Genomic DNA, 230,686 nt, shown 5'->3' with positions numbered 1-230,686 from the left:
ACAATCGCTTTATTGTCCCAGCTCCATTTATCTTTCTTATAATTGAAATCGTAATTAAAAAGCAGGTTCCCGGCAAAAGCATTTACGCCGCCTGCAGACCAGTTCGAAAAGGAACTCTGGTTAATTAAAAAGGTATTTTCTCCATGGATGGTCCATTTTTTTGTGGTGTCCAAAGCCGCGGGGTCCTGGGCATAGCCGATCAGGCTAAAACAGGAGATGATCAAAAGTAGCGCTGTCTTTTTCATAGATAAATGATTGATGAAGTATAGAATAGATAGGTAATGTCGTGAAATTACAAATTTATTATTTCAACAGGAAAAGACGGCCCAATCTTTCTATGTTCATCAGAAGCGCTTCAGACCGTCTGAAAGGAATCCAGAAAGTCCATCACATCATCTCTTCGACGTATGGAAATAGGGATTTCCTTTCCGGTTTCTTAAAACCAGATACCAACGGCCGGTAAATCGCTATTTAGCTATAGATTTCCAACCCCTTCATAAGCACTAAGCTTTCTTAATTTTAGAAATGGTCTTTCCAACGGATTTCGTAGGCTTTTCCATGTTTTTGACTGCAAACTCTACTGATGCTTTGATCAGTTGTATCACCTCATCATTTCTATAGTCTGACGGCGTTTTTACGGGAATATGCCGGATGAGATTTCCTGTACCAACCAGTAAATGCTGCGGGTCGTCCAAAAGTGTCCCTTTAGTGAAACCTAAATTTAAATGATTGGTGTATATGGGGATCATACAATATGCATCACCCAGTTTCTCAGAGATGGAAAAGGCGGTTGTCAGGGCATGAGTATGATACAACAATTCATTACTTTCCGGGTGTATCTCGAGCAGGAAAGCCCTTAAATCGCAAAAGAGTTCAATTATATTTTGGTCCTTCAAGATCAATAAGCTAAAGAAATCGGGATGTACAGGCTTAGGTTTTTCCATATTCTAATTTAAAATCCAGTTCAGTATTTTGGCGATGTTATTTGCATCATCAACGCCACGGTGGTGGGTTCCTTCAAGAGGAATCTTGAGCAGGCTTAATGCAGCTGAAATTCCCTTTTCATGGCTCAGCTTCTTTTTTAATGCAAATAACGTCTTTACATTGATATGAACATAACCCCTATTTTCGAGATCGTGTTTTCTACATGCGATATAGTGCCAACTTGTATTGCACGTTTGCATTCTTTTTTCTCCACAGGTTTGGCAAACCATTTTTGATCTATCAGTGAACTTATTAAAGCTTTCATTATACTGGTCATCTGTATAGAACCCCAACTCTGCGAATTTTTCTTTAATTGAAGATACTTTCTCCGGTCTCAGCCCGCTGCATCAAACTCAATAAGCAGCTCGATTACCAGAGCATGCCACGTAGGCGATATCTCCGGCACGATGTCATTTAGCTTGCAGAGTTTGTGCGGATCCAGATAGTTTATTTCTATTGAAATGATAAAATCTTCCAGCTCAGTACAGTTCTTATTTAGATAATTTTCTGAGGACATTAACTTTTTATACTTATATCAAGTATATGAATCATACCATTTTCTCTATGCGTATAAAGCATCAGATATACCGAAATCAACCTGGTCGATTAAAACATCAATAAGTTCCTGTAAACAACAAGAGCATTTATATTTTTTGTTGACCGGATAAAATAACCCGTGATTGAATAGATGATCGGCAATAAGCTCCTTGAAACTTCCATAACACTTTCATTCTGATATCTACTGCATTTTACTTAAATTAGTTCAATCAACTGACAAACAATAATTTAACGCACAACAACAACTCTAATCAGGATAACAATTCAACTATTTTTTTAACCAATCAACAAAACGATGAAAAAAAAATATATAATTCAGCTAATTGCGCTGGTAATAGCGCTAATTAGCTTAAACGGTTGCAAAAAAAACAGAAGCAATGAGACAGAACAGCCTATTCCTCAGGATTCGGTCAAAATTTCGGGATTAATTCCGGCCCAAACTACTACAGGATCGGAGTTTATAATCAATGGTTCTGGTTTTGATCCCGTTGCAAGCAATAACATTGTTAAAATCGGCAATATAGCTTTAACTATTAAACAAGCAACGACAACTTCCCTGCTAGTAAATACCCCTGCAAATTGGGCTTTCGATAACATAAGTGTTACCACAGGATCAATGAATGCAACTACAGTTTACAAATATCATATCGTCGAAAATCCGTATAAAACGCTTCGTCTGAAATCCTGTCTAGAAGGTAAAAGCGATTTATTTGAATTCATTTACAACACGAACAATCAGGCAACTATAAAGAACACAAAATTTATTAACCCTATTAATGGTTTAACATTTTCTGTTGGCCAGACTAACTATTCTTATAACGGGAGGGGATTTTTAAACAAGGAAGTTTACACACCATTAAATTCAAATTTACAAACAATTACAGAGTACTTTTATACCGATGATAATTTAACATCAGATAAGGTTTACAATTTTAATACGGATAATTCCAGTATCACGAATCTTTCTACACATACCTACTTAACAGTTGGCAAACAACTGATTAGTAAAGTAACCAAGGATTCCAATGGAAATCAAGTGTCTTCGGAAAACTATGAATACGCTATAATCGAAGATGTTCCGCAAGTTGTGAAAATCACAAATTTCGTATCAGGTGGCATTTCCAAAGCAACCTACATCCAGCATCCTATACTTTTTGACCCTTCGGCCTTATTAATCCCAGGAGCACCAAGGCCTGCCTTATTCCTAGCAAGTTCGGCAACTTTTACAGATCCCAGTATAAAAAACTATACAATTGCAACAATCTTTCCAAGTATACAAATAGCACCAAGTGTTAGGTATCAATATGCAGGCGGTCTTTCTAATGTGATTACCTATACTTACGAAAACAAGCAATAGTTATGTAGATTTTTCTGGATCAAGCGGAATTCTTGGGAAGAAGCAAACTTAAGCATAGATTTTAGAAAGTCTGAACAGAAAGAATTTGACATCTCTCACGCCCCTGGAAGTGGCCCTGAAAGCTTTCACTTTTGCATTGAAAGATTCAGCAGAAGCATTGGTTGATCTGTTAGTGAAGAAATTCAGAATAGATAGATAATGAGCGTGTATGGATCTGGATACGGTCCTGAATGCTTCTATTGCGGCATCTTCCACATCATTATACCACAATGCCAGTCTTTTAAAAGCCTGCTCCTTGCTCTTACACACCTTAAATATTTCTCCTAACCTAAGGGATAGTTTATAAGCCTTTTTTAATTCAGGATATCGCTCAAAAAGTAGTTCAGCTCGGTTTTTCTGAACCTGGGTCCATTTGCTGTGGTGCTTGAAGAGTAAATATCTGCTTCTGGCTAGCAATTGTTTTAATGTATCTCCATTGGAAAGTACTTCCCTACGGAAGATGGTTTTGTTTCTCTTTGCCTGTTTAATCGCCTCGTTTTCTGCATCCAGAGCTTCCCATCGATATTTGATCCTGCATTCCTGTACAGCATCATAAGCAAGCTTTTGGATATGAAAACGGTCAATAACCCTGTCTGCATTGGTAAAACATCTCCTGATTGCCAACTGCATGTTTGCAGCCATATCCAACGTGACTTCCTGTACTTTTTTTGCGAAGTCTTTCCGGGATTTTCTTCAGTACACTTATGATATCTTCGGCTACCGTCCCTTTGATCATCGCTACAATAGCGCCTTTACGCCCTTTCGCTCCTTTATTAGTAACGATGGTATAGAGCTCTCCATTGGATAAAACAGTTTCGTCTATTCTCAAATATGGACTGACATTCTTTGTAAATAACATCCACTCAGCTGCATAATCTTTCTGCTCCCAGCCATTGTAATCGCTGATATGCTCTTTATATTGTTCCTGAAGCTGTTTGCCGTCTATCTGAAAATATTGCCCTAAATGATAGCAGCTGATTGGATGGTTATCCAAATATTCCTTTTAAAAAAAGACCGAATTCCGTTGTCATTCGTGCCCCTTTTCTTACTAAATCCCAATCCCTGCTGATAATCTCTCCACTGTTTTTAACCGTCCAACGACGCCGTTTAATGCATAAGCTACTTTCTGACCGCGAATTGGGAAATCCTGAATGCTTACCTCTGGAAAGAATCCTTTGGACTCAAGGTCTTTACTTACGTACCCGTCGGGGGCTATATTTTTCTCTTCAAGGTAGATATTCAACATCTTACCTTCTTTTTCTACCTGCGTTAATTCAAAATAATCCAGGATACCTTCCGTTAATAATAAACTGATCAGGGTTTGCTCGGCTTGACTCAAAATGAAAATTCTCGTTTGGTTTACGAATGCAAAAGAAAGAATTTATTTCCTTCCCCAAAGAATTCCGCTTGATCCGAGTTTACGCCCGTGCCGGGCGCACACAAAAAAGCCTCTCAGTTTTCACTGAAAGGCTTTTAATTGGGCTCCCGAGACTGGGCTCGAACCAGTGACCCTCTGATTAACAGTCAGATGCTCTAACCAGCTGAGCTACTCGGGAGTACTGGCTATCCAAAAAAACGGCTTTTTGAAGTCTTAAACAACATTAAGTTTCGTTCGTTTTGGGAATGCAATATTAGGGGTTTTAATTTATTTATGCAATATTTGTAGCGAAATATTTGAAAATAATTTTAAAAAGATATCTATGAGCTTGATAATCATAGGGACTGTGGCATTTGATGCTATTGAAACTCCCTTCGGAAAAACGGATAAGATAGTCGGAGGAGCCGCTACTTATGCCAGTTTAGCTGCATCCTACTTTTATAACAAAGTAAAAATCGTTGCTGTTGTTGGTGATGATTTTCATAAAGCAGACATCGACACATTCAATGAACACGGAATTGATACCGAAGGATTACAGATAAAAGAAGGAGAAAAATCATTTTTCTGGTCAGGAAAGTACCACAATGACATGAACAGCAGGGATACTTTAGTGACTGAATTAAATGTTTTAGCAGATTTCGACCCCATTATCCCGGAAAATTATCAGGACTGTGAATACCTGATGTTAGGAAACCTTACTCCTATCGTTCAGCGTACTGTAATTGAGCGTTTAAAAAACAGACCAAAGCTGATCGTTTTAGATACCATGAATTTCTGGATGGACATCATGATGGATGATCTTTTGGAAACCCTTAAACTGGTAGATGTACTGACCATTAATGACGAAGAAGCCCGTCAGCTTTCGGGAGAATACTCTTTGGTTAAGGCGGCTAAAAAGATCCTGACTATGGGACCTAAATACCTGATCATTAAAAAAGGAGAGCATGGTGCTTTGTTATTCCACGAAGACAAAATATTCTCTGCACCAGCTTTACCATTGGCAGAAGTATTTGATCCAACAGGAGCAGGTGATACCTTTGCAGGTGGTTTTATCGGTTACCTGGCGAAAGTAGGAACGGTCAATTTCAACAATATGAAGAATGCCATCATCTATGGCTCTGCCCTGGCTTCTTTCTGCGTAGAGAAATTTGGAACAGAAAAAATTCTTAACCTGACTGACGAAGAAGTAGCAAACCGCATTCAGGAATTCGTAAAACTAAGTGCTTTTACCATCGAAGCATAAATTACAAATTAGACAAGGATTGTTTGCAAAAGCATTTCCTTGTCTAACTAAATAGCTTTCCTATCGCTATAAACTTCTCAAAAACACTTTCCGTATGTGGTGCATCCGGCAGCTCCTCAGTAAGGTCCTGTCCTGCCCAGTGTTCATAATGTTTGCCATTCCGCCATAAGCGGCTTTCTGTAACATCATAAATTATCCCCCGATAGGCAACCCAGATCTGTGGTTTATCCTGACCATTCCGGAGCGCCAGCTGTTGTTTGGTATAAATCGGCAGGTCCATTATGCTTTAGCCTTGCTTTTAAACAGCTCAAATAAATAAATACTCATCAGCAGCATTCCCATAAAGTAAAAATGACTCTCAAAAGGAATGGCGCCAAGCTTTAAATTGATTACCTCCGTATAAGAGATTACAGGCAGCGTCGAAATCATCCCATAAGCAATATAAAAGAAGAGCAACGCAGCGAGAAATCCACGGTAAAATTTATACATAAAGCGAAGCTTATTGAGGTACTCGATGTAAAAAATCAGGACAAACAGTGCGCCGAATGAAATTGCACTATACCATTTTGTATAGGTAAAAATCAGCATGGCGACACAAATCCCCATCAGCAGATTGCTAAAAGAAAGACTAAATTTATCTAAAGCATTATTGGGGAAGAAAGCGTTTAATGAGACATAGACACCAATGCCCGCAAGGCTAATGGCCACAGAAAACAGGAACTCTTCGACCGGGATTTTCCATAGCGATACCCCTGTCAGGTAAGCAGGATGAAAACTCCAGACACCAGCAACCACCAGTACTGTTGCAAATATGGAAAAGGCAAGCCCCGTAATCAGCACCGCAGGAATGGCAAACTTTATGGTCTGGTTAAAACTTGTTTTTTTTACAAATAGCAGAACCATCGGGATCAGCAAAATGCCAAGTGCCAGCAACAGATAAGTAAAATTCATTTATTTCATTAGTTAAGCCCAAAAATATGATTTTGACGGCGTTTACCAATGATTTTTTTATGGCATAAAAAAAGCGCTTTAACATCTGGGTTAAAGCGCTTTTAAATACTTTCCAGAGGGCTAAACAACCTCTGCACCTAAAATCTCTTTGGAATAGGTTTTCAAATATTTTTTAAGAATCTGGCGGGCAACGTGTATTCTTGTCTTTACTGTACCAATTGGAATCTCTAACATTTCGGCAATTTCATGGTATTTATATCCTTCAAAATATTTGATGAAAGGAATATAATATTCAGGCTGAAGTGTAGAAAGTGCTTTATTGATATCGCCTATAATAAACTTACTGTCGCTCGTATTTTTTGCAGCACTATAGTGCAGATTGGCAGAAGAAATATCGTCTGATTTGGTGATTAACGCATTGGTTTTTACCAACCGTCTGTAGTTATTTATGAAGGTGTTTTTCATGATGGTAAATAACCATCCTTTAAGATTTGTACCTTCTTTAAACTTACTGTAATAAGTTACCGCTTTTAGCATGGTATCTTGAACCAGGTCGTTTGCATCTTCAATGTCTTTCGTAAAATTTAAAGCGAATGACTGCAAAGAAACCGAATGGTCATTTAACTGGAGGTTGAATTCATTTTTTGTCATAGTGTTTTAAGTTTTAAGGTTAAAAAAGCAAACAACGTTTTTAGGAGTGGCGCTCAACGTTTGTTTAATCTTACACACTAAATGCTATACAACATATGTACCAAAAAATCAATTCGAATGTTAACAAATTGTTTTTTAGGGTTGACAATGACCAAGAGCCCTATGTCACAGAATATTTACTTCTCTTTCCAGTCTGACGCCAAATCTGGCTGCTACAGTATCGATTATATTTTCTGAAAAACTATACACTTCCTGTCCGCTTGCCTGTCCATGGTTGACAAGTACCAGGGCCTGATTTTTCCAGGTTCCCGTTTGTCCAACCACCTTACCCTTAAACCCGCATTGCTCTATTAACCAGCCAGCTGCAAGTTTAATTTTACCATTTCCAGCAGGATAATGCACCAGCTCTGGGAATTTCTCAAAGATTTTCCGGAAGACTTCCTGCTCAATTACCGGATTCTTAAAAAAGCTTCCGGCATTGCCAATTGTAGAAGGATCAGGCAGCTTGCTTACCCGGATATGGGAAACCACAGCAGAAACGTCGGCGATTGTTGGATGTGCAATCCCTCTTTTAACCAATTCTTCCTGAATGGCGCCATACTGCGTATTGATACTGGCCACTCTACTTAACCTGAAAGTCACTTCTGTGATGATGTATTGGCCCTTCAGTTCATTTTTAAAAATGCTGTCGCGGTAACCGAACCGACAGTCCTGATGATTAAAAGACCTTCGTTTTCCTGTCGCAATTTCATATGCTGAGCAGGATTCAAAAACATCTTTAAGCTCCACACCGTATGCGCCGATGTTCTGGATCGGGGAAGCCCCCACCGTTCCAGGAATCAGGCTCAGGTTTTCTACTCCTGCGAACCCCTTTTGTACACAATAGTTTACAAAATCATTCCAAACCACACCTGCTCCTGCGGTAACAAGAACGTCATCATCATGAATCTCCTCAGAAATTCCAGGGATACTCATTTTTATCACCAAACCATCAAAGTCTTTCGTAAATAAAAGATTGCTTCCACCACCTAAAATTAACAGCGGCTGCTCCTTAATCAAATCAGACTCCAGCAGTTCTTCCAATGCAGAGGGGCTAAATACTTCTGCAAAGTAATGGCTGCTGACAGGTATACTAAAGGTGTTATAAGGTTTTAATGAGATATTTTCCTGGAAGATGGTCATAGATAAAATGAACTGATTTGCTATAGGGTACAAATGTAATTGTTAAGGAGTGTAATAAACATGTTTAAATAAATATTTAAAAAAATTGTCTATTTTTCGTCTCAATTGCTCAAATCATAAGCAAGAGTTGCTATAGGAAGGGGAATATTGGAATTTGTATGGAAAATCAGGATAAAAAGAGAATTTTAATTATTGAGGCTGCTTTAAAGCGTTTTGCCCATTATGGTCTGTCGAAAACGACCATGACAGAAATCGCAAAGGATATCTCTTTTTCAAAAGCATTGCTTTATTATTATTTTCCTGATAAACTGAGCCTGTATGTAAGTGCCATTGAACACCTGATGCAAATCATCAGCAGAGATCTGGTTAAATCTGTGGATAAAACAAAGACTGCAACGGAAGGTGTACTTAAACTGCTACAAAAAAGACAGGCGTTTATTCAAAAGTACTATAACATCCTCGAGTCCAGCCAGATTATAGGCAATGAACTTCCCGACAACCTGGCAGAGAAATTCCATAAAGCACGGACTTTTGAGTTCATCATTATTGGCTCCTTGTTTAGCCGGGGCGTAACCAATAAAGAATTTGCGATCTCAGACACCAAACTGGCGACAGAAATATTCATAGATGCCTTATCTGGCATTCATTTCAACATCCTGTCTAAAGACAAGAGCATGTTTCCCGGAAAAGAACAGTTCAAACAGATTTTTCTAAAAGAAAAGATGTTTGCCGATATCTTCCTAAACGGACTGAAAATAAAACAATAAAATTTCGTCATTTTTATGTAACTTTTATATGATTTTCATATTTAAGTTTCTGTTGCCGGAATATGGCAGTATTTTTGACCGTTCAAAGAAAAAAGTCAGAAAGTAGAAAAGTAGAATGGTAGAGACAGATAAAAAAAGAGAACTGATTATTGAGGGTGCGATCAAGCGCTTCATTCATTATGGAATTAACAAAACCACAATGAACGAGATTGCAGATGATTTATCGGTATCAAAACCTTCCTTATATTATTATTTCCCGGATAAAAGCAGTCTGGTATTGGGAGTAATTGATAAGATTTTCTCCGATTACTTCGAGATTTTAGAAAGAGATCAATTTGCGAAAGACACGCTGGAAGAACGTTTCGCCGCATTTGTTGAGGTTAAACACCGTTTTTTTCAGAAGTATTATATGCTTCACCTCTCAGGTGGCAGCCCGGATGCCTCTCTCAGCTCCGATGAGCTTAGGGAATCCTTTATGAAAATGAAAGCAAAAAATGAAAATCTCCATGCCGAAATTCTGCAAAGGGCAGTTGACAATAAAGAGATTGCGCCTTGTGAGGTAAACAAAATGGCCGAGCTCTATTTAGACAGCCTGTCAGGAATCACCTCACTATGCCTGCTCCATGGAAACAAAGAACTCTTCCCAAGCAAAAAAGACATGAAAGCCATATTAGAGAAACAGCTCAGCTTATCTAAAATATTTATCAAAGGATTAAAATAAAACAGACCCCAAATTATCACAAACATGAATACTATAATTAAACAGGTAAGATTAATTCCGCTACTGCTGCTGGGGTTGCTATTATCGAATGTAGTAAGTGCACAGCAAACACTGAGCCTTAAAGATGCATTAAACTACGCCGTTCAGAACGCTGTATCGGTACGAAAAGCAAACCTTGACGTAGACGGAGGTAAGTTTAAAACTCAGGAGATCAGAGCTCAGGCCCTGCCACAACTTACCGGAAGTGCAAGCCTTACAGACAACGTTATTGTACAAAGTATCGTACTGCCAGGAGAATTTCTAAACAGACCGGGAGAAGTGATCGTCGCTAAAGCAGGTACAAAATACAATGCAGGAGCAGGCTTTCAATTTAGCCAGCAATTGTTTAATCAAACTGTTTTTACCGGCCTGAAAGCCGCAAAAACCAGCGAGAGTTTTTATAAGCTGAATGCCCAGCTTACGGAAGAACAAATTATCGAGCAGGTGGCTAACAATTACTATTCAGTATTGGTGAACAGACAACAACTAAATGTGATCGACACCAATATCAAAAATGTGAAAGTTGTGGAAAAGATTCTTGCAGATCAATACAAAAACGGATTGGCAAAAAAGATTGATGTAGACCGGATCAAAGTCAACCTGACAAACCTGCAAACCCAAAAAGCCCAGCTGATCAATGGCATCACTCAGTTGGAAAATATGTTGAAATTTTCGATGGGCATGCCTGTAGAAACGGCTATCATTTTACCTCAGACAGAGTTAGCAGAGATTAAGGTATTGCCTCAATTCGCTGAATCTGTTGACATGAGCAACAGGACTGAGCTGAAAATTGCCAATGTTCAAAAAGAGTTGTACACGCTCGACAGAAAAGCGAAAGTCTCGGAATACTATCCTACGCTTGCACTGAACAGCAATTACAACTACAATGGGGTCAGCAATAAATTTGACCTGTTTAAAGGCAAAGGTACCGCGAACTGGTATGACATGGCCTCCGTAGGCATTACTTTACGCGTTCCGATATTTGATGGTTTTGCTACACGTTCCAGAGTACGTCAGGCAGATGTGAACCTGAAAAAAGCAGATGAAGACATCAGACAAATGAAAAATGCTTTAAACGTAGATCTTGAAAATGCCAAAATCAAATTAAAAGACAACATGAGCACCATAACTGCCCAACGTCAGAATGTGATTCTTGCTCAGGAGATTTACCAAAGCACGCAAAACAATTACAACAACGGACTTGCACCATTAACTGATCTTTTGGATACGGAGAATGCACTTACCCAAGCCCAAAACAGTTACAACCAGGCATTATTAAACTATAAAATTGCCGAAATCCAATTAATCAAATCAAACGGAAATATAAAATCACTACTACAATGAAAAGAGGAATTATTACAGCCTTAGTAATCATACTTGCCATCGCAGGCATCGTCCTGGTATTAACCAATAACAAAAAGAAAAATGCGGCAAAAACGGCAATTGTAGCTCAAGGTAGCGGTGCAATCAGTGTCCGTACATCAGTGATAGAGAAACAAGCCATCAACCTTGATTTTAGTGCAAACGGAACATTTGCGCCCAATCAGGAACTGAATTTCCTTTCTGAAAATGCAGGACGTGTAACAAAAATCTATGTAGAGGAAGGTGATAGAGTAACTAAAGGTCAGTCTTTAGCCCGTGTTGATGCAGAAATTCTAAATACCGATAAAGAAACAGCAGAAGCAAACCTGCAAAATGCGGTCAGAGATGAAGCCAGATACAGCAGCTCCTTCAAAACAGGCGGTGTAACCCAGCAACAACTGGATCAGGCCAGACTTATGGTTCAAAATGCGAAACTAAGATTGCAAAGCACGCAGAGAAAAGTAAGTGATGCAAACATCAAATCGCCAATCAACGGTATTGTCAACAAGAAATATATTGAAGTAGGTGCTTTCGTAAATGCCCAGGGTACACAAATGTTTGAATTGGTAGACGTTTCTAAATTAAAGCTGAAAGTAAGCGTGAACGAATCGCAGGTAGCTAACCTTAAAGTTGGCGATCAGGTACAAATTAAATCAAACGTATTTCCTACAGATGATTATGTAGGTAAAATCACTTTCATTGCTGCCAAAGCTGATGCTTCCTTAAACTTCCCTATTGAGATCATGGTAGAGAACAATAAGAAAAACACCATTAAAGCAGGAATGTACGGTACTGCGATCTTCAAGTTCCCAGGTCAGGCGCCTACTTTAACCATTCCACGTGGTTCGTTCGTAGGTAGTGTGAGCAGCAACCAGATCTTTGTTTTAGGAGAGGGAAATAAAGCGGTATTGCGTAAAGTAGTTGCCGGAAGAATCCTTGGAGAAAATGTAGAAATCCTTGATGGTCTGAAAGAAGGCGAAACAGTGATCATCAGTGGCCAGATCAACCTGATTGATGGTACTCCGGTTGCTCCTGTAAAATAGAATAGGCCTTTACAATGAAAAATATAAATACATTCTGATGAAAATAACAGAAATTTCTATAAAGCGCCCAACACTCGTTATTGTGGTTTTTACCGTACTAACGCTGATGGGGCTATTGAGTTACTTCAGCTTGAGTTATGAGTTGTTACCGAAGTTCTCGAACAACGTAGTATCCATTTCCACGATATATCCGGGAGCTTCACCAAATGAGGTGGAAAACACCGTCACCAAGAAGATTGAGGATGCGGTCTCCTCCATGGAAAACATTAAGAAACTGAATGCAGTATCTTATGAGAGTTTATCCGTGGTGACCATTACCTTAAATGATAAAGCCAATGTGGATTTATCATTGAATGAGGCACAACGTAAAGTAAACGCAATCCTTGCAGATTTACCTACAGACGTAAAACCACCATCCCTGAATAAATTCTCACTGGATGATTTACCGGTAATTACCATGTCAGCATCCGCAAAAATGGATGATGCAGCCTTTTACGACTTAATTGACAAACGTATTGCTCCAATCCTTTCCAGGGTGACAGGGGTAGCTCAGGTTAACCTTGTAGGTGGACAGGAACGTGAAATTGTGGTCGGACTGGATGCAGATAGAATACAAGGTTACGGACTGTCTGTACCACAAATTCAACAAGCGATCTTAACCTCCAATCTGGATTTCCCTACGGGAAGTGTAAAAACTGAAAATCAGGACGTACTGATCCGTTTATCAGGTAAATATAAATCCATAGACGAGTTAAGAAATCTCGTAGTATCGACGAGCAAAGCCGGGGCACAAATCAGGTTAAGTGATGTTGCGGATGTTCAGGATGCACAGAAAGAAGTAGAGAAAATTGCGCGTATCGACAGAAAAGGTGCGATTGCAATTCAGATCATTAAACAATCTGATGCGAATGCGGTTGAAGTAAGTAAGGGAATGCATAAAATTGTGGAAACCCTTCAAAAAGACTACAAGGCCAATGATCTAAAAATGCTGATCGTAAACGACAGTTCCATCTTCACGCTGGAATCTGCAGATGCGGTAATCCACGATTTAATCCTTGCGATTATCCTGGTAGCTTTTGTGATGTTGTTCTTCCTCCACAGTTTACGTAACGCGGCCATTGTAATGGTTTCCATTCCTGCATCCCTGATTGCTACGTTTATCGGGATCGGGTTATTTGGCTATACTTTAAACCTGATGTCATTACTTGGACTTTCCCTCGTGGTAGGTATCCTTGTCGATGATGCAATTGTGGTATTAGAGAATATATACAGGCACATGGAGATGGGTAAAAACAGAGTTCGTGCGGCTTATGATGCCACCAGCGAAATCGGGTTTACCGTAGTTTCCATTACCCTGGTAATTGTGGTGGTATTCTTTCCAATTGCGGTAAGTTCGGGATTGGTATCTAATATCTTACGCCAGTTCTGTGTGGTAGTAATTATCGCTACCCTGCTGTCCTTAATTACCTCATTTACCATTGTACCTTTATTGTCTTCACGTTTCGGTAAACTGGAAAAAATTGAAGGTAAAAATGCTTTCGGACGTTTCATCTTATGGTTCGAAAAGCAGCTGCATTCCTTTACTGTTTGGGTAACCGGAATTTTAGAATGGACTTTACGCCATAAAGCCATCACCCTGATCGGGGTATTCCTTTTATTACTCAGTTCATGTGGACTAACCATTGGTGGTTTCATCGGAACAGAGTTTTTCCCTAAGAGTGATAAAGGTGAGTTCCTGGTACAGATAGAGCTTCCTAAAGATGCTTCTATTGAGAAAACAAATCAGGTTACCCAACAGGCAGAAGCTTTCTTACAAACTAAAAAAGAGATCACACAGTTGATCACCACTGTAGGACAATCAAGTGGTGACTTTGGTGGTACTCAAGCTACAGCGTATAAATCAGAGATCAATGTTAAATTGGTAGAACGTAAAGACCGTGCAGATGAATCCAGTATCTATGCGACCAAAGTAAGTCGCGAGCTGGCAAAAGTGCTGGTTGGAGCAAAGGTAAAAACAGTACCTATCAGTATTTTAGGTATCGCTGAAAATGCGCCTATTGATATGGTCGTGATGGGTTCAGACCTGGACAGTGCCATGAGATATGCAGAAGGAGCAATGAAAGTCCTGAGTAAGATCCAGGGTTCAGCCGAGATCAAGCTTTCTGTAGAGAAAGGTAGTCCGGAGATTAATGTTCAGGTAGACCGTGATAAGATGGCTGCCCTGGGCTTAACACTGCAAACTGTAGGTACCACCATGCAGACCGCTTTTAGTGGAAATACAGATGGTAAATACCGTAAAGGAGAGTATGAATACGACATTAACATCCGTTACCAGACCTTCAACCGTAAAGACATTGATGATGTAAGAAACCTTATTTTCATCAATGCTACCGGACAACAGGTAAAACTATCTCAGTTTGCAGACATTAAAGAAGGCGCCGGACCGAGTCAGCTGGAACGTAGAGATAAGAGTACTTCAGTTTCTGTAAAAGCACAGTCTATCGGCAGGCCGACAGGTACGATCGTAGCAGAGCTGCAGAAAAAACTGGAAGACATGGAAAAAAGTGGTGAGCTAAAGAAACCGGTTGGCGTAAGTTACGTATGGGCCGGCGACCAGGAGAACCAAAGTGAAGGTTTTGGTACGTTAGGAATCGCCCTGATGGCCTCTATCATCCTGGTATACCTGATTATGGTAGCCCTTTACGATAGTTTTGTTTACCCTTTTGTGGTGATGTTCTCGATTCCTTTATCGGTAATCGGAGCCCTGCTTGCACTGGCATTAACCAACAACTCACTCGGTATCTTTACCATTTTAGGTTTGATCATGCTCATCGGTTTGGTTGCGAAGAATGCAATCATCCTGGTCGATTTTACAAACCAGATGAAAGCAGAAGGAAAGTCAACGCACGAAGCCCTTGTACTGGCCAACCATGCCCGTTTACGTCCGATCCTGATGACAACGATTGCCATGGTAATCGGTATGCTTCCAATTGCCCTGGCAAGTGGTGCAGGTGCGGAATGGAAAAACGGTCTGGCCTGGGTAATCGTAGGTGGACTAACCAGTTCATTATTCCTGACCTTAATCGTGGTTCCGGTAATGTACCAGGTGTTCGACAGCATCTTAGACCGCTTTGGCTTCAATAAAAAAGGCAAAAGTATGGAAGAGCTGATCGCCGAACCTTACGACCATAAAGATGTAAAAGAATACGACCTGGAAGGCGGACATTAATCCTCCATCCACTATAACAAAAAAGAGGAACCCCGATAAAGGGTTCCTCTTTTTTGTTTGTAATAAATTAGTGGTCAGAGTTTTGCTATATACCTGCCATGATGAAACACGCCTTATTACTCGCACTTGCCTGTGGCTGGCTGGATTCAAACGCCCAGCATCCTCCCGTATTTGAAGGAATGACCATGGACTCTACCATTCTTGAATTAAATGACCTGCCTGTTGAGCTGGTAAAATACAAATATGGCGCCCAGAAGATCAGCTTCCTGGCCATTCACGATGATGAAGATACCGGTGTAAAGGCCGCATTTGAATACATCCGCTTAAACGGAGGAAACATCATTGACTGCCAGTACGGCGGACAAAGAAATTATGCATTCAGTTATAACGGACAGGACTACCAGACCGATCCGAACAGCATCTATTCCAGACCAGGCATTACCCTTGGACTGGAGAAGTATGGTAAAACGGATGAAGTGGTAAACGATCAGCTGGAACAGATTGCCAAAGAAATCCTAAACTTCTATCAGCCTGCAAAACTGGGTTATATTTTCACGCTTCATAACAACGCTGATGAAGGTTTCGGCATCTCCTCTTATCTCCCTGGCGCAGAATTGGAAAACGTGGCAGATTCGGTACATGTCAACCCGGCCATGGATCCTGATGATATGATCCTGGTGACCGAAAAAGTGCTATTCAGCGAGCTAAAAAAAGAAAATATGAATGTAGTACTACAGCATCAGGAAGCAGAAGACGATGGTTCTCTTTCTATTTATGCAATGAAGAACCGCATCCCTTACCTGAACGTTGAAGTCCAGCACGGACACCTGGAAGATAATTTTATGCTGATAGAAGCCGGCGTCAGGGCATTGAGAGAAAGTTACCCGGCGCTAATGAAAAAGGCCACAGATTAATCTGCAGCCTTTTCCCATGATCAATAACAAATGATTACATGTGTATTGCTCTATTTTCAGTCGCCGCCATTGCCGCTTCTTTAAGTGCTTCCGTATAGGTTGGGTGTGCATGGCAAATTCTCGCGATATCCTCTGCCGAAGCACGGAATTCCATCGCCACAACCGCCTCAGCAATCATATCTGCTGCCCGTGGGCCAATCATGTGAACACCCAGGATCTCATCAGTTTTAGCATCAGCCAATACCTTTACAAAACCATCGGTATCCATACTTGCTTTCGCACGTCCACTTGCTTTGAAAGGAAAGGATCCTGCTTTATAAGCCGTACCTTTTTCTTTCAGTTGCTCCTCTGTATAACCTACAGAAGCCACCTCAGGCCAGGTATATACTACACCGGGAATCAGGTTATAATTGATATGTGGTTTTTGTCCGGCTAAAGTTTCCGCAACATAAATACCTTCATCTTCCGCTTTATGCGCAAGCATGGCACCTTTAATTACATCACCGATTGCGTATACACCAGGAACAACAGTTTCCAAATGCTCATTTACCGGAATCTTGTTGCCACGTTCTTCCGTTGTGATGCCGATGTTTTCTAAACCTAAACCAGCAGTATAAGCCGTACGTCCTACAGCAACGATGCAATAATCAGCTTCCAGTTTTACCTGTTCCCCTTTTGCATTGTCTGCAGTTACGGTTACTCTTTTACCTTTGGCAGTAGCGCCGGTTACTTTATGCCCCATGTAAAACTCCATGCCTAAAGATTTTTTCAACACGCGTTGAAGTTCTTTTCCTAAGCCGGCATCCATGGTTCCAATGATTGATGGCATGAATTCAACCACCGATACTTTAGTACCCAGACGTGCGTAAACTGATCCCAATTCCAGACCAATTACACCACCACCAATTACCACCATTTCTTTAGGAACTTCTTTAATATTTAAAGCTTCCGTAGAAGTAATGATTCTCTTTTTATCGATCGGTAAAAATGGCAAAGCAGTCGGTTTAGAACCTGAAGCAATGATCACATTTTTTGCAGTTATCGTTTCAGTCGTTCCATCTTCTTTAGTGATTTTGATCGTGTTCTTGTCTACAAAAGATCCGATTCCCTGGAAAGAATCAATTTTATTCTTTTTGAAAAGATATTGGATTCCAACCGTATTCTGTGTCACCACATCATCCTTACGTGCAATCATCTGTGGCATATCCACTTTCAGATCTTTAAGGTTAATTCCGTGAGTCTGGAAAGTATGTGCCGCATTGTGAAAATGCTCTGAAGAGTCTAACAATGCTTTTGAAGGGATACAACCTACATTTAAGCAGGTTCCACCAAAAGTTTTATATTTTTCTATCACTGCCGTTTTTAGGCCAAGTTGGGCACATCTGATTGCTCCAACATAACCGCCCGGGCCCGAGCCAATAACAACTACATCGTATTGCATATAAAGGATTTTTTTTGTTGCACAAAGTTAATAAACCTAACACTAATAATCGCCCATATTCCAATTCTTTCCTCATCTTTAATGTTACAATCCTTAAAATGAGCAGACGTTTTCTGTATATTTAAGCTTCAATAAAAACCAATACCCAACATGACCCGCTTTAAATTTTCCTGGTTAATGATGATCCTGTTTTTTGCAGGTACATCCGGCTATGCCCAGCAATCAGATTCCGCGTATGTACGCGAGAATTACACAAAAATCGAACGCAGCATCCCTATGCGCGATGGTATTAAATTGTTTACCTCAATCTATGTCCCCAAAAGTAAAGGAAAAAAATATCCTTTTATGATCAACCGGACACCCTATACCGTCTCCCCTTATGGAGAAGACAAATACAAAACGACCTTAGGCCCATCTCCTTTATTTCTTAGAGAAGGATTTATTTTTGTTTATCAGGATGTACGCGGAAAATGGATGAGTGAAGGAGAATTTATTGACGTAAGACCTCATATCGATCAAAAGAAAGGAAAAAAAGAGATTGATGAGAGCTCAGACACCTATGATACCATAGACTGGCTCATCAAAAACATCCCGGACAACAATGGTAAAGCAGGGATTTATGGAATTTCTTATCCGGGATTTTATTCCACAGCTGCCCTCCCGGGCGCACATGAAGGCTTAAAAGCAGTATCCCCTCAGGCACCCGTTACCGATTGGTTTATGGGGGATGACTTCCACCATAACGGCGCTTTTATGTTGGCAGATGCTTTCAGCTTCTATTCTTCATTTGGTGTTCCGAGACCAAAACCAATCACCCCGGACAAAGGACCCAAACCGTTCAATTATCCCATCACTGACAACTACCGTTTTTACCTGAGTGTGGGTGCATTAAAAAATGTAAAACAAAAATACTTTGGCGACAGCATTAAGTTCTGGGACGACATGATGGCACACGGCACCTATGATGCCTTCTGGAAAGGAATGAACATCAGACCACATTTAACAGGTGTAAAACCTGCGGTACTTGTGGTGGGTGGATTCTTTGATGCAGAAGATGCCTATGGCGCTTTACAGACTTATCAGGCCATAGAAAAACAAAACCCGACAACAAAAAACAACCTCGTAATGGGTCCATGGTTTCATGGAGGATGGTCAAGAGGAACAGGAGAAAGCTTTGGAGACATCAGCTTCGGACAGCCAACAAGTACCTGGTACCAGAAGAACCTGGAATTTCCATTCTTTATGCAATACCTGAAAGATGCAACTGATGCTAAACTGGCAGAAGCAAATATCTTTATTACAGGAAGCAATGAATGGAAAGGCTTTGCCACCTGGCCACCAAAAAATACAGAAAACAAAACCCTTTATTTTCAACCTGAAGGCAAGCTCAGCTTCCAAAAGCCTACTGCTTCCAACAGCTATAACCAATACGAAACTGATCCGGCCAACCCGGTTCCTTATCAGGACGGCGTACAGGCCAGAAGAACCAGGGAATACATGATCGATGATCAGCGCTTTGCAGCACGCAGACCTGATGTACAGGTTTTCCAGACTGAAGTTCTGGAAGAAGATTTCACCTTAACAGGACCGGTTAATGCCAACCTCGTTGTTTCTACCTCAGGAACAGATGCCGACTATGTGGTAAAACTGATTGATGTTTACCCGGAAGATGCGCGTCCAATGGAGCCTAATCCAAAAAACATCATTATGGGCGGATACCAGATGCTGGTTCGTGGAGAAGTGATGCGTGGGAAGTTTAGAAACAGTTTTGAGAAACCGGAACCCTTTGTTCCAGGGAAAGTAACAAAGGTCAGCTACAGCATTCCTGATGTGGCACATACGTTCAAAAAAGGACATCGGATCATGATCCAGGTACAAAATTCCTGGTTCCCGCTGGTAGACCGGAATCCTCAGAAATTCACCGACATCTACCATGCATCAGACAGCGATTTCCAAAAAGCAGTTCAGCGCATTTACCATGATGAGCAGAATGCTTCATCTGTATCTGTCACGGTATTAAAACCCTAATCTGAGTCCATGAAGAAGATTTTATATTTAACACTGGCATTGCTCAGCTACACACAGCTCAGCAATGCACAGCTGCTGACAGGAAAGAAAAAATTTAACCGTGCAGACAGCCTGCGGGGAACATTAAGCGCATTGCGATCTTGCTATGACATCAATTATTACCATTTGGATGTCAAAGTCGATATCGATCAAAAATTTATTAGTGGAAGTAATGAATTCCAGTTCAGGGCAACTCAGGATTTCAGCAAATTACAATTCGACCTTTTCGAAAACCTCAGGGTAGAAAAGGTGGTTTATAAAAACAAAAACGTTCCTTTCAAAAGGGAGTTCAACGCCGTATTTGTCGATTTTCAACAAACCATTACCAAAGGAAGTAAAGAAAGTTTTACCGTATTTTACTCCGGAAATCCGATCATCGCCAAAACCCCGCCATGGGATGGAGGCTTTATTTTCAGCAAGGATAAATCCGGGAACCCATGGGTGTCTGTGGCCTGTCAGGGTCTGGGTGCCAGCAGCTGGTGGCCGAACAAAGACCACCAAAGCGATGAGGTCGACAGTATCCTGATCAGCATCAGTGTCCCGAAAGGACTTCAGGAGGTTTCCAATGGCCGTTTAAGAAGCACAGAAGCGCTTTCTGACGGATACACCAGGTACAATTGGTTTGTAGGCAATCCGATCAACAATTATAATGTGAGCTTTTACATTGGTAAATATGCGCACTGGACAGATCAGTATGCCGGAGAGAAAGGCAACCTTTCCATAGATTACTGGTCTTTAAAAGAAGACAGCACCAAGGCCCGTCCACATTGGGACGCAGATGTTAAGCCGATGCTCAAATCATTTGAACACTGGTTCGGTCCCTACCCTTTTTATGAAGATGGATATAAACTCGTACAGGCCCCTCATCTGGGCATGGAGCATCAAAGTGCCGTCGCCTATGGAAACCTCTTTAAAATGGGTTATCTGGGGAGAGATCTTTCCGGCACCGGATGGGGAATGAAGTTTGATTTCATTACCATTCACGAAAGCGGTCATGAATGGTTTGGAAACAACATTACCACAAAAGACATTGCCGACATGTGGGTGCATGAAGCATTTACCAATTATTCTGAAGCTTTATTTACAGAATCTACGCAGGGAAAAGAAGCGGGCTCAGCATATGTCATCGGCATCAGAAAGAACATTGCCAACGATGTTCCGGTTATCGGTATTTATGATGTCAACCACGAAGGTTCCGGAGACATGTATTATAAAGGGGCCAACATGATCCATATGATCAGACAACTGATCAATGACGATGAGAAATTCAGGGCCATCCTAAGGGGATTGAATAAAACTTTCTACCACCAAACAGTAACCACCCGGCAGGTAGAGCAGTACATCATGAAACAAAGTGGTCTAAAACTGGAAAAGGTTTTTGATCAGTATTTGAGAACAACGATGGTCCCTGTCCTGGAATACAAAATTGAAAACGGCAAACTGTCCTACAGGTGGACCTCCTGTGTAAAAGGCTTTGATATGCCTTTAAAAGTAACACTGAAAGACGAGCGCTTTTCCAGCATCTACCCGACTACCGCATGGAAAACCACCGCATTAAGTAACCAGATCAATAAGGACAACTTCAAAGCAGATCCAAATTTTTATATTAAAATAAAAAATTTATAGTAAATCTTGCAACAAACGTGATGTAGGCTGCGTCTTATAGAAAACCTTAACCACATGAAAAAAATCAGCTTAATATTAACATTTGCACTTTTCGGGTTTGCTGCCATCAGCAAAGCAGAAAAACCAATCAGGATCAGCGTTTCAAGCCTTCATGATGAAGAAAGAAAAGTAAGTAACTTTACCGGCATCGGCATTTCCGGACCACTGAAAGTTTATGTCAAAATCGGAAATACCGAAAGTCTCCGACTAGAAGGAGATCAGGAAGGCATAGACGAACTGATCACAGAAGTAAAGAATGGCAGCTTGAACATCAGACCGAAAAAGCAAAACTCCAATAACTGGTTCGGCAGATCAAATTCCAAAATTACCGCCTACATTACGGTAAAGAAGTTAACTTCTTTGGCAATGGCTGGCTCTGGAAGCATTGAAGTAGAAAACACCGTTAATGCAGATGAATTTAATGCTGCAATCAGCGGTTCCGGAAGCATCAAGGCAACGATCAATGCAAAAAGTCTGGAAGCTGCCATCAGCGGATCAGGAAAACTGTCTTTTTCGGGCAAAGCAAAAAAATCAGATGTAGCCATTAGCGGATCAGGAAGCTTCTCTGGAAGCAGCCTGTCTTCAGATGAAGTAAATGCCCACATCAGTGGTTCCGGAAACATCTACATCAACGCAGAAAAAACGATCAATGCGGCAATCGGAGGATCTGGAAATATCAACTATACCGGAAATCCAACAGTGACCAAAGCTATTGGCGGATCAGGAAAAGTCAGAAAAGCAGACTAAAAGAAGTATCTACGTTAAAAATCAGGTATAAAAAAAATCCCCGGACTCATCGTCCGGGGATTTTTTTTATGCTTAGTCTTGACTATACACCTAAAAGCAATCTTGCAGGATCTTCCAGCAATTGTTTTACCCTTACCAGGAAGCCAACTGATTCTCTTCCGTCAATGATGCGGTGATCATAAGACAATGCTAAATACATCATCGGACGGATCACTACTTCACCTTTTTCAGCGATAGGGCGCTCAATGATATTGTGCATTCCCAAGATCGCAGATTGAGGCGCATTGATGATTGGAGTAGACATCATTGAACCAAATACACCGCCATTGGTGATGGTAAATGTTCCACCTGTCATTTCTTCGATCGTCAATTTGCTATCGCGGGCTTTGGTAGCCAGTTCAATCACTGATTTTTCAATCTGTGCAAGCGTTAGGCTTTCTGCATTTCTGATAATTGGAACAACCAATCCTTTAGGTGCAGAAACCGCAATGGAGATGTCTACAAAATCATTGTAAACCAATTCTTCGCCATCAATCCTTGCATTTACTGCAGGGAAATCTTTCATTGCCTCACAAACAGCCTTGGTAAAGAAACTCATGAAGCCTAAACCAACACCATATTTTTCTTTAAACTGATCTTTATATTTTCCACGAAGATCCATGATCGGCTTCATGTTTACTTCGTTAAAAGTAGTTAACATTGCCGTTTCATTTTTCACTGCTACCAAACGTTTTGCAACTGTTTTGCGTAGTGGCGACATTTTTTGTCTGCGCTCATTTCTTGCACCCGCAACCGGGGCAACAACTGCTGCAGCTGCAGGGGCAGCAGCCTTAGGCTGTGCTTTTTCCGCATTTAATGCATCTTCTTTAGTGATTCTTCCATCAACACCTGATCCTTTTACCGATCCGGCATCAACACCTTTTTCTGCAAGAATTTTTCCTGCCGAAGGTGATGGAGTACCTGTTGCATAGCTGTCTCCAGATTTCTCTGCTACAGGAGCAGACTTTTTGTCTTCAGCAACAGCAGCCTTTTCTGCCGCAGGTGCTGCAGGTGCTTCTTTAGATTTAGGAGCAGCACCGCCGTCTTCAATTTTACAAACTACTGCACCTATAGCCAATGTATCGCCTTCACTAGCCACTGTCCTTAAAGTTCCGGCCTGTTCTGCAGTTAATTCAAAAGTTGCTTTATCAGATTCCAATTCCGCAATTACCTCATCCATTTCTACTGCATCCCCATCATTTTTCACCCAACGTGATAAAACAACTTCGGTGATTGACTCGCCTACCGGCGGAACTTTTATTTCTATACTCATAACTGATGTATTATATTTTCTAATCTACATTATAAACTTTACTCACAGACTTCTTAGCAATCTCTTTCTCTGTTTCCGTTACCGGCATTTCGAAAGCTTTTGCCAAAATATATGCTTGCTGATCCGCATGTTGTCTTGCAAAACCTGATGCAGTACTGCTGCTTTCCTTTCTTGAGATCACTTCAATATCATTAAAGGTAGTTTTTCTTAATCTGCGTAGCAAATATGGCCATGCACCCATGTTTTCAGGCTCTTCCTGAACCCAAACGGCTTCTTTAGCATTTTTATATTTCTTATATACTGCTTCCATTTGCGCTAACGGAGTTGGGTACAGTTGCTCTACCCTTACGATAGCCACATCTTTGATCTGATCTTTTTGTTGTTTTTCCAACAACTCATAATAGATCTTACCGCTACAGAACAATACCCTGTTTACTGATGCTGCTTTCACATTTGCATCGTCGATCACTTCCTGGAACTTATTGTCTGTAAACTCTTCCAGTTTAGAAACACATAACGGATGACGCAAAAGACTCTTAGGTGTAAACACCACCAATGGCTTTCTGAAATCACGTTTAAATTGTCTGCGGATCGCATGGAAGAAATTCGCCGGAGTGGTACAGTTCGTTACCTGCATGTTGTAATCTGCACAAAGCTCCATAAAGCGCTCAATACGTGCCGATGAATGCTCAGGACCTTGTCCTTCATAGCCATGTGGCAATAACATCACCAAACCATTTTCACGCTGCCATTTCGTTTCTGCACTGGCAATATATTGGTCAATCACAATTTGGGCACCATTGAAGAAATCTCCAAATTGCGCTTCCCAGATCGTCAATGCATTAGGATTCGCCATGGCATAACCATATTCAAAACCCAATACCCCATATTCCGATAAATGTGAGTTGTAAATATCGAAAGGTGCCTGTTGATCAGAAACATGCGCCAACGGGATGTACTCCTCTTCAGAATCTTCCAAAGTCAATACCGCATGGCGATGAGAGAAAGTACCTCTTTCCACATCCTGTCCGCTTAAACGAACCCGTTTTCCTTCTGTAAGCAAAGTACCATAGGCCAGTTGCTCACCCATCGCCCAGTCAAATACATGAGTCGTATTTGCCATTTTGCTGCGCTCATCAAAAAGTTTCTCAATCTTCTTGAAGAACTTTTTATCTGAAGGCAGGCTGCTGATTCTTTTTGCCACTTCCAGCAAAGTCGTTTTCTTAACGGCTGTATTTGGAGAAGTTTCAAAATCCTGTACCGTAGCCAGACGCATATCTGCCCAGGCACCACCAAATTTAACATCCTGATAAGTAGAAGTAATCTCTTTCGCTTCATTCAGGCGTTCCTGCAAAATACCACGGAATTCTTTTTCCATTTCTTTTGCCTCGCTTTCCTGCAGCGTACCTTCTTTGATTAGCTGTTGAATATAAAGGTCACGCGGGTTGGCATGTTGCTCTATTGCTTTATACAACAAAGGTTGCGTGAACTTAGGTTCGTCAGATTCATTATGCCCGAACCTGCGGTAACATAAAATATCAATGAAGACATCATTTTTATATTTCTGACGGTATTCCATTGCCAGGTTAATCGCATAAACCAGTGCCTCTACATCGTCGCCATTTACATGGAAAACCGGTGATAAAGTTACTTTAGCGATATCTGTACAATAGGTACTCGAACGTGCATCTTTAAAATTGGTGGTAAAACCAATCTGGTTATTGATGATCAGGTGAATGGTTCCTCCGGTTTTGTAACCATCTAAGCCAGCCATCTGAATCACTTCATATACGATACCCTGACCGGCAACAGAAGCATCACCGTGAATCAGGATTGGTGCGATACGCGCATCATCACCACCGTATTTAAAATCTATTTTAGATCTGGTCATTCCTTCTACCACTCCGTTCACAGTTTCCAGGTGGGATGGGTTAGGGCATAAACTCAGGTGGACACTTTTTCCATTATTGGTGGTTACATCAGTAGAATAACCTAAATGGTATTTTACGTCACCACCAAAAGGTGATGCCGCACTATAGCCTTTACCTTCAAACTCGGCAAAGATGTCCTTATAGGTTTTTTGCATAATGTTGGCCAAAACGTTCAGCCTTCCGCGATGCGCCATTCCGATCACAAACTCTTCGATGCCCAGTTCCGAACCTTTTTCAATCACGGAATCCAATGCAGGGATTAAAGCCTCTGCACCCTCCAGGGAAAAACGTTTCTGACCAAGGAACTTCGTTCCAAGGAAATTTTCAAAACTTACCGCCTGGTTCAGTTTTTTCAGGATTCTTTGTTTTTCCTCAATAGAGAAATTTGGTGTGTTGCGAACACTTTCCATTTTGTGCTCTATCCAGGACAATACCTCCGGTGTACGGACATATTTATATTCTGCACCTATTGAACGGCAATAAGTCTGCTTTAAGAAAGCAACAATATCACTCAGCTTCGCTGCGCCGATGCCCAGCTCAACACCTGAATTAAATACCGTATCAAGATCGGCCGCTGATAATTTGAAGTTTTCCAGGTCCAGTGTTGGAAGGTGCTGACGTCTTTCTCTAACCGGGTTGGTATGTGTAAACAGGTGGCCACGCTGACGGTAACCGTTGATCATGTTTAAAACACTAACCTCCTTTAAGAAATGCTCAGGGGTTTCTTCTCCTACTGATGCCGGGGCCGAACCGCTGCCGAAGTCGAAGCCTTCAAAAAATTTCTGCCAACCAAATTCAACCGAATTGGGATCTTCTTTAAAAGTTTGATAAAGGGACTCTATGTATTCGGCATTTGCGCCGTTGAGATAAGATAAATTATCCATTATGTGTGAATATGCTATAAGTGATGCAAAATTAGGATTTTACCTATTAAATCAGGCAATTTTCTTTATAAATCTTCCAAAAAATCGGTCATATCACAGACATTCTTTAACGGCGTCAGCTGATCCTTCACAAGGATATCAAATTCAGAGATTAAACTACCTGCAACTAACAAAGGAACATTCAGATTGTCCATAACTTTACCTATGATTTTATTGATGTCTTTACCCAGATTTAAAGAAGTTAAAACAATAAAAGCGAAATCCGGCTGATAGGATTCCACCACTTTTTTAAGATCTGTATAAGGTATTTCTGATCCCAGATACAGGGTATCATGACCACACCTTTTCAATAGGTATCTGGCAAAAAGCAGGCCAGTTTCATGCATTTCGGCTTCAGGAAGAAAAAGCAGGAACCTTTTCACTTCAGCTTTCTCAGGTTTCTCCACTTTATCGATTTCCACAATGATGCGGTCGCGGATCAGGTTGGAAGCAAAGTGTTCGTGAGAAGGATCAATCGTCCCGGTTTGCCACAACATCCCTACTCTTTTCATGAAAGGGAAAAGGACAACATCCATCGTTTTAACCAGCCCCATCTCTTCAATGCATTTTCCCAATACTTCAGAAAACTCGACTTCATCGTAAGCGATCGTAGCATTGGAAAGACTTAACATCTGTACGGAATCATTACTCCAGTCGGACTTTAACTGGGTAACCAGATCGGAGATCTGTTTGTGGGTCATCTTCGCGATCCGGCTTATTTTATAGCCATTCTCGTTCAGGGCCACAATATTGAGCAGCATTTTTAAATCGTCCTCATCGTAGAAACGAATGTTTGTGGGTGTTCTCTTAGGTGGCACCAGATTGTATCTTATCTCCCAGGCTCTGATCGTATGTGCTTTAATCCCAATGAGCCCCTCTATATCACTTATTGAAAATTTCCTCACGTTATTGTTTACAACAAATGTTAAACAACTTTGTTTAAAAAACAATTTTTGTTTAATTTTTATTAAAAATAAACGCGAAAGGGCCTGTTAAAGCAGTTTACGGAATGATTTTAAGCCATCGACGCTGCATCGGAGACAGCCGTTTCCAGAATTTTTATTTGCTTATCCAGATCGAAGCTGTTTTTTGATTTTGCATCTTTCCCTACTCCTGCCACATTTGCCCAGTTCCCCCAGTTACTCGCCGGTGCGTAATCAATGAGTTTATCCTCAAAATAGATCGCTCCATTGGTCCAGTGAACCTTTAAGACATGAACCAGGAAAGTCGCCACCAACAAGCGTCCTGTATGCGGAATGAAACCAAATTCATTTAATTCATGCATGTATTTGTCAATCATGGCATGTCCGGTATTTCCAGCCTTCCATTTTTGCAATGCAGGGTTTTCGTTATCGGCGACAGAAAACAATTCCTTTTCAAAATCAGCTTCCTGGAAAAATTCAATTCCATGTTTTTTGAACATAAACCTGAAATAATCCCGCCACAATAAACCCAGGAGGATCTGGTTGAAATTTGCATTTCCTCCAAAAGTAGCCTCTGCTTCCTTTACCAACCAATACACCTTTCTTGGCGACAGGCAGCCTAAAGACAGCCAGCCCGATAATCTGGAAGAAAAACCAGGTTTATCAGGACTATGTTTCACCGGTTTCAGGTAAATATCAGCACCCTCTTCCAACAATGCTTTCAGGTGTTCCAGACCTGCATCCTCTCCACCCGAAAATGACTGCTCAGGAATAGGAATAGCGGCATCAAAACCCAAGTCTTCAAGCGAAGGAAGCAGCCCCCAATCTTCGTTCTCTACAAAAGAGATCTCCTCAGGAGATAAAAAGCAGGATTTCACGATGGCATCACGCTCTGTTTTCTTTTTAAACTGGGCAAATACATCGGGAATATCCTTAATAGGAAAGGGAAGGTCTTCTTTATTATATAAGGTATGTCCGATGAAATGTTTTAAGTTGATTTTAAGCTTCCATAAAAGATCTTCGACTTTAGTAGAAATTAAGGTCTCTTCCGGTGCCACTTCACGGTGATGGTAAACTTCGGATATTTCGTAGTCTTCCACCAGTCTGGCCATTAGCTCTTCCGGACTTCCCATCATCAGTAAAACATCGCCACCCAGTTTTTGAAAAGCCATTCTTAATGCCGCAACACTCTCCAACAGAAACTTTGCCCGGTGTACCCCGGTCTTGTCCGTTTCAAATATGGTGGGCTGAAAATAATGAGGATCAAAAAAATAAACCGGCAAAATACTGTCGGATTTTGCAATGGCTTCAACCAACATTTCATTGTCGTGTAATCGAAGATCATTTCTAAACCAAACTAATATTCTTTTAGACTTCATTAATGAGGGGGACATAAAGTATATAATTCACAAAAATATACGAATTTTTAGCTTAGTACGAATGCATAAAGCAATATTTACATAAGCGCAACAAACATTTACAAGAAAAAGACTTAAATCCAAACTAAAATACCGTTAAGGGGTTATACAAATTATGAATAAGCACATTCTGATGACCGGAGCCACAGGGATGATTGGCAGAAAACTAATCGGGGCTTTACAGGAAAAAGGACATACTGTCGCTGTCCTATCCAGGAAACCTGTTGCAATAGAAAATGTTAAGGTCTTTTTATGGAATGTCTACGAACAGGAAATAGACCCTGCCTGCCTGGAAGGAGTAAACACGATCATCCATCTGGCAGGAGAAAATGTGGCTGGCAAGAAATGGAGCCCGGCCCGAAAGAAAAAACTGATCGACAGCAGGGTACTGTCAGCAAAACTCCTTTACCAACTGATAAAAGAACAACAAACAGACATTCAGGCCTTTATTTCCGCCTCGGCAGTAGGTTATTATGGAGATCGTGGAGATCAAATCCTGACTGAGGAAAGTTCTGCCGGAACAGGGTTCCTTGCCGAATGTTGCCGGCAATGGGAGGCCGCCGTAGACGAAGGTGCAGCTTTGGGCCTGAGAATCGTAAAATGCAGGATCGGTTTTGTGCTCGCCAGGAATGAAGGGGCCCTCCCTGCGCTCGACAAACCCATCCGTTTTTTTGTTGGAGCCGGACTAGGGAGCGGCAAACAATGGGTCCCATGGATACACGTCGATGATGTAGTGGAAGCGTTTCTGAGCGCAGTAGAAAATGACCAGTGGACCGGCCCATATAACATCTGCGCCCCTTTCCCGGTGAGTAACCTCAACCTCAGCAAAGCCATTGCTAAAAAACTGCACAGGCCGGTATGGCCGATCAATGTTCCGGAAGGCGTTTTAAAACTTATCCTGGGAGAAATGAGTTCCGTTGCACTGATCAGCAACAATACCTCCGCCCAAAAGATCCTGGATACCGGTTTTAAATTTAAATTCCTTCAACTTGAAAATGCTTTAACCGATATTTACCAGGTCTAACCTCAGGCAATTTAACACATTTAGCCCTTACCTACTTAGCAAAATACGCCCAACCCTTTAAAATAATGAAGTCAGAAATTAACATTTGCTGGTTACGAAGAGATTTAAGACTCGAAGACAACGCCGCATTATATGAAGCACTCCGAAGTCCTTTCCCGGTATTATTACTTTTCATTTTTGACAAAAATATTCTGAGTAAGCTCACGGATAAAACAGATGCAAGAGTAACTTTTATCCACCAAACCCTAAATACGCTAAATTCCAGGCTTCAAAAATCAGGAAGCAGCATTTTAACCAGATATGGCAGCCCTGAAGAGGTATGGCCGGAAATCTTAAACAGTTATACCGTAAAATCAGTATACACCAACCATGATTATGAGCCTTATGCCCGGGAAAGGGATGATGCCCTCGCCGAATACCTGCGGTCCGAACAGATCGGCTTCCATACCTTCAAAGACCAGGTAATTTTCGAGAAAAATGAAATCACCAAAGCAGATGGCAAGCCCTACACTGTATTTACACCCTACTTCCGGCAATGGCAGCAAAAACTGAATGAATTCTACGTTAAAGCTTATCCGATAGAAAAATACGCCGGCAATTTCCTTCCGCTGTCCCCTCAGGAAATACCCTCACTTTTTGACATGGGATTTGAAACCTCAGATCTGGACTTCCCGAAAAAAGATTTCAGCAGCAAGCTGGACCTTTATGAAGACAAAAGAGATTTTCCTGCGGAGGATGCAACCACCTATCTGGGTATTCACCTTCGTTTTGGCACCCTCAGCATCCGGGAAGCCGCGAGGGCAGCACTGGCTCAAAAAGCAGAAAAATGGCTGTCTGAATTGGCCTGGAGAGACTTCTATATGATGATCTTATGGCACTTTCCACATACCGTCAGCCAATCATTCAAACCGGCTTATGACCTCATAAAATGGAGAAACGACGAATCAGAATTTGAAGCCTGGTGCCAGGGCAATACAGGCTACCCGATCGTAGATGCCGGAATGAGACAATTGAACAAGACGGGTTATATGCACAACCGGGTCAGAATGATTGTCGCCAGTTTCCTGACCAAACATCTTTTGGTCGACTGGAGATGGGGTGAAGCCTATTTTGCAGAAAAGTTACTGGATTATGAAATGGCCAGCAATATCGGCGGATGGCAATGGGCCTGCGGCTCCGGAAATGATGCAGCGCCTTACTTCCGGATCTTCAATCCTGAACTTCAAACGAAAAAATTTGATCCTGAATTTAAATACATCGACCGTTGGCTCCCTGCTTATAAACAACAAAAGCATGTACAACCTATAGTTGAGCATGCTTTTGCAAGAGAAAGGGTATTAAAAGTCTTTAAAGAAGCATTAAATGAATAATGTCTTATCGTTCCGGTTTAATTGGTAACGTTGATGATCTCTACATCAAAATCTAAAATAGAATTGGCTGGTATGCTTCCAGAACTATTGGCTGTATTCCCATACCCTAACACCGAAGGAATGAATAACCTGAATTTTGCTCCTTTGGTAAATTTCACCAACATTTTTGTCATTCCCATTACTAAGCTTTTCGGTGCTGCAGTAAACTGACCAGAATCGGCAGTTGTTCCATCCAGCATCTTTAACGTATATTTAATCTCTACATCGGTATTAACGTTAATGGGATCAGTTCCTGTTCCCGAAGTCGTCACGATATAATGAACACCGGATTCGTCTTTTAGGGCAGTCAGAGAATTGGCAGTTAAAAACGACGAGATATGTTGCTGATCTAACACCGATTGCTTCTCCGAATAGGTACTGATATTCAGTTCAATCACTTCATTTGAAGGAATCTTTGCTGCAGGATATCCGTTTTTGCCAAAAGCAAGATAAGAAGGCACGAAAATCCTGGCACTTCCTCCAGGCCTCAATTTCTTGATTACATCCGAGATCGCTGCAACAGGAAGCCCCATAAATCCACCACCTTTAGTTGCCATCCCGGTATAACCAACCGGCATCCCCAGATTACGGATCACCGCAGAACTGCCATACACCGTACCATTGATCATTGATTTTCCGACAATATTATAACGTACAGAATCTGCATCCTTATATTCAGCTGCAGGCGTTCCACCGCCAGCGGGCTGTGTAACGGCATAAAAATATCCGGATTTTGCAGGATCCGGCAAAGCAGCAATATTATTTTTAGCCAGATAATCGGCTATTTTAGTATCATCCAGCATCTGAACAGATTCATATTCCTTTTTACAGGAGCTAAAAAGAACAACTGCCCCTAATAAGGCAAAGGTATAAAGTGATAACTTTTTAATCATTTGGTTTTTTTCTTATTGATATCCACGAGGGTAACGGTATAATCTAATATTGAATTTGGGGGGATTGATGAGCCCTGAAAGTCCATGTATGCTAAAGAGGAAGGAATGAACATCCTGATTTGTCCTCCTTTGGCAATCAATGGAAGTCCGGTTTGCCATCCTATCATTAAAGCATCGAGTTTTAATGAAACCGGTCGCTCGACAGGAATAGTTTCAAATGGATTCTTAGATCCCAGCACTCTTGCTGTATAAGAAACCTGAATACTATCAGTCAGTATCGGTGCTGCTCCTGTACCTGTTGCCAAAATCCGGTAAGTCATCCCTGAGGGGTCAACTACAACTGGAGTAATGGAACTATCCTTCACGTATTTTGCGATAATTACTTTATCAATCTCCAACTGCGTAACCGGATCATAATCCTTCTTTTTTTCACACGCTGCAAATAACCCGCAGAGAAGGAATAAGCCCAGAAAGATCTTGTTTTTTAACATAATAGACAAAAATAGTCTTTTCTAACTGATGGAACAATTTTTAACCAATTTTAACAATTGCAAAGCCCCGGAAAACCCGCATAAAAAACGCCCTTAATAAATTAAGGGCGCCCAGTTTAATTATGAATCGTTATCTTAATAACAATATTTATTTGCAGCAATCAGTTGCTGTGCCACTTTCTGGCGTGTTTCTTTTACATTAAAAGCTTCCATTTTGGTAAATCTGCGCAAGCCTACCATCATCATTCTTTGCTCATCACCTTCTGCGAAAGCCCACAATGCCTCTTTACCTGCTTTCTGAAGTCCATCAACGGCTTCTACAAAATAAATGCGCATCATGTCCAGCTGGCCTTCACAGGCGGCCTCACCACGAAGGTTCACTAATTTCTCTGTTCTCAGCAAGGTCGACTCCGCCACGTATACATAACTCGCCATGTCTGCAATGTTCATCAGAATTTCCTGTTCTTTAGAAAGGCTCATCATCAGCTTCTGCACTGCTGCACCTGCCACCATCAAAGTTGCTTTCTTCAGATTTTTAATAATTTTCTTTTCTGCGGCAAACAAGGCATCGTCTTCTTCTCCGAAATCAGGGATCGACATCAGTTCCGCCGCTACTGCTGTAGCAGGCGTCATCAGGTCTAATTCACCTTTCATTGCACGTTTCAACATCATGTCTACGGTTAACAACCTGTTGATCTCATTCGTTCCTTCAAAGATCCTGTTGATCCTTGCATCACGGTAAGCGCGGTCCATAGGTGCCTCCGCAGAGAAGCCCATTCCACCATAGATCTGCACCCCTTCATCTACCACATAATCCAGCACTTCAGAACCCCATACTTTCAGGATGGCACATTCCACGGCAAACTGTTCTGTAGATTTCAGTTTCGCTTTACTCGCATCCATTCCTCCAGCTACCAGTGTTTCATAAGCATCGTCGATGTTCTGACCAGCACGGTAATTTGCAGACTCAACCGCATATACCTTAGCCGCCATTTCTGCCAGTTTATACCTGATGGCACCGTATTTTGAAATCGGGCGGTCAAACTGAATCCTTTCATTAGAATAGTTGACTGCGGTATCAATCACCGCCTTAGAGGCACCGATCGCAGCAGCAGCCAATTTGATCCTTCCAATGTTCAGGATGTTTACTGCAATTTTAAAACCATTCTGCCGGTCGGAAAGCATGTTTTCTACCGGCACCGGACAATCATTAAAGAATACCTGTCTGGTAGAAGAACCCTTGATTCCCATTTTATGTTCTTCAGGATTCATCGTGATTCCACCAAATTCACGCTCCACAATGAAAGCCGTTAAATTGGCATCATCATCAATTTTAGCGAATACAATGAAGATATCTGCAAAACCGCCATTCGTGATCCACATCTTCTGACCAGTGATCAGGTAATGTTTTCCATCTTCCGACAATTTCGCTTTAGTTTTTCCGGAGTTGGCATCAGAACCTGAGTTTGGCTCTGTTAAGCAGTAAGCGGCTTTCCATTCTCCTGTTCCCAACTTAGGAATATATTTTGCTTTTTGCGCTTCATTTCCATAATATAAAATCGGCAATGTTCCGATTCCGGTATGTGCAGAAAGTGCCACAGCAAAAGAGTGTCCTGCACCGATCACATCAGCAACGAGCATGGAGGTATTGAAATTCTTTCCAAAGCCACCAAATTCTTCCGGGATAGAAACCCCCAGAATACCCAATGCTCCGGCTTTATCCATTAACGACGGCATCAGTCCTTCTTCCTGCGTATCAATACGGTCCAGGTTCGGGTACACCTCCGCCACTAAGAAATCGCGGCAGGTCTGTGCAATCATTTGTTGTTCTTCATCAAATTCTTCAGGAATAAATACATCCTGGTAATTGGTTTCTGTTATCAAAAACTCTCCACCTTTAATTGTCTTTTTGTCTGTAGTTTCCATAATATCTTATTAAAGCATTTCAAAAATTCCGGCCGCACCCTGTCCGCTACCCACGCACATGGTTACCATTCCATATTTCTGATCTCTTCTTTTTAATTCGTTAAATAATTGTACTGATAATTTCGCACCTGTACAGCCCAGCGGGTGTCCAAGGGCAATTGCACCTCCATTCACATTCACTTTCGTGGCATCGATACCCAAAGTCCGGATTACGGCAAGCGACTGAGAAGCAAAGGCTTCGTTCAACTCAATCAGATCCAGTTCTTCCAGTTTCATGCCTGCCATTTTCAAAGCTTTAGGAATCGCCTCAATTGGTCCAATTCCCATGATTCTGGGTGGCACACCAGCAATACCATAACTTACCAGGCGGGCAATCGGATCTACACCCAATTCTTTCATTTTACTTTCCGATACGACCAATACAAATGCAGCACCATCAGAAGTTTGTGAAGAGTTTCCTGCAGTTACGCTGCCATCGGCCGCAAAAACGGGTTTTAGTTTAGCCAGTTTATCCAATGAAGTATCCGCTCTCGGCCCTTCATCCGTATCCACCACATAACTGCGGCTTTTCTTTTTCATATTGGCATCCAGGTAATTTTCTACTACCGTGATTGGCGCAATACCATCTTTCAGGTGACCGTTTTTAATGGCTTCCACCGCTTTCATGTTCGACTGATAAGCGAAAGCATCCTGATCTTCCCTGCTCACTTTATATTCATTGGCTACTGCTTCAGCGGTTAAACCCATTCCCCAATACCAATCCGGGTTTTTCATCGCCACATCTGCATTTGGAACCACTTTCCATCCGCCGAAAGGCATTCCGGACATCACTTCTACCCCACCGGCAATGATACAATCTGCCATTCCGCTTCTGATTTTGGCCACTGCGGTAGCAATGGTTTCCAATCCTGAGGCACAATACCTGTTGACTGTTACCCCCGGAACTTTATCCGTATCCAGTCCCATCAAAGAAATCATACGCCCTATGTTCAGGCCTTGTTCCGCTTCCGGGGTCGCATTTCCTACAATTACATCATCAATTTGTGTTTTATCCAGATTGGGCACCGAGGCCACCAGCTGTTTAATTACTTCGGCAGCCAAATCATCGGCCCTTGTAAAACGAAATACACCACGAGGGGCCTTGCCCACTGCTGTACGATATCCTGCTATAATATATGCTTCTTGCATGTCCGTATCTTTTATTAGCCTAAATTAATTTCTTAGAGGTTTTCCTTTGGTCACAATACTTTGAATCCGTTCCAGCGTTTTACGCTCACCGCAAAGCGATAGGAAGGCTTCTCTTTCCAGGTCAAGCAGGTATTGCTCCGTCACTTCTGTAGGGGAAGACAAATCTCCACCGCACATTACCCAACCCAGTTTTTCTGAGATTTTCTTATCATGCTCAGAAATGTAGTGACCTGAGTACATCGTATTTGCGCCTGCATAGACAATCCCCAGACCTTGTTTACCCAATACTTTAATGTCCTTGCGTTGTACTGGTTTGGTATATCCTGCATCAGCCAGTTCAATTGCTTTCGCTTTCGCATCGGCAATCAACCTGCTTCTGTTCATCGAGATCGAATATTTGTCTTTTTGCAAATAGCCCAACTCAAATGCTTCTACTGCTGAAGTAGATACCTTGGCCATACCAATCGTCAGGAACCTGTCTTTCAATGCATTTTGAACAATCTGATCGTCTTTATATTCATCAGAGGCACGCAGGGCGAATTCCTTCGTACCACCACCACCAGGAATCACACCTACACCAAACTCCACCAATCCCATATAGGTTTCCGCATTCAGCTGAACATGGTCCGCATGTAAACTAAATTCACAACCGCCACCAAGGGTTAAGTTATGTGGTGCAACCACTACCGGAATAGATGAATACCTGATGCGCATAGAGGTGTTCTGGAACATCCTGATCGCCAGGTTTAACTCGTCCCATTCCTGTTCTACCGCCATCATAAAGATCATCCCAACGTTTGCACCAGCAGAGAAGTTGGCACCATCGTTTCCAATCACTACCCCTCTGTATTCTTTTTCAGCCAGGTCAATTGCTTTATTGATCGCCTGCAGCGTATCTCCACCGATCGTATTCATTTTCGAATGGAACTCTACATTCAGGATTCCATCTCCAAGATCTATAATAGAAGCACCTGAGTTTTTCCAGATGGTTTTATTTCCCCTCAGATTGTCCAATACCACAAAGGCTTCTGTACCCGGTACTGCTTTATAACTTTTGGAAGGGATATCATAATATTTTTTTACGCCATCTTCCACTTTGTAGAAAGTCGTATGTCCGGCAGCCAGCATTTCATGAACCCATGCTGCAGCCTCATGGCCATATTTCTTCATTCCTTCCAGGGAATCGGCGATACCTACCGCATCCCAAACTTCGAAAGGACCTAAATCCCATGCAAAGCCAGCACGCATGGCATCGTCAATGCGGTACAACTCATCAGAGATTTCTGGAATGCGGTCAGATACATATTCAAACAAGCCAAAGAAAGAAGCACGGAACAATTCTCCCGCTTTATCTTTTCCAGAGGCAAAAACTTTCATTCTGTCTTTTACATTCTCAATTGCTTTAGTCAAATCCAGCGTTGCCGATTTCACTTTTTGCTGAGGACGGTATTCCAGTGTTTTCAGGTCTAATGCCAGAATCTCGGTCTTCCCATCTGCAGTTTTTGTTTTTTTATAGAAGCCTTGTTGAGTTTTATCACCAAGCCATTTGTTTGCTTCCATTTTCTCTACATAAGCAGGCAGCTTAAAGAGGTCATGCGCTTTGTCCTGCGGACAATTATCATACAGTCCTTTAGAAACTTTAATCATGGTATCCAGACCTACCACATCAGTGGTACGGAAGGTTGCAGATTTTGGTCTTCCAAGCGCAGGGCCTGTAAATTTATCTACTTCCTCTACCGTCAGGTCCATCTTTTCTACTAAATGTAATAAAGACATGATCGAATAAACACCCACACGGTTCGCGATGAATGCAGGGGTATCTTTACATAGTACCGTAGTTTTACCTAAAAATTTATCGCCGTAATGCATTAGGAAATCCACCAGTTTCGGATCGGTATCCGGAGTAGGGATAATTTCCAGTAAACGCAAATAACGGGGAGGATTGAAGAAGTGTGTCCCACAGAAATTCGCTTTGAAATCTGCAGACCTTCCTTCCGCCATCATATGGATCGGGATTCCGGAAGTATTAGAAGTAACCAATGTTCCAGGTTTACGGTATTGCTCTACCTGATCGAACACTGTTTTTTTGATGTTCAGATTTTCTACTACAACCTCAATGATCCAGTCGTAGGTAGCAATCTTAGCCATATCATCTGTAAAGTTACCTGTAGTGATCTTATTAAGAACGCTCTTGGTATAAACAGGAGAAGGATTGGTCTTTACGGTATTTAGTAAAGCGGCATTTACAATTCTGTTTTTAACTGCCGGATGATCCAGGGCCAGTCCTTTAGCTTGTTCCTCCGCGCTCAGTTCTTTCGGCGCGATGTCAAGCAAAAGGACTTCAACTCCAATGTTCGCAAAGTGACAAGCAATACGTGAACCCATAATACCTGAGCCCAATACTGCTACTCTATTTATCTTCTTGTTCATAATTTTCTGTAGGAATTTTATATGCCAATGTAAGTTTGTTCAATTTTTGCAGCGTTGAAATCAGGTTGTTTTTTTCCTGTGCGCTGAGGTGTACGTTCAGATACTCATTAAAAGAGATCACCACGCCTTTTGCAAGTTGTCTTTTTTCACGGCCCAGATCAGTAAGGTACACCTTAACTGAGCGTTTATCTCCGATGGAAGTCTCCCGGTATATTAACCCCATTTCTTCCATATTGTTTAGCATTCTTGACAAACTTGTTGCCTTCACTCCTAGCAGTCCGGCCAGCTTTGAAACCGCTGTACCTTCCTTCTCAATATTGATCAGCACATAGCCGATGGCCTGTGTGATTCCAAATCCGGATGCGATCTGATTATAAGTGTTGGAAACATTCTGCCAAACCACTTTCAAAAAATAATCTACTGTCTCTTGTTGTTTCATGAATTACTATGCTTGCATAACAAAGCTATAGAATTAAAACCTTATATGCAAGCGTAATAATAAAAAATATGTCATAAAAAAAGCCGCCTTACTTATGTAAGACGGCTTTTAAACTAAATACTATTTCAGACTAGTAAAGTGTGAATTCTACTCTTCTGTTTTTCTGACGACCAGCAGCAGTTTTGTTGGTAGCAATAGGTTGGTTTGGACCGTAACCTGTAGCTTCGATACGTGAAGCATTTGCACCTTGAGAAACTAAATAAGCTTTGATCGACTCAGCTCTTTCTTTCGACAAACGTAAGTTTAAAGCCATTGAACCTGTATTATCTGTGTGACCAGCTAATTTCAAGCTAAAGTTTTTCTCTACTAATAAAGCAGCAACACGGTTTAAAGTAGCATAAGATTTAGAGCGGATAGTTGCTTTACCTAAATCAAATTCTAAGTTTTTGATCGCCTCATCCACTACCTTACGGTCAGCTTCAGTGATGATTACTTTTTCCTGGATAACCGGAGCCGGAACTTTTAGAGGACAACCTGCACCATCAACAACTGTTCCTGAAGGAGTACCTGGACATTTATCCAATTTATCAGCAACACCGTCACCGTCAGTATCTTTCAATAAGTCGTTCATTTCAGATCTCAATCTTGCGTTTTCAGCTTTCTGAGCATCTAAGTCACCTTTTAAAGCGTTGGCAGTTTGTTTTGCCTGTAATGCTTCATCATAAGTTAAAGCTACAGGGTTATGCCATGCCAATTGTTTTCCTTTTCCTAAAGCAAACTCTAAACCTCCATAAGCATATGAATATTTATCGTTTTGTCCACGGTAGAAACCATCAAGGTTATCACCATCAACAAAGTTTACAGTCCATCCTAAATCTAAATTGATCTTCTCAGATAATTTAACTTTAGCACCTAAACCTACAGGAACGATTAATTCGCTAATTGTTTTATCACCAGCATAGCTAACTAAAGCACCAGTATTGGTAGCAGAAGTTTTAACTTTGTAACCCGCTAAACCAGCACCAGCTGAAGCATATAATTGCAAAGCACTGTTTTTATTGAACATATCAATGTTAAACAAGTTAACTACTGCATTTAAACTTCCTGAATAGCTAAGATCAGTTTCAAAAGCGTTTACAGCACCCGAATTGGCTGCACCACTTTTCCAGTTTTCAGTGTTGTCAGCTTTTAATTTACCCCTTACTCCGTCTAAACGTAAAGAGAAATATGGTGTAAATTGTTTTTTGATGTAAAGACCATAACCTAAACTTGATTTATTGTTTGAGAAATCGTTTTTACCACCTAGTGGAGATGTAGGAGTTAAAACCCCAGCATTAACACCAAATGACCATGTAGTCAGTTGATTTGAATTTGTACCTGCTTGATCCTGAGCCTGAACGGAACCTCCAATTAGGAGCGCAGCTAGGGCCACAGGCAGGGTTTTAAATAAATTTTGTTTCATAAAATAAGTATTAAATAATTGTTACAATGTTTAATCGTATAATTCATTTCAATACTTAGGCCAATATTTAAAACTGCTTTAAACGACTCTTATTTGAGATTAAGTGTGCAGAATTCTATACAGGCTACCAACCCAGTGACTCATCATCACCACGGGGATCTGCGCCCCCCTGATAATAGCCCCACTTGGTTTTCAGAATGGCATCTACTCTGCCAATCGGGCCACGTGGCGTAAGAATATAGCCTCTGGACTTCAATTTAGAGACATTTACACTATCTATCGCTCCGTCTTCCAGATAAACTTCGTCTGGTAACCACTGGTGATGAAAGCGTTTTGAGGTCACTGCCTGTTGCATATTCTGGTCAAATTCAATAACATTTAATATGGTCTGAAAAACAGACGTTATAATCGTAGAGCCACCTGGAGTTCCTACAACCATAAATAATTTTCGATCCTTTTCAATAATTGTCGGCGTCATAGAGCTCAACATTCTTTTTCCGGGGGCAATTGCATTGGCCTCTCCACCAACAAGACCATACATATTAGGTGCACCTGGCTTCACAGAAAAATCGTCCATTTCATTATTCAAAAGAAATCCCGCTCCTTTTACCACTACTGCAGCGCCATAAGAACCATTTAATGTCGTCGTAATCGAAACGGCATTACCTGCTTTATCTACGATCGAGAAATGCGTTGTTTCTTCATGTTCTTTTCCCTTGACAACCCCGGCTTTAACTGTTGCACTCGTTGTTGCTTTTGCCCAGTTAAAAGTGCTCATTCTACTTTTAACATAATGATCTTCCATCAATTCCTTTCCCGGAACGGCATAGAAGTCCGGATCCCCCAGGTGTGTGGCACGATCCGCATAAACCCTGCGTTCAGCTTCCACCATCACCTGTACGGTAGAGTCGGCATGATGGCCCCATTTTTTTAAGGGATAAGGTGCTACAGATTTCAACAACTGAATTAAGGCAATTCCTCCGCTCGACGGCGGTGGCATAGTGATGATCTGATATCCTTTATAGGTTCCTGTAATGGGCTTGCGCCATACCGCCTGATAGTTCTTTAAATCCTGAGCTGTAATGATCCCGCCACCGCGTTTCATCTCCAGCAGGAGGCTATCTGCCACAGCACCTTCGTAAAAACCTGCCCGGCCTTTATCGCGGATCTGTTCCAACGTATTTGCCAGTTCATTTTGCACCAATAAATCACCTTTCGCCCATTGACCATCCTTAATCAGCGCGGTTCCAAATGGATTAAATTCCAGAAATTTATCGCGCATGCCATTGAATTCAGCTGCCTGGCGTTCGCTAACATTAAACCCTTTTCTGGCCAGAAAAATTGCAGGCTCAATCAGGTCTGCCCATTTCAGTTTTCCATATTTTGCATGGGCCGTTACCATTCCGGCAACAGAACCCGGAACACCTGAAGCCAGTTGTCCGTATAAACTTTTATCTACTATTGGTTGTCCTGCCGAATCAAGGTACATGTTCCTCGAGGCCGCAGCTCCCGCCTTTTCCCGAAAATCAAGTGTATTCGTCTCCCCTTCAGCAGAGCGGTACACCAAAAAGCCACCACCACCAATATTTCCTGCATTAGGATAGACCACTGCCAAAGCAAACTGAACGGCAACCGCAGCATCTACTGCATTCCCGCCTTTCTTTAAAATATCAAGGCCTACTTTCGAAGCAGCCGGACTTGCCGACACGACCATTCCATTGCGGTACTCCTCACTGTTCTTTTTCCCCAGCTGTCCACCTGCACATCCGGTAACCAAAGCTCCGGACAAGAGGACAAAGCCCATCACCAACGGAATAATCCTATCCTTTATATCCTTCTGCATCTGCATAAATTTTTTCTATAGTAGCGGCATTTTTTTCTAAGATCACTTTTCGTTTTAAACTTAATTTCGGCGTTAACTCGCCGTCCACAATGCTCCATTCTTTCGACAATAAGGCTATGCGTTTCACCTGCTCCCATTTCCCGAAATCTTTCACGCTATAGGCGACAATCTCATCGTATTTTTTTATCACCAGCGGATTTTTGATCATCAGCTCATTACTGGTATATGGAATACCTTTTTTTCCGCACCAACCTTTCAATGCTTCAAAAGTAGGGACAATCAATGCCGCAGGAAATTTCCTGTTTTCACCCAGCACCATCACCTGCTCTACCAATGGTGATTCCTTTAGTTTATTTTCCAGCATCTGCGGAGCAACGTATTTTCCACCGGCAGTTTTAAATATTTCTTTTTTCCGGTCTGTAATTTTTAAAAACCGTCCTTCCACAAGTTCACCTATATCACCGGTATGGAACCAACCCTCCGCATCAATTGCTTCGGCTGTCAGGTCCGGCCGGTTATAATAACCTTTCATGATGTTATGTCCACGTGCTAAAACCTCACCATCGGGAGCAATTTTAACTTCTACACCTTCAATAGGAGGACCTACCGTTCCAAATCTGGTCTGTCCAAAGTAATTAACAGTAATTACCGGAGAGGTTTCTGTTAAGCCATAACCTTCCATAACTGGCATTCCTGCAGCGTAGAAAATTTTAGCCAGACGGGGATTTAAGGCTGCGCCACCTGATACGATCACGACAATCTCGCCACCCATTGCGGCCTGCCATTTGGAAAACACCAGCTTTCGCGCAATTCCTAATTTGAAATTATAAAAAGGACCATTGTTAAAATCGTATTTCTCGGCCACAGAAAGGGCCCAGAAAAAGATTCCTTTTTTTACTCCGGTCAATGCTTTTCCTTTTTCTATGATTTTATCGTATACTTTTTCGAGCAGGCGGGGAACGGTAGAAAAACCATTTGGTTTTACAAACTGAATATCGGCAACGATCGTCTCTGTACTTTCTGCATAATAAACAGATGCGCCCTTATACATGTGGAGATAAACGATCATCCGTTCAAAGATATGCGAAAGCGGAAGAAAGCTCAGGGCCTTATGCAAGCCTGGCGGAACAAGGACAGAAGAGTGTTCAAAATTCTTTACCAGGTTATTATGGGTCAGCATCACACCTTTTGGTGTTCCTGTAGTTCCGGAAGTATATATCAGGGTTAAAATATCGTCTGGTGTAACTTCCTTCCGATAAGCATCGAGATCAATGGAAGCATTTTCTTTTCCTGCTTTCAGCAACTCTTCCCAGGAGGCTACTCCCTCAATCGGGTTAAACGAGTAGATCTTAATCGAAGGATTCAATTCATCGCAAACAGGTTTAACCTTTTTATAGATCTCTTCATCGGCCACAAAGACCACTGTGATCTCTGCATTCTCCAGAATAAACTTAATGTCGTGTTCAGCGAGTGTTGGGTATAAGGGAACCTGATACGCCCCCAATTGTACAATCGCAAAATCGGAAATATTCCACTCCGGCCGGTTATGAGACATCACAGCAATCCTTGAACCTTTTCCTACACCAAGACCAACCAATCCTCTGCTCAGTGCATCGACGGCTTCAATAACATCTTTGGTGCTATATTTCTTCCAAACCCCCTTTATCTTACCACTTATAAACTCCTCTTTTGGAAAATTCTCTAAATTGTATTGAAGTAAATCGAATACTCGTGTGATCGTTACCGCCATAACCGTTATTTTATAATTTGTACCTGGTGTTTCCCAAATCTAATAAATTAAATTCTCTATCAAAACCAATTTAAATATTGGTATGTTTTCTTTCTGTAATAATTAATTGGGAGAGATCGCCCTTAGCCGAAAGCCAAAAAACAGGCAAAAAAAATCAAAAAAACACCGCATTAAACAAAAGGTATAACCTTGACCTTACAGTGTATAGCCAGAGCAGGACGATACAGTTCGGGACAGCGCTTAATACGGCTCCAGCTATACAGGCTCTGACCACGCTCTAACCTCGGTCTACACTCGGTGCTAACTCGGTCGGGAGCGTGTTAAAGGCGGGTAAGCAACGCGTCTGATTCGTGCTTTATCCGCAGCTGATCACTTCTTAATTACTGGTTGCTCCGAACCGCTCCCTCAGCTGTTTCCAGCTTAGGCAAAACAGACTAAATTCTTCCGGATCCTGCTTCAAAATATCTGTTCAACTCCTGCAAAAAGCAACAAAAACCTTTTCTTTTAGATTTAACGGCACAATAGTTGATAATGTAGAAATCATCAATAAAAAATTAATAAAACACAGATTATGAAAAAATTCCTTACTATTATTTGTTTAGCCGTGATTGCGACGTTTGCTTTCAATTCAGAGTCAAGCGCACAGAGTTACAAGAATGCTATTGGTGGTCGTTTCGGCGCTGCAAATGGGGTTACTTTCAAAACAACACTTGGTGGAAACAAGATGGTGGATATCATTGCCAACTTCAGATCAAACAGTAACTATAACTATTTCCGTGTAACTGGTTTATATGAAATCTATAACCCAATCAGCAATGCAGCAGGATTAAACTGGTATTATGGTGCGGGTGGTACAGTAGGATCGGTTAAATACAAACCAAAAGACCAAAGCGACCTTTATTTAGGTATTGATGGTGTTTTAGGTCTGGATTACAAATTTGCAGATGCGCCAATCAATATTTCCTTAGATTGGAAACCAACGATCGGTCTTGTTCCTGATACAGATTTTGATGCTTCAGGTGTTGGACTATCTTTACGTTTTACCTTCTAGGCCAGAAAGAACGCATAAAAAAGGGTTGTAAAAAGTATGTACTTTTTACAACCCTTTTTTTGTTTAACTGAATTTATATTCCCATCCAGCCTTTACGTACCAATACCTGTGATTCCGGAGCATTGCTCTGAATTTCAGCTACCAGCTTCATATTCGGACTCGCTTTCAATGTGATTTTGATATCTTTTTCAATTCCGTCTCTTTTCACTTTTAAGGTTACCACATCACCAGGTTTTTTGCTGGCAATTACCGGCATACGCTCCAAAGCAGCTTCTACACCAACACCATCTACGCTGATCACTTCGTCATTTACATTCAAACCATCCACCCAGGCAGCCGAGTTTCTAGATACTGCAGAAATGATGATCCGTCCTTCCGTCTTTTTAGAAGCCACGCCGATATAAGGAATGCTGCTTCCTTCATTTTGATTTTTGATGCTGATTCCGGCATATCCAAAATATTTATCAAACTCCACAGGATGGGTTCCGTTTACATATTTTGCCCAGAAATCAGTAAAGCTTTTGCCGCTGATTTTCTCTACCATTGCTTTAAACTCAGCATCGGTATAGCCTCTTTTTAAAGTTTTACCCTGAAGATACATAGCTTTCATCACATCATCCAGGCTTTTTGTTCCTTTAGTTGCCTGAGCGATCTCCAGGTCCATCAACAGACCTACCACCTCGCCTTTACTATAATAAGAAACACCGGTGTTGTTCGAGTTTTCATTTGGACGGTAACCTTTAATCCAGGCATCATAGCTCGATTCTGCTGCAGACTGCACTTTAGCTCCCGGAGTGTTAGACACATTAGACACCGCAGTAACCAATCCATCTACAAAGGCCTTAGGATCTACAAAACCTGCACGCAACACCAATTTATTCTCATAATAAGAAGTAAACCCTTCTGCCACCCACAAATTAGTAGTATAGTTCTCATTGTCATAATCGAATGGACCTAAAGCAATCGGACGCATTCTTTTCACGTTCCACAAATGGAAGTACTCATGGGCAACCAGGTTCAGGAATCCAAGATAACCCTCAGGTGTATTGTATGCATTTCTGGAAGCACCTAAAACCGTAGAATTTAAATGCTCTAAACCACCGCCACCTCTTTCGAAATTATGGACGATGAAAGTATAATGTTTATTCGGGTTTTCGCCATAGATCGCCGTTGCCTGTTCAATCACTTTAGCCATGTCTACTTTTAGACGCTCTTTATCATAATTGCCACCACCATACATGGCTACTTCATGTTTTACGCCTGAGGCCATAAAATCAAATACTTCCTGATTTCCTACTTCTATAGGGCTGTCAAACAGCACATCAAAGTCTGAGGCAGTATACGTAAATGGCTGTCCTGCTACCGGCTCCAGTCCTGTAGATACTTTATTCCATCCTTTAAAAGGAATCACTTTTACGGTACTTGGCAATTTCAACAATCCATCAGGATACATGAAGATACCAGTGCTGGATAAGAAGGCATGTGATTCATCGATAAACGGCGTGCGCACAGAAACTTCGAAACCATATACCCTATATTTAATTTTTATGGCATTGGATTTAGCAGAATATACCCTCCATGCGTTTTTCTTTACCTTTTCAAATTTTACAGGCTTGCCTCCCGCAGTGGCACTAAAATCCTCTACGCTTTTTGCAAATTCACGAACCAGGTAAGAACCTGGTGCCCATACCGGCATTTTTACATCTACATAATCTTTAGCCAATCCGGAGATCGTCATTTCCATTTCCACATAATGTGCCTGAGGTTCTTTAAAGCTCACCTCGAATCCTACTTTTACCTGCGATCTGGCTGTCATACCTACTGATAGTAATATTACTAGTCCTGCAATTGATTTTTTCATTCTTTAATCTTATTATTTTATTTTACCCGTCCTTCTCTCCTAATCAAGTCCTTCGCCAATCAAACCCTGTTTTTTAGTATCATAATTGTTATATTAAACTAATTAAACCAGGCTAAACTTTTATCATTCTTTTAAGTCATAGGTTAAAGAAGGCGCTAATTTACTTTTTACGGGCGATAAACAAATGTATAATTTATCTCTTTTCGTTGTCCTTAAAAAGAATATTAGGCTGTAACATACTTAATACAAGCTATTACAGGCCGTATATTTAAATATTTTTGCACGTTAACATATCCTATTCACCACATATGAAACTAAGATACATCATCTATATCCTAATCGGTCTGGGCATTGCCTATTTAGTCTATTACCGCATTTCTGCCAATAAAAAAATCGCCAGTGAGGGTGCCGGAATGGGTAAAGGAAAAGGCGGTCCGGGAAAAGGGCTACAGGTGAATGGAATTGTTGTCAAGACGGGTGATTTCAACAACGATCTGGAAGTTACCGGAACGCTGGAAGCGAATGAATCCGTAGAACTTCACAGCGAAGTTTCCGGTTTGGTTACCAGTATCAATTTTAAAGAAGGTTCTAACGTAAGCAAGGGCAGTCTGTTGGTGAAGATCAATGACCGTGATATTCAGGCGCAGTTACAGGATGCTTTAACGAAACAAAAGCTCTCTGCAACCAATGAGAACCGCTCCAGACAATTACTGGAAAAAGGCGCCATCAGTCAGGAAGAATACGATACTTCCCTTGCCAACCTTCAATCCCTGAAAGCACAGACCCAACTAATCCGTGCACAATTGGCAAAGACCTCCATTTTCGCCCCCTTTAGCGGAAAGATTGGTTTACGCTCCATCTCCGAAGGGGTTTATTTAACCCCGGCAGCGATCATTGCCAACCTGTCCAGCATCAATCCATTAAAAATCAGTTTCTCTGTTCCGGAGAAATACATCGGGCAGATCAAAACAGGCGCTGAGGTATTTTTCACTACCGATGGTTATACAAAATCATTTACGGGTAAGGTTTTCGCCATCGAACCTGGCATCAATACCCAAACCAGAACCCTGCAAATTAAAGCCCTGGTTCCAAATCCTGGTCAGGAGCTCCTTCCCGGATCTTTTGCCAAGATTAAACTTGCCCTGACCACCTCAAAAGATGCGATATTGATTCCAAATGAGGCCATTATCCCGGTATTAAAGGGCAAAACGGTATTTATCAGCAAGAATGGTAAGGCCCAGCAGATTGAAGTAGAAGCAGGAACACGGACTGCTGAAAATATTGTCATCACTTCCGGATTGAAAGTAGGTGATACGGTATTGACTACCGGTGCAATGGCTTTAAAACAGGATGCCCCTGTGAAAGTAACTGTGGTTAAAAATTAATTTCCTTTATGAGCATTTCAACCACCAGTATAAAGAGGCCAGTTCTGGCCATCGTTATGAACCTGATGATCCTTCTTTTCGGTGTCATCGGCTATAATTTCCTGGGCGTCCGGGAATACCCAAACATTGACCCTACAGTCGTCTCTGTGAGGACCTCCTATCCTGGGGCAAACTCAGATATTATTGAGTCACAGATTACGGAACCCCTGGAAAAGTCCATCAACGGGATTGACGGGATCCGGAACATTTCCTCTTCCAGCAACCAGGGAAGCAGCAACATCACCATAGAATTTAACCTGAACAAGAACATTGACGATGCGGCCAACGATGTGCGTGACAAGGTATCACAGGCGGCAAGAAGTCTGCCCAAAGACATCGACGGAAATCCGGTAGTCAGCAAGGCCGATGCCAACTCTGACGCGGTGATCACCATGACCATTCAAAGCGATAAACGCAATGTGATGGAACTGAGTGATTATGCAGAAAATGTAATCGCCGACCGCCTCCAGACCATCACCGGGGTGAGCAGTGTACAGATTCAGGGCCAAAGGAAATATGCCATGCGCATCCGGATTTCTCCGGATAAACTTGCCGCTTACGGACTAACTTCCCAGGATATTGTAACCGCGCTTAACAATGAAAATGTAGAGCTGCCATCGGGAAAAATCACCGGTGCGAATACCGAGCTGATCGTGAAAACATTGGGAAAGCTGACCAATGAGGAAGAATTCAACAACCTGATCCTGAAGAACGACACCGATAATGTAGTCCGCCTGAAAGATGTAGGTTATGCCGTACTGGGTTCAGAAAATGAAGAAACCATTTTGAGAGAATCAGGAAAACCCATGGTAGCTGTAGGTCTTGTTCCTCAGCCAGGGGCGAACTACCTCGACATCTCTAAAGAGTTTGATAAAAGATTTGAGCAGTTACAGAAAGATATTCCAAAAGACATCAAGCTGAACATCTCTTTAGATACCACGAAATTTATTAAAATGTCGGTAACGGAAGTTGCCGAGACCATCATTCTTTCCCTGATCCTGGTGATCCTCATTATTTACCTGTTTTTCAGAGATTGGGCAATTGCCATCAGGCCTTTGCTGGATATTCCGGTTTCGTTGATATTTACCTTCTTCATCATGTACATTTTTGGATTCTCCATCAACGTATTGTCGTTGCTTGCTATCGTTCTGGCCACCGGACTGGTGGTGGATGACGGGATTGTGGTGACAGAAAACATCTTTAAAAAGGTGGAAGAAGGCTACTCTCCTTTTGAAGCAGCGATCAAAGGATCGAATGAGATATTCTTTGCGGTAATCTCGATTTCCGTGACCCTTGCAGCGGTATTTTTACCCGTTATCTTTCTGGAGGGATTTGTCGGGCGGCTCTTCCGGGAGTTCGGGATTGTGATTGGTGCGGCCGTGCTCATCTCGGCCTTTGTGTCTTTAACTTTAACACCGATGCTGAATGCCTACCTGATGAAAAAGACAGGGCATGAAAAATCTAAATTTTATAACCTTACAGAGCCTTATTTTGTAAAGCTGAACGACAGTTACTCGGATAACCTGAATAAGTTTCTCAATAAAAAATGGTTGTCCATTCCCATCATTGTGGTCTGTGTGGCAATGATTGCCCTGTTCTGGAAAATCCTGCCAAAAGAAACGGCACCTTATGATGACCGCAGTGCGATCAACCTGAGGGTAACCACGCCGGAAGGTTCTTCCTTTGCCTATACGGATCGTTTTATGCTGAAAATCCAGCAGATGATTACCGATTCTATTCCCCAAACGAAGGTCAACATTACCATCACTTCTCCGGGATTTGGCGGATCGGGATCTACCAACAGTGGTTTTATAAGAATGGGCTTATCTGACCCCGGCGACCGTGGGCGTACACAGGATGAGATCGCGGCCAAGCTAACCAGGATCACCAGAAGATATACGGAAGGAAAAGTGGTAGTCACCCAACAACCGACCATTTCTGTAGGCCGCAGAGGGGGCTTGCCTGTCAATTATATTATCCAGGCACAGAACTTTGATAAGCTTAGGGAAAAAGTGCCCTTGTTCATGGACGAAGTGGCCAAGGACCCTACTTTTACGACTTCAGATGTAGACCTTAAGTTTAACAAACCAGAAATCGATTTAACGATCGACAGAGATAAGGCGAAAAACCTGGGAGTCTCTGTTTCGGATATCGGGATGGCGCTTCAACTGGGTTTAAGTGGTCAGCGCTTCTCTTATTTCTTTATGAACGGCAAGCAATACCAGGTGATCGGACAATTCGAGATGAATGACCGTAAAGATCCTTTGGACCTGAGTTCTGTTTATGTACGAAATAACAAAAACGAGCTCATTCAGGTAGACAATATGGTGACGGCGAGAGAAAAAAGCAGTCCGCCGCAACTGTACCGGAACAACCGTTTCATTTCGGCAACAGTTTCCGCAGGTCTGGCTCCGGGTAAAAGTATCGGTGAAGGAATTGAGGCCATGGACCGGATTTCTGCTAAAATACTGGATGAATCGTTTTCTACCGATCTTGGTGGTGAATCCAGGGATTTCCAGGAGAGTTCTTCCAATACCATGTTCGCATTTGGCCTTGCTTTATTGCTGGTCTACCTAATCCTTTCTGCACAATTTGAGAGTTTTGTAGATCCTGTGATCATCATTCTGACGGTACCCATGGCCGTTGCCGGGGCCTTTTTATCGCTCTGGTTGTTTGGTCAGAGCTGGAATATCTTCAGCCAGATCGGAACGATCATGCTGATCGGACTGGTGACCAAAAACGGGATTCTGATTGTGGAATTTGCCAATCAGCTGAAAGAAACCGGAAAGAGTGTTCACGATGCCATCAGGGAAGCTTCGGTTTCCAGGCTCAGACCAATCCTGATGACCAGTCTCGCCATTGCCATCGGTGCATTACCGATTGCCATGGCTTTAGGTGCCGCAGCAAAAAGCCGGATGGGAATGGGAATCGTGATCGTTGGGGGAACGATGTTCGCCCTGATCTTAACGTTATTTGTGATCCCTGCCATCTATTCTTACTGGTCTAAAGAGCACAAAGCAAATACAGAATTAGAACTTTCACTGAAAGCGGCCTTAGCGGAAGAAAGCTTAGAAAAAAAAGCACATTAACCCATGATCCAGTTTCAACTCTATAAGACCATGAAAACCAGGAAACTTCTATTTGCTACGTTACTGCTGCTAACAGGCAGTACAGGCTTTGCACAGCAAAAGCTGAGTCTGGAAGAAGCCATCAGCACTGCGTTAAAGAACAATTACGACATCCGTCTCGTAAATAATGAAATACAAATTGCGAAAAACAACATCAATCCGGGAAATGCCGGAATGCTGCCAAAACTAACTGCCGATTATGCCAGAGGGGGTAGCGTACAGAACACAGTACAAACGCCTGCAACAGGACCAGAGCGGAAAACCAACGGTGCCAGAAGCACGAATCAAAGCTATGGTGCCGCTTTAGGCTGGACAATATTTGATGGTTTTCAGATGTTTGCCAATTATGACCGTTTAAAAGAATTACAAAAGCTGGGAGAGGTCAACGCAAAAGGAGTCGTAATTGCCACTGTGGCGGATGTGATCAGTGGGTATTATGCCTTAGCCAGACAACAACAACTGGTTATGGCAACAGACACGGCACTCGACATTTCGAGAATGCGCTTAACGATCGCTAAGAACAAGCTGGAGATCGGCAGGGGATCTAAACTGGATGTCCTTTCTGCTACGGTAGATTATAATGCAGATACTTCCCTTTATTTACAGCAAAAGAATGTACTCAGGACGAATATGGTGAGCCTCAATCAGGTGATGGCCAGAGACCTGAACCTGGTTTTTGAAGTGGATGAAAATATTAAAATCGAAAGGAACCTCAACTATACGGAATTGTCTGGTCTTACGGAGCAGCTGAGCCCTGCTTTACAATCTGCGTTTATCAATAAAAAGATTGCAGAGCTGAACCTGAAACAAGTGAAGGGACAACGTTATCCGACGGTAGGTTTAAACAGTGGTTATGAATTTTCGAACAGCACGAGTCCTACGGGCTTTAATCAGAAGTTCAGGGCCAACGGTTTTACTTATGGGGTAACGGCAAGTCTGAACTTGTTTAACGGCTTCCTGCAGCGTCAGAATGAGCGTAACGCAAAGGTACAGATCAATACCACAGAACTGAACCTGGAAAAAGCAAGGCAGGACATCAATGCGCAACTGCTTTCGGCTTATCAGAATTACCTGACCAACCTCGACCTGCTGAAGGTGGAGCAGACCAATGTGAACATTGCAAAACAAAATCTGGACATTACGCTTGAAAAATACCGCCTGGGCAGTATCTCCCCGCTGGAGCTCAGAGAGGCACAAAGGAACTCAATTACGGCCATTACCCGGTTCCTGGATGCTCAGTATCAGGCAAAACTTACCGAAATCAGCTTAAAAGAAATCAGTGGTACTTTAAATATTCAATAAGATTGTTATTTTTAGCAAATGATTTTAGTAGCAGACAGCGGATCCTCAAAAACTGACTGGATGGGTTACAGCCCGGAAGAGACCATCAGTTTCAGCACACAGGGCATTAACCCTTATTTTTTGAATGCACATGATATTTTTAAGCTTTTTTCCAAGAAAAAGGAAATCGCGGCTTATGCGGAAAAAGTAAAGGAAATTTATTTCTTTGGTGCAGGCTGTTCTTCTCCTGATAAAGTAGAAGTTATCTCGAATGGCATTTCTTCTTTTTTCACGCAGGCTTATGTCTCTGTGGAACATGATTTAATCGGCTCTGCCTACGCCACCTGCGGGGATCAGAAAGGCTTAACCTGCATTCTGGGGACAGGATCAAACATTTCTTATTACGACGGCAAAAACGTTCATAGCGGCTCTCATGGTTTAGGTTATGTTCTGGGTGATGAAGGTTCGGGTACTTTCTTTGGCCGCAAACTCATCACCAGTTATCTGTACGGAAATATGCCTGCCGAGTTAAGTGTAATTTTTGCACAAAATTACCAGATCGATAAAGAAACGGTAGTCACTAATCTCTATCAGAAACCATCACCCAATACCTACCTCGCTTCCATCAGCCGTTTCATGGCAGAACATACAGACCATCCTTTTATTCTTAACATTTTACGTGAAGGCTTTCAGGAATTCGTAGATACCAACATTAAAGACTATGCGAACTATAAAAGTCTGGATTGCCATTTCGTAGGCTCTATCGCTTTTTATTACCGGGATGTATTGAGAGAAGTCTGTTTAAACAATCAGGTAAAAGTGGGCAAAATCTATCAGAAGCCTATTGAAGGGATTTATAATTACATTCTGAGAAAAGAGGGAATTACAGTTTAATCAGCAACCGCAGCATGTCCTTATGCTGAATCCCATTTTCAAAAATGGCTTCCTTGTAGTTCAGTAAGAAGAAATCTTTATCAATGCGGTCTGCCCGGAATCCCGCACGCTGATAAAAGGACAGCTGATAGCCAAAGGTTCCGGTCCCCACTTCGATGCTTTCTCCGTTAAGTTCTTTTACGACTCCAAAAAGGTGCCGGAGCAATTCCCCACCGATACCCTGATTTTGATATCCGGGCATTACGGCAATATTTTTAAGTTCGTACTTCGCCGGACCTATGGGTTGGAGGATATAACCGCCAACTGTTTCTTCCTTAATTTTAGCAATATAAACCAGTGAATCCGGAAGGTATCCCAGGATACTCTTTTCTGCCGGATCTGCCAGCAGGAATAAATCCATTGGGATATGGTCTTTGATTTTTGTAATCCTCATGAGTTTACAAAAATATAGTTATGCGTTTTGAATTTCAAATTCAGGGATCCCTACCCGCTTGTTCATTTCCCTTCTCACCATCAATGCGATCAGCTCCAGTTTCTTCCGGTCTTCTTCTTTAAACACCCTTGGCTTCTTATCTACAATACAAACTACACCCACCCTGAAACCTTCGTTCGTCGTAATTGCTGCTGCCGCATAAAAGCGCAATCCGGATTCTCCGGCAATCAGTGGGTTAGAGATGAGACAAGGATTCCGGATGAGGTCTTCAAACACCGTCACACTGCCATTTAAGATCGCCAGGGAGCATAAACTGACCTCCCGGCCTACTTCCAGTCCTACATGCCCGCTCTGATCGGCTTTGGTCCACACTTTATCCCGGTCCACGAAATTAATCATCGCAATAGGTACATTCATCATTGTTGCCGTAAGGGCTGCCAGCTGATCAAATATAGGTTCAGTTTTCGTATATAGAATCTTATACTTTTTCAGGTTTTCCAATCTTGCATCTTCATCCGTCGGAATCAGGATACTTCCTATGTTTGTTTCCAATTTATTAAAATCTAGTCATGTATACTTTAACAATTACCATACCTATTGGGAGGTGTTATCTCTTTGGCACACAGGAAGAATTGAATCTTGAACATAAAGAAGACTAATGGAACAAAATGCGGTAATCCAGCCCGAAAATCAATGCAGAACCAACAATACCCAACAACTTAATGTGGGCAATTATTACTCACTTTGATGATTAATCAGCCTATTTTACTACGCTACATCCATTATATCCGCTATATTATCCCATTCCCTTGTAAAGGCGCCCTCACACCCAAAACAGCTATAGAACTGAATATCAGTTAAAAGTAAACAAAATGATCGATTTTCTTAAAAAAACAATTCCAGGATGCTTATCTATCTACTTTTTCTGAACTGCTAAATACCCATTCGTTTTTAGCAGTTTTAAGATAGCTGACTTTATAATTCTCGTTTGGAGGCAATGTAAAATGAAAAACAAGATTTTTTTCATTGGGATCTTTCGGTAAGAATCCAGGAAGTAAGGTATCCGCTACCATTTTAATATGAGCTTCAGTATGCATAATTTGCTTTTTTAATGCAAATGTAAAAGCCCCGGTCCGAATATTAAGAATTAATATTCAAACCAGGGCTTTTGAGAGAGAATTTGTATTAATCTTTGGTAACCTTGAATTCTGTACGTCTGTTTAGTGCTCTTCCCGCCGGGTTATCTTTTCCATTTGGAAGTTTATTCGGTGCAACCGGCTTGGTCATACCATAGCCCTTACTCTTCATTCTGTTTTCCGGAATTCCTTTTGCAAGGAGATAATCCACACAGGATTTAGCTCTTCTATCAGAAAGATCCAGATTGTAAGCAGGCGTCCCTTTACTGTCGGTATGCGAGCTCAACTCTATTTCAATTTTTGGATTGTCGACCAGGATGTTGTATAAGTAATCCATTTTTACTTTAGAATCTGCGGTCAGCTCTGCCTTATCAAATTCATACAGCACATCTTTGAGTACAATTGCTTCATCTTTCTTGTAAGGGATCAGGCAGATCTCTTCGCTGAACAAAGTATCTTTCTGTGCCAGCTGATCGTAAGAATAGCTTAAGTTCTTGGTAAAGTACTGCGCCTTCTCTGCTGTAATCTTTAGCTGACGGTTAGAGTTGACTCTGAAGTTATATTGTCCATCTGCTCCCGTTGTAAACTTAAACTGCTGCAACGAGTCCGCAAGTGTCACCACTGCATTCTCCAATGGTTTTCCATCTTTGCAATCCAGGATTCTTCCTCTGATGCTCAGGTATTCGCGTTTCAGATGAAAGATCTCCAGACAACATAAAGACTCCCTGTCGGAACTGATATAGCCTTCCACATCAGCATCATCCAAAGGTGTAAAATAAAGATCATCCTTAGAAGAATTAAATGGATATCCTAAGTTCCGGGGTTCAGACCAGCTGTCAAAATCACCATCACTTTCATAAAAGTCAAAGCCACCCAGGCCTACTTTTCCATTACTGGAATACAATAATTTTTTAGTTTTCACATTGTAGTACGGCGCTTCTTCATCCCCTGAAGTATTGATGGTATTGCCCATGTTTATCGCCTGTCCAAGCGAGCCATCCGGGCGGATCGCACAATACCACAAATCATACTTTCCATGTCCGCCGGGACGATCTGAAGAAAAGATCAGGTACTTCCCGTTTTTACTCACCGAAGGCTGCATGGCATTAAAACCTTTCACATTGATATTACCACCAAGCTCTATCGGCTCAGACCAATCTTTTCCTGTTACAGAGGCTGAAGTCAGCTGATAAATCTTTCTGGTTTCCTTAGCACTCCATCCGGTGATAAACATCACTTTTCCATTGGGAAGGAATGCAGGTGTAGCCAGTTCTTTGTCTTTGTTGCTGGTTGGAATTTTCTTGATAGAAATGCTTCCCGTTAATGGATTTCCTGAAGTTTCATAAATCGCATTTACATACGGCGTTTGCTTTCTTGTTACTTTTGAAGCATTTTTTCCATCCGATAACACCACATTTTTACCGGTACTGTTCACCGGCCTGGAAGAGGTAAAATAAAAGTTATTCCCTCTTAGCAATGGCGTATAATTGGAACCCGCCTGGTTGATGTCATTCTTCAGTCTTCCCAGCTTAAACAACCGCGGATGGCTCACCTCATATAGGGCGAACTTGCAGGAAGCAATTTCAGTTTTAGCCCTGGCCGCATACTCATCGCTGGCCCTGTATTTCTTCTGGAAAGTCTCGAAAGCACTGATGGCTTCCGTATAATTTTGGTTGGCCCTTAACGTCACCCCATACCAAAAAGTACTCAGGATGTATTTCGGGTTATTGAAGTCTTTAGCAATGGCATACCATTTCTCCGCGTCAGTAAAGTTCTTATACTGTCTGAGTGACTCTGCCAGCTGGAAAACATTATATTCATAATCTTCCTTCTTCGGACTTTCTTGCTTCAGCTTAGATTCAAAGCCATAAGGCACCACAAAACCAGAACTATCCGGAGAGATCTGTAAAGCTTTTTTATAATATTCTGCGGCAGCATAATACTCCTTATTCAGGTAATAAACATCAGCAACTCTTTTGCTATTGGTTACAAATTGAGCACTGACAATATTGCTAAGCAGGCAGAGGACGAGTAATATTTTAAGTTTCATATCGCGTTATATTATAATCTTGGACAAAAGAAATTCGGGCCAATAATACCTTTCCTTCGGGTAAAGGAGATGGACAATTCCAGTCCACCCTGACTACGGGCCATTTTATTAAAACTGGAGGTGTTAAAGTCGTAACTCACACCAAATACCATGTTTTTAATATTGAGGCCAAAGAAGGCAATTGCAGCATCATCCACCCGATAGTTTGTTCCAAACATCAGGTCTGCTTCAGGATTTAGCATCACTTTCGCATAAGCACCAACAGAGGTTTCTCTCGCATTTCCCTGTCTCATGTACAATGCATTGGGTGTAATGTCCAGCATGTCGGTTATTTTAATCCTTGCGCCTCCATGTCCCGCATATCGGATAGGCATCCGCACATCGGTGCCTAGAAATTTATCGATAGGCCTGGTCAGGTGGGCAGCCGTTGCGCCTGCAAAGACATTCACACGCTGGTCCGGATTCCCATCAAAATACATTACCCCGACATTGACATCGGGAACAAGCGTATTGGAAGAAGCAAAAGATTCGCTGATTCCAAAGTTAGGATCATAGCCCGTTACCGGGTTAAACTGATTGCCCAGGGTAATCTTGGAAGCATCAAAACTTTTGTTCAGGATCCCTGCCTGAAGGCCGAAGTTGATCATATTTTGTCCCGTCTCGCCAAAGTGAATCCGGTAAGCCGCGGAGGCCAGGACACTTAGATGGTTATAACTGATATCTCCTGCATTCTGGTTCAGCACCATCGCCCCGAAAGCGAGATTTTTAACGGGGGCCATGTCAAATGACGCACCCCCGGTTAAAAACGAATTAGAGACACCCCCCCATTGCTGCTTAGCATTTATGGACACCCTGTAATCACCATCGGTAACCCCGGTTAATGCAGGGTTTAACCACAGTGGATGGGCGTAATATTGTGAAAAGTGAGGATCAATCTGTGCGATAACCCTTTGCGTTCCTAAACTCAAAAACGCTCCTGCTATTATAATTTTTACTAGGTTCTTCATAACAAATGTGTTTATTATCTCAATAGGGTTATTGTTCCTTTTTTCGTTGTTTTTGTTCCGTCATTAAACTCGATGTCCACACCATATACATACACTCCGTTCGGCTGTATTTCTCCTTTATAGGTTCCATCCCATCCATTCAGCACATTTAGAGATTCGTAGATGAATTGGCCCCACTGATTGTAGACGCGGAGTTTCATTTTAGCAATCGTATTTCCGTATACATAGAAGATGTCGTTCTTACCATCGTTATTTGGTGTGAATGTATTCGGTATAAAGATCTGGTTGCCCAATGGGTTCTCCGCTTTCGAGTTCAGGCTTGAAGCATCGCTCAGCTGGCAAGGCAATTGTCCGGAGGCTCTTACCCTGATCGTTACCGCCTGGTCTGGTTTCAGACCACTGATCAGATGCGTTAATCCCGCAGCTCCCGAGCTTGGCGCAATCCAGGTTGTTCCACCATCAACAGAGACTTCATAGCCTGTAGCTCCTGCTACTGCAGCCCATGTAAAGTTGACACTCGTTGCTGTTGCCAACTGCACTGAAACTACAGGCGCAGTAAGTTTAGGCAGGATTGTCACGACCACCGAGGTACGTACCACACTGGTACATCCTGTAGTTTTATTGACACTTTCCACATAATAGGTCGTCGTTGCCGCTAATGATGGCGTAGTAAAGCTGCTTCCTTCAGACAGGGAGATACCTCCTGTAGCAGAACTATACCAGCGATAAGTAAGTGCTGCATCCGGATTGTTAACCGACAGTACAGCTGGATTACCGGCACATAGCGGACTTGCTGCCCCAATCACCGAAGCAGGTGCAGTGGGAGCGGTCTGCATACTTACTGCAACCGCCGTTCTGCTTGTGCTGCTGCAGGTCGCATTGGAAGCACCCACATAGAATGTTCTGTTTGCAGTGATCACTGGTGTGGTAAAGTTGGTACCTGTACCTAATGCCGTTCCACCTGTTGGGTCGGCATACCAGCTATAAGTAATACCCACTACCGGATTAGAAACACCCAAAACTGTCGTACTTCCAGGACAAGCATTCACTGTAGCATTAGTCACCGCCGGAACCGCAGGTCTGGTGTTTACCGTAACGGTCGCCTTCACCCTGCCTGTTGCACTACCACAACCTGAAGCACTTTTCGCAAGCACATAGAAATCGGTCGTCGCATTTAAAGCTCCTGTAGACAAGCTTGAACCCGTGCCCAATAAGGTACCCCCTACCGCAGCATCGTACCATTCGAAAGTAACTCCGGCTTGTGGATTCGAGATGCTAAGTACCGTCGCATCTCCCGAACATATGGCAAATCCGTTGCTGCTCAGAACCACTGGTACATCCGGCAAAGGATTTACGGTCAGGGTAACTGCTTTACCCGTTCCCGGAAGGTTTTCGCACTTATTCGCTCCTTTTACGGTAACGTAGTAAGTAATCGTTGCCGTCTGTACTTTTTCCAGCACTGCTCCGGTAAACACCGCATTTGTAAGTGCTGCATCTGTATACCAGGTAAACACCGGACTTGTTACTGTCGTGCTGCTGGCAGTTAATTTAACTGTTGTACCCGCGCAAACCGGAACATCTGCTCCCGAAACGATAACATCTGAGGCATCTGCCGGAGTATTCACTAACAAGGTTACAATTTTTGCATCCCCAGCTGCGTTCTCACATTTATTCGATCCGCGAACGGTTAGGTAATAAGTAATTGTTGAAGTAACTACAGGTTCAAATACCGGGCCCGTGAAAGCGACATCCGTTAAGGCTGCATCTTTATACCAGGTAAATACCGGATTTGTTACGGTCGTACTGCTTGCGGTTAATAAAGCTTTTGTACCATTACAGAAAGGTGCGTTATTTCCGGCAACACTGATGTCTGCAGATACCGCAGGTGGGTTAATCACTACAGTCACCACTTTTGCTCCTGCTTTCAGGCTTTCACATCTGTTAGATCCACGAACGGTTACATAATAAGTAGTACTGGTAGTCAATACAGGTTCAAATACCGGACCTGTAAAAATGGCATCCGTTAGATCCGCATCCCTATACCAGGTAAATACCGGGTTTGTTACGGTAGTACTACTTGCTGTGAATTTAGCGGTTGCTCCTTTACAAAATGGCGCGTCATTTCCAGCAATATTAATATCCGAAGCTGTTGCAGGAGTGTTGACTACAACGGCTACCACTTTCGCATCTGCAGGATCATTTGGACATTTATTGTCGCCACTAACAGTTACATAATAAGTAATATTTGCGGTCAACGTTGGCTCGTAGGTTGCTCCTCTGAACACTTCGACAGTTAAGGCAGCATCTGTATACCAGATAAATGTAGGATTGGTTACTGTTGTTGAACTTGCTTTTAAGCTTGCTTTTGTTCCCTGACAGAACGGAGCATCATTTCCTGCAACAGCAATATCCGCGGCTGTAGCCGGGGTGTTCACCGTAACGGTTACCACCTTGGCATCAGCAGGTAAGTTTGGACATTTATTATCGCCGCTCACGGTCACGTAGAAAGTTGTGCCAGCTGTTAATATTGGTTCGTATATGGCGGTGCTGGCTACTGCATTCGTTAATGCAGCATCAGTATACCAGGTGAATTTTGGATTGGTTACCGTGGTTGAACTTGCCGTAAGTGTTGCTTTCGATCCTTTACAGAACGGAGCACCGGCCCCTGTGACAGTGATGTCACTTGCTACCGCAGGAGGGTTCACGTTGATGGTCACCACTTTTGCGTTTGCAGGTGTACTCGCGCAAATATTATCGCCGCTCACCCGTACATAGAAAGTAGTGCTCGCCGTAATCGTTGGTTCAAACACCGGTCCTGTAAAGGCCAGGTCTGTTAGGGCTGCATCCCTGTACCAGATAAATATTGGATTGGTTACCGTGATACTGCTTGCAGTTAAGGTTGCTTTCGTGTCTTTACAGAAAGGCGCATCCGCTCCAGCTATGTTGATGTCGGCAGGAGTTGCGGTAGGGTTAACTGTAAGCGTAATTTTTGTACGTGCAGTTGTGCTCAGACATGAATTTGCATTCGAAGCTTCTACATAGAAGTTGTACACTCCCGGGCTCAGGTTCGAAGCAGTAGTATAGCTATTGGCATTTGCGGCCAGGCTATTTCCAGCTGTCGGCGCATCAAACCAGTTGAAGCTCACACCAGCTACCGGCGTTACACCAAGTGTTACCGGAGTATTAGGACAAGTAGTTTTTGGATTACCTGCCAATTCTACCGGTGCGTCTGGTGCCGGAAGTATAGTTACCATAACTTTGACTTTTGCACTTGCACAACCATTACGGCTAGCAGTTACATAGTAATCGTAAGTTCCTGCCGCCAGCGTAGTTTCTGTGGCAAAGGTAGCACCTGTACCTACAGAAGCAGGTGACGTTCCTTTGTACCAGGTATAAGTAGTTCCTGTTGCAATTGGATTTTGAACCGCTAAATTAGCCGCAGTTCCCAGACAGGCAGAAACGTTTGCACTTAATGCTATTGGTGCAACCAATGATCGTCTGGCATAATTGAAATCAAGTGTCGATAATACTGAAGCCAGGCCTGATTTTAACCTTAGTTCTACTCCGTCAAATTGTTTTGAAGGAACAAAGGAAATCGTTGCCCCGCTGTTATCGCTCAATAGATCCAATTTGACCAATGGATTGCTATCGCTAACCACCATCATGTCATTATTGCTTACCAGGTCTTTATAGGTGGTAATTTCTATAGAAGGTAAAACCGCTAAAGTAAGCAGTTTACCAGGAGAAGAGATGCCGATGCGAACCGTATCTCCGACAACAGAAAGGCCGGTAAAGGCGATATGCTGATAAGCCGAAGCACCAAGAAGGCCAACTGGTATCACCAATGATGAGGCAGTCGCAGAACTAAGATCTGTTGCCAATCCAGGATTGAAGACTCCTCCCAATAGTGCTACGCCATCTACACCTGCTCTTTTCTGAATAGTTGCCACTTCACAAGGCAAGTCGTTGGTTGGATCAACCGCAGGCAATACGGTGATCGTGGCAGTGGTTAATGTAGTAGAAGTACATCCACCAGCGATTTCTGCTGATACATAATACGTATATACGACTGGCGCTGCACCTGTATTGATTAGTGGAGCGGTTGTATAGGTCGGGCCGGTGAAAATCGGAATTGCACCCGGCGCTTGTGAATCGTACCATTTAAAGATCACACCGGCAGTGCTTGATGAAGCTGCTAATGTTGCAGGAGCTCCTGATCTTACGACTGCATCTGTCGGGGTAACCACTGGTTTATCTAAACCGGTTACCGTAATTTGTGCCGTTGCTTTTGTAGCAGAAGGCACATTACAGTTCGTTGAAACTGCAGCAACCTGATAATTGATAGCCGCAGCTAATACAGGCGTAGTAAATGTTGTTCCTGTTGCCAGCTCGGTCACTCCTGCAGCGTCATACCATTTATAAGTAATTCCGGCAAGTGGATTTTTCACTTCCAAAGTAACGGTAGTTCCAACGCAGGTATTTATAGTAGCAGATACCAGTTCAGGTACTGCCGGTGCAGGCGTCACGGTTACCGTTACCTGTGTTCTGTAACTCGCACAACCGGAAGCTCTGCTTGCTTCTACATAATAAGTAGTATTTGCATTCAATACTGGTGTAGTGAACGATGGCCCGGTTGCCAGCGCTACGGCTCCCGGTAATCTTGAATCGTACCATTTATAGGTAAGCGCTGCATTTGGATTTTGAACATTTAAAGTGGCCGTTTGCGTTGCACAAATGATAGGGTTAGCAACAGCCAACGTTGGTGCCACTAAAACACGTCTTCCATAATTCACATCAATCGTTGAAAGCACACCGGCAAGACCAGCATTTAAGCGAACCTCTACCTGATCAAAGGCGGCTGTTGGCACAAAGCTAATCAGCGCCTGACTGTTATTGCTCAACAAGTCCAGGTGTATTAAAGTATTGTTTATAGAAACCGCATCATTGTTACTGGTCACACCATTGTATGTTCCAACCTGAATACTGGACAATAATCCCAGGTTCAAGAGTTTACCTGGTGCACTTAATAAGACCCTAACAGTATCTCCGGGACTCGAAACAGAACCGAAGCCAAGGCGTTGGTAAACTGAAGCGCCCAGAAGTCCAACAGGCATCACCAACGAAGAACCCGTTCTGGTATCGTTATCAATGGCCAGTTGTGGATTAAATATCGCGGAAAGCAAGGCTACTCCGGTCACATCATGTGTTTCTGTAATTGCAGCCTCACAAGGAACCGGGCTTGGCAAGCTGTTATCTACAGTAATGGTTACCTGCACACGGCTCAGCGAGATACAACCTGTTGCATTCGATTTTGCTTCTAAATAATAGGTAGTCGTTGCGGTAAGTGGTTCTGTAACATAAGTTGCACCACTGAATTTTGGCGTCGTTGCGGTTGCAGAATCAAACCAGTTAAAGGTCACATTTGCATCTGGCGAAGTCGCTGTTAAGACCACGCTCTGACCCGAAGCAACTGTAGTTGCGGAAGCCTGAATCTGTGGCAGCGTTACGATTGGGTTCACAGTTACCGGAACTGAGGTCCTTGTAGAAACACCACATCCCGGATTCGCTGCTTCTACATAATAAATCGTACTTGCAGTTAATGCAGGCGTAACGAAAGTAGTTCCGGTAAATACCGAAGTACCTCCGGCCGGCACTGTATACCAGTTATAGCTTACTCCTGCTCCGGGAGTGTTGATTACCAGGCTGGCGGTTGAACCATAACATACCGGTAATACCGTTGCCAGTACTGGTGGTGTTGGTGCAGCAGTTACCGTTACGGTAACCGGAATGCGAAGGGCGTTTGCACAACCCGCTTTGCTCACTTCAATATAATAAGTTGTCGTTGCAGCAAGTACAGGTGTGGTGAAAGTCTCCCCTGTAGCCAATGCTGTTCCACTTGCTGCAGTGGCGTACCATTTTAAAGTAGTACCTCCATTTGCAGTAGCAGTTAAAGTTGTGGCATTTCCTGCACAGATCGTTTGACCCGTTGCAGCAACAGTTGGATTAGGATAGATGATAGCAGCACCATAAATATTATAACGGCTTAATAAATTTGCAACAGCTCCAAAACGGACTTCCACCGCATTGTAAGTTCCCGTTGCAGCAAGTGTAACCTGGAACCTGTTGCCATTTAAAAGCTCAAGATTTAACAGAGGAGAGTTCAATGGATAAACCTTTACGACGGTTGTTCCATTGTAAACGGTAATTGTTCCACCGTTAATTAATCCGATATCGGCAAGGCCTACCGGAGTTTCAAGATCTAAGCGGATGCTATCTGTAGCTGCTCCGGAATTCGGGAAGATCAGTTTTTGGTACCCTACACCGGCTACGTTAACCCCAAGGTTAATGGTGGTAAATGTAGCGGGGTCTGCATCTGTTGAACCAGACGGATCAGTGATTCCGCAAAGTAAACAAAGAAGAGATTCGATTTTGGTCTCCTGAGCTGTCGCCGCATTACAGTTAGGATTAACCGGGCCAGTGGTAACCGTTACGATAACCGCAGCTCTGCTGGTACTAACGCAACCTGTGCTGTTTACTGTTTCTGCGTAATAAGTAGTAGTGGTATTTAATACCGGAGTGGTAAAGCTCGTACCAGTACCCACTGCAATACCCCCTGTTGGTGTAGTAAACCAGTTGATGGTATTTCCTGCTTCGGCAGAAGCCTGAAGTGTAGCTGTTTGTCCGGCACTGATCGATTGTCCGGCAGAAACGATAGCTAAAGCTGGAGTTGGGCGTGCCGTTACGGTAACCGCAGTACGGCTGCTTACCGCTGTTCCGGAAACTGCTTCTACGTAATAAGTGGTATTAGCGGTTAATGCAGCCGTAGTATAAGTTGGCCCTGTAAAAATTGGCGTACTTCCTGTAGCAGCATACCAGTTGTAAGTTACTCCCGGTAAGGTATTGCTCACACTAAGTGTAGCCGTACTTCCTGAACAGATGCTCGTCGATGCCACTGCTGGTGGATCAACTTTTACTTTTACGGTAAAGTCTGTGGTTGTCGAATTGTTAGCTGCATCTTTCGCCGTTACAGAGAAAGTAAATGTTCCACCTTGTGTTGGTGTACCTGTTAACTTGCGCGTAATTGGATCGAAGTTCAATCCCAAAGGAACGTTTGCAGATGTATAAGTATAAGGGCCCGTTCCACCGGTTACTTCCGGCAAGGTTTGCTCCGTGTAAACGGTTCCTACAGTTCCATCGGCCAATGCCATTGTTGGAAGAGATAAAGCACCGATCACTCTTAAAGCATAACTATTACTTGCCGTGGTCCCAACATTATCCGTTACGGTAACGGTTACCGAATATAAACCGGATTGTGTTGGCGTACCGGAAATGATACGGGTAATCGGGTCGAAGTTCAATCCCGAAGGAAGGTTTGTCGCCACATAAGTATAAGGGCCTGTACCTCCGGTCGCAGAAGGAATCGGTTGTGAAGTATAACCTACATTCACATTTCCATCGGCAAGTGTTGCCGGAGGAAGAACCAGTGGATTTCCTACAACAACGGTATAATTGGTGGTGATGGTTTTTCCATCTCCATCGGTTACCGTCACAGGAATCGTATAGGTTCCTGCCAGTGTCGGTGTACCTGTGATCTCACGGGTAGTCGGATTAAAAGTCAATCCCGGAGGAAGACTTCCTGCAGGGGCGCTATAAACATAAGGACCTATGCCACCAGTTGCTGCAGGAATAGCCTGGGCAGGATAAGGAATTCCAACTGTACCATTTGCAAGTGTTGCTGTAGGTAACACAAGAGGATCTCTAACGATTATCGTATAGTCTGCTGTTTTGGTATTTCCATTTGCATCGGTTACTGTGACATGAACCGGATAAGTTCCAGCCTGAGTTGGTGTACCTGTGATTTCGCGGGTAACAGGGTTAAAGGCCAATCCCGGAGGAAGGCTTCCTGGAGTAGCGCTATAAGTATAAGGTCCGGTTCCGCCAATAGCAGCCGGAAGTGTTTGTGTTGGGTATAGGGTGTTCACCGTTCCGTTAGGAAGCGTTGCTGCGGGAAGAGACAAAGCAGCAGTGACTGTTAAGTTAAACGGCGTAATGACGGTGCAACCTTTACTATCTGTAGCCACAACAGAAAAAGGATAAGCTCCTTCAGTTGCAGTCGGGGTTCCGGAAATCAATCCCGTTGCCGATAATGTTAATCCTGCAGGCAAGGTGCTGCCTGGAGCCAGCGTATAATTAAATGCAGGTGTTCCTCCTGTCGCAACAGGAATTTGTTTTGAATAACTGGAAGCGATCGTAGCATTGGCTAAGGAAGCTGTGGCAAAAACAATGGCCGGGTTTACATTCACCGTAACCGGTACACGTTCTGCATTTACGCAGGAACCTTTACCTACTTCTATATAATAGGTAGTCGTAGCTGTAAGTCCTGTCGGAGAATAGGTATTTCCGGTAGCCAATGCAATACCACCTGTTGGGTCAGCGTACCATTTCAGATCTGTACCACCGTTTGGTGTTGCAGTCAGCGTGGTTGATGCTCCGTAACAGATGTTAAGACCTGTGCCGGCAACAGTTGGTTTTGGATAAATCACTTCTGCACCGAAGATATCAAGTGCAGTTACTGCCGACAGTACCGCGCCGAAACGTACTTCTACCGCATCGTAAACCGCTCCGGCAGGAACAGTTACTTTAAAGCGATCGCCACCTGTAAGATTAAGATGGATCAATGCAGAGTTAAGGTCGTAAGATGCCACAATTGAATTGCCATTCATGACATTCACACTTACCCCACCCAAAAGAGAAAGATCAACCACATTTCCAGGCAACCTCAAATCAAGACGGATGCTATCTGTAGCCACACCAGCTGTAGGAAAGCCCAATCGCTGATATCCAACCGCAAGGACACCTACAGCGAGGCGGATACTGCTAAAGTTAAGCGGATCCGCATCCACAGAGAATCCAGGGTCTGATACTTCGCAACCGATACATATTCCCTGGATAGCATTGGTTTGGGAATTAGCCGATTTGCAAGTTACCCCTGGTGTAACATTCGTTACCGTAACGTTAACTGCAATTCTGTTTAGACTTGCACAACCTCCGGCGCTTTGAGTTCCTACATAGTAGGTAGTATTTGCGTTTAGTGCCGGAGTAGTAAAGCTGGTTCCCGTTGCAACCGGGCTTCCGCCTGTTGAAACTGTATACCAGTTGACGATACTACCTGCCGTCGGTGCTGTCGCTGAAAGTGTAGCGGTTTGTCCGGTAGAGATATTTACATTCGTTGAAGATACCTGTGCATCTGCCGGAAGTGCATTGACGGTTACGTCAACCTGTTTACGTGCACTGAAACATGCGCCAATCACGGACTCTACATAATAGGTTGTATTTGCAGCCAGTACAGGAGTTAAAAACGTTTCTCCGGTAAAGACTAACGTTCCGCCAGTAGAAGCATCATACCAGCGATAAGTCTCCCCTACTACCGGAGCGCCAATTTGCAAAGTTGCTTTGGATCCGGCACAGATCGGAGTCACTGCAGATACCACTGGCAAGACCGGATTATTTACCGTTATCCTCACCAGCTTACGCGGAGATTCATTCGTACATCCAGCCCTTTTTCCTGATACATAAAAATCATTAACACCGGTTACCAGGCCTGTAGGCGTAAAACTTACACCGGTAGTTCCGGTTCCTCCTGTAGCCTGGGTATACCAAGTGTAGGTAGCACCCGCTTCCGGGGTATTGATATTTAAGGTGACCCCATCACCGGTACACGCGATACCGGTAGCTGAGGCAGAACTGTTTATATTTATGGTTGTTGGCAAAGCCATTGTGCGAGAAACTTCATGCAGGTTAACCGAATTTAAAAGGCTTAATGGCCCACCGATTCTCAGCTGAACCCGATCAAAAGGAACACCAGGTGCAAAGGTCAATACCCCAATGGTGCTACCAGGATCTAATAACTTGAGGTTAAGTAATCCGCCGGTACCGGGAGCAACACCGTTACTGACACCGCCATTAAAAGTTTCGATACTGATCGAGCCCAACAAATCAAGAGACAATAGTGTTGCTCCTGTGGAAATCAGTAGTCTGGCAGAATCAGTCGCCGCAGAAAGACCTGGAAATACAACTGTTTGCTGAGCAAATCCCGCCAAACCTACCGCAGAGCCTAAAGTTGAAAAAGTGCTTTCCACTCCATCTATCGCATTCGCGGGGTTGTTTACACCTCCCAATGCGCCGACAGTTCCAGAGATTCCATGTAATTCATCTACCGGAGCATCACAATTTATATTTGTTGTGTTTTCTAAAAAATAAGCATGAAAAACATTAATGGATGTTAATGCGGCCAAGGCCCCGCCATCAACAGTAACCCGGATTCTATTATAAGGTACACCAGGACCTGGTACAAATATTTCCGCCTGATTTCCATTTGCCAGGAGATTTAATAAGGCGGTTCCCCCATCACGGACAACCCCTACCGGCGTATTATTAAAATAGGCCTGAACTTTGATTGCTCCAAGAACTGCTAATGATAGGGTGGTGCCTGTAGACACTTTAACTACCGCTCCGGTATTATTTCCAGGCAGATTTCCAGCCGGGAATATCAGGTTCTGAAATATTCCTCCTCCTAACAGACTCACTCCGGCAGTAATGGTTGATTCGGTATTTGGATTGGTATCCACAGCCTGGGCCGGATTAGCTACGCCACAAAGCAAACAAATACCAAATGTTCCCTCACTTTGTGTAGACGCGTAAACACGTTGTTGAGATTGTGCATACGATTTCAGATTAAAAAGCGTTATAGCTACAATACTTAAAAAAATAAGGATAGGTTTTTTAAGTTTTCCTGGCAGGGTAGATGTGAATTTCATATGAACGGAATTGAGATGTCAAAATTTTACTTTGGTGCAATTTTAATCATAGAATACTTCGCAATGCACGTTCGAATTGTTCATTTACAAGCTGAAAAATGATCGATTCATTCATTTTGTTCATTTTTGATTCCGTCTGTCCCAAATAACACCCCCAAACCACACTTAAACAGCTGCTTAACAAATAGTTAAGATATAAAAACAACATTCATTCATTTTTTTACTTCATATCTTCGCGTTCATTATTGTACCGAAAGCATTATATTCGTTTAGTTGAAGAAATTAATGCTCACTCGTACTGTATATGGACGATATATCTACCTTAAATGAAGTAAAGAGTCTAATCCTGTTAAAAACAGGAATTCGAACCATCACTCCTGCTGATTGTAAAAGGATCTCCATTGAAATCAGTAAAACGTTGAATAAGAATGTTAGCGAAACAACCATAAAGAGGTTGTTTGGATTCGCTGTGGTAAAACATAACTTTTCAAAGTTTACCCTTACCACTTTATCAGAATATGTCAATAAGGAACAAATTGGCAATTGGGCTGCTCCTGTTCATTTAAGTCCTCAGGAAAGTGCAACCAGTTGGACTGATATACGACATAATGCCAAGAGGATCACCGACTTTACCCTGAAAGGGATTAAGAACCGTTCCGGCATTCCTTATGAGATGACCATCAGCAGAAAATTTGCAGAACATGACTTTGATGACTTCTTTAAAAGTAACTATACCTACACCTGTTTTATTTCACAACCGGGTTATGGCAGGACCATCCTTCTGAGTCATTTAGTAGAAAAGTTCTTCAATAACGAATGTTCGGTACACAAAGAATCTACGGTAATGTTCATCACCGCAAATAGTTTTTTCAATGTAGACCAGCTTACACTTAACTTCGAAGATCAGCTCAAAGTACAACTGGGCATTTACCATAAAGAGAGCCTGCTGGAACACATACAGGAAAACTATAATCAGACAGGAAAAAAATTTATCATTTTTCTGGATGGATTTTCAGAACTCATCATCAAAAAAGATTTAAAGAAGCAGCTCTTTGAAAGTATCATCGGCTTTATTTGTTCCATTGAAAATGTGGATTGTATTAAACTGGTGATGAGCATGCGGTCTACTACATGGATGAGATTTTATGATTGCATCCGGCATTCTGCTTTTTTAAAGTCAAAATGGTTTACAGGAAATTACTTCAATCAGAATGAAGTGTCCAATGTACCTCCCCTGACAGGTAAGGAAGTGGATCAGATCATCTCCAAAATCAACCAATCTGATGTTTATGAATTAAATCCAAAACTAAAATCTCAATTAAAGTTTCCTTTATATATACAATTGTATTATCAGTTAAAAGAAGAAGATCCGTATTTCAATTACTCTACGAGCATCACTTTTCATGAACTGATCTCCAGATTTATTCAGGAGAAGATTTACCGGTCAAATTATTATACCGAGAAAATTCTCTTCCTGAAAAAAGTAATTCAGCTCACGGATTACGGGAAGAAAGTGGACTCTGTTCCAAAGGATCTTCTGATCAGCGAGTTATCGGCATTTAAAAATGCCTATATGGAACTTTTATCCGAGGGTATCCTGATGGAAGAGAAAAGTCAGGACGATTATCAGCCGAGGGAATATGTACGTTTTATTTACCCTCATATATTTGAATACTTTCTCTTTATTGAATTGCTGGAGAAATTCCATTTACAGGTAGACTGGACTTTCTTCCAATTTATTCAGAGTTCTTATGAAAGCAATAATGTAAGGTTCCATCTTTTGCAATGGACCATCCGCTTTATCATCCGGATCGGGGATTTCAGGTCCCTCTCTCATATTTTCGACTTACAGCTGAATTATTTTGAACGGAATTACCTCATTCTGTTTATTGCCGAGAACCTGAGGTTCAGGGCCCGGTATAGTCCCGATACCATCAAACTTTTAACAGACCACAAACTCCATGATATCCTCATCAAACAACTGATCAATTTTGATTTCGTGGATTCCTGTTATAAGGAAGCAGTTACGGTTCTGGCAGATGTTGCGGATACTGATGAAAACCGGCTAATTTATCAATCTATTCTCGCCATTTTTGACATCATGAGTATGGACCAGGACAGGGTGGCCATGAGGTTAAACAAATTAAGTGCCCTGGATGTAAAAGGATGGCCGGTAAACCCCTACGAACTAACCTGGTTGATTTACCTCAAACTGAGCAACAGAACGATTGAACCGCATCCAATGATTCAAGACCTGGAAAGCTTCAATTATCCTTTTTTAGATACTAAAGCCGCATTGGATACCAAACAGGGAATCGCTTATGTATTGTTACTTATCCTGAATACCTTTTATGGAAGTGATGAGGGCACGATCAGGATCATCAAAACCATCTCTAAATTACATCCCCGTGTATTTTCGAAAAGAACTGCTTTTACCATCTTTATGATGAACGTTTTTGCACTATCAAGCTCAAAGATAAATCCAGGAAAGAAAACCGATCAGATCGAACAGATATTGGTAGAGATTCATAATAACAAAACCCGGTTTAAACTCACCGAATATTCGGAAGCCATTTTAAGAATGATGCAGGCCAATCAGCTGAGAAACAGAGGAGAATATGTACTTGCTTATGAGTATTCAAATGAGTGTATTCAGATTTTCAAAAGAAATGAGCTGAACCTGAATTGTATCATGATGTACGATGTGATTATTGCCATCTTCAAAGACCTTAAAGATCCGGTAAAAGTAAACGAATATAAATACGAGCGGTTATGCTTTATGGAAGAAAGAAAAATACCTCATAAACTGCTCGTCAACGTGAGTTAAAAAGAAAGCGCCATTAATCTGATTAATGGCGCTTTCTTTTTAACAGGCAGGAATAACTATTTCTTATATTCAGCAGCCAGTTTTAATGCGTTATAAGCGTTTACAATACCTCCGGTTACGCAAAGGTCTGAAAAAGGAATGTCCTTTGTCGTTTCTCCCTGCTGTACTTTAACCATCTGATCTACTTTTACCACAGATTTAAGGATAATGTCTTTTACCTGTACCGCCGTCAATTTAGGATAGTAAGAACGGATCAGCCCAGCTAAACCTGCAACCACAGGTGCAGCCATACTCGTTCCGTCTAAATTCTCATACTTAGACCCTGGAATAGTAGAATTGATCTTTACACCCGGTGCAAATACATCAACCGTAGTTTTTCCGTAATTTGAAAAGTTAGCCTTGATGGACCCATCATTTACCCAGCCTGACGCGCCTACAGTAATCCATGAAGCTGCAACTCCACCATCCGCATATTGAGGATTAGGGAAATTCTGTTCTACTTCCAGATCTTTGTTGTCATTTCCCGCAGCGTGAATCAATAAAACATCTTTAGAAACTGCATATTTTACGGCTTCATCTACAATAGTTTTATTCCATGAAAAGGATTTGCCGAAACTCATATTGATCACTTTAGCACCATTATCAGCAGCATAGCGGATTGCATTTGCCACATCTTTATCACGTTCATCACCATTAGGCGTATTGCGAACTGCCAGTATCTCTACATTATCGGCAACACCTTTTATACCCAGGTCATTGGTCCTTACTGCTGCAATAATACCCGAAACGTGAGAACCATGACGTGCATCCGGACCAGCCACATCGTTATTACCATAAAAACGTTCTTTTGTATTCTCAGGATCATCTCCAACAATCGATCTTGGATCATAATCCAGATTCAGGTTATACTCTACCTGTGATTTGAAGTGATCATATCCTGGTAAAACCTGACCATCATAAAACTCCTTGAAAGTGGCGTTCTTTAATTGCTGCACCATAATTCTCTGGATATTTTTCTCCATATCAGTTGTAGGTACAAAGCTTTGGAAATCGGCAACAACAGGGTTTTCTTTACCTATTTTTTTTACCACATCATCTATCGCCGTCTTGATAGAACCATAACGCATCAGTCCATCTTTGGCTTCAGCCATTTCTTTTTCAAGTTCTGCTTTATTCTTTTGATAGGTTTCAAATGCAACCAGGTCATTTGCTTTTACAGAAGTCGCATCGGAATTGCCAAATTTAGCATTGTCTCTGCGTACCAGCCGCGTTAACTCCAATGTTTCGTGATTGATTGAGCCTTTTGCAGAACCCAAAAAATTCCATCCATGGATATCATCGATGTAACCGTTTTTATCGTCATCTTTTCCGTTACCTGCTTTTTCTTTTTTGTTTGCCCAAATGATCGATTTCAGGTCTTCATGATTGGTATCGACACCACCATCCAGCACTGCTACAATAACAGATTTGGATTTTTTTCCTTTTAACAATTCGTTATAAGCTTTCTCTGTACTGATACCGAAAGTAGAATCTGCTTTAAGGTCCAGGTTTTGCCAGTTTGGCTTTTGTGCCATTGACAAAAAAGGGACGGTCGCCAATAAAGACAAACCCAGAATCCCGCGATAGCAAAAATTTGCTTTTATTTTATTCATAAGTTGATATTTTAAACAAAGTTAATTAATAAATAGCTCAAGGTGTTTATCCCGGATATGCGACAATCACCAATTGCTACCCCATAAACGTAAAAAGCCGGATACAAATATCCGGCTTTTAAAACAAAATGAGATAATTCCTATTGTAAGGACATCAATTCGTAAAAATCCTTGATCCTGGCAAATGAAGGGTGCAGGGAAACCACATCTCCAAAAACCAATAGTGCAGGAGAGGAAATTTTGTTGTCCTCTATTAATTCAGCGATGGTATCTACCACACCTATTTTTATATGTTCATTTACCGAGGAGCCATTTTCAATAACTGCTACAGGAAGTTTGTTTTTACCTTCTGCCTGGAAGATGGCGGTGATTTCTCTTATCTTCTCAATTCCCATCAGAATAACCACTGTTGCCTTTGATTTTGCGGCCACCATCAAATCAGGAGAAAGCTCACCCGCAGCATTTGTTCCGCTCAATACCCAAAAGCTCTCGCTCAGGGTGTTATAGGTCATGGGTATTTTATGTAAACCCGGAACGCCTAAAGCGCTGGAAATACCCGGTATAATTTCGGTTTGAATGCTATAGGACTCTGCATAGTCGACCTCTTCGAAACCACGGGCAAAGACAAAAGGATCACCGCTTTTCAACCTGACCACATGGCCATAATTTAAAGCATAATCGATCATCAGCTTGTTTACCGCATCCTGAGAAAAGGATTCATCGTCAGATTTACTACCCACAAATATTTTAATTGCCTTTTCAGGGGCATGATTGAGCAGCGCTTCATTCACTTGCGCATCATATAAGACCACATCTGCCGAAGCAATTGCTTTAACACCTTTTAAGCTAATGAGCTCAGGATCGCCGGGACCGGCTCCTACCAATGTAATTTTAGCTTCTTTTACACCACTTTCTATCTTATTTAAAATCATAGCCTAACGTTTAAAGGTATTACATATTTGTCTTAGAGATACAAATATACAAAAAGACTATAGAAGTAGTAGACTTTATTTGAAATTAAAGATTAATTGACAATACTTTCGTCAGTTTCACGGGCAATAACGTCTGCGATAGAGGTTTGAGCGAGGACTTTAAGTGTTGCATCGCGTACATCGATAAAGGTCTTTCTAATGCCACAGGTCACTTCATCATGACATTCATCGCATTTGCGGTAAAATTTAAGACTGGCACATGGAACCATAGCAATCGGTCCGTCTGTAATGCGAAGAATATCCGCCAGGTAAATATCACCTGGTTCTTTATTCAGGCTATAACCGCCACCTGCACCTTTTTTACTGTATAGATAGCCTGCATTACGCATGTCCAACAGGATCTGCTCTAAGAACTTTCTGGGGATCATTTCCTGTTCAGCCAATCTAACGATCTGCATAGGAGGATTTCCAGCGTTTTTTCCGAGTGCAACAAGTGCCTTTATTGCGTATTTAGTCTTCTTAGATAGCATAAAGACAAAGTTAAGAAAAATACATTACTTTCTCATAGCGTAATATATAGCTGAAACTGCAGGAAATTCATGAGATACTGCTGTGGTAGTGTTATGGTTGAGTGTGGTACCAATCAACTCTTCCCGAGGTTTCGTTCGGTTCTGAGTCGAAGAAAGCTTACAAAGAATCGCAGCACATTTGACCAGAACAGACAGAACGATACAACTCAACTATAATACTACCTTACCAATAACCCTGTTCTCCCTGACGATCTGTTTCTTTACGCAACAAAGTGTGGAATAAGGCAACAGTCGATTTCCAGTAAAAGAACAAAAACCACTGAATATAAGCGATTTAACAACAAAAAGCAGTTTTGGCATCATTATGAAACCTATCTGATCGTAATTAAAACAGAATAATAAACTTTTAAAATATATAATTATGAAAAAGATCATCTTATCCGCAGCATTTTTAGCATTTGTGGGGTTAACACAAGTAAAAGCAACTGACCTTAAAAACTCAACTATAGTTACGGTAAAACAAGACAGTGTAACTAAAACTCCAGTTGAATTGAAAGATCTTCCAGATGCAGTCAAAACAACATTGGCATCTGATAAATACAAAGAATGGATCCCAACAGCTGCGTTTTTAGTGACCAAAGCAGATAAGTCTGAATATTATCAGGTTGATGCTAAAAAAGGAGAAGAAACTGCTTCTTTAAAATTATCTAAAGAAGGTGCAGTTATTGAGTAAGCCCACAATAAATATCAATTAATATACTTCACAAAAGCCGGATGTCCTCCGGCTTTTGTATTTTTGCTATTATTACAAGCGAAATCCTTATGGCAAAAATACTGATTATTGAAGACGACCTCACTTTTTCGCAGCTACTGGAAGGTTTTCTGACCAAACATGGTCATGAACCCAGTCCGGTAAATGATGTAAAGAAAAGTCTAAAGCTAATAGAACAGCAAAGTTTTGACCTTTTATTGGTAGATTATCGTTTACCTGACGGAACAGGTCTCGACGTTTTATCCCATATACGCGGAAAAGGATTAACCCAGCCAGTCATTATCATGACCAGCTTTAATGATGTAAGAACGGCGGTAAAATCAATCCAGCTTGGAGCCTTCGATTACATTACCAAGCCTGTAAATCCGGATGAATTGCTGATGATCATCAACAATTCCCTGGGTAAAAAAGAAACCATCAGCTCCGGCACTTCCATCGAACATGCCGATGCCATCAAAGGGAAGAGCAGCATTGCTGATAAACTATACGAACACATCAACCTCGTTGCCCCTACCGATATGTCGGTCATCATTCAGGGAGAAAGCGGAACAGGAAAAGAATATGCTGCAAGAGCCCTCCACATGCAGAGCAAGCGTAAGGACAAACCATTTGTAGCGATCGATTGTGGTGCATTGTCAAAAGACCTCGCGGCAAGTGAATTATTCGGACATGCCAAAGGGGCCTTTACGGGAGCTTTGAACGACAAGAAAGGTCAGTTTGAAGCAGCCAACGGAGGTACCTTGTTTCTCGATGAAGTTGGAAACCTCAGCTATGAAGTTCAGGTAAAGATGTTACGTGCTTTACAGGAACGGGTAATCCAACCACTTGGAAGCACTAAAACAGTAAAAGTAGATGTAAGAATCATTACCGCCACCAACGACGACCTGAAATCAAGTGTGGCCAATGGCTCATTCCGGGAAGACCTTTACCACCGTTTAAACGAATTCAAGATCCAGCTTCCTGCATTGAGAGACAGAGGTAAGGACATCGAGTTGTTCATCAATCACTTCATCAGACTTTCCAACACAGAATTACAGCGTAATGTGCAAAACCTGTCCCAACAGGCGAAAGATCTTTTGCTGCAGTACGACTGGCCGGGAAATTTGCGGGAGCTAAAGAATGTAATTAAACGTATGGTGTTACTGACTCCTTCGGAAACGGCAGAGGTAGATTCTTTGCCGGAAGAAATGATCATCTCCATTAATCAGATTCCGAAACCCAATGGTACGGACCTTAAAGCCATCAATGAGGTGAATGAGAAAATGCTGATTATAGAAACCCTTGTCAAGGTTAAATACAACAAATCAAAGGCAGCCAAATTACTGAATATCGATCGCAAGACGCTATACAGTAAGATGGAACGCTATGAAATAGAGTAAAAAACTAAATTTCTTTTATCTGGCCGATCAGCAGCTTTAGTTGTGCTGACAAGGCCAGTATGCGGATTCCTATTGCTTTGTCAGGAACAGGATATTCCGATAAAATGATTTCCATCTCCCGGAATTCAGTAGCGAGTTCCCGGGAACCAATCTGGGCGATCCGACCGGCAAGACGGTGGATAACGAGCCGCAATGTTTCTCCATCTTTCTTTTCCAAAGCTTCCTGGCTTTCCTGAATATCGCTTTCCGAATCCAAAACAAAGCGACCCAGGATCTTTTTCAATTGGTCCTCATCATCGAAAGTCATCTTCCGAAGCGGCCCAAGATCAAGTGAGATCGCTTTTTCCTCTATTTCTTCTTTTTGTTTCTCTTTTCTATGCTGATCCTCAGCGCCAGCAGAAAGGATGATTTCTTCCGAAAAGACACCCAGCAATTCATTTTCTCTGAAAGGCTTCATCACCAATCCGTCAAAGCCATTGTTTAAAAGAAATTCGCGTTCATCAGGGAGCACTTGTGCTGTGATGGCAAATATCTTAACGGCGGAGCCCATTCGTTCCCTGAGCAGCTTGCAAAGTGCAATCCCATTCATTTCAGGCATCCGCATGTCCACGAGGATATATTTCAAATCGTCTGCTGCCTCTTCTTTTAACAATTCAGATGGAGAATGAAAGCTTTTATAGGCAATGCCATTCCGCTGAAAGATAATGCCACAAAGATCAAGGATGAGCGGATCATCATCTACTACCCATGCCCTAAAAGGCTTCCAGGATGTAATTTCCTTTGCACTCAGTAAAGCTTCAGCTATCGGTTCCTCTGCAATTTTAAAAGTCAGGTATACCGTGAAAACACTGCCCTCGCCCTCTTTGCTTTTTACGTAAATACGACCTCCCTGATTTTCTACCAGTGATTTAATGATCGTTAGACCCAGACCTGCGCCTGCCTGGTTTAGCACTTCATTGTCAGGCGCATTTACCTGTTCAAACTCATTAAATATAACAGCTGTTGCCGCCTCAGAAAGACCTATTCCGGTATCCTTCACCATAAAGGTAAAATGGAGATGTTCGGCCTGCCTTTTATAAAATACCGAAAGGACGACTTCCCCTTCGTTTGTAAATTTGATGGCATTCCCCAATAAATTGTAAAGGATTTGTTTTAGCCGGAAGGGATCTCCCGTAATGTATTTTGTTTCATGAAGCGCGACTTCGGTTAACAACCCAAGCGATTTCCGCTCTGCCTGTGGCCGCATAACAGAAACGACTTCCTCTAAAAGTTTAACAATGTCAAAAGGCTTATCCGCGAAAGTAAACTTGCCGGAAATGATCCTGTTATAGTCCAGCACCTCATTTACGATCTGCAATAAATGCTCGGAAGAATGATAAATGGCATCAATATCTTTAGACTTGGGATGCTCCTGCTGCCGGATCACTTCTGCATACCCGATAATGGACTGCAGTGGTGTCCGGATCTCATGGCTCATGTTAGAAAGGAAGCGTTGTTTCGCCTGTCCATGATACTCGGCCTCATCTCTGGCAAGCTCCAGTTCATTTTTATACCTGTTGCTTCGCGTGATGTCCGTCAGAATAAAATAGAGCAATAGTAACATCAGCAGGAAAAACACGAGCATAATGATACTGATGGTATTGATCCCGGTATTCACTACATGTTTGGCCTGAATACCGTTGAGCTCTATCTGCGTTACAACTTCACTTTCTACCTTTCTAAGGATATCCAGCATCTGGTTGATTAACCTGTTGTTCGCATTTGCCAGTTCAGCCTCCTTATTCAGGAACCTCGCACTTTTCATCCTTTGCTCCTTTTCAATAGTTCTGAGGGACTCTTCCAGACTTCTCGAAATTTTATCCTCGTTTGAAAGTGCAATCGTATCTACTTTTACATTCTGTTCGTTGATGATTTTATAAGACTTATTGTCTTCACTGTTCTCTTTCTTTTTTCCAAAAAGCCGACCGAAAAAGCCTCTGTTTTTATCCTCCGTTGAGTAAATAGTGGTCGTAGAACTCTGCTGTTGTGAAGCAAGAATGGTGCTGTCATTCCCGCTTTTATTTACCATATCGCTCAGATTTTTCACCTGCTTGGAGAACGATTTATTGTTCACCAGCCCTTCCCTTACTTTCAGATAATTGACAAACTGGTTATCTCTTTCACTTAAAAGCTTTTGAATGCTTACAATGCGGTGAAGCTGTACCGTATCCCGGGGATATAACATCGACAAGGAATCCAGCACGAGTCGCAATTGGCTGGATTCTTTAAACAGCTTGCCATAGTTCTTCGGATCGTTCGAGGCCTGTCTTTTTTGCATCTGATCCAAACGGCTGATTTTAAGAGAAATCAGGTTCACCATTCTCAGGCGTTCACTCGGGGCAGAAATGTTTTCAACAGTATTTAACATCTCATTAAAAGCGACCTTACTCACCCCCCAGGCCATCAGCAAGGCGAAACACGCCAGTAGCAATGCGATGATGATCTTTCCTTTAATGGCCTTAAATAAACTCTTTTTGGAGGTACTACTCATTTCTTTGGATCACAATTATTGATAATGCAAATAGAACAGCAAGTAACCTGCCATGATCTGCGTTTTTAAGTAAAAGAATGAATTATCCGAATAAAAAGAAGGCGATAATCAAAGTAATGATCACATTGAAAAGCTGCGCGGTCAGGAATGCATAAAGCGGTTTTTTACTGTTGTTCTTAAAAAGATCTTTGAAATTAGTTTCCAGTCCGATGCTGGTAAATGCCAATGCAAACCAGGCACCCTGTAAATTTTTCAAACCGTCTTTTACATCAGCTACAGTCCCTTTTGAAAGGAAGAAAGAAAACAGCAATGAGGCTCCGATAAAGCCCAATACAAATTTAGGAAAGCGTTCCCAGATGACACCCAATGTAGGTTTTACTCTTTCTCCACTTTCGTCAGTATGGTTGGTATAGGACCAATAAATACTGATGGCAAAAGCAGCAATCCCCAATAACACATTCTGTGAAAACTTAACGATGGTACTAATTTTTAATGCTTCATCTCCTACCATAGATCCTGAAGCCACTACTGCTCCGCTGGTATCGATACTTCCACCAAGCCAGGCCCCGGTTACCGCCTGTGGGAAAGAGAAATAATTGGCGATATATGGCATAAAGATCATCATTGGAATTGCGGTGATCAAGACCATCGAAATGACATAGGAAAGCTTTTTTGAATCCCCTTTTATTGCACCTGAGGTAGCGATTGCTGCCGAAACACCGCAAATAGAAACCGCACTGGAGATCATCATGGTCAGTTCATCGTCCACTTTAAGTTTTTTACACAACCAGAAAGCGAAATACCAAACCGAAAGCACGACTACCAATGCCTGGATCAAGCCAAGAGAACCAGCTTTCAGGATATCGGCAAAGATGACCGTGGTTCCCAGTAAGACCAGTCCGATCTTTACGAAAAGCTCTGTAGAAAGTGCCGTGCGGAACCAATCCGGCAATTTGAAAAAGTTACCGATAGCAAGACCAATGATCAGACTAAAAATCACCGCTTCCAGATTGAAGGACCTCATGGTGGAACTACCGGCAATCACTAAAGCAATGATGGTGAGTACATAGACTACCGGAAAGCCAAGAACAAAATTCCTGACCGACTTGCCCATAACTAAAGTACCCAAACTCCCAATAGAGAGGATAAACAAGAACTGAACGAGTATGGCCCTAAGGTTATCAAACTGCAGGACTTTATCGAATAAGACGGTAGAACTGTCCCATTTAAAAACAGGAACGGGAACCTGGAAAAATAAAATGGAAATTAAGATTACAAGCGATCCAAGCAGGACCACAGTCCAGTCTTCATGCATAGAAAAATTGTTGGGTTTTAATAGTTTCTTGCTCATTTACAGGTTTATTTATTTGTGTGCCGTAATTTAAGCTTTTATATGAAAAAGCCAGGTCATCCAACCTGGCTTTTAACCAAACAAAACTTAGATCTAACCAAACATCTAATTTTTTTTAAAGCATCAGCCCGGGCGGGCTGAGAATTATATTCTTTAAGCTTACTGAGAGCAAATATAATAAAGTCTACTAATTTAATAGAATTTATTTTCAATTATTTTTTAGAAGGGATAATAATGCCCTTTGTTGCCAGAATTGCTGATTACTTAGTTAAGAAAATTTAGTACTTATTACCGATTTTTAACTAAATATTACTCCGTCCACAAAATGAATAGGTTCTTCTTCCTGCTGATCGTCATCTTTCTCTGTTTTTTTATACAGACAAATGCGCAGATTCATCTGTCCAACCAAACCGGTACAGGAATACTGCCGACAAAAAATGCAAGTCATATTGCCGGAATTCACAAGGACACCATCATTGTGATTAGCGGCAGCACTTATTCATTTACTGTGGATACTCCCGAAGATCAGGGACTGGTTTCTACCAATATTGGGATGAACGGGTTATTCGAACAAATCAGATCCTCAGATGGCACTGTTCAGAAATATCAGATTACTGATGCAACCGATGTAAAAAAAGAAGAAGGGCCTTTAATCAACGGAGATCGGTTAACTGTCATTTCCGCAAATAGGAAATCCCGGCAAGTGTATTACATTTTAATTAAGGAACAGGCCATCGCAGGCAAACTGTTGTTGGGCACAGAAAAAATGACCGTTCATACACCGCAACACCTCAGTCTTTATTTTACCGCTGGGCAGCGAAGTCCTGATGCAACGGTAAGCATTACAGTTCCAACGGGCATCAGGCTCACCATGGAAAATACAACGGTTAATGTTATTGGCCGCGGCGAGGTGATGTTAAGGGATTTTGGCAATCAATCTATCGGCAAGACAGGCACAAATTATTCCTATTCCAGGGTAGGAACCGTTGTTCTTGAGGGAAGTCCGGCAAAGGGGCAAACAATTACATTCAGTCATCTGGACCTGCGTCCGGCAAATGGTCCTGATCTTAAAATTACCATTAGAAATGTAAATCTCGGCAAAACGGGCACTTATTCTTTTAAAGCCATATACAGTACTTCAAAACCAAAGGTATTGCAAAGTCCCGGGACGGAAATCGCAGTACTACATGCGGTTGATTTCATTTCTGATTTTCAGCGGATTCCGCTTCATAATTTACATTATAAAGAAGGACCGGAGACCTATACCCAGGTTAATTTCAAGTGGAGTGCGAATGCTGAGCACAGCAAAACAAAGATCTTACAGTCAATGGATCAAGGGAGAAGCTGGAAGCTCAGTCCTGCTGTGGTCAACATTAAAAATAACACTGCCCACATATCAGGGTTAATGCCAAACCAACAATATCGTTTTAGACTTCAAAACGGCAGCGGAAAAAAACCGATATTCTCAAATGAAACAAGATTTTATTCCGGAAAAACCGATATCAGAGAATTTGGCATTATGGCTGATGAACAGCAGGACCATACCGATCAGATCAACCGTGCTATAGATTCATTGGCTGAAAATGGCGGAGGAACACTTCTTTTTAGTAAAGGGATTTACCAGGTAAGGACCATTCATTTAAAAAGCAATGTTTATCTGTATGTCGACAAAGACGCTGTCATCAAGGCCATTAAAGGAACCGATGCTCCGGAAAGCACCTGGTTTAGTGATAAAAAATACAGATCCGGACTTTCTCCTACAGATACCGGTCCCTATGAAGATCCTGAAAATTACCTGAGTAAACAAGATGTTGGTCATCATTATTTTAGAAATGCCATGTTTTTTGGTGAAAGGCAGGACAATGTAAAAATCATAGGAAGAGGGCTCATTACAGGAGATGGTAATTTGGTAACAGGAGATAAAGTGATGAACAATCCACCTGATCATCGTGGAGACAAAATGTTTTCTTTTAAATTGTGTAGTAACCTGGAAATTGGCGGCATTAATACGACTGAAGACCTGTGGTATGATCCTGAAAAAGATGAACCTTATTATCTTGGAAAGTCCGGAATCAAACAATTTGACACGTCCAATATGCTGAAGATTGAACGTGCTGGGCATTTTGCCCTGTTGGCAACCGGAACGGATTCTATCCATGTTCACAATACATATTTTGCAAAGAATCAGGTTTCCAATGCCAGAGACATCTACGATTTCATGGGTTGTAATGAGGTAACGGCCACCAATATTTACTCCAGAGTAAGCGCTGATGACATTATAAAAATAGGTTCGGATTGTTCGCTTGGTTTTACCAGACCGGCAACAAATTACAAGGTGAGAAACATCATAGGCGATACCAATTGTAACCTCTTTCAGATCGGTTCAGAAACTGCCGACGACATCAGTAAGGTCTGTATAGACAATATCTATATCCTTGGCGCGAATAAAGCGGGATTCTCTATATCAACTAATGACGGGGCAGTAGTTAGCGACATTCACCTCAATTGTGGGCATACGGGAAGAATCCACTCCCGCTCAAAAATGTTCCGAACCACTGCCCCATTCTTCATTTCCATATCGAACCGGGGAAGAATTACAGGTGCTGAAGTAGGAAAATATTCCTTCCTGGAAAATGGAAAAAGAAGAACGGAATTATTGGTTAAAAATGTAAACATAGGCCGGGTAGAAAAAATTATTCTACAGGGCATAGACATTTCTGAGGTCTATGGGGGCAGCTCCTATAGCGGAAGCCGATGGAAAGCGTATGATGGTACGCAAAAAAGATCAGCCTCGATTATCGCGGGATATCAGCTCCCGGATTCCGCTGCTGTTGAAGGGGGATTAAACTTCCGCCTGCCAAATGGGTTGCATACGGGCTATGTTCAGGATGTGGTATTTAAAGACATCCATATCCTCGATAAAGGAGGAAATCCAATTGAAGATGCCAGCCAGACACCACCGGAACTGGGGCTTGGACAATACAATGTGTCCAACCTGAAAACACTCCCCGCCTACGGTCTTTGGGCACGTCATGCGAAGGGATTGAGATTGGAAAACAGTAGCTTCAATTATGAGAAAACCGACGACAGACCTGCTGTATTTCTGGAAGATGTAAAAAATGCCCGCTTCAAAGCGATAAAGATGTTCAAATCAAAAGGTCAGGCTCAGGTACTAATCCAAAAGAACAGTCAAGATATCGATCTGGACCATAAAACACAGCTATACCACTCTGATTTATAAAGCGTATGAAAACGCCATTTTTTTTTCTATAAGTTTGCAGGACAGAAATCAATGATGAAAATCAGCAACAAACTTTTAGTCAAATACTGCCCTGCTCATAGTACCCCGGGAACCACGACCAGTTCTGTAAAAAAAAACATACTTTTTCTGAGCTCAGTTCTCGCTTTGTGTGGCTTGCTTTCCTGCCGGAATACATCCGGAGATGCTGCTACGTCAACACAAAAAAAGTACAGTATCTATATCCTGGGGAGGGATGCCAAAGAATATATCGTGGAAACCAATACTTTGGATAGTGGCATCATATATCCTGAAAAGACCGGAGCTGAACTCGATGAAAAAGAAATGGACCGTGACCTCATTGCAAAGGATGGTTTTTACTACCGGTTAAACAGAAAAAAAGCTTCTTTTATAAAATACACTGCAACAGAGCAGACCATGAAAGAGGTTGCTACTGCCCCTTTGGAAAATTTTGCCATCGACAATTACTACTGGCTAAATAAGGACAGTCTCCTGCTAACCGGCCTAAATACGACCGATTTTAGTCAGGTGAAATACGCAATCATTAAAACCGACGACATGAAGGTACTTACTATCGGTGACCTTGCCATTCCCCTGCCTTTCGGAAAATATACCTCCATATCAACGGGATTTACAGAACTGAAAAACAAGCAGCTTTTTGTGGGCTATACCTACCACCAACGCCTGAGTTCTTACGATTACACGACAAGCGACACCACCTATCTGGCCTTATTCAATTATCCTCAGATGACGAAGATCAGGATCGATAAAGATGTACGTTCTACCTATCCGGGTGGAACAAACATGGTGCAACCATACTCCTTCAACGATGAAAAAGGCAATTATTACTTTATGACCTGTCCGGGGATTGCATTAGGAAACCGCGCTGATATTTCTACAGGAATATTCCGGATCAATGCAGGAGAAAATGCTTTGGATAAAAACTACTTTTTCAACATTTCCGGCACTGTTATCAACAACCATGCTTATGGTATATGGTATCTGGGTGGAAAGCAGGCCATCATCAGAACAGAACGAAAAGATCTATTTAAAGGGCTAAGCGACCATTACAGCACTGCTCATTTTGAGTTTTATCTGATCGACCTCGCCACTCAGAAAGTAATAAAGAAACTGGAACTTCCATTAGATAAGGGGACAAGAAGGGCATGTGTAATCGTTTCCGGAGAGATGGCCTACATTTCGGTCAATTCCACCAAAGAAGGCAATTATATCTGGCTTTACAACATAAAAACAGGAAACTTAAAAAAGGGGCTTCAACTTGCCGGAGATACCGATTTTATGATGAGAATCGACCAGCTTCAAAAGTAACCTATTTCTATTTATGAAGGCCGCCCGAAAAAAACATCCGGGCGACCTGATCTTTAAATCAATATTTTATTAGAAGTCGAATGCCGCAGAGAGTTTAGCAAATCTGCCCAGAATAGGTCTGGCATAATAGATTGTACCCGGAGCTGTGGTTACCCTTGGGTTTCCTTCTGTTAGCCCAATCGTATTGGTTAAATTTGAAGCATCTAATGCAAAACGCATCCGCTTAACTTTCAGGGATACTCCCGCGTTCAGCACATCAAAAGCAGGCAGGAGGCTTAGATTTTCATTATCTGAGTATTTCTTCCCAAAATGATTCACTTCTGCATAGATGGCCAGGTTTTTTGTCAGGTTATAAGCAGGACGAATAGTTCCATAAAAATTAGGAATTCTACGTACCCTGTTTCCATTGTTATTCACCCCTTCTCCGGAAAAGTCAGTAAATTTCGGATCTTGTAAAGTGGCGTTTATGGTTAAACTGAAATTTCCGGCAGTAAACTGTCCTTCCAGCTCCATTCCGTAATTACGCGCTTTCGCAAATTTATTTTCTGATTGTCCGTTTAACAGGATATCTGTAAAGGCCAGATCAGCAAGGTCCATATAAAAAGCATTTGCAAAAAAAGCAAACTGTTTCGCCTGGTATTTATACCCCAGCTCAAACTGATTGATCACTGTTGGCTTTAATTGATCCAGCTGATCCATGTTCTCAAAATAGGCCTCCTCAATCGGTGAGCGGAAACCATTGCTGTAACGCACATAAGCCGCCATATCATCTGCAAACTTATAGTTTGCCGCCGCACTTCCTGATAAACGGTTCACATCATATTTCCAATACTGATAAGCACCAGATAAGACCGTCATTGAATTATCAGCAGTAGTACCTGCAAAATTATTACTGGAAGCGGTACTGTTGTCCATATTTTGTAAAACAGCGTTGGGCTTATTCTTGTATCCGGTATAACGATCCATATCATAACGCAAACCAATATCGAAAGTCAACTGATCAGTTGCTTTAATTTCCGCATTTCCAAAGACAGCATTCAGATTCCCTTTCGTTTGTGTCTGCCTGGTTAGCCAGGAAATATCAGTTACTCCGTTATAGGTTCTGGATCGGTTGTTTCCTCCTTCAGGAACGGATTTATCAACCAGGTTTAACAATTGAGGGTTGTCAGAAACTGACACCAATAGGTTACTCCAGTTCCATTGCTGGTTAGAGGTCCAGTTCGAATAATAATAACCAAGGGATAAAGCCACTTTATCATTTTTATAATCAAATCTCAGGTTGTTGGCAAAATTTTTCATTTGTTTATCAATTGCCCAATAACCAACTTTAGCAACCAGCCCGGGATTGATTACCGCACCGGTATTTACATTGGTATATTCCGGATTTAAAACAGGAAATGCAGCCCCGTTAGTGCGATATCCTGCGGCAAAATCAGCAGCAGTCTGCGGTTCAGCACCAGGAAAGATGGCCGTATACTCCAAATTGATTTTAGTATATCTGGTATTATTGCTTAAAGTAAAACCAGCACCTAAATCTGTTTTAAATTCAGCGCCTACTGCATCCACAATGGGATGAACTCCGTCTTCGAGGTTTCGTTTAAAAGAACCGCCACCATATTGAGGAATATCCAGCTGACTGAAATTCCTCGAAGTTAAGGTTCCGGTATTCGCATTAAACCCTTCAATTCCTTTGGGATTGTTCCTATCAGTTAAAGGAATCGGTAACAGGAATAAGTTTCTGTCATTAAGCTTTTTGTAAGACAATTTGATAAAGCCCTTATCCAGATTGTATTTCAGGTTCATCTTTACCTGTCCGCCGTCATTTCCTTTAAATCCGGGATTACGTACGCCATTCTCGGTTCTGTAAAAACCACCAACATTAAAGAATAATTTGTCTTGTATCAGCGCGCCCCCTACATTCAGGTCTGTACGAAATAGCCCGGAAGTTCCGGTAGTCATTTTGGCTGTTCCCGAGAAATCATTGCTTCCTGTTTTAGTGATAAAATTGATAATTCCACCAGGGGCATTGGTGGCAAAGATAGAACCAGAACCACCTCTAAGCGCCTCCATACGAGAAATCGTCTCATCAACACGCAGCCAGTTATCGGCGTTTGCAAATTGCAAGGCACCATCTTCAAAAACAGGCATTCCATCTTCCTGAATCTGAACATATTCATAAGCTCCTGCAGATGGAATCCCTCTTGAAAACAGGTTATTTCCTACCTCTCCTCCAGAAGTTTCCACCACAAAACCCGGGACATGTTTTAATAAATCAGCAGCACTCGAAGGGGCAAACTGCTGGATAGTTTTGCTGCTAAAGCTGGTAATAGCCACACTGGATTCAATTTTCTTTAAAGGGTTTACGGAACCGGTTACGACTACCGCATTCAGCTCCATCAAATCTTCAAGGAGGGTAATTTTCAAAGTTCCGCCTGCAGAAACTGATTGTTCAATGCTCTTATAACCAATGGCACTAACGATCAGAATTTTTGCATCAGGACTAAGGTTCAAGGCAAACTTACCGTCCCGGTCTGTAGAGGTTCCGGTTTTAGTTCCCTTGATGACCACCGTAGCTCCGACAATTGGCTGGTCATTTTTATCTACTACAGTACCCGTTACTGATTCTCTGACTTTCAGGTGTTTTACCGGCACTTTACTATAAGTTGTTTTTGCACTGCCCAACAGGCAACAGGCGACAATAAAGAATAGATATCTTTTCATAATTTGGTTTTTAAATGGTTAGGTTTTAGGCTCGTTTTATACTGTATGACTAATTTTTATTCATTCATTTTCATTTTTAAGTAGACCCCATTGGTCCATCCGAAGCCATTCTGATTGGGGTATTCTCCTCCTCCTGCAGCAAGAGAGCTGTCCACAACGTTGTATTTTTCCATCATTTTTCCAGTAGTTTTGAAGACCCTTTCTACCGTTGCCATCCAGTTTCCTGCGATATTACCGGCAAGCTTCGGCGCGCCATAATTGAGTGCAGCTTTATAGCCGATCCATTGCAAAGGGGCCCATCCGTTTGGCGCATCCCATTGCTGTCCGGTGATATTTGGGGTAGTAAGCAAGCCTCCTTTTTTTAAAAAAACAACTTGCAGATGTCCAATTACTTTTTCGGCTTCTGCTTCGTTGGCAAGGCCAAAGAACAAAGGGAAAGCCATTGCCATGGACCATGCTTTGGAAGCTACACGTTGTTTAAAATCGAAATCAAAATAGCCTCCTTTCTCTTCATTCCATAAATACTTCCTGATTGCAAAAGCACGCTGATCTGCCTTTTTGTGATAATATTCCAGCTCCATATCATTGCCTGCCAAAGCAGCACACTTGGCAAGAGTACATTCCAAATGCCATAGCAGGCTATTGAGATCCACAGGAATCAGATCTGTTGTTTTTATAGTGCTGATGTGCTGCCCATCGGCAAACCAACGACCTGAAAAATCCCATCCGGATGCACAGGCGGCCCTGATATTCCGGTATAGATCAGTTTTTTCTGTAGTCGTATGATTGAAGATTTCCAGATCTTCATAATATCCCTCCGGCCGTGGGGTATTTTCTTTATCCCAGAAGCGGTTTAGCAATTCTCCATCTGGTAATCTCACACTATGTTCATAAGCCAGTTCACCAGGATTTAATTTGTCGCTGCCATTCATCCAGAAAGCATATTCAGCTTTCAACTGGGGCAGGTATTTCAGGTAGCAATCTTCGCCATTTTCCTCTGCGAGCAAATCCAGCATCAGAGAAAAGAAAGGGGGTTGGGAGCGACTGAGGAAATAACTCCTGTTTCCATTTGGAATAAAGCCAAATTCTGTGATCAGGTAGGCAAAATTATCCACCATATTTTCTATCAGGTCAGTCCTGCCTGATACTTGCAGTCCTAACATGGTAAAATAGCTATCCCAGTAAAAAAATTCCCTGAAACGTCCGCCAGGTACCACAAACTTCTGAGGAAGTTGAATTAAAGAGCTGAATTCCGCTTCCGTTTTTCTGGTCAGTTTATCCCATAATTTTTCAATATGGGTTGCCGGATCTTCCTCCTGTACTGTGTTCCCTAATTCATCAATAGGTGGCAATATGAAGTTTTCCTTTACAAATTTCAGCAAGTCAAACTCCGGTTCATGTTGCTGCTTACGGTATTTATGTAGAATTTCAAGTGCTGAAAATCTGGGCAAACAGTCGGGAAAAACCTTCTGGTCGGCAAAAATCCTTTGCGTCTGAACATCGGAAAATAATTCTTGTAAATCTTCAATATAGAATAAGTGACTTGACATATAAATATGGGTAGGGATAATGGATTAACTTAATGTGTGTTCAATGAGGTGTCGTGTTTTCATTTTCTGAAACAGGAACAGGGCTACTGTGAGGGTAGCGATCGGCAGCAGCGAGAAGTAAAAAGCCGTCTGACCTCCATAATGTTGAAAGATATACCCCGTGATCAGAGAGCCTAAAGAGCCGCCTAATGCAGAGAAAACTACGATCAGCCCAGACATTGTTCCATGCTGATTTTTCGGAAGTGCCCCCAGGATAACCGAATTAATGGCAGGGTAAATAGGTGCCAGAAAAAATCCGATCAAGGGAAAGATATAGGCAGCAAATGGAACATCTGCCCAAGTCCGGATCTCATACGGACCGGCGTTGGAAGCCAGAGGAATCGCAATAAGAACCAGCCCGGCAGCAGCGAAAAGACAAACGGTAAGACAGATATACCAGGAGATTCTTTTCAAAAGAACCCCGGCAAGGAAACGTCCGATTGCAGTTGAACTGGCCATAATGCCCGCCATCAGTACGCTGATCGAAGAAGGCAAATGCAGGACTTTGTTATTGAAGGTAGGTAGCCAGCTCATGATGCTCTGTTCAATTAAAACATACAGAAATGCACATATCACAAAGGAAACGACCAATGGCAACATCAGCAATTTGAGCATATCGGTATAGGATTGCCTAAATTTCATTCCCGGTTCAGGCTTCGCCGCCGATTCATCAAGTGGCGAAATACTCACTAACAAGAGGGCCAGCAGATAGAAAGCACCAATCAGGTAATAAACTGAAAACCATCTTCCAGAGGCCGCATCGGCATCATCAATAAAATAACTGAAGAGGAAATACCCGGATAAGATTCCAATCATAAAAAAGCTTTCAACAAAGCTCATCAGACTGACGTGTGCCTTTTCAGTTTTAGTAATTAAGCCAATGGTTCCAAATACGGAAATCTTAATTAGAGCGAAACTGGCACCTGTAATGGCAAACAGTAATTTGACTGCGATAAATGTTTTTATAGAAGGGACGATAAAACAACCTATTGCAACAGCAGCAAGACCGATCTGCATTGATTTCTTATAGCCTATCCTGGTAATAAATGACGCGACTATAAAAGAAACTACAGCAATCGTGATGTCTTTAAAAGCTTCCAGAACAGCGGCAGAAGAAGCTGAAACTCCGTAATAGCGTTGTGCCTGCAGAATCACCGTACCGACACTATTCAGCATAATGCCGAATAGCAAATAGTTGATGAATACCGAGATCTTAATTTTCAAGAATTCCATTAAACCGCGTTTTAAAAAGATAGATAGATTTGGTTAGCAATTCCGACCAGTTGCAGGCAACTCATTGGGTATGATAAAATTCCAGTTTTTATAAATGCAATAATTATCCTTTATTCATTATTTATTGAACTATATTAATATTTAATTACTCATATTTGATAAACTTAGCTTAATAAGGATGAAAATTCACTTTGAGATTGTAAAACCTGATGAAGCTTCTTCCATGCGGTTTTTATATCAGAACCAACCAATTCATGAGTTTGTTTGGGAATATCACTACCATCCGGAATACGAGCTGGTCTGTGTGATTTCCGGCGGCGGAACGCGACATGTGGGTTCTCACATCAGTATGTATGAAGATGGAGACTTGGTGCTAATTGGCTCCAATGTACCACATTCCGGATTTGGTTTGAATGCCAGGGACCCACATGAAGAGATTGTTATTCAGATCAAACCTGAAGTGATGCAGCAATGGATTTCGGGTTTCCCTGAAATGCAGCACATCGCTGCATTGGTAGACCGGTCAAAGTATGGCATTAAATTTAATGACAACATTAAAGAAGAGGTAAAAGAAATACTGATAAAGATGAAAGATATGCTGCCTTTTGAAAGGAAAATGAGCTTTCTGCAAGTGCTCCATATTTTAGGGAACAGCGAAGATTATCATATTTTAAATGAGAAGGCAATTATCGCTGATCTGGTGAGCAAACACCGGTCCCGGCTGCAAAAGATCTTTACTTATGTAGAACATTACTACCATGAAGAGATTGACATTGAAACCGTAGCGGGGCTGGTCAACATCTCTGTTCCTTCATTCTGCAATTATTTTAAGAAAACAACTCACATTACTTTTACCGAATTCGTAAACCGATACCGCATACAAAAAGCTTGTCTTTTTTTACAGCAAGACAAGACCATTGCTCAGGTCTGCTTTGAATCGGGATTTAATAATGTGACTTATTTCAATAAGATTTTCAAAAAGATCATCAGCAAAACTCCTTCGGATTTCAGAAAAGGGAAATAAGAAGTCCGGGAAGGCGTATACCAAATGATCAAATCTCTTCGGGCAACTGAAGCTTCCAAAGGTTAGCATAGGCTGAATTCGGGCTAAAACGCAACTCTTTATGGCTTCCTTGTTCTACAACAACACCTTTATCGAGCACAATGATTTTATCGGCATTGCTCAGGGTACTCAGTCGATGTGCAATAACAATCACCGTCTTCTGTTTTGATTTGAGAATATCGATCATTCTTTGTACATATTTTTCAGACGCAGAGTCGAGTGACGAAGTAGCCTCGTCAAGGATAAGAATTTCGGGATCGCGGTACAGTGCCCTTGCGATGGCAATTCTTTGCCTTTGTCCGCCGGACAAGGTTGCTCCGTTCTCTCCCAGATAGGTTTGAAAGCCTCTGGGTAAGGATTCAATGAAACCAATCAAGCCCAATTGAGTGGAAATGTCAATGATCTTTTGCATATCTGGTTCGTAATCTCCTATGGCAATATTTTCAATCACGTTACCGGCAAACAGATCTATTTGCTGGGGGACGACAGAAACAGCACGGCGGAGAGAGGCTGTTTTTATGTATTTCAAATCATATTTTCCAATCCGCACATTTCCTCCCTGAATCGGGTAAATATTCTGCAGAATTGACATTAAGGTAGATTTTCCGGAACCACTTTCGCCCACTATTGCAGTAAATTTTCCTTTAGGAAGGATCAGGTTTAAATTGTCAAAAACAGAAACTCTGGTTCCATAACGAAAAGATACATTTTCAAAATGAATATCTCCGATTTTATCAGGGCTTAGTTCTACCTGATTCTCGTCATTTTCACGTTCCAGATCCATAATTTCAAATAACCTATCCGCAGCAATTACCGCATCCTGGACCGTTTTATTCATCCCTATCAGAGAAGAAACCGGTCCTGTAAAATAGCCGATCAGCGTATAGAATGACAACAGCTCTCCAGGCGTTATCTTGCTGTCTATTACATATCCCGCTCCCACCCATAGCAGGATAATTGTCAATAAGCGGGAGGTGAGTTCTGAGGACGTTCCTGCAAAAACAGAATTCATATTAGATTTAAAACCATCCTTCAATAGTTTTACAAAGCGAACTTCTGTCTTTTCATTGGCAAAAGATTCCAGGCCAAAACGTTTGATGGTCCCTACTGCATTGAGACTTTCTACAAGCTGGGACTCCAGCTCGGCAGAATCTTCCATCAATAAGCGTTGCGCTTTTTTATTGAGCTTATCAGCCACAAAATAGATCAGCAAATACAAAGGAATTACGGCCAGCATCAGTAAAGCAAGCTTCCAGTAATAGGTAAACATCATCGCAAATGAAAACACCACAATGAAAATATTTACCAGAAAATTAATGCTGACATCATTTAGAAAAGCCCGTATCTTGACCGCATCATTAATCCTGGAAATAATCTCCCCGACGCGCATCGTATCGAAAAATTGCTGCGGCAATCTTAACAGGTGTTTATAATATCCTAAGATCAATTGAGAATCAATCATCTGTCCCGTTTTCAGCGTAAAGATCGTCTTTGTCATTCCAACAAACAGCTGGATGATCAGGATGACCACCATCGCAATACTCATCAGATTGAGCAGGTTTCTGTTACCATCAACCAATACAAAGTCAACCAGCTTTTGCACAAAGATAGAAGTGGACAAGCCTAAAATGGTATATACGATAGCCCCAAATAAAGCCTGGATTAAAATGCTCTTATGTGGTCTTATTAAGTTCCAGAAACGTCCGGAAACAGAAACCTTTTCATTTCCCGTTTCGAACTCTTCTGAAGGTAGCAACAACACTAAAGCGCCGGTCCATTCATCTTTAAATGCCTCGTGTGTCCTGCGGTGCATTTGGCCGTCAATAGGGTCCATCACATCGATAAACTTACTATTCACTTTATAGATCACGACATAATGCTGCAGAATATCTTTGACAATGAGGTGTGCGACTGCGGGTTTTGGTATTTTAAATAAACTTTCAAAAGGTCCTTTTACACCCTTGGCCTCAAAACCTAACTTCTGAGCGGCTTCCACCATCCCTAAAACATTGGTTCCTTTTTTATCCGTCCCCGCAAACTGTCTGATTTTTGCCACCGGCAAATCCAGTTTATAATGCGATGCGATAGAGGCCAGGCAAGCTGCACCGCAATCTGTAATGTCTCGTTGTTTTACTTTAGTGCTCATAGCTTTAGGTCTTATCACTGACATTTGGATTGACCCAATCATCAACTTTATCATATAACAACTGATATAAACTACGGCTGGTTACCGTGAAACGGGCAGTAAAATTCATTCCTTTCTTTAAGAAACCTTTATAACCATTCTTTAGGATCAAATGATCCTGGTTCAGACTACACTTCACCTTGAATACGGGCTGATTCCCATTTAAAACAACGATATCATCGGAGATATCTATGACCTCTCCCTGTGCAGATCCCCATTGATTATAATTATAGGCATCAATCTGAAAACGCACCTCCTGGCCTTTTTTTATAAGCCCGATATCTGATGGTTTGATATAACAAAATGCAGTTAAGCTCGCATCCGGCGATATTTCTCCGATTTTCTGATTTGCAAAAACATAAGCTCCCTTTTGTATGCCACTGAGGTTTTGAACAGACCCGCTGGTTGCAGCCCTCAATACATACTGCTTTTTTTGCTCTGTCAGTTCTGCTTGCTGGCCGGAAAGCTGGCGTAATTCATTACGAAAACCATTTGCTTCCGTTTGCCATTGTGTTTTATATTTAGCCCGTACCATTTGATAGGCCGAGGTTGCTTGTTCCAGTTCAAACTTATATTTTTCGTACTCAGATTCCGTGAGTACCTTATTTTCGTATAACTTATTGTAACGTGCAAAAGTGCTTGCTGCCTGCATTTTTGCAATTCCGGCATTTTCCAATTCCTGTACAAACTGTTGCCAGGAGGCATTGTATTGTCCGGTTTGCAGGCTTGGAGAATTGGTTTTGTCAAGTGTTTGGAAAGACAACAGCATATTGATATCCTGAAGAAACTGACTAAGCTGACCTTCACGCCCCTGTACCAGGACACTCTGTTGCTTTGGTAATCCGCCATCAATCACAAGAATAGTATCTCCTTGTTTTATCTTTTTATTATCAGTAAGTCTATATTGAACCAACCGGCCGTTGACAGGTATGTTTAATTCCGTTTTTTCGAGAGAAGATTGTAAAACGCCATTTCCTTTAATGGTGATGGGTGTTTTAATAAATGGAAGTGCCGCAAAAGTCAACAATACAACCAACAGGGTAACTTGATAAATGAGTTGGGATGATTTGCTGATTTGTGAGCGGTAGACAATGGAGGTAGTAGAGATCGTTTCGGCAGAATAGGGAGATAGTGGCATGTTTTAGTGTTTAAAATAACCGTTATTCTGAAATTCAGAATAACGGTGACTTATAACTTTTTTATAGGCTCCAAACGAATTTCAAAACATTGGTTAATGTTTTGTTTAAAAAAACAGAAGCGTCAGCAGCAACAGCATTTACAGTTCCAACAACGGAACCAACAACACCTGTTAGGATATCGTTTAATAAACCACCACCTTCAACTTTTGTCATTTCAGCAACGTTCATTTCTTGAACGCCAAGATTCTTTAATTCTAGATTTTTCATATTTAGGGATTTTTAATTTAAACTCCTTACTCTATTTAAGGCTTTTCAGGATACGCCTAGGTTGGCCAAACGCTGAAACGAATATAATGATAGTATCCATAAAGATTAAGGAGTGGAATTTCTGTCGAAAGCTCATTTCACCTGAATAAAACGTCAAAATACATGTCCTTTTAAGCAAAGAACATGGTTTCGCTCTATGCATAGGCACTTTTATTCCTATTTGTTCAATTTATTCATTTTTTCTCCAGCCGAACGGCACATATATCTGCATATTTTCCTAAAATGACACCAATTATTTAATAGAACTGATGCCGCTCGAAAAACAGTGTTAAACAGCACATCGTTTCTACTAATACTTCTTATTTTTAATCCGTATTAAACTTGGTTTCCCCAAAAACAAGAAGACTAGATCCATTAGAGTGCATTGATAATAATGATTTGTTCAAAGGAAAACGACCGTTATTCGGAATAACGGTCGTTTTCAAGAATCCTTACAAGCTAAAAATTGCAGTTAAGACTGTACCGATCTGTTTTTTTGCATATGCAACGGTGTCTCCTACAATAGCACCCGCAGCCGTAATAACGACAGTTAGTGTACCGCTAATGAAATCGCCCAATAACCCACCGCCTTCAATTGTTTTCATCTCAGTTCTGCTCATTTCTTGAACATCAAGATTTGTTAGTTCTAAATTTTTCATGATAGGAATAATGTTATTTAAGGTCCCTACTCTATTCAAGGCTTTTCAGGATTCGCCTGGTGTGGCCAAACACTAAAACTAAGATAATCATTCTGTATTTCTTAAGCTGGATTCCAACCATGACCTGAAATCAATGAATTTTTGACGATAAGCAGTAAAAGTGCCCTATTTAAACTAAGAGCGCGTTTATTTGTAAAATGAACAGCGATTTACAAGAACATTCAAATCATTCATTTTATCCGCTACAAAAATGCAACACACTTATAATGAAATCATTAACAAAATCAATCGTTTCGTCCCCACAACTTTTAGGAATGAAACGATCAACCGATGCGAATCTTATTTTTTACAGTCGACAGGAGCAAATGTAAACCTACCTTTTTCAAATGAAATTGGTTTACCTTTCACAAAAAAAGACCTGCCCAAAGTAGTTTGAATTTGCCCCACTCCAAGAACTAACTTCCCGTCTTTTTTTAAGAATGCCAATGGGTTCTTATAAATAGTTTTATTCTCCAGTCCTATCTTAAAGGTATAATCGACAAATAAAGTATCCCCTTTGAATTTCCCCTCAACCTTACCGTCATTCTTTCCTTTCTCCTTAAAGTTAATGGTCAAATTACCGGAAACCTTCCCGCTACTTAGGGTTTTTATATTAAAATTGGCCGTATCAACCCCGTCAACCGCAACAAAACATTGCTCGTTAATCAATGAGTCGGTAGCATTAGCCGAAGTTTGTTCTGTTCCCCGATTACAACTAAAAAGAACAGGAAATGTAAGAAATGCAAGGTAAAACGCTGGTTTTTTCATAATTAATTATGGCTTTAAATGTACAATCGATTAATAATTCAATCTAACAATACCATAAAGATGCATAAAGTTTGCTCCTTCCATAAATAATTAAGAAATACTTAAAGTTCAAGAGAAACATTCATTCTTTTGCAACATTCATAACGATGCCTTGTCTAATCTTTCAGATGAGCCATCCAAACGAAAGTAGTAACGCCGACAAACACTTAGTTGAAAAAATACTAGGTGGCGATAAGCATGCTTTTAGCATATTGATAAAAAACTTATTCTTTAAGAAAGGGCTGCTTTGTCAAAACATCCAGTTGCTTTAATAAAATTGGAGTCCTAAAATCTCCATTCATCGATTTAACAAAATCTGCAGCGATATCCAGTTCCATGCCGACAGCAGTAATATACAGTGGTTTTGCACTTGTTCCACGGTACACTAGTCTTTTGCCATGAATCAGGTTTATAAAATCATTTTTTGTAACGCCAATGATAGGATGTCATAAATACATGGGATTATTTCTTTCCCATTCGCATTTAAAAGGCCACATTTACCATCTATAGCCATATAGCTGGGGTCTCGTATTGATCCGGGTTGTCGGTTTCAAATATCTCGTATTGGTTAAAATATTTCAAGCGAACATTTTTGCCCATCTCTGTTATCAGATCCTATAAAGAAACCATTGTCATGGTAATCAAGGTTATCATATGAATAAGTAAGTCGGGGGCCTTCTTGAGCTCCTTTACCCGTTCAAAACGAAGTTTAGGGTTATTTTGAAAAGGTACTATCGTATTTTTAGTCATTCTAGAATTTATGTTTGGATTTCCAGATGAAACCATCCAGCACATAATGCGTAGCCTGAGGTAAAGTAAGCAATGGGATCAGCAATGATAAAAACTGATGATCGGAAATTTGAGGCAACCGGGTAAACAGACTGAACAAAGCACGATGTTCTCCCCAGACCAAACCATCCCAAAGTCCTTCTTCAAAATAGGCAAATACCACTAAAGTCAACAAAAAATAAAAAACACCATACCTGCCAAAGGAAAGCTTCATTAATTTACCTTTCATTGTTCCAGGCTTATGACATAGCTTTTTCCTCTCAAAAAACCAGATCAGTGCCATATAGGGAATACCATGTGAAATCACATTTAAGGTTGTAAATGCCATGTCTCCGTTAAAGTACACAATTCCAAAATACCAGGATAAAAAAGTACCGAGAACCAACAAATTTCTTGGGATATTGACCTGCTTTTTGATGATGATTAGGATAAACTCTTTAATAAAGTAGGTACCAATTACCAAGATATAAACGACGCCAGACAACTGCAACAATCTTTCATTTTTAAACAGGAGAAAATCTCCTTCTACAAACCAGCAGAAATTTCTGTTTGAACTTAGATGCCAGAACAGTAGCGGATAGACAGCGGCGGTATAAATTGTAATCTGATCAATACATTTCACATAGACCGGCAAATATTCTTCCCGTGAATATAAACGCATAAATCCATATTGCTGTCTGATAAAATGATAGACAGCAAGATAGGCAAGAATTCTCCAGAACCATAAATCGTCGAACTGATAAAGTAATACGCCAACGATATAGCAAAATAAAGGAATGCCAATCAGCAAGGCAGATTGACGCCTAAAATTATCGGGATTGAAATAAGTACGGTATAGGGTACTGTATACATGCGCCACATCAATGAAAACAACCAATAGAAGCCAATAGATCGGAGGGATTCCCTCAGCCTCCTGGAATTGTGCAGGAAAAAGCAATACCATTAGTAAAGAGAAAAAAGGCGGCAACAGGATAAATATACCGTCGCTTAGCGCAGATTGAAGCCAGGGTTGACGATAGAATCTATCCATTATTTTTCAGGACTTCTTTAGCAGCTCTGATTCCCTGATGAAAAGCCTCTTCAAAAATCGAAATACCACTTAAATCACTATGTGCAAAAAAGATCTTTTGATCGATGGCCTTCCTCGCCTGTTGCAAGTTATCCCCCCAAATCAGGTCTACCGATGGAGAGATCATTCCATGTCCCCAAACCCATAGGTCTATATTCGTAATTACTTTTGTAAGCCCTGGATGTATGTATTCCAGTTCAGGCATAATAATGTCCAGCCATTGTTCATAACTTCTTGAATATGCTGCCAGTCTCGCTACGGCGGGCTCAAAATCACAAAGGGGCAGGTAGTAGGTCAGCGTATGACCGTCTTCAGCTGTGTTCAATCGTTGCTGGCCTGAATTCACATACCCTACTGAGGGTGTATCATAAGCCACATTATCCCAACATAATCCCATTCCCCTACCTCCCGACAATGCACTAACCTTAATATTAGCTACTAACCATGGTGCATACTGCAATTCCTTATAATCAACCCCGGGACGTTTAATTCCACGGAGTAATCGGTTGTTCACATATTGAGGTGCACACAAAATAACCTTTTCGGCCTCAATCGTCCGGTTTTGCTGAGTATTTACATCATAAACTAATGCCAATACCTTTCCATTATCCGTGTAACCAAGCTGATAACACATCGATGAAGTTCGAATGTATTTATCCAGAGGATCTGCTAATTGTTCCATCAGCCAGCCATTGCCCTGTGGCCAGGTGAGTACCGCATTTCTTTCCGCATTGGCCGCCAGACCTCTTCTTGAGGCAAAATAGTGCAATCCGGCCCAGGCAGAAACGTCGCTGATCTTCCGTCCATAATCGTCTTTACAGGCATAATTCAGATACCACAATAAATATTTAGAGGTAAAACCTTTTTTATCCAGATAGTCTTTAAAAGACATCAGATCCAATTTCAGGTAGGATTTATCAGATGAACTCTCACTAACGGGTACATTAAAAACAAATTTTCCGTCTGCTCCTTTCTTTAACCTCAGTTCTTCCACTTCAGCAAGGAAGCGTTTGATCTGAGTTTTCTCGAGCTCAGGGACACCAAACTCAGGAACTAAACCTTCCTGCCATTCCCCATTGATCAGCAGCCGCTCTTCTGGATCAAAGGTCAGGTAAAATTCATTGTAATAAGGAAGTCCTTTCTCCATATGTGTAATGACGTTAATTTCTTTAAAGAAATCCATCAGCACTTCATCTTCATTATTGGCAACCGTAACATAATGCGCGCCAAGTGGATACGCTGCGTCTTTATTTTTCCCGGAATGAGCATTGCCTCCTTTATGAGCCTCCAATTCCAGAATCTCAAAATCTGTTTCACCACTTTGTTTAAGCCAACGCCCGGCAGACAGCCCGGAAATACCACTCCCGATTATCAATATTTTCACTTTGGAGTGCTCCAAGGGCTTGGGGAAAGATATTTTATCTCTCAATAAGTGTCCGGCTTTCTCATTTGGACCTGAAAGCTTTCCTGGAATGTCGTAAGATTTGGCCTTTAACCTTTTATAACAACCATTCAGAAATATTCCTCCGGTAATCAATCCAACCCTCAATAAAAAGCCCCGTCTTTGAATGTAATCCGATAGTCTGGAGTTATAGGACATTTGCCCACTCCTCTTCAAAATATTTGACCAAAATCTGGTTGTTTAACTTGTTCACTTCTGTTTTTACCTTGGCCATATCTTTGGGAAAGTATAACATAAGGTCAAAACTTTCTTTCGATAAAAACTTTAACCCGGGAAGATATTTTGCAGGCTTCTTATACACATTATCTGGATTTGTAGCCATAATATATCCCCACTCGCCAAATGAAGGCACATAATTATGATAAGGAATCGTCTTTAAACCCACACATTCAAGCGTTGTGTTAACAGTCCAAAAGGACTTGGGTGCCACATAAGGTGAGGTAGACTGAACGACCATTAAGCCTCTTGGTGAAAGAATGCTTTTAACGAGCTGATAAAAGGAATTGGTATACAATTTACCCACGGCATAGCTGGAGGGATCAGGAAAATCAATCACAATAAAATCATATTGTTTCTTTTGAGCCTTAATCCAGGTAAAGGCATCCGCATTAATCACTTTTACTCTGGGCGACAGCAAAGAACTGTTATTGAGGTCTAACAGGATTTTATTGGATTGAAAAAGTGAAGTCATGCCTTTATCCAAATCAACCAATGTGATGGATTCTACTTGCGGATATTTCAATATTTCACGTACAGCAAGTCCGTCGCCACCACCCATGACCAAGACATTTTTTGCATTCGGCAGTGCTTGAAGTCCGGGATGAACCAAAGCCTCATGGTAACGGTATTCATCATCTGAACTAAACTGCAGGTTTCCATTTAAAAAAAGTCGCAATACCTTATTCTTCTTTGTTAAAATGATACGTTGATAAGGGGTACTTTTAGAATAGATGATGGTATCACTGTAAGTTAAGCTCTCAGAAAAACTGGTAATTTTATCTGCGTAAAAAAATCCCGCCACTAAAAGCAGGATGCTGATTGCCGAGGCACTTTTCAGATAAGCCGCCGCTTTGATCTCCTTTTTAAAGCTGACACAAACAATAAGCGCAACTACGACATTGAGTATACCAAAAAGGTAGGCTGTTTTTACGAGACCCAAATGCGGGATAAGTAACAAAGGAAAAATCAGAGAGGCCAATAAAGCACCAATGTAATCAAAAGTAAAAACCTTTGATACCAGGTCCTTAAACTCAAACCGATCCTGAAGTATTCGCATAAGTAGTGGGATTTCCAGGCCTACCAAAATACCGGTTAAACTCACCAATCCATACAATACGATTCGGAATGAGGCTACATTTTCAAATATGAGAAAAAGAATAGTCGCACTGAACCCTCCCACAAGACCAACCAGGATCTCTATTTGGATAAACCATGATAAAATGTTCTTATCAAAATATTTAGAGATCCATGAGCCAATACCCATAGAAAAAAGATACAAACCAATGATGGTAGAAAACTGTGTAACTGAATCACCTAATAAATAACTGGCAAGAGTACCTGCAATTAATTCGTATATAAGGCCACAGGTGGCCACAACAAAAACAGAGATGAGTAAAAGTGCGGGTAGTCTGTTGTTCATTTTAACTGTGAATAGCCGAGCTGATAATCATAGCGATGGCAATAATAAAAGCTGCAAAAACGATGGCCAGTGCCATATTTCGTTTTTCCAGTATTTCCTTCCAAAGATTTTCAGGAGTGATCTTTTCAATCACCCAAAAGGCGGCAAAAAGCACAATGATTCCCACTACGGAATAAACCAGGGAGGCAATGATGTATTTGATGTTAATCAATTCGTTTAAGCTCATATTCTTTTCTTATTTATGATAAAATCTATTTGTATACCCTGAATGGATGCGATTTCCTTTATATTCTGTATTTCTTTCCACCTTATCGTCATAGTAAGTAATGCCATTCCATAACGCATAAGTAAATCCGCCGATCATCAACAACACAACGAAAAGATATATCCTGATTACTTTTAATTTCATACAATTAGTTTACAAAAGGTGAATGATCGCTGTTATCCCAACGTTTTTTCTCAAAACGGGTCATCATGTACCAACAAAATGCGGGGTAAATCAACAATAAGAATATGGTAACTAACGTGTTTCTCCACATATTCACATTTGTTACCGCCCTGATATATAAATTACTGAGGTGTTGATCTCCCGAAGCTGGATAAACATTTAAATGGTATTTTCCCCTTGGAAGGTCGGAAATTAAAACAGAAGTCTCCCTGGAACCTTCATCCCAGGATTCACCATCTTCCACTCCATGATAATATTCCATACCCTGAGTTACTTCCCAGGTTTTATTGCTCTCCTCATTAATCAAAACGATGGTGGCTTCAAGCCAGTTATTGTCTACCCTGGAGCTAAATGTAAATTCAATATTGGATGAAACCCTATTTAAAGAAAAAGCAGGAGTAATAAAAGGCTTAAAAGAATTGTCCTGACTTCCCGCAACGGCCGTGATTTCAAAATCATCATTGATCAGTTCCTGCTCAGGAACCAATGTGGCAAATAAAAGTTGCAGCAGCAATATGACAACAATCGCAATCCCGGTAATCGGGAACAATGTATTCCAGCGGTCATAGTATCTGGATGGTTGAATTGCCCCAATACCTGTCTTAACCGGAAAAACAGCAGAATCCAGCTTAAAAGCTTCCGCAATGACTTGTAGTTCCAGATATTCGGCCAAATAATAATCAACTCTTTGGGGGCTGCTTTGCGTTTTCTCCTTCACCAACATAAAAGGAGGAGCCACAAATTCCAAAGCAGCTATTTTTTCATTCACGACATCCCAATCTGCTTCTCCAACCATAGCAGTTACTACAGGAGCATATTTATTGAATAGCCGGTAGTCAGATCCATTGTAAGGAATCATATTTAGCCCATTAGGGACAAAATGGGCAAGATCCGGAAAAATTTCTTTTCCTCCGATAAAACTCCAATGTCCGTCAAACTCAGCAAGTGTAACATACCCATTTTCTGGACTATACAGCAGATATTCCCGCCAACAATAGGCCGTATTCCGTTCTTTTTTCTCCAGGTAGCAGATCACCTTGAATTCGAGCTCTTTTAAAACGCCAGTACTTCCCAACGGCAAAACGGGCTTGAGCACCGGGGGAGATAATTTCCCTTTCACACCAAATTCCAAAGATTTTAAGCGTTCCACGTACGATTTACAGCTAGGACAGGCAAAAAAGACACTCCCATGAAGATCGTAAGAAGTAATACGCCAGTCGCATTTAGGACAGATTAAAGTCTCAACAGAGGGAAATGAGGGAATATTAAGACTAGCCATTAACGGATCACCTCTGTTTTCTGTTGCTCAATTCCTTCAAAGAAATCAAGTACCGACTGATAAATGGATTGGACTTTTTCGGTATTATCCTTTTGATAGTTCGACAGGAAGATATCAAAGGTTGCCAGCTTATACTCCGGCCAGGTATGAATAGAGAGGTGTGATTCCGTCAGACAAATCACCGCGGTAAAGCCCCCATTCTCAAAATCATGGTACACTTCACCCACTTTTTGCAGGTCATACCCATTGATCAAGCCGTTAAATAGATTTTTACAATCAGAAGAGGAGCTGAGATATTTCATTTTATCTGAAGTAAATTCTGATAAAATATGTAGTCCGGGTTTATATTTCATTAAAGCTTGCGTTGCTTCAAAAATAGGAAAGTAAATCGAAATAAAAACAGACTGGGTTATTAATTTAAATAACCAGAACTACAATTATTGTTCAACAGGGAGTTTTTCAAGGCGCCCCCACGTTTTAAGTGTTTTAGGAAGGGATTTAAATTACAAATAGGTCATAAAAAGCAAAAATCCCGCTCTACTTATCGTAAAGCGGGATCGTAGCCCGTAGGGGAATCGAACCCCTGTTTCCAGAATGAAAATCTGGCGTCCTCACCCCTAGACGAACGGGCCATTTTAGAAGTGCCTTAATCTTTACGATCACGACTTCTTTGGTAGCGGGGACCAGACTCGAACTGATGACCTTCGGGTTATGAGCCCGACGAGCTACCAACTGCTCCACCCCGCACTATACCTTTAAAAACTTCACTAAGCCTCTGCTTAATGATTACTGTAGCCCGTAGGGGAATCGAACCCCTGTTTCCAGAATGAAAATCTGGCGTCCTCACCCCTAGACGAACGGGCCATTTTAGAAGCGCCTTAATCTTATTAAGATCACGGCTTCTTTGGTAGCGGGGACCAGACTCGAACTGATGACCTTCGGGTTATGAGCCCGACGAGCTACCAACTGCTCCACCCCGCACTATATACAATTTCGTAGCTTTCGTTATTTGTTTAACTCTTGTTCCGAATTGGAATGCAAAGATATAATTCGTTTCTTTGCGGTGCAAATTTATTTTAAAAAATATTTTCATGTCACATAAAGCAGGTTTTGTAAGTATAATTGGTAAGCCCAATGCGGGCAAATCAACGTTAATGAATGCCCTGGTGGGTGAAAAGCTTTCTATCATTACTCCGAAAGCTCAGACTACCCGTCACAGGATTCTGGGAATTGTCAATGAAGAAAACTATCAGATTGTATTTTCTGATACTCCGGGCATCATAAAACCGCGTTACGGTTTGCAAGATTCCATGATGAGTTCGGTTAAAGGTGCCCTCACAGATGCGGATCTGATTTTGTTCGTTACCGACATTAACGAACAGTATGATGAGAACGATGTATTGGAAAAGATTATTGACACCACCATTCCAATGATTGTTCTGATCAATAAGATCGACAATGCCACACAAGAAGAGGTAGAAGAGAAAACTGCTTACTGGCAGGAAAAACTAAATCCCAAGCATATTTATGCCATTTCTGCATTACATCTATATAATCTGGATGGCATCATGGAGATGGTATTGGATCATTTACCGGAACATGCTCCCTTCTATGATAAAGAAGACCTGACTGATCGTACCCAAAGATTCTTTGTTTCAGAAATCATCAGAGAGAAGATCTTTAATAACTATCAAAAGGAAATCCCTTATAGTACAGAGGTTGTGATTACTTCTTTTAAAGAAGAAGAGAAAATTACCAGAATCAGTGCTGAAATCATTGTAGAACGCGATTCTCAGAAAAATATCTTGATCGGTAAAGGTGGTGCAATGCTAAAGAAAGTTGGTACCGAAGCCCGTAAGGATATTGAGAAATTTCTGGATCAAAAGGTGTTCCTGGAGACCTTTGTAAAGGTGGTCCCGGACTGGAGAAGTAAAAAGAACTATTTAAAAAGTTTCGGGTACGAAAATTAAGCTTACCTTTGCAACCCCTTAATAACTAATACAATTCATACCAATACACATGAGCAACATTATCGCAATAGTCGGAAGACCAAACGTAGGCAAATCTACCCTATTTAACCGCTTAACAGAGAGTCGCAAAGCCATTGTTGATGATTTTAGCGGTGTAACCCGTGATCGTCATTACGGATCGGCAGAATGGACAAACAGGCAATTTACAGTAATTGATACAGGAGGCTACGTAGCCAATTCTGAAGATGTTTTTGAAGCAGCCATCCGTGAACAGGTGGTTATCGCCATCGAAGAAGCAACAGTATTGTTGTTTATGGTAGATGTGGTAACCGGCATTACCGACCTGGATGACGAAATCGCACAATTACTTAGACGCAGCAGTAAACCAGTATTTATCGTTGTAAATAAAGTAGACAATACACAACTACAAAATGATGCTTCCGTATTTTACGGATTTGGTCTAGGTGAAATCTACCCGATCTCTTCTATGACGGGTTCCGGAACAGGAGATTTATTAGACGATGTGATCAAACACTTCGAAGATGTGGTAGAAGAAGAAAATGCCTTACCTAAAATCACCATCGTTGGAAGACCTAACGTAGGTAAGTCATCACTGATCAATGCACTAATTGGTAAAGAAAGAAATATTGTAACTCCAATCGCAGGTACAACAAGAGATTCTATCCATATTCACTACAATCAATTCGGACACGAATTTATGTTTATTGATACTGCCGGACTTCGTAAGAAGACCAAAGTAAAAGAGAACATTGAATTTTATTCTGTTATGCGTACCATTAAGGCGCTGGAAGAAGCAGATGTGGTCATCTTAATGATAGATGCCATGGAAGGATTAGAGTCGCAGGACGTTAATATTTTCCACCTTGCGGAGAAAAACAAAAAAGGTATCGTAATCCTGGTTAACAAATGGGATTTAGTAGAGAAAGACAGTAAAACTGTTAAAATATTTGAAGACCAGATTCGTCAGAAACTACAACCTTTCACTGATGTACCGATCGTGTTCACCTCTGTAGTCAATAAACAACGTATCTTCCAGGCTATTGAAACCGCATTGGAAGTATTCAAAAACAGAGGAAAGAAAGTTCCTACTTCTAAATTGAATGACGTCATGCTGCCAATCATTGAGAACTATCCTCCACCAGCATTGAAAGGAAAATACATCAAAATTAAATACATTACTCAGATCAACGGAACATCACCGATGTTTGCTTTCTTCTGTAACCTACCTCAGTACATCAAGGAACCGTATAAACGTTTCATTGAGAACAAACTAAGGGAACATTTTAACTTTAGCGGAGTACCAATTCAGATTTATTTCAGACAGAAATAAAATACGATTACTGCAAACTGGTTAATGCCTGTTTGACCATGGCGTCACTTAAATTAAGCGCTTTGTAATAACCGGCATCACCCAGGTGGTATTTACACAACAACACTTTGATGTCATTATAGATCAAAGGTCTGGCAGCTTGTAATAGCTTTGGCTCTATCACAACACCTTTAGTCTGAATATATTTCAACAGATCCTTGTAATCCGCATCATTGATGTTAAAGGTTGCAAGGTTCTGTTCAATAAAAGAAGAAGTGTAGCGGTTTGCAAGAACATCATAGACGAAGTCAAACAGCACTTTCTTCGCAATCAGCTTCGCATAAAATCTGTTAAATCCACTGGTATCCATTTTCACATAAATATCCGGTTGAATTCCGCCGCCTAAGAATAACTTTCCTTTCTTAACACTATCTTTTACACTTACATTTTTTGAAGTCAGCTCTCCATCATTAAAACGATCCTCAATCTCATTCTGATAGGCGTTATAGCCCTTTTTATAAGATTTCTGAATGCTTCTTCCTGAAGGTGTATAATATCTTGCTATGGTCAGATTTAAGGCAGAACCATCTACAAAAGGAAACTGCTCCTGAACAAGACCCTTTCCGAAAGAACGGCGACCAATAATGATTCCCCTATCCAAATCCTGTACTGCACCGGCAAGAATTTCACTTGCAGAGGCAGAGTTCTCATTAATCAGGATGGCCAGTTTTCCTTGCTCGAATTCTCCACCACCAGTAGTAAAGTAATCTGTTCTCGGTTCATGTTTACCCTGAGTATATACGATTAACCTGTTTTCTGCTAAAATCTGATTAGCCAGCCCTGTTGCTGCAGTCAGGTAACCTCCCCCGTTATCACGAAGGTCAAGCACCAGCTTTTTCATCCCTTTGCCTTTAAGCGTACGGACAGATTCGACAAAGTCCTGATCGGTCTCTGCGCCAAAATTACTAATACGCACATATCCTGTTTCAGCATTGAGCATATAAGCTGCATCAATACTGCTCACTTTTACTCTGCCTCGGTTCACCGTAAAGAGTACCGCGCTAGGATTTCCAGGATGCAAAATACTTAATTTCACCGCAGTACCTTTCTTTCCTTTGATCTTACCAATCATTTTATCTCTCGGCAATGCCCTTCCGCTTACAAAAGTGGTGTCTATTTTAAGAATTTTATCTCCCTGGCGGATTCCTGAAAGAAAAGCAGGACCATCTTTGATCACATTAGTTACCAACAGCGTATCATTAAGGATATAATATTCGATTCCAATGCCTTCAAAATTACCCCCAAGGGTTTCGGCAAATTCATTCGCTTTTGCGGGAGGAAGATAAACGCTATGCGGATCCAGCTGATGTAACAAGCTGTCTATAGGAAGGTGGTGTAAACTATCCGCATTTACCTCATCAACATAGTTTTTATTAATAATATGAATGATTTCATCTACCTTTTCAGTATTGTCGGCGAGATAACCGGCCTGCTTTTTAACCTGAAATCCCTGATCTTTTAGAAACTTATACCCCACAAACATACCACCTATTAGAACAACGGAATAAGTAAGGGCGATCAAAAGGTTATATCGGGTAGTCTTTTTCATGGTTAAATGCTGCGTAAAGTTATAAAATAACCCTGTCAATTAATAAATTAAGTCCTATTCATTTGTAATTGTTTTGATAAATTTCACAATAAGCGGGAATGTCGCGTAGTATTGTCTTATTTGAACTGATTTCCTTGAATATTTCCGGTTTAAAAAGAAAATCACGAATTTTATCAAAAAAACCACATATGATAAGAGTAACTGAGCAGGAGTCAAAGTATAACAACATCGATCAGATGTCCGTACTTCAAATTCTTCAAGACATCAATAAGGAAGACCAGACAGTTCCTCAGGCAGTGGAAAATGCCATCCCACAAATAGAGAAATTAGCTGCCTCAGTTGCAGAACGTATGATCAGTGGAGGCCGTTTATTTTATATCGGAGCAGGAACCAGTGGTCGTCTGGGTGTAGTAGATGCCTCAGAATGCCCGCCAACATTTGGCGTTCCTTTTGACTGGGTAGTTGGGATCATTGCCGGTGGCGATACAGCGATCAGAAAAGCGGTAGAAAATGCAGAAGATGATGTTGAACAGGCATGGATAGACCTTCAGGAATACAAAATCAATGAAAAAGACTGCCTGATCGGACTGGCCGCATCAGGAACCACCCCTTATGTAGTCGGCGGACTAAATACAGCACGTAAACACGGCATCTTAACCGGATGTATCGTTTGTAACGAAGGAGGCCCTATTGCTGCAGAGAGTGACTTCCCGGTAGAAGTAGTGGTCGGACCGGAATTTCTTACCGGCTCTACCCGTATGAAATCAGGAACTGCTCAAAAATTGGTTTTAAACATGCTCAGTACGACAGTGATGATTAAACTGGGCCGGGTAAAAGGAAACAAAATGGTAGATATGCAGCTAACAAACCATAAACTGGTTGATCGTGGCACACAAATGGTAATGGAAGAACTACACATCGACCATGATCAGGCGGCTGATCTGCTCATCCGTTACGGAAGTGTACGTAAGGCTGTAGAAGCAGGTACTAAATAATCTCATAAAATATGCACGAAATTGAGCCCTTCTACTTATGGCGCGATGATTATATCGCTGCCGAAGATGAACGTTCGCCTTTTTACAATACGGAATACTCAGAGTTCTATTTCGACAAACAACTGTACAATTTCCTGATTCATCCTCAATGGGATGATTTTGGTTCCAATACACTATATCTTAAAGTTTTGTATACGGATTACGACAGGAATTACACCATCATTGAGTTTATCGGGGAGTGGAACGATGCGATTGGGAACGACATTATGTTGTTGAAAAGGGAGATTCTGGAACTGATGATCGACGAAGGAATCAATAAATTTATCCTTGTCGGAGAGAATATCCTTAACTTCCATTCTTCTGAAGACAGCTATTATGAAGAGTGGTTCCAGGATGTCGAAGATGGCTGGATCACCGGAATCAATTTTCAGCAACATGTAATTGACGAATTCAGAAACGGTAATATTGACTACTACATTAACTTTGGCGGTCAGCTTGACGATTTGGCATGGAGAACATTAAAACCACTTCAATTATTTAAAAAAGTAGAAGAAATCCTGACAAAACGACTCGGGGCATAGGTTTTGTAAGAAGATAAACAATTAGTAACTTTAAACTAAAACTTAAATAAAATGGATAACAACAATAATTACCAGTGGGCACACAAATCTGTTATTGCAGAACAGCAAACCGGAATGGTTGCCAAGAAGTTCTTCGCAAATGTGTTTCTATGGATGTTTGTAGCGTTGAGTTTATCAACAGTGGCAGCTTTGGTTATCTCTACTTCTCCGGCAGCACTAAGCCAGTTGGTGAATTTTGAAACCGGACAGAGAACTGTATTAGGATATATTGCCATGTTTGCCCCTCTGGGCCTGGTATTATTAATGGGAGCTGGATTTAGCCGCCTTTCTTATGGTGCACTGTTAGGTGTTTTCGTCTTATTCTCTATCCTCTTAGGGGTGAGTTTGAGCTTTATCCTTCTGGTATACACTGCGGGATCTATTGTAGCTTGTTTTGCTGCAGCAGCAGGTATCTTCGGGATTATGGCCGTTCTTGGCTATACGACCGATGTAGATTTAAGTAAATTCGGACCAATCTTAATGGTTGGTGTTGCGGGACTATTCATTGCCAGCATCATTAACATGTTCCTTGGAAGCCCTACTTTTAGCTATATCATGAGCTTCTTTGGTGTAGCCATCTTTACCGCCCTTACAGCGTATGATGTTCAAAAGCTAAAACGTATCGGTGCAGGTATCGAAGAAAATGGGGATCAAATGGTTGCTGCAGATGCTAAAAAATTAGCCATCATGGGTGCCTTATCACTTTATCTTGACTTTATCAATATCTTCTTATTCTTATTAAGAATCTTCGGAAGCAGAAGATAATCACAATTGTACAGAATATTGTTCCGAAGGCCATGCAAATTTGCATGGCCTTTGCAATTTTATATGCTTTAAGCACTGTTTTTTTGGAAATCATTTTTCTTTGTTGCACTTTTGCAGAGCTTATAGAGAAAGACGGAGGGATTAGACCCTGCGAAGTCTTAGCAACCTGTGCTTACAAGGTGCTACATTCTACTGGAACCGGACCATTGGCTCCCGAAAGATAAGTTAAAGTCGACCCTATACCGGACTTTTCAATAAGCTTTTTGATTGCGTATAAAACAGTAACCGATATGAAGTTCATGTCTGGTCATCTTTTCCATACGCCTTACGGGGAGAAAAAAATGAACATTAGAGAAGAGTTAGAAAAACGCATATTGATTATTGACGGTGCCATGGGTACCATGATCCAGCGTTATATCCTAACAGAAGAAGATTTCAGAGGTGAAAGGTTTAAAGATCACCCATGTGATGTGAAAGGCAATAACGATTTGCTAAACCTTACACGCCCTGACATCATTAAAGCAATACACACCGAATATCTTAAAGCCGGTGCAGATATTATTGAAACCAACACCTTTAGTACCCAGCGCATTTCACTGGCAGATTACCAGATGGAAGAGTTGGATTATGAGATGAGTTTTGCAGGTGCCAGGATTGCACGTGAAGCGGTAGACGAATTCATGGCCGAAAATCCGGACAGAAGATCTTTCGTGGCTGGTGCTGTTGGCCCAACCAATAGAACACTTTCCATCTCACCAGATGTAAATGATCCTGGATATCGGGCATTAACTTTTGACGAACTTGTTGATGCTTATGATCAACAGGTTCGCGGATTGGTTGATGGCGGCTCCGATCTTTTATTAATTGAGACCATCTTTGACACCTTAAATGCCAAAGCTGCAATATTTTCTATTAAAAAATATGAAAAAGAGATTGGCAGAACGATAGACATCATGATTTCCGGAACCATTACTGATGCTTCCGGAAGAACCCTATCGGGACAAACCGTGGAAGCTTTCTTAAATTCTGTAATTCATGCCAACCCGATCAGCATAGGCTTTAACTGTGCGCTGGGAGCCAAAGACATGAGGCCACACATTGAGGAGCTTTCTGCCAAGGCCACTTGTTACGTATCCGCCTATCCCAATGCAGGCTTACCTAACGAGTTTGGTGCCTATGATGAGATGCCTCATGAAACGGCACATTTAGTAGAAGATTTTATACAACATGGATTTGTGAATATTGTGGGTGGTTGTTGTGGCACTACGCCTGAGCATATCAGTTGCATTGCTGCCAAAGCCAAAAAAGTTAGCCCAAGAAAAATTCCTGAAGTAGCTCCATACTTACGACTAAGCGGACTGGAACCCGTAACTGTTACCCCGGAAAGTATTTTCGTCAATATTGGTGAAAGAACAAACATCACCGGATCGCCTAAATTTTCTAAACTTATTTTAGGTGGCGACTATGAGGCTGCCCTTACTGTTGCCCGTCAACAGGTAGAAGGTGGTGCCCAGGTGATTGACGTAAATATGGATGAAGGGATGTTGGATGGAGAAGCTGCGATGGTCAAATTCTTAAACCTGATCGCTTCTGAGCCTGATATATCCAAACTCCCAATCATGGTCGATTCCTCTAAATGGAGCGTAATTGAGGCCGGATTAAAATGTTTACAGGGAAAAGGAATCGTCAACTCCATCTCACTAAAAGAAGGAGACGAAAAGTTTAAGGAAAGTGCCCGTAAAATCATGAATTACGGTGCAGCTGTAGTCGTAATGGCCTTTGATGAACAAGGACAGGCAGATAACTTTGAAAGAAGAAAAGAAATATGTAAACGCTCCTACGATACTTTAGTGAATGAAGTCGGCTTCCCTGCCCAAGACATCATATTTGATCCGAATATCCTGACCGTAGCAACCGGTCTGGAAGAACACAACAACTATGCAGTAGACTTCATTAACGCCACCCGATGGATCAAGGAAAACCTGCCTTACGCTAAAGTAAGTGGAGGAGTTTCCAATATATCGTTCTCTTTCAGAGGAAATAATACCGTTAGAGAGGCCATGCACTCCGCATTCCTGTACCATGCCATTAAAGCAGGTCTGGACATGGGGATTGTAAACGCCGGAATGCTGGAAGTTTACCAGGAAATACCACCGGAACTTCTGGAACGTGTGGAAGATGTATTGCTCAACCGCAGAGATGACGCTACAGAAAGACTGGTTGAATTTGCAGATACCATTAAGTCTAAAGGAAAAGAGATTGTTAGAGATGAGGAATGGAGAAAAGAAAGCGTCGAAAGCAGACTCTCTCACTCCTTAGTGAAGGGAATTATAGAATATTTAGATGCCGACGTAGAAGAAGCCAGACAGAAATATCCTAAACCAATACATGTGATTGAAGGTCCGTTAATGGACGGAATGAACATCGTTGGAGATCTTTTTGGGGCAGGAAAAATGTTTCTTCCTCAGGTCGTAAAATCTGCCAGGGTAATGAAAAAGGCAGTAGCCTATCTCCTTCCCTTCATTGAGCAGGAAAAACTGGACAATCCTGATGGAAAAGCAAGCTCATCTGCAGGAAGGGTATTGATGGCCACCGTAAAAGGTGATGTTCATGATATCGGAAAAAACATTGTAGGCGTGGTATTGGCTTGTAATAATTTCGAGATCGTAGATCTTGGTGTTATGGTTCCGGCACAAACCATTATTCAGAAAGCCAAAGAAATTAATGCAGATATCATTGGATTAAGTGGTCTGATTACCCCTTCGCTTGACGAAATGGTACACTTTGCCAAAGAAATGGAACGCGAAGGCTTTACGATTCCCCTGATCATTGGCGGTGCTACCACTTCCAGAATTCATGCGGCAGTAAAAGTAGCTCCGAACTATTCAGGTCCCGCCATTCACGTACTGGACGCTTCCAGAAGTGTAACAGTCTGCAGTACCCTGATGAACGAAGAGACCAGAGGTCCTTATATCGAAGGCATCAGAAAAGAATACGATAAAGCAAGAGAAGCACATCTAAACAAACGCTCCGATAAACGTTTTAAGACTTTAGAAGAGGCCAGAAAGGATCAGTTTAAAATAGATCTTGACTTGGTGGCTCCGGCTCCTGCATTCACCGGAACAAAAGTATTTGAAGATTATCCACTGGCGGAACTGGTTCCTTATATCGACTGGACTCCTTTCTTCCATACCTGGGAACTTCGTGGCAGTTATCCTAAAATATTCAACGATAAGTTGGTTGGTGATGAAGCAAAAAAACTATTTGATGATGCGCAGGCCTTACTAAAAAGAATCATCGATGAGAAACTGCTGACCGCTAAAGGAGTGATCGGTTTCTGGCCGGCAAATACCGTTGGCGACGACATTATCCTTGATGTTGAAGGACAGGAAGTAACCATTCATACCCTTCGTCAGCAGGCAGAAAAAGTTGCTGGTGAACCTTATTATGCATTGTCAGACTTTGTCGCGCCTAAAGAATCAGGCGTTGCTGATTATTTTGGAGGCTTCGCAGTAACCACAGGAATAGGATGTGATGAACTTGTAGCTGAGTTTGAGGCCAACTATGATGATTACAATAGCATCATGGCCAAAGCACTGGCCGACAGGCTGGCGGAGGCCTTTGCAGAAAGAATGCACGAACTGGTCCGTAAAGATTACTGGGGTTACGCAAAAGATGAACAGCTGAGCAACGAAGCATTGATCAAGGAAGAATATGCCGGAATTCGTCCCGCACCGGGATATCCTGCCTGTCCGGAGCATACCGAAAAAGGGACGCTCTTTGAATTGCTTGATGCAGAAGATAAGATAGGTCTCCGCTTAACAGAAAGTTATGCAATGTACCCTACCGCAGCAGTAAGTGGATTTTATTTTGCTCACCCACAGTCCAGGTATTTCGGTCTGGGAAAGATCACGAAAGATCAGATCGAAGAATATGCCCTTAGAAAAGACATGCCAATAGAAGAAGTAGAGAGATGGTTAAGTCCTAACCTGGCTTATTAATTACAGAAAACCAACCTAACAAGATTATACTAATGAAGATCGTAGACCATATCAGTAACGCAAAAGGAAAACCCCTCTTCTCCTTTGAGCTCTTGCCACCAATAAAAGGGCAAAGTATTAAAGGCATTTTTGATGCAATAGATCCTTTAATGGAATTTAATCCGCCTTTTATCGATGTGACTTACCTCAGGGAGGATTATATCTACAAACAACATGCAAATGGTTTGTTAGAAAAGATCGCCTACCGCAAACGTCCCAGCACTGTGGCTACCTGTGCAGCCATTATGAATAAATATAATGTGGATGCAGTGCCTCACCTGATCTGCGGAGGTTTTACAAAGGACGAAACTGAAAATGCACTGATCGATCTTCAGTTTTTAGGAATCGATAATGTGCTGGTTTTACGTGGAGATGCCCGGAAAAGTGACAATTCATTTATCCCAACTCCAGATGGACACGCTTATGCTTCAGAATTGTTACAACATGTGGTTGACATGAACAATGGCCGTTACCTGCATGATTATATGGAAGATGCTGCAAAGACTGATTTTTGTATCGGCGTAGCGGGCTATCCGGAAAAACATTACGAGTCGCCAAACCTGGATACTGATTTTAAATATCTGAAACATAAAGTCGATACCGGAGCAGATTTCATCGTTACACAGATGTTTTTTGACAATAAAAAATATAAAGCTTTAGTAGATAAATGCCGTGCAAATGGCATTAATGTCCCGATTATCCCGGGTCTTAAACCAATTACAAGCAGTAAACAACTGGTTAGCCTGCCAAAAATTTTCCACCTGGATATTCCAATGGAACTGAGTGAAGCGATCCAGGCCTGCAAGTCAGAGAAGGATGTAAAAGAAGTGGGGATAGAATGGATGATCCACCAATGTCAGGAGTTAAAAGAGATGGGTGCACCTGTCCTTCACTTCTATACGATGGGCAATCCGGAACCTACAAAGAAGATCGTACAGGCAGTATTTTAGTCTTTTCATGATACCCGATAGGTATATTTTCGAATACTCTTTGTACCTTTCGGGTATCATTAAAACAATAAGGCTATGAAAAGAATCATGTTACTGGCAATTGTAATGACCAGCACTTTTGTTGCGTGTACCACCCTGAAACCCGGAACGATAGGAAATGGTGGATTATCTCAATTGGGAGGAACCTGGGAACTGAACTACATCTCTGGTCCCAGAATAGCTTTTAACGGTTTATATCCAGCAACAAAACCGACCATCACCTTTGATGTTGCAGGGAAGAAATTAAGTGGAAACACCAGTTGCAACTCTTTCTCAGGGGCTTTAATAGCAGACGATACTACCGTCAATTTCACCCATCCGCTAGCCATGACAAAAATGGCCTGCCCTGGTGAAGGAGAGGCCACTTTTCTGGAAATGTTAAAAAAAGCAAGTACTTATTCTGTAAGTGACAGCACACTTAATTTTATGATGGGCGATATTGCCATCATGCGTTTTAGTAAAAAGTAGTCAGGTAACTTTTAAAAGAATCATACACCGTATCCATCTTTTCAGCATGTTTTAATTTGGCAGATAGTTCCTGCACATGAACGGGAATTTGAATTTTGCTGCTCATCTCCTCAGAAAAGACATCAGGAAACTTACAGGCATGTGCCGTAGATAAAAATACACCCGTAGCGTTTTCCTGCGGGTTTTCTTTTTTATAGTCTTCCAGAGCCAACCAGGCAATTGCGGTATGCGGGCATGCAATATATCCAAACTGCTCATAGATCGAATGAATTCCTTTTAATGTTTCTTCATCGGTATAGCTATAGCTTTTCAACACTTCCTGCAAAGCGGCTTTATCCTGATTAAAGAGGTCCATGATCCTCACCCAATTGCTCGGAGCACCTACGTCCATTGCATTGGCATAAGTCTGTATAGAAGGCTTTGTTTCATATACCCCTGTTTTCAAATACCGTGGAACAGTATCATTCACGTTCGTCGCAGCGATAAACTGTTTTACCGGAAGCCCCATTTTATAGGCCAGCAATCCCGCAGCAATGTTTCCAAAATTACCGCTGGGTACAGAAAATATGACTTCCTTCTTTCCTGCCCTGCGGAGTTGCGCATAAGCATTGAAATAATACAAGGTCTGGGGGATCAATCTGGAAATATTGATAGAATTAGCGGAAGTCAGACGAAGCTTACGGTTCAATTCTTCATCCGCAAATGCCTGTTTCACCAGATGCTGACAATCGTCAAAAGTCCCGTCTACTTCTATGGCATGGATGTTCTCTCCGTTCGTACACAATTGCAATTCCTGAATTTCACTCACCTTCCCTTTCGGATAAAGGATTGTAACCCTGGTATTGGGTACCCCAAGGAATCCCAATGCCACTGCTCCTCCGGTATCACCGGAAGTAGCAACCAGAACATCCAGTAATTGTTCTCCATCTTTTAAGAAATAAGCCATAATCCGGCTCATGAACCTGGCGCCAAAATCTTTAAAAGCAAGCGAAGGGCCATGAAACAGCTCCAAGACATAAGTTTCGGCTTCAAGTGGTACCACTGGTGCTTCGAAATTAAATGCTTCATCAATGATCTTTTGCAAATCTGCAGCTGGAATGGCATGATCCAATAGTGCAGAAGCGACCTTAAAGGCAATCTGTGGCAAGGTATACTGATCGATCTGCTGAATAAACTCCTGATCCAGTACCGGAATATTTACCGGCATGTATAAACCTTTATCCAAAGGCATGCTGTTAAAAACAGCGGTAGGAAAGTCTACGTTTAAATCGTGGTTATTAGTACTATATAGTTTCATAATGGGGGTTAATCTAAAATAACAGGACCTTTTTTATTTACTTCCGACACAAAAGACAAACTGTTGATACCAATGCCTTTTAAGTGTTGTTGCAATTTCTGGGTAATTGCTCTGGCGGTTGCCTCGTCTTTTGTTAAAGCAAAAACCGAAGGACCAGAGCCTGAAATACCAAAGCCCGTAGCCCCGGTCTTCATTGCCAGACTTCTCAGTTTATAGAAATCAGGGATTAAAATAGAGCGGGTAGGCTCCACCAGAATATCGGTCATACTTCTGCCGATCAGCTCATGATCTTTCAGAAACAAACCACTTACCAGACCCGCAACATTTCCCCACTGGGTAACTGCATCTTTTAAAAACACTTTAGAGCGGATCATCTGTCTCGCGTCCTTAGTAGGGACGTCAACTTCAGGGTACACAATAGCGGCATACAGATCGTCAGGATGAGGTAAATTGATAATGTCCAGGGGTTGATAGCTTCTGATCAACACAAAGCCTCCCAGCAGCGCCGGAGCCACATTATCTGCATGCCCATAACCACAGGCCAATTCCTCTCCTTTCATCGCAAAAGGAACAAGTTCTCTATTGGTCAGCAGGTTATCAAATAGCGTATTCACAGCAAATAAACCGGCAACCGTACTGGCGGAACTCGATCCCAGTCCACTACCTATCGGCATTTTCTTATGCAATTCGATTTCTATTCCCGTATCCGGTTTACCGATATGGTTCAGGTAATGCTGCACGCTGGCGCTCACAGTATTTTTCTTTGGATCCAGCGGCAAGCGCCCTTCATCACCAGTGATCTTTGTGATGCTGATTCCGGGGGACTCTGTTAACTTCATGATGACTTCATCACCGGGTTGATTTACGGCAAAACCCAGGACATCATATCCACAAACTACATTGGCAACAGTTGCAGGGGCAAAAACTTTTATAGACTCTTTCATCGTTTACCTACATTAATAATATCAGCAAAAACACCGGCAGCAGTTACTTCCGCTCCGGCACCCGGACCTTTAACCACAAGCGGGCGGTCTTTATACCGGTCTGTGGTAAAGGAAATAATATTGTCACTTCCGGAAAGCATATAGAAAGGATGGCTGTCATCTACCATCTGCAGAGTGATCACCACTTTTCCCGCTTCCAGCTTACCAATATACCTCAGTACTTTATTACCTGAGGCAGCCTGCTGTTTCAATTTTTCAAAGTATTCCGTATTGTTTTCCAGTTCCTGATAGAAATCGGTGACAGTAGCTGCAGCCAGACAAGCCGGAGGAAGCATGCTTTCGATCTCAATATCGCTTTCTTCCAATGGATAACCTGCATCACGGGCCAGAATCAACATCTTTCTCATAAAGTCTTTTCCGTTGAGATCATCTCTCGGATCAGGCTCGGTATATCCTTTATCCTGTGCTTCTTTCACGACTTCGTGAAACAGCTTATCTCCTTTATAATTATTAAAAATGTAAGAAATAGTACCAGATAAAATGGCTTCAATCCGGTCTATCCGGTCGCCACTCATCATCAGGTCTTTTAAAGTACGGATGATCGGTAAACCTGCACCCACATTTGTCTCATAGTAGAAATCGACCCCATATTTTCTTGCCGCCTGCTTAAAGGCAACATATTGTTCATAGTCTGCAGAATTTCCGATCTTGTTGCAAGTCACTACGGAAATGCTGGATTGCAGGACATCCTGATAAAACTGAATCGGATTATGACTGGCAGTATTGTCCACAAATACACAGTTTGGAAGGTTCATGGCTTTCATCTGCTTGATAAATACGGCTAAATCCGCAGGTTCACCATGTGTTTCCAGATCCTTTTCCCAGTTACTCAAAGCGATCCCTTCTGCATTTTGGTACATTTTCCGGGTATTACTTACGCCCATCACCTTTACCTGAAGATCGTTGTTGGTCGCTAAAAAGTCCATTTGAGCCTCCAGCTGTGCGAATAGCGTTTTTCCGATATTACCAGTCCCCAGACAAAATACGTGTAAAGTTCTTTTTAGATTAGCATAAAAAGCATCATGAACCGCATTCACCGCTTTTGAAAGGTCAGGTTTGGAGATGATCACAGAAATATTGTACTCTGAAGAACCTTGTGCAATTGCCCGTACATTCACACCATTCCTTCCCAAAGCATTAAATAACTTCCCTGACATTCCTGGTGTTTTTTTCATGTTCTCCCCTACAATCGCCAGGGCAGCCAATCCATTTTCCACTTCAGGATATTCCAGTTTGCGTGCCTGAAGCTCCAGTTCAAACTCTTTATTGATCAGGGCGAGTGCTTTTAAGGCATCGGCAGGTTTCACAGCAAAAGTGATGCTATGTTCAGAGGAAGACTGGGTAATCAGGATAATATTGATTTGCTCGCGCGATAACAGGGAAAACAGCCTTCCGCTAAAACCTGCTTTCCCAACCATTCCGCTTCCTGTAAGGTTCAACACGCTGATCTCATCAATAGACGAAATTCCTTTGATCGGTAATTTCGAAACACTGGTTCCATGCTTGATATAAGTTCCAGGGAAATCTACATTGAAAGTATTTTTGATAACAATAGGAATTCTCTTTAAAAATGCAGGGATCATTGTTGGAGGATAGATCACCTTTGCACCAAAATAAGACAGCTCCATTGCTTCGGTATAGCTCAGCTCCGGCAGAGAGAATGCTTTTTTTACCATTCTTGGATCTGCAGTCAGCATTCCATCTACATCTGTCCAGATCTGTATCTCCGCCGCATTTAGCGCAGATCCCCAGATTGCGGCAGTGTAATCACTTCCACCACGCCCAAGGGTCGTGATCCTGCCTTCATCGTTACTGGCAATAAAACCAGTTACGAACAAAAGCTTGTCCGCGTTACTCTCCTGAAAATCCCGGATAAGGGTCTCTGTCAGATAGGTATTTACCTTTGCCTGCCCGAAATTATGATCTGTTTTAATCAGTTCCGACCCATCCACATAAAGGGCGTTTGGAAAAGTCTGCTTGGCGATATGACTGATCATTACCGTAGAACAACGTTCTCCATAACTTAAAATCAGGTCTTTCGTCTGCAGACTCAACTCTCTTAGGTTATAAACCGACTGTAAGATCTCTTCCAGCTCATTAAAATAGATTTTAAGCTTGGTCAGTACCGGGTTCTGAGCATTTGCAGGCAATAAAGCCCGAATCACATCAAAATGCTTTTTCTCAATTGTTTTCAACTCCTCGCTATAATCTCTAGCCTGCCCTGCGTTTTCTGCCATCTCGACCAGGGCATTCGTTACCCCGCTCATGGCCGATAAGACGACAATAGGATTTTCAGCGCCTTGCTGATCCTTAAGGATACTTAGCAATGCACTTATGCTTTGCAAAGAACCGACTGATGTACCTCCAAATTTTAAAATATTCATAATTTACGGTTAAAAAAAAAGCGCCTTCCCCGATTAGAGGAAGGCGCTTTTTGTGGTTTTTAGTTTTTTATTTTTACCCATTAGCTAGCCTCCCTCCGAGATATCCCGGTGGTGGTAATAATGGAAATAATGGTTGAATTATTAAACATTGTATTTTTTACACTTACTGTGCTCTGACTCAAAGTAAAGTTATATTTTTCTAATTAGCAAATGATTAATAAAATATTTATCTGATTTTTCAAAAGTTTGCGTTTGAAGCATATTAAACAGCGCTTTCAAACGGACAGGCAGTTAAGTCGCTCATTCTCAACTCAGGGGATAAAATAGAATAACATCACTGCCTAACGATACTCATTGACAAATTTTTATTTTTCAGATCGTTCCAGATTTCAAAGTCACCATCAGCGAACTCCTTTAAATAAAAGAATTTTTTATAATAATTGGATGGACCAATACCTTGTGAGAAATCCTCACTCGTCTTGAATTCGTTATTAATTGCATTAAAAAAAGATTTAATCCTCTTATCTGGATTTTTGGCCAAAAGTCTTAGTGTAAGAATCTCAATTTCATGTCCGGATTTTTTCCCTCCCCCTCCTTCAATTGAAAACTCAAAAAGTCCATCATCATAAAAGCTTAAATTCTCAGTAATAGCTACCTCTTTTGAAATGAAAAAGAAATGCCCGTACGCTTCATTTAACAATTCACTGTAATTCTCCAGGTTGAAGTCAACTTTTAAGTAACTCCTTTTCGTCCTATCCGTTACAGCTCTATATTCAAAATAACAATACACATTGTACTTCAATGCTATTCTTTTGACCAAGCTTAAGAACCTTTCACAATCCACAATAACATTAATATAACTCATATTTTTTATTGCTCAACAACTATTCCAGCAAACAGTAAAAACGATAAATATGATCAATCGCCTCAAAAAATAATTACCCTAAAACAATTTCTTACCTTTACCCCATCATATGCAAGGATTAGTCATAAAATCAACAGGAAGCTGGTATCAGGTACACGCAGAAAATGGTGTCGATTACGACTGCCGTATTAAAGGGAAGTTCCGGATTCAGGGCATTCAAACGACCAACCCCATTGCTGTTGGCGATCAGGTAGAATTTGAGCTCGAACCCAATTCAGACAATGGTGTTATTTATAAATTACACGATCGGAAGAACTACATCATCCGTAAATCTATAAACCTGTCTAAGCAAGCGCAGATTATCGCGGCCAACATGGATCAGGCTTTTCTGGTCGTTACCCTCGCTTCACCAAGAACGTCTTTAGGTTTTATTGATCGCTTTCTCGCCACCGCAGAAGCTTATGATATTCCGGCAGTCCTGATTTTTAACAAGCTCGACTTATTTAATGAAGATGGATTGGCCATTCTGGAAGATTACAAAAATATCTATGAGAACATCGGTTATCCTTGCTATACCGTATCGGCATTGGAAGGAACCAATATCCCTCAGATAGAAGGCCTGTTAAAAGATAAAACTACCTTATTCTCCGGACACTCAGGCGTAGGAAAATCAAGCCTGATCAATGTACTGCTTCCGGGCAGAAGCATCAAAACCGGTGAAATCTCCGAAGCAAGTGACAAAGGACAACATACCACTACTTTTGCAGAGATGCATACCCTTCCCTTTGGAGGATACCTGATTGATACACCTGGCATCAGAGAGCTGGGCATCTTCGACATCAGGCCTGAAGAGCTGGGTCATTATTTCAGAGAAATGAGGGCCTTACTCAATCAATGCAGGTTCAACAATTGCAGACATGTCAATGAGCCTGGATGTGCGGTTATCACCGCCGTAGAAAACGGAGAAATCGAAATCAGCAGGTATGAAAGCTACCTCAGCATTTACAATGGCAACGAAACCCGCGCTTAATTCCCCATGAGAGCAATTATACAAAGAGTTACTGAAGCAAGTTGTGTAGTCAAAGGAGCAATAACCGGCAGCATCAATACCGGCTTCCTGGTATTCTTAGGCATTGAAGATGCCGATACCTCAGAAGACCTGGATTGGCTTAGCCAGAAGATTGTCAACATGAGAATCTTTGGGGATGAAAATGACCTGATGAATAAATCACTCGCAGATGTCGATGGGAATATTCTTCTCATCAGTCAGTTCACCTTATTTGCAGCTACAAAAAAAGGCAACAGACCTGGCTTTACCAGAGCTGCCCGACCAGACAAAGCCATTCCACTCTACGAAGAAATGATCATAAAACTATCTGCCCATCTCCAAAAGGAGGTACAGACCGGAATCTTCGGCGCAGATATGAAGATCAGCCTGGTAAACGATGGCCCGGTAACCATCATGATAGACACCAAAAATAAAGAATAGTATGACCATAGCAGAAGCACAGGAAACCGTAGACCAATGGATAAAAAATACAGGCATCCGTTATTTCAATGAGCTCACCAATACCGCGATCCTCATGGAAGAAGTGGGGGAAGTGGCCAGGATTATGTCTAGAAAATATGGAGAACAGTCTTTTAAAAAAAGTGATGAAGCTGTAGACCTCGCTGATGAAATGGCTGATGTATTGTTTGTACTCATCTGCCTGGCAAATCAGACCGGAATCGACCTGACCGACGCCATGGAAAAAAACCTGATTAAGAAAACCATCAGGGATACTGACCGACACAAGAACAACGAAAAATTAAAATAACTCCTTATTTTTCAATCACGTAAGCAGTGCTGTGCTTGATCTCCGTCATCACAAATAAGCTATTCACGTTCGCAATATTCTCAATTGCTGCCAGCTTATTGGTTAAAAAATCCTGATATCTGTTCATGTCATTCACCACTACTTTCAACAGATAATCATAAGTTCCGGCAACGTGATAGCATTCCATCACCTCATCGAGCTTACTCATTGCAGCTTCAAACTTCTTTAGCAATGGAAGAGAGTGTACCTGCAAAGTAACATTGCAAAATGCAGCCAGGGTCTTGCCTATCTTTTCCCGGTCCAGCAAGGTCACATAATTCTTGATCACCCCGGATTTCTCGATCTTTTTCAGGCGCTCATAAGTTGGTGTAACGGTTAACCCCACCTTATGTGCAATCTCCTTTGTATTCAACCTTGCATTGTGCTGTAAAGCATTTAAAATGCGTTGATCCATCTTATCGAACTGTTCCATCTAGTTTAGTTTTTCTGAATTTTAAAATAATCAGCCGCATTTCAGATCAATGAGACTAATTAAATAGCAAATTAAGTGTTTATTTTCTATTATAATCAAATTAAAAGATCAATTAACTGGTTATATATAAATTTGAAGTCTAAACAAACTGAATAACCATGGAATTTAATCTTTCAACTGAAGATAATAAAAGACTCTCGGAGCTATATGAAAAGCTGCAATCGAAAACCCGTTTGTTCCTTGGCTATCCTGTATCTAAAGATTTCGACTATACCCCACTCCTTCCCTTTCTGCAATATCCGATCAATAATCTTGGAGATCCTTTTACAGAATCTACCTACGCTGTAGACACCAGAGAACTGGAAAGAGATGTGGTTCGCTTCTTTGCTGAACTATTCCGTGCACAACAAGACAACTGGTGGGGATATGTGACCAATGGAGGCTCTGAAGGAAACATGTACGGCCTCTATCTCGCCAGAGAACTTTATCCAAAGGCGATGGTCTATTATTCCGACTCAACGCATTATAGCGTTCAGAAGAACCTTTTATTGCTAAACATGCCCAATATTGCCATCCGCTCCCAGGCCAATGGAGAAATGGATTATGAAGACCTTCACAATAGTCTCCTCATGAACCGTCACCTTCCGGTAGTCATCTTCGCCAATATAGGAACAACCATGACAGAAGCAAGGGATGATGTGAAAAGGATTAAAGGAATTCTAAAAAACCTGGCTATTAAAAATCATTATATCCATGCTGATGGTGCTTTATCAGGAAGTTACAGCGCTTTTATTGAGCCCCGTCCAGCCTTCGACTTTGCCGATGGCGTAGACAGTATTGCCATTAGTGGACATAAATTCCTGGGTTCGCCGATGCCTTGCGGACTGGTGATCGTTAAGAAAACAAACCGCGACAGGATCGCACGTTCTATAGATTATATCGGCAGTGTGGATACCACCATCACTGGTTCGAGAAATGGACATAGCCCGCTGTTCCTTTGGTATACGCTGAAGAAATTAGGAATGAAGGGACTAAAAGAAAGGGCCATGCACAGTCTGGCCATTGCCGCTTATGCAGAAGAACAGCTGAAAAGCCTGGGGATTGAAGCCTGGAGAAATCAGAATGCCATCACTGTTGTTTTTCCTGCTCCTTCAAAATGGGTTTGCCAGAAATGGCAGCTTGCTTCAGAAAGCGGTTTGTCCCACATTATCTGTATGCCAAATGTGGATAAAGATCAAATTGATGAACTGATCTGTGACATCATTTCTGATCCGGAACAGATCAATTACAGCTTCCAGAAAGGCCCCTCGGAAATAGCAAAGGACATGTCCTTCTCCAACACATTTTAACAATAGGAACGAACGGAAAAAATCTTCAACAACAAAAAGCGGGTATTCCAAATAGGAATACCCGCTTTTTGCTACGGTCTGAATGCGTAAATCTTAGCCTTTAAGAGGTACTTTCACTCAGTGCCGTCTTGATCTTTATCGCAGCTTCTTCCAGTTCTTCCTGAGAAGGTTTCAGTTTTTCTTTACTAAAGTTCATGTCGTTCACGGCATTCATCGGAATGAGATGAATGTGCACATGCGGCACTTCCAAGCCAATCACAGCAACTCCTACCTTTTTACAGGGAAAAGCTTCCTTCAGGCCAGTAGCTACAATTTTAGCAAACAAGGTTAGTCCGAAATAGCTTTCTTCATCCATGTCAAAAATGTAATCAATTTCCTTTTTAGGAATCACCAGGACATGGCCCATAGTGAGGGGATTTACATCTAAGAAAGCCAGGAATTCTGTGGTTTCCGCTACAACATGTGCAGGGATCTCACCATCTACTATTTTTGAAAATATGCTTGCCATTGGATAAAATGTTAAAGGATTATCGGGTGATCTCTAATATCTCGAATTCAATCTTTCCTGCAGGAACCTGAATCTCAGTTTTATCGCCTACGGATTTACCCAATAAACCTTGGGCAATCGGCGATTTTACGGAGATTTTACCGGTTTTAAGGTCGGCCTCACTCTCCGCGACCAATTGATAAGACATGGTAGCTCCGTTTTTAATATTCTTAATCTTTACTATAGATAATGCCAATACCTTCGAGGTATCAAGCTTAGATTCATCAATTAATCTGGCTGTAGAGAGTGTTGTTGACAATTTTGCTATTTTAGCTTCATGCAAACCCTGCGCCTCCTTCGCTGCATCATATTCCGCGTTCTCAGAAAGATCACCTTTATCTCTGGCTTCGGCAATTGCCTTAGAGATTTGTTGTCTTCCGGTAGTTTTCATATGATGTAATTCTTCCTTTAGTCTGTCTAAACCATCTTGGGTATAATAGGTAACCTCTGTCATAGCTCAATTTATTTTATGTATTACTATAAAAACAAACAAGACTACATCGGTTTTTAAACCTACATAGTCTTGCTTCAATAAAAACGAAGATAATGGGGTACAACCACAAAAACAAATTATTTAATTTGAATTTCGGTAGTTTAAGTAAAATGTATGTTTAAATGACAGAAGAAAGCTTCTCTGCTAAAACTTCTGATATTTTACGGTAAGATTCGAAGGTCCAGCCACCAACATGCGGGGTTAAAATCACTTTTCCCGCATCTTTAAGCTGATTAAACCAGTCCTGATTTGCCAATGCAGGAAACTTTTCTACTTCCAGCACATCCAGCCCGGCGGCCAGGATTTTTCCAGATTGAATCCCTGCCAATACCGCCCCGGTATTCACAATCTCTCCTCTGGCCGTATTGATAAAAAAGAAAGGTTTGCGGAAATGAAACAGGTATTCTTCGTTCAACATCTGACGGGTTTCTCCTGTCAGTGGAATATGTAAACTTAAAACATCACTTTGCCTTACGATCTCTTCCATGCTCACTTCTTTCGCATAGGCATCTGTAAAGCCTGTTTTATATTTATCATAAGCAATTACATTCACTTCAAAGCCGGAAAGTTTTTTCGCAAAACGCTGCCCCATAAAGCCATAACCAATAATGCCAACCGTCTTTCCTTTCAGTTCATAACCCCGGTTTCCTTCTCTGTCCCAGATGCCATTGCGCACCTCCTGGTCGGCTTTTCGGAAGTTATTCATCAAAGACAACAGCAAACCGATAGCATGTTCACCTACGGCATCCATATTGCCTTCAGGCGCATTCAGTAAAGTGATGTTACGACCTAAGGCGTAAGCTTCATCGATATTATCTAAACCCGCTCCGGCTCTTGCTATAAATTTAAGCGAAGGCGCAGCAGCCATCAATTCCTGATCAATTCTGAATTTTGTCCTTACCGCAATTCCCTGATAAGCAGAAATCGCAGCTAAAGTTTGTTCCCGGGTAAAAAGGGGCTCATCGTCTACCTCATACCCTAAAGCTATTGCACGCTCTTTAAAAACAGGATGCAGTTCATCAACAATTAAAATTTTCCCTTTGCTCATTACGATTAAATGACTGATTGTTATTGTGAAAGATAGGCTAAGTGTTGTGTCAGTTCGATAAACTGCTCCACACTCAACTGTTCCGCCCGTTTATCAAAGAAAATATGGTCGTCCATTTTATCTTTGGGAACGACACCAGAAAGTGCATTTCTCAAAGTCTTTCTCCTTTGATTGAACCCGGCTTTCACCGTTCTCCAGAAAAGTTTTTCATCACATGGCAGACTTTCCACCTGATTACGACTCAACCTGATTACACCAGAGTTGACCTTTGGCGGTGGATTAAAGGTTCCCGGTTTCACGGTAAATAAATACTCTATATCATAGTATGCCTGAATCAGCACACTCAAAATTCCATAATCTTTGGTTCCTGACTTGGAAGCACAACGTTCTGCAACTTCCTTTTGAAACATACCAACCATCTCTACCACCTGCCCTCTGTTTTCCAGAATCTTGAAAAGAATCTGTGAAGAGATATTATAGGGGAAGTTTCCGATGATCGCATATTTTTCTTTAAATATTCCGGCAAGGTCTAAAGCCAGAAAATCGCCGTTAATCAGCCGGCTTCCCAACTGAGGGTATTTTTCCTGAAGAAAGTGATAAGACTCCACATCAATATCAATCAGAAAAGTCTCGAGATCTTCCCGCTCCAATAAAATATCTGAAAGAATTCCCATTCCGGGGCCAACTTCAAGCACCTGCCTGTACTGATCGGTATGCACCAGGCCGTTTACGATTTTTGCCGCAATCTTCTTATCGGTTAAAAAATGTTGTCCTAAATGCTTCTTTGCCCTAACCAAACTCATATATACTCCTCCTAAAAGCTGCAAAATAAGCAAAGTTTTGCGAGTATTGGACTAACATTCGGCCGAAAGCTCCTTAAAGGCTTTTAAAAGGGACTTTTCATTTTTAATGACAAATGTAATAAGATCCCTACATGAACTGTTGAGCGTCAGGGAGAAGCAGGATATAAGGCTTTTCAGGACCACACAAATAGAAAAACAATAGGATCAACAGTAAATCCGGCCATTTTAAAATGAATTCTGTAATTTGCGCTAAATTTTTCATGAAGCATGAGCAATAAAATAAAAATTGGAATAAGCATAGGTGATGTCAATGGTATTGGTTTAGAGGTCATCCTTAAAACTTTAGCTGAAAGTAAGATTCTTGATTACTGCACACCCATTGTTTACGGACATACCAAGGTTGCTTCATACCACCGCAAAGCTTTAGGCCTGAGTGATTTCAACTTCAATGTAATTACCGAAGCGCAACTTGCCAATCCTAAAAAAGCAAATATCATCAACTGCTGGGAGGAAGATGTAAAGATCGACCTTGGCGTTGCCAATGAAATTGGCGGAAAATATGCCTTAATTTCTTTGGAGAAAGCAACAGAAGACTTAATCAAAGGCGATATTGATGCGTTGGTTACCGCACCAATCAACAAACATAACATCCAGTCAGAAACCTTTAAATTCCCGGGACATACAGAATACCTGATGGAACGCAGTGGAAGTAATGATGTGCTGATGTTTCTTTTGAGCGAAGACATCAGGGTAGGTGTGGTTACAGGCCACATTCCGATCACTGACGTATCCAAAAGCATCACCACAGAGGCCATCGTGAAGAAACTCGTGCTGATGAACGAAAGTTTAAAAAAAGATTTCTGGGTTGAAAAACCAAAAATTGCCGTGCTTGGATTGAATCCACATGCCGGTGACAACGGACTATTGGGCAAAGAAGAGGCAGAAATAATTATGCCGGCCATCCAGCAAGCTTTCGATAAAGGCGTAATTTGCTTTGGGCCCTACCCTGCTGACGGATTTTTTGGGAAAGGCGGGTACAAACAATTTGATGCGGTTCTGGCGATGTACCATGACCAGGGTTTAATCCCTTTTAAAACCATTGCTTTTGGCACCGGAGTGAACTACTCTGCAGGCCTGAAAATTGTCCGTACCTCGCCAGATCATGGCACAGGATACGACATTGCCGGAAAGAATGTCGCAGATCCGACTTCGTTTATAGAAGCCTTATTTGCAGCAACTCACATCGTGAGGAACAGAAGAGAACAGGAAGAATTATTGAAAAACCAGCTCAGAAGTGGCGGAAAAATTATAGAAACTGCAGCAGATACAAAAGATGATGCAAATTAGAATTAAAAAACATTTTAATTCTATAAAATAATTCCTACATTTGCGGGCTAAAATTTTGTTACAATTGAAACCACTAAAACAATTTTCAATCCCCTTTACCGGCTTAAAAATTGGCAAGCATCAGTTTGACTTTGACGTTGATAACAGCTTTTTTGACGCCTTTGAATACTCTTTAGTAAAAAAGGGGAATTTAAAAGTTGACATTGAACTGGATAAACAGGAAACAATGTTAATTTTGCAGTTCCACATCAAAGGAACAATCGTATTGGATTGTGATAAATGTTTATCAGAATTTAATGCACCAATAGAAGTACAGGAAAGGCAGATCGTAAAGTTTGCCGAAGATGAACTGGAAAGTGATGATTTAGAAATCATTGTCCTGAGTAAAAAAGAAAGTGAGCTCGATGTAGCCCTTCCGATTTACGAACTCATCAATGTTTCAGTACCTTATATTAAAATCTGTGAGCAGGATGGCGATGGTCAGAAATGCGATCAGGAAATGATCGAGAGACTGGAACGTTTATCGGCCGGAACACAGGAAGAAGAAGAAAACAACGATGATGACCCGCGTTGGGCAGCATTAAAAAAATTAAAATAATAATTAAACAAATCAGCAATGGCACATCCAAAACGCAAGATTTCTAAAAGTAGAAGAGATAAAAGAAGAACTCACTATAAAGCAGTAGCTCCTTCTTTGGCTACTTGTCAAACCACTGGTGCAATTCACGTACCTCACCATGCATATAACGTTGATGGTAACCTATACTACAACGGTAAATTGGTTATTGAAAACACTTCAATAGGTTAATTTTCTTGAAAAATAGTTTGTGTTTTAAGTCGGTTTAAGTTTACCTTTAGCGACTGGAAACAAAGGCAATTGTGCCTTCTAACACAAACTGATTTTTTACTATGAAAATAGGTCTCGATATAATGGGCGGAGACTATGCTCCTAAAGCGAACGTTTTAGGAGCAATAGCTGCCCATCAATTGTTATCTCCCGGAGAGCACATAGTGCTGATTGGAGATACGCAGCAGATTAAGCCCCTTCTCACTGAAAACGGATTCAATCCGGATCACTTTGAATATGTTCATACCGAAGAAGTGATTGGTATGGGCGAACATCCCACTAAGGCTATTGTTCAAAAGCCAAATTCCAGTATTGCTATCGGCTTTTCCTTACTTAAAGAAGGTAAACTCGATTCCTTTGCTAGTGCCGGTAACTCTGGTGCAATGCTTGTTGGTGCCGTATTTAGCGTAAAAACTATTCCCGGAATCATCAGACCATGTCTCACAACCTTTCTTCCTAAACTTAGCGGTGGCGTAGGCCTGATGCTTGACGTTGGCGCAAATGCCGATTGCAAGCCGGATACCTTGCTTCAGTTTGGTGTATTGGGAAGTTTGTATGCGGAATATGTCATGCAAATTGTCAATCCTAAAGTGGCCCTGATGAATATTGGTGAAGAAGACGAGAAAGGCGATATGCTCAGCCTCGCGACCTTCCCTTTAATGAAGGATACCAATCTCTTTAACTTCGTGGGAAATGTGGAAGGAAGGGACTTATTCAACGATAAAGCCGACGTCATTGTATGCGATGGATTTACAGGAAATGTAATGCTTAAACTGGCAGAATCATTTTACGTACTGACCCTGAAAAGAGGATTAAAAGACGAGTTCTTTGACCGCTTTAATTATGAAAACTATGGCGGAAGCCCGGTTTTAGGTGTCAATGCCCCTGTGGTCATAGGTCATGGCATTTCAAGTCCGACGGCTGTCAAAAACATGATCCTGCAATCCAGAGACATGATTACTACTGGCTTGGTAGGCAAAATTCAAGCTGCATTTAAATAAGGAACATTGAAAATGAATAAAATTCACGCTGCGATTACGGCTGTTAATGGTTACGTACCAGATTACGTACTGACTAATAAAGAGCTTGAATCTATTGTAGACACTACGGATGAATGGATTACTTCCAGAACCGGTATCAAGGAGCGGAGAATATTGAAAGGTGAAGGATTAGGTACTTCACACATGGCTGTTGAAGCCGTGAACGGATTGCTTAAAAAACGTGGAATTTCTGCCGAAGAGATCGAATTGATCATTTTCTGTACCACTACACCTGATATGCCGTTTCCTGCATCAGCAAATATCTTAGCGGATAAGATTGGCGCCAAAAATGCCTGGGGATATGATCTGCAGGCAGCATGTTCAGGGTTCATCTACGGACTTTCTACAGGAGCACAGTTCATCGAATCGGGTAAACACAAAAAAGTATTGGTTGTTGGTGGCGATAAAATGTCGTCTATCATCAATTATAATGACCGTACCACCTGCATCATTTTTGGTGATGGTTGTGGTGCTGTTCTTTTAGAACCTAATGAAGAAGGAATGGGCATCCAGGATTCCATCCTGAAAAGTGATGGTGCCGGCCGTCAATTCTTACATCAGAAAGCAGGAGGTTCTGCCAGACCTGCAAGCCATGAAACCGTAGACAACAATGAGCACGTAGTGCATCAGGAAGGTCAGGCGGTATTCAAATTTGCCGTTACCAATATGGCAGATGTCGCTGCTGAGATCATGGAAAGAAATAACCTGACCTCCGATGATGTCACCTGGTTGGTTCCTCATCAGGCCAATAAAAGGATCATTGATGCGACTGCATCCAGAATGGGCCTTGGCACAGAAAAGGTAATGATCAACATTCAACGTTACGGAAATACCACAAATGGGACAATACCTCTTTGCTTATGGGAATGGGAAAGCCAGTTAAAAAAAGGCGATAACATTATCCTCGCAGCATTTGGAGGCGGTTTTACCTGGGGCTCCGTGTACTTAAAATGGGCTTATTAAATTTTATTAAAATAATTAATCTTAACTTAGGTAATTGTTAAGACATACTGTTTTCTCTAAATAACACCAAAAAATGGATATCAAACAAATTCAGGAACTTATTAAATTTGTTTCTCGTTCGGGCGTAAATGAAGTCGCTATTGAGCAGGAAGACTTCAAAATTACTATCAAAACCAATCAGGCTCCAACTGTTGTTCACGCAACTGTTCCAGCTCAGATTGCTCCGGCAGTAGTTCCGGCTGCGGCAGCACCACAACCGGTAGCACCAACAGAAACAAAAGCAAGCGTTGCTGCTGAAGACGATTCTAAATACATCACTATAAAATCACCAATGATCGGAACATTCTACCGTTCATCAAGCCCTGACAAGCCTTCTTTCGCCAATGTAGGTGATGAAATCGCGGTAGGCAAAGTGATCTGTATCATTGAAGCCATGAAATTGTTCAATGAAATCGAAAGTGAAGTTTCCGGAAGAATCGTAAAAGTTCTTGTAGAAAATGCTTCTCCAGTAGAATATGACCAACCGTTATTTTTAGTTGAACCTATGTAATTCGTCTTGTTGAATCTTAACCTGTCAAGGCCAAAGATCAACAGATTGTTACTTAATAGACATATATGTTTAAAAAGATACTAATTGCCAACAGGGGCGAGATTGCATTACGCATCATCCGCACCTGTAAAGAAATGGGCATCAAAACCGTTGCGGTTTACTCTACTGCAGACAGAGAGAGTTTACACGTACGCTTTGCCGATGAAGCCGTTTGTATAGGACCTCCGCCAAGTAAGGATTCTTACCTGAGCATCCCAAATATCATCTCAGCTGCTGAATTAACCAATGCAGATGCCATACACCCAGGTTACGGTTTCCTATCTGAAAACGCTAAGTTTTCTTCCGTTTGCCGTGATTATGGAATTAAATTTATCGGAGCGACTCCGGAGCAAATCAACTCTATGGGTGATAAAGCTTCCGCAAAAGAAACGATGAAAAAAGCAGGTGTTCCAACCATTCCAGGTTCGGAAGGCTTACTTGATAATTTCAAAGAGGGTATTAAAATCGCCAATGAAATGGGCTATCCTGTCATCCTGAAAGCTACTGCCGGTGGTGGTGGCCGTGGAATGCGCGTAGTCTGGAAAGATGAAGACTTTGAAAATGCATGGGACAGCGCCAGACAAGAGTCGGGTGCAGCCTTTGGAAATGATGGTCTTTACTTAGAAAAATATATCGAAGATCCACGCCACATTGAAATCCAGATTATCGGAGATCAGTATGGTAAAGCCTGTCACTTGTCAGAACGTGACTGCTCTATTCAACGCCGCCATCAAAAGCTGGTAGAAGAAGCACCATCTCCTTTCATGACACCAGAACTTCGCGAGAGAATGGGTGACGCAGCCATCAAAGGTGCCCTTGCGGTACAATATGAAGGTGCCGGAACCATCGAATTCCTAGTGGATAAACACCGCAACTTCTATTTCATGGAAATGAATACCCGTATCCAGGTCGAGCACCCGGTTACAGAAGAGGTAATCAATTATGACCTGATCAAGGAACAAATTAAAGTAGCTTCAGGCGTTCCGATCTCCGGAAAAAATTATTTACCGGATATGCATGCCATCGAATGCAGGATCAATGCTGAAGATCCCTTTAACAACTTCAGACCTTCTCCTGGAAAAATTACCAACTTCCACTCTCCGGGTGGTCATGGGGTAAGGGTAGATACACATGTATACGCAGGTTATCAAATCCCTTCAAACTACGATTCAATGATTGCTAAACTGATCTGTGTGGCTCAAACACGGGAAGAAGCCATCAGTACAATGGAGCGTGCTTTAAGCGAATTTGTGATTGAAGGTGTAAAAACTACGATACCTTTCCACTTAAAACTGATGAAAGATCCTAACTTTAGAGCTGGTAATTTTACCACGAAGTTTATGGAAACCTTCGAATTTTCAGAATAGAAAAACTATTTAGTAGATTTAAAACGTAAATACCATTCTGAATACAATAGAATGGTATTTTTGTTTTACAAATAACGTACATGAGTGATACTAAGAAAAGGGACCTTATTGGTGCTATAAAAGAAAAAGGAAAAACTTTAGAGGCAGAAATGTCTTTCTTTGACCACATTGATGTCCTCAGAAAACATCTGTTACGCGCCTTAGCCGTGGTCCTTGTGCTAACTGCAGGAGCGTTCTATTATACTGACTTTATCTTCAACACCATTATTATGGGGCCCAAGAACCCCAACTTCTGGACCTACAGAATGATGTGTAAACTTGTAGAAAAGTTTCCGTCCATAGGTTCCGACTTCTGTATCACCAAAATTGACGCAAAAATCATCAACACAGAAATGGCCGGGCAATTTACCCTCCAATTGAATTCCTGTGTGATGGTAGGGATTATCTTAGGCATCCCCTACCTGTTGTTTGAACTCTGGTTATTTGTTAAACCAGCTCTTCATGAAAATGAAAGAAAGTCGGCCAGCGGCTTCGTCGCCTTCGCATCCTTTCTTTTCTTCCTGGGGATCCTTTTCGGATATTACATGATCTGTCCGCTGTCGATCAACTTCCTGACCAACTTCACGGTGAGTCCGGAGATTCAGAATACCTTTACGATAGATTCTTACCTGTCTTCTGTGATGACCTTAACCCTGGGCTCAGGTGTCATCTTCCAGCTTCCGGTAATCATCTATATCTTATCAAAGTTAGGCATCATGACGCCCGCATTTATGCGTGCCAGCAGAAGATATTCTACAATATTGATCCTGATCGTTGCGGCAATCGTGACTCCTACTGCCGATCCTTATACGATGCTGATTGTTGCCCTTCCTTTATTCCTGCTTTATGAATTGAGTATTTACATCTCAGCAAACATCGAACGCAAGAAAAACAAAGAACTTTATGGCGTAGCCAAAGTAAGAAAAGACTAACAGGAAGGTTACACAGGTTTATTATTATTCTATATATTTTTAAAGATGTCAACAGAAACAAAAGTTAAAATTGCAATTGGCGCAGACCATGCTGGTTTCGAATACAAGGAATTGTTAAAATCCTTTCTAACTGATTATGAGGTCAAAGACTTTGGAACATATTCCACTCAGTCTGTCGATTATCCTGATTTTGCTCACCCTGTGGCATCGGCTGTAGAAAGCAAGGAATACGACTTTGGTATCCTGGTTTGTGGAAGTGCAAATGGTGTCGCAATCACCGCAAACAAGCATCAGCATATCCGTGCAGCCATTTGCTGGCTGAATGAAATCGCTGCCCTGGCAAGAATGCACAACAATGCTAATGTTTTATGTATACCGGCAAGATTTGTTTCTGAAGACCTGGCAAAAGAAATGACTACAACTTTCTTAAATACCCCTTTCGAAGGTGGAAGGCATGAAGGCAGAGTGGACAAAATTTCCTGCTAATTTCCAGACGTATCAACCAAACCAACCGCTAACCAAATTATTAACTCATGAAAAAACATTTCTTGTATGCCAGTTTTGTGCTTACAATGGCCTGTTCTGCTTCCGCACAAAATAAGGATGCTGTCAGGTTCAGTAAAACCATCACTAAAGACAATGCCTACAAACACCTGTCTGTACTTGCTTCCGATGCCTACGAAGGTCGGGAAACGGGGACAAAAGGCGGATGGATGGCCGCTGATTACATTAAAAACTACTTCAAAAGTCTGGGTCTGAAAGGGCCGGTAAACGGAGATTATTTTCAGCCGGTCGATATGGTTACGACCTCGCTTTCCCAGATCTTAACGGTCAACGGACAGCCGGCAGAAGCCCTGAAAGATTTTTATATCGTTCCACAAGCTGTTTCAGGAGAAGGTTATGCCTTTAATGCCAACAGCATTTTATTTGTTGGTTATGGCCTGACCAAAGAAGGGTACAATGACTTTGAAGGCATAGACGTTACCGGAAAAGTGGTGATGCTTTTCAAATCCGGAGATCCAAGCGGAACTGCAGCCTCAAATTCAAGAAACGCAGCCACTGCAAAAATCAAATATTTAACAGAAAAAAAAGCGGCAGCAGTATTGGTCATCGACCCAACCATTGACGTCATGCCTGAAAATCTGAAAGCCTATCTTCTTTCTTCACAATTGGTGATGAAATCCAAAGAAGAGATGGAAAAAAGGAAAGCTCCGGCAGGACTTCCAACGATCATGATCGGGACCACACTGGCCAATCAGATTCTTGCTGCTGCAAAAACAAATATCGCTGACCTGAAAAAGAAAATTGCAGAAAGTGGCAAACCCGCATCACAGGAAATTACGATTCCCGTATCTGTAAATGCGAAAAAACAGGAAACTAAAGTAAGAGCAGAAAACGTATTGGGATTCCTGGAAGGTGCTGACCCTAAACTTAAACATGAAATTTTAGTGGTTACCGGACATTATGACCATATCGGAATCACGCCGGAAGCGAAAGGACCCGATAAAATCAATAACGGAGCTGATGATGATGGTTCAGGAACAACAGGAGTACTCCTGATGGCTGAAGCATTTTCTAAAGCAAAAAAAGCCGGTAAAGGTCCTAAAAGAAGCATCCTCTTTATGACCGTTACCGGTGAAGAAAAAGGGCTACTGGGCTCAGAATGGTACTCAGAGAATCCGGTATTCCCATTGGAAAACACCATCACCAACCTGAATATCGACATGATTGGCAGAGGCGATAAAGACCATGCATCCGACAATAACTTTGTCTACATCATCGGTTCAGATATGCTGAGCTCGGAGCTGGACAAAATCGGTAAAAAAGCAAATAAGGATTACGTAAATATCAATCTTGATGAGAGATATAATAACAGAACAGATCCAAACCGCTTCTACTACCGCTCTGACCATTATAACTTTGCTAAACACGGGATTCCTGTAATTTTCTATTTCAACGGTGTTCATGAAGATTATCATCAACCCGGAGATGAAGTCAGCAAAATAGATTTCCCTATGCTTGCTAAAAGAGCAAGATTGGTTTACTATACTGCTTGGGAACTGGCCAATCGTGCCACCCGCCCTAAAGTAGACAAGAACGACGACGGAACGCCAAAGAATTAAAAATAATTGAAAAACCTGCCTTGTGCAGGTTTTTTTATATACAAAAAAACCGCAGATCGGATCAGCGGTTTCTTGCAAAAAGGGGTTCCTTTTCTTATCTGTGGGTTACGGGCTTTTATAGTTTGGCGATCACGAAATCAGTTACGTTTAATTTAGAAACATCATTTCTAACCAGGTTGTGTTCTGCTGATGAACCACTTAATTTCAAATCTGACTGGTCTTTCATGTCGGTATAAAGACTACCTACTTTTGCATTTACATTTGCTTTAGCACCATCTTTTAAAAAGATCTGAAGAACGGCAAGGTCAAAGTTACCACGGGTTTTTACCTCAGCTGTATTTGAAGCATCTATTCTTTGCAGGTCCTTTACAGAGATATAGATCGTTGCAGGATTTTGCTCAGTAGAGTTGATGTACAAAGTATATCCTTTTTGTTGAACAGTAGTGTTCGCAGTCAGCTCATCAATTGTAGTGATGCTTTCTGAATGTGCCTGCACCAATACCACTTTGGCATTTCCGGTTACGACTACTTTATTGAACTTTACATTAGCGGATGCACTTACAGGTGTAGTGTCTTTAGCGAAAGTAGTGAAGGCTGAAGAAGTTAAAACGATAGCAGTTAAAGCTGAAGCGAATAGGGTTTTGATAGCAGTTTTCATATCTTTTATATTTTAAGTTTTTAATTATTTAATTGTTGTTTTGTAGATAAGACACCATCTCACAGGAAACGTTTCAGCGTTTTTTGGCGCATTAGACCATGCCGCAGTAACAGTCGACCAACTGCCATTACTATTCGACCAACAGACCGTTTTTTTTTCGTCGAAACTCCGCAAAATGAGCTTTCAATTCCCGAATGCATTCCAGAAGTAATAAAAAACATTAGATTGGGAAATAAATCAGGCAGATCATTACTGAAGCCTAATTATTTTTATATTTGAAGATGATGAAGATATCTGATGAATTTTTGGTTAAGGCCGATGAAAAAGCCTTTGATTTAGGGCATCGCAAGACAATTAATCATAATATTGGCAAATATAATGTTGCCGTAGAAAGGGGCACATCGAGGTTTGAAAATTTAGAAAACTCAAAGAAGAAGGCCCATGTGATTAAATGGCGGGTGATGGAGAACCTGGATAAGTTTCTTCCTGAATTTGAATCCAATTTTCAACGTAGAGGAGGGAAAGTGATCTGGGCAAATGATGCAGAGGAGGCCCAAAAAGAAATCCTGAACATCATCCAGCGAAATGGCGGGAAGACGGTGATCAAGTCAAAATCCATGACCACCGAAGAAATACACCTTAATGATTTCCTGGAAAAGAACAATATTGAATCTCTGGAAAGCGACCTGGGCGAATACATTGTACAACTGCTTGGTCAGGCACCCTACCATATTGTAACTCCGGCCATGCACCTGAGTAAGGAAGAAATTGCAAAGCTGTTTCATGATAAATTTGGAACACCGATCGACGCAACACCGGAACAGCTTACACAAAAAGCAAGAGAGCTGCTTAGAGACAAATACCTGAAAGCAGACATCGGCATCTCCGGAGGAAACTTCTTAATCGCGGATACCGGAAGTATTGCATTGACAGAGAATGAAGGAAATGCGAGATTATGCACCACTTTTCCAAAAATCCATATTGCCATTGTAGGAATTGAGAAAATCATCCCCTCCATGGCTGATCTGGACCTCTTCTGGCCTTTGCTTGCCAGTCATGGTACAGGACAAAACCTAACCGTTTACAATACGATTTTAAGTGGTCCCAGACGTCCGGAAGAAACGGACGGTCCGGAAGAAATGTATGTCATCTTGCTGGACAACGGAAGAACCAACCTGCTCGCTGAGAAAGATCAGCGTCAGGGCTTATATTGTATCCGGTGTGGTGCCTGTCTGAATGCCTGCCCGGTCTATAAAAATATTGGAGGACACACTTATAATACCACCTATAGCGGACCTATAGGCTCGATCATCACCCCACATTTAAAGGGAATGAAAGACTTTAAACACCTGAGCTATGCTTCCAGCTTATGCGGTAAATGTTCGGAAGTATGTCCCGTAAAAATAGACATCCATAAAATGCTCCTGCTCAATAGAAGAGATGCAGCTGCAGATCATGAAAACAGTAAATCTGAAGAAATTGGATGGAAACTGTTCAATACCGGAATGCAAAAAAGATCAAGAATGGATATGGTTAGCGGAAAGGTCAAAAACTTCTTTTTGAGGTTTCTTTTCAAGAAGACCTGGGGCAAGTACCGCAGTATGCCGGAAGTTGCACCGAAGTCTTTTGCCAAGCTCTATCAGGAGAAAAATAAAGCAGACAAAAACATATAGCTATGCAGTTTGACAGAAAAGATAAGAACGATGCTACCTTATTAGATTTATACACGCAGTTGCTTTACCCCCGAATGGTAGAGGAAAAAATGCTTATCTTATTACGTCAGGGCAGAATTGGCAAATGGTTTTCCGGAATCGGACAGGAAGCCATTGCCGTAGGAAGTACTTTAGCCATGAAGGAAACCGAATATATTCTTCCCATGCATAGAAACCTGGGCGTATTTACCGCCCGGGATATCCCATTAAAAAAGCTGATGGCCCAATGGCAAGGCAAGATTTCCGGCTTTACCAAGGGCCGGGACCGCTCCTTTCATTTTGGTACACAGGAGTATAAAATCATCGGAATGATTTCCCATCTTGGGCCTCAGATGGCACTTGCCGATGGTATCGCCCTGGCAGACCTTATTGCCGACAAAAAACAGGCAACCCTGGTATTTACCGGAGAAGGCGCCACAAGTGAGGGCGACTTTCATGAAGCCATCAATGTGGCAGCGGTATGGAACCTGCCTGTTATCTTTTTAATCGAGAATAACGGATACGGACTCTCCACTCCCATCAACGAGCAATTTAAATGTAAAGACCTGGTGGATAGGGCTGCAGGATATGGAATTGAAGGCATCCAGATAGACGGGAATAACATCCTGGAAGTCTATGATACCCTCTCCGAAATCGCCGAAAAGATGAGAGAAGATCCTAAGCCAGTACTCGTAGAGTGTCTTACCTTTAGGATGAGGGGCCATGAAGAAGCTTCAGGGACAAAATATGTACCTCAGGAACTGTTTGACCTCTGGGCAAAAAAAGATCCGGTAAAATGCTTTGAAGAGTACCTGTTGGAACAAAGTGTTTTGACTCCGGAAAGTATAGCAGAGATTAAAGCCGATTTTAAAACCGGAATTGAGCAGGAAGTAGAAGCGGCCTTTCTGGAAGAAGAACCCGTAGCAGATATCGCAACCGAAACCGCAGACATGTATGCAGCGCATACTTACCAGCATATTGAACCGAGTGAAGTATCCACAGAAATCAGGTATATTGATGCCATCACAGATGCATTGAAGATTGGCATGCAAAAGCACGACAATCTGGTTTTGATGGGACAGGACATTGCCGAATATGGCGGAGCCTTTAAGATCACTGATGGCTTTGTAAACCTTTTTGGTAAGGCGAGAGTCCGCAATACCCCAATCTGCGAATCAGCGATTGTAGGTGCCGGATTAGGCCTTTCTATCAATGGCTATAAGGCAGTAGTGGAGATGCAGTTTGCTGATTTCGTGACCTGTGGGTTCAACCAGATCGTGAACAACCTTGCAAAAACGCATTATCGTTGGGGAGAAAAGGCAGATGTCGTAGTCAGAATGCCTACAGGAGCGGGAACAGGCGCAGGCCCTTTTCATTCCCAAAGCAATGAAGCCTGGTTTACAAAAACTCCCGGTTTAAAAATCGTATACCCGGCTTTCCCTTTTGATGCAAAAGGACTACTCCTTTCCGCGATTGATGACCCGAATCCGGTGTTATTTTTTGAACATAAATATCTATACCGCAGTTTAAGCGGACAAGTACCTACAGGTGAATATACCCTGGAAATTGGTAAGGCCAACCTGATTAAAGAAGGCGAACAACTGAGCATCATCACTTATGGCCTGGGTGTACACTGGGCCCTGTCTTATATGGATGAACATCCGGAACTCAGTATAAATCTCCTGGATTTACGCAGCTTACAACCATGGGATCAGGAAGCCGTGGCAATTGCGGTAAAGAAGACAGGCAGGGTATTAATCTTACACGAAGATACGTTAAGCAGCGGTTTTGGAGCTGAACTGGCTGCATGGATTGCCGAACATTGTTTTGAGCACCTGGATGCCCCTGTAATGCGTTGTGCGAGCACGGATACTGCCATTCCAATGAGCAAAGTCCTGGAAGAAAGTTTCCTTGCCAAAAGCAGACTAAAAGAAACCATTCAGAAGTTAACAGCATATTGATTTTAAACCACAGGCCATCTCAGCTTTCCTGAAATGGCCTGTGATCTATTATTTGAAATTCTAAATTAATCCATTGGTTTTAAAGGGATATAATAGTCAAGATCATCCGAAGTACCAACAGACATGGTTCCATCTTTATACCATGCATAACACCAACCTGAACTCGCCGCAATCCCAACGTCCGCAATATCCGTATAAGTTTTTCCAGGAGGCAAGCTATAGCTATACAATCCCCTGTAAGCACCTAAATCAGTAGAATTACCCACAGAAGCTGTTCCGTCTGTATACCAGGCGTAACACCAGCTCGTATTTTTAGCAATTGCAATTCCAACCAGGTCCGCAGGTGTTTTTCCCGCAGGCAGTACATAAGGTTTTGGGGCGATGAAATTTCCTAAATCATTTGCGCTGCCCACAGACATCGTTCCATCTTTATACCATACGTAACTATACCCTGTATTGGCGATACCCATGTCTACTACATCGACGAAGTTTTTACCGGCAGGCAATACATAACCAGAGGTTGGCCCATAAATGAGCGTAGAATTGCCTTTAGTTACCTGACCAGAAAGGCCCCAGAAGAAAACGCCATCATCCAGGCCAATGTCGATTCCTGCCATAGTGGACAGCGTTCCTGAAGAACCATTAGCTGCTGACACCGGATATAAAACAGCTGTTGCCAGTTTATCCTTATCAGACAGCACACTTGCACCTGAGCCACATTGTCCTCCATTCATGAGTGAACCTGGATCTGTTCCTCCGGCTCCAGGGACATCAATTGCACCAGCTGGAGTTCCAATATCATCGGTGCCATTCTGAGGCTCTCCGTTTCCAGCCCAGTTGGTATGCCTGAAACCAATTGCGTGACCAAATTCATGAGCAATGGTTCTTTGTCGCTGTTCGAAACTATTACCAGAGATATAACTTTTATTGATTCTGATCAACCCACCCGGAAGACCATCTTTAGGAAATCTCGCCGATCCACAACCGCCGGGGCCTAGATTTGCATCCTGCACCAGAATGTCATATGACCCACCGGTCACAATATTAAAATGAATATTCGTATTGGGAACAGTGTTCCATTGATTGATGGCCGAGTTCACTTCGCTCAGCATGCCCGACATGGAAGGATCCACATATACCCTGATATTGGTCCGGTTTGCGGGGCTAACCAGATAACCGGTATAATACTGCTCGGTTTTGGGATCATCAGGAGCCGGTAGCGACATATTTTTAGGAAATGAAATATCTCCTTCTACCAGGTATTCCTCTCCGATGTCTTTAATAGAAGATGCAGGAAACCCCATGCTTTTAATATACGCTAATACCGCTTCCGCTTTGGGATTAGCCGCCTCCTGATGCTTATCTTCTCCTTTTTTACAGGAATAAGACATCATACAAACCATTCCGGCAATAATGCTGACTTTTAAGTATTCTTTTTTCATATAAAACATATAGTTAATGATTATATCTAAAATACAAATAATAGCAATAAATAAAATTTAATATTAAATAATTTTCAATCAACCATATAAACTGAATATCAGACGATATCAGGACTACATTCCGTCCGGAAAACAACAAATCATTTCGCTGGCACGATAATGGCCTTCTTTAAATTGTCAGACTAAAAAAACGCCATGAAAACCTCTTATATCCTATTCTGTCTGCCTGCTCTGTTCACCATATTCAGCTGCAGCCAGCAACCCAAACATCCCCAGGCAGACCTGATCAGTCAATCTGCTGCAACTGCGATGACCGACAAGACCATCGGGGTCTTAGCAGATTCTATAGATGCCAACCTGAGCCAACTGGAAAAACAAAGCAGCCTCGTTTACCTTCAGGGGGAACAGTCCATGTACGCAGAAAGGTACAGCGCAAATGGCAAAGCCATACTATACGTGGAGCATCGGGATAACGGACTCATCAATAGCCAGACTAAAAAATATTATTTTAAGAACGACAGCTTAATCCTCGTTCAGGAAAATAAAAAAACCAATAACGACTATACAGACACCCGCATTTTCCTGAGAAACAACATTGCTTTCCGGAAGGAACAACGCAAGGCAAACGCCGCGTCAGTTCTTCAGACCAAACCTTACCTGTCGTTAAAATCAATCAAAGACAACACCACAAAGGAAGAAGATTACAAACAAAATATCAGGACACTGGACGAAGCTATTGCGGGAAACAACCAGTATGAAATGTTATTTGATCAGTTTATTGACATCCCCGGTGAGAATATCATTCAGCTGAAAAGCAAAGCACAGAATGGCTATACCGCCAGTATCCTGGTAAAAGAACCCGATGCATTCATCGACAGCTTAAAAAGCAATTCGCAAAGTTTCAGAAATGAAAAGCTTAATTTTAAGTGGAAAGTGGAAGATAAAGAAGCTGTTTATGTGCCTGTCGCCGCTAAAGTTACTTCAGCTAAAGGATTAAACAAATAGACATTACCATTGGTTAGGCAAAGGCAACGATACCTCTTCCGTAACTTTTCTCCTTTTCTGAACTGACGTCCGTCTTTAATCGTAAATACCGCATCTAAAGGCAGTTCTTCCAACCTGGACGCGTCTTTAGGCAAATCGTGCTTTTTTAGTGCGCGGGAAAGTTTAAGGTCAGTACAACTTGCTGCGGAAGGATTATTCAGGTAACTCACAATCGCCTGCTGAACGTCCTGTGGAAAGACATTTTGTTCTATAAAAGGTGCCATCATCCTTTTAAAATTATGCTTCCATTCTGCACCATGAGGCTTAACTTTATTTTTATGGTCGTTCCAGGTCAGCAGATGGGCAAATTCATGTACAGTGGTGACCAAAAAAGCATAGGCATTCAGGTCATTGTTGACCGATATTTTATGCCCCAAATCCTTATAAGGATGACGGTAATCACCAAGCTTCGTCGCCCTGTTTTTAGATATTTTAAACTCACATTGAAAATAATCTATCCACTTTGCGATAATTGGCGCCGCTCCCGGGGGCATGTATTGCGCTAAGATCTCCTCCTTTTTCACGCTTCCAAGATAAGGAAATTAATTAAAAGCCTGCTTAAGCCGCGCCGCCTGTGGCTGCGTTAAATGTTCTTTGAGCCAATTCGGTATTCAGCAGATATAAAGCCGAAGAATTGTCCCCGATCATCTTCAGCTTGCTGATGATCTGCGATACCGTTGCCTCTTCCTCTACCTGCTCGGTAACGAACCATTGCAAAAAAGTATGGGTGGCAAAATCACTTTCCTCAAAAGCTGCTTTGATCAGATTACCGATACTTTTTGTGACTGCCTTCTCATGTGCCAGCGTAATTTCAAAAATTTCCAGCACGGAGCTAAAGTCAGATTCAGGTTGTTCAATTGCGCCTATAGTCACCTTACCGCCAACATCATGAATGTAATTGAATTGCTTTTCCGCATGGAAAAGCTCCTCTTTTGCCTGAACTTTAAAATAATTAGCGAACCCATCCAAATCCTTGTCCGAGAACCAGGAGCACATTGCCCAATAGGCATTGGCCGAATACATTTCTAAATTAACCTGCTCGTTGAGCAATTTTTCCATTCTTTTATTCATGACAGCATTGCGTTTAATTAAGTTAATATATTACTTTAAAAACTGGTAAGCAATTAAACTGGCCACATAAGCCATAACCGTCATATACGTCAATTGTATCATCGGCCACTTCCAGGATTTTGTTTCCCGGAACACCACGGCCACCGTACTCATACATTGCATCGCAAAGGCGTAAAACAGCATCAGTGAAAAGGCAGTAGCAAAAGTAAAGACAGGCAATCCCGTTTCCGGATTTTTTGCCAGTCGCATACTGTCGCGTATTTGCATGACATTCTCATCTCCACCTTCCACACTGTAAATCGTGGCCATCGTTCCTACAAAGGCTTCCCTTGCAGCAAATGAAGTGATCAGTGCGATACCAATCTTCCAGTCAAAACCCAAAGGTCTGATCGCCGGCTCTATCGCATGACCCAAAATCCCCGCATACGAATTTTCAAGCCTTTCAGCCGACTTATCTCTTTCGAGTGTCGAAATCTGCACACTGTCTTTTTGAGCCTCTATAGCGGCGTATTTTTTGTCAATTTCAGCAAAGCGCTCGGAAGGACCATAAGTTGCCATTACCCATAACACAATGGAAATCGCGATGATCACTTTACCCGCTTCAAAGACAAAGGTCTTAGACTTGTCATACATTGTGAAAAGCACGTTTCCCCATCTCGGCATTCTGTATACCGGCATTTCCATGATGAAATAAGATTTCTCTTTTGCTTTCAGGATAAATTTCATGACAAAAGCCACCAATATCGCTGCAACAATGCTGATCAGGTACATCCCCATCAGGGTTAATCCCTGAAGGTTAATGAAGCCCCAAACCATTTTTTCTGGAACAACGAGGCTGATCAATAAAGTATATACCGGCAGCCTTGCAGAACAGCTCACTAAAGGAGCCACCATAATGGTAATGATACGGTCTTTCCAGTTTTCGATATTTCTGGCACTCATGATGGAAGGAACGGCACAGGCCAGACTTCCGATCATTGGCACCACCGATTTTCCACTCAAACCAAATTTCCTCATGATCCTGTCCATCATAAAAGTCACCCTGGCCATATAGCCGGTGTCTTCCAGAATCGAGATAAAAGCAAAGAGAATAGCGATCTGCGGAATGAAAACTACAATCCCGCCTAAGCCGGCAAGCACACCGTCCAGCAGTAAATCACTGAGCTGCCCGGCGGGTAAATATTCATGTCCCAGTTCCTGGAGTTTGGCAAAGATAAACTCAATCATCTCCATCGGATAAGCCGACCAGGAGAAAATAGCGTTAAACAGAAAGAACAATAAGCCCATAAAAATGATCAGGCCCCAAAACCGATTGGTCAGGACGGAATCGATTTTATCACTAAAAGCAAACTTCTTTGCCGCTCCTGTATCTTCAATTACACCAGTCAGGATCTTTCCCAGATCCCGGTAACGTGCTACTGTTTCCTCCGTCTGTAATTTCGAGGTTTCAAAATCAGTCGCCTTTTTGATCTGATCAAAACCTGCATGATCTACCTCAGAAAAATGATCGAGGTTATAATGCTGGTGTAATACCTGCAATGCAAAATAATCGTTCTCTGTTCCGATCTTGGCTTTCACTTTCTGAATCGCTTCAGGGGCCAGCGCAAGCACATCAGTACCTTTTAACTGCGTAGCAATCTTTGTGGTATTACTAATCGCTTGTTTTAATTCGGTCAGCCCCTTATTGCTTCTCGCAGAAATGGCCACGATCTGGATGCCCAATCTTTTTGAAAGCAAATCAACGTTGACATTAATCCCTTCTTTTTGCGCCAGATCGGTCATATTAAGCGCCAATACGACCGGCACCTGCAGGTCAGCTACCTGCGAATAAAGCAATAAATTTCTTCGGAGATTGGTCGCATCGGCAACCAATACCACAATATCGGGATAGCTGGAATTGTTCTTGTCGGCCAGAACCTGGAAGACAATACTTTCATCCTTACTCTTCGGGTATAAACTATAGGTTCCCGGTAAATCGGTAATCTCTGCATTTCTGCCATCGGGAAGCTTGCAGTAACCTACTTTTTTATCAACGGTAATGCCCGGAAAATTTCCAATTTTTTGATTTAATCCTGTAAGCAGATTAAAAAGAGTAGACTTGCCTGTATTGGGATTCCCAACCAGCGCTATTTTCAAATCCTTTGCCAAATTACTACTGAATTATAATACTAGATGCTTCGCTTTTACGTAAACAAAGTTGATAACCTGAGACCCGAATGGCAATCGGATCACCAAGCGGAGCAAACCGTTCCACTTCTACAACTTCTCCAGGCAAACAGCCCATCTCCATTAGTTTAACAGACATTTCTAAATCAGTAAATGCCACTATAGTGCCTCGTTCCCCCGGATTCAATTGTGAAAGTTTCATCTTTATTAATTTATTTTAATTTTCGAAGGACAATATTGACTCCTTCCCTAATCAAGGCGCAATTTAGGCTTAATTTATAATAGTTCCAAATAAACAAAATCCCACTCTCCTCCCGGAAATAGCTTTCAGAGCGGCTGAAGGATTATTTGTGCAATCCAAAAGTCACAACAAAGTAACATAATGAATACAGGTTGATTTTATCTTTGAGGATAGCTGTTGTAGCTTACCGGAGGGCATTTACAACCCGGCTTAAAAATGCTGCAGCTGCTGGCTGTCAGTACCAGCAAAAGCACAAATAATCTACTGAAGTTCTTTTTCATTATAATGAGATTTATGCAAAAGTATAAAACTGAAAACCCCCATAAATACACCAGCCATATCGCAGGTAAAGTCCCACCATTCGGCCGATCTGTAGGTGAATACTTTCCATTGAAGCAATTCAATGCCACCACCCAAAGCTGCAGTGATCAGGATGATCTTAAAGATCGTCAATGAACGGAAACTATAGTTATGGGTATAGTTTATTCTTCCGTAAAACAACAATATCGTCAGGACAAAGAAAAACCCAAGATGCACCATCTTATCAAATCCTTCAAAAAAAAAGCCTGTCCCATTAGTGGAGACAGGCATTTCTATATTGCAAAGGATCAAAATAACCACCGTCCATACTATGGCCCAGATCTGATATTTTAACGCTTTAAATTTATTCATTGATTAAGCTCCTACAAGGGCTTTATAAGCATCAGCATCTAATAAACCATCCACTTGTGAAGCATCAGAGATCGCTACTTTAACCATCCAGCCTTTTCCATAAGGATCAGAGTTTACCAGTTCAGGATTGTCATTCAATTCCGGATTGGTTTCCAATACGGTTGCAGTTACCGGCATAAACAAATCAGATACGGTTTTAACAGCTTCTACTGTTCCGAAAACATCGTCTTTACCTACTTCATCACCTACAGTGTTAATATCGATGTATACAATATCACCTAACTCACGTTGTGCGAAATCAGTAATACCGATATAGGCCTCGTTACCTTCAATCTTAACCCATTCGTGGTCTTTAGTGTACTTTAGTTCTGATGGAAAATTCATTTTATATAATATTAATAATAAATTAGTTACGCATAAAAAGCATGTGTTACTTAAACTAGGAAGCCGCAAATAATACGCATTATCCTCTGCGAATTTACTATTATTTATAAGTATTCATATTTATTTGTGGTAACAAAATTTGAAGCCCCCTTTATCTCCTGATGATCCGTCAGGATAAACTCCGCAAAAAGCCCCTGGTTTCATCTGATTTCGATATTCTCATTTCCTTCGTCATCTTCTTCCAGATAAAGTTTCCAATTCAGTTCTTCAGCCATTTCCAGGAAAGCCTTTAGGTAAACGCCCTGGTCTATAGCTGCCGACTTAGTGCAAACAACCGCAATCAAATTAACGTAAGGCAGTTTCTTGTCAGACGTGGCAAAACTCCCGTCTTCTGTTTCAGCCAATACCATTTCCAGCCATGGAAAGTTTTCCGCATTAACCAATGTCTGATGATCTTTCTGAAGGAAATATCCGCTCTTCAGCAAAATCTGCAGCACAATTCCCGTCTCCACCTTCTTAGTGTAACCTTCATCACTTTGTATGTTGTAATAATTATACCTGTCGCTCCACATGATTTATCATTAGACTATTTAGCAGCTGCTTCCAACAGCCTTGCATTGCGCTCGTCCGGGAACTAAATATACAAAAGTTTGTATTGGAAGAAAAATGGCAGGAAATACAAGCAAAAAAAACGCGCATATATTTCTCTAAAAAATACATGCGCGTTAAACGGCAACAGAAAGAAAATATGCCTAATTCAGCGTTACCCTTAAACTAAATCCAAAGTTGCTGAATGAAGTATTGAACGTTTGCGAAGTATAAGGTTTGGTGATATTCGAATCATAGAACACCCTTACGTTAAAGCGTTGGTTCAGGATATAATCCACACTCGGCCTTAAAGTAATGTTCTTTGCTCCTGAAGAAACTTCTGCCTCCGCAACATCAGCGCGGTAGATCACGGTCTTGTTATCCCTTACCGCAACATCCAGCTTGAAGTCCATATTGTTGTCCATCTTCAATTGTTTAAACAATCCGAAAGGGAACCTGAACTTCGTAGTGCGGTAACCCAGGCCAAAAACCAGGTTATTTTCCGTTAACTGCGACAGCTGGCTGTTCGCCATACTTAGCCCTAACAAACGTGTCCTGCCGATCTCAAAGTTCGCCGTCAGGTTATTCTTTAAGCGGGTATCTATTCCGATCAGCGGAGAGAACTGCTCTGCAATGGTCACCCTTGCATATTGTAACTGCGGCAGGAAATTATTGTCCTTATCCCTGCTGCTTACTCCACCATTGCGCTCCTCGTATTTCAATAACGAGTTAAAACTATTGATGCTGTATACAGAGCGGTAAGAATGTCTTAAATCAATAGAGCTGAAGTGTTCAGCAAGGAAAGCAATCCTCGTTAGGCCCCTGTAATTCAACCGCCAGTTTGGCAATGGAATTTTAGGCATAGAATTCAGGCTGGCCGAAGATGCACTCTTTCCGGAATAGGCCGCAAGGAAAGCAGAGATCACCACATCCTGTGAATTCTGATTATAACCATCCGCATAACCTCCGCTTCTTGTTCCTGAGGAATTCGGGTTCAATTCTCCTAAACGCTGAGAGATCACTTGCCTGTTCGTCATAAACTCATTGAACAATTTAGATACCGCGCTTCCTGATTTCTCTGAAAATGCCGTTCCCAGACTAATGAAGGACACGCTGTAATCACCCGTGGTAAAAGGACTGAAATTCTGGAATCCTTTGCTCAAATCATCATACCTGAAATTCGTAGAATAATTCATCGTCTTATTTCTGTTCGCAGTCAGCGTAATCGTCAGGTCTTTGATCGGCTCGATTAAACTCGTTAAGCTCAGGTCTTCTCTCATCGTATTGATGTACAACTGAGATTGCAAAGTATCCGTCGTAATCCATCCGTTCCTCAATGCCTCTTCCCGGATGTCCCGCTGGCTTCCCAAAACAAATCCCAATCCCGGTGCGCCGGTCGCATTGTCGATCCCGAAAACATTTGTCTTCGGCAAATAACCAGGCAGGAAGATCCCTTTAGTTTGGGTATAAGCACCCACTACATTTTTAATACTCGTTAACAATCCGATCAAAACACCGGAACCCGTTTGTTTCGCATCCGCCCCACTACCTGATTTCCTCACGAAACCAAATTTATTGTAAAGTGAAGCCAGGTTAAAAGTTGGGTTAATCTGTATGGTTCTCGAATTCTGAACCGTATTTCCAAGGTTGATATTTGGATCCCTCAACGTAGAAAGCGGTTCTGTCTGCCAGTTAAAGTTCGTGCCGTAACGCGTAGCTACATTCACCCAGTCTAAACCTGGAATCTTGTTAATTGGTAAGGCATAGGTGACGTTCAGGTTATGGCTATAATCTGTAGTTCTGCCCAACCTCATCATGTTCTGCCATAAGGTATCTCTTTTCAATCCTTCAATTCTTCCATAAGGCTCATCAATGATCGAATAGTTCGTTGCATCAATATCCAGTGTCAGTGATTTACTCAGGTTCCAGGCAATACCATACACCCTGGATACCAGGAAGTTTTTGTTGAACGTGGTATTTACCGGAATAGAATTCATCGGATCATTGTTTCTCAGGCTGTTTTCCGAATAGAAACGGTCTACATCAATCCTGAAATTAATTGCTGTTGGCATCAGGCTGAAGTTAAAATCTTTTAACAGCGCCAATGTATTCGACTTAATCAGCTTCTTGAAAGGCTCATAAGTTTTTGCTGGCCCCGCATAATTATAAGCCAGGGAACCGCGGTAAGTTTTCTGGAAATTGTTTTCTACGATAAAATCCCTGTGCGAATATTTGGTATAAGCATAGCTGACGTTAAAGTTTTCTATGTCCCAGATCTTTGGCTTCTGCTCCGGATTGGTCCTTTCTTTCCTGACATTGGTAAAGTTGATACTGCTTCTCGTGGTAAAGTCCTGCGCAAAGTTCAGGATAGAATCCCTTTGCGATTTTGTTGCCGCATCCAGCGCATTTTTCAACTCAATATCCGGCATGCTCGGGTTGTACTGAGGGGTGCTTACCTGGCTGGAATAGCTCACAAACATAGGCACTTTGATCCCTGTTTTCTTAGGGAAAAATTTACCCAGCTCCATGCTCGAAGAAATGTCAAAGAAGACATTGTCTGCCCTGTTTCTTTCACTCACACGGGTTTCCAAAGAACCAAATCCGATGGTCGATTTACTTCCAGAAACGTTCACATCCGCAAAGTCTGCAAGTTTCGCACTCAACCTTGCAGTAGCTGCCCAGCCGCCACGTTCATCAAACTCTGTTAAACGAAGCTCATTAAACCAGATGACCGCATTTTTATCCAGTCCGTCGTCATTCCCTGTTACGTTTTTATAAGGGTTCTTTACACCCAGCATATACACCCTGACCTTGCTCATATCCGGCTGCCCTTTTACCACAATCACTTTGCCATTTACGATATAGTTAAAAGGAATATTAATTGGCCATGGTGCACCTGTAGCTGTCTTTGCATTGTTTCTCGCCAGCTTTGCTTTCTGGAAAAGCTCCAGCTGAATGTCCATTCTGTTATACTCAGGCCAGATGTTATTCGGATCATTTGTTCCCGGTTGCGTCACCCTTAAAGGCTGTGAGTACTCATAATAGTTGTCCTGGTTGTCTGTACCGATACGTAAAAATGCACTCAGGTCATTGTCATTTAAAATGTTTGAGCCCAGGGCCTCCGCATGGATGTACATTTCCAAATGTTTGTATGACCTGAAATCGTTAAAAGCAGTTTTAAATGCTGCACGGCCATAACCATCTTTCAGATCTTTGATCGTTACCGACAAAGACTGCTCATTCTGACGGGTATCTCCACGATAGTTACTGAAATCGCGTTCTCTTTCAATTCCCGGAGGGATCACATAAGGGATCGGTGTACGTTTACCGTTTTCTTCAATATTCACCGTTGCCACTTCAATCTTGGACTGATCAGGACTGATCGTTCCTAAAGCCGGGTCAACAATCGTTTTTGAAGCTTCATTACTGGCATTGTATTGTCTCCATTCTCCTCTTACCAATTGAATTTTTCCAAACCTCAATACCGTAGTATCTGCGAAATTGGTCATGAACATCCGGATGAAACGGATCGATTTAAAATCCTGAATTCCCCCAACTACGTTCGTCGGTTGTGCCAATGGAATGCGGATCTGATACCAGGTAACCGCTTGTGTCTGTCCATTCGCCAGTTTCACCTGCGAAGTCACTTTATCGGTAATGTATTTTTGTCCCACCACAAGGTCGGCCGGGCGCATCGAGACTTTGTATTCAAAATACTCGTCAGACTGTGTCATGTTGTTGTCCCTGTTGATGTCTTCGCCATCAGGCAAGGAAGTAGAAGCAGAATTTTCTACCCCCAGGTCGGCCTGCGACTGCTGTGCCGTCTTAGAGTTACCCTCTGTACCATTATATTTCTGGTAGCGCTTTAAGATCCCTGCATTTTCACGGTCCAGGTCCGGTCCTCTGAAATAAGTATAATCATCAGAAGAAGGGTCATTTTCGATTTTAGCTGCAGCATCCGGATTTAGCTGTCCTTTAATCTGGTTGATTAAAGTCGCAAATTTCCGCTGTTCATCTGCATTGCCCATTCCGTCAAGCCCTACATCCTGTGCTTTTCTTGCATTCGGATCATTATCAAATGCCTGAACTACCGGCTGCAACTTCGGAACTCTTCCCCAATTCGTTTCATCAAATTTGGAAGGATCGCCATCTGCGGGTAAACCATTCTCTAATGATTTACGTCCGTCTTTCAATATGTCTTCTGAAATATTACCAATATTAAAATACAGATCTCCACCTGTAGAATTTGGCTTGTAAATATTAGGATCCATTACCCAAAGCTCGATGAACTCAATGTTCAAAGCTTCAAAGTCATTGGTTTCAATTCTTCTGAATAAACCACCCCAACGGGTACGTGGATTATTCAGGGCACCTGTAGGATTAAAACCTGTAGGCGTATAATTGTAAGGACCGCGGACCGTTGGATAAAAAGCAACATCTAAAGTTGGCAAAGCAAATGGTTGCCCCGTTCCGATTTCTTTAAAAGGAAAAACTTCCTGTTCGATCACCTGACGCACATAGTGATTGGAAAGCTCATTTTTATTGTTCCTCAATGCCGAAGGAAGCGTCGCATCAGCCCGGTTGTAAAAGATAGGATCAATGTTGTAAAAAGCAATCAATGCCCTGTTGAAGCCGTAGCTCAGGTCGTCCATTCTCGAAGATTCAGAGAACATCTGAGGTGTACCAGACAACTGCCATGCCACTGCGCTTTTCAGGTCGATCACCGAACGTGAAGCTTCAAAATCGTCCAGGTAACTTACGCCACCTTTCTTGCCACCGAAGTTTAACGCTGAAGGATGTCCCGGAACCAGTTGTGCAAACTCTCCCGAGAAACTAAAGCTGGAAGGTACCTTTGTAGAAATGAAGGGCAACTTATCCACCAGTTTCGTTAAGAACCTCGAAGGCGAGCTATAGTTCATATCCAGTCCCCACATGGTATTCGAGATTGGCTCTTCGCCAAGGTTTACTTTTGGAGTAAGCGGCTTTTCAGTGAGGTTCATAATCGTACCTCCCAGATTCAACTTATTGTTCACCTTATAGTCCAGACGGGTTCCAAACAGGGAACGTTGCTGTAAACCAAAAAGCTCATTATTTTCTGTAGAAATCTTTATCGGCTGACCGGAAATGAGAATAGCTGTATTCAGAATCCTGACCCTTCCCCCCTGGTAATCCACGGTATAATCTACACCCTCCTGAAGGGGAATCGTTCCGGCAAATACTTTTACCGAGCCCTCAGGAACGTTGATTGCATTTAAGCTAAACTCTGAAGCCACCTGACTTTGATAAGCCCCTTTAATGACATAACGGTTTTGTCTGGTGAACAATTGCTGTGCAATCACCTTCGTTGAATCGTATAAAGCCGTATAAGTGTACTTATCGATCAGTGTCTGCTCTGCCGGACTAAACTGATCGGCAAGATCCTTACCAAAAGGTTCGATCAAAGGGAGGATAATTCTTCCATTCAACGGATCTATGGTCACATAACCATTGCTGGTATTCGTAGAGAAATTACTCAGATTGGTATTGGAACCATTCGTATTTCCACCGTTGTTGTTATTGTTGTTGACAGGTGTGTTGAAAGCGATGTTCTGGTTGGCTCCGAAAGGTTTATTTTCCGCTTCAAAGTCAAAAATCCCATCCGGGCTCCGCTCCTTCTGCTGATTCAATCGGTCTAAACCCACGATCTGAATCCATTGTTTATTCTTCAATGGCCTGCGGTCGGCATCGAGTTTCTCCCCTTCATCAATATATGGTTTTTCTACCCCGGTCTTATCGTCAATCCTGAAAATGTCCAGCTTAAAATTCATCGGGCTAATCTGGTAACCACCGATAGAATAGATGTTTTTCATCATCAAATCCCAGGTTGGCAGTTTCACTTTTGTCGTTTCGTTTTTCAGCAATTTGGTAAACAAGACCTTTGGTGATCCCTGATCAAAAGAAACATCGGTTGTGAATTCTCCCACCTGATATTCCACACCACGATAGGTATAACGGTAAGCAACCGTCAAAACCTCATCTGTATTTAAAGCATTATTTAATGAGATGTATCCCAGCTGAGGATGGAAAGTATATTCCCTGTCGGCCAGCTTCCTCGCGTAAGTTAATTTGGCATAATTGTCTGTTCCCCCACTTCCGCCAAAGAAACCGATGATGGCATTGGAATTGGTCTGCCTGGCATCCGGGGGTATTTGTGAAAGTAAGGTATTCGATTGTCTTGGAAACTGGGGATTGTCAAATCCCGAAGGCAATGCTGATCCGCCCCCTGGTACCGTCGGGTTATAAGGCGCATTTTCACCAAGATCGATAAAGCCGAGCACGTCCCTGGAATCCTGCGTATTTCCTGTTTTATTGGTAATCCAGACTTCTACTTTCGTAATGAGTACACCAGAGGTAATCGTTGGTGGCGTAGCCAGTGTTTTATTGTAATTATTTCTAAAATATTGCGCTAAGAAATAGTGTTTATTCGCTTCGTAATTATCGGCACTCAGCCTGTATTCATTTTGCTGTGCGCCATTATTGATGCGGATCTCCCGGGATTGCGACTTCTGCTGAGAGAAGACCGAGCTCACACTCAGCTTTCCAAATTGCAATTGCGTTTTTACCCCGAATAAAGCCTGTGTTCCATTGATCAGCGTCGTGTTCAGCGGTAAGCTTACATTTCCCGCTTCGATCTTCTGGATGATGTCGTCCTTTCCTCCGGTATAATCCAGTTTCACCTGGTTTTCAAAATCAAACTGAGCTTCGGTATTGTAGTTCATATTGATCTTCATCCGCGTTCCGATATTTCCGATCACATCCATCTGGATACGCTGGTTAAAATCAAAATTCGACTGCACACGCTGACGTTCGTTGAAAAGGGGATTTTCGTTTTTATTGATCCTGCCCAGAAAGGTCAGTTCGGCCTCTCCACGAGGCTGGATGTCTATCGTTGTACCACCAAAAATGCGTTCAAAAGCCTTACTATTGATTTTCAGGCTGGGAATGAATCCATTTTTTCTGACTTCATTTAATTCTTCACTGGAGTACATCCGCCAGTTGTCCCTTTTCATCTCGCTGTTCACCAGGCGCTGATATTCTTCAATCGTCAGGTATTGTGGGGGAGAGAAAAGGCGGTTACCGATCAATTGCCGGATGATGTATCTTTTATTCTTCGCGTCGTATTCGACTTCCCGCTTCACATTATCCGGAAGCGGTTTAAAAGAATTGTTTAAGTTTCTGAGACCTAATCGTTGTTTTTCCTTCAGACTAAAGGAGTTTCTAATGGTATCTGTTCTTTTTCCCGGGGTTCCCGTTTGAGAAAATGCTTGCTGTCCGCCAAGGCAGAGAAAAAGAAGAAGAAGGAGCGTTAAGATGGTTTTCAAGGGAGCAGGTTATAAGTTCTTCAAAGCTATTTTAATCATTTGTTCTACTGATAAGTCCACACCACCGTTTTTCACTGCATTATCAATTGATTTCTCCGCAGGCTGTTTTGCAAACCCGAGCATCATCAAGGCTGATAAAGCTTCTTCTCTAACAGTATTATTTAGAGGTGCCGCGATCAAAGATCCGGTTCCTTCTTTTTTCAATTTATCCTGCAATTCCAGCACTAAGCGCTGTGCAGATTTTACACCAATTCCTTTAATCCGCTGGATTAAAGGCAAATCACCATTCACAATAGCCGTTTGAATTTCTGTAGGCGTGATGGAAGAAAGCATCATCCTTCCCGTATTGGGCCCGATTCCGGAAACAGAGATCAGATGAAGGAAGAGCCTGCGCTCTCCCTCATCTGCAAATCCGTATAAAGTATGTGCGTCTTCTTTTACGTGGAGCCAGGTATACACCTTGCAGCGTTCCACATCTGCCAGACTGCTATAAGTATTCAGTGAAATATTGATATGGTAACCAATTCCTCCGGCCTCCACAACAATATAAGCGGGGCATTTAAAGGTCAGCTTACCATCAATATATTCAAACATAATTCCTATTTCTTAGTTATTCTTTTTAATAAACCACCTTTTTTAGCGTTTGCTTCCTGTTCTTTCGACTGAACATCAAGAACGGCTAAAGTGACCATATTTACAATCTCACGAACCGAGCTGCCCAACTGTACAATGTGAACAGGTTTGTTCAATCCCAGTAGAATCGGACCTACCGCTTCCGCACCGCCCAATTCCTGCAACAATTTGTATGCGATATTTCCGGACTCCAGGTTCGGGAATACCAAAGTATTTGCAGGAGCATCTACTAAGCTACTAAAAGGAAAGTTATCTTTCAGCAAAGAATTGTTAATTGCAAAATTTCCTTGCATTTCGCCATCTACGATAATATCAGGGTGCTTTTCGTGAAGAATTTTCACTGCTTTTCTTACTTTTTCAGGAACTACACCTTCGTTTGAACCGAAGTTTGAATACGAAAGTAAGGCAATTCTTGGCTGAATATTAAACTTACGTACCGCACGTTCCAGCAATAAGGTAATGTCTACCAATTCCTCTACTGTTGGGTCTACATTTACCGTAGTATCTCCAAAAAATACAGGCCCTTTTTTGGTCATCATCATGTACATTCCTGCAACCCGGTTTACACCTGGTTCCGTACCGATCACCTGTAAGGCAGGCTTAATCGTAGACACATAATTCTTGGTCAAACCAGAAATCATCGCATCTACCTCCCCAAATTCCACCATTGAAGCACCGAAGTAATTCCTGTCGCGCAAAAATTTATTCGCTTCAAACAAGGTTACTCCTCTTCTTTGTCTCTTCTGATACAAAGCTTCTGCATATTTTTTCATACGCTCAGGCTCTAAGAAAGGATCCATGATTTCCACGCCTTCCAGTTCTAAAGCATTCTCTTCAATAATTTTATTGATGATTTCTTTATTTCCCAACAGGACCGGAATGGCGATATTTTCATCTTTCACAATCTGAGCTGCTTTCAGGATCTTGTAATTATCAGCCTCAGTGAATACCACACGTTTAGGGTCAGACTTCGCTTTGTTAGTGATGGCGCGCATAATCGCATCATCCATTCCCAAACGTTGTTTCAACTCTTCCGTATACGCATCCCAGTCGGTGATGATTTTGCGGGCAACACCAGATTCGATTGCCGCTTTAGCCACCGCAGTAGATACATTCGTCATCAAACGCAAATCCACTGGCTTTGGAATGATATAGTCTTTACCGAACTTAATATTCTTTTCGTTATAAGCCATGTTTACGGCCTCTGGAACAGATTTCTTTGCCAGTTCAGCAATCGCCTTCACTGCAGCAATTTTCATCGCCTCGTTGATGCTCGTTGCCCTTACGTCCAGCGCCCCTCTGAAAATGTACGGGAATCCCAATACATTGTTCACCTGGTTAGGATAGTCAGAACGTCCCGTAGCCATGATCAAATCCTTGCGGGAGCTGATGGCCAGTTCATAAGCAATCTCCGGATTAGGGTTTGCCATAGCAAAAACGATCGGGTTTTTGGCCATCGATTTCAACATGTCAACCGTTACACAATCTGCAGAAGAAAGACCGATGAATACATCAGAATCTTTCATTGCATCTTCCAGCGTAGTCAAATCTCTTGAAGTTGCAAATTCAGCTTTAATCGCATCCAGGTTTACCCTGTTGTCGCGAATCACGCCCGAACGGTCGCACATCACGATATTTTCTTTTTTTGCACCTAAAGAAACATAAAGACGGGTACAGGAAATCGCGGCAGCACCGGCACCATTCACCACAATCTTAACCTTATCCATTTTCTTTTTCTGCAATTCGCAGGCATTGATCAATGCTGCGGCAGAGATAATGGCGGTACCATGCTGATCATCGTGCATCACAGGAATATTCATTTCCTCTTTCAAACGACGTTCAATTTCAAAGCACTCCGGTGCTTTAATATCTTCCAGGTTCACCCCGCCGAAAGTAGGCTCAAGGGCTTTTACTATTTTAACAAAATCATCAACGTTTTTAGTATCGAGTTCTAAGTCAAAAACATCGATATCGGCAAAAATCTTGAAAAGAAGACCTTTACCTTCCATCACAGGTTTACCCGCTTCAGGACCGATATCGCCAAGACCTAAAACCGCTGTTCCGTTACTAATTACCGCAACCAGGTTTCCCTTCGCGGTATATTTATATACATCTTCTGTGTTTTCTGCTATTTTTAAACAAGGTTCAGCTACACCTGGTGAATACGCCAATGCCAGATCTCTCTGAGAGTTTGTTGGTTTTGTCGGTATTACCTGTATTTTCCCCGGTCGCCCTTGCGAGTGGTAGTCCAAAGCATCTTGCTTCCTGTTAATTTTACTCATAAATCAGTTCATTTATAAAGGGCCAAAGTTACAATCTTTTAATTAGCCCAGAAATAAAAAAGGAATCCCGATTAAAAGCAATGATTAGCCTTTTATGGCCATTTTTCGCTTTTTGGAAGGTTGAGGGTTGTGAACTTTGAGTTTTTGTCCAGGTACAATCGAGGAGCCTTTGAGTCCGTTCCAGACTTTTAAATCCTGAACCTCCACATGATACTGATCCGCAATTGCGCTAAGGGTCTGGCCCGGTCGAACCTTATGATAGGAAACTGCGGCTAAAGGGCGTTCTACCACCTTCTTCTTCCGCCTGCGGTCATCGTTAGATGCCAGAACCACATTAGGATTCACGTCCAGTTCCGCATTGTTCAGCACTTCATAGATCTGTGCAAACTGGGCCATGTTCACCTTTGGAATAATGATCCGCTTGGGCTCCAGTTCTGTTCCATTGACAATCTTCTTTTTATAAGAAGGGTTCAGACTGCACAAAGCATCTTCATCGATACTCAATGCACCTGCCAGTTGAGGAAGGGAAACGAAACGGTTCACATGAATCGTATCGGTATTTTTTACGAATGGGGATTTCTGCACCCGGATCTGATGCTGACCAGGATAGTTCATCACATAGATCGCAGCGATGAATGCAGGTACATAATTTCTGGTTTCCATAGGAAGGTATCCTCTGATTTCCCAGAAATCCTGAGAATCTGCTTTAAGCATCGCTTTTTTCACATTTCCCATTCCGCAGTTATAGGCTGCAATCGCCAGAAGCCAGTCGCCCAGCTCCTCGTAAGCATCTCTGAAATAGGCTGCAGCTGCATAGCTGGCCTGAATCGGATCTTTTCTTTCATCTACAAAATTATCCATGTTCAGTCCATAATCTTTTGCCGTAGCAAACATGAACTGCCACAGACCTGTAGCGCCAACCCTGGATACCGCATGTGCGTTCATAGAAGATTCTATGACCGGCAGGTATTTGATCTCCTCAGGAATGTTATAATATTTTAATGCTTTTTCAAAAACAGGGAAGTAATAGTCTGAAAGGCCTAACATCTTCCCCATCATATCTTTCCTTCCGCTATAGATGTCGATGTACTTCTGTACATGCTCATTATAGCTGAGGGGCACCATTTTCTGAATAGAATCCAGACGGGCCTTATAGCCGAAGTTGTGATTGTAAAAAGTTGGGGTTTCCGGTAAAACAGGGACCGGAATGGTGTCGTTAATTTGTAAAGCCTGATGTTGCTGAGCAATTGCTGAAAAGCTGGTTAGTGCTAAAATACAAGATGCAAAAAGTACATTTATTTTCATAGGCATTTTTTTGTCCTCAAAGTCTATGAAGCTGGCCGGCAGATTTCACAGACAATGTGTGGTGACATTGGGTCTAGGTTAAAAATGTATGGGACAGGGAAAGTAGTTCCTGTTCCTTAAAGTGCTTTGCCATAAGCTGTAAACTTAACGGTAATCCTTCTTTATTATTGCCCAACGGAATTGCGATCGCCGGAATTCCCGTCAGAGAGGCCAGTACCGTAAAGATATCTGCCATATACATCACCAATGGATCTTCGATATTTTCTCCGATTTTAAAAGGTGGTGTTGGCGTTACCGGGCTTAAGATCACATCGAAATCTACCAGCAGCGCTTCCATCTTTTCACGGATCAGCCTTCTTACCTGCTGTGCTTTCTGATAATAAGCATCATAATATCCTGCACTTAAAACGAAAGTACCTAAAAGGATCCGTCTTTTTACCTCTTCCCCAAAACCTTCCGCTCTGGATGCTTTATACAAATCGTTCAGATTCGTTGCTTCTGTATTCCGGTGGCCGTAATGGACGCCGTCATAACGTGACAAATTCGACGAAGCTTCTGCAGTGGTCAATACATAATACGCAGGCACCAGGTAATCCAGCAGGTCAAAAGACACGTACTCAACCGTATGGCCCTGACTTTTAAAACGTTCAATGGCTTCCAGGATTGCAGATTTAATTTCAGGATCCAGCGCTTCACTTTCCAATGTCTCCTTTAATACCGCAATCTTTTTTACACCGCCAGTTGATAAACCAGCTTTGTAATCCGGCACTTCTCTTTGAGATACCGTACTGTCATGATCATCCGCTCCGGCCAGCACTTCCAGTAAAATGGCCGCATCGCCTACCGAAGAAGTGATCGTTCCTACCTGATCAAATGAAGAGGCATAAGCAATCACACCATACCTGGAAATCCGCCCATAAGTAGGCTTCAATCCGATACATCCGCAAAATGCCGCAGGCTGTCTGACAGATCCACCGGTATCAGTGCCCAATGCCGATAAGCAAAGGTCTGCCTGAACGGCTACTGCTGAGCCCCCTGAAGATCCCCCGGCAACACGCGAAGTATCTGCCGCATTTTTCACTACCCCATAATAAGAAGTCTCATTAGATCCACCCATTGCAAACTCATCGCAATTCAGCCTTCCGATGATGATGGCATCTTCGGCAAGTAAACGTGCAACAACAGTAGCAGAATACGGAGAAACAAAACCTTCCAGCATTTTGGAAGAGGCCGTTACCTCATGGTCTTTGTAAGAGATGTTATCTTTAATACCGATCACCATCCCCGCCAGTTTCCCGGCAGTTCCCTGATCAATTTTCTCCTGTACTGCTGCAGCCTGGGCGGCCGCAGAATAAAAAAACACCTCATTAAAAGCATTGAGGTGTTGATGACTTTCTATCTGCTTAAAATAGTGATCCAGAAGCTCAGATAAACTTAATTTTTTTTGAGCAATAAGGGACTGTATCTCTGATAAGGAGCTATACTTCTTCAAATTTCAAGAATAGGTTAAATTTAAAATTGGACTTAAAACCTATAAAGGTTTGTTGGTGCGGTTTTGTTCAACGACATCAGAGCCATTACCATCCACACCTTCTTTGCCATCTTTAAATTCCTTAATACCTTTACCTAAACCACGCATCAATTCAGGAATTTTTTTACCACCGAAAAGTAGTAAAACAATAACAAGAATAATGGCGATTTCTGCACCACCTAAGCCAGCGATTAATATGGTTGTGTTTAACATGATATTTTAGTTAAAGTTGTGTTTTATCTGTTTCTATTTTAGGGTTCTCCGTGCTATTGCTAGCAACAGCTTCCTTTTTATCTAAGTCTATTCCTTCTTTAGCAGTACTGCTGCCAGGATACATTTGTTCCTCCAGACTGGTTTCTGTTGGGTGGTGACGGTCATTGCTGTTCGTATCTTTAATGATCGAATCTATGTCGTCCACTATACCTACGGAATTAATGTTGCGGTGGATTTCTCTTTTCACGCCTTCAGAAGCGTCTTTAAAATCACGGATTCCTTTTCCTAAGCCACGTGCCAGTTCCGGTAATTTTTTACCACCAAATAACAAAAGCACTACAGCCAGGATGAGCATGATCTCTCCTCCGCCCATATTTAAGAATTCCAATACTGTCCCTGTATACATTTTACCCTATTTTTTTTAATCTATAATACAAATATAAACATTTATTGCTCAATCCTCTATTTTGCAGAAAGCCATCCTGCAGGATTCTGAGCGACTGCTCCTCTGTAGATCTGGAATTGAAGTTCCGGCATATCCCCTGATGAAGCCACCGTACCGATCGTCTGTTTTGTACTCACATCGTCTCCCTGTCCTACACTCACAGATTTCAGGTTCTGATAAACCGTAAAAAACTGTCCGTGTTTGATCAGCACATAGTACCTTCCAAGGGCATTTCCGACTTTAGTAACTTTTCCGTTAAACACTGATCTTACCGCAGCACCTTCACTCGTTTGAATGGTAATTCCGGCATTATCGTAGCCCGCCTGACCTACTTTATGCTTTCCAAAGCTTTCTGTCGTCGTTCCTGCAGCCACCGGCCATGGTAAGGACCCGCGGTTGCTTTCAAATGCCGCAGATAGTTTTGCCGCTTCCGGAGTTGCCGTCAGGTAGTTGTTGCTGCTGTTGGCTGTTACCGTCTTCGGTTTGGCCGCTACTGCTACCGGAGCAGGTTTATTTTCCGCCTTGGCTTTCGCTATTGCTGCTGCTCTTTCCGCAGCCGCTTTTGCCGCCGCAGCTCTTTCAGCAGCTCTCGCCGCTTCTTCCGCTTTCTTTCTGGCGATGGCAATCTCCCGAACAATGGCCGCCCGGATACTCCGGTCAATCTGTGCCTGTTGTTTTTTGCGGCTTACAATATCCTGTTTGTATTGTTTTTCCTGCTTACTGATCTTATTCAGCACCTGGGCCTGTTCATTTTTATTCTTGCCCAGCTTATCTTTTTCATTCTCCTGCTCATGTAGGAGACTACTTTTTTCCTTTAAATTTTTATCGAGAACCACGATCTTATAGTTCAGGTCTTTCTGTGTTCCCTGAATGTATCCCGCCTGTTTTTTACGGTATTGACCAAACTGCTGAAGGTACTTAATCCGCTTATATGCCTGGTTAAAATCACTCGATGCAAAGACAAACATCATCTTTTCATAAGCATTCCGGTTGCGCTGCGCAAAACGGATCATTCCTGCATATTCCTTTTTGAGTTGTGAAAGCTGTCCTTTTAAATTAATGACCGTATTGGTGTTCTCATGAATCTGATTGTCAAGGTTTTTGATTTCAGAATTGATGACCGTGATCTTGTTCTGCATTAAACTGATTTGCGTATTTAATGCATTGATCTGACTCTGAGTAAGTTTTTTGTTCTTTGCAGTCTTGGTAAGGTTTCTCTGCAAGAGTTCTATTTCGCGCTGAATAGCTTCCTTTTTTCTTTTAAGCTCTGAACTGTTTTGCGCAACGGCGATGGTTGCGGAGCATACCAATAATAGGAGTAAAAGTAATTTATTTAGCTTCATTGCGTCAAAAGTAGGAAAAAAATCAGTTTATTACTTCATACTTACCTGGAACATTAAACGGAAATTCCACAGGAACATTGCTTTCTACTTTTGAAAAGTCCAGTTTAAGATTGATCTTCTGCGTACCCGCCATCGAATTGATACTTAAAGTTGTAGGGAATAAAGTGCCGTTCATATTTTGATAATCTCCATAAACCACCTTTAAGGCTTTCCAGGATTTCAGGTCGTTCAGATTGCTCTCAGAAACCTTCAGTAAGGTATTGAACAAAACACGGTAACCCAGCTCTGCCTGCTCTCCCTGTAACACCCAAACTCCATTCTCAAACTGCAGGTCGGAACGCTCCGTCATGAGTTCTCCGATCGTGTTTCCCGATAAGATGGCCTGAAGCATTTTAAAGTTTACCTGTTTATTCGAAAAGCGGTGTACATAATTAAAGGGCTTTTTCAGATATACCCCTTGTAATTTGTTAAGCACCTTAATGCTGTCCGGGGTAATGAGTGCACGTGCACCTTCAATTCCCATCAGTCCGGTCACGCTGACCCAAATGCCCTCATCTTTCCTGATGCGAATGTTCATATTCACATTATTTGAAAGCCCGTTGATGTCCAGAATTGCTTTTCCTTTTAAAGACAGACTCGTAAAGGCCACATCTTTTTGTTGCAAAAGCTGTAATGTTTCCGACTTTTTACGATCTACTGCCACAGTATCCGTGACCGGGGGTACGACCACCACTACTTTCTTTTTTGTTTTACAGGCAGCCAGCATGAAAGCCAGCAATGTCAGCAGCAGTACGCTATTTAATGTATTTCTTTTCATTGATCTTTCGGTTTAATATTCCAGAGTCATTTCCTGCCTCTTTTGCTTTTTGCCATTGGACCAATGCCAGCTCCTTTTCCCCTTTTAAGAACAGGATGTCACCATAATGCTCCAGGTAAAGTCCGTTTTTGGCTCCAATGCTCTGCAAAGCCTGCTCTGCCCATACTTTAGCCTGATCATATTTTTCCAGCTTCAGTAACACCAATGCATAAGTATCTGCAACAGAAGGATTCCCAGGCATTGCGGCCGCAGCTTTAGCAATCAATGATTCCGCTTTAGCGAGGTGTTGGTTTCGCAGGGCGAGGTAAAAAGCATAGTTGTTTAGCAATAAGTAATTTGTCGGTGCCAGCGCTACAGCCTTATCGAAAGCAGCGTTCGCTTCCGAAAATTTCTGTTCGTCAATCAGGATTTCACCTTGTAGCCCCAGAATCAAAGCCTGAAGGTCTTTATTGTCTCCATCCAGCTGCAAAGCTGTTTTAATATTGCTCAGTGCGGCTGCGTTTTGATTGTCGCGATGCAACGCAAAAGCGGTATAGTAATAAATAATGGCCTGATTGGGATAGATTCCCATGGCAGCATCTCCGGTCTTCACCGCCTCCTTATATAACCCCAGACTCGTCTGAATATTTAAAACCTGTTCCCAGACCGCATACAGGTCTTCCGTCTTCTTTAACACGGCCTGATACTGCTCCAGTGCTGCAGAAAGGTTTCCCTGTTGGTATAAGATATCCCCATATAAAGCCTGAGCTTTGGGATCTGATGGGTTGGACTCCACCATGATCTTCGCCAGTTCTCCTGCCTCCTGTGTCCTGGCTTTATTTCTGGCTGCTCCTCCGGCAAGCATCATCACAATCTTGATCTTCCTTTCTGCCGGCATTCCCGAATTGGCAAAAGCCGTCCTCAATGCCTGTCCGGCAGCAGTACTGTTTTTTGAATTGCGGTAATAATCGGCAAGAGCCAGGTCTACCTCATAATCTTCGGGAGCCACTGTTTTTGCTTTCAGGAGCAATGGCAAAGCCGTTTCATGTTGTCCTTTTTCCATCAGGGACTCGCTCATTTCCAGCAAATCTTTAACATCATCCTGCCCTTCCGCAAGGATCTTATCGACCTCCTGTTTCGTGGCTGCTTTCCCTGTTCCCAGCGTGATCCTTTGGCGGGCCTGGGTCAGCGCTTTTGAAGGTCCGAATTTTTGCTCCAAAAGGTCATAGCCCTTTAAAGCTTCTTCCGTCTTCCCCATTAAAAGGTAAGCATTAGACTTGTCAAAATAATAAGCATCATTATCCGGCGACAACCGGATCATTTGCGTAAAGACCGTTACCAGTCCTTCCATATTCCCTTTACGCTTGTACAATTCGGCCAGAAGTTTCCAGTACCAAAGGTTGTCGGCATCCAGTGCGACCGACTTTTTGATCGAAACCTCCGCATCTTCCAGCTTATTCTGCCGATAGTTCAGGCTCGCGATTTCGTAATGCACTGCTGCATTATTCGGGTCTATGGTTAAGATTTTATTAAAGCTTTCACCGGCCTTGCTATAATTTTCATTCAGCTTTTCTCTCAGGCCGGCAAAAAAAAGGTTTTTTACCGCGTTACTATCCAATACCGGTTTTACAGGCTGTTGCGCTACGGCCGACAGGCCTGCAAAAAGTAATGGCAGTAAAAGAGACCTTTGCTTCATTTTTTTTTATTTTCCGGTATGTCCGTATCCACCTGCACCACGTACAGTGTCACCTAGCTCTTCCACTGCTTCCCATGAAATGGTTTCATGTTTGGCGATCACCATCTGTGCGATCCTATCTCCGTTATTTACGACAAAATCAGTATCAGAAAGGTTCACTAACAATACTTTGATCTCTCCACGATAATCGGCATCAATCGTTCCCGGAGAATTCACAATACTGATGCCATGTTTATAAGCCAATCCACTACGAGGGCGGATCTGCGCTTCAAAACCTACAGGCAGCTCAATGTGTAAACCTGTTGGAATCAACACACGTTGTAAAGGTTTAATGGTGATTTCAGTTTCGACGAAAGCACGCATGTCCATCCCCGCAGCATGTGCAGTTTCATATTGAGGCAAGGTGTGTCCGGAATTGTTAATGATATTAATCTTCATTGTTGTATATATTGTTGTTAATCTTTTACTTTTTAAACAGTATTACCTTTAATTCATCTTTTTCAAGATAGGCAATACCCGCTATGAAAACGAGCAGCATGGCATTTCCGATATAAATGTTTCTGTTAAATACCCAGAAAGATAAAATCACCAGAATTACAGAGATGATCAGGTAACTCAGGATCCTTTTCAGGTTATAGGGAATGGGATAATATTTTTGCCCTAAAACATAGGAAATCACCATCATGACAAAATAAGCCAGCATAGACACCCACGCAGAACCCATATAGCTATATTTAGGAATGAGGACAAAATTTAACAAGATAGTGATCGATGCGCCGACGATAGAAATGTACAATCCAAAGCGGGTCTGGTCAGATAAACGATACCAGATAGACAGATTCATATAAATGCCCAAACAAACATAACCGAACAGCAAATAAGGAACTGCAGGTAATCCTACCCAGTACTCTTCCTTACGGATGAAGTGTTTCAGCAGTTCAATATTGGCAATCAGCCCTACAAATAATACAGCTAAGGCGATGACAAAATAATGTAAGATCGTTGCATATGTCTTTTTAGCATTTGCATTTTTAGCATGACTGAAGAAGAAAGGTTCTGCGCCTAGCCTGAAGGCAGTGATAAAGATGCTGATGAAGATCGCGATTTTGCAAACCGCACCGTAGATCCCGACCTCATGATCGGCAATCGAGTCGGGCAATAACCTGCTCAGCACAATTTTATCCAGGTTTTCATTCACAATAAAAGAGAGGTTAGCTACCAGAATCGGCCAGGAATAAGAGAACATTTTTCCGAACAGTTCCTTATCAAATTTAAGTTGAATCTTTAAAAACTCCGGTAACAGCAAGACAAAAGTCACCAGACTCGCGATTAGATTGGCAATGAAAACATAGCCCACCCAGATTCCTCTGTACCAGGAAGCAAACCACTCCCCCATTGGCCATTGGTGTTTGATCATCAACGGAATCACGTAAATAAACAAAAGGTTGAACCCCACAAAACAACCGATGTTCATGAACTTAATCAGGCTATATTTAAAAGCTTTGTTATCGGCCCTTAACTTGGCAAAGGGAATGACACATATCGCATCTACAAATAGGATCCAGATAAAATACTGAACATAACTTTTATAGTCGGCCAGCTGTTTTGGATCATCGGTCAGGTAATTTGCAATGGGATTGGAAAAGACCAGTCCGGTCACTAAAAACAAGACAGATATAAAAGCAATACACAAAAAGGAGTTGTTATATACCTCCTGCTTTTTATCCTCATGTTTATTCAGGTATCGGAAATAGGTACTTTCCATCCCGAAAGCCAGTACCGCATTGATCATTGAGGCATAAGCATACATCGTGGTAAAGATCCCATACGTACCTGCAGCAAATTTGCCGGTATAGATCGGTGTCAGGATAAAATTAAACAGCCTGGAAAATACAGTGCTTAAACCATAAATTGCCGTCTGACCAAGGAATTTTTTTAAAACAGACACGTGCTACTTTTTGATAATTTCAAAATTACGGTAGTTCTTCAGTTCCCCCGAAGTCACTTCTACATTCTCGATCTTTGCCCTGTCCGGACCTTCATTACACCATTCCTGAAAAACCTCCAGTGAAGTATCGTCACCTTCGGCTTCCATATACACACTGCCATCTTTCTCATTTCTTATCATTCCACGGACGCCCATCTGATCTGCGATTGCTTTTGTGGTTTGCCTGAAAGATACACCCTGCACTTTTCCGGTAATTCTTATCTTGATGTGTTTCATTTATAATTCAAATATTATAGTCAATTGTGTTAAAATTCCAGTGAACTGATACGCTGTTGTGCTATTAAAAACTCCTGCCAAATCCCGTTAAGAATGGCTGCAGCAGGTTTAATCTCCTTTAACATGGCGGATACCTGTCCGATTTCCAGCTCTCCTTCTTCCAAATTTCCTTCAAACATACCTAATTTCGCGCGTGCACGCCCTAAAAGCTGTTTCAATGTTTCTGCATTTGCCCCTTCGGCTTCCGCCTGGGCAATGGTTTCTTCAAAAGTATTTTTCAGCAGTCTGACCGGCACCAGTTTTTTCATTCTGAGCTTGGTATCTCCTTCAACGGCATTAATGATTCTGTTTTTAAAATCAGGATGCGCAGAGGATTCCTCTGCCACGGCAAAAGCCGATCCGATCTGTACCCCATCAGCGCCCAGGGCCAGGGCCGCAAGCATCGCTCTTCCACTGCCTATCCCTCCGGCAGCAATTACCGGAATTTTCAACTGATCTTTGATCATAGGAATCAAACATAAGGTTGTGGTTTCTTCTCTTCCATTGTGCCCTCCGGCTTCGAAGCCTTCTGCAACTACGGCATCAACCCCACAAGCCTCTGCCTTCAAAGCAAACTTGGTATTGGCAATCACATGTACCACAGTAATTCCTTTTTCTTTTAAAAAGCCGGTCCAGCTGGCCGGATTTCCTGCAGAACTGAACACAATCTTTACGCCTTCTTCTACAATGATGTTCATGATTTCTTCCACATTGGGATAGAGCAATGGAACATTCACAGCAAAGGGTTTTGAGGTGGCATTTTTGCATTTACGAACGTGAGTTCTCAACACTTCCGGATACATAGATCCTGCGCCAATAATTCCCAATCCTCCGGCATTGGAGACCGCTGAAGCGAGCCTCCAGCCACTGCACCAAATCATTCCTGCCTGGATAACAGGATATTGTATATTAAATAAGGTTGTAATTCTGTTCGACATATCTACTAAGCTATTCTTTTAATTTTGCCGGTTATCAGGATATCCACATAGTTATCCACAGGGTTATCAACAGAGTTGTCCACAATTTCCAGCAGGACGATACCAGGTGCTTTTCCGACCGCTAAACTACCAAAATGATCTTCAATTCCTAAGAACGCCGCACCGTTCCATGTTGCCCATTTGAGGAGCTCATCAAAAGAGATTTTAAAATAATCCTGTAAGGTTTTCATTTCTTCAATAATGCTGAGTTGATCATTACTCGCCAGACTATCGGTCCCCAGGGTAATTGTAACGTTTGCCTCCTGCAGGAGTTGTAATTCCGGCAATTTATCTTCTATATATAGGTTTGCATTTGGACATAAGCACCAGTATAAAGACTGGTGATGAGCTGAAGCAAAATCAAGATCTGACTTATTGGTAAAAGTATTGTGCACCAATAATGTTTTTTGTGCAGTTGAAAGTTTAGACAGACAAGAAACTAAAGACGTTTTCCCTGTCGCCTCAAAAAAATCGATGTTCAGTCCGAGAAACTGGTATAATTTTAAAAAGCTTCCTGTTTTATGTTCAAAAAAAGCATTCTCATCGGGAGTTTCCTGATTATGGATGCTGATCAGGTCATTGCTCTTTTCTCCTTCTGTCCGGATCTGACGAAACAATTCATCAGAAACAGAATAAGGCGCATGAGGAACGATCGAAGCGGGTAAAGGCAGAAATGCATTTTTCAATTCAACCGCAGCCTTGATCATTTCTTCGGCTTTGACCGGATTGAAACCCATTGTTTCAATAAAGGTATGGTAATGAATCCCGCTGATCTCCTTCACTTCTTTAGAAATGAGTTTATTGGAAATATCGCCTACTGCAACAATCCCGTTTTCATACATCTTACGGTCTGCTTCCTCCATAGCAGCAATGACTTCTGTTTCTTCTGCTTGTCTTTGGCGGATTACCTGCTCTACAAATCCGGGAAGTCCGGTGTGTTTGGCGATTTTACCTTTCAAATGAGAAAGCTCCAGGTGACAATGGGTGTTGACAAACCCAGGGACCAATGCTCCTTTATAATAGGTAATGTCCGTAATTCCTTTAGATGCTGCTTCAGTCGCAGTTAAAATTTCTTTAATTAAACCCTCGGAGTCAATGGCAACCACTCCATCTTTCAAAGGGGCAGCGGATACAGGATAAACGTAAGAGGCAGAAATGTAGGAAACCATAAGCACAAAGAAAAGACATTTCTCTTGAAAAGTTTAGAGAATTATGGCTTTGTCAAACTTAAATCCGGCATTAAGCGACAGCAGAAAAATAATGTCATCAATCCTACATTTTGAAAAAGCATTCCTTCACAACTTTCTTTGGAGGTCACAAATTGTGACCTCCAATTCTCCATCTCTTCTCTTGTCATCTCTATCCAGCATAACCTTTTGACCACAAACAAAATATATTTTGCTGACAATCATTTCATCGGGCACAGTATTATTATTTGACGAACTCATATACGGCCTTACTTTACAGCAGAATTAATTTAAATTTTCACCAGTAAATTTTTGACTCGATTTATCTAAATAGGGATAATCATGATCATAGCGTGTCACTACCGAAATTTTGTTTATTTCCGTTTTAATATCATTAAAACCCGTTTCCAGGATTTCAATAGTTGAAGAAGAATTACCCTGTAGCAAATCTACTTTTTCATTGATCACGTTGAGCTTAATATGAATCGCGTCAAATCTTTTGTTAAACGATTCAAAATTTTTATCAATCTTTTCAAAGGCCGACTGAACCGCATCTATAAATGTATCCAGCTTATCTTCTAACGTCTTTAATCTTTCTTCCATTTCTTATTGAGTTTCAACACTTCAAATATACATAATATACAATAAATATCTATATTAGATAACTATATAACTTAAAATTTTATTTTTGGCCGGGCAACCCAATTTACCTCATCCTGATTTTTTAAATTCCTTTTTACATTTAGTGTATTAAAAAGCATAAGATGTTTAACTTTATCAGCCCTAATCGAAAACCTCATGAACCGCATTGACCGACTTTTTGGTATCCTGCTTTTACTTCAAACAAAAAAATACGTAACTGCAGACCAAATCGCAGACCGCTTTGAAATCAGTGTCCGGACTGTTTACCGTGACATTAAAGCCCTGGCAGAGCAAGGTATCCCGATCAGTTTTGAGCAACCCAAAGGTTATTACATTGTACAAGGTTACTTCCTTCCTCCCGTTTCCTTTAATTCAGAAGAAGCAAATGCTTTGCTGATCATGGAAAGGCTCGTTGCCGGTTTTGCAGATAAATCCATCCTAAACCACTATACCAATGCTTTAAACAAAGTAAAGGCGGTTCTGAGAAATTCTCAAAAAGAAAAGCTGGAATTCCTGAACAACAACATTAAGCTGCAATTGCCTCAATCTATAAATAATGAGTTTGAATACCTTTCGCTGCTGCAGAATGCCATATCAGCCCAATGCATCATTGAAATAGAATATAGCAATAACAGCAAAGAGACCAGTAAACGCGAAGTCGAAGCCATAGGTTTAATATTCTATGCTTTTAACTGGCATTTAATAGGCTGGTGCCATTTACGCAAAGAATACCGGGATTTCCGGGTATCGAGAATTGTAAAGGTTCGCCAAACCGATCTCGCTTTCAGAAAAACAGAACACATGCCTTTAAGCGAATACATGAAAATGCTTCCGGTGAACTATTAAACGGTTTAACCAGGTTTCCCAGGAAGATGTTCCAGTTTGCTCTTCAATACCTGATACTCCTTTTCCAGGGTTCGGAAAGCCTTGCTATCGACAGGATTCCCCCAATTGTTCTTCATTTGCAATAGGTAATCAGCTGCTACCACATCAAACCGCTGTTTTACTTCTTCGTATTTCTTTTTCTGGCTGATCTGTTCCTCAGTTTCTGCGACTCCGTTCAGATTCCCTAAGTATACACTGTCTGAAATCGCCTTACCATCAGCAGCTCTGAAGCAGATGTAAGCTTCTATCGGTTCATCCAGGTACCCATGGTGCTCCAATTCGATAAAACACGTTCCCGCATCCCTCCGGCTGGCATTAATGCGGGAAGTAGCTGATCTTTTTAAAGGATGACAAAGTAAAATCATGACGATATCATCATAACGTCCCTCAGTATTCCAGCTGACCTGTACACCTGTTTCTGTTTTTTCGAGTTTCAGGTCTGTTGCGCCCTGCAAAGTACCATGACTTAGCTCTACCTTACTATAATCCACAGAAAGATTGGGATATTCACCCTTTAAAGCCTTCTTCTTAATATAAGAAGTAGCCAGGTTATGCGCATTTTTAACTGTCCCCTGAGCCTCCAGGTCAAAACTGACGCTGATAAACTCGTTGATTGACTTCACCACCTGCATCGTTACTGACATTGCCTGACGGTTGGCCAGCTGATTGACACTTGGTTTACCCGGATCACCAATGGTGCGGCAAATATGTTGTCCGTTTAGTGTATAAAAAACCAGGTTGTTTAATTTTCCGTTTAAGGCCCCCAACGGGCCGTTTGCTGCTTTCGCCATATTTATTTAATTAATTATTTAACCATAAAAGTTAACACCCTTCCACTCAACAGTACCAATATAAGCAATAAATTTTATTAAAGTCAACACAAAGTCCGTACACTGACTTATCTCACTTCTATGTTACAATTAATTTTCACGTAACAACAATCAGGCTTGACAGGGCTACAGACCCTAGAGGGCCCTATCAACCTCCCTTCAAAAAAGAACTAAATAAGTAGCAAGTAAAAACCTGGTACGTAGGCTTATACGCCAACACGACTCGCCTGACCCCGGACTTTCAAAAGTTGAGCAACAGAAATCCCGAGCTTTACTCCATCCAAATGCTTTTTAAAATTTAATCACAGCAAAAAAACAGACTGCCATAGGGTTGACAGTGGCTCTTCTTTTCTTTGTGTTACACATTTAAACAAAACACAAGATTATGGATATGACTAAAACATTCTTAAAAGAACTCGAAGAAGAGGCACTGACCACCCGTAAAATGTTGGCAATTGTTCCTGCAGACAAATTTGACTGGCAGCCACATCCAAAAAGCATGACGGTAAAAACCCTTGCTGCCCATATTGCCGAATTGCCAACCTGGGTTACTCTGGCTGTCACTACAGAAGAGCTTGATTTTTCCAAAACACCTTATGAAAAACAGGACATCAACAGTAATGAGGAGTTAATGGCATTTTTTGAAGCTTCATTAGCAGATGGAAGATCTCACCTCGCGAAAGCAAATGAACAATTATTGTCCGAAGAATGGACTTTAAGAAATGGGGAACAGATATATATGAAGTCCTCTAAAGCAGAGGTTGTGCGCCATGCTTATTCACAAATTATCCACCATAGGGCACAACTAGGTGTGTTTCTGCGCTTACTGGACATTCCTATCCCTGCCTCTTATGGCTCCAGTGCCGATGACATTAGTTTCTAGAATCATCAGCTTTAAAATATTTTGATAGCATATATGGGTATAAATTCGGTTCTTTGTAAACTGAAATAATTTATACCCATATCTATGTCTGATTCTACTACCCGATTAAATAAATACATTAGTGAGAGCGGTCTGTGCTCCAGAAGAGCTGCAGACAGATATATAGAACAAGGAAATGTATTTATCAATGGCCGCAAAGCCAAGGTAGGCGACAAAGTATTTTTTGGAGATATCGTAACTGTTAATGGTCAAACGATTGAACCTAAAGAAGTAGATCATTCTATCTTAATTGCCTATAACAAACCTGTTGGCATCACCAGTACTACTGAAGCCGGAGTGAAAAGCAATATGGTAGATCATGTGAACCATAGTGACCGCGTTTTTCCTATCGGCCGTCTGGACAAAGATTCTCAGGGATTGATTTTCCTGACCAATAACGGAGACCTGGTAAATAAGATCCTTCGTGCAGGAAACAACCATGAAAAGGAATATGTAGTTACCGTAAGCAAACCGCTAACAGAGCAGTTCATTACCGGAATGGCTAAAGGTGTTCCCGTACTGGGTGTGATGACCAAGAAATGTAAAGTGACCAAAGAAAGTACTTTTGTTTTTAAAATCATCCTTATTCAGGGACTGAACCGTCAGATCAGAAGAATGTGCGAGCATTTCGGGTTCGAAGTCACCAAGCTGGAACGTACCAGAATCATGAACATTGGCCTTAAAGGAATTCCTGTAGGCGAATGGAGAGAGCTGACTCCGGAAGAACAAACCGGAATCTATAACCTCGTTGCAAAATCAAGCTCTTTAGCAGATGTTTCTGCCCCAAAGAGAGTGAATAAAAAACCTGCGGAAGCCATTGAAGAAAAACCGGTACACCGTAAAACACCTTCGGGCCGACCTTCCAGAGGCCCAAGAGCCGGAGCTGCAGGTGAAAGTACTTCAGGACCAAGATCTTCTGGAAAACCGAGATCGGAACAAAAATCAGGAAGCCCATACCGTGGTGCCTCTTCTGCCTCCAGTAACGACTGGAATAAAACAAACGGACCAAGCAAAAGACCGGTCAGACCTTCCAAAGGAAAGTCTGGAACACCTGGAAAAAGCAGAGGGCCAAAGCGTTAACATAATTTAACCGTCATAATTTGATGGTAATCCATACAATATTAAGCCAGCAAAATCAATTTTGTCTGGCTTATTCTTTTTTTAGGTAACTTTGCAACAAATGCTTACGACTACAAAAAAAACAGACATCCGTTCATTGGATCTTCCTCAACTGCAGCAACATTTTATAGCGATGCAGGAACCTTCATACCGTGCCAAACAGGTTTACCAATGGCTATGGGAGAAATCAGCACGTACTTTTGAGGAGATGAGTAACCTTTCTAAAGACCTTAGAAAGAAACTTACAGAAAATTACGCGATCAATGTAGTCGAAGTAAACAACTCCCAGTTCAGTAATGACCATACCATCAAGAACACTTTCAGGTTGTATGATGGCAATATCGTAGAAGGGGTTTTGATCCCTATGGAAGAGCGCATGACGGCCTGTGTGAGTTCACAGGTGGGCTGTAGCTTAACCTGCAAATTCTGTGCTACGGGCTATATGGACCGCAAGCGGAACCTGAATGCGGATGAGATCTATGATCAGGTGGTCCTGATTGATCAGCAAGCCAAGAAAAACTACAATGCCCCTTTAACCAATATCGTATATATGGGAATGGGAGAACCCCTGCTGAACTATGCCAATGTATTAAAATCCATTGACCGCATTACTTCACCAGACGGCTTAAACATGTCGTACAAACGCATTACCGTGTCTACTGCCGGAATTGCCAAGATGATTAAAAAGCTGGGTGATGATGGTGTTAAGTTTAACCTGGCGATTTCTCTTCATGCTGCCAACGACAAAAAGAGAAACGAGATCATGCCAATCAATGAACAAAACTCATTAAAGGCACTGGAAGAAGCTTTAAAATATTATTTCTCAAAAACAAAGAACCCGGTTACTTACGAATATATCGTCTTCAATCATTTCAATGATGAGATCGAAGATGCAATGGAGCTGGCTAAGTTTTGTAAACACGTACCTTGCAAGGTGAACCTGATTGAATATAACCCGATCCAGTTTGCAGACTTCCTCAACGCAGAGGGAGATAAAATCGATGCCTTTTCAAATTACCTGAAAAGTCAGGGGGTAAATACCAATATCAGAAGAAGCAGAGGTAAAGACATTGATGCTGCCTGCGGACAGCTGGCGGTGAAAGAACAAAATTAAGACCGTTTTCAACCAACAGATGGCTAATTCTTATAGATTAGCCTATGCCCCTGATCAGCTCGTATTTTAACGATTTTTTAAGTCTGCTATTTCCAAACCTTTGCTCCGGTTGCGGAACTTCGCTTTACAGAGGAGAATCACAGCTGTGCAGTAAGTGCCTGTACAACCTTCCTTATACAGACCATCACCTGCATGAAGAGAATAAAGTAGCGAAACAATTCTGGGGCCGGATCCCTTGTCATGCGGCTATGGCCATGTTGTTTTTCAGAAAAGGGGGCCGGGTCCAGCAAATCATCCACCATTTAAAATATAGCAACCAACCTGAATTGGGCATCAAACTGGGCAAGTTACTTGGAGAAAGGTTGCTCCTTGCCCCTGCTTACCAACATATAGACCTGATTATCCCTGTACCTCTCCATAAAAAAAGAGAACGGCAACGCGGATACAACCAAAGTGCTGGTATTGCTGAAGGCATTGCTGAGGTATTACAAATCCCAATGAGCAAGGTTCATCTTCTTAGAAAATCCTCCACCGACAGCCAGACCAGAAAAGGAAGATCCCTCAGATTTGAAAATATGTCCAAAGCCTTTGAGGTCAGAAATGGCGAAGCGCTGAAAGATAAACACATCTTACTCGTAGATGATGTCATGACCACCGGAGCCACACTCGAGGCTTGTGGATTGGAACTGTTGAAATGTGGCATCAACAAAGTCAGCTTTGCAACCCTGGCCTTTGTAGGATAAAAAATTATTCTCCTTATAACATTCTGCGAATAAGCTCGTTTATATATTTGAGAGCGTTAATTTAGATGGTAAGGGCTGATATTTTCTACACAGAAATATCGGCCCTTTACTTTTTCCAGGTTTTACAAATGCCTGTTCTGAACGCTCTAGCCCATGGAAATCAAATTATTTAAAAATAAATTTTGCCAATTAATTTCTTTTCCTTTACTTTGTCCTTGAGAGCGTTAATTTAAGGGTCGATAATTTCACACTCGTGAGATATCGGCCCTTTATCTTTTCTTTAAAAACTGCTCTTTTCCTCCCCCAACTTTAAATTTGTCTGAATCTGTTGTGCCTTATAAAAAACAACGAATCGGTCAGCTTTGCTCTTTTTCCAAAAGACGATACCATTTAGATATGCTCCATGAAAACAGTAAACAGAAAGAACTTCTTTGTAATTACCGGTGGCCCTGGAATGGGCAAAACCTCGCTCATTGAGGAGATGACAAAGAGAGGGTACACTTGTGTTCCGGAGACAGGCCGGCAAATTATTATCCATCAAATGAATATAAAAGGGATAGCGCTCCCCTGGAAATCACCAAGATTGTTTGGGGAACTCATGTTCCGGCAAGCACATGAGGACTTCCTGACTTGCGGAGAACAGGAACAGCCGGTTTTTTTTGACCGGGGCATTCCTGATGTCATCGGCTATATGGAACTCTGCCGGCTACAGCCAGGCCGGGAAATGAAAGGAATTGCTAAAAACCTGCGTTACCATCCTTTCGTTTTTATCACCCCTCCATGGGAAGAGATCTACAGGAACGATACTGAGCGTAAACAAACTTTTGCTGAAGCTGTAGAAACCTATGAAATGATGCGTCACGTTTACACAAAGCTAGGATATGATATTTTAGAAATCCCAAAGATATCCATTACCGAGAGGGCAGATTTTCTGGTCAAAACAATTGGTTATTAATTTTACCTCAGGTATTCCGAAAGGATATTCCGCATTTCTTCCGGCTTAAAGGGCTTCAAGATATGTCCGTTCATTCCGCATTCATTGAACTTATTATGCTCATCATGGAGCGTCGAGGCTGTTAAAGCAACAATTGGTACATTTTTAAAATAAGCTCCCTCCATCGCGCGAATCAGGCTTGTGGCTTCAAACCCATCAATTCCCGGCATTTTTATGTCCATAAAGATCAGGTCATAAATGTTATTCGCCACCTTTTCTATCGCCTCTTCACCGTCGGAAGCAAAATCCAGGTTGAGTCCCCATTTGCCAAATATCCGCTTTGCAATCAGCGCATTGATCTCATTATCATCAACCACAAGAATCCGTTTATCGGTAAACATATCCGGCTGCCTCAGGGTCTTTACCTGAGGGATATAATCCGATGCCTTTTCAAAAGAAATGGAGAAATAAAATACCGTTCCCTTTCCTTCTTCACTCTCCACAAAAATATCCGCGCCGTAGAGCTCCAGCATCTTCTTGGTAATGGTGAGTCCCAGTCCGGTTCCGCCATATTTTCTGGAGATGTCTGTTCTGGCCTGAATGAATGGCTGAAAGATATAAGCTAATTTCTCCTGTGCTATTCCGATTCCGGTATCCCGAACCTCAAAATAGATCAATACATTTTTATCGTCCTCACTGAGCTGCCGGATCCGCAATATGATATTTCCGCTCTGGGTGAATTTTATTGAATTACCAAGCAAGTTCATCAGCACCTGATACAGGCGCGTTTTATCTCCTTTAATATACCCTGGAATATGTTCATCGCAGATCAGCTCCAGCTTGTTATTACGCGCAGATACGGTCATATGCAGGGAACTCACTACGTCTGAAGCCAGTGTTTTTAAGCTAAACGGAATGGTTTCCAATTGCACATTTCCCGTTTCCATTTTGGTAAGGTCCAGAATGTCGTTAATAATGTTCAACAGGTTTTCTGCGGAGAACCGCAGCAGGTTAAGGTCATGAAGCTGTGACTCTTTCGGATCATTGTCCAACAGCAGGTGTGCCATCCCGATCACCGCATTTAAGGGCGTTCTGATTTCATGGCTCATCACCGAGAGGAACATTTCTTTTGCCGCACTCAGCTGCAAGGCCTGCTCCTTGGCTTCTACCATTTCTTTTTCCACCTGTTTTCGCTGGGAAATATCGGTAATCAGGTCGATTTGCCGTTCTACCTTCCCTTTCTCATTCACGATCGGGGTATTGGAAACAGAAAGCCAGATCGACTCCCCGGATTTCTTCTTTGCCTGAACTTCTATTGCATAAGATTCCCGGTTGCTTGCTTTCTCTCTGGAGGCCAGAATGAGTTTGCGTTGTGCATCTCCTTCCGGCGCCAGGATATCCCCCAGCGGGAGTCCCTGTAACTCGCTTAAAGAATAGCCGGTCAGTTTTTCCAGGGAATGATTAATCCAGGTCGTATTTCCATTTTCATCGGAGATGTTTACTCCCGTATCGGTTTTGCTCGCCACTAAAGACAGCAATTGCAATTCTTCTTCTGCTTTTTTCTTTTCTGTAATGTCGAGAATGATCTCTACTTCAATTTCTACCTTTCCTTCGTCATTAAAAACGACCGTATTATAGATAGACAACCAGATGGGTTGTTTATCCTTACGATAGGCTAAAAGGTCGACGGTAAAAGACTGGTTATTATTGGTCAGCTCTCTGGCCTGTTCGATCAGTTCCAGGTCCGTCCCAGGCCCCTGAATCAGGTCGCCAAGCCGGTTGCCCTTCATGTCTTCCAGTGTAAATCCGGTAATTTTCTCAAAAGCAGCATTTACCCAGGTCACATGATTGCTCGCATCGTTAATGACCACCGCATTGTTTACTTTACTGGCAACGAAAGAAAGCTTCATCAGCTCATTTTCTACCCGTTTATTTTCGGTAATGTCTCTGCCATATGCGTACCACCGCCTGTTTTTACAGACCATATTCCAGCTTAACCAGCGAATGACCCCGCTTTTACTGACGATCCTGAAATCTACATTAAACTGCTTAATTCCGGCAGAGAGCCCGGCCTCGATGGTGTTGACAACCCTTGTGATGTCGTCCCGGTAGCAAAGCCCCCAGGCACTTAACCCTATGGCTTCCTCCACCTCGTATTCGAGCACATTGGTAATCGCACTGTTGACAAACAACAACTCTCCCTTATCATCCAGTATGCAATGAATTTCGGGTGATACGGTAGAAATGGTCAATAGTTCTTCAAAACGCTGATTTTTAATATTCAGTTCGAGCGCTTTTTTCCTGAGGGAAATATGGGTAATGATTTCTTTGGCAAGAATTTGAATGCCTTCTTTTTGTTCGTTGCTGAGTTTTTTGGGAACCTGATCGAAAACGCAGATCGTTCCGAGCTTAAAGCCATGCTCATCAATCAGCGGTGCACCGGCATAATACCTCACATGGCTTCCGTCGATCACGGCGGGATGGTTGATAAAGCGCTCATCACTGAGGGTATCACAGACCTCGAACACCTCATCGCTCTGCATCACATATTCTGCGAAAGAGATATCCCTTGGTACTTCTCTACATTGAAGTCCTATAACAGATTTAAACCACAACCGGTTTTCATCAACTAATACGATTAGCGCAATAGGTGTGTTGCAGATCAAGCTGGCCAGCTTGGTGATATTATCGAATTCGTTCTCCGGAGGAGTATCCAATATATCATAATCACGCAACGCCCTTAAGCGCTCTTTCTCATTAGTTGATGAATTCTGGTTATTAGTTAACATTTAGCAATTCAGTCCCGGTTTATTTATATAAGGGGAACCGACTTACCAGGTTAATTACTTTTTCCTTTACCGCTTTCAAATTGTTCTCATCCTCCGCATTGGTAATTACCTGATCAATCAGATCAACTATAGTTTCCATTTCAGCTTCTTTAAAGCCTCTTGTTGTAATTGCTGCAGTTCCGACACGGATACCTGAAGTTACAAAAGGCGATTTATCGTCAAAAGGAACCATATTCTTATTCACGGTAATATCTGCTTTTTCCAGCGCATTCTCCGCTGCTTTTCCAGTTATATTTTTATTACGCAAATCAATTAACATCAAATGGTTATCTGTACCACCTGAGATGATGCCATAACCTCTTGTCATAAAAGCTTTAGCCATTGCCTGAGCATTGGATTTCACCTGTTTGATATAAGTTAAATATTCGTCACTTAATGCTTCGCCGAAAGCGATGGCTTTAGCTGCGATGATGTGCTCTAACGGGCCACCTTGTGTTCCAGGAAATACTGCCATATCCAATACAGAAGACATCATTCTTGTTTCACCTTTAGGTGTTTTTAGTCCGAAAGGATTTTCAAAATCTTTACCCATCATGATCAGTCCGCCACGGGGTCCGCGAAGGGTTTTGTGGGTAGTAGTGGTTACGATATGGCAATGTGGGAGTGGGTTCGCCAATAATCCACGGGCAATCATTCCCGCAGGGTGTGAAATATCAGCAAGTACCAATGCACCAATTTTATCAGCTACACTACGGATAAATGCATAATCCCACTCTCTTGAGTAAGCTGAAGCACCACATATGATTAGTTTTGGACGTTCTGCTAGCGCAATTTCTTCCAGTTTAGCATAGTCAATCAGTCCATCTTCTTTTTTAACACCATAAAATAACGGTTGATACAGTTTTCCTGAAAAATTAACCGGTGAACCATGGGTTAAGTGTCCGCCATGAGAAAGGTCAAATCCTAAGATTTTATCTCCCGGCTGAATCACAGCAAGCATTACCGCAGCATTTGCCTGAGCACCTGAATGCGGCTGTACGTTTACCCATTCTGCACCAAAAAGTTGCTTGGCACGGTCAATAGCTAAGGTTTCTACCTCATCTACGATCTGGCAACCGCCATAATATCGTTTTCCCGGAAGGCCTTCGGCATATTTATTTGTTAAACACGATCCTGCGGCTTCCATTACCTGTTTGCTTACAAAGTTTTCAGAAGCTATCAGTTCAAGGCCATTTTCCTGACGGTCCAATTCCCTGTCAATCAAATCAAAAATTAAAGTATCTCTAGTCATTTATTGAAGTATTAATTTGTAAAATTAATGATTTTCCTTCTTAGTTTGGCAACAAAATACCTTACTTTGTACTTCTATTCTATAAAACACTGCATGGAAGATATTACCCGTCCATTATTACCAAACATTAATTATCCTGCTGATTTAAAGCAGTATAAAGAACAAGACCTTGAACAAATCTGCCAGGAGCTGCGTCAGTACATTATTGATGTGGTGAGTGTAAACGGGGGGCATTTTGGCGCAAGTCTGGGTGTTGTAGAACTTACAGTAGCCTTACATTACGCTTTAAATACGCCTTACGACAAATTAGTTTGGGATGTTGGACACCAGGCTTATGGCCATAAGATCCTGACCGGAAGAAAGTCAGTTTTTCATACCAACCGTATTATGAACGGGATCAGTGGCTTCCCTAAGATCAGTGAAAGTGAATACGATACCTTTGGTGTTGGCCACTCTTCCACCTCTATTTCTGCCGCACTGGGAATGGCTGTAGCCTCTCATTATAAGGGAGAAACAGACCGCCAGCATGTTGCGGTAATCGGTGATGGAGCCATGACTGCCGGATTGGCTTTTGAAGGATTAAACCATGCAGGCATCGAGAACTCGAACCTGTTGGTGATCCTGAACGACAACTGCATGTCTATTGACCCGAACGTTGGCGCCTTAAAGGAATATTTAACGAGCATTACCACTTCTAAATCATACAACCGCTTTCGTGATGACATTTCCAATGTTTTGATCAAGCTTTCTGAACTGGGGCCTAACGCGCACAAGTTTGTAAAGAAAATTGAGAAAAGCATTAAAGGGACCTTGCTGAAACAAAGTAACTTATTTGAAGCCTTAAACTTCAGGTATTTTGGCCCTGTGGATGGTCATGATGTACAACGTCTGGCACAAATTATCTCTGACCTGAAAGACATTCCCGGCCCTAAGCTGTTGCACTGTGTAACGGTAAAAGGAAAAGGTTTTGCGCTTGCAGAGAAAGACCAGACCAAATGGCATGCTCCCGGATTATTTGATAAAATCACCGGAGAGATTAAAAAGCCGGTTTCTGATAAGCCTCAGCCACCGAAATACCAGGATGTTTTTGGACATACCCTGGTAGAACTTGCCGAAGCGAATAAAAAGATTGTCGGGATTACTCCTGCCATGCCTTCGGGCTCTTCCATGAACATCATGATGAAAGCCATGCCTACCCGTGCATTTGACGTGGGTATTGCAGAACAACATGCGGTTACCTTTTCTGCCGGACTGGCTACACAAGGACTCGTTCCTTTCTGTAACATCTATTCCAGCTTTATGCAAAGGGCCTATGATCAGGTGATTCATGATGTGGCCATTCAGAACCTCAATGTGGTATTTTGTTTAGACAGGGCTGGTTTTGCAGGCTCTGATGGGGCAACTCACCACGGGGCTTATGACCTTGCCTATATGCGTTGTATTCCAAATATGACCGTTGCGGCTCCAATGAATGAAGAAGAGCTGAGAAACCTGATGTATACTGCACAGCAGGAAAATGCAGGACCATTCTCGATCCGTTATCCGAGAGGAAACGGGGTGCTTACCGACTGGAAACGTCCATTTAAAGTATTAGAGATTGGAAAAGGCAGAAAAATCTGTGACGGAGAAGATGTGGCGATATTAACGATCGGACACGTTGGAAACTTTGCTGTTGAAGCTTGCAAAGAGCTGAACAGTGAGGGCATTCATCCGGCACATTACGACATGCGTTTCGTGAAACCTCTGGACGAAGCTTTATTACATGACGTTTTCAAACGTTATAAAAACGTGATCACAGTAGAAGATGGCTGTCTGCAAGGCGGTATGGGAAGCGCTGTACTCGAGTTTATGGCAGATCATCAATACAATTCACATGTGGTACGTCTGGGCATTCCTGATGAGTTTATAGACCATGGAGAACAACCTGAATTATGGGCATTGTGTGGATTTGATACGAATGCCATCATTACCGCTGTAAAAAAAACGGCTGTAAGAAGGACGACGGCAACGATCGCATCTTAACGAAATAACGATATTAAAAAGAAAAGGGAGGTGTATTTGCACCTCCCTTTTCTTTTTTGAAGCTTTTTTTGAAGTAAATCCTCCATATCTGGCCTCCCTGGCCGGGTATTCGGACTAAAATTCCAGGACTTTAAATTCCGTCCGGCGGTTTGCCTGATGTGCTGCAGCAGAACAAGCCACTCCGTTTGCACAGCGGTTCAGTAACTTTTGCTCTCCATACCCCATAGCAGTCATACGGTCGCGGGAAATCCCCCTGGAAACAAGGTAGTTTACCACCGAATTTGCCCTTCGTTGTGACAAGTCCAGGTTGTAGACATCTACCCCACGGGAATCGGTATGGCTTCCCAATTCAATTTTTAAGGTTGGATTGTCGCGCATAGTGCGAACGAGTTCATTCAGAATCTGAGCTGCATCTTTACGGATATTGGCTTTATCAAAATCATAATGGATGTTCTCTAAACTCAGGACCTTACCTTTCTCAAACAGTGGATTTAGATTTAAAGCTACTTTAAGCGTATCTGATTTAGTTATGCCAATGGTACTTAAGCTGGCAGAGTCGCCATAGAAACCATTTTTTGTAGCCAGCACGCGATAGTCAACGCCGTGCTCCAGCTCAAAGAAAAAGGTTCCATCATCCTTACTGTTTTGCTTACCGGTAATGGTTCGCCCTGCGCTAAATAAAGTGACCGCAGCTGCGGGAAGTTGTTCGCCGGTTTTCTTATTATAGGTAACCCCGGCTAAAGCCAGGATAATTCTTGCCTTCTGATGGCTGAAGGAATAAATGTCATCATCCCCTTTACCTCCTTTACGATTGGAAGAAATAAAGCCTGCGGTGTTTGCCCCGTTGATCACGAAGGCAAAATCATCCGCAGCAGAGTTCAGGGGGAATCTCATATTTTGTGGCTTGCTCCAGCTTGAAGCCAGGCCTTTACTGCTAAAGACATCCAGGCCTCCCATTCCCGGAAGACCGCTGGTTGAATAGAACAAGGTTCCATCAGGAGCAATTGTGGGAAAAAGCTCATTAGCCGCGGTATTGATGTCCTTCCCGGCATTTAAAGGTGCTGACCAGGTACCATCTGTATTTGCAGTAACATACCAAATGTCTGTTCCTCCGTAACCTCCCGGCATATCAGAAACAAAATACAGTGTGTTTTCATCAGTACTTAATGCCGCATGCCCTACAGAATATTCCTGCACCTTGTTATAAGGGAAGGCTTCGGCTTTTTGCCATGCTCCGTTTATCTTTTTCTGAATAAACAGTTCCAGCGTATTCGTTTTATAACTTCGTTTATTTTCTCTGCTCAGTTCCCCATTTTTCCCTGGATAAGTACGGGTAATGAACAAAACATCCCCAGCTTTATTTCCGGTTACCGGCCCCATGTGAAAGCTTTCCGTATTCAGGTTATTCAAAGCCGGCAAAGGATTGGAAAGTACATTTTCCGCGCCGTTTTCCGCAGTGAAAATTTTCAGGAAGGAACTGCCTGTCCATCCGTATATTTTCCCATTAAGACCTTTTGCAGGTTCTCCGGCATAGTAAACCGTTGATCCCAGAGGAAAAGCAGCAAACTCCGCGTTTTGCGTATTTACGGCCGCTTCATTTCTCAATTTATGAGCGGTTGGATGAGCCATCCAGACCTCTGCAGAATCACAACCGGCCAATTCATTGGCTACTGCCTCCTGTTTTCCGGTTTTAGCAGCATACTCCTGCAACATTTTTTTTGCCTGTTCATATTTGGCATTTGTTTTAAGTACCTCTCCATAAAGGATCAGGTTTTCGTCATTGCTTTCCGGATCGGCAACAATGCGGGCATACCAGGTTTCGGCATCTTCAAAATTGTTCATCTTCCGGTAACAAATGGCCAGACGTTCCATATCCTTTAGCTTTGGTTTTTTCACAACCACCAATTTCAGGTATCCTTTAGCGGCATTCGCATATTGATACTCCTGAAAAAGGCGGTTGGCCCGTGCTCTCAGGTCGGGTTGTTCCTGTGCTTCAACAGATCCATAAAAGCATAACAATAATGCTGTGGTCAGGAAGGTATAAGTCGTTTTTATCATGTTAAAAAAATCTTGGACTAAGTAAACGTTTGTCTTTACCGGGGAAGGTCATGCCAATGGTAATCTCATGCGTTCCATTCTGGATGCTGCTCAATTTGCTCGTGATATAATCATAAGAATAACCGATCCTAAAGCGCTCCGTTACATAAAACTGAGTGACGGCAGAGATAGAATTCTGATGGCTCAGGCGTTGTCCTTTAGTATAGTCCTTGTCCCATAGGGAAACACCCGTGCGGAACGAGCCACCCAGCCAGAAACGGTGTCCGAAGATCAGCATCGCACTGAGGTCCAGACTCGTCGGGCCTTTAAAATCTTCCTTCACCAGCAAACTTGGTCTCAGTTTCGTGTCTTCCGACAAGTTCAGCAAGGTTCCTGCAATCAGGTAAAAATGGCGTTTACGTTTCAGGTTATCTACCGTATTGCCATCCCATTTAAACATGCCATTCGATTTATCTCCCGAGAACATATCCATCACGGATGCTCCGATATACCATTTAGGACTGCTATAATACACTCCAAAGCGCATATCCGGAATCGTGCTGCTGATCTTTCCGACAGGCAATTCCCTGTCGTCGGGATCTTTTGGCTTCAGTTTATTCCCATCCAATCCATACTGTGTTAAGCCAAGGCCGATGCCAAAGCTCAGCCGCTGTGTATCTTCTGCATCTAACCTCAGGCGGTAGGCATAATTGCCATATACAGAGGTAGAAGATTGTGCACCCAGTTTATCCGCGCTAAGCTGCAGACCCAGGCCAACATTCTTACGCGTCGGATCGGCAATCCCATCGATAGAAAGCTGCCCCGTTTGGGGAGCTCCATCCAGTCCGCTCCACTGACTCCTTAAAGCCATTTGAGCGAACCATTCTTCTTTGTATCCTGCATAAGCAGGGTTAACACTCAGCGCGTTAAAGATATACTGGGAGAACTGAATGTTTTGCTGGGCTTTTGCCGGAAGCAAACCAGCAACGGTTAATCCAAGAGCCAGTATTCCTTTTTTTATAATGTCCTTATTCATGATTTGATCAACTATCTTTTGATTAATACCCATCCTTTATAAACCTCCAGTTTACCTTCCTTTTTCAATCGGATCAGGTAGTAATAGGTTCCTTCATTCAATCCCTCGCCGGTCCAGGTGTTCCTGTAATTGCCATTGCGGTATACTTCATTTCCCCATCTGTTAAAAATGGTCAGTTCGGCACTATTGAATTCTTCCAGACCTACAATCACAAACTCATCGTTCTTTCCGTCGCCGTTAGGGGTGATGACATTTGGAATAAAAAAGCCTTTAATCGTAATGTTTGCCGTCGCTACATTCGTCCAGTTTCCATTGGCATCTTTCACCTTGTAAGTAAAGCTATCCTTCCCTGTGAAGCCACTGTTAGGCACATATACTACGGTACCGTCCGGATTTTTCTTCAGGACGCCATGCTTCGGCTGTTCTATAATTTCTACTGTTGGCTTTTCAAAAGCAGCGCCATCCGTTTTATCATTGTGCAGTAAAGGAATTTCGATTTCTTTATTGAACTCCGTCTCCGCCACATCATCAATAGCCATCGGCTTAGAAGGCGTAACCTCAACTTTCACCGTTGCCGGGTTAGAGATCTGTCCGTTTTTATCGGTTACCGTATAGACAAATTCGTCTGTTCCTGTAAAGCCGGGATTTGGCGTATAGGTGACAGTTCCATCAGGGTTTAGGGTCAGTGTTCCATTTTTCGGCTGGGTAATAATCCTTGTACTTCCCGGAATGACCGGGCTGTTTCCAGGCTCATCATTTTTCTGTACTTCAATTTTAACCGGCTTATTTTGTTCTGCTTTCGCAAGGTCATCTTTCGCGACAGGTGGTTTTGCCAGCGAAATCACTGTTGGATCATTATTTCCGGCATCCGTTCCCGACACTGAGGTGATCTCTTTGCCCTTAGGATCTTTCGCGGTTACTGTGGCCTGGTTGGTCACTTTACCAACCGCAATATCTGCGGCTGTAATGGTATAATATTCCTTGTGGCTCATGCTTGCACCCGGAGCCAAAGATCCGGGGACCCGAATCGCTGAGCCTCCTAATAAAGGATCGTTTAAGGTGATTCCTGTTAAGGTAGTATTCCCTGTGTTTTTGATGATAAACGTATATTCAATCTGATCATTCAGGATGAAAGCATCCTGCTCACCGCTTCCTTTATTGGTGATTTTCTTTACCAGATTTATTCCTGCCAGCTGTTCTGTTGGCGTCACGGTACAATCTTTACAACCCGGATTCGTTGGTCCTCCCGGTATCGGCGAAGGATCTTTCGATTCTGCATGTACCTCTTTGTTTTTAGGATCTTTTCCATCCGCTTTCGCCAGGTTACTTACAGATCCTCTGTCCAGGTCTTCCTGGGTAAGGGTATGTTTAGCGGTAATGTTTACTGTTGCACCAGGTGCCAGGCTTGTAATATTTGCCGGGCTGATGCTTCCCGCATCTGCATTATCATCAGTAATGATGATGTTTCTGAGGGTTACATTTCCTGTGTTTTTCAAGACCAGGTTATAGTTAATTGCTCCTCCCACTTTATTATAGGTACCTGCGACAGCCGTTTTCGATAAGGTTAATGCTCCTTTTTGAATGATCGGCGTAACCGTACAATCTTTACAGGCAAGATCCGTTGGTGCTCCCGGCACCGGCGAAGGATCTTTCGATTCTGCATGCACCTCCTTGTTTTTAGGATCTTTACCATCTGCTTTTGCAAGATTGCTCACATATCCTCTATCCAGATCTTCCTGGGTAAGGGTATGTTTAGCCGTAATGTTCATTGTTGCATCAGGTGCCAGACTGGCGATGCTTGCCGGGCTGATGCTTCCTGCATCGGCATTATCATCGGTAATGATGATATTTTTTACCGCTACGTTGCCTATATTTTTCAATACCAGGTGGTAACTGATCACCGCCCCTACTTTTTGATGATCTCCTGCAATAGCCGTTTTTGACAAGGTGATCGCTGCCTTCTGTTCTGTAGTTACCGTTACTTCCGGCACTTTCGGATTAGCCGGATCTTTTGGATCGGTTACGATTGCTTTATTAACAATTGTTTCCACATTCGATAAGTCGGCCGCAACTTTCAGGGTCAACAACACCGTTTTAGTTTGTCCGAAGGGAACATCAATCGTCCAGTTTACGCGGGTTCCACTTGCTGAACCATTTTGATCTGCACGGACAAAACTCGTCCCAACAGGCAGATCATCTGCGATGCTTAGCCCAATCAGGTCTTCTCCTCCGGTATTGACCATATCAATTGCATAGATCAATTCGGCCTCCGATGCTACTTTTCCGTTCACAAGGCCACTTACCACTCTTTTTGCAGTCGTAAAACTACGCTTTGCATCAGTAGGCACCTCCACTTCCGGAATTACAGGAGGGTTAGTCGGAATGGTCGGGTCCGTAACCGTTGCCACATTTTTGATCGTCGCAATCCCCGTTAAATTGTCCGCTACCTTTACCTGGAAGCTTACTGTTTTGCTTTCGCCAAAGGCTAAATTAACCACCCAGTTGAGGGTACTACCCGTCAGGCTACCTCCAAGATCGGCAGTTCCTTCAACGTAGGTGGTATGGCCTGGTATGTGATCCGCAATTGCGATGTTCGTTAATGCGGTACTTCCTGTGTTCTTTACTTCAATGCTATAAGTGATGATGGATCCGGCAACGATTTTATTGTTCTGTAATCCTGCACTGATTTTCTTGGTTGCAGTAAAACTTCTGACCGGATCTGTTGGCACCTCTACTTCCGGAATTACCGGAGGATTGGTGGGTACGACAGGATCTGTAATTGTTGCCGCATTTTTAATCGTCGCAACCCCAGTTAGATCATCTGCGACCTTTGCCTGGAAACTTACCGTTTTGCTTTCACCAAAGGCTAAATTAACCACCCAGTTGAGGGTATTTCCTGTCAGACCTCCTCCAAGATTGGCAGTTCCTTCAACATAGGTGGTATTTGCCGGAATGTTATCCGCAATGGCAATATTTGTCAATGCAGTACTTCCCGTGTTCTTTACTTCAATGCTATAAGTGATTGTAGAGCCGGCAACAATTTTATTGTTCTGTAATCCTGCACTGATTTTCTTGGTTGCAGTAAAACTTCTGACCGGATCTGTTGGCACCTCCACTTCCGGAATTACCGGAGGATGGGCTGGTATAGTCGGATCGGTTACTGTTGCTGCGTTTTTGATCGTCGCAATTCCAGTTAGATCATCCGCTACTTTCACCTGGAAACTTACCGTTTTGCTTTCGCCAAAGGCCAGATTAACCACCCAGTTTAGGGTACTACCCGTCAGGCTACCTCCAAGATTGGCAGTTCCGTTAACATAGGTGGTATGGTTTGGGATGTTATCCGCAATCGCGATGTTCGTTAATGCGGTGCTTCCTGTGTTTTTTACTTCAATGCTATAAGTGATCGTAGAGCCGGCAACAATTTTATTATTCTGTAATCCCGCGCTGATTTTTTTAGTTGCGGCAAAGCTTTTGACCGGGTCTGTCGGCACTTCCACCTCTGGATTTACCGGAGGATGGGTTGGTGTAAGCGGATCGGTTACTGCTGCTACGTTTTTAATCACAGCAACACCGGTCAGGTCTTTTGCCACTTCTACCTGGAAGGTCAGGGTTTTGGTCTGACCAAAAGGAACACTAACCGTCCAGTTTAAGGTATTGCCTGTGATGGCACCTCCGTTATCTGCTGTTCCTGCCTTATAAGTGGTATGATCAGGAATAATATCTGAGATCTTAATACCTGTCAGGTCAGTACTTCCGGTATTCTTAACCTCAATACTATAAGTAATCGTTGAACCGGCAACGATCTTATTATTATTTAATCCTGCACTAACGGATTTTACAGCTGTAAAGCTTCGGATCGGATCTGTTGGCACCTCTACTTCCGGGCTTACCGGAGTTAATGGCTTTGCCGGATCAGTAATTGTTGCGATATTTTTGATCGCCGCAATACCGGTAAGGTTATCCGCAACCTTTACTTTGAAAGTTACTGTTTTTGCCTGGCCGACAAGGACATTAATCACCCAGTTTAGGGTATTACCTGTTAAAACACCTGCATTATCTGCTGTTCCTGTCACATAGCTCATCTGATTAGGAATCACATCAGCAATTTCAAGATTGGCCAATGCCGTATTTCCTGTATTCAGAACCTCTATACTGTAGGTAACTTCTGATCCTGCTGTAATTTTATTGTTTAGCAATCCCCCTGTCACTTTTTTGACCGCGGTAAAACTGCTGACCAGTTCTACCGGCACCAATACCTCCGGGGTTAAAGGAGTTGTAGGATCTATCGGATCAACCACGCTGGCCACATTCCTGATGGAAGTTATTCCTGTTGAATTCGGACCAACCGTTGTTTTAAAGCTCAGCGTTATTTTATTGTTTGCAGGAACCGTAAGGTTTGCCCAGGTCACCGTTGTTCCGGTTAAAATCCCGCTATGTGAAATCGCCGTTGCCCCTACCAATCCTGCGGGAAGAACATCATTTGCAGTTACCCCTGTTTTATCCGTGCTATTCGTGTTTTCTAAGATGATGTTATAAGTCAGCACATCCCCTGCTTTTACCTTAGCGGGATTCCCGTTAATTTCTTTTGTAGCAGTGATTTTGTTGATGATTGTTGCCGTATTATTTTTCTTGATGTTATTACAAGGGATGGCCAGACCACTTAAAGGGTCGTATGCACTACATTCAAAATAAGGGTTTGTTGGTGGCACATTTGGATTCGGGTTGGTCGCGTCAATGTCTGTGACATCATTAGGGCGCATAATTGTTGCCCATACCTCCATATTTCCGGCCACCATTGCAGGACCTACTGTTCCTTTGAAAACATACTGACCTTCACAACCGCTGGCGAGTTTCAATACAGACTTATACAATCCGGTTGCGGGGTCGAAAACTACAGGAACTGCTTCGGTAGCACCACAGGCAGATACAAACTGCATGTCGCCCATGATAAAACCTGCAGGTAATTTAAAAGTAAAGGGCGCACCGGTATTGTCGTAAATTCCGGTAATGGGATCTTTTTTTCCAATTACATCACTTGGCCCGCCGTTTTTTACTTTAACAGTATAAGAAAGTTCATCCCCTTTAGTAACGATCGTTTTTGAAGGGACGATACTGATGACTTCAAGATCGGCCTCTTTTACATCGACTGTGATCTCTTTAATTTCTTTTGCCCCGAGAATAAATGTCCAGGTATCTATAGACCTTTCATCAGCAAAGGTTCCCGATGTAGGGCTGCTCGAGCTGCCCCATTTGTGACCATTCACCGAACTGCTTGTCCCCAATGGTGTAATAAACTGACTGGCATTAACCGGGTTTGAAGGAATATCCCTGGCAGGCAGGATCAGACTATCATCCCAATATACGATATCCGACTGTACGCCATTTAACTGGGCATTCAACAGTTCGAGAATCATTCCATTAGGATTGATCTCCATATCGAAGTAAGGGAAATGCACCTCTGCTCCCTGTAATTGAATATTTAAAATTGCGGGAACCTGGCCATTCGGCAAAGGAACTCCGGCGCCATCCTTCCCATCCCATGGGACATTATTTGTTCCGGCCAATGCGCTCCCTGAAATCGCGCGTGTTGGAAAATAACCCGGATTCCCTGCGGCAACTTTACTTGCAATTTCCATTTTAAACCGCCCGGCCAGGTTGGCATCAAAACGAATTCGCCCTCCTTTATTACTCACCTGGCCGACTGTACCATCTACTCCAACGATATTCAAATTCTCTACAGTTGGTATAAGTCTTGGATTCTTCAGCCATGTTGTTCCCCCTGGAACAGCTCCATTCGCCGTTTGTGGCAGATCAGGATCCGGCAAAGTATAAAATATTTTATGTGTGATACCTGATTCGGTATCTTCTGTGGTTGGATTCTGAATTTTGCTGGAGATACCGGTAGTGGTATTTAAACTTTGATAAAGCGGCTGACCATCCGTATCTACAAAACCTTTATTGTTGACAAAAAAAGTAAAGGAAATCCCATTATTTCCATTGTTCTTTACGTTATAAGTATAGCCATCCTTTGTCAGGATTTTTAATTGTCCATAGAAATTATAATTGTCCTTGAAACCTGCATCGATATCCATATTCAGGATATTTGCATAAACCCTTCCTTTCTGCCATGCATTTTTCGCCGCATTGCTGATGGAAATATCCCAGGCTGCTATTGTCGCCGATGAATTATTTTGCGCCCAGTCTGCATAGCCATAGACATCGCTTTGGCGTTGCGTTGTTGTGCTCGTCTCGCCACCATTAGCTATAAACTCCACCTTATAAATCCCTCCGGCACCTGCGGGAACGTCGTAATAATAAGGTGTATATCCACCATCTGCCTGATTTGGAAGATGAGGCCCGAGTTTTTCCGCATTACGGTCCGGAATCCTACCCACTTCACTACCTGCTCCGGTACGTGGAGTTTGGTGAGACACGATCATACTTCCATCCGGCCCTGTCAGGATCAATCTGGAAACATTGGCAGCGTTACTCGCAGCTACTCCCTGCGTACTTGAAGCAATTGCGATGACTTCCCCCGCTTTTGCATAAACATAATGTGTTCCTAATGTTGGAAAAGGATAGGATGCGCTGCTTGCCGTACTTGCCCTGAGCCTTGCCCGTCCTCCTTTTACCCCATCCGGATAAATGTCCTTTGAGCCGTCTGCATAACTGCTAAAGCTGGCCGCAAATAAAAAGCACATCAGTAATGATGCAAAATGAAAAATTCTAGTAGCGTGTTTCATGCGATAATTTTTGTTCCTGTTCTGCGTTGTATCAGAATGGGCGCAAAGTTGTATAAAACAGGACTTTAGAATGTACCAGAAAAGCGGGAAGCACGACACGCCATTTAACTGGCACACCTAAAAAGCCGATCCTCCCTTTCTTTTTGACCCTTATACTCCGATGGCGTACCGCTCGTCTGCGATTTGAAACAACGGTCAAAGAAACTCCTGAAATTGAAGCCCTTTGAAAGCATATTTCTTTCGATTTCAAATTAAGGGGCTTGTCATTTAGTAAACGGAAGGTATGTTCGGCACTTAAAATATTTCTGACATTTTTAACGATGCCTCCGGCACAACAGATTTGCAATGAGGTAAGTTTTCGGACTGGCCTTTCTATTTTTTAAGCATCCTGTTTACCTGATACCTGAATACGAACACCATGACCGTGAGCATAGTAAAATAAATGACCATTCTTGGCAGGACTGCACTCGCTTCCTTTCTGGAGATAGCGCCCGAATACATAAGAACACCAATTAACAGGGCGACTATAAAAACAAGAATAAACACCGCAGACACCATCGTCTTTCCCTCCCGGCTATGTTCCTTTTCATCCACTCCGTTGCAGAACAAGAGCAAACCGGTACACCCCATCATTGAAATTGCGATAAACAGGTATAACCAGTGGAGGATAGACTTCAGACAGGCAGCGCGGAATGAGGGAAGCAGCAATAGCAGAAAGTACAGGATCAGGCCAATAGTGGCAGGTACAAAGTGCAGGAATGTACGGCCCTTCTTCGGCATCTTTCCGGAAATGGCATAAAATGACAAATAGCAAAGCGGCCCGTAGACCAGGCCAAAAGGTGCTGCCGAATCGATGTAGGGTTCCAGGGGAAAGCACACTTCGCAGAAGAGTACAAAAGCGCCATGAAAAAGGATAACTATGGAGCCGATATTGATCATGCGGTCGAAAGTACCGGGCTTTCCTATACAAGAACTCAGGTATAACGTTACCGATGACAATACAATAATACAGCAGGTGATAGATTTTATCAAAGTGGTTACGGGTTTAAAGGTTGCGGTATTCAGAGGGTGTACAACCCACCTGGCTTTTAAAATACCGGTTAAAAGAGGTTTTAGAGTTGAAACCACTTTTATAAGCCAGCTCTTCCAGCGTCAGGTCTACGACTGATTTATTGATGAGCTTACAAGCATAATCAATTCTAAAACGGTTGACATAATGGTAAAAATTTTCGCCTACCCTTACGCTCAACACCTGGGTAAGGTGATGCTTGGGAATCCTCAGCTCTTTGGCAAGAGATGCCAGTGATAACTCCGCATCCAGGAAAACCTTTTGCCGGATCATAAGCGCATACAACTGTTGTTCATAGCTGTCTAAAAGCGCTTCAGAAAGCGTACTTTTTTGGTAACGCTTCACTTCCTCTTCTTTATTCCCGCTATCTGTTTCCAGTTTGCTCCCCTCCGGGGAAATAAAGCCATTAATCGTATAGCGAAAGACAAGAAATACCCCTGCAAACAAGATCGCATAAATTAATCTTCCCGGGATCACTTTATCCGCTGTTTCTCCATAAAAAATGGTTTTGTAAGCAAAAATGATGTAGATTATACTACAAATCAGCATTAAAAATCCCAGCCACTGAATCAGTTTCTGCGCGCTGCGATAGGCTACATTATGGTTAAAGCGATAAAAAAAGAGGATACTTAAAGCATAGACGAGTAGAAAAAGGGTTCGTACGGTATGATAAGAATACCTCAGCCATTGATTTTCAAACAACCCGACATCAGTATACCTGAGGATATAAATAAGCACCGCAAATCCAAAAGGGCTTAGGTGCAGCAGAATTTTCCAGGGCTTAAACGGAGTGTCCGATAAGGACTGAAAGGCAAAACACAAAAGGGGACCATACAGAAAGGCAAAAGGAAGGTAGAGAATATAGTCTCTTTCTAATAAAATCTGTTCACTTACAAAAAGAGCGGTAACGTTAAAGAGGATGCCTGCTACAAGCAGACTGATTATACATTGGAAAAGCCTATGGTTGTTCTTTTTATAACCCAGATATAACGTTACAAAAGTTAAAACTATAATGCTGCAGAGAAAGTATTTTATCATGACATCATCATTCGGTTCAAAAGTATACCCCTCATCATTGCAAGGTCTATTTCAGTAAGGCGCTTAGGAAGCACAATTATCCGGCTCAAATGTATCGTTAGAAAACCGCAACAATGGGTCAACGGTGTGGGACATTCGACATCCCAGCTGGGAGCAACGTTTCTTTTCAGGAAAAATTAACACTGCTAGCCCGCATTTTTCAGCCCGCGATAATCAGAAGGTGTACAACCTGTTTTTTCTTTAAAATACCTGTTGAATGAAGTTTTCGAATTAAATCCACATTCATAGGCCAGAGACTCTATAGTAAACTGAGCTCCTGCCTCCTCCAGAAGTTCCATTGCATGTGCAATCCGATAGTCGGCAATCACCTGATAAAAGCTCCTTCCCAGATGGACATTGAGCAACTGAGAGAAATGGTGTTTCGGGATCTCCGTTTCCTTTGCCAGCACCGCTAAAGACAGTGCCGGTTTAAGGTAAATCTTTGAAGTTTTAAGGTGACTGTGCAGTTTATACTCATATGCTTTTAACGTTTCTTCTTCCAGGCCTGATTTGGAATAACGCGAAGGCGACAGCTTTTCCTGGTCGGATTGCAAAGGCGCCTTTTGTAGCAAGAGGTAGCGGAACAAAAGTCCGGACACCATTACCTGGGTTCCATACAGCAAAGCCAAAGGATTAAATGCAAATTCTAGCTTTATCCAAAAGGAATCAATCGCCAGCAATGCGACGATGAACGCCCAGGCTCCTTCAATAATGATCATCTGGCTAATTAAACGGTCTTTTTCAGGAGCGGCAGGTGGCACTGCCTTCATTTTATAGCCGGTAAAAAACGCATAAGAAACCAAAGAAAGGGATAAACTGAGGTGATGAAAGGAATTGATCATCAACCTTCGGCTGTGCCATTCGCCACTTTCTTCCGGCAGGCCGTACGTCAAAGTCACATACAACAAGGTTAAAAAGAGGAAAGGAATGCTGTGGACTAAAACCGTCTTCACAGGGATTTGCTTTTCTCCCGCCGTCAGATATAGAAAATAAAATAACGGTCCGTACAGGAGGGCCATCGGGCTCCCAATTTCATTGGGCAACCAGTTACTGATAAAATACAGATGAGTTAGCTTATAAATAACATGCAATAAGGAAAGGCCAAGAATGAGCCGGATGCACTTATTAAAATTATTTTCAGATTTGCTTATTCGGAGTACAGCACCCACTATTAGAATATGAAAACCTATAATTAAGAGTATAAATTTCATTATTTCGAGCGTAACGTCTAATTTAAAAGCAAACTTAAACAATAATATTCAATGAGTTACCCGTATTTCCCGCAAAGAAAAGACCCCGTATTTCCCGCAAAAAAGCAATTTATCAAAATAACAAGGGAAATAGAAAAGCTCCTGTAATTCTTTTACAGCGGCTTTTCCGGGTATTTAAACGGACATCAATTATTTGCTGTATCCTGGTGTTTGTGTCAATACACCTTTTTTGATCGGTCAATCTGACTCTGCGAAGCCGGCATCAGGTACAGTTTATCCGTCCAAACCCTTTCCTGAACCTGTTAAGAATATTTAAGCCAATGTTGCGTATAGTAATCCCTAAATAAAGGTCCATAAGGGACTGACTTTATGCAAACGGTTGTGTTTAAATAGGTGGATAACGAAATATTTAAGGCAAATCAGCTGAGGGTAAATTTTTGGGGTTTACTCACAAAAAAATATAATGCTTTAAGTCATAGGAATTAGGGTAGAAAAGTTACCAAAACCATTTTTACCGCATGGGAACGAGTAATTTTATCTAAACGAAAATATCTGAACTAAAAAACCGGGATTTCACGCAAACGATTGAATACAGTTTTAAGCTTCATTCAGGCGCTGTTTTTCTTTGTTCCAATTCCCTTTATTTTCGTCACAAAACAGGATCTAAAACCTAAATAAACTCAAACTTTTCTTTTTCTCTAAATCGGAGTACCAAAGGCAATAAAGGCCAAAACAACAGCCATAACGCATTAAATATCTGAAAGTTAAGCCAAAACAGCATTTGACGTATTAAATATAATGGTCAAATAATCAATTGAAATAACAAACCAACAAAAGGCAAAAAAACTGACCAGACTATCAGCCAGTTAGCGACTGAAAAAGCTCTAATGACAATAATTTGACATAAATAATTCTATTAAGCCTACTTTTGCACCCGTAAATTTTACAGTTAATTAACATCTATTTAACACTTAACACACATTTATGAAAAAAGTATTATTATTTTTAGGAATGACTATTTTTGGAGTAGCAGCACAAGCACAGGATTTCAAACCAGTTGCAGGTGACGTTACAACTGAATTTGGTTTAACAGGCGGTATTAACAACACAGATTTCAAATTGAATGATGGTGCTGCTTTATTACGTTTCCGTTATTTCAACAAAGAAAAAGTTGCTTACCGTTTAGGTTTCAATGTAAGCTCAACTAATGATAAAACTAACGCTTATGGTGCTGATGCCAATCAAAAAGGTACTTTCACTCAAAAAGCAACTAACGTATTGATCAACTTAGGTATCGAGAAACACTTCACTGGTACTGACCGTTTATCTCCTTACGTAGGTGGTGATATCCTTTTCGGAACAGGTTCAAGAACAGAAACTTCTGAAAACACAACCAACAAAGGTGTTACTTATACAAAAGACATTTTCAACGAAACTAAAGGTCCAGGTTATGTATCTTTCGGTCTTCGTGGAGTTGTTGGTGCTGATTATTACATCGCAAAACGTATGTATTTAGGTGTTGAAGCTGGTTTAGGTCTTGTTTACGAAAAAGAAGGAAAAACTAAAACTACAGCTACAGCTGCTGGTGTTACGACTACTGTTGAGCACAAATCAGCAGGAAGCTCTTTCAACATCAAACCAAGTGTAATCACTGGTGTTCGTGTTGGTTTTGCATTCTAAATAAAAAACTGATCTGATCAGTTTTAAGATAAATAAGGCTGTCTGAGCGGTATGAAATTCATACCCTTCAGACAGCCTTATTATTTTAACCAGTTTCTAAATGCCTGTGCAATTTCATCCTCCAGCACCGGCTTCGACAAGAAGTCGTTCATTCCAGCCAGGATACACTTCTCTTTTTCACCTTTAACATTTCCTGCAGTTAGCGCAATGATCGGCAATTCTTTCAGCAACAACTGCTCTCTGATGTATGTTGCGGCTTCATAGCCGTTCATTTCCGGCATTTGCACGTCCATCAGGATGATATCCGGAACCTTTGACTTACAATACTCCAGGCATTCCAATCCATTTGAGGCTTCATGGATTTCGGCATTGGGTGCAATCCTTCTGACAATGGTCTTCGCTAGCAGCATATTGATCAGGTTATCTTCCGCAATGAGGACATGGATCAGCTTTTTGCTACCCTCTGTTTGTGCAGCAGGCCCATTTCCCTTTGTTTTTTTCACCTGATACAAATGAGATAAAGCATAATACATATCCCTCATCTTAACGGGCTTGACCAAACGGCAATTGATATCCAGCTCATCGCAGGCGCGAACCACAGTATCATCGTCAGAAGAGCTGAAAAGCAAGACGATAGGCTGGGTATCCGATTTGCTGTTAAATCGTTTTCGGATTTGCCTGATGGTTTCCAATCCGTCCATTTCCGGCATATGGTAATCCATCAGGATCACATCAAACTGAGCTCCTTTATTGAGCAATTCAATTGCCTCAAAACCATCCTTCACTGCAACCGAGCTGATTCCTCTGAGCAAGAGCATCTGTTCAATGATGATTCTATTGTTCTCATTGTCATCGACCACCAATACCCTTTTAATCATAGAAAGGTCGGTCCACTCGAGAGGGTCCCCTTCTTCCGCCTTCAGCTTGATGTCAAAGAAAAAAGTACTTCCATTTCCCGGGCTGCTGATCAATTCCAGCTTGCTTCCCATCAAACCTAACAGCTGATTGGAGATGGTCAGTCCGAGCCCTGTTCCTCCATATTTTTTTGTGGTAGAGCCATCTTCCTGAGAAAAGGCTTCAAATATCTGATGTTGTTTTGCCAATTTAATACCGATTCCGGTATCCCTCACCTGAAAGCGAAACAGGGTATGGTCTTCCGATGGCGCTTCCAGTGCGACGATCTTTAGTTCTATCTCGCCGTTTTCCGTAAACTTTACCGCATTGCTCAATAGATTGATCAACACCTGTTTCAACCTTACCTCGTCTGTCCATATAAAACGGGGCAGATCTTCAGAGACGTTCAACAACATTTCCAGACTCTTACTTTGTGCCTGATAGGTATTGATGTCAACAGCCTGACTCGACAGTTCATAGAGGTCACATTTCTCGATATCCAGTTCCAGTTTCCCTGACTCGATCTTAGAGAAGTCCAAAATATCATTAATGATGCCTAACAACGCGTTTGCAGACTCATTCACGATGGTCAGGTATTGTTCTTGTGTTGGACTTAAAACTGTTTTCAGCACCAGGTCGGTAAAACCGATCACGCCATTTAACGGCGTCCGGATTTCATGGCTCATGTTGGCCAGGAATTCGGATTTCGCAAGACTGGCCTGTTCTGCCTGTTCTTTTGCTTTATGCAGCTCCCCTCTTTGTCTGCTGCTTTCAGTAATGTCCTGAGTAAACATCATAATGCCCCCTACAGATCCATCAAACTGATACCAGGGCCGGACCTCCCAGCGAAGGCATTGGTCATCATCCCAACCCGTCGGCCGCCAGATGTCCATATCTTTTTTAATGACCTCTCCCTTCAGACAGCTGCTGTGAATGTCCTTCCATTCCTGGGTTATATTAGGAAAGACCTCATAATGAGATCTTCCAAGAATTGGCGTTTCCTCCAAATGGTATTCTTCGATCCAGCGGTTACTTGCCGCAATATAGCGCAGCTTCTTATCAAACATCGCTACTGCTGCCGGTGCATGGGTAACAAAAGCCAGGAGCCTTGCTTTCTCTTCAAATAAGGCTATTTCTGCCCTCTTTTTATCCGTGATGTCCTGAAATGTACCGAAGATCCGCTTGCAGTTTTCATTTTCAAATTCCACATGCCCCAACGACCTGACCCAACGTTCATTTCCCTTTGCACTGACCATCATCAGCTCAAGATCCCAGGTTTCCCCATTAGTCATGGCTAATTCCATCGCCCTGCGGATTTTGTCCCTATGCTCTCCTTCCTTATAAAAATGAAGGGCTGTTTCCAGTTCAGGTTCAAAATCATATTCGACTTCATATATTTGCTTCGTCACTTCAGACCAGGTCACTTTATTTAGTCCGACATCCAGGTCCCATCCGCCGATCTGTGCCATGCGGTTGGTTTGCTCTAACATCTTTTTGGTCCGGTCCAGGGCTTGTTCCAAACGGTGCTTTCCTGTGACATCGATAGAGTTCACAATCACATATTGATTGCCCCCAGAACCAGATTCCACCAAATTATTATACAGCCAGACCTTGTGTGAACCATTTTTATGAAGGGTAGTCATCAATCCTGATGAAGTTCTGTTATTCTTAATTTCTTTAAGGTAAGTCTGTAAATGCGGATGGTGTTTTACTGGGATCAGTTCAAACATACTCATCCTGCAGAACTCTTCTGTCGTATAGCCCAGCAACGCTGCACCTGCAGTATTGACTGCTTTAAATTGACCTTCCAGATCATGGGTACACATTAAGCCCTGAGAATTTTCAAAAAAAGACCTCAGGTTATGTTCACTTTCTTTGACCTGAGCTATCCTCAGATTTTCCTGCGTAACGTCCCTTCCTATCGCAAAGACGTTTTTTGTACCCGGTTCTGGTGTAACCGTCCATTGCAGAGTCCTGTAATCGCCATCAAAAGTTCTGCACCTTGCAGAAAAACTGGTGGTCGTATCTCCGGCAGATAGCTTTTCCAGCGCAGTGAGGCAGGGCTGCAAATCATCGGGATGAATAAAAGTCAACAGGCTATTGCTGAGCAGGTATTCCGTGCTCCAACCCAACACCCGCTTGAATGCAGGATTAACACGTCTTAGAAAGGCATCCAGACCAGAGATACAAATCAGGTCATTAGACAATTGATAAAAGTTATCAAAAAAACGGCTTTCCGCTGCTTTTCTTCTCTGCACAATCAACTCCATGGCTTGATCAGCCAGCAGGGACAATGCATTCTTTTGTACCGTACTCAGGACTTTCGGACTGGGACTCAACACGCATAAAGAGCCCAGGGCATGGCCGCCGGGATCTACCAGGGGATATCCCGCATAAAATCTGATATGTGGCTCCCCCTTTACATGCACACTGTCTTTAAATCTTTCATCTTTGCTGGCATCTTCTATTTCAAAAATTCCGGGATTTAGAATCGTATATTGACAAAAAGCAAGTTCTCTCGGGGTTTCCTGTTCCTGGATTCCTACTTTAGACTTAAACCATTGCCTGTTTTTATCAAGCAAGGCGATCATGGAAACCGGGCTTTCGCAGATTAAGGAAGCCAGCTCAGTAATTCTGTCGAATTCTTTTTCCGCTCCTGAATCCAGAAGTTCATAACTTTTTAGAGCAAGTAATCTTTCTTTTTCCTTCGGCGGGAGATGGGGTATTTTCATAGGGATGAATTCTCTCAAGGGCAATGTTATTTGCGCTATAACAAATATAACATTACCCCATTAATATCCAACCCCTTTCAGATTGTTCAAATCTGCCTATTTTGTAACGATGATTTCATCCGCAAACAACCAGGCAGGCTTTCCTTCCCCGCTATGGCCTTTTGGCAAAGCTTCCAGCACTTTAGCCGTCACCCGGATAAAACGGGCCTTCTTCTGCGCAAAAGCGGCTTGAAAGTCATAGATTAAAGTCATCTTTTCTTCCGGAGAAACCGGACTGTTGATGATTTTCGGGTCCCTGAACGTAATGCCATCATCGGAAAGCTCAAACTTTACCCACCTTGGCATCATGATCCAGTCTTTATAATTCTGCAAACAACCCAGGCTAATATTCCCGATACTGGTTTCTGCCCCCAGATCTATCGTTGCGATTAGGTCCTGCCCACTGAATCCATGCCAGTATTTATTAACCGCAGCTGTTCCACGAATTCCATCTGTTAATGAATTCGGGCCATCTGCCAGGTAATTTGGACTCACCGGGTTGGTATAAACCACCTTTTTAGCTGTTGCCTGATGAAAAACAAAGGATTGTTTGGCAGGAACCAATCCCATTACAGTTCCGTTTACTGCATAAACAGCTTTTAATGTCGCCGTAGCATCAATCTTTACCGGTCCGGTATATTTAAGACTCCCTATAGTAGGCTGTTCTCCATCAAGGGTATAAAAAATCTGTCCGTCAATGGCATCCGACAGTAGTTCGGCAGTTAATTTCCCATTACTGATGGCCGGCTTTATGGCAACGGTATAATTCCCAGGCGAAAAATGATATCCTTTTTGTTCAAAGCCATTAAAATGATACTTCAACCGTTCAGAAAATCCATTCCAGTTTTTTGCTTGTGCCGGCGACCACACCACTTCGGCCAAAGCCAACATACGCGGCAGCATCATGTACTCCAGATGTTCCTTTGTCCTGATATGTTCTGTCCAGATATTAGCCTGAGCACCCAGGACATATTTAGCATGTTCTCCATCGAGTTCTTTAGGGATAGGTTCGTAATTGTAGACTTTTTTAACAGTATTGAATCCTCCGAAAGCCAGAGGCTCTCCCTCGGGACCAGCCTGATAATGGTCAAAATAAAGGGGACTCCCCGGGGTCATGACCACATCATGTTTCATTTTTGCAGCTTCTATTCCCCCCGCTTCTCCCCTCCAGCTCATTACAGTCGCCTCCGGAGCCAATCCACCTTCCAAAATCTCATCCCAGCCAATCATTTTCCTTTTTTTACCGATCAGAAATTTTTCCATCCTGGTAATGAAGTAACTTTGCAATTCGTTTTCATTTTTCAGGCCCAGCGTTTTCATTCTTGCCTGACAACGCGGACAGCTTTTCCAGGAAGTTTTATCCACTTCATCACCTCCGATATGGATATATTTTGAAGGAAAAAGAGCCACGACCTCTGTTAACACCTCTTCCAGAAAAGTAAAGACTTCTTCGTTCCCCGCACAGTAATTCGAGGATGCTCCTGTAAAATTACCCCCTGTTAAGGGCAACTGAGGGTGCTGACTGCAGCTGAGATTCGGATAAGCAGCAATGGCAGAAGCCACATGCCCTGGCATTTCTATCTCCGGTACAATATTTACATTTCTAACCGCAGCATAAGCAATGATCTCTTTTATTTGTTTCTGGGTATAATACCCACCATAAGTAGCTTCCTGCCCAGGCATTGCCTGTGGCCTGGTATCCCAGGGAAAAGCAGTTTGATCTACTCTCCAGGCGCCAACATCTGTTAAGGCAGGGTATTTTTTGATCTCTATCCTCCATCCCTGATCATCTACCAGGTGCCAGTGAAAAGTATTGACCTTATATGCGGCAATGAGGTCTATGTATTCCTTCACCATCTCTGCCGAGAAGAAATGGCGTCCCACATCCAGGTGCATTCCACGCCATTTAAAGCGGGGATAATCAGTGATTTCCATTGCAGGCACCTTCAGTTCCCTATTCGTTTGTACCTGAGGCAGGGTTTGAAACAGACTTTGCATTCCGTAAATAATTCCTGCACGTCCGTTTGCTGCAATCTGAACACCTTCTTTATTAACGGTCAGGGTATATCCTTCATCACCGATCACCGGGTTATCGATAATTTTCAGGGTGATGGCATTTAGGTTGTTCTTTTTTAACTGCAAATCGCAATCAGAGATCCCCCGGATATAGCTTTGAAGAAAGGCTGCCGCAGGTTTCAATACTTTTTTATCACCATCCAGACTGATGGTTGTTTCTTTATTGATTACAAAATCACCTTCCAGCAAACGAAGGCTAACCGGCTGTGGAATAATACTTACTTTTTTCTGCTGCGTAAACCCGGTCAATCCGGCGCATAAAAGAATCAGGATCAGGGAGGTTCTGGATAATAATTTCATGGCTTCAAGGGAGGAAATTTTATCAAACAATTATTTAACCATTCCTGCAAAATATTAAGCAATTTTGGCCAAAAAAGGTTTTAGCACCCGATGTATAACCGCACAAAAAAGCCTTCTGAATTTATTTTCAGAAGGCTGATATTTCTTTTAGCGCGTTAGCCCAGGTCTTTTAAAGTGTTAGCCCAACAGGTGCGGTCTTTCTTTATAAGTTTTCCAAAGGAACTCACCAAAGATGGTATTGGACCATGCAAACCAGGCACGGGTAAATTTCTTAGGGTCGTTTTTATGGAAAGATTCATGCATAAAACCAGTATCGCCATGCGTAGACTGCAACATCTGAAGACACAACTTAATTTCGTTATCGTCCGAGCTGGTGAGCCCTCTTGCAATGATGCTCATTGGCCAGATCATATCTTTACCTATGTGCGGACCACCGATTCCTTCTGCAGCAGACCCTTTAAAGAAGAAAGGATTGTCTTCTACAGAATGGATCATTTTACGGGTATTCTGATATACCGGATCATCTGCCGGCACTGCACCTAAATATGGGAGGGCAAGTAAACTCGGGATATTCGCATCGTCCATCAGGTTGAAGCTTCCCATTCCGTTAACCTCAAATGCATATACTTTGCCAAATTTTTCGTGGTTAATGATGGCATGCTTCTGTAAAGCATCCTGAACTTCTGTTGCCAGTGCATCCAGGTCTTTTGCCGTTTGTTCGTCTGCTTTTATCGCTCTGAAGATTTCAGCAGCCTGCTTTAAGCTCACCACCGCGAAGAAGTTCGAAGGCACCAAAAAGGAGAATACGGTGGCATCATCGCTTGGTCTGAAAGAAGAACAGATTAAGCCTACAGGTTTCACCGGATATCCGTATCCCGCCATAGCAACGCCATCAGTAGCCCATGAAGTTTTACGCTGGAAAGTATAAGGCCCGTCGTTTTCCTTGCGCTGCTGCTCTTTAAAGGTCTTTAAAATCAATTTTACCGAAGCCTGCCAGTCTGCACCGAAAGGAGTGGTATCTTTTGTTTCCTGCCAGTAATGGTAAGCCAAACGAATCGGATAACAAAGAGAATCAATCTCCCATTTCCGTTCATGTAGCCCCGGCTTCATATCAGTCACATCATCCTTCCATTCCCCTACTTTGTTCGGGTCATTGTAAAAGGCATTCGCATAAGGATCTTTAAGCACACATTTTACCTGGTGATTAATCACCCCCTGAACGAGATTTTTTAAAGGTTTATCTTTTTGTAAAAAAGGAAGATACGGCCATACCTGCGCAGTGCTATCCCGCAGCCACATCGCATCAATATCACCGGTAATCACATAAGTATCCGGTTTACCCGCCGTCTCCGTATAAGTAACAGTAGTGTCTAAGGTATTCGGGAAACAATTATTGAATAACCAGGCCAGTTCTTTATTTTTTACTTTGGATGTAAATTCAGTGATGGCACTTTCTACAGCTTTACTGCTAAAGTGACGTTTCGCCAATGGAACCCTTACAGTAGGAAAACCTGGTTCTGCAGCAAATGACACCAGGTCACTGGCCAATAACCCAGCCCCGAGTAATCCTGCTTTTTGAATAAATGATCTTCTTCTCATTTTTTAATATTTGGTTGTAATTACTTTAAATCAATTAGCACACAAAACGAAGATAGGAAAGATTTAAATAGTTTTAGCAACTATAAAATGGAAGATTTAATATTGTTTTCTAATATTGATTTGACGCTTACGCTCCCGCACTTCAAAGATGAGGTGTTCTGAATTTTTATGCAGCAGATCGGCATTAAAAGTATCGGAAAGCAACCTGAAATCTTCATCAAAGACGTTGCTGCTGATCCGCACTTTATAGGTATCCTGAGGCAGGTTAATAAAAAACTCACCGCTTTCTGTCGTCAATGTACTAAAGCTCTCTCCACTTGAACTGGTCATATTGATCCTGATATTACCAGGACGAAAGACCAGGTTGGAGCGCGGATCCTTTTGAACATTCAATTTCCCGGAGAGGTAGTGACTCTGACTAAAAGGGATATAAACGGTCTGCGAACTGCGGACTTCATAATGCTGACGGAAGCCATTTCTGGGCATCCATCCCTTCACCGTATTTACCCGGCTCAGGTCTACATCATATTCGCCCGCTTTAATGTTTTTATAACTAAGCTCCCCTTTTTTATTACTCAGGAAATTCTGTGCAGCGATTCCGATCGCAGCATCCGGGATACTTTCATCTCCAAGATCATAAATTCCGTTGCTGTTAAAATCTTTAAAAACGAGGATTTTCAGCGTCACAAAGCGTTTGACTCCCAGCAGCGGCACATTGAAATTTTTGCGGATACTCATGCTCACATAATCGGACCTGTTTCCTGAGATGGCCCCTACATTTTTGGAACCAAAAATACGGAAAGACAAGCCTTTGCTGTTCAGGTCCATACTTAAATCTCCACGCGCCATGAATTCCGGAACAGGTAGGGAACGATCATCGGTATAATCCATTTGTAACCTGAAATGCAAAATTTCTTTAAAAAAAGATTGCTCATAATAGGGTGAAAACTGAAGCCTTCTGGTAGAATAACCATTGTTCAGGTAATTCACAAAATCAAAATAATAAGAAGGTCCATTGTCCAGTCTGACAAAGAACCCATAGTTTCTTGCAGCAAGGGTGGCATAAGCATTAAGGCTATACCCCGCCTTTGCTGAAGGATCATCCGGAGCCTGATTTCTCAATAGGTTTCCTGAAAATGAAGCCGACAGGTTGTTGCTAAATTCCTTTCCTGCATTAAAATTCAGCTTGTAAGACCTGATCAGGAGCAGGTCACTGGACGACTGTACCTGATTGATCACTGAGCTGATCAAGGTAACGTACCCTTTATCGAACTTCCAGCCTGTCTTCAGTCCGTATTCTGCAATACGACCACCTAACAATTGCCTTAATACCGTACCTGTATCCAAAGCAGGATTGAGCTGCCGTTCGTTATAGTCGAACAACAGGCCCAGCGATAACTGCTTAAAATGGTAGGTCAGTTCATTATTGGATTGCCTTAAACCACGGTTAATCCCGGGAAAGTTGACGTCTGTAGCAGTGATGCCAAACCTTCCTGTTAAATTCGGACCGCTATAGCTATAAGTCGCCCCAAGGGTACTTCCCGTTTTTCTCAGCGGCTCACTGAACCGGTAAAACTCTTCCCTGCTGATTCCTGCACGAAGAATGAGGCGGCTATATTTTCTCCAGCCCAGCTCGTAAGTACTCATATTGAGTACACTGTTGATCTTATTTTCCCGGTCAAAGCTCGCGAGGGTCTGGCTCTCCAGCTGCTGATTCCCCAGGAAATTAAGCTGTTGATTCAACCTGAACAACCTGGCATCACCAAGCCTGCTGTCTACACCAAGCACCTCAGTCCGGTATCCTTTTCCATTATCAAAGCCCAGACGTGCGCCAAGACCATCGATCAGAAAATCACCAAATTCAGACTGATCTCCTACAGAAATCTTCCATTTAGGAGAATTATAATTGAGGAATGCATATCTCGAAGATCCATCAGATTGTGCATTAAAGTTATCCGTTCTGTAATTGAAATTCAGGGAACGGCCTTTATCCAAATCCAGGCTTCCGTTACTATTGATATACAATGCTTTCTGAGCGGTCGTAAAATTTTGAGCCACGAATTCAATACTTAACGGAAAGGTATACCAGCCGGAAGGGTTCTCCCGGAAAACAGTCCCAAAGCTTGAAATTCTTTGCAGGAGCAATTGGTTTTGCTTTTTTTGATCCGTCACCTGAACCATGACCTCCTGGCTTTTAAAATCATCCAGAAACTTAGCGGCGACGCTGAAACTGTAAACAAGCGTGGTGTCTTTCCCGGCAGCGAGCTTGAGGGTACTGTTCCTCGCCTGCAAAAGCGTCAGGGATGTATTGATACGAACATTTAGTTCTTCCGTTGCATTTCCTTTGTTACTGAGCAATACAAGAAAGCTATTTTCCCGGCTTGCCCTCGATAAGAGCAAATTTGGATTGAGCAATGAAACGCGCCATCTTGAATTGGCACCAACCCTTGCATAATAAGCGTAAGCTGACTTCTGTGAATATCCTGCAACGTTCAAAAACAGACGGACGCTGTAAATCGTCGCCTCTGTTTGAATAGCGGCCGCAAGCCTCATGGGCAGGGAAAGGGTTTGATTGGGGCCAAGTTCGAAGACCTTACGGTTGTCGAAAAGCAATTGCCAGCCTTCAGGAGCCTGAGCTTCGATGGTAAACTTACGAACTACCGCAGAGGTATTTCTTAAAATTACCGTATTAAAGCTATAGGTATTCCCATTTTGCTCCACCGTATCCTTCAGGAAAGTAAGGTCAATGGATTGCGCAGCAGCGGAACAGCACAGAAAAGAGACAAAAGCCAGGTAAAGCAGGCTTATACAGCGAATCTTACACATAGGATTACCGACGATTCCATCATAAGGAAAGCCCTTTTATCTGAGGGCTTTCCTTATTAAATTATGATGATGCCGGAAATTGCTTATTGATTGGTCATGGTATAGATTACACCAACAGTATATTCACCCGTCTGATAAGTATATCCGGGAACAGCCTTATAATCAAGGGTAAAGTTACCTGTACCACGTGTACCCGATGCTACTGTAATTGCCGCGCCGGTACTTGGAGGCAGGGCCTGATAGGTACCACCTGTTTTACGGATTTGCAAGACAGAAGTCGGCATTGGAGAAAGATCAGCTACTTTACTATTAGCTGTTGAAGCATAGGTAAATTCAGGTGCATTTGCAATTGCGGTTACTTTCCACAAATGGTTGGCTTTATAGTTCACTGTATTTGCAGCAGCAAGCTCAATACCACCCGCAGCATCATAATTAGCCAGGGCGTCAAAGCTAATGGTTTGTAATGTACCCGGTGTTAAGGCAAGATCGAAGACTTCTTTGATGACAATCTTCATGTTTTGGGTACGCGTAGCTGTCGTACCTGTAGCGACTTGTGCATTTACAGTCATAAGTGTCGCGCAAAAAAGTGCAACACTGAGTAAAATTTTTTTCATCGAATAATTTTGTTTGTTGGTTAATACGCAAACACAGAGACAAACGACATGCCAGTAAAATAGGTATTACTACCTATAAATGGGGAGAAAAACGTAGAAAAACAACACCACACTTTTCTCAAAACGGGGAATTTTGAGGAAAATACTTCACACGAAAATGTAACAAGTTTAAGTTAAAGTACTATTGTTGTGACACAGTAAAATAAAAATCACCAAGGTACTCCTGCGTTTCATACTGATAGCCAGGAAGTGCTCTCAGGTCGAAGACAATGGTATATAATCCCCTGTTGTTTTGAACAAAAAAGGGGGCATTGTTTTGGACGGGGGTATAGGTTGAAGCAGTTGAAGCCTTGATCCCTATCACGCTTGCTGGCATCGGCGTAGGGGTAATCTGGGGCGATAATGTGTTACTTGCCAGCGTCAACGTTAACTTCCAGGGTACATTGGCTTTAACCGTAGCTGTGATCATACCAGGTTTGGTGATCCCATTTTCATAGTTCGCCAAAGCAGAAAAATCAAAGACCGAGCTTGTACTGCTTAAAGAGACATCCAGCACCTGATATAACTGTACAGTACGACTTCTGGTCACATAACGCTGGGCCACACCTACCGATGGGATAAACGAAATAATCGATCCTATAAAAACAATCGTTCTAATGAAACCCTTCATATTAATAGTGACACAGTCTATAGTGAAACTTAAGTATGTAATTACCAGGCGCCTGGGTATAAGTATTCATTCCTGATAGTTTCACCGTCAGGTCGAACACATCTGCTGCAGTACCCGTGACATTTGTGCGTTGCACGAATTGCTGATAAGCTCCCGAAAGTGTTAGGTTACTTACGGTAATCCTGTTCTGAGGATTGGTTCCAACCAGTGCTGTCTGGACCTGAAAATTGGTTAACGGAATTGCCGTAGAAGGACTCCCTGCCAGGGAAAGCTCTGCAGCCACATACACCCTATATTTGGAATCTCGGGACAAGACATTGAGTCTGATGTTATTGGAATAAGTCTGCCCGGTTTCAAAACTATTGAGCGTACCCAGGGTAAAGTTCAGCGTTCCTTCAGAAACAACCGTTAGCTTATTTCGGGCTTCCGTTCCCAGTGCGGTACAGGGAGAAGGTGCGGCTGGCTGGGCATTCGTCCGGATGAAGAAACAAAAAAACAATATAGACAGGTATAAATATTTCATAAAACAAAGCAGCACTGTTCCTTAAGGGTTGCAAAAATCGACCCAAAATAAAAACTGCATTATTATTGCAACACCTGCAAAGATCATCCGAACACAAAATTCAATTATGAAAGCTATCTTATTCTCTTTCGTTTTAATATCAGGCCTGCTGACCTGCCCTTCTATCATAAATGCACAGCGGGTCAACATCAATCCAACCTTACTCAGCTTCAACGCAGCAGCCGGAGAGAGTTCCTCACAAACCATTACAATAGTAAACATCTCCAATGAGAAGCAAGTATTTCAATTATCCCTGGGAGATTGGTTAAGAGACAGTCTGGGCAATCACCAATACCTGAAAGCAGGGACACTGAGCCGCTCCTGTGCCAACTGGATCAAACTGGACAATTCTTTTATAGAAATAGAACCCAGAGCATCAAAAGAGGTCCGGGTTACGCTAAACACCCCAACAGATACTTTAATGCTTAAAGAGATGAAATGGGCGATGTTATTTGTTCAAAATGTAAAAGAGCAGGAAAACAGTAAAAAGAAAAAAGGAAAGGTAAATGCAGTGATCAATGAAATCTTCCGATTTGGCATTCACCTTTATCAGGTTCCTCCCGGAATCCACAACTTTGAAGCGAAGGCTATTGACCTTCGTCCCGACAAAACCCTGAAAGGCAGTTATAATTTTTTTGTCAAAAATACGGGAAACATAATGCTGCAATGCCAGGCCCGACTGGAGTTAACCAATATGGAGACCGGCGAGGAAATTAAGCTCGAACGTGTGGAGTTCCCTATTTTTCCTGATGCAAACAGAACCATTCCCCTTGCTATTCCCGCCAACCTTAAGAAAGGCCGTTACTCCGCCCTGGCCATGCTGGAATATCATGACGACATGCCACTGGAAGCTATAGAAATGACGATCGAAATCAAATAGATTAAAACTTAAAGCCAATAGACAAATACATTCTCCAGGGATTGCGGTCAAAGCCGTTGGTTCTAGCTACGGAAAAATTAATGGGGCCAACGAAGGACATATAGCCGAGTTTGGCACCATACCCGAAAAGGTAGTCGTCATTAAAGGCTACATTAAAAGGATTCCAGCCCCTATTTTCCCAACCTACATTTACCTGCGGAGTCAGATAGAAGTTCCCTTTGAAGTTGTATTGCAAGGCGAAACCAAAGGTAGTCAGGCTATTCAGTCCAACCTCCGCCCGCTTCAATCCGATAAAATTACTTTGCGTCACATCTTGTTTCCCATCTATTCCGCCTATGCTAAACTTAGCACTTTCGTACATATAGGAAGATTCAAACCCATATCTCTCCGAATAATTGAATCCCCAGGAAGCGGAAGCATTCAAAGAGAGCCTTCTATTGATCCGCTTCACAAAATTCTCGCTAAGGAAGATTCTCGCAATATTTCCCGGAAGACCATCCATAGGGTTCAGATATTGATAAATCGACTGTCCTTTTTCATCATCAGGATCTGGAACTTTCGTGCTGAGCCTGTTATTCACGAGATACTTCGCCTGAATGGTTAGTGAATTACCCCGCTTTGGAAAATACAGGTTATCTAAAGTATTTTGTCTGAAAAGAAGACCGAATGCCTGATTACTGTGGCTATACAGTGTCCGGATATCATTTCCTTCCCCAAAAACACGTTTAAGTAAATTCGGGCCTCTTTTAATCGCCTCGTTTTCATGACCCGCACTTATAGAAACGTAACTGGAACGCCCAAGGCTATATCCCAGAGACAATTCCGCATTCATCATGTTATTATAATAATTCTCATCTGCAATCAACCGGTAAAGAATAGAATTATTCTGCAATGCCTGATAACTAAAAGAAGCTTTAAGCCACATCCTGTTGTTCTCGTTAATGAACTTATAATAATCGAATCTCGCTTTAAATCGCTCCGAAAGGTCTACAGTAGCCAGAAGTCTGGATTTACTCAACAGGATATTCCGGTAAGTATAGTTTACGATCAAGCCGGCCGACTGCTCCGTATCGTAGTGAACAGATGCTTTGAAGGCGCCTGGCTTCCCTTGTTTCAGACGAACATTCATCGTCAATGCACTATCTCCATTATTCTCGAACGTATAATACACCTTATCGAAAAACTGTGTTCCATAAATGTCTGCAACGCCATCATTCACTGCTTTTACTTTTAACTCTTTTCCCGCCCCCAAGCCCAAACGTGAGGCTGCAAATTGTTCCATTACAGGAAAATCCAAAGGCTGCCCTTTATCATTCTGATAAGTGATTTTTGTGACCGGCAACTTAGGATCTTCAATGACTCTTCTTGTACTTTCCTGAGGATATTTCTTCTGTTCTTCGGCAATTTTAATCAGTTGCGGCAAGTATTTTCTCGCCTCATTCTCCCCTATTTCAATGATGCGCCTGTTCTGGTAAAAATCAGCTGTGGAGTAACCTATCAGTGCCTGAGTAAAATCAACGACTACATCTGCCATGGCTTCCTGCTTTTTCGAATCCTCTACAGACCTGAACGCATGGGTCTGGTATATTAGTTTCATTGGATTTTCAATTTCTTTCTCTGTAAAAAGACGAAATCCGGTATAACCACCAATCACAATATCTGCGCCCATTTCTTTCACTTCCTGCACCGGGAAGTTTCGGTCCAGGCCGCCATCCACCAACAAGCGTCCATCAATATATACCGGAGCAAAGGCTGCAGGTATGGCCAGTGTAGCGCGGATAGCCATCGGCAAAGAACCTTTATGCTGCAAAACCAATCCCCCATTTACAATATCCGAGGAGGTAATCGTAATGGGAATAGGTAATTTATTAAAATCGTTAATGTGTTTTACAGGATAAGTAAGCGTATTGAGGACCTCAGAAATATACTGCCCTTCAATTAGAGCCCCCGGCAATCTAGGTCTCCCTCCCGTTACCGGAAATTCGATCATATAGTTGTCATACTCGTCTTTTTCCTCAATATTGATCTGATTTAAAGGGACTTTATTACTCAGCACCCTCCGCCAGTTAATTCTCAACGCAATCTTTTTTAGCGTGTCTGGTGTGTAGCCGATGGCATAAAGTCCGCCGAAGATTCCACCGGCACTGGTTCCCGAAATATAATCGATTTTTATGCCCAGAGAATCAATCAATTTTAACAAACCGATGTGCGCCATCCCCTTTGCCCCACCGCCACTGAGTGCCAGACCAATCTTTGGGCGGTTACCCTGTTTAGGCTTTGTTTGAGAAAAAGAAGCACTGCTTAGCCATAGGCACAAGCAGATCATCAACGATAAACCGCTAGTCACTGTTTTCAACATGGGGATGTTCATTATCATGAATCAATATTCCGTCCTCTTAAATATATTTAAGGATTTCTAAATATCCGAATTTTAATATTGAAATTGATACTGATTAATAATCTACATGATAATCTTTAGCGAATTTTTCCCCTCCCCATGCTTTTCTTGCCGTCCAGTCTTCAGCCGGTGCCACCCAAAATTCGTTTGTTGCAGGTAATCCAAGAGGCAAAAAGGACAGGGTAGCCATATAAAGGCTCCCGGTAGAAGTATAATAATCAGCAATGTCCGGATCATGGCCAACGAAGCCCAATTGCAGCCATCCGTTTTCATCAAAGGTACCATCTACGTCGTACATGTTTTTTTTGACGAGCGTAAGTGCCGCGCGTACCTGTGCCGGCTTTATTGGTGTCGGCAACTGCTCCATCAGAGCAATCTGACTCAATGCCTGTAGTGCCCCTGTTCGGTAAGTGATGGACCGCCCGATTGGTGGAAAGGTTCCCTCCGGAGAGATCATCCGTTCCTGACCGATAGCATATCTCCCCATTCGGGAGAGGGCGAGCTCATATTCTTTTGATGTTGCCATTCCATGATCCACCATTACCTTTAATGTATCCACCATCATTGGGTGAATGACAAAAGAGTTATAATAATCGAAAGCCAGGTTAGGCCCATCCCCATAGCAACCATCTCCTTTATACCATTCATTTAATTTCTTTACCCCTTTATTTAACCGCTCTGTATCTGGCTCCTGACCTACTGAGAGCAGAAAAACTTCAGATATGGAACCAAACAACAACCAGTTGCTATTGAATGGTTTTCTATTTCTTAATGACTTAAATGAAGCAATTATTCTTTCTTTAGTTGCCGAATCCAGTGGCTCCCACAGTGCTTTTGGCGCACGCAAAAAAGCATGAGCCAGGTAGGCCGCGTCTACAATAGGCTGATAATCCGTTTTAAAATTTAATTGATCGGAACTTGCCGGATCGAAACAACGGGTTAGCCCTGACAACGCGTCCGTTCTCATCTTTTTACGGAATACTCCTTCTTTAGTATCGTCGTCTGGCAAGGCAAGCCATGGTGCAATCCCGGCAAAGGTCCTGCCTACAGCTTCCAGATAGGTGACATGAATAGAACGGGAGTCGAAAGAAGGTGACTTCTCTACCCTCATATTTTTCTTCAGACTGCCCTCCGCGAGATTAGCAGTGACGGGATTTGCTATTTTATACAATAATCTCCACCAATACTCCCTGTCGTTCCCCGCCATTCCCGCGAGCTCAAAAGGTTTCTTTTCGACCGCCAAAAGTGATGCTGGAGGTATCGTTCCTGCCAGTCCCATTAATGATATCGCTCCTAAAAATTTTCTTCGTTCCATAGCTATCTGATCCAATAAATCGAACCTAAGATAGCTGGGATCCATCATAATTTCCAGAAATTGACCGCGCAAACGTTTGATATCAACGGAAAAGCAACTATCAAATCCGAAAGTAAAATTCTACTTTTAAACAGATAAAACACAAGCATATATGAAACTAAATTTTCAATTCTCGGGTGCGGTTTGCCTACTTCTTATGTACGCATTTACAACGGTTGCACAGTCCGAAAAAAAAACGTTAAAAGTGATGACTTATAACATTCATCATGGAAATCCACCCGCACAAAATGGAGTAATTGACTTACCAGCCATTGCGAATGTCATCAGTAGTCAGGCACCAGACCTTGTAGCCCTTCAGGAACTGGACGTGCGAACCGGCAGGGCAAATGGAGTTGACCAGGTGAAAAAACTGGCGGAACTGACAGGAATGTACGCTTTCTTCTCTAAGGGCATAGATTATGACGGAGGTGAATATGGCGTTGCCATTCTTTCCAAGTTCAAAATCAACCGCACAGAACGCTTTCCTCTACCTGCTAAAGCAGGCCTGCCAGCCGAGGCACGCAGCCTGGCCGTCATAAATGTAACCCTACCTACTGGAAAATCATTAGATTTCGCCTGTACACATCTGGACTTAAAAGACGAACACCGTTTGCTTCAGGTTGCCGAAATCAACAAGGTTCTGGGATCAAGAAAAGGGCAGGTCATCCTTGCCGGAGATTTTAATCTTGACGCTAAAAATCCGGCAATGGCCATACTCGAGCAACATTTTACCCGCAGCTGCAGGGAGAATTGCGATCCGACAATCCCGGAGGTTAACCCAAAAGACGAGATCGACTTCATTCTGTTAAAAAAAGGCAGTCCCCTGAAAGTAGCTAGCCATCAGGTGCTTAAAAACATCACTGCTTCAGACCATCTTCCTGTTGTGGCGAGCTACATCCTTCCTTAAATCCCATTTTTCTTATTGATATAAATGAAAAGACCGGCAAATTGCCGGTCTTTTCATTTATAAGAAAAAAAAGTACATTCAAAACACAATTTGAAATCTATCTCTAATTAGCATTCAAGACTGATTACTTCAGGATTACGCCATAAAAAACCAATCAAAAGGCTATTAACTAATAAACAAAAAATATTAGCTGTTAGTTTACGTACCTTGTCATTATCATTTTCAAAAATTCACCAATCGTTAATTTCTCTATTAGGTAGCACCCTTTAAAGGATTGGTTTACAGCACCAGTACCGCTTCTTTTTTTCGATTACACCGATATCTCAACTGAAAATAGTCTTTGCAAAGGCTATTTCTTGCGCAATGGCCAAAAAAGAGAAAAAGTGGCACCCATCAACGGTAAAAGCTGCTGATTTAGAGACGATCAATAAAGTCAAAGAAGCCCGCGAAAAACAAGAGATTTCCCATAGGACACTCGAAAATAAAGCGGGAATCGCCGAAGGCTATATTTCAAATGCGGAGAACCCGCGATTAACGGCTAAGTATACGTTAGGACACCTGAATAAAATCGTTAAAGCCATTAATCAAACGGATAAATCTCATTTGTCGGGAAAAAAGTCTGGCAAGGGAAAAAACAAAACCTTACTAAACCTTCATGACCTGATTCCGGAAAAACCAGTTCTTTCGAGGAAAAAAGTACTTAAAGTCATCAATCCAAGTGTAAAAGAAATCGGTCCAAAGAATGCGATTCTTACCCTAATTACAACAGGCTTCTTTGATAGAAGACTGGTAAATCTGGATGAAATTGAAGCGAACTGTATCCGGTTATTTGGAAAAAGCTTTATCCGAAAATCACTCAGTCACCGGTTAAACCTGCTCTCTGATGAAGGGGTCCTTGTAAGACACAAAACCGGAGAACCGGATACTTATCACTATAAAAAAAACGAGACTGAAGAACCTCAGTCTCAAGAATAAAATCCCTTAAGTTTTTTTTCAAATTTTACTATTTACGAAATAGTCCGCATATTTAAGGAAATTTAAGAGAAATATGCAGACCGTACTCATTTATAATGTTTACGCCATAGATCTGGAGATCATCTATAACGTCTGGAGGCGGAGAGTTGCCCTAGGCTTCTGGATTGCAGATATGGCTTTTCTGATGGATGAGGTTCCCCTGCATCTGAAAGAGATAGAAAACCCAACATTAAAGATTACTTCCCGAACCGTATTCAAAGATCCTGAAACAGGAATTTACACACTCCCGCAGCGAAGTATACCAGTATATGACCTGGATCAGATCAATTTCATACGCCATATTTTCTATGACCAGCCTCTATGGAGGCTTTTACCTACAAAAGCGCTCACTGAGGATGAGATTACAGTCAAGGTGACACATTACGTTATTAAAGGAAAACAACAGCTCCTGATTGAAAAAATAGGCTTTTATGGCGAACTGAAAAAGCTCTACCTGCTGGATGAATCAAAGATTCCCAAAAACATAGTGAAATTTACGATTGATGCAGAAAGAGTAAAGACGCTATTGCTATTAATGATCAATACGTCGTATTTCGACTCGCCGAAACTAGCCGTAGAAATTTACAGAGATTTTATAGCGCTATACAAGGTTACCCCTCAGCCTGTCGTACTTGAAGAAGCACTCCGTTTCTATACTTCCCGACATAAAGGACCACGGTTAAAAAAGTTAAAAGCAAAGGGAGCATACACGACCTTTGGAAAAGGATAAATTATTTTAAAAAATAATTTGCCGGGAAACAATATTTTTCTACTTTTGTGGCCTCACCAGAGCATCAGGCGATATTTATCGCATTTGATGTCATAATAAAAGCCTTCTTAGCTCAGCTGGTAGAGCAACTGACTTGTAATCAGTAGGTCATTGGTTCGATCCCGATAGAAGGCTCTTTATTTTCCCCACAAGTTATTCCATCATAGATCATTCTCACATATATTCCTACTTTTGAAGAATAATACTTATGGCCCATATCATAGATCTTAAAACCTTTAAAGATTCCAGAGGGATCTTAACTGTCCTCGACCGCGTTGTCGATTTCGAAATCAAGCGATTATTTTATATTTATGCTGTTGATGATTCAGACCGCGGAGGTCACAGACATCACAATACCCATCAGGCTGCAATATGCATTCAGGGATCTTGCAAAATAACAAATAATGACAACACAAAAGTCGAATTATTCAATCTCGACTCGCCGGAAAAGTGCTTGATTTTAGAACCACAGGATTGGCACATTATGCACGATTTTTCACCCAACGCTATTTTATTGGTTTTAGCTTCCACAGCATTTGACCCCAAAGACTACATTTATGAGCCTTATGAAAATTCCCTATGAAAATTTAAAAACACTAAACCATCCTTTTGAAGCTGAACTTAAAAAGCGATTTTCAGATTTCCTGGATAAAGGATGGTACATACTTGGTGATGAAGTTTCCCTCTTTGAGAAAGAGTTTGGGGATTTCCACCAGGAACAATTTGTAGTAGGGGTAGCAAATGGTCTTGATGCGCTTATACTTTCGCTGAAGTGCTGTAATTTTCAGCCTGGAGATGAAGTTATCGTTCCTTCAAATACCTATATAGCCACGATCCTTGCCATATTGCATTGTAACCTTGTTCCGGTGTTTGTTGAACCAGATATTCGGACTTATAATATTGATCCTGAAAAAATAAAGGCTGCAATTACCGGAAAAACTGTCGCCATTATGCCTGTCCACCTCTACGGACAATGTTGCGACATGGATCCAATCCTCCTCATTGCCAGAAACCATAACTTAAAAATCATAGAAGACTGTGCCCAGGCACATGGTGCAACTTACAAAGGAAAGATGGCTGGTACTTTTGGGGATTTCGGGGCTTTTAGTTTCTACCCAACTAAAAACCTTGGCGCATTGGGCGATGCAGGAGCAATTATTTGTAAGTCCAGTCAAGATTATGAGAAGCTGCGTCAACTTAGAAATTATGGCTCTGAAAAGAAATACCACAACGGAATTATAGGATTTAATTCCAGATTAGATGAAATTCAGGCTTCTTTTTTAAGGATCAAGTTACCATACCTTAATAAAATCAATCAGCATAAACAACAGCTGGCAACGATCTATCTTGAAAATCTTAATGAATCCTACATTAAGCCAGTAGTTACTGAGGGTTTCGGAAATATTTATCATATATTCAATATAAGACATCCTGAACGGGATAGAATTAAAGCGTATCTACAAGATGAGGGTATCGGAACGGAAATACATTACCCCGTAGCTCCTCATAAACAGAAAGCGCTTAAGGCGATGAATGATTTGCATTTCCCGATCTCTTCTGAAATTCACGAGACGACATTGAGTTTGCCTTGTTCCTTTGCTCATGATACGGAGCAAATATATCGGGTAGTTGAGGTTTTAAACAAATTCATTTAAGATTGCTAAATCAGGAAAAACACAAAAAAACTACCCAATATCAATTACGAGGTAGCTTTTATATGCGTTAACCAGGAAACTACCTAATTTGTTTTAATAAATAACTTCCGTAGCCACTCTCTACCAAAGGCGTAGCAATTTCCCTAAGCCGCTCAGCAGTAATGAATCCCATACGGTAAGCGATCTCTTCAATACATCCGATTTTTAGGCCTTGTCGCTCTTCTATGACCTGAACAAATTCACCTGCCTGCATCAATGAAGCAAATGTACCAGTATCTAACCATGCAGTTCCACGACTTAAGATCCCCACCTTCAGCTTACCTCTTTCCAGGTATTCTTTATTCACATCTGTGATTTCGTATTCACCACGAGGTGATGGTCCGATCCCGATAGAAGGCTCTTTATTTTTCCTCTTCCATGATGTTATTGAGATATAAAAGTAGAATATTTAAATTCTAAATAATTTCGATAGTAGCATTACCAACCAGCATACTTGTCAAAACATCGATTGAACTTTCAACAAGAATACTATCAATAGTTGTACTGGGATTTACTAAGAAAAGAGTTCCAATCGCTATCGCTCTCGCATAATAGGTATGTACACATCTCCCTCCCGAACTGCAGACTAAGGATCCTCCACTGATCAAAACCCCTCTATTAAGCTCATTTATTTTAATGCAAGAACCATTTTCAGCAGTAGCCTGGATTCTACAATTCGATATGCTTATGTTCTGATCTACAACCTCACTTAACGGGGCTAGTTCAATTCCCCTATTGGTTGCATAAATCCAGGTATTGCTTATAAGTGTGGACTTCGCATCAGTAAAATAAACTCCAATATTCGAAATTAGGTCAATAAGGCTATTAGAAATTAATAGCGATAAAAAACTACCTTCTACCTTCACACCATATGCGCCGCTGGCCATTAATGTATTATTTATCATCAACCCCTCTCCAGTGACCACACCATCAGATTGAGTCAGAATTGAAGCATTTCCACCATTTGCGGTTAGCCTTGAATTGTTAATACTATTATTAACCGTTTGTCCAAAAACTCTTACAGAATTTGCACAATTCATAGTTTCAACATTATCGATCAGAGAGTTCCAAGTAAATTGTAAATCTATACAGTATAAAAAACCGATCAAAAAGATATCTTTAATATTTAGGTAATTAACATGATGTTCAGATTCCCCCCTCGACTTAATTCCTGTAAAAGTTTTCGGATCTCCAATTCCAGCGGAAGAATATCCCCTTATCTGAATTTTCTCAATAGTAATATTATCTCCATCATTACCGTCTACCAAAAATGCATCGCAACCATAGGCATTAACAATTGTTGCCGTCACTTGTGAGCCATACACATAAGATCTTGGCTTCAATACAATTGAAGACGTAATTTTATACTCACCTTTCGGTAAATAAATAACATTCCAACAATCTATAGCATTTTGTAATGCAATAGTATCATCCATCCCGTCTGCTTTTACTCCAAACCACTTGACGTTTGCTTGTCCATCAAATAATCTTTTCCATCTTCCCTCACTTACACCTGTTACTTTAATGATAATACCGTTATTATCGTTTTCTAGACTTAGATGATCCCAATAAAAAACACCTTCACCTCCATCGCCAACGGTAGAGTGCCCCTGTAAATATATATTTTCAGGAAAATAGGAATAATTCCGAAGTTCGTTTAGATTTAATATTGCCTGCATATTATTATCGAAATTTAATTAAACAACAGATAAATATAACGTTTAATCCTTTATCAAATAGGGCTGAACGAAAACTATAGTCGGGATATTCTGGGAAATAAAAAGCCGCTTCATAATTGATATGAAATGGCCTCTAAATATCAATTGCGCAAACATTCTCTCCTTTTCCATAAACGGGGAGATCCTTTTTATTTTTGATGTTATTTAGGAAAAGTGGAAATAGACGCATTTTCAATATCGGTTAAACTTGCCAGATTCCCCGCATAAGTAAGCTTATCCAGATTGACAATCTTGTATTCCAGATAATTGCTTACAAACCGACGTATTTACTCCATGGGCGCCAATAAAACCGACACGACCAGCGATGATTATAGTCTTAGTGGTCGTCATTTTACATTTTAAATCTCTTAGAAATCCTGATATAAATTTCTGAAGGTACTGCGAAGTCCGAAAGTAATTAATCCGGTATTTTTAGCTACGGTATTACTTTCTCTTCTATAGATCCCGCCCAATTCCAAGCGGAGGTTATATTTTGGATTTAGAAGATAGGAAACACGTCCCTCGGCAAAGTATAGATTCGTCTTAATTCCTTGCCCGATATTATTTCCGTAATCAGCGACTCTTGTGTCATAAGGCTTAAAAATGTTCTTCCCATAATTCGCGCCTTCAGGATCTAAGCCATATCTCGCATACATCAACTGCCCCTGGAAGTCAAACCTTTTATAACTATAATTCATGATCCCCAATACTTCTCTAAAGTTTGCTCCTAAAGGATGTGCTAAGGGCTGATTCATGGCCGCATAATTAGAAACCCGATCAAAATGAGCATAAGCATAAGGCCTGGCTGTATTAAATTCAGCAAGATAGTTCAACCCTTCTACTTTGAATAAATCTGATCCTCTAAGTCCGATTTGCAAAGCCCATTTATTAGCCCAGTAACCTTTATTTCCAAAAAATTCCTTAGCCGTAAATTCATCGATCATAAATTGACCATAAAGAGTCGTTTTATCCAATACTTCGTATTTTGCATTTAAGCCCAGGCGCATTTTATCAGGAGAGGTGGTATTTGCCCCTTCTACTGAACGAAGGAAAATAAAAGGGTGTACATAATTAAAATCAAATCCACGTTTACCTTCCGGTTCAGCATCAGCCCAGGTAACTGCCTGAAAAAAACCGATTGAAAAACGTTTGGTCACATTCCAGTCCACATAGTGCATTGCTGCCCATTTACCTCTATCTCCAAGACGCCTGTCTGTAGTCAGTTTTGTGGCTCCAGGATCAAGCATATAACCAAATATCGTTTGGTATTGAACATTACCCAAACTGGCGCGAACTCTTAAAAAGGAATAGTTTGATGCAACATCCGAGAGTAGCATAGAACGATAACCATCACCGATAAAGTTTTTATCATAACCGAGGGCAATATTCAAATGTTTATTGGGAGTATAAGAGAGTAAAGCTGTTACATAAGACCAATCTTTAGTACTTTTATCCAGTTTTCCGGTCATCTGGCTTGGAACGACTTGATTGGTATTAATAAAATCAGTCATATAATTCGCAAAAACACCTTGGTTTTCAAAGCCATTTGTATAAAAAGAGAATTGCTTTCCTATTTTACCTCCAATTTGAAAACCCCTGGTATTTAGCCAGGTAGTAGTATTTTGATTGAATTCCCTACCTATTTGAAGGTCAGGTAAAAAATCAGCGTACACCTCATAATCATCTCCTTTGAAGTTCAGAAGATGTTCCTCCGTAATTTTTCTTCTCACCCAGGAACGTTTGTTCAATGAATCAGTCCCCATTTTCATCAAACCCTCGAAACGCTGTATCAATAAAGAGTCATCGGCGTAAAATCCTTTAATAGAAGAATGGGATCTGCTGTCTATATCATAGACAGATTTATTAAGTTTTTGATAAAACTGGTAGGAATAAGGTATATTAACATTGGGCGTTTGTGCGTCTGCGTTAAAACATCCAAAAACCAGGACTCCTATCCAGAAGTAGTATTTTTTTTTAAAATTCATGTAGATCTTGTCTATGTATGCGGTGTTGCAGAATTTTCCTGACGGGCCACATCTAACTCTTCGAAGATAGAGTTTTTACTTTTAAATTCTGGAACGATGACCTTCATCTGCTGGACAACTTTGGTCACATGATCGGTCAAAGCGTATTTTAATAACTTTACGAGTTGCTCCTGAACGTCGTTGAAGTCATATTCTCTTACCTGCCCGATCATAATCTTTTCATGATGGGTAGGCATCGTATTCTCATTGTCATTCAACAGTTCTTCGAATAATTTCTCTCCAGGACGCAAACCTGAATAAGAGATCTTAATGTCTTCATTAGGGACCAATCCAGCTAAACGAATCATTTTTTTAGCTAACTCCACAATCTTAACAGATTTCCCCATGTCAAAAACAAAGATCTCCCCTCCCTTGCCCATGCATCCAGCCTCCAGTACCAAGCGGCAGGCTTCAGGAATCGTCATAAAATAGCGAGTAATTTCTGGATGTGTTACCGTAACAGGTCCCCCTTTTTCAATCTGTTGTTTAAATCTCGGAATGACAGACCCATTGGATCCTAAAACATTTCCAAAACGGGTGGTAATGAATTTCGTTATTGGCTTAACATTTAAATCGTTTATATAGCTTAAACCATTGCTAAAAACATGTTGGGTATTGTGTAAAGAATTATTTAAAGATTGCACGTAGATTTCCGCAATTCTTTTTGAAGCTCCCATTACATTGGTTGGGTTCACTGCTTTGTCCGTAGAAATCATTACGAATTTCTGAACACCGTGCTTTACCGACTTATCTGCAATGGTTTTGGTTCCCATCACATTTGTTTTGATAGCCTCAGCTGGATTATCCTCCATCAAAGGGACATGCTTATATGCTGCGGCATGATAAACATAATGTGGCTTATACGTTTCGAAAAGAAATTCCATTCTTTTTTCATCCTTTACATCACCTATAAAAGCATGAAAGTTTGTATTAGCATGAGATTCTTCCAACTCTAAATAGATATTATGTAACGCCGTTTCGCTTTGATCACAAAGAATAATTAACCCGGTCTCGAACTTCAAGAGTTGCCTTACAATTTCACTTCCAATTGAACCGGCTGCTCCGGTAATTAAAATTCTTTTATCTTTTAATTGACTCTGGATCCCATCAATATCAATTTGAATTGTTTTTCTATTTAATAGATCCTCAATATTTAAATTTTGAATTTGAGCGGTAGTTACCTGTCCTCTAGCCCATACATCGGGAGAAGGAATATTTAATATTTTAACATTATTTTCCAAACAGACATCAACAACCTGGTTTTTACGATCCGATGGGATAGTATAAGAAGCGAATATAATTTCATCAACTTCATGTTTTATAATAAGATGTTCTAATTGGCTAGCATCTAAAATTTTAACACCATCAATGGTCTTACCAACCTTTCTTAAGTCATCATCTACAAATGCGATAATCGTTTTGTTTACTTTCGCATCATGATCAAAGGTTCTTTTTGTGGCAACACCAGCCTCCCCTGCACCGTAGATAATCACTCTGATTTTGTCGAGTTTCGCATTTTTGAGGTACATAAAGAAGTATTTAACAATAATTCTATACGTAATCAACATTAAAAAGCTAAACAATGTATAGATTACAATTGCAACATTGCTCACTACCGGTACGCCACTGACCACAATAATCAGCGCATTAATAAAGAATAAGGCCAGAGAGCTAAGAATTACAGAAAATAGAATTCTAAAAGAGTCCTGAGCTGAAGTATATCTAACAATTCCAGCGAAGGTTTTCACACTATAGAACACCAAAGAGTTAACTGCAATTACCAATAAAACAGATTTGTAGAAAGCTACAAAATTAATTTTATCAATGATAAAGTTGTGCTGCAAAATAACCGCAAACAACAAAGCAAATAAGCTCAGACAAATATCAATCGTAAAGATGATCCAGCGGGATACAATTTCCAGTTTTGTGAACATAGAGGCTAATTAGTATACATTATGCCAAATTTAACAATAATTAAACCAAAAAATAACAACCAAATAGGCAGGTATAGGGTTACATTTTATTACGTATCATTATACGAGGCTTAATTAATGAATAAATTACCACTAATGGCACAGTGGTAATCAAAAACATATAAGGAAAGCTCAATGACGAAAAGATAACAGCAACAATAATGCCTAGCTGTAATAAAGAATATATTAATGCAACCAATAACTGCGACCACTTCTGTTCATTAGCTAAAATCTGGTAAAAGTGCAGCCTGTGTGCATCAAAAATATTATGTCGCAATTTTAATCTATGTATGATGGTTAGCACAGTGTCTACTCCATAAACTGCTAAAAATAGAACATAAGCATAATTTTCAGTCTGTAGAATCAGCTTTATTAAAAGAAATATAATCCAAAACGCCATCGTTACACTTCCAACATCTCCAGCAAAGCATTTTGCTTTTTTTCTAAAATTAAAAAACAAAAAAACTACGGAAGCGATTATTGGTAGCCAAATCAAATCGACATGAATAAAGTCCGCAACATTATAATTTACGTATTGTAGTCCTCCAAGAATTACAAGACTATATGTCCCGGTAATCCCATTAATACCATCCATAAAGTTATAAGCATTAATAATCCCTATAACTAAAACATATAAAATTAGAACCTGCCACCATGGAAAAATCTGGAATACGCTTAATGAAATGAAAAGTAAAGTAACAGCTGTTAAATGAAATACGATTCTAACCTTTCCCGAAAGGGTGATTCGATCATCAATAAAACTAATTATCCCAATAACATACAATCCTAATATAGGCATCCAGAACGTTGGATGAAGAAACAATGCTATTAATCCTGCGAACAGAAAGATAACGCCACCGCCACGTATGGTTATTTCTGAATGAGAGCTTCTTTCATTTGGATGGTCAATAATATTATAGTGATCGGCTATTTTAAAATACAATAACATCACTAAGAAAAAAACACATAGTAAAATCAGATACAGCATACTTAATATTGGGAGTCAAAACTTTTAATAGTAACTGAAAGACCCTCGCTTGAAGACAAAGGTAAGCGTTTCAAAGCCAAAGCTTTTTTAATCTTATCATTTGAAACCACATAAGTTTCAGTAAGCTTCCTCAAACTATCAGAATTTAAAGGCAAATGAAGAAGGTCACCAATCCTGGCCACAAAAGTGATCAGTTTGGGATTAATCTTCCAAAGCCTTGCTTTAATTCCTATGGAGTGAGCGATTAATCTAATCACCTCATTGGTCGACAATGGCTCGTCATCGGCTACGTTGTAGATTCCGCTGTTTAGATCATGACAAGCAATAATTTTTCCTATAATCAGATTGAGATTGGCTATCGATAAGAATGATCTTTTGTTCTCAAAAGAAGCTAAAGGATAAGGCAAGCCTTTCTGAACGACTTTATACAATAAATTAAGATTGCCTTTATTTCCGGGGCCATGAATCATACAGGGTCGAAGAATAATATAAGACTTCCCTTCCGGAAGATCTTGTTGCTGAATATACGTTTCTGCCATCAGCTTTGATTTGCCATAATCTGTTTTCGGATCTGGAATATCAGTCTCCTTTAGAATCCCTTCAACCAGATCAGCACCTGATTTTACACTGCTAATGAAGATAAACTTGGTTGCATAAGACTTTAGAAAAGCATCATATAACTTCTTTGTCAGATCGAAATTTACGCTATAATATTCATCGGGTTCCTGAGTCTTTCTTAAATCATGCGCCTTACCTGCAAGATGTACAATGACATCACAATGACCGATTACATCAGTGTTGATGTTATTTAGCTGATCCCGGTTAATTATGTTTAAGTCAAAGCCATTACTTTTTAAATAAGGCACAAGGTTTCTTCCAACAAATCCATTCCCTCCTGTTACACTTACAGATACCATAATCAGCCTTCTAATATTTGATCAGCCAACGCCACATATTGTTTCGTAACTGCATTTTTTGAATATTTATTTTCAATGAGCTGATAACCATTGTTTCCTAACTCTTTCATATGTGAATTGTCTAATGAAATCTTTTTCAAAAGGTCAACGATCTCTTCACATTTCTCGTCGAACGAGGCACCGGCGATCAAAAATGCACAATCTGCAGATTTCAAAAAATTGTAAATTGGTGTTTTTGCACCGGAAATCACCAATAAGGGTTTTGCACAAGCCATAATTGTATACACTTTTGAGGGAAAGCCCTGCCCCTCCATCTGAGGTGACATAAAGATAAAGTGAATGTCAGCATAAGAAATCAGACTTGGCATTAGCTCCCTTTTCTGATATGGAACTAAATGTATGTTTGGCAAATTATTCACTTTTATCTCATTTTCAAGATAATCCTTCATTACTCCCTCACCGATCACCCAAAATTCTATCTTAAAATCAAGTAATTTTTTAGCTATAAAAATTAGAGGTTCCCAATCCTGAGCATGACCAATGTTACCTGCATACATTATTTTCAGTACATTATCTTTTTCAGGAAAGAATGTGCTGTTTAACTGAAGATCTTCCGGTAAAACCGGCCTAAATAAGGCTGTATCTACGAAATTAGGTATGATGTGTAATTTTGAAGGATCTTTAAACCGGGGTGCTATAGTTTTATAGAAAACACTATCAATTGTAGTGACTCCATCTGATTTGTTATAGACAAACTGTTCCATCCTTTTAAGCAAGGAAACAAGCGGTCCAAATTTTAGGCTACCCTGGTTTATTAAAAAATCAGGGTAGATCTCCTGTACGTTGTAGATCACTTTCGCCCCTTTCATTTTCCCAATGATGATGTTAAGTACACCAATGGTCAGTGGTGGCGATGGTGATAAGATCAACGAGATATCCTTTTCCATTAGTCCCAGGATGAAGGATAAAAAATGCCAATACAGAAACCCAAGGGATCTTAGAAAGAAGCTCTTAAACTTTTTCTGAGGAACATGAATAACACGGATATTATGATATTTACTTTCATAATAAATCCCCCCCCATTTGGAAGTCATCGGTTGCTTTACCAATTCATTCTCCAGGACATTATAATGAGGCGTTGTCGTGAGTACCAAGACTTCATAATCACTATCAACAAACTTCAGGGCAATATCATTGTACAGATAAGCAGTAGAAACGCCATCCGGACTAAAAACGATAGAATGTATAAGAATTTTTTTCTTCATCAAATTATTGTTCGGACCAAACTACCCTTTTAATATAGTCTACATAACTGATAATAATTCTGACCATTTTATCGGAGACATTAGGCATAGAATAGTCAGCTACCTTTCTAAAATTCCTTTCAGCTCCTCTTTTTTGATATTGCAATTGAACAAGTGCCTGCATGATACGTTCAGGATTCATTCCCACCATCATCACAGAGGCCTCCTCCATTGCTTCCGGACGTTCGTGTGCATCTCTCAGGTTCAGTGCCGGGAAATTTAAAGTTGATGATTCTTCTGATATCGTCCCACTGTCTGACAATACAGCGTAAGACTTCATCTGTAAAGCATTGTAATCATTGAAGCCCATTGGCTTCAGAAATTGGATTTCCGGCCTCATTTCAATCCCTTTCACATCAATCATATTTCTGGTTCTGGGATGAGTACTCACTATGATGGGATATCCATATTTTTCAGCAATGAGGTTTAAACTTTCCATCAGATTACTGAAGTTTTTA

174 protein-coding genes, 6 tRNA genes, 2 pseudogenes and 1 riboswitch (2 of these 183 running past the window's edge) are annotated in these 230,686 nt (G+C 41.8%); of the genes and pseudogenes, 65 read left to right on the top strand and 117 right to left on the bottom strand.

Features of this window, described 5'->3' with window-relative positions; translation table 11 throughout:
* Positions 1–245, bottom strand: the start of a protein-coding gene (locus tag BLQ87_RS16240; RefSeq protein ID WP_074608674.1) for a DUF3078 domain-containing protein. It extends 643 nt beyond the left edge of the window; 245 of the gene's 888 nt are visible here — the first part of the coding sequence; its start codon is at positions 243–245; its stop codon lies beyond the left edge, outside the window.
* Between the two features lie 41 nt (positions 246–286).
* Here BLQ87_RS16240 and BLQ87_RS33790 point away from each other — a divergent pair, with 41 nt between their 5' ends.
* Positions 287–463, top strand: coding sequence for a hypothetical protein (locus tag BLQ87_RS33790; RefSeq protein ID WP_172664892.1), 177 nt, complete (start codon positions 287–289; stop codon positions 461–463).
* 40 nt (positions 464–503) lie between these two features.
* Here the strand turns inward: BLQ87_RS33790 and BLQ87_RS16235 are convergent, their stop codons facing one another.
* Together BLQ87_RS16235 and BLQ87_RS34070 are read right to left on the bottom strand one after the other, a co-directional pair.
* Complete coding sequence (locus BLQ87_RS16235; RefSeq protein WP_074608672.1) at positions 504–944, bottom strand: DUF1801 domain-containing protein; 441 nt, start codon at positions 942–944, stop codon at positions 504–506.
* Between the two features lie 3 nt (positions 945–947).
* Entirely contained in the window at positions 948–1,277 is a 330-nt protein-coding gene (locus BLQ87_RS34070) for a 3'-5' exonuclease family protein (RefSeq protein WP_245723869.1), read from the bottom strand.
* A 560-nt stretch (positions 1,278–1,837) separates the two neighbouring features.
* Here BLQ87_RS34070 and BLQ87_RS16225 point away from each other — a divergent pair.
* Positions 1,838–2,899, top strand: a complete 1,062-nt coding sequence (locus BLQ87_RS16225) for an IPT/TIG domain-containing protein (RefSeq protein ID WP_074608669.1) — start codon at positions 1,838–1,840, stop codon at positions 2,897–2,899.
* Between the two features lie 48 nt (positions 2,900–2,947).
* Here BLQ87_RS16225 and BLQ87_RS16220 read toward each other — a convergent pair whose 3' ends face one another.
* From BLQ87_RS16220 to BLQ87_RS16210, 4 genes and pseudogenes are all read right to left on the bottom strand, one after another.
* Positions 2,948–3,580: an ISAon1 family transposase gene (locus BLQ87_RS16220; protein WP_245723868.1), complete on the bottom strand. Its 633-nt coding sequence runs from the start codon at positions 3,578–3,580 to the stop codon at positions 2,948–2,950.
* Positions 3,519–3,932, bottom strand: coding sequence for a hypothetical protein (locus BLQ87_RS34065; RefSeq protein WP_245723867.1), 414 nt, complete (start codon positions 3,930–3,932; stop codon positions 3,519–3,521). The genes BLQ87_RS16220 and BLQ87_RS34065 overlap by 62 nt, the downstream gene beginning before the upstream one ends.
* Positions 3,925–4,277: pseudogene (locus tag BLQ87_RS16215) on the bottom strand (ISAon1 family transposase N-terminal region protein). Before BLQ87_RS16215 ends, BLQ87_RS34065 begins: the two are co-directional and overlap by 8 nt.
* A 143-nt stretch (positions 4,278–4,420) precedes the next feature.
* Positions 4,421–4,494 (bottom strand) — tRNA-Asn (locus BLQ87_RS16210).
* Between the two features lie 144 nt (positions 4,495–4,638).
* Here BLQ87_RS16210 and BLQ87_RS16205 point away from each other — a divergent pair.
* Entirely contained in the window at positions 4,639–5,559 is a 921-nt protein-coding gene (locus tag BLQ87_RS16205) for a PfkB family carbohydrate kinase (protein ID WP_074608667.1), read from the top strand.
* 43 nt (positions 5,560–5,602) lie between these two features.
* Here BLQ87_RS16205 and BLQ87_RS16200 read toward each other — a convergent pair whose 3' ends face one another.
* From BLQ87_RS16200 to murB, 4 genes are all read right to left on the bottom strand, one after another.
* Positions 5,603–5,839, bottom strand: coding sequence for a cytochrome b5 domain-containing protein (locus tag BLQ87_RS16200; RefSeq protein WP_074608664.1), 237 nt, complete (start codon positions 5,837–5,839; stop codon positions 5,603–5,605).
* Positions 5,839–6,510: a lycopene cyclase domain-containing protein gene (locus BLQ87_RS16195; protein ID WP_074608661.1), complete on the bottom strand. Its 672-nt coding sequence runs from the start codon at positions 6,508–6,510 to the stop codon at positions 5,839–5,841. The genes BLQ87_RS16200 and BLQ87_RS16195 overlap by 1 nt, the downstream gene beginning before the upstream one ends.
* Positions 6,511–6,630: 120 nt before the next feature.
* Complete coding sequence (locus BLQ87_RS16190; protein WP_074608659.1) at positions 6,631–7,161, bottom strand: RNA polymerase sigma factor; 531 nt, start codon at positions 7,159–7,161, stop codon at positions 6,631–6,633.
* Positions 7,162–7,326: 165 nt separating this feature from the next.
* Positions 7,327–8,343 (bottom strand): UDP-N-acetylmuramate dehydrogenase, encoded by a 1,017-nt coding sequence (gene murB, locus BLQ87_RS16185; RefSeq protein ID WP_074608657.1) that lies wholly within the window; start codon positions 8,341–8,343, stop codon positions 7,327–7,329.
* A 158-nt stretch (positions 8,344–8,501) separates the two neighbouring features.
* On the opposite strand from murB, the gene BLQ87_RS16180 reads away from it, so the two are divergent.
* From BLQ87_RS16180 to BLQ87_RS16155, 6 genes are all read left to right on the top strand, one after another.
* Positions 8,502–9,110, top strand: coding sequence for a TetR/AcrR family transcriptional regulator (locus BLQ87_RS16180; RefSeq protein WP_074608654.1), 609 nt, complete (start codon positions 8,502–8,504; stop codon positions 9,108–9,110).
* A gap of 115 nt (positions 9,111–9,225) precedes the next feature.
* On the top strand, positions 9,226–9,831 hold the full coding sequence (locus BLQ87_RS16175; RefSeq protein WP_074608652.1) for a TetR/AcrR family transcriptional regulator: 606 nt from the start codon (positions 9,226–9,228) through the stop codon (positions 9,829–9,831).
* 24 nt (positions 9,832–9,855) lie between these two features.
* Positions 9,856–11,214, top strand: coding sequence for a TolC family protein (locus BLQ87_RS16170; RefSeq protein ID WP_074608650.1), 1,359 nt, complete (start codon positions 9,856–9,858; stop codon positions 11,212–11,214).
* Complete coding sequence (locus BLQ87_RS16165) at positions 11,211–12,275, top strand: efflux RND transporter periplasmic adaptor subunit (protein WP_074608648.1); 1,065 nt, start codon at positions 11,211–11,213, stop codon at positions 12,273–12,275. Before BLQ87_RS16170 ends, BLQ87_RS16165 begins: the two co-directional genes overlap by 4 nt.
* Before the next feature lie 37 nt (positions 12,276–12,312).
* Entirely contained in the window at positions 12,313–15,504 is a 3,192-nt protein-coding gene (locus BLQ87_RS16160; RefSeq protein ID WP_074608645.1) for an efflux RND transporter permease subunit, read from the top strand.
* 98 nt (positions 15,505–15,602) lie between these two features.
* Positions 15,603–16,418, top strand: a complete 816-nt coding sequence (locus BLQ87_RS16155) for a hypothetical protein (RefSeq protein ID WP_074608644.1) — start codon at positions 15,603–15,605, stop codon at positions 16,416–16,418.
* Between the two features lie 34 nt (positions 16,419–16,452).
* Here BLQ87_RS16155 and lpdA read toward each other — a convergent pair whose 3' ends face one another.
* The gene (gene lpdA, locus BLQ87_RS16150) at positions 16,453–17,859 is read right to left on the bottom strand and encodes a dihydrolipoyl dehydrogenase (RefSeq protein WP_074608643.1); all 1,407 of its coding nucleotides are present in this window, start codon (positions 17,857–17,859) and stop codon (positions 16,453–16,455) included.
* A 150-nt stretch (positions 17,860–18,009) separates the two neighbouring features.
* Here lpdA and BLQ87_RS16145 point away from each other — a divergent pair, with 150 nt between their 5' ends.
* From BLQ87_RS16145 to BLQ87_RS16135, 3 genes are read left to right on the top strand one after another with little or no spacing between them, the layout of a single operon-like run.
* Positions 18,010–19,887, top strand: a complete 1,878-nt coding sequence (locus BLQ87_RS16145) for a CocE/NonD family hydrolase (RefSeq protein ID WP_083361903.1) — start codon at positions 18,010–18,012, stop codon at positions 19,885–19,887.
* 9 nt (positions 19,888–19,896) lie between these two features.
* A complete protein-coding gene (locus tag BLQ87_RS16140) occupies positions 19,897–21,552 on the top strand; it encodes a M1 family metallopeptidase (protein WP_172664891.1) in 1,656 nt (551 codons plus the stop codon).
* Positions 21,553–21,606: 54 nt separating this feature from the next.
* A complete protein-coding gene (locus BLQ87_RS16135) occupies positions 21,607–22,338 on the top strand; it encodes a head GIN domain-containing protein (protein WP_074608642.1) in 732 nt (243 codons plus the stop codon).
* An 82-nt stretch (positions 22,339–22,420) separates the two neighbouring features.
* On the opposite strand, the gene odhB is transcribed toward BLQ87_RS16135, so the two are convergent.
* The 4 genes from odhB to BLQ87_RS16115 all read right to left on the bottom strand — a co-directional run bounded on the left by odhB (position 22,421) and on the right by BLQ87_RS16115 (position 28,806).
* Positions 22,421–23,650, bottom strand: a complete 1,230-nt coding sequence (odhB, locus tag BLQ87_RS16130; protein WP_074608641.1) for a 2-oxoglutarate dehydrogenase complex dihydrolipoyllysine-residue succinyltransferase — start codon at positions 23,648–23,650, stop codon at positions 22,421–22,423.
* A gap of 19 nt (positions 23,651–23,669) precedes the next feature.
* Positions 23,670–26,465 carry a 2-oxoglutarate dehydrogenase E1 component gene (locus tag BLQ87_RS16125; RefSeq protein WP_074608640.1) on the bottom strand — a complete coding sequence of 932 codons (2,796 nt, stop codon included), beginning with the start codon at positions 26,463–26,465 and terminating at the stop codon, positions 23,670–23,672.
* A gap of 65 nt (positions 26,466–26,530) precedes the next feature.
* Positions 26,531–27,409, bottom strand: a complete 879-nt coding sequence (locus BLQ87_RS16120; RefSeq protein WP_245723865.1) for a MerR family transcriptional regulator — start codon at positions 27,407–27,409, stop codon at positions 26,531–26,533.
* Between the two features lie 110 nt (positions 27,410–27,519).
* Positions 27,520–28,806, bottom strand: coding sequence for a DASH family cryptochrome (locus BLQ87_RS16115; protein WP_074608638.1), 1,287 nt, complete (start codon positions 28,804–28,806; stop codon positions 27,520–27,522).
* A gap of 154 nt (positions 28,807–28,960) precedes the next feature.
* On the opposite strand from BLQ87_RS16115, the gene BLQ87_RS16110 reads away from it, so the two are divergent.
* A complete protein-coding gene (locus tag BLQ87_RS16110) occupies positions 28,961–29,869 on the top strand; it encodes a TIGR01777 family oxidoreductase (protein WP_074608636.1) in 909 nt (302 codons plus the stop codon).
* A 65-nt stretch (positions 29,870–29,934) separates the two neighbouring features.
* Positions 29,935–31,239 carry a cryptochrome/photolyase family protein gene (locus BLQ87_RS16105; protein ID WP_074608634.1) on the top strand — a complete coding sequence of 435 codons (1,305 nt, stop codon included), beginning with the start codon at positions 29,935–29,937 and terminating at the stop codon, positions 31,237–31,239.
* A 17-nt stretch (positions 31,240–31,256) separates the two neighbouring features.
* Here the strand turns inward: BLQ87_RS16105 and BLQ87_RS16100 are convergent, their stop codons facing one another.
* The 9 genes from BLQ87_RS16100 to BLQ87_RS16060 all read right to left on the bottom strand — a co-directional run bounded on the left by BLQ87_RS16100 (position 31,257) and on the right by BLQ87_RS16060 (position 43,700).
* Complete coding sequence (locus BLQ87_RS16100; protein ID WP_074608632.1) at positions 31,257–32,171, bottom strand: FKBP-type peptidyl-prolyl cis-trans isomerase; 915 nt, start codon at positions 32,169–32,171, stop codon at positions 31,257–31,259.
* Positions 32,168–32,662 carry an FKBP-type peptidyl-prolyl cis-trans isomerase gene (locus tag BLQ87_RS16095; protein ID WP_074608630.1) on the bottom strand — a complete coding sequence of 165 codons (495 nt, stop codon included), beginning with the start codon at positions 32,660–32,662 and terminating at the stop codon, positions 32,168–32,170. The genes BLQ87_RS16100 and BLQ87_RS16095 overlap by 4 nt, the downstream gene beginning before the upstream one ends.
* Positions 32,663–32,797: 135 nt before the next feature.
* Positions 32,798–34,588 carry an acyl-CoA dehydrogenase family protein gene (locus BLQ87_RS16090; RefSeq protein ID WP_074608628.1) on the bottom strand — a complete coding sequence of 597 codons (1,791 nt, stop codon included), beginning with the start codon at positions 34,586–34,588 and terminating at the stop codon, positions 32,798–32,800.
* Positions 34,589–34,597: 9 nt separating this feature from the next.
* Positions 34,598–35,776, bottom strand: a complete 1,179-nt coding sequence (locus BLQ87_RS16085; RefSeq protein WP_074608626.1) for an acetyl-CoA C-acyltransferase — start codon at positions 35,774–35,776, stop codon at positions 34,598–34,600.
* 24 nt (positions 35,777–35,800) lie between these two features.
* Positions 35,801–38,206: a 3-hydroxyacyl-CoA dehydrogenase/enoyl-CoA hydratase family protein gene (locus BLQ87_RS16080; RefSeq protein WP_172664890.1), complete on the bottom strand. Its 2,406-nt coding sequence runs from the start codon at positions 38,204–38,206 to the stop codon at positions 35,801–35,803.
* Positions 38,187–38,645: a MarR family winged helix-turn-helix transcriptional regulator gene (locus BLQ87_RS16075; protein WP_073238100.1), complete on the bottom strand. Its 459-nt coding sequence runs from the start codon at positions 38,643–38,645 to the stop codon at positions 38,187–38,189. The genes BLQ87_RS16080 and BLQ87_RS16075 overlap by 20 nt, the downstream gene beginning before the upstream one ends.
* Before the next feature lie 130 nt (positions 38,646–38,775).
* The gene (locus tag BLQ87_RS16070) at positions 38,776–40,107 is read right to left on the bottom strand and encodes a DUF6089 family protein (RefSeq protein ID WP_074608622.1); all 1,332 of its coding nucleotides are present in this window, start codon (positions 40,105–40,107) and stop codon (positions 38,776–38,778) included.
* Positions 40,108–40,231: 124 nt separating this feature from the next.
* Positions 40,232–41,950 carry a gamma-glutamyltransferase gene (gene ggt, locus BLQ87_RS16065; protein WP_216857811.1) on the bottom strand — a complete coding sequence of 573 codons (1,719 nt, stop codon included), beginning with the start codon at positions 41,948–41,950 and terminating at the stop codon, positions 40,232–40,234.
* Entirely contained in the window at positions 41,928–43,700 is a 1,773-nt protein-coding gene (locus BLQ87_RS16060) for an AMP-dependent synthetase/ligase (RefSeq protein ID WP_074608617.1), read from the bottom strand. Before BLQ87_RS16060 ends, ggt begins: the two co-directional genes overlap by 23 nt.
* A 571-nt stretch (positions 43,701–44,271) precedes the next feature.
* Between BLQ87_RS16060 and BLQ87_RS16055 the strand changes: the two genes are divergently transcribed.
* Positions 44,272–44,751, top strand: a complete 480-nt coding sequence (locus BLQ87_RS16055) for a porin family protein (RefSeq protein WP_074608615.1) — start codon at positions 44,272–44,274, stop codon at positions 44,749–44,751.
* 73 nt (positions 44,752–44,824) lie between these two features.
* Here the strand turns inward: BLQ87_RS16055 and BLQ87_RS16050 are convergent, their stop codons facing one another.
* Positions 44,825–46,612 (bottom strand): M61 family metallopeptidase, encoded by a 1,788-nt coding sequence (locus tag BLQ87_RS16050; protein WP_074608613.1) that lies wholly within the window; start codon positions 46,610–46,612, stop codon positions 44,825–44,827.
* A 308-nt stretch (positions 46,613–46,920) separates the two neighbouring features.
* On the opposite strand from BLQ87_RS16050, the gene BLQ87_RS16045 reads away from it, so the two are divergent.
* From BLQ87_RS16045 to BLQ87_RS16030, 4 genes are read left to right on the top strand one after another with little or no spacing between them, the layout of a single operon-like run.
* The gene (locus BLQ87_RS16045) at positions 46,921–47,997 is read left to right on the top strand and encodes an efflux RND transporter periplasmic adaptor subunit (protein ID WP_074608611.1); all 1,077 of its coding nucleotides are present in this window, start codon (positions 46,921–46,923) and stop codon (positions 47,995–47,997) included.
* A gap of 8 nt (positions 47,998–48,005) precedes the next feature.
* Positions 48,006–51,125: an efflux RND transporter permease subunit gene (locus tag BLQ87_RS16040; protein WP_074608610.1), complete on the top strand. Its 3,120-nt coding sequence runs from the start codon at positions 48,006–48,008 to the stop codon at positions 51,123–51,125.
* 30 nt (positions 51,126–51,155) lie between these two features.
* Positions 51,156–52,466, top strand: coding sequence for a TolC family protein (locus BLQ87_RS16035; RefSeq protein WP_074609003.1), 1,311 nt, complete (start codon positions 51,156–51,158; stop codon positions 52,464–52,466).
* Between the two features lie 18 nt (positions 52,467–52,484).
* Positions 52,485–53,339, top strand: coding sequence for an N-acetylglucosamine kinase (locus BLQ87_RS16030; protein WP_074608607.1), 855 nt, complete (start codon positions 52,485–52,487; stop codon positions 53,337–53,339).
* On the opposite strand, the gene BLQ87_RS16025 is transcribed toward BLQ87_RS16030, so the two are convergent.
* The 6 genes from BLQ87_RS16025 to BLQ87_RS16000 form a co-directional block, all read right to left on the bottom strand.
* Complete coding sequence (locus BLQ87_RS16025) at positions 53,329–53,772, bottom strand: GNAT family N-acetyltransferase (protein WP_216857810.1); 444 nt, start codon at positions 53,770–53,772, stop codon at positions 53,329–53,331. The genes BLQ87_RS16030 and BLQ87_RS16025 overlap by 11 nt on opposite strands.
* An 18-nt stretch (positions 53,773–53,790) precedes the next feature.
* Complete coding sequence (locus BLQ87_RS16020) at positions 53,791–54,324, bottom strand: GAF domain-containing protein (RefSeq protein ID WP_074608605.1); 534 nt, start codon at positions 54,322–54,324, stop codon at positions 53,791–53,793.
* 356 nt (positions 54,325–54,680) lie between these two features.
* Positions 54,681–54,869, bottom strand: coding sequence for a hypothetical protein (locus tag BLQ87_RS16015; RefSeq protein ID WP_074608603.1), 189 nt, complete (start codon positions 54,867–54,869; stop codon positions 54,681–54,683).
* A gap of 88 nt (positions 54,870–54,957) precedes the next feature.
* Complete coding sequence (locus BLQ87_RS16010; protein ID WP_074608601.1) at positions 54,958–56,958, bottom strand: OmpA family protein; 2,001 nt, start codon at positions 56,956–56,958, stop codon at positions 54,958–54,960.
* 11 nt (positions 56,959–56,969) lie between these two features.
* Entirely contained in the window at positions 56,970–57,965 is a 996-nt protein-coding gene (locus tag BLQ87_RS16005) for a PorP/SprF family type IX secretion system membrane protein (protein WP_074608598.1), read from the bottom strand.
* A 14-nt stretch (positions 57,966–57,979) separates the two neighbouring features.
* Positions 57,980–68,782 carry an Ig-like domain-containing protein gene (locus BLQ87_RS16000; protein ID WP_074608595.1) on the bottom strand — a complete coding sequence of 3,601 codons (10,803 nt, stop codon included), beginning with the start codon at positions 68,780–68,782 and terminating at the stop codon, positions 57,980–57,982.
* Positions 68,783–69,086: 304 nt separating this feature from the next.
* On the opposite strand from BLQ87_RS16000, the gene BLQ87_RS15995 reads away from it, so the two are divergent.
* A complete protein-coding gene (locus tag BLQ87_RS15995; protein WP_074608593.1) occupies positions 69,087–71,609 on the top strand; it encodes an NACHT domain-containing protein in 2,523 nt (840 codons plus the stop codon).
* A 56-nt stretch (positions 71,610–71,665) separates the two neighbouring features.
* Here the strand turns inward: BLQ87_RS15995 and BLQ87_RS15990 are convergent, their stop codons facing one another.
* The 3 genes from BLQ87_RS15990 to BLQ87_RS15980 all read right to left on the bottom strand — a co-directional run bounded on the left by BLQ87_RS15990 (position 71,666) and on the right by BLQ87_RS15980 (position 74,723).
* A complete protein-coding gene (locus BLQ87_RS15990) occupies positions 71,666–73,261 on the bottom strand; it encodes a S8 family peptidase (RefSeq protein ID WP_074608591.1) in 1,596 nt (531 codons plus the stop codon).
* Positions 73,262–73,401: 140 nt separating this feature from the next.
* Positions 73,402–74,193, bottom strand: coding sequence for a uroporphyrinogen-III C-methyltransferase (gene cobA / locus BLQ87_RS15985; RefSeq protein WP_074608589.1), 792 nt, complete (start codon positions 74,191–74,193; stop codon positions 73,402–73,404).
* Between the two features lie 92 nt (positions 74,194–74,285).
* Positions 74,286–74,723, bottom strand: coding sequence for an RrF2 family transcriptional regulator (locus tag BLQ87_RS15980; protein WP_074608586.1), 438 nt, complete (start codon positions 74,721–74,723; stop codon positions 74,286–74,288).
* A 421-nt stretch (positions 74,724–75,144) separates the two neighbouring features.
* Here BLQ87_RS15980 and BLQ87_RS15975 point away from each other — a divergent pair, with 421 nt between their 5' ends.
* A complete protein-coding gene (locus BLQ87_RS15975; RefSeq protein ID WP_074608583.1) occupies positions 75,145–75,456 on the top strand; it encodes a hypothetical protein in 312 nt (103 codons plus the stop codon).
* An 89-nt stretch (positions 75,457–75,545) separates the two neighbouring features.
* Positions 75,546–76,874 carry a sigma-54-dependent transcriptional regulator gene (locus BLQ87_RS15970; protein WP_074608580.1) on the top strand — a complete coding sequence of 443 codons (1,329 nt, stop codon included), beginning with the start codon at positions 75,546–75,548 and terminating at the stop codon, positions 76,872–76,874.
* A gap of 4 nt (positions 76,875–76,878) precedes the next feature.
* Here the strand turns inward: BLQ87_RS15970 and BLQ87_RS15965 are convergent, their stop codons facing one another.
* A complete protein-coding gene (locus BLQ87_RS15965; RefSeq protein ID WP_074608577.1) occupies positions 76,879–79,404 on the bottom strand; it encodes an ATP-binding protein in 2,526 nt (841 codons plus the stop codon).
* An 82-nt stretch (positions 79,405–79,486) separates the two neighbouring features.
* Positions 79,487–80,755 (bottom strand): YeiH family protein, encoded by a 1,269-nt coding sequence (locus BLQ87_RS15960; RefSeq protein WP_074608575.1) that lies wholly within the window; start codon positions 80,753–80,755, stop codon positions 79,487–79,489.
* Positions 80,756–81,080: 325 nt separating this feature from the next.
* On the opposite strand from BLQ87_RS15960, the gene BLQ87_RS15955 reads away from it, so the two are divergent.
* Entirely contained in the window at positions 81,081–83,996 is a 2,916-nt protein-coding gene (locus BLQ87_RS15955) for an endopygalactorunase (RefSeq protein ID WP_074608573.1), read from the top strand.
* 51 nt (positions 83,997–84,047) lie between these two features.
* Positions 84,048–85,343, top strand: a complete 1,296-nt coding sequence (locus tag BLQ87_RS15950; RefSeq protein WP_074608571.1) for a DUF4374 domain-containing protein — start codon at positions 84,048–84,050, stop codon at positions 85,341–85,343.
* Between the two features lie 69 nt (positions 85,344–85,412).
* Here BLQ87_RS15950 and BLQ87_RS15945 read toward each other — a convergent pair whose 3' ends face one another.
* From BLQ87_RS15945 to BLQ87_RS15935, 3 genes are read right to left on the bottom strand one after another with little or no spacing between them, the layout of a single operon-like run.
* Positions 85,413–88,064: a TonB-dependent receptor gene (locus BLQ87_RS15945; RefSeq protein ID WP_083361900.1), complete on the bottom strand. Its 2,652-nt coding sequence runs from the start codon at positions 88,062–88,064 to the stop codon at positions 85,413–85,415.
* 56 nt (positions 88,065–88,120) lie between these two features.
* On the bottom strand, positions 88,121–89,614 hold the full coding sequence (gene treF / locus BLQ87_RS15940; RefSeq protein ID WP_074608568.1) for an alpha,alpha-trehalase TreF: 1,494 nt from the start codon (positions 89,612–89,614) through the stop codon (positions 88,121–88,123).
* A gap of 24 nt (positions 89,615–89,638) precedes the next feature.
* On the bottom strand, positions 89,639–90,886 hold the full coding sequence (locus BLQ87_RS15935; protein WP_074608566.1) for an MFS transporter: 1,248 nt from the start codon (positions 90,884–90,886) through the stop codon (positions 89,639–89,641).
* 178 nt (positions 90,887–91,064) lie between these two features.
* Between BLQ87_RS15935 and BLQ87_RS15930 the strand changes: the two genes are divergently transcribed.
* Positions 91,065–91,910, top strand: coding sequence for an AraC family transcriptional regulator (locus tag BLQ87_RS15930; RefSeq protein WP_074608564.1), 846 nt, complete (start codon positions 91,065–91,067; stop codon positions 91,908–91,910).
* Between the two features lie 28 nt (positions 91,911–91,938).
* Here the strand turns inward: BLQ87_RS15930 and BLQ87_RS15925 are convergent, their stop codons facing one another.
* The 16 genes from BLQ87_RS15925 to BLQ87_RS15855 form a co-directional block, all read right to left on the bottom strand.
* The gene (locus BLQ87_RS15925; protein ID WP_074608562.1) at positions 91,939–94,095 is read right to left on the bottom strand and encodes a peptidase domain-containing ABC transporter; all 2,157 of its coding nucleotides are present in this window, start codon (positions 94,093–94,095) and stop codon (positions 91,939–91,941) included.
* A gap of 4 nt (positions 94,096–94,099) precedes the next feature.
* Entirely contained in the window at positions 94,100–95,272 is a 1,173-nt protein-coding gene (locus BLQ87_RS15920; RefSeq protein ID WP_074608560.1) for an HlyD family secretion protein, read from the bottom strand.
* A 61-nt stretch (positions 95,273–95,333) separates the two neighbouring features.
* Positions 95,334–95,540: a hypothetical protein gene (locus BLQ87_RS15915; RefSeq protein ID WP_074608558.1), complete on the bottom strand. Its 207-nt coding sequence runs from the start codon at positions 95,538–95,540 to the stop codon at positions 95,334–95,336.
* Between the two features lie 491 nt (positions 95,541–96,031).
* On the bottom strand, positions 96,032–96,238 hold the full coding sequence (locus tag BLQ87_RS15910) for a hypothetical protein (protein ID WP_074608555.1): 207 nt from the start codon (positions 96,236–96,238) through the stop codon (positions 96,032–96,034).
* A gap of 339 nt (positions 96,239–96,577) precedes the next feature.
* The gene (locus BLQ87_RS15905; protein ID WP_074608553.1) at positions 96,578–97,045 is read right to left on the bottom strand and encodes a hypothetical protein; all 468 of its coding nucleotides are present in this window, start codon (positions 97,043–97,045) and stop codon (positions 96,578–96,580) included.
* Positions 97,046–97,835: 790 nt separating this feature from the next.
* On the bottom strand, positions 97,836–98,903 hold the full coding sequence (locus tag BLQ87_RS15900; RefSeq protein WP_074608551.1) for a hypothetical protein: 1,068 nt from the start codon (positions 98,901–98,903) through the stop codon (positions 97,836–97,838).
* Entirely contained in the window at positions 98,896–100,542 is a 1,647-nt protein-coding gene (locus BLQ87_RS15895) for an FAD-dependent oxidoreductase (protein WP_074608549.1), read from the bottom strand. Before BLQ87_RS15895 ends, BLQ87_RS15900 begins: the two co-directional genes overlap by 8 nt.
* Positions 100,532–102,043, bottom strand: coding sequence for a polyamine aminopropyltransferase (locus BLQ87_RS15890; protein WP_074608547.1), 1,512 nt, complete (start codon positions 102,041–102,043; stop codon positions 100,532–100,534). Before BLQ87_RS15890 ends, BLQ87_RS15895 begins: the two co-directional genes overlap by 11 nt.
* A gap of 1 nt (position 102,044) precedes the next feature.
* Positions 102,045–102,269, bottom strand: coding sequence for a DUF350 domain-containing protein (locus BLQ87_RS15885; protein ID WP_074608546.1), 225 nt, complete (start codon positions 102,267–102,269; stop codon positions 102,045–102,047).
* A gap of 9 nt (positions 102,270–102,278) precedes the next feature.
* On the bottom strand, positions 102,279–102,452 hold the full coding sequence (locus BLQ87_RS33785; RefSeq protein ID WP_172664889.1) for a hypothetical protein: 174 nt from the start codon (positions 102,450–102,452) through the stop codon (positions 102,279–102,281).
* A 4-nt stretch (positions 102,453–102,456) separates the two neighbouring features.
* Positions 102,457–103,770, bottom strand: coding sequence for a DUF4178 domain-containing protein (locus BLQ87_RS15880; RefSeq protein WP_083361899.1), 1,314 nt, complete (start codon positions 103,768–103,770; stop codon positions 102,457–102,459).
* Entirely contained in the window at positions 103,770–104,123 is a 354-nt protein-coding gene (locus BLQ87_RS15875) for an S-adenosylmethionine decarboxylase family protein (RefSeq protein WP_074608540.1), read from the bottom strand. Before BLQ87_RS15875 ends, BLQ87_RS15880 begins: the two co-directional genes overlap by 1 nt.
* Positions 104,124–104,330: 207 nt before the next feature.
* Positions 104,331–104,402, bottom strand: a tRNA-Glu gene (locus tag BLQ87_RS15870).
* Between the two features lie 39 nt (positions 104,403–104,441).
* A tRNA-Met gene (locus tag BLQ87_RS15865) sits at positions 104,442–104,517 on the bottom strand.
* Positions 104,518–104,562: 45 nt separating this feature from the next.
* A tRNA-Glu gene (locus tag BLQ87_RS15860) sits at positions 104,563–104,634 on the bottom strand.
* A 41-nt stretch (positions 104,635–104,675) separates the two neighbouring features.
* Positions 104,676–104,751, bottom strand: a tRNA-Met gene (locus BLQ87_RS15855).
* Between the two features lie 110 nt (positions 104,752–104,861).
* On the opposite strand from BLQ87_RS15855, the gene era reads away from it, so the two are divergent.
* Together era and der are read left to right on the top strand one after the other, a co-directional pair.
* Positions 104,862–105,740 carry a GTPase Era gene (era, locus tag BLQ87_RS15850; protein ID WP_074608538.1) on the top strand — a complete coding sequence of 293 codons (879 nt, stop codon included), beginning with the start codon at positions 104,862–104,864 and terminating at the stop codon, positions 105,738–105,740.
* Positions 105,741–105,789: 49 nt separating this feature from the next.
* Positions 105,790–107,091 carry a ribosome biogenesis GTPase Der gene (gene der / locus BLQ87_RS15845; RefSeq protein ID WP_074608535.1) on the top strand — a complete coding sequence of 434 codons (1,302 nt, stop codon included), beginning with the start codon at positions 105,790–105,792 and terminating at the stop codon, positions 107,089–107,091.
* Positions 107,092–107,098: 7 nt separating this feature from the next.
* On the opposite strand, the gene BLQ87_RS15840 is transcribed toward der, so the two are convergent.
* Complete coding sequence (locus BLQ87_RS15840; RefSeq protein ID WP_074608533.1) at positions 107,099–108,679, bottom strand: S41 family peptidase; 1,581 nt, start codon at positions 108,677–108,679, stop codon at positions 107,099–107,101.
* 188 nt (positions 108,680–108,867) lie between these two features.
* On the opposite strand from BLQ87_RS15840, the gene murQ reads away from it, so the two are divergent.
* The 6 genes from murQ to BLQ87_RS15810 all read left to right on the top strand — a co-directional run bounded on the left by murQ (position 108,868) and on the right by BLQ87_RS15810 (position 116,556).
* Positions 108,868–109,674 (top strand): N-acetylmuramic acid 6-phosphate etherase, encoded by an 807-nt coding sequence (murQ, locus tag BLQ87_RS15835; RefSeq protein WP_074608996.1) that lies wholly within the window; start codon positions 108,868–108,870, stop codon positions 109,672–109,674.
* 11 nt (positions 109,675–109,685) lie between these two features.
* A complete protein-coding gene (locus BLQ87_RS15830) occupies positions 109,686–110,255 on the top strand; it encodes a hypothetical protein (protein ID WP_074608531.1) in 570 nt (189 codons plus the stop codon).
* 51 nt (positions 110,256–110,306) lie between these two features.
* On the top strand, positions 110,307–111,059 hold the full coding sequence (locus BLQ87_RS15825; RefSeq protein ID WP_074608528.1) for a Bax inhibitor-1/YccA family protein: 753 nt from the start codon (positions 110,307–110,309) through the stop codon (positions 111,057–111,059).
* A 117-nt stretch (positions 111,060–111,176) separates the two neighbouring features.
* Positions 111,177–111,286, top strand: a riboswitch (SAM riboswitch).
* 114 nt (positions 111,287–111,400) lie between these two features.
* Positions 111,401–115,060: a methionine synthase gene (metH, locus tag BLQ87_RS15820; RefSeq protein ID WP_074608993.1), complete on the top strand. Its 3,660-nt coding sequence runs from the start codon at positions 111,401–111,403 to the stop codon at positions 115,058–115,060.
* 32 nt (positions 115,061–115,092) lie between these two features.
* Complete coding sequence (metF, locus tag BLQ87_RS15815; RefSeq protein ID WP_074608526.1) at positions 115,093–116,049, top strand: methylenetetrahydrofolate reductase [NAD(P)H]; 957 nt, start codon at positions 115,093–115,095, stop codon at positions 116,047–116,049.
* Between the two features lie 75 nt (positions 116,050–116,124).
* Positions 116,125–116,556, top strand: coding sequence for an META domain-containing protein (locus BLQ87_RS15810; RefSeq protein ID WP_074608523.1), 432 nt, complete (start codon positions 116,125–116,127; stop codon positions 116,554–116,556).
* On the opposite strand, the gene thrC is transcribed toward BLQ87_RS15810, so the two are convergent.
* The 4 genes from thrC to BLQ87_RS15790 form a co-directional block, all read right to left on the bottom strand.
* Positions 116,543–117,853, bottom strand: a complete 1,311-nt coding sequence (thrC, locus tag BLQ87_RS15805) for a threonine synthase (protein ID WP_074608521.1) — start codon at positions 117,851–117,853, stop codon at positions 116,543–116,545. The genes BLQ87_RS15810 and thrC overlap by 14 nt on opposite strands.
* An 8-nt stretch (positions 117,854–117,861) precedes the next feature.
* Entirely contained in the window at positions 117,862–118,797 is a 936-nt protein-coding gene (locus BLQ87_RS15800) for a homoserine kinase (protein WP_074608519.1), read from the bottom strand.
* The gene (thrA, locus tag BLQ87_RS15795; protein WP_074608517.1) at positions 118,794–121,241 is read right to left on the bottom strand and encodes a bifunctional aspartate kinase/homoserine dehydrogenase I; all 2,448 of its coding nucleotides are present in this window, start codon (positions 121,239–121,241) and stop codon (positions 118,794–118,796) included. Before thrA ends, BLQ87_RS15800 begins: the two co-directional genes overlap by 4 nt.
* A gap of 334 nt (positions 121,242–121,575) precedes the next feature.
* Positions 121,576–122,106 carry a hypothetical protein gene (locus tag BLQ87_RS15790; RefSeq protein WP_074608514.1) on the bottom strand — a complete coding sequence of 177 codons (531 nt, stop codon included), beginning with the start codon at positions 122,104–122,106 and terminating at the stop codon, positions 121,576–121,578.
* A gap of 109 nt (positions 122,107–122,215) precedes the next feature.
* Here BLQ87_RS15790 and rsgA point away from each other — a divergent pair, with 109 nt between their 5' ends.
* The 3 genes from rsgA to BLQ87_RS15775 are packed head-to-tail and all read left to right on the top strand — an operon-like array spanning position 122,216 to position 123,923.
* Entirely contained in the window at positions 122,216–123,136 is a 921-nt protein-coding gene (gene rsgA / locus BLQ87_RS15785; protein WP_074608512.1) for a ribosome small subunit-dependent GTPase A, read from the top strand.
* Between the two features lie 6 nt (positions 123,137–123,142).
* On the top strand, positions 123,143–123,595 hold the full coding sequence (gene dtd / locus BLQ87_RS15780; protein ID WP_074608509.1) for a D-aminoacyl-tRNA deacylase: 453 nt from the start codon (positions 123,143–123,145) through the stop codon (positions 123,593–123,595).
* 1 nt (position 123,596) lies between these two features.
* Entirely contained in the window at positions 123,597–123,923 is a 327-nt protein-coding gene (locus BLQ87_RS15775; protein ID WP_074608506.1) for a nucleotide pyrophosphohydrolase, read from the top strand.
* Positions 123,924–123,927: 4 nt separating this feature from the next.
* Here BLQ87_RS15775 and BLQ87_RS15770 read toward each other — a convergent pair whose 3' ends face one another.
* Entirely contained in the window at positions 123,928–124,395 is a 468-nt protein-coding gene (locus BLQ87_RS15770; protein ID WP_074608504.1) for an Lrp/AsnC family transcriptional regulator, read from the bottom strand.
* Positions 124,396–124,553: 158 nt separating this feature from the next.
* Here BLQ87_RS15770 and BLQ87_RS15765 point away from each other — a divergent pair, with 158 nt between their 5' ends.
* On the top strand, positions 124,554–125,744 hold the full coding sequence (locus tag BLQ87_RS15765) for a histidine decarboxylase (RefSeq protein ID WP_074608501.1): 1,191 nt from the start codon (positions 124,554–124,556) through the stop codon (positions 125,742–125,744).
* Between the two features lie 100 nt (positions 125,745–125,844).
* Here the strand turns inward: BLQ87_RS15765 and BLQ87_RS15760 are convergent, their stop codons facing one another.
* From BLQ87_RS15760 to rsmA, 4 genes are all read right to left on the bottom strand, one after another.
* On the bottom strand, positions 125,845–126,252 hold the full coding sequence (locus tag BLQ87_RS15760) for an HIT family protein (protein WP_074608498.1): 408 nt from the start codon (positions 126,250–126,252) through the stop codon (positions 125,845–125,847).
* Between the two features lie 19 nt (positions 126,253–126,271).
* Complete coding sequence (gene greA, locus BLQ87_RS15755; RefSeq protein ID WP_074608497.1) at positions 126,272–126,745, bottom strand: transcription elongation factor GreA; 474 nt, start codon at positions 126,743–126,745, stop codon at positions 126,272–126,274.
* Positions 126,746–126,902: 157 nt separating this feature from the next.
* Positions 126,903–127,832 carry a 2-hydroxyacid dehydrogenase gene (locus BLQ87_RS15750; RefSeq protein ID WP_074608495.1) on the bottom strand — a complete coding sequence of 310 codons (930 nt, stop codon included), beginning with the start codon at positions 127,830–127,832 and terminating at the stop codon, positions 126,903–126,905.
* A gap of 20 nt (positions 127,833–127,852) precedes the next feature.
* Positions 127,853–128,635, bottom strand: coding sequence for a 16S rRNA (adenine(1518)-N(6)/adenine(1519)-N(6))-dimethyltransferase RsmA (gene rsmA / locus BLQ87_RS15745; RefSeq protein ID WP_074608493.1), 783 nt, complete (start codon positions 128,633–128,635; stop codon positions 127,853–127,855).
* A 267-nt stretch (positions 128,636–128,902) separates the two neighbouring features.
* On the opposite strand from rsmA, the gene pdxA reads away from it, so the two are divergent.
* The 10 genes from pdxA to BLQ87_RS15695 all read left to right on the top strand — a co-directional run bounded on the left by pdxA (position 128,903) and on the right by BLQ87_RS15695 (position 137,882).
* On the top strand, positions 128,903–129,982 hold the full coding sequence (gene pdxA / locus BLQ87_RS15740) for a 4-hydroxythreonine-4-phosphate dehydrogenase PdxA (protein ID WP_074608490.1): 1,080 nt from the start codon (positions 128,903–128,905) through the stop codon (positions 129,980–129,982).
* Between the two features lie 64 nt (positions 129,983–130,046).
* A complete protein-coding gene (locus tag BLQ87_RS15735; RefSeq protein ID WP_074608488.1) occupies positions 130,047–130,580 on the top strand; it encodes a YceD family protein in 534 nt (177 codons plus the stop codon).
* 18 nt (positions 130,581–130,598) lie between these two features.
* Positions 130,599–130,790, top strand: coding sequence for a 50S ribosomal protein L32 (gene rpmF, locus BLQ87_RS15730; protein WP_073238280.1), 192 nt, complete (start codon positions 130,599–130,601; stop codon positions 130,788–130,790).
* A 101-nt stretch (positions 130,791–130,891) separates the two neighbouring features.
* Positions 130,892–131,830 carry a phosphate acyltransferase PlsX gene (gene plsX / locus BLQ87_RS15725; protein WP_074608485.1) on the top strand — a complete coding sequence of 313 codons (939 nt, stop codon included), beginning with the start codon at positions 130,892–130,894 and terminating at the stop codon, positions 131,828–131,830.
* A gap of 12 nt (positions 131,831–131,842) precedes the next feature.
* On the top strand, positions 131,843–132,832 hold the full coding sequence (locus tag BLQ87_RS15720) for a beta-ketoacyl-ACP synthase III (RefSeq protein ID WP_074608482.1): 990 nt from the start codon (positions 131,843–131,845) through the stop codon (positions 132,830–132,832).
* Between the two features lie 73 nt (positions 132,833–132,905).
* A complete protein-coding gene (gene accB, locus BLQ87_RS15715; protein WP_073238289.1) occupies positions 132,906–133,382 on the top strand; it encodes an acetyl-CoA carboxylase biotin carboxyl carrier protein in 477 nt (158 codons plus the stop codon).
* Positions 133,383–133,447: 65 nt separating this feature from the next.
* A complete protein-coding gene (accC, locus tag BLQ87_RS15710) occupies positions 133,448–134,788 on the top strand; it encodes an acetyl-CoA carboxylase biotin carboxylase subunit (RefSeq protein ID WP_074608480.1) in 1,341 nt (446 codons plus the stop codon).
* A gap of 80 nt (positions 134,789–134,868) precedes the next feature.
* Positions 134,869–135,759: a twin-arginine translocase subunit TatC gene (gene tatC / locus BLQ87_RS15705; RefSeq protein WP_074608477.1), complete on the top strand. Its 891-nt coding sequence runs from the start codon at positions 134,869–134,871 to the stop codon at positions 135,757–135,759.
* Positions 135,760–135,804: 45 nt separating this feature from the next.
* Positions 135,805–136,245: a ribose 5-phosphate isomerase B gene (gene rpiB, locus BLQ87_RS15700; RefSeq protein ID WP_074608475.1), complete on the top strand. Its 441-nt coding sequence runs from the start codon at positions 135,805–135,807 to the stop codon at positions 136,243–136,245.
* 47 nt (positions 136,246–136,292) lie between these two features.
* A complete protein-coding gene (locus tag BLQ87_RS15695; protein WP_074608472.1) occupies positions 136,293–137,882 on the top strand; it encodes a M28 family peptidase in 1,590 nt (529 codons plus the stop codon).
* Positions 137,883–137,997: 115 nt separating this feature from the next.
* Here the strand turns inward: BLQ87_RS15695 and BLQ87_RS15690 are convergent, their stop codons facing one another.
* A complete protein-coding gene (locus BLQ87_RS15690; RefSeq protein WP_074608470.1) occupies positions 137,998–138,540 on the bottom strand; it encodes a GIN domain-containing protein in 543 nt (180 codons plus the stop codon).
* A 281-nt stretch (positions 138,541–138,821) separates the two neighbouring features.
* Here BLQ87_RS15690 and BLQ87_RS15685 point away from each other — a divergent pair, with 281 nt between their 5' ends.
* The gene (locus tag BLQ87_RS15685; protein WP_074608468.1) at positions 138,822–140,213 is read left to right on the top strand and encodes a LutB/LldF family L-lactate oxidation iron-sulfur protein; all 1,392 of its coding nucleotides are present in this window, start codon (positions 138,822–138,824) and stop codon (positions 140,211–140,213) included.
* A 2-nt stretch (positions 140,214–140,215) separates the two neighbouring features.
* Positions 140,216–142,192, top strand: a complete 1,977-nt coding sequence (locus BLQ87_RS15680) for an alpha-ketoacid dehydrogenase subunit alpha/beta (RefSeq protein WP_074608466.1) — start codon at positions 140,216–140,218, stop codon at positions 142,190–142,192.
* Positions 142,193–142,257: 65 nt separating this feature from the next.
* Here BLQ87_RS15680 and BLQ87_RS15675 read toward each other — a convergent pair whose 3' ends face one another.
* On the bottom strand, positions 142,258–143,634 hold the full coding sequence (locus BLQ87_RS15675; RefSeq protein WP_172664888.1) for a M57 family metalloprotease: 1,377 nt from the start codon (positions 143,632–143,634) through the stop codon (positions 142,258–142,260).
* 195 nt (positions 143,635–143,829) lie between these two features.
* Here BLQ87_RS15675 and BLQ87_RS15670 point away from each other — a divergent pair, with 195 nt between their 5' ends.
* Positions 143,830–144,639 carry a hypothetical protein gene (locus BLQ87_RS15670; RefSeq protein WP_074608461.1) on the top strand — a complete coding sequence of 270 codons (810 nt, stop codon included), beginning with the start codon at positions 143,830–143,832 and terminating at the stop codon, positions 144,637–144,639.
* Here the strand turns inward: BLQ87_RS15670 and BLQ87_RS15665 are convergent.
* The 23 genes from BLQ87_RS15665 to BLQ87_RS15555 all read right to left on the bottom strand — a co-directional run bounded on the left by BLQ87_RS15665 (position 144,588) and on the right by BLQ87_RS15555 (position 172,435).
* A complete protein-coding gene (locus BLQ87_RS15665; protein ID WP_245723864.1) occupies positions 144,588–145,202 on the bottom strand; it encodes a SprT-like domain-containing protein in 615 nt (204 codons plus the stop codon). The genes BLQ87_RS15670 and BLQ87_RS15665 overlap by 52 nt on opposite strands.
* Positions 145,203–145,236: 34 nt before the next feature.
* Positions 145,237–145,749, bottom strand: coding sequence for a ferritin (locus BLQ87_RS15660; RefSeq protein ID WP_074608457.1), 513 nt, complete (start codon positions 145,747–145,749; stop codon positions 145,237–145,239).
* 30 nt (positions 145,750–145,779) lie between these two features.
* Complete coding sequence (feoB, locus tag BLQ87_RS15655; protein WP_074608455.1) at positions 145,780–147,897, bottom strand: ferrous iron transport protein B; 2,118 nt, start codon at positions 147,895–147,897, stop codon at positions 145,780–145,782.
* Positions 147,898–147,901: 4 nt separating this feature from the next.
* Positions 147,902–148,117 (bottom strand): FeoA family protein, encoded by a 216-nt coding sequence (locus BLQ87_RS15650; protein WP_073238326.1) that lies wholly within the window; start codon positions 148,115–148,117, stop codon positions 147,902–147,904.
* 300 nt (positions 148,118–148,417) lie between these two features.
* The gene (locus BLQ87_RS15645) at positions 148,418–148,828 is read right to left on the bottom strand and encodes a VanZ family protein (protein ID WP_074608452.1); all 411 of its coding nucleotides are present in this window, start codon (positions 148,826–148,828) and stop codon (positions 148,418–148,420) included.
* 3 nt (positions 148,829–148,831) lie between these two features.
* A complete protein-coding gene (gcvH, locus tag BLQ87_RS15640) occupies positions 148,832–149,212 on the bottom strand; it encodes a glycine cleavage system protein GcvH (protein ID WP_074608450.1) in 381 nt (126 codons plus the stop codon).
* 200 nt (positions 149,213–149,412) lie between these two features.
* Positions 149,413–149,784, bottom strand: coding sequence for a hypothetical protein (locus BLQ87_RS15635; protein ID WP_074608447.1), 372 nt, complete (start codon positions 149,782–149,784; stop codon positions 149,413–149,415).
* A gap of 180 nt (positions 149,785–149,964) precedes the next feature.
* Positions 149,965–157,161 (bottom strand): T9SS outer membrane translocon Sov/SprA, encoded by a 7,197-nt coding sequence (gene sov, locus BLQ87_RS15630; protein WP_074608445.1) that lies wholly within the window; start codon positions 157,159–157,161, stop codon positions 149,965–149,967.
* Positions 157,162–157,170: 9 nt separating this feature from the next.
* Positions 157,171–157,755, bottom strand: a complete 585-nt coding sequence (gene ruvA / locus BLQ87_RS15625) for a Holliday junction branch migration protein RuvA (RefSeq protein ID WP_069378652.1) — start codon at positions 157,753–157,755, stop codon at positions 157,171–157,173.
* Between the two features lie 5 nt (positions 157,756–157,760).
* Entirely contained in the window at positions 157,761–160,076 is a 2,316-nt protein-coding gene (locus BLQ87_RS15620) for an NADP-dependent malic enzyme (RefSeq protein WP_074608443.1), read from the bottom strand.
* Between the two features lie 84 nt (positions 160,077–160,160).
* Entirely contained in the window at positions 160,161–161,381 is a 1,221-nt protein-coding gene (locus BLQ87_RS15615; protein ID WP_074608991.1) for a lytic transglycosylase domain-containing protein, read from the bottom strand.
* Between the two features lie 73 nt (positions 161,382–161,454).
* Entirely contained in the window at positions 161,455–162,873 is a 1,419-nt protein-coding gene (gene gatA, locus BLQ87_RS15610) for an Asp-tRNA(Asn)/Glu-tRNA(Gln) amidotransferase subunit GatA (protein WP_074608441.1), read from the bottom strand.
* 39 nt (positions 162,874–162,912) lie between these two features.
* Positions 162,913–163,125, bottom strand: coding sequence for a Sec-independent protein translocase subunit TatA/TatB (locus BLQ87_RS15605; RefSeq protein ID WP_074608439.1), 213 nt, complete (start codon positions 163,123–163,125; stop codon positions 162,913–162,915).
* A 10-nt stretch (positions 163,126–163,135) separates the two neighbouring features.
* A complete protein-coding gene (locus BLQ87_RS15600) occupies positions 163,136–163,531 on the bottom strand; it encodes a Sec-independent protein translocase subunit TatA/TatB (protein ID WP_074608437.1) in 396 nt (131 codons plus the stop codon).
* Positions 163,532–163,587: 56 nt separating this feature from the next.
* Positions 163,588–164,913, bottom strand: a complete 1,326-nt coding sequence (locus BLQ87_RS15595) for a murein hydrolase activator EnvC family protein (protein WP_074608435.1) — start codon at positions 164,911–164,913, stop codon at positions 163,588–163,590.
* Between the two features lie 22 nt (positions 164,914–164,935).
* The gene (locus tag BLQ87_RS15590; protein ID WP_074608432.1) at positions 164,936–165,730 is read right to left on the bottom strand and encodes a lipoprotein insertase outer membrane protein LolB1; all 795 of its coding nucleotides are present in this window, start codon (positions 165,728–165,730) and stop codon (positions 164,936–164,938) included.
* Positions 165,708–167,405, bottom strand: coding sequence for a tetratricopeptide repeat protein (locus BLQ87_RS15585; protein WP_074608430.1), 1,698 nt, complete (start codon positions 167,403–167,405; stop codon positions 165,708–165,710). The genes BLQ87_RS15590 and BLQ87_RS15585 overlap by 23 nt, the downstream gene beginning before the upstream one ends.
* Positions 167,406–167,411: 6 nt before the next feature.
* On the bottom strand, positions 167,412–167,843 hold the full coding sequence (dut, locus tag BLQ87_RS15580) for a dUTP diphosphatase (RefSeq protein WP_074608428.1): 432 nt from the start codon (positions 167,841–167,843) through the stop codon (positions 167,412–167,414).
* A 25-nt stretch (positions 167,844–167,868) separates the two neighbouring features.
* Entirely contained in the window at positions 167,869–169,353 is a 1,485-nt protein-coding gene (locus BLQ87_RS15575; RefSeq protein WP_083361898.1) for a lipopolysaccharide biosynthesis protein, read from the bottom strand.
* A gap of 3 nt (positions 169,354–169,356) precedes the next feature.
* Positions 169,357–169,629 carry an acylphosphatase gene (locus BLQ87_RS15570; protein ID WP_074608425.1) on the bottom strand — a complete coding sequence of 91 codons (273 nt, stop codon included), beginning with the start codon at positions 169,627–169,629 and terminating at the stop codon, positions 169,357–169,359.
* A gap of 29 nt (positions 169,630–169,658) precedes the next feature.
* The gene (locus tag BLQ87_RS15565) at positions 169,659–170,606 is read right to left on the bottom strand and encodes an NAD(P)H-dependent flavin oxidoreductase (RefSeq protein ID WP_074608422.1); all 948 of its coding nucleotides are present in this window, start codon (positions 170,604–170,606) and stop codon (positions 169,659–169,661) included.
* Positions 170,607–170,611: 5 nt separating this feature from the next.
* Positions 170,612–171,814 carry an amidohydrolase family protein gene (locus tag BLQ87_RS15560; protein WP_074608420.1) on the bottom strand — a complete coding sequence of 401 codons (1,203 nt, stop codon included), beginning with the start codon at positions 171,812–171,814 and terminating at the stop codon, positions 170,612–170,614.
* 303 nt (positions 171,815–172,117) lie between these two features.
* Positions 172,118–172,435 carry a hypothetical protein gene (locus BLQ87_RS15555; RefSeq protein ID WP_074608417.1) on the bottom strand — a complete coding sequence of 106 codons (318 nt, stop codon included), beginning with the start codon at positions 172,433–172,435 and terminating at the stop codon, positions 172,118–172,120.
* A gap of 195 nt (positions 172,436–172,630) precedes the next feature.
* Between BLQ87_RS15555 and BLQ87_RS15550 the strand changes: the two genes are divergently transcribed.
* Positions 172,631–173,320, top strand: a complete 690-nt coding sequence (locus BLQ87_RS15550) for a helix-turn-helix transcriptional regulator (RefSeq protein ID WP_074608415.1) — start codon at positions 172,631–172,633, stop codon at positions 173,318–173,320.
* A gap of 5 nt (positions 173,321–173,325) precedes the next feature.
* Here BLQ87_RS15550 and BLQ87_RS15545 read toward each other — a convergent pair whose 3' ends face one another.
* Positions 173,326–174,150, bottom strand: a complete 825-nt coding sequence (locus BLQ87_RS15545; RefSeq protein ID WP_074608412.1) for a DUF6266 family protein — start codon at positions 174,148–174,150, stop codon at positions 173,326–173,328.
* 430 nt (positions 174,151–174,580) lie between these two features.
* Here BLQ87_RS15545 and BLQ87_RS15540 point away from each other — a divergent pair, with 430 nt between their 5' ends.
* The 5 genes from BLQ87_RS15540 to BLQ87_RS15520 all read left to right on the top strand — a co-directional run bounded on the left by BLQ87_RS15540 (position 174,581) and on the right by BLQ87_RS15520 (position 179,042).
* Positions 174,581–175,072, top strand: a complete 492-nt coding sequence (locus BLQ87_RS15540; protein WP_317048280.1) for a DinB family protein — start codon at positions 174,581–174,583, stop codon at positions 175,070–175,072.
* Between the two features lie 84 nt (positions 175,073–175,156).
* A complete protein-coding gene (gene rluF, locus BLQ87_RS15535) occupies positions 175,157–176,191 on the top strand; it encodes a 23S rRNA pseudouridine(2604) synthase RluF (protein WP_074608408.1) in 1,035 nt (344 codons plus the stop codon).
* A 100-nt stretch (positions 176,192–176,291) separates the two neighbouring features.
* Positions 176,292–177,344 carry a dual-specificity RNA methyltransferase RlmN gene (rlmN, locus tag BLQ87_RS15530; protein WP_074608405.1) on the top strand — a complete coding sequence of 351 codons (1,053 nt, stop codon included), beginning with the start codon at positions 176,292–176,294 and terminating at the stop codon, positions 177,342–177,344.
* A gap of 44 nt (positions 177,345–177,388) precedes the next feature.
* Positions 177,389–178,087, top strand: coding sequence for a ComF family protein (locus BLQ87_RS15525; RefSeq protein WP_074608403.1), 699 nt, complete (start codon positions 177,389–177,391; stop codon positions 178,085–178,087).
* Positions 178,088–178,490: 403 nt separating this feature from the next.
* Entirely contained in the window at positions 178,491–179,042 is a 552-nt protein-coding gene (locus BLQ87_RS15520) for an AAA family ATPase (protein WP_074608401.1), read from the top strand.
* Positions 179,043–179,044: 2 nt separating this feature from the next.
* Here BLQ87_RS15520 and BLQ87_RS15515 read toward each other — a convergent pair whose 3' ends face one another.
* Positions 179,045–181,810 (bottom strand): PAS domain S-box protein, encoded by a 2,766-nt coding sequence (locus BLQ87_RS15515; protein ID WP_074608399.1) that lies wholly within the window; start codon positions 181,808–181,810, stop codon positions 179,045–179,047.
* A gap of 19 nt (positions 181,811–181,829) precedes the next feature.
* Positions 181,830–183,101 carry a serine hydroxymethyltransferase gene (gene glyA, locus BLQ87_RS15510; protein WP_074608397.1) on the bottom strand — a complete coding sequence of 424 codons (1,272 nt, stop codon included), beginning with the start codon at positions 183,099–183,101 and terminating at the stop codon, positions 181,830–181,832.
* A 93-nt stretch (positions 183,102–183,194) separates the two neighbouring features.
* On the opposite strand from glyA, the gene dxs reads away from it, so the two are divergent.
* Positions 183,195–185,123: a 1-deoxy-D-xylulose-5-phosphate synthase gene (gene dxs, locus BLQ87_RS15505; RefSeq protein WP_074608395.1), complete on the top strand. Its 1,929-nt coding sequence runs from the start codon at positions 183,195–183,197 to the stop codon at positions 185,121–185,123.
* A 114-nt stretch (positions 185,124–185,237) separates the two neighbouring features.
* Here dxs and BLQ87_RS15500 read toward each other — a convergent pair whose 3' ends face one another.
* The 6 genes from BLQ87_RS15500 to BLQ87_RS15475 form a co-directional block, all read right to left on the bottom strand.
* Entirely contained in the window at positions 185,238–187,181 is a 1,944-nt protein-coding gene (locus BLQ87_RS15500; protein WP_074608393.1) for an OmpA family protein, read from the bottom strand.
* Position 187,182: 1 nt separating this feature from the next.
* Entirely contained in the window at positions 187,183–188,196 is a 1,014-nt protein-coding gene (locus BLQ87_RS15495) for a PorP/SprF family type IX secretion system membrane protein (protein ID WP_143010459.1), read from the bottom strand.
* Between the two features lie 11 nt (positions 188,197–188,207).
* Positions 188,208–194,939, bottom strand: coding sequence for a DUF7507 domain-containing protein (locus tag BLQ87_RS15490; RefSeq protein ID WP_083361897.1), 6,732 nt, complete (start codon positions 194,937–194,939; stop codon positions 188,208–188,210).
* Positions 194,940–195,311: 372 nt separating this feature from the next.
* Positions 195,312–195,971 carry a hypothetical protein gene (locus BLQ87_RS15485; protein ID WP_143010458.1) on the bottom strand — a complete coding sequence of 220 codons (660 nt, stop codon included), beginning with the start codon at positions 195,969–195,971 and terminating at the stop codon, positions 195,312–195,314.
* Positions 195,972–195,984: 13 nt separating this feature from the next.
* Positions 195,985–197,046, bottom strand: coding sequence for a helix-turn-helix domain-containing protein (locus tag BLQ87_RS15480; RefSeq protein ID WP_074608387.1), 1,062 nt, complete (start codon positions 197,044–197,046; stop codon positions 195,985–195,987).
* Positions 197,047–197,231: 185 nt separating this feature from the next.
* Positions 197,232–198,104 (bottom strand): helix-turn-helix domain-containing protein, encoded by an 873-nt coding sequence (locus BLQ87_RS15475; RefSeq protein WP_074608385.1) that lies wholly within the window; start codon positions 198,102–198,104, stop codon positions 197,232–197,234.
* A gap of 1,176 nt (positions 198,105–199,280) precedes the next feature.
* On the opposite strand from BLQ87_RS15475, the gene BLQ87_RS15470 reads away from it, so the two are divergent.
* Entirely contained in the window at positions 199,281–199,976 is a 696-nt protein-coding gene (locus BLQ87_RS15470; RefSeq protein ID WP_074608382.1) for a hypothetical protein, read from the top strand.
* An 80-nt stretch (positions 199,977–200,056) separates the two neighbouring features.
* On the opposite strand, the gene BLQ87_RS15465 is transcribed toward BLQ87_RS15470, so the two are convergent.
* From BLQ87_RS15465 to BLQ87_RS15435, 7 genes are all read right to left on the bottom strand, one after another.
* On the bottom strand, positions 200,057–203,602 hold the full coding sequence (locus tag BLQ87_RS15465) for a response regulator (RefSeq protein ID WP_074608380.1): 3,546 nt from the start codon (positions 203,600–203,602) through the stop codon (positions 200,057–200,059).
* Positions 203,603–203,698: 96 nt separating this feature from the next.
* A complete protein-coding gene (locus tag BLQ87_RS15460) occupies positions 203,699–206,017 on the bottom strand; it encodes a glycoside hydrolase family 20 protein (RefSeq protein ID WP_074608984.1) in 2,319 nt (772 codons plus the stop codon).
* 177 nt (positions 206,018–206,194) lie between these two features.
* Positions 206,195–207,616, bottom strand: coding sequence for a glycoside hydrolase family 125 protein (locus tag BLQ87_RS15455; protein ID WP_074608378.1), 1,422 nt, complete (start codon positions 207,614–207,616; stop codon positions 206,195–206,197).
* 96 nt (positions 207,617–207,712) lie between these two features.
* On the bottom strand, positions 207,713–210,442 hold the full coding sequence (locus BLQ87_RS15450; protein WP_074608375.1) for a COG1470 family protein: 2,730 nt from the start codon (positions 210,440–210,442) through the stop codon (positions 207,713–207,715).
* 83 nt (positions 210,443–210,525) lie between these two features.
* Complete coding sequence (locus tag BLQ87_RS15445; RefSeq protein ID WP_074608373.1) at positions 210,526–211,056, bottom strand: hypothetical protein; 531 nt, start codon at positions 211,054–211,056, stop codon at positions 210,526–210,528.
* Between the two features lie 181 nt (positions 211,057–211,237).
* Positions 211,238–211,726, bottom strand: coding sequence for a hypothetical protein (locus BLQ87_RS15440; RefSeq protein WP_074608371.1), 489 nt, complete (start codon positions 211,724–211,726; stop codon positions 211,238–211,240).
* 1 nt (position 211,727) lies between these two features.
* On the bottom strand, positions 211,728–212,249 hold the full coding sequence (locus BLQ87_RS15435; protein WP_074608369.1) for a hypothetical protein: 522 nt from the start codon (positions 212,247–212,249) through the stop codon (positions 211,728–211,730).
* 106 nt (positions 212,250–212,355) lie between these two features.
* Here BLQ87_RS15435 and BLQ87_RS15430 point away from each other — a divergent pair, with 106 nt between their 5' ends.
* Positions 212,356–213,168 (top strand): fimbrial biogenesis chaperone, encoded by an 813-nt coding sequence (locus tag BLQ87_RS15430; protein ID WP_143010457.1) that lies wholly within the window; start codon positions 212,356–212,358, stop codon positions 213,166–213,168.
* A 1-nt stretch (position 213,169) separates the two neighbouring features.
* Here BLQ87_RS15430 and BLQ87_RS15425 read toward each other — a convergent pair whose 3' ends face one another.
* Positions 213,170–215,545 (bottom strand): patatin-like phospholipase family protein, encoded by a 2,376-nt coding sequence (locus BLQ87_RS15425; RefSeq protein WP_083361895.1) that lies wholly within the window; start codon positions 215,543–215,545, stop codon positions 213,170–213,172.
* Positions 215,546–215,621: 76 nt separating this feature from the next.
* Positions 215,622–216,881 carry a DUF2264 domain-containing protein gene (locus BLQ87_RS15420; RefSeq protein ID WP_074608978.1) on the bottom strand — a complete coding sequence of 420 codons (1,260 nt, stop codon included), beginning with the start codon at positions 216,879–216,881 and terminating at the stop codon, positions 215,622–215,624.
* Positions 216,882–217,032: 151 nt separating this feature from the next.
* Here BLQ87_RS15420 and BLQ87_RS15415 point away from each other — a divergent pair, with 151 nt between their 5' ends.
* From BLQ87_RS15415 to BLQ87_RS15390, 6 genes are all read left to right on the top strand, one after another.
* A complete protein-coding gene (locus tag BLQ87_RS15415) occupies positions 217,033–217,827 on the top strand; it encodes an endonuclease/exonuclease/phosphatase family protein (RefSeq protein ID WP_074608365.1) in 795 nt (264 codons plus the stop codon).
* 363 nt (positions 217,828–218,190) lie between these two features.
* Positions 218,191–218,802: a helix-turn-helix domain-containing protein gene (locus BLQ87_RS15410; RefSeq protein WP_074608363.1), complete on the top strand. Its 612-nt coding sequence runs from the start codon at positions 218,191–218,193 to the stop codon at positions 218,800–218,802.
* Positions 218,803–218,875: 73 nt separating this feature from the next.
* Complete coding sequence (locus tag BLQ87_RS15405) at positions 218,876–219,571, top strand: hypothetical protein (protein WP_074608361.1); 696 nt, start codon at positions 218,876–218,878, stop codon at positions 219,569–219,571.
* A 101-nt stretch (positions 219,572–219,672) separates the two neighbouring features.
* A tRNA-Thr gene (locus BLQ87_RS15400) sits at positions 219,673–219,745 on the top strand.
* Between the two features lie 73 nt (positions 219,746–219,818).
* Positions 219,819–220,193 carry a sugar 3,4-ketoisomerase gene (locus tag BLQ87_RS15395; RefSeq protein ID WP_074608359.1) on the top strand — a complete coding sequence of 125 codons (375 nt, stop codon included), beginning with the start codon at positions 219,819–219,821 and terminating at the stop codon, positions 220,191–220,193.
* Positions 220,168–221,265, top strand: a complete 1,098-nt coding sequence (locus tag BLQ87_RS15390; RefSeq protein ID WP_074608356.1) for a DegT/DnrJ/EryC1/StrS family aminotransferase — start codon at positions 220,168–220,170, stop codon at positions 221,263–221,265. Before BLQ87_RS15395 ends, BLQ87_RS15390 begins: the two co-directional genes overlap by 26 nt.
* A 79-nt stretch (positions 221,266–221,344) precedes the next feature.
* On the opposite strand, the pseudogene BLQ87_RS15385 reads toward BLQ87_RS15390, so the two are convergent.
* From BLQ87_RS15385 to wecB, 8 genes and pseudogenes are all read right to left on the bottom strand, one after another.
* A pseudogene (locus tag BLQ87_RS15385) lies at positions 221,345–221,650 on the bottom strand (sugar phosphate nucleotidyltransferase); the annotation flags it as partial.
* Between the two features lie 70 nt (positions 221,651–221,720).
* The gene (locus BLQ87_RS15380; protein ID WP_074608354.1) at positions 221,721–222,983 is read right to left on the bottom strand and encodes a glycosyl hydrolase family 28-related protein; all 1,263 of its coding nucleotides are present in this window, start codon (positions 222,981–222,983) and stop codon (positions 221,721–221,723) included.
* 407 nt (positions 222,984–223,390) lie between these two features.
* The gene (locus BLQ87_RS15375) at positions 223,391–225,007 is read right to left on the bottom strand and encodes a gliding motility protein RemB (RefSeq protein ID WP_074608352.1); all 1,617 of its coding nucleotides are present in this window, start codon (positions 225,005–225,007) and stop codon (positions 223,391–223,393) included.
* Between the two features lie 11 nt (positions 225,008–225,018).
* Positions 225,019–226,980 carry a polysaccharide biosynthesis protein gene (locus BLQ87_RS15370; RefSeq protein WP_074608350.1) on the bottom strand — a complete coding sequence of 654 codons (1,962 nt, stop codon included), beginning with the start codon at positions 226,978–226,980 and terminating at the stop codon, positions 225,019–225,021.
* A 79-nt stretch (positions 226,981–227,059) separates the two neighbouring features.
* Positions 227,060–228,007 (bottom strand): MraY family glycosyltransferase, encoded by a 948-nt coding sequence (locus tag BLQ87_RS15365; protein ID WP_074608347.1) that lies wholly within the window; start codon positions 228,005–228,007, stop codon positions 227,060–227,062.
* Positions 228,008–228,009: 2 nt separating this feature from the next.
* Entirely contained in the window at positions 228,010–228,924 is a 915-nt protein-coding gene (locus tag BLQ87_RS15360) for an NAD-dependent epimerase/dehydratase family protein (RefSeq protein WP_074608345.1), read from the bottom strand.
* Between the two features lie 2 nt (positions 228,925–228,926).
* A complete protein-coding gene (locus tag BLQ87_RS15355; RefSeq protein WP_074608343.1) occupies positions 228,927–230,189 on the bottom strand; it encodes a glycosyltransferase family 4 protein in 1,263 nt (420 codons plus the stop codon).
* Between the two features lie 4 nt (positions 230,190–230,193).
* Positions 230,194–230,686, bottom strand: the end of a protein-coding gene (wecB, locus tag BLQ87_RS15350) for a non-hydrolyzing UDP-N-acetylglucosamine 2-epimerase (RefSeq protein ID WP_074608340.1). Its footprint extends 647 nt past the window's final position; only the last 493 of its 1,140 coding nucleotides appear in the window; its start codon lies off the right edge, out of view — the gene reads right to left on this strand; its stop codon occupies positions 230,194–230,196.

The organism is Pedobacter steynii (assembly GCF_900103665.1).
GTDB classification, from domain to species: domain Bacteria; phylum Bacteroidota; class Bacteroidia; order Sphingobacteriales; family Sphingobacteriaceae; genus Pedobacter; species Pedobacter steynii.
Note: the sequence above shows the minus strand (reverse complement) of the source record. Positions and strands in the feature narration are given on the sequence as shown.

Bases quoted from the DNA above. Each gene is read 5' to 3' on its own strand.
- BLQ87_RS15525 (WP_074608403.1), top strand. From the start codon at position 177,389: ATGCCCCTGATCAGCTCGTATTTTAACGATTTTTTAAGTCTGCTATTT.
- BLQ87_RS15460 (WP_074608984.1), bottom strand. From the start codon at position 206,017: ATGAAATTATTATCCAGAACCTCCCTGATCCTGATTCTTTTATGCGCC.
- BLQ87_RS15565 (WP_074608422.1), bottom strand. From the start codon at position 170,606: ATGTCGAACAGAATTACAACCTTATTTAATATACAATATCCTGTTATC.
- BLQ87_RS16025 (WP_216857810.1), bottom strand. From the start codon at position 53,772: ATGAGGATTACAAAAATCAAAGACCATATCCCAATGGATTTATTCCTG.
- murQ (WP_074608996.1), top strand. From the start codon at position 108,868: ATGATAAGAGTAACTGAGCAGGAGTCAAAGTATAACAACATCGATCAG.
- BLQ87_RS16010 (WP_074608601.1), bottom strand. From the start codon at position 56,958: ATGAAACTTAAAATATTACTCGTCCTCTGCCTGCTTAGCAATATTGTC.
- BLQ87_RS15390 (WP_074608356.1), top strand. From the start codon at position 220,168: ATGAGCCTTATGAAAATTCCCTATGAAAATTTAAAAACACTAAACCAT.
- BLQ87_RS15520 (WP_074608401.1), top strand. From the start codon at position 178,491: ATGAAAACAGTAAACAGAAAGAACTTCTTTGTAATTACCGGTGGCCCT.
- BLQ87_RS16170 (WP_074608650.1), top strand. From the start codon at position 9,856: ATGAATACTATAATTAAACAGGTAAGATTAATTCCGCTACTGCTGCTG.
- BLQ87_RS16030 (WP_074608607.1), top strand. From the start codon at position 52,485: ATGATTTTAGTAGCAGACAGCGGATCCTCAAAAACTGACTGGATGGGT.
- BLQ87_RS15445 (WP_074608373.1), bottom strand. From the start codon at position 211,056: ATGAAAAAAATTTTACTCAGTGTTGCACTTTTTTGCGCGACACTTATG.
- BLQ87_RS15435 (WP_074608369.1), bottom strand. From the start codon at position 212,249: ATGAAATATTTATACCTGTCTATATTGTTTTTTTGTTTCTTCATCCGG.
- BLQ87_RS15360 (WP_074608345.1), bottom strand. From the start codon at position 228,924: ATGGTATCTGTAAGTGTAACAGGAGGGAATGGATTTGTTGGAAGAAAC.
- BLQ87_RS15605 (WP_074608439.1), bottom strand. From the start codon at position 163,125: ATGTTAAACACAACCATATTAATCGCTGGCTTAGGTGGTGCAGAAATC.
- gcvH (WP_074608450.1), bottom strand. From the start codon at position 149,212: ATGAATTTTCCATCAGAACTAAAGTACACTAAAGACCACGAATGGGTT.
- pdxA (WP_074608490.1), top strand. From the start codon at position 128,903: ATGAGCAATAAAATAAAAATTGGAATAAGCATAGGTGATGTCAATGGT.
- BLQ87_RS15545 (WP_074608412.1), bottom strand. From the start codon at position 174,150: ATGGCGAAAGCAGCAAACGGCCCGTTGGGGGCCTTAAACGGAAAATTA.
- dxs (WP_074608395.1), top strand. From the start codon at position 183,195: ATGGAAGATATTACCCGTCCATTATTACCAAACATTAATTATCCTGCT.
- BLQ87_RS15615 (WP_074608991.1), bottom strand. From the start codon at position 161,381: ATGAAAATAAATGTACTTTTTGCATCTTGTATTTTAGCACTAACCAGC.
- BLQ87_RS15365 (WP_074608347.1), bottom strand. From the start codon at position 228,007: ATGCTGTATCTGATTTTACTATGTGTTTTTTTCTTAGTGATGTTATTG.
- BLQ87_RS15590 (WP_074608432.1), bottom strand. From the start codon at position 165,730: ATGAAAAGAAATACATTAAATAGCGTACTGCTGCTGACATTGCTGGCT.
- rlmN (WP_074608405.1), top strand. From the start codon at position 176,292: ATGCTTACGACTACAAAAAAAACAGACATCCGTTCATTGGATCTTCCT.
- BLQ87_RS15945 (WP_083361900.1), bottom strand. From the start codon at position 88,064: ATGAAAAGATATCTATTCTTTATTGTCGCCTGTTGCCTGTTGGGCAGT.
- BLQ87_RS15410 (WP_074608363.1), top strand. From the start codon at position 218,191: ATGGCCAAAAAAGAGAAAAAGTGGCACCCATCAACGGTAAAAGCTGCT.
- greA (WP_074608497.1), bottom strand. From the start codon at position 126,745: ATGACAGAGGTTACCTATTATACCCAAGATGGTTTAGACAGACTAAAG.
- BLQ87_RS15430 (WP_143010457.1), top strand. From the start codon at position 212,356: ATGAAAGCTATCTTATTCTCTTTCGTTTTAATATCAGGCCTGCTGACC.
- BLQ87_RS15955 (WP_074608573.1), top strand. From the start codon at position 81,081: ATGAATAGGTTCTTCTTCCTGCTGATCGTCATCTTTCTCTGTTTTTTT.
- BLQ87_RS15645 (WP_074608452.1), bottom strand. From the start codon at position 148,828: ATGAATAAATTTAAAGCGTTAAAATATCAGATCTGGGCCATAGTATGG.
- BLQ87_RS15875 (WP_074608540.1), bottom strand. From the start codon at position 104,123: ATGAAATATAAACCCGGACTACATATTTTATCAGAATTTACTTCAGAT.
- ggt (WP_216857811.1), bottom strand. From the start codon at position 41,950: ATGCAGAAGGATATAAAGGATAGGATTATTCCGTTGGTGATGGGCTTT.
- BLQ87_RS15685 (WP_074608468.1), top strand. From the start codon at position 138,822: ATGATGAAGATATCTGATGAATTTTTGGTTAAGGCCGATGAAAAAGCC.
- accB (WP_073238289.1), top strand. From the start codon at position 132,906: ATGGATATCAAACAAATTCAGGAACTTATTAAATTTGTTTCTCGTTCG.
- BLQ87_RS15370 (WP_074608350.1), bottom strand. From the start codon at position 226,980: ATGTTCACAAAACTGGAAATTGTATCCCGCTGGATCATCTTTACGATT.
- BLQ87_RS15695 (WP_074608472.1), top strand. From the start codon at position 136,293: ATGAAAAAACATTTCTTGTATGCCAGTTTTGTGCTTACAATGGCCTGT.
- BLQ87_RS15775 (WP_074608506.1), top strand. From the start codon at position 123,597: ATGACCATAGCAGAAGCACAGGAAACCGTAGACCAATGGATAAAAAAT.
- odhB (WP_074608641.1), bottom strand. From the start codon at position 23,650: ATGAGTATAGAAATAAAAGTTCCGCCGGTAGGCGAGTCAATCACCGAA.
- BLQ87_RS16100 (WP_074608632.1), bottom strand. From the start codon at position 32,171: ATGATTAAAAAGTTATCACTTTATACCTTTGCCTTATTAGGGGCAGTT.
- BLQ87_RS33785 (WP_172664889.1), bottom strand. From the start codon at position 102,452: ATGAAATTAAAAGTAATCAGGATATATCTTTTCGTTGTGTTGTTGATG.
- BLQ87_RS15920 (WP_074608560.1), bottom strand. From the start codon at position 95,272: ATGCCACTATCTCCCTATTCTGCCGAAACGATCTCTACTACCTCCATT.
- era (WP_074608538.1), top strand. From the start codon at position 104,862: ATGTCACATAAAGCAGGTTTTGTAAGTATAATTGGTAAGCCCAATGCG.
- BLQ87_RS15540 (WP_317048280.1), top strand. From the start codon at position 174,581: ATGACTAAAACATTCTTAAAAGAACTCGAAGAAGAGGCACTGACCACC.
- BLQ87_RS15425 (WP_083361895.1), bottom strand. From the start codon at position 215,545: ATGATAATGAACATCCCCATGTTGAAAACAGTGACTAGCGGTTTATCG.
- BLQ87_RS15760 (WP_074608498.1), bottom strand. From the start codon at position 126,252: ATGGCAAGCATATTTTCAAAAATAGTAGATGGTGAGATCCCTGCACAT.
- BLQ87_RS15930 (WP_074608564.1), top strand. From the start codon at position 91,065: ATGAAAATTCACTTTGAGATTGTAAAACCTGATGAAGCTTCTTCCATG.
- BLQ87_RS16075 (WP_073238100.1), bottom strand. From the start codon at position 38,645: ATGAAACAACAAGAGACAGTAGATTATTTTTTGAAAGTGGTTTGGCAG.
- BLQ87_RS15470 (WP_074608382.1), top strand. From the start codon at position 199,281: ATGAAAAAAGTATTATTATTTTTAGGAATGACTATTTTTGGAGTAGCA.
- ruvA (WP_069378652.1), bottom strand. From the start codon at position 157,755: ATGTTTGAATATATTGATGGTAAGCTGACCTTTAAATGCCCCGCTTAT.
- BLQ87_RS15680 (WP_074608466.1), top strand. From the start codon at position 140,216: ATGCAGTTTGACAGAAAAGATAAGAACGATGCTACCTTATTAGATTTA.
- rsgA (WP_074608512.1), top strand. From the start codon at position 122,216: ATGCAAGGATTAGTCATAAAATCAACAGGAAGCTGGTATCAGGTACAC.
- rluF (WP_074608408.1), top strand. From the start codon at position 175,157: ATGTCTGATTCTACTACCCGATTAAATAAATACATTAGTGAGAGCGGT.
- BLQ87_RS15550 (WP_074608415.1), top strand. From the start codon at position 172,631: ATGAACCGCATTGACCGACTTTTTGGTATCCTGCTTTTACTTCAAACA.
- BLQ87_RS16005 (WP_074608598.1), bottom strand. From the start codon at position 57,965: ATGAAGAACCTAGTAAAAATTATAATAGCAGGAGCGTTTTTGAGTTTA.
- treF (WP_074608568.1), bottom strand. From the start codon at position 89,614: ATGTCAAGTCACTTATTCTATATTGAAGATTTACAAGAATTATTTTCC.
- BLQ87_RS15440 (WP_074608371.1), bottom strand. From the start codon at position 211,726: ATGAAGGGTTTCATTAGAACGATTGTTTTTATAGGATCGATTATTTCG.
- BLQ87_RS15965 (WP_074608577.1), bottom strand. From the start codon at position 79,404: ATGAGTAGTACCTCCAAAAAGAGTTTATTTAAGGCCATTAAAGGAAAG.
- BLQ87_RS16055 (WP_074608615.1), top strand. From the start codon at position 44,272: ATGAAAAAATTCCTTACTATTATTTGTTTAGCCGTGATTGCGACGTTT.
- BLQ87_RS16155 (WP_074608644.1), top strand. From the start codon at position 15,603: ATGATGAAACACGCCTTATTACTCGCACTTGCCTGTGGCTGGCTGGAT.
- BLQ87_RS15560 (WP_074608420.1), bottom strand. From the start codon at position 171,814: ATGGTTTCCTACATTTCTGCCTCTTACGTTTATCCTGTATCCGCTGCC.
- BLQ87_RS15600 (WP_074608437.1), bottom strand. From the start codon at position 163,531: ATGTATACAGGGACAGTATTGGAATTCTTAAATATGGGCGGAGGAGAG.
- BLQ87_RS15475 (WP_074608385.1), bottom strand. From the start codon at position 198,104: ATGGCCCTCCTGTACGGACCGTTATTTTATTTTCTATATCTGACGGCG.
- BLQ87_RS16140 (WP_172664891.1), top strand. From the start codon at position 19,897: ATGAAGAAGATTTTATATTTAACACTGGCATTGCTCAGCTACACACAG.
- BLQ87_RS15770 (WP_074608504.1), bottom strand. From the start codon at position 124,395: ATGGAACAGTTCGATAAGATGGATCAACGCATTTTAAATGCTTTACAG.
- BLQ87_RS15490 (WP_083361897.1), bottom strand. From the start codon at position 194,939: ATGAAACACGCTACTAGAATTTTTCATTTTGCATCATTACTGATGTGC.
- BLQ87_RS16110 (WP_074608636.1), top strand. From the start codon at position 28,961: ATGAATAAGCACATTCTGATGACCGGAGCCACAGGGATGATTGGCAGA.
- BLQ87_RS16085 (WP_074608626.1), bottom strand. From the start codon at position 35,776: ATGCAAGAAGCATATATTATAGCAGGATATCGTACAGCAGTGGGCAAG.
- BLQ87_RS15650 (WP_073238326.1), bottom strand. From the start codon at position 148,117: ATGAAACTTTCACAATTGAATCCGGGGGAACGAGGCACTATAGTGGCA.
- BLQ87_RS16190 (WP_074608659.1), bottom strand. From the start codon at position 7,161: ATGACAAAAAATGAATTCAACCTCCAGTTAAATGACCATTCGGTTTCT.
- BLQ87_RS15880 (WP_083361899.1), bottom strand. From the start codon at position 103,770: ATGGCTAGTCTTAATATTCCCTCATTTCCCTCTGTTGAGACTTTAATC.
- BLQ87_RS16000 (WP_074608595.1), bottom strand. From the start codon at position 68,782: ATGAAATTCACATCTACCCTGCCAGGAAAACTTAAAAAACCTATCCTT.
- BLQ87_RS16165 (WP_074608648.1), top strand. From the start codon at position 11,211: ATGAAAAGAGGAATTATTACAGCCTTAGTAATCATACTTGCCATCGCA.
- BLQ87_RS16195 (WP_074608661.1), bottom strand. From the start codon at position 6,510: ATGAATTTTACTTATCTGTTGCTGGCACTTGGCATTTTGCTGATCCCG.
- metH (WP_074608993.1), top strand. From the start codon at position 111,401: ATGAACATTAGAGAAGAGTTAGAAAAACGCATATTGATTATTGACGGT.
- BLQ87_RS15395 (WP_074608359.1), top strand. From the start codon at position 219,819: ATGGCCCATATCATAGATCTTAAAACCTTTAAAGATTCCAGAGGGATC.
- BLQ87_RS15895 (WP_074608549.1), bottom strand. From the start codon at position 100,542: ATGTCCTATAACTCCAGACTATCGGATTACATTCAAAGACGGGGCTTT.
- BLQ87_RS15415 (WP_074608365.1), top strand. From the start codon at position 217,033: ATGAAACTAAATTTTCAATTCTCGGGTGCGGTTTGCCTACTTCTTATG.
- BLQ87_RS16070 (WP_074608622.1), bottom strand. From the start codon at position 40,107: ATGAAACAAAATTTATTTAAAACCCTGCCTGTGGCCCTAGCTGCGCTC.
- BLQ87_RS16175 (WP_074608652.1), top strand. From the start codon at position 9,226: ATGGTAGAGACAGATAAAAAAAGAGAACTGATTATTGAGGGTGCGATC.
- BLQ87_RS15905 (WP_074608553.1), bottom strand. From the start codon at position 97,045: ATGAAAAAACCAGCGTTTTACCTTGCATTTCTTACATTTCCTGTTCTT.
- BLQ87_RS15990 (WP_074608591.1), bottom strand. From the start codon at position 73,261: ATGAATAAAATAAAAGCAAATTTTTGCTATCGCGGGATTCTGGGTTTG.
- BLQ87_RS15925 (WP_074608562.1), bottom strand. From the start codon at position 94,095: ATGAGCACTAAAGTAAAACAACGAGACATTACAGATTGCGGTGCAGCT.
- thrA (WP_074608517.1), bottom strand. From the start codon at position 121,241: ATGAATATTTTAAAATTTGGAGGTACATCAGTCGGTTCTTTGCAAAGC.
- BLQ87_RS16220 (WP_245723868.1), bottom strand. From the start codon at position 3,580: ATGGCTGCAAACATGCAGTTGGCAATCAGGAGATGTTTTACCAATGCA.
- BLQ87_RS16080 (WP_172664890.1), bottom strand. From the start codon at position 38,206: ATGAACAAGAAGATAAATAGAGTAGCAGTATTGGGCTCAGGTATTATG.
- BLQ87_RS15585 (WP_074608430.1), bottom strand. From the start codon at position 167,405: ATGAAGCAAAGGTCTCTTTTACTGCCATTACTTTTTGCAGGCCTGTCG.
- BLQ87_RS15800 (WP_074608519.1), bottom strand. From the start codon at position 118,797: ATGAAAGAGTCTATAAAAGTTTTTGCCCCTGCAACTGTTGCCAATGTA.
- BLQ87_RS15900 (WP_074608551.1), bottom strand. From the start codon at position 98,903: ATGGATAGATTCTATCGTCAACCCTGGCTTCAATCTGCGCTAAGCGAC.
- BLQ87_RS15455 (WP_074608378.1), bottom strand. From the start codon at position 207,616: ATGAGAAGAAGATCATTTATTCAAAAAGCAGGATTACTCGGGGCTGGG.
- tatC (WP_074608477.1), top strand. From the start codon at position 134,869: ATGAGTGATACTAAGAAAAGGGACCTTATTGGTGCTATAAAAGAAAAA.
- BLQ87_RS15915 (WP_074608558.1), bottom strand. From the start codon at position 95,540: ATGAAAAATCTAGAATTAAAGAATCTTGGCGTTCAAGAAATGAACGTT.
- BLQ87_RS16035 (WP_074609003.1), top strand. From the start codon at position 51,156: ATGAAAACCAGGAAACTTCTATTTGCTACGTTACTGCTGCTAACAGGC.
- BLQ87_RS15825 (WP_074608528.1), top strand. From the start codon at position 110,307: ATGGATAACAACAATAATTACCAGTGGGCACACAAATCTGTTATTGCA.
- BLQ87_RS16095 (WP_074608630.1), bottom strand. From the start codon at position 32,662: ATGTTAAAAAACAAGATCTTTCTGGGCTTATTCCTTCTCTGCGGGTTA.
- der (WP_074608535.1), top strand. From the start codon at position 105,790: ATGAGCAACATTATCGCAATAGTCGGAAGACCAAACGTAGGCAAATCT.
- BLQ87_RS15495 (WP_143010459.1), bottom strand. From the start codon at position 188,196: ATGAATAAGGACATTATAAAAAAAGGAATACTGGCTCTTGGATTAACC.
- BLQ87_RS15420 (WP_074608978.1), bottom strand. From the start codon at position 216,881: ATGGAACGAAGAAAATTTTTAGGAGCGATATCATTAATGGGACTGGCA.
- BLQ87_RS15935 (WP_074608566.1), bottom strand. From the start codon at position 90,886: ATGGAATTCTTGAAAATTAAGATCTCGGTATTCATCAACTATTTGCTA.
- BLQ87_RS15790 (WP_074608514.1), bottom strand. From the start codon at position 122,106: ATGAGTTATATTAATGTTATTGTGGATTGTGAAAGGTTCTTAAGCTTG.
- BLQ87_RS15995 (WP_074608593.1), top strand. From the start codon at position 69,087: ATGGACGATATATCTACCTTAAATGAAGTAAAGAGTCTAATCCTGTTA.
- BLQ87_RS15500 (WP_074608393.1), bottom strand. From the start codon at position 187,181: ATGATAAAAACGACTTATACCTTCCTGACCACAGCATTATTGTTATGC.
- BLQ87_RS15830 (WP_074608531.1), top strand. From the start codon at position 109,686: ATGCACGAAATTGAGCCCTTCTACTTATGGCGCGATGATTATATCGCT.
- BLQ87_RS15885 (WP_074608546.1), bottom strand. From the start codon at position 102,269: ATGAGCTTAAACGAATTGATTAACATCAAATACATCATTGCCTCCCTG.
- BLQ87_RS16090 (WP_074608628.1), bottom strand. From the start codon at position 34,588: ATGGAAACTACAGACAAAAAGACAATTAAAGGTGGAGAGTTTTTGATA.
- BLQ87_RS15595 (WP_074608435.1), bottom strand. From the start codon at position 164,913: ATGAAGCTAAATAAATTACTTTTACTCCTATTATTGGTATGCTCCGCA.
- BLQ87_RS15670 (WP_074608461.1), top strand. From the start codon at position 143,830: ATGAAAACCTCTTATATCCTATTCTGTCTGCCTGCTCTGTTCACCATA.
- BLQ87_RS16105 (WP_074608634.1), top strand. From the start codon at position 29,935: ATGAAGTCAGAAATTAACATTTGCTGGTTACGAAGAGATTTAAGACTC.
- dut (WP_074608428.1), bottom strand. From the start codon at position 167,843: ATGAAGATTAATATCATTAACAATTCCGGACACACCTTGCCTCAATAT.
- BLQ87_RS15570 (WP_074608425.1), bottom strand. From the start codon at position 169,629: ATGAAACACATCAAGATAAGAATTACCGGAAAAGTGCAGGGTGTATCT.
- BLQ87_RS16045 (WP_074608611.1), top strand. From the start codon at position 46,921: ATGAAACTAAGATACATCATCTATATCCTAATCGGTCTGGGCATTGCC.
- BLQ87_RS15660 (WP_074608457.1), bottom strand. From the start codon at position 145,749: ATGAATAAAAGAATGGAAAAATTGCTCAACGAGCAGGTTAATTTAGAA.
- BLQ87_RS15690 (WP_074608470.1), bottom strand. From the start codon at position 138,540: ATGAAAACTGCTATCAAAACCCTATTCGCTTCAGCTTTAACTGCTATC.
- rpmF (WP_073238280.1), top strand. From the start codon at position 130,599: ATGGCACATCCAAAACGCAAGATTTCTAAAAGTAGAAGAGATAAAAGA.
- BLQ87_RS15980 (WP_074608586.1), bottom strand. From the start codon at position 74,723: ATGCTATCTAAGAAGACTAAATACGCAATAAAGGCACTTGTTGCACTC.
- BLQ87_RS16235 (WP_074608672.1), bottom strand. From the start codon at position 944: ATGGAAAAACCTAAGCCTGTACATCCCGATTTCTTTAGCTTATTGATC.
- BLQ87_RS15635 (WP_074608447.1), bottom strand. From the start codon at position 149,784: ATGTGGAGCGACAGGTATAATTATTACAACATACAAAGTGATGAAGGT.
- BLQ87_RS15890 (WP_074608547.1), bottom strand. From the start codon at position 102,043: ATGAACAACAGACTACCCGCACTTTTACTCATCTCTGTTTTTGTTGTG.
- BLQ87_RS16125 (WP_074608640.1), bottom strand. From the start codon at position 26,465: ATGGATAATTTATCTTATCTCAACGGCGCAAATGCCGAATACATAGAG.
- BLQ87_RS16205 (WP_074608667.1), top strand. From the start codon at position 4,639: ATGAGCTTGATAATCATAGGGACTGTGGCATTTGATGCTATTGAAACT.
- BLQ87_RS16015 (WP_074608603.1), bottom strand. From the start codon at position 54,869: ATGCATACTGAAGCTCATATTAAAATGGTAGCGGATACCTTACTTCCT.
- dtd (WP_074608509.1), top strand. From the start codon at position 123,143: ATGAGAGCAATTATACAAAGAGTTACTGAAGCAAGTTGTGTAGTCAAA.
- lpdA (WP_074608643.1), bottom strand. From the start codon at position 17,859: ATGCAATACGATGTAGTTGTTATTGGCTCGGGCCCGGGCGGTTATGTT.
- BLQ87_RS15720 (WP_074608482.1), top strand. From the start codon at position 131,843: ATGAATAAAATTCACGCTGCGATTACGGCTGTTAATGGTTACGTACCA.
- glyA (WP_074608397.1), bottom strand. From the start codon at position 183,101: ATGACTAGAGATACTTTAATTTTTGATTTGATTGACAGGGAATTGGAC.
- plsX (WP_074608485.1), top strand. From the start codon at position 130,892: ATGAAAATAGGTCTCGATATAATGGGCGGAGACTATGCTCCTAAAGCG.
- BLQ87_RS15480 (WP_074608387.1), bottom strand. From the start codon at position 197,046: ATGATAAAATACTTTCTCTGCAGCATTATAGTTTTAACTTTTGTAACG.
- BLQ87_RS15950 (WP_074608571.1), top strand. From the start codon at position 84,048: ATGATGAAAATCAGCAACAAACTTTTAGTCAAATACTGCCCTGCTCAT.
- BLQ87_RS15765 (WP_074608501.1), top strand. From the start codon at position 124,554: ATGGAATTTAATCTTTCAACTGAAGATAATAAAAGACTCTCGGAGCTA.
- BLQ87_RS16135 (WP_074608642.1), top strand. From the start codon at position 21,607: ATGAAAAAAATCAGCTTAATATTAACATTTGCACTTTTCGGGTTTGCT.
- accC (WP_074608480.1), top strand. From the start codon at position 133,448: ATGTTTAAAAAGATACTAATTGCCAACAGGGGCGAGATTGCATTACGC.
- BLQ87_RS16180 (WP_074608654.1), top strand. From the start codon at position 8,502: ATGGAAAATCAGGATAAAAAGAGAATTTTAATTATTGAGGCTGCTTTA.
- BLQ87_RS16060 (WP_074608617.1), bottom strand. From the start codon at position 43,700: ATGGCGGTAACGATCACACGAGTATTCGATTTACTTCAATACAATTTA.
- BLQ87_RS15975 (WP_074608583.1), top strand. From the start codon at position 75,145: ATGAAAAAGATCATCTTATCCGCAGCATTTTTAGCATTTGTGGGGTTA.
- BLQ87_RS15465 (WP_074608380.1), bottom strand. From the start codon at position 203,602: ATGAAAATACCCCATCTCCCGCCGAAGGAAAAAGAAAGATTACTTGCT.
- BLQ87_RS15960 (WP_074608575.1), bottom strand. From the start codon at position 80,755: ATGAGCAAGAAACTATTAAAACCCAACAATTTTTCTATGCATGAAGAC.
- metF (WP_074608526.1), top strand. From the start codon at position 115,093: ATGAAGATCGTAGACCATATCAGTAACGCAAAAGGAAAACCCCTCTTC.
- BLQ87_RS16225 (WP_074608669.1), top strand. From the start codon at position 1,838: ATGAAAAAAAAATATATAATTCAGCTAATTGCGCTGGTAATAGCGCTA.
- BLQ87_RS15840 (WP_074608533.1), bottom strand. From the start codon at position 108,679: ATGAAAAAGACTACCCGATATAACCTTTTGATCGCCCTTACTTATTCC.
- BLQ87_RS16050 (WP_074608613.1), bottom strand. From the start codon at position 46,612: ATGAAAAAATCAATTGCAGGACTAGTAATATTACTATCAGTAGGTATG.
- murB (WP_074608657.1), bottom strand. From the start codon at position 8,343: ATGACCATCTTCCAGGAAAATATCTCATTAAAACCTTATAACACCTTT.
- BLQ87_RS15380 (WP_074608354.1), bottom strand. From the start codon at position 222,983: ATGCAGGCAATATTAAATCTAAACGAACTTCGGAATTATTCCTATTTT.
- BLQ87_RS15405 (WP_074608361.1), top strand. From the start codon at position 218,876: ATGCAGACCGTACTCATTTATAATGTTTACGCCATAGATCTGGAGATC.
- BLQ87_RS15375 (WP_074608352.1), bottom strand. From the start codon at position 225,007: ATGAATTTTAAAAAAAAATACTACTTCTGGATAGGAGTCCTGGTTTTT.
- BLQ87_RS15910 (WP_074608555.1), bottom strand. From the start codon at position 96,238: ATGAAAAATTTAGAACTAACAAATCTTGATGTTCAAGAAATGAGCAGA.
- BLQ87_RS16145 (WP_083361903.1), top strand. From the start codon at position 18,010: ATGACCCGCTTTAAATTTTCCTGGTTAATGATGATCCTGTTTTTTGCA.
- BLQ87_RS15750 (WP_074608495.1), bottom strand. From the start codon at position 127,832: ATGAGCAAAGGGAAAATTTTAATTGTTGATGAACTGCATCCTGTTTTT.
- BLQ87_RS15515 (WP_074608399.1), bottom strand. From the start codon at position 181,810: ATGTTAACTAATAACCAGAATTCATCAACTAATGAGAAAGAGCGCTTA.
- BLQ87_RS15675 (WP_172664888.1), bottom strand. From the start codon at position 143,634: ATGAAAAAAGAATACTTAAAAGTCAGCATTATTGCCGGAATGGTTTGT.
- BLQ87_RS15810 (WP_074608523.1), top strand. From the start codon at position 116,125: ATGAAAAGAATCATGTTACTGGCAATTGTAATGACCAGCACTTTTGTT.
- BLQ87_RS15970 (WP_074608580.1), top strand. From the start codon at position 75,546: ATGGCAAAAATACTGATTATTGAAGACGACCTCACTTTTTCGCAGCTA.
- thrC (WP_074608521.1), bottom strand. From the start codon at position 117,853: ATGAAACTATATAGTACTAATAACCACGATTTAAACGTAGACTTTCCT.
- BLQ87_RS15450 (WP_074608375.1), bottom strand. From the start codon at position 210,442: ATGTGTAAGATTCGCTGTATAAGCCTGCTTTACCTGGCTTTTGTCTCT.
- BLQ87_RS15555 (WP_074608417.1), bottom strand. From the start codon at position 172,435: ATGGAAGAAAGATTAAAGACGTTAGAAGATAAGCTGGATACATTTATA.
- cobA (WP_074608589.1), bottom strand. From the start codon at position 74,193: ATGATTTTAAATAAGATAGAAAGTGGTGTAAAAGAAGCTAAAATTACA.
- rsmA (WP_074608493.1), bottom strand. From the start codon at position 128,635: ATGAGTTTGGTTAGGGCAAAGAAGCATTTAGGACAACATTTTTTAACC.
- BLQ87_RS16160 (WP_074608645.1), top strand. From the start codon at position 12,313: ATGAAAATAACAGAAATTTCTATAAAGCGCCCAACACTCGTTATTGTG.
- BLQ87_RS16115 (WP_074608638.1), bottom strand. From the start codon at position 28,806: ATGAAGTCTAAAAGAATATTAGTTTGGTTTAGAAATGATCTTCGATTA.
- BLQ87_RS16040 (WP_074608610.1), top strand. From the start codon at position 48,006: ATGAGCATTTCAACCACCAGTATAAAGAGGCCAGTTCTGGCCATCGTT.
- BLQ87_RS16200 (WP_074608664.1), bottom strand. From the start codon at position 5,839: ATGGACCTGCCGATTTATACCAAACAACAGCTGGCGCTCCGGAATGGT.
- rpiB (WP_074608475.1), top strand. From the start codon at position 135,805: ATGTCAACAGAAACAAAAGTTAAAATTGCAATTGGCGCAGACCATGCT.
- BLQ87_RS15620 (WP_074608443.1), bottom strand. From the start codon at position 160,076: ATGAGTAAAATTAACAGGAAGCAAGATGCTTTGGACTACCACTCGCAA.
- BLQ87_RS15355 (WP_074608343.1), bottom strand. From the start codon at position 230,189: ATGAAGAAAAAAATTCTTATACATTCTATCGTTTTTAGTCCGGATGGC.